Genomic DNA, 229178 nt, shown 5'->3' with positions numbered 1-229178 from the left:
CGCCCAGCCCCAGCTCTGCCCCTGGCCGACGGCGTAGACCACGGCGGTCAGACCGCCGCCCAGCACCAGGCCGCCGAGCCAGTCGAAGCCCGCCGCGGAGGCGTACCGCGGTGTCCGCGGCACCAGCAGCGCGACCAGCAGGAAGGCGACGGCGGTGGCGACGGCGAGGAACCAGAGGGCGCCCCGGTAACCCCAGTTGTCGACGAGCCGACCCGCCAGGAACGGTGTGCCGACGGCCACCAGGCCGACGCTGCTGCCCATGATGCCGCTGGCCGGCTTGACCAGCCGGGGCGGGAAGATGTCCCGGACCGCGGCGAAGGAGAGGGCGCCGAAGGGACCGTAGAACCCGGCGACGGCCCGGCCGACCAGCACCAGCCAGAACTCCCCGGCCAGGGCCGCCAGGGCCTCTCCGCCGGCGCCCAGCGCCATCATGACCAGCATGACGCGCTTCCTGCCGTACAGGTCGCCCAGTTTGATGGCGAACGGCGTGAGGAGGGTGGACGCCAGCGTGAGGGTCAGGCCGAACCACGCGACCTGAGTGGTGTGGAAGCTCTGGGCGACGCTCGCGGTGGCGTTGGCACCAAGGATCCCGCCCGCGGCCAGCAACTGGGTGGGCCAGGCGAGAGCGATCAGCACCGCGACCAGGCGGAGGTTCCATCGTCCACCCGGCTCGGCAGGGGGCGCGGTGTCGAGTGAGGGGCTTGGCGACGTCGATGTCATGCCAGCCCTCCTTTCACGGAGGTGCCGAAGAGGAAATGTGAGGCGCTGTGGGGGGGGGCGAAGGGACCGGCCGCCGTTCGGACGGCGTTCACGGGGGCGGTCACCAGGCGGCGATCCGTCGTCGCGTGACGTTGATGATGACCCGAACACTTAGTGCACGCTAGGTTTTGGAAGTGTGACCCACGTCACCCAGCGACGGCTGTGGACGGGCTGTCTCCGGCACCCCGCACCGCCCCCGGTACCGTTCTGCCATGGCGACACCCAGGGGGCCGCGCGGCGGCTACACGGCAGGCCGGGCCCGGCGCGTCCAGATCCTCGAGGCGGCACTGCTCCGCTTCGGACAGGACGGCTACCGGAAGACCTCCCTGGCCCGCATCGCCCGGGACGCGGAGATCACCGACGCCGGGCTGCTGCACCACTTCCGCGACAAGCAGCAGCTCCTGCTGGCCGTCGTCGAGTACTGGCACGAGCGCATGGACGTCCAGTGGCAGCGGGTCTCCGAGTCGGTGCGGGACGCCTTCCGCTGCCACCTGGAGGACACCGCCGAGACCCTCACCATGCCGGGCATGGTGGAACTCGCCGTGGTGATCGCCGCCGAGGCGACCGCCCCCGACCACCCGGCCCACGACTTCTTCGCCCGCTGGCAGGAGAAGGGCGTGAAGGAGCTCGCGGATCGGCTGCGCGCCGGCAGCCACAACGGTGAACTCGTGCCGGACCTGGATCACGACTGCATCGCCCGCGAGTGCGCGGCCCTGGACGCCGGGCTGCGCCAGCAGTGGCTCGCCGGCGGCCGGTCCTTCGACCTGGTCGCGGTGATGCGGGCCCACCTCGACCGGCTCATGCGCTCCATCTCCGCCGACGGCCAGGGGCTGTAGCGACAGCCGCCGGCCAGCAGGGCGCAAGCGTGCCCCCTTGACGTTGTCATGCGCACGTCCATAAGGGCCGCACCTCGACCGGGAAATCGCCACATCCCGCCGACAGCACACATCCTGTGGCTCACATCACACACGTAAAGACCTAGCGTTCACTAGGTTTTGGCGCGCATGATCGAGCCTGCTCATCTCCGTCCCACGGAGCCGCCCACCTGACACCGGCGCCCACGCGCTGAGGACCCGACATGCCGCATCCCTGGACCGCCCGCGTCATCACCCCTCACCGACAGCCGGAGCCGCCCGCCACGGCCGCCCGGCCGGCTGCTCTGCTGCGCACCGAGTTCACCGCGCGGAGCGCGGTCGCGGCCGCCCGCCTCCACGTCACCGCGCTGGGCGTGTACGAGCTGGAACTCAACGGCACCGTGGTCGGCGACCACGTGCTCGCCCCCGGCTGGACCAGTTACCGCCACCGCCACCGCTACCAGGTCTTCGACGTGACCGACCTGGTCCACGAGGGCCGCAACGGCTGGGGCGCCCACCTGGCGGACGGCTGGTACCGGGGCCTGCTCGGCTTCAACGGCGGCACCCGGGACATCTACGGCACGGACACGGGCCTGCTCGCCGAGTTGCGCGTCGACTACACCGACGGCACCGCCGAGACCGTCACGACCGGCGAACACTGGCGCTGCGGGCCCTCCCCCGTCGTCGCCGCCGGCCTGTACGAGGGCGAGGAGTACGACGCCCGCCGCGAGCAGGCCGGCTTCAGCGAAGCGGGCTTCGACGACTCGGCCTGGGAGCCGGTGCGCGTCCTGGAGTTCGACACGGCCGTGCTCTTCCCCGCCGACAGCCCGCCGGTGCGGCGGATCGAGTCCGTCGCCCCCGTCGCCGTCACCACCTCGCCGGCCGGCCGTACCGTCGTCGACTTCGGGCAGAACCTCGTCGGCCGGCTGCGCATCCGGGTCCGCGGCGAGGCCGGCCGCACCGTCACGCTGCGCCACGCCGAGGTCCTGGAGGACGGCGAACTGTGCACGCGCCCGCTGCGGCACGCCACCGCCACCGACCGCTACACCCTGCGCGGCGCCCCGGAGGGCGAGGAGTGGGAACCCCGCTTCACCTTCCACGGCTTCCGCTACGCCGAGATCGACGGCTGGCCGGGCCCGCTCGACCCGGCCGACGTCACCGCCGTGGTGCTCCACAGCGATCTGCGCCGCACGGGCTGGTTCTCCTGCTCCGACGCCTCCTTGACCCGGCTGCACGAGAACGTGGTGTGGGGAATGCGCGGCAACTTCGTCGACGTGCCCACCGACTGCCCGCAGCGCGACGAGCGGCTCGGCTGGACCGGCGACGTCCAGGTCTTCGCCCCCACCGCGGCCTTCCTCTACGACGTGCGCGACCTGCTGCGGTCCTGGCTGCGCGACCTGGCCGCCGACCAGGGCGACGACCCGCGGGGGGTGCCGCCGGTGTTCAGCCCCGACATCCCGGTGATCACTCCCGTGCCGCTGCCGCCCGGGAACCCCCCGATGACCGGCTGGTGCGACGCCGCCGTCATCGTGCCCTGGGTCCTGTACGAGCGCTACGGGGACACCGAGGTGCTGCGCGCCCAGTACCCCTCGATGCGCGCCTGGATCGACGCGGTCGACCGGCTGGCCGGCCCCGGCCGGATCTGGGGCGAGGGCTTCCAGTTCGGTGACTGGCTGGACCCCACCGCCCCGGCGGACGATCCCGGGCGGGCGATGACCCCCTCCGCCCTTGTCGCCACGGCCTACTTCGCGCACTCCTGCCGGCTGCTGGCGCGCACCGCGCACCTGCTGGCGAAGACGGACGACGCCGAGCACTACCACGCTCTGGCCGACTCCGTCCGCGACGCCTTCCGCGGCCGCTTCCACGCCGGCGGCGGACGGCTGACGGAGGAGACCCAGACCGCCTACGCCCTCGCCCTGTGCTTCCGGCTGCTGGAGGACGACGCCGAACGCGCCGAGGCCGGACGCAGGCTGGCCGGCCTGGTGGCCGAGGGAGACCACCGCATCGGCACCGGGTTCCTCGGCACCCCGCTGGTGTGCGAGGCGCTCACCGACACCGGACACGTGGAGACCGCCTACCGGCTGCTGACCCAGCGGGCCTGCCCGTCCTGGCTGTACCAGGTCGACATGGGCGCCACCACCGTCTGGGAACGCTGGGACAGCATGCTCCCCGACGGCAGCGTCAACCCCGGTGAGATGACCTCCTTCAACCACTACGCGTTCGGCGCCGTCGCCGACTGGATCCACCGCACCGTCGCCGGCCTGGCACCCGCCGCACCGGGCTACCGCCGGCTCCTGGTCCGGCCCCGTCCCGGCGCCGGCCTCACCTGGGCGCGGGCCGCGCACGAGACGCCGTACGGCCGGGCCGAGACCGGCTGGCGGCTCGACGCCGGGACGCTGCGGGTCGACCTCCTCGTGCCGCCGGGGGTCAGCGCGCGGGTCGAACTCCCGGGCGCGGAGCCCGTGGAGGTGGGCCACGGCCGGCACGCCTTCGACACCCCGTTCCCGCCGGACCCACGGTGACGCCCGCCGGCCCGGCTGCCTGTCCCGATCCGCCCACCGCACCAGTACGAGGAATCTCAATGACCGTGTCAACCCGTCTGCGCGACCGGCGGGGCGGAGGTGAAGAGCCTCTTGTCGCGCAGCATCGCCCACAGCACGTCGACCCGGCGACGGGCCAGCGCCAGCAGAGCCTGGGTGTGCAGCAGCCCCTCTCCGCGCTTCTTCAGGTAGTAGTCCCGGGACGGACCGGGCCGCATCATCGAGGTCTGCGCGGCCAGGTAGAAGATGTGCCGCAGGCGCCGGTTGTACCGCTTGGGCCGGTGGTAGTTGCCGGTGCGGCGCCCGGAGTCCCGGGCGACCGGGGCCAGGCCGGCGTGGGAGGCCAGGCGGCCTGCGTCCAGATAGCCGGACAGGTCACCGACGATGGCGACGAACTCGGCACTCAGGATGGGGCCCATGCCCGGCATGGACTCGATGATCTCGGCGCGCCCGTCGGCGCGGAAGGTCTCGCGGATCTCACGGTCGTTGCCCTTGATCCGCTCGTCCAGGGCCAGCAGCTGGTGGGCAAGGTCGCAGACCAGCTTCGCGGCCCGCTGCTCGCCGGGCAGTTCGGCCGTCTGCGACTGGGCGGCCTCCACTGCCTTCGAGGCAACGGCACCAGCTCCGCGGACCTTGCGGCGTTCCAGCCAGGCAGTGAGCCGTTTGACACCGATCCGCCGCAGGGCGGCCGGGGTCTGGTACTCGGTCAGCATGACGACCGGGCCCTTGGCCGCGGAGTAGTCGAAGGCGCGCTCCAGGGCCGGGCAGATACCGACCAGCAGGTCCCGCAGCCGGTTGATCAACCGGACCCGGTCGGCGATCAGGTCGGCCCGGTAGTTGGTGAGCACCCGGAGCGTGGTGACCAGTTCGGGAGGCGTGTCCAGCCGGGCGAAGCCCTTCGGACGCATGCGTACCTGATCGGCGATGACACGCGCGTCCTTGGCATCGGTCCTGCCTTCGCCCTGGTAGGCGCCGGACATGCGGTTGACGGTGCGGCCGGGCACGTAGACAACGTGCTGGCCGTGGGTGATCAGCAGGGCCAGCAGCAGCGTCGAGGCACGTCCGGAGATGTCCACCGCCCACCGGATCTCGCCGGCCCTCTCCCGGGCGGTCTCGATGAGGGCGAGGATCTGCGACTCGTCGTTGATCACCTTCGTCGAGAACACCGTCTCGCCGTCGGCGTCGACCGCCACCGCCCAGTGATGCCCCTTGCCGGCGTCGATGCCGACCCGTATCCGCTCGTGAGACGCGCTCAAGCCCGTCGCTCCGTTCCACCGTGACCAGCATCTTCGTGGCCCGAAGAACACTCCGCCGACAGGTCCCTAACCAGCGATGACCGCAGTTCTCAATCAGTGGCCGGAGCGTCCCGAAGGACCGGGCGGCCATTCCTCGCGAGCCACAAGCGGCAAACACCCATCAGCCACACCCGGTCCTCCCGGACCGCCAACCATTCTTAGGGAACACCTATGGAACACATCAGCCTGCCCGACGGCTTCCTGTGGGGCGTCGCCACCGCGGGGCACCAGAACGAGGGCGACAACCTCGCCGCCGACACCTGGTTCCTGGAGCACACGACTCCCTCGCTGTTCCGCGAACCCAGCGGACCGGCGTGCCGGGGCTACGAGCAGTGGGAGACGGACCTCGACCTGGTCGCGGGACTGGGACTCAACGCCTTCCGCTTCTCCGTCGAATGGGCCCGGATCGAGCCCGAGCGCGGCGTCGTGCGGACCGAGGCCCTCGACCACTACGAGCGGATGGTCGACGGCTGCCTCGCCCGGGGCCTCGCGCCCCTCGTGACGTTCTGCCACTTCACCGCGCCGCACTGGTTCGCGGCGGCCGGTTCCTGGACCGCCGTCGACGCCGCCGACCGGTTCGCCGAACAGTGCGACCGCGTCATGGCCCGCTTCGGCGACCGGATCGCGTACGGCGTCACCCTCAACGAGCCCAACCTGGAACAGCTGCTGCAGGCGGGCGCCAAACTGCCGGCCGAGGCGGAGGCGCTCAAGACGCGGATGCTCGCCGCCGCGGCGCGGGCCGCCGGGAGCGACACCTACGCCAGCGCGAACGTCATCCCCGCCGACCGGCAGGAGGAGTTCCAGGAGGCCTTCACCCGCGCCCACCGCGCCGCCCGGGAGGCCATCAAGGCACGCCGCGGCGACCTTCCGGTCGGTGTCTCCATCGCCGTCGCCGACGAGGTGGCCCTGCCCGGCGGCGAGGAACGCCGGGACGCCAAGCGGGCCGCCGTGTACGACCACTGGCTGCGCGAGGCGCGCGACGACGACTTCATCGGCGTACAGAACTACGAGCGCATCCTGCACGGCCCCGACGGCGAGGTGACGCCCGAGGGGGAACGCAACGGCATGGGCACGGTCATCGCGCCCGAGTCCCTCGCCGGTGCGGTCCGGTACGCCCACGAGGTGTCGGGGGTGCCGGTCCTCGTCACCGAGCACGGCATCCAGACCCCGGACGACAGGCAGCGCGCCGCGTTCGTCCCGGCCGCGGTCCACGGGCTCGCCGCCGAGGCCGCCGCGGGCACCCCCGTGCTGGGCTACTGCCACTGGACGCTCATGGACAACTTCGAGTGGATCTTCGGGTACGGCGCTCAGCTCGGGCTGCACGAGGTCGACCGCGTCACCTTCCAGCGCCGGCCGAAGCCCAGCGCCACCGCCTACGCCGAGGTGGTGCGCGGCTACCGGGGCGTGCTCACAGCCGGCCGCGACTGAGCGTCTCCCCGCCTGCCCGTCAGGGGTACCGACACAGACCGCCGTGTGCGCCTCCCGGGCGGGACGGCGCACACGGCGGTCGTGTCGGCACCGGGCCGGCGCGGGATCAGTTCCCGCTCGGGACCGTCATCTCCCCGAGCTCGGACCAGTCGTCCTGCGGGAGGGTCGTGTTGACGATCCGCGGGGTCTCCACCAGGTGCGGGGGCAGGGTCTCGCGGGCCTGGGCGAAGTGGTCGGAGCCGACGTGCGCCGCGCCGGCCTCGTCGTCGCGGAAGGCCTCGACCAGCACGTACTCGGTGGGGTCGTCGACACTGCGGGACCAGTCGAACCACAGGCAGCCCGGCTCGCCACGGGTCGCCTCGGTGAACTCACGCGTGATCTCGGGCCAGGCGTCGGCGTACTCGGGCCGGACGCGGAACTTGGCGGTGATGAAGATCATGAATGGGTCCTTTCTGTCGTTCAGGGAACGAGGATCGCACGTCAGCGGACGCGCCCGGCGTCCAGGTCGCCCGCATCGCCGCAGGGAGCCAAGGGGCCGAGGGGCTGCCGCGGGCCGGTTCCCGGAGGGCTCGCCATCGGTCAGTTTTCGAGAAGCAGCCGTGCCGCCGCCGGGCCTAGCGTGAACGCATGACTTCTCTCGCCTCCGTCACCCTCGAGGTGGCCGACCCCGCGGCCGCCGAACGCTTCAGCACCGCCGCCTTCGGGCTGGGACCGCGGGTTCTCTTCCGGCTCTCCCAGGCACCGGCGACCGGCTTCCGCGGATTCTCGCTGTCGATCACCGTGGCCCAGCCCGCCGACGTCGACGGCTTCGTCCGCTCCGCCCTCGACGCCGGTGCCGCGCCGCTCCAGCCCGCCGAGAAGTCCCTGTGGGGCTACGGCGCCGTCGTACAGGCCCCGGACGGGACGATCTGGAAGATCGCGACCTCGTCGAAGAAGAACACCGGGCCCGCCTCCCGGGAGATCGGCGCGCTCGTCCTCCTGCTGGGCGTCGAGGACGTCAAGGCGAGCAAGCGGTTCTACGTCGAGCGGGGCCTGACCGTGGCGAAGAGCTTCGGCGGGAAGTACGTCGAGTTCGCCGCCGGTGAGTCGAGCCCCGTCCAGCTGGCTCTCTACAAGCGCCGGGGCCTCGCCAAGATCCTCGGTGTGCCGGAGGACGGCACCGGGTCGCACCGGATCGTGCTCGGCGGCACCGGCGAGCCCTTCACCGACCCGGACGGGTTCGTCTGGGAGGCGGCGCCGGTGACGTCCGGCGTGTCCTAGCGCGGCGGTCAGGCCGGTGCGGAAGGGGAGAGCCGGGCGCGCACCCACTCGGGGTCGGGGTTGGTGTGGGGCCGGCCCGCGACGACGACCGTCGGCACGGTCTCGTTGCCGTCGTTGGCCGCGCGGACCGCTGCCGCCGCCTCCGGGTCGCGCCAGATGTCGACCCAGTGCAGCCGGCGGGCGTCACGGCCCAGCCTGAGGCGCAGCCGCAGACAGTACGCGCAGCCCGGCCGCCAGTAGACGACCGGCCGGCCGTCGGCCTCGCTGCGGCGCCGCGCCTCCAGCGCGCCGACCGGCCTCGGGAAGACCAGCGGCGAGTGGACGCCCGCGAGCAGGAGGAAGAACAGGAGGAGTACGGCGGCCTCACCGGCGTCGCCGTCCAGGACCAGCCCCGTCGCGACGACCGAGCCGCACAGCACCAGCAGCGACGGCAGAACCCAGGTACGCGTCATGAGGACGCAGATTAGCGTGCGCCGGCCGACGACTTTGCATGTTCATACGTTGCCCTGCATAATCAATACATGTCCAAGGTCCTCACTTCCCTCCCGGCCGGCGAGCGCGTCGGCATCGCCTTCTCCGGCGGTCTCGACACCTCGGTCGCGGTCGCGTGGATGCGCGACAAGGGTGCCGTCCCCTGCACCTACACCGCCGACATCGGCCAGTACGACGAGCCCGACATCGCCTCGGTGCCGGGCCGCGCCAAGACCTACGGCGCCGAGGTCGCGCGTCTGGTCGACTGCCGCGCCGCGCTCGTCGAGGAGGGCCTGGCCGCGCTCGCGTGCGGGGCGTTCCACATCCGCTCGGGCGGGCGGGCGTACTTCAACACCACGCCGCTCGGCCGTGCCGTCACGGGCACCCTGCTGGTCCGGGCGATGCTCGAGGACGACGTGCAGATCTGGGGCGACGGCTCGACGTTCAAGGGCAACGACATCGAGCGGTTCTACCGGTACGGCCTGCTGGCCAACCCGAACCTGCGGATCTACAAGCCGTGGCTGGACGCGGACTTCGTGACCGAGCTGGGCGGTCGCAAGGAGATGTCGGAGTGGCTGGTCGCCCACGACCTGCCCTACCGCGACAGCACGGAGAAGGCGTACTCCACCGACGCCAACATCTGGGGCGCCACCCACGAGGCCAAGACGCTGGAGCACCTGGACACCGGCGTGGAGACCGTCGAGCCGATCATGGGGGTGCGGTTCTGGGACCCGTCGGTCGAGATCGCCGCCGAGGACGTGACGATCGGCTTCGAGCAGGGCCGCCCGGTGACGATCAACGGCAAGGAGTTCGCCTCCGCCGTCGACCTGGTGATGGAGGCCAACGCCATCGGCGGCCGGCACGGCCTGGGCATGTCGGACCAGATCGAGAACCGGATCATCGAGGCCAAGAGCCGCGGCATCTACGAGGCCCCCGGCATGGCGTTGCTGCACGCGGCGTACGAGCGGCTGGTCAACGCCATCCACAACGAGGACACCCTCGCCCACTACCACAACGAGGGCCGGCGTCTCGGCCGGCTGATGTACGAGGGCCGCTGGCTGGACCCGCAGGCGCTGATGGTGCGCGAGTCGCTGCAGCGCTGGGTCGGCGCGGCCGTCACCGGCGAGGTCACCCTGCGGCTGCGGCGCGGTGAGGACTACTCGATCCTCGACACCACGGGCCCGGCGTTCAGCTACCACCCCGACAAGCTGTCCATGGAGCGCACCGAGGACTCGGCGTTCGGGCCGGTGGACCGGATCGGCCAGCTCACCATGCGCAACCTCGACATCGCCGACTCCCGGTCCAAGCTGGAGCAGTACGCGGGCATCGGCCTGATCGGCACCGGCGGTCCCGCCATCGGCGCGGCGCAGGCGGCCGCGACCGGTCTGATCGGCACCATGCCGGAGGGCGGCGCCGAGGCGATCGCCTCCCGCGGCCAGGTCTCCGGGGAGGACGAGCTGCTGGACCGCGCGGCGATGGAGTCCGGCACCGACTGACCGGTTGCCGCAGGGGGCCTGCCCGACGGTGTCGGGCAGGCCCCCTGCGTCGTTTTCGTCAGTCGACGGAGTCCATGAAGTCCAGCATCCGGCGGTTGACCGCGTCCGCGTGGTCGATCTGCGGGCCGTGGCCGGTGCCGGCGACGATCTCGGCACGGGCGCCCGGCACCAGCCTGGGCACCCGCTCCGCCTGCCGCCGCGGATGCACGAGCAGGCTGCGCTCGCCGAGCACCAGGTAGAGCGGGACGCGGATGCCGGCCAGCTCGTCCTCGGCCAGGGGCGCGGGGGACGGACGGCGGATGCGGTAGGCGCGGGTGGCCGTTCTGATCATCGTGCGCAGTTCCGGCACGGCGAGGACCGGCTGGTCCAGCCAGACCGCGAGCCGTGGCCGCAGCGCCCGGGGCGCGAAGGTCGCGAAGAGGCTCACGAAGATCCAGAAGAAGAAACGCAGTCCCACCTTCTCCAGGCCGCCGGGGTCCAGGAGCGTGACCGACGCGAGGCGGCCGGGGGCGCGGTGCGCCTGGTTGAGGACGAGCCAGCCGCCGTACGAACTGCCGACGAGGTGGACCCGGTCGAGCCCCAGCCCCGCGAGGGTCTCCTCCAGCCACCGCGCGGCGTCCTCGGGCCGGTGGATGGGCTCGCGCTGCACGCTGCGTCCGGGATCGCCCGGGGTGTCCATGGCGTAGACGGGGCGTTCGGCGCTGAGCGCGGGGGTGTTGGGGTACCACATGGCGGAGCAGGAGCCCGCCCCGTGCACCAGGACGACGGGGGTGCGGGAGCGGGCCGCGGGGTCGTCGGGACCGTACCGGTAGACGTGCGTGGCGCCGGCGAAGGTCTCCACCGTCTGCTCGCCCCGCGCGGGCGCGCCCAGGGCGTAGACCGCGTCGCAGGCCGCGAAGTAGCGCTCACGCCAGGCATCGTCCGTATAGCGGCCGACGGTCGCCTGCGGACGGGAAGCGGTCTGTGACACGGGCACCTCCAGGTTCGTGTGCGTTGTGATACGACCGTACCATCATCGTGGTACGGCTGTATCATCACCGGGCCGGGACCGACACGGCGGCGCGGAAGACGAGCGGGAGAGACGGCCGATGCCCAAGCAGGTGGATCACGCGGAGCGGCGTGCCCAGATCGCCCGGGCCCTCGTGCGGGTCGCCGGGCGGCAGGGGCTGCACGCGGTGGGGATGCGCGACGTGGCGGCGGAGGCGGGGGTGTCGCTGCGGCTGGTGCAGTACTACTTCGAGACCAAGGAGAAGCTGCTGCTGTTCGGCCTGGAGCAGCTGACGGAGCGGTTCCGGGAGCGGGTGGCCGCCCGGTTCGCGGCCGCCGGGGAGAACGCCGGGCCGCGCGCCGCCGTCGAGGCGCTGCTGATGGCGGCCCTGCCCACGGACGAGGAGAGCCGTACGTTCCACTTCGTCTACACCTCGTACGCCGTGCTGGCCGTGAAGGACCGGGCCCTCGCCGCCCAGCCCTTCATCAAGGACCCCGACGCGGCGGAGGAGGCGCTCGCCGGGCTGCTCCGGCGGGCGCGGGAGGACGGCCTGCTCCGGCCGGACGTGGACCCGGGGATGGAGGCGGCCGGCCTGCTCGCCCTGTCCGCGGGGCTCGGCACCGGTGTCCTGGTCGGCCAGCGCGGCCCGGAGTCGGCCGCCGCCGTCCTGCGCCACCACCTGGACCGGGTGTTCCTGGTGCCCTGACGCTCCGGGCGGTGTGGTCGCCGGGTCCGAGGGGCCCCGGCGACGCGTCGGGCGGCGCTGCCCGGTGCCGGATGCGGCGGCTGCTCGTTGTTGTCGGCGAACGCCGTGTGCCGTGCCCGACGGCCCCGGCCCGGCCCGCGACCGACTCGGAGTCCGATGATCGCCGACATGCCCCGTGGTGGCCCTGACGCGGCACGCTGGGACCGCAGGTTCGAAACGAGCCGTGCGGAGTACATCGACCGGCCCGACACCCCGGAGAAGGGGCGGCAGGTGCTGCGCGCGCTGGACCGCTTCCAGCGGCTGACGGGCGGCTACCGGACCTTCTGCCGCCTGACCCTCGCGCAGGCGCGCGGCGTCCCCGACCCGCGCCTGCTCGAACTCGGGGCGGGACTGGGCCGGCTCGCCCGGTACCTCACGGACCGGCATCCCACGGCCCGGGTGACCGTGAGCGACGTCGACCCCGACGTGGTCGAGCGGATCCGGCGCAGCCCGGTGGGCGCGCACCCCCGGGTGACGCCCGCCGTGCTGGACGCCACGCGGATCGACGCCCCCGACGGCGCCTTCGACGTGGCGGTGCTGACCATGACGCTGCACCATCTGCCGGCGCCGGGCGTCGTGGCCCTGCTGGAGGAGGGCACCCGCGTCGCGCGGCGGCTGCTGATCATCGACGGCTGGCGCCACCCCGCCGGTCTCGCCGTCGCGCCGCTGCTCTGGCTGACCGGTGGCCTGCCGCATCTCCACGACGGTCTGATCAGTCTGCGCAGGCTCTACGGCGCGCAGGCGCTGCACGCCCTGGCCGGCGCGTGCACGCCGGCCGTCGGGGTGCGCACCCGCTTCGTCCCGCCGGGGTACCTGGTGGCCGTGGCCACCCGGGACCGCCAGGACCGGTGGGCGGCCCGGGGAGCGCCCGCGGGGCGGACCGGCACACGGGAAGGGGGACTTCTCCCATGACCTTCGCGGCCGCCCCGGCCAAGGCGCTCTTCGCGCTCTCGCGCGGCACCCAGGCCTCCCTGAGTGTCGCCCAGCCGCTGATCGCGGCTCTCCTCGCCGACGACCGCCCCTCACCGCCGCGTCTCGCGGCGGCCACCCTCGCCGCGTTCGCCGCGTTCTTCGCCGTCTTCGCCGCCAACGACGTACTCGACATCGAGGTGGACCGGCGGCGCTTCGCCCATGTGCGGCCCTACGAGGGAGCCGACCTGGACGGTGTCGGCGGACGGCATCCGCTGGCCCGGGGCCGGCTGTCCCGCCGGGCGGCGTTCATCTGGATCGGCGGGCTGGGCCTGTTCGCCGTCGTCGTCGCCGCGCTGCTCAGCCGGGTGTGCCTGGCGCTGTTCGCCGTGGCCGCCCTCCTTCAGGTCCTGTACTGCCGGCTGGCCACCGTGACGCCGCTCAAGTTCCTGGTCAGCGGGGTGATGGTCGCGGTCGGTGCCGCGGCCGGCTGGTTCGCGGTGTCCGCCTCCGTCGACCCGCTGCGGCTGGGCCTGTTCCTGGTGTGGATGGCGGCGTGGGAGATCGGCGGCCGCAACATCCCCAACGATCTCGCCGACATCGACGAGGACCGCCACCTCGGTGTCCGCACCCTGCCCGTGGTCTCCGGCCCGCGGACCGGTGCGGCGGTCGCCTTCGGCTTCCTTCTCGTGGCCGGCGCGGCGAGCTGCCTTTTGGCCTGTGCGGCGCTGCGCTCCTTCGGACCGCCGGGTCTGGTCGGCACGGTGCTGGTCACGGCCGTCACCGTGGTCCGTCCGGGCCTCGTCCTGCTGCGCCGCGCGGAGCCACCGGTCGCCCTGGCGGTGTTCAACCAGGCGTCGTTCCAGCCCGTGGGCGTCCTGGCCGTGTTCGTCGTCGGCCTCGCCACCGCCGGGCTGTGGCACTGACGGACCGCCACTGCCCGTCCACCGCCCGCCGTGCCGGGAAACGGGGCACCTGGCGGGCGCCCCCGGGCCGGTCCCGAGCCGGGTGCGGTGAGCACCCGGTGAGGGCGGCGGGGCACCGGCGTTAAGGTCGTCCCCATGCGCCTCGCCCTCTTCGACCTGGACGGCACCCTGGTCGACCGCGGTGCCGCCTTCGCGGACGCCGTCACCGACCTCGTCCACGATCACGCCTACGGCCCGGAGATCGAGCGGTGGCTGCGGACCGAACTCGCCGACACGGCCGGCCGCGAGGACTTCGTCCGTCTCCGCGACGTCTTCGGGCTCGACGAGGACCCCGGCCATCTGTGGCGCGTCTACGTCGGCCGGATGGCGTCCGCCGTCACCTGCCGTCCCGCCGTCCTGGACAGCCTGGCCAGGCTCAAGGAGGCGGGCTGGAGCATCGGCGTCGCCACCAACGGGGCCAGTGACCTCCAGCGCGCCAAGGTCCGCGCCACCGGACTCGCCGGGCTGATCGACGGCATCGCCGCCTCCGGCGACATAGACGTCCGCAAGCCCGACCCGCGGCTGTTCGAACTGGCCGCGGCCCGCTGCGGTACCCAGCTGACCGCGGATGACTGGATGACCGGGGACAACCCGGAGACCGACATCGCCGGCGGCACGGCGGCCGGTCTGCGTGCCATCTGGGTACGCGGCCGGCCCTGGCCGGAGGGCCTGACCGCGCGTCACCATGCCGTCGACGACGTCACCGAGGCCGTCGACCACCTGCTGGGGAGCTTCTGATGGATCTCCGTGGCAGCAGGAGCGCCGGGCGCCGCGGCGCCGCGGACCTCCGTCAGAAGCCCTCTGGCCCACTCCCTGGAGCAGCACCGTGTCCCAGCAGCCCGTCGTAGGCATCCTCCACCCCGGCAGCATGGGCGCCGCCGTCGCCGCCTGCGCGGCGGCCAACGCGGCCGCCGTCCTGTGGTGCGCGGACGGACGGAGTCCGGCCAGCGCGCGCCGCGCCGAACGGTTCGGTCTCGAACCCGTGCCCGCGCTGCGGGAGCTGACCGACCGGGCCGACATCGTGATCAGCCTGTGTCCGCCGGCCGCGGCCGAGGAACTGGCCCGCGAGGTCGCCGGGCACGGCTTCACCGGCGTGTACGTGGAGGCGAACGCCGTCAACCCCGAGCGCACCGCACGGATCGCCGCGCTGTTCGCGCCGCCGACCACCGTCGTGGACGGCGGTGTCATCGGCGCTCCGCCCGTCGACGGCAGCAACCCGGCGCTGTACTTGTCGGGACCCGGAGCGCAGACCGCTGCCGTGGCCCGGCTGTTCGACGGCACCGCCGTACGCGCCGAGGTCCTGGGCCCCCGTATCGGACAGGCGTCGGCGCTGAAGCTCGCCTACGCCGGTTTCCAGAAGGTCAGCCGGGTCCTGGTCGGCCTGTCCTACGCGCTGGCCCACGAGCACGGCGTCGAGGGGGAACTGCGCGAGGTCGCCCGGCGCCGCTCGGACACGTACCTGGCCGAGCCGGAGTACGTGGCCTCGGCCGCGGTGCGGGCCTGGCGGTGGGGGCCGGAGATGGACGAGATCGCCGACACGCTCGAAACGGCGGGGCTCCCGCCCGAGTTGCTGCGGGCGGCGGCGACCACGCTGGGGCGGTGGCACGACAGCAAGGACGACGCCGACCTCACCCTGGCGGAGGCGCTGGGCCGGCTCGCCTCGCCCGACCGGCCGCGGGACGCCCCGCCCGGACGGGCGTAGCGCTGCCCTGCGGGGGGGGACGCGCCGTCGCGGCCACAGGTGATTTCACCGATGGCGGCGGCACCTCACGCCACGACGCTGGGGCGGGTCAGGCACCCGCTTCCCGCATCCTCGCTGGAGGGTCCATGCGTCGTCGTTCCCCACGTCGGCTCCTCGGCGTGCTCGTGGCCGCCACCGCCGCGCTCACCCTGTTCTCCCCGGCCTCGACGGCCGGTGCGGCCGACACCGCGACCGCCCCCGCCGCCACCGCGCGGTCCGCCGGGACCGCCGCCCAGCCGCTGTCGACCAGCACTCCGGTCGTCTTCGTGCACGGCTACACCGGCAACGCCTCCAACTGGGTCACCGCCATGAGCGTCTTCCGGCTCAACGGCTGGTCCAGCTCCGACCTGTTCGCCTACGAGTACGACTCCTACGGCAACAACGTCACCAACGCCCAAGGGCTCGCGTCCTACGTCAACACCGTGAAGGCCCGTACCGGCGCGAGCAAGGTCGCGATCGTCAACCACTCGATGGGCGGCCTGGTCAGCCAGTACTACCTGAAGGTGCTGGGCGGCCACAGCAATGTCAGCCACCTCGCCTCGATCGCCGGCGCGAACCACGGCACCACGTACGCCGGCGCCTGTCTGATCTACACGACCTGCCAGCAGATGTATCCGGGGTCCTCGTTCATCTCCCAGATCACCTCGGGCGACGAGACACCGGGCGCCACCCAGTACGCGACCTGGTACTCGGCGTGCGACGGGATCATCCTGCCGTACACGAGCACCCGGCTGAGCGGCGCGACCAACAACAACGTGCTGTGCCAGACCCACATCGGCTACCTGGCCGACACGGTCGTCCTGGGCCAGATCGCCCGCTTCGTCGCCTCCTGACCCACCGGAAGGCAGTCCTGTCCCCGGCACCGCGCGTGCCGGGGACAGGCGCGTGTCCGGAGGGCCGCTGTGACGGAACGCAATAGTCCACACGGGGCACGTCATAGTCCACAGCGGTCTCCCTACGCTCACAGTGTGCCTCGGCAAGAGCCGGCCTCGAGGCCCTGGTGGTGCACCCCACAGCACATCCGCACAGCACGTCCCCACAGCACATCCGCACAGCACATCCCCACAGCACATCCGCACAGCACGTCCGCACAGCACGTCCCCTCAGTACTCCTCCTCAGTACTCCTCTCCCCGAATCCCCCCCACGGACGGAGATCCACATGCGCAGGACGAGCGCACGGTTCACCCTGGCCGGAGCCACGGCGATCGCGGTTGTCATGGCCGTGACAGGAGTAGGTGCGGCGAGCGGATCCGCCCCGGCCGAGCCGCTGGCCGCAGCCGCCACCACCCCCGTCGGTTTCGGCGCCGCCACCACCGGTGGCGCCGGCGGCGGCACGGTCACCGTCTCCACGGCCTCCGCCTTCATCAGCGCCGTACAGAGCAGCAGCGCCCAGACCGTACGGGTCAACGGCACGATCGCCCTGTCGTCGATGACGAAGGTCGCCTCGAACAAGACCATCGTCGGCGTCGGCACCTCAGGCAAGATCACCGGAAGCGGCCTGAACGTCTCCGAGGTGAACAACGTCATCATCCAGAACCTGACGTTCTCGGGGTCCAACGACGACGCGATCAACGTCCAGTACTCCACCAACGTCTGGATCGACCACAACGACATCTCCGACGCCAGCGACGGCGCGGTGGACATCAAGCGGGCCTCGACCAACATCACCGTGTCCTGGAACCGCACCCACGACCAGGACAAGAACATGCTGCTGGGCCACTCCGACAGCAACTCCTCGGAGGACACCGGCAAGCTGAAGGTGACCTACGTCAACAACTGGTTCGACGGCACCAACCAGCGCAACCCGCGGGTCCGCTTCGGCAACCCGGTGCACGTGCTGAACAACTACTTCAGCGACATCGGCTCCTACGGCGTCGCGTCCACCGAGAACGCGGGCGTCCTGGTGGAGGCCAACTACTTCGAGAACACCGAGGACCCGTACCACCTCGGTGAGGGCGACTCCGACGAGGGCTCGCTGGTGGCGAAGAACAACTACTTCGTCAACTCCGGCTCCGGGCAGACCGGCGGCAGCGTGGCCTCGATCCCGTACAGCTACACCGCGCAGTCGGCGTCCTCCGTGAAGGCGACGGTGACCGCCGGGGCGGGCGTCGGCAAGATCTGACCCGCCCCCACCTACCGCACACCGCGCACAGGCAGGACCGGTGGCCCCCCACGCCACCGGTCCTGCTCGGTTGCCCGCAGGCCCCGCGGGCCCGTTCCGTCACGGCTCTTGCCGGGTGCGACCGCCTCGTCTAGGTTCTCCCCTCCCCGGAGATGCCGGCCGGGGCCGACCGAGGGAGCGCCGATGGCCGCGGACCCGCACGTCAGGGCGGACGGCGGCCCGCGCCGGCCGCTCACCATCGGGCTGCTCACCGCCAACATCCACCTCGGCGTCGGTGCCACCCTGTGGTCCGGTGTCCGCGCCGCCGCCGAGCGCGACGACGTCGGCCTGGTCTGCTTCCCCGGCGGTGACCTGCGCGGCGGCGACGCGCCCCGCAGCGCCCTGTACGAACTCGTGGGCCCCGCCCGGCTGGACGGCGTCGTCTGCTGGAGTTCGACCATCGGCCTGCCCTCCCCGGGGGACCGGGCCCGGCGGCTGCTGCGGCGGCTGGCGCACCTGCCGGTGATCAGTCTCAACCAGCCGCTGGGCGACCAGGCGGACGTCCTGTCCGTGGACAGCCACGCGGGCATGCGCAAACTGGTCGGGCATCTCGTCGCCCGGCACGGCTGCCGGCGGCCGGTGTGCATCCGCGGCCCGGTCGCCAACCCGGTCTCCGAGGACCGCTACCGCGCCTGCGTCGACGCCCTGCGCCACCACGGCGTCGGGCTGGAGTCCACCCATGTGTGCGCGGCGGTGGACTTCGACGCGGCGGGCGGCGCATCGGCGATGCGGGTGCTGCTCGACGCGCGGGGGCTGCGGCCGGGGGTGGACTTCGACGCGGTGCTGGCGTGCAGCGACGTGCTGGCCGCGGACGCGCTGCGGCTGCTGACCGGGCGGGGCGTGCGGGTGCCGGAGGACGTGGCCGTCGTCGGGTTCAACGACTCGCCGGAGGCGCGGCTGGGCGATCCTCCGCTGACCTCGGTGGCCCTGCCCTTCGCGGAACTCGGCGCGCTGGCCGTGGACACGCTGGTGGCCAGGCTGCGGGGCAGCAGACCGCCGGACCGTACGACCATCCCGGCCACCCTCGTCGTGCGCCGGTCCTGCGGATGCCCCTACCCGACGGCGCGGTACGCCGTACGGCCGCGGGCGGTGCCCGGGGCCGCCGAGGAGCCCCGGGGGTGGGCCGCGCTCGACGCGGTGGCGCCGTCCGCCGGCACCCGGCTCGCGGAGGCGTTCCACGCCGACCTCGTGCCCGGCGCCGCGCAGCCCGCGGCGGCGGACTCCGGGGACGACGGCGCGGGCGGCTTCCTGCCGCTGGTGGAGCGGCTGCTGCGCGGCCGGGCCCGCACCCAGGCCGAGGCCGAACGCTGGCACCAGGCGCTGGAGCGGGCCCGCCTCGGTGTCGTCGACCCGCTGCCGGCCGAGTCGCGCGGGCCGGCGGAGGCGCTGTTCGGACGGGCCCGGCTGATCGTCGCGGAGCGGTCGCGCGCGCTGCTGGAGTACGGGCGCTGGACCCAGGCCGTCCGGGCCCGGCGGCTGCGGGAGTTCGGCACCGCGCTGACCACGGTGGTCGACCTCGACGGGCTCTGCGACGTCCTGGAGCGCCACCTCGCCCAGCCCGGCGTGCCGGCCTGCCGGATCGTGCTGTACGAGCAGGCCGCGCCCGGGGCGGCGGCACCGGTGCGCGGTATCGCCCGGCCGCTGCTCACCCGGGCGGAGGCGCGGCGGCTCGGGCACGCGGGGGTGCTGGACAGCCCGCCCTTCTCGGCCGCGCTGCTGCTCCCCGACAGTCTGATGCCCGGCGCCGGACGGCGTTCCCGGCTGGTCCTGGAGCCCCTGCACATCGGTGAACAGCAGCTGGGGCTGGCCGTGTTCGACGCCACCGCCGGGGAGACGGCGGCCGACCAGGACGGGGCGCTCTACCGGGAGCTGGGCGACCAGATCAGCGCGGCGCTGAAGGGCATCGGTCTGTTCGACGAGGTGCGCAGGGCGCGGGACGCGGCCGAGCAGGCCAACCGGTTCCAGACCCGGCTGCTCACCCATGTCGTCGCCGAACTGCGGGAGCCGCTGGAGGCCATGCTCGCGCGGGGCGGCGACGACCCTCAGGCGGTGCTGACGGAGGTGCACCGGGACGCCGCCCGGCTGCTGCACCTCAGCGCCAACCTGCTCGACCTCGCCCACTCGGAGGCCGGCGACCTCGTACTGACCCGCCGGCTGGTCGATCCGCTGCCGTTGCTGCGGCGGGCCTGTGCCGAGGCGGCCGCGGGGCGCCGGCTGCCGGCCCGTACGCGCTGGTCGGTCGGTCTGCCCGGCCGGCTGCCGTCGGTCCCGGCCGACGCCGCCCGGCTGCGGCAGGTCCTCGGCAACGTCCTGACCGCCGCCGCGGACCTGGCCCGGGGCGGCACGGTGGAGGTGTCGGCCGGCTGGTCGCCCGCCGGGGTGCGGGTCGTCGTCGCCGTGCCCTCGCCGCCGGCCCCGGCCGGCGAGGCGCACCGGTTCGACGTGGCGCTGACCACGGCCCGCCGGCTGGCCATGATGCACGGCGGCTCGCTGCGGCCCACCGGGGAGCCGGGCCGCGCCGAGTACGTCCTGGAACTTCCCCTCCCGTCCCCCGACGGGCACGCGCACCGGCCCCCGGCCGGCACCGGGCCGCTGCTCGTCGTCACGCCCGGGGAGGTGGCCGAGGACGTACGGCACGCGGCCGAGCGGCACGGGGTGCGGGTCCATCGCGCCGACGGTGGCCAGGACATGGTGCCGTTCCCGGCGGACCGCGGGCCCGGGGCGGTGGTGTGGGAGGCGCTGCCCGACCGGCCGCAGGAGTGGCGCGTGGTGCAGCGGCTGCACGACCATCCCGCCCTGCGGCACACGCCGTTCGTGCTCTTCGGCGCCCGCGGCACCGATCTCGGGGACGCCCTGCGGGCGCTGCGGCCGAGCGGCCTGGCCGAACCGGTCGTGGTGGCGGGCCGCTCGCAGGAGTCACGCGAGGAGCTGCGGCGGATCGCGGAGGCCGCGCTGCCCGACCACCCGACCCGGGTGGTGGCCGACGCGGCGACCGTACTGGCGCTGATCGCGGAGGAGACGCCCCGGCTCCTCGTCCTGGAGTCCTCCCTCGCCGACCTGCACGGCCTGGACGTCGTGGAACGGCTGCACGACGGGAGCGGACGGGCGCTGTGCCCCGCGGTCGTCGCCGGCCACGAGGGGATCACGGCGGCCGACGCCCGGCGGGCCCGTCCGCATCCGGCGCTGCTCCTGCTGGACCTGGACGTGTTCGCGCCGCACGAGGCGGCGGCACTGGTACGGGAGCTGACGGGCCGCGACGGCCGGCTGCCGCCGCGGGTGCGGGCCGTCCTGGACGAGGCCCTGGTCTACCTCTACGAGCACTACCGGCGGCCTGTCTCGCGCTGGCAGCTCGCGCAGGCCGCCGGGGTCAGCGAGGACCACCTCGGCAAACTCTTCCACCGGCGCTACGGGCTGACGATGTGGGAGTACCTCACCCGGCTGCGGGTGCGCAGGGCGGCCGAACGGCTGCGGACGAGCGAGGACAGCGTCCAGAGCGTGGCCCGCGCGGTGGGGTTCCGTGACCGTTCCCACTTCAGCCGGGCCTTCCGCAGGGTGACGGGAGTGGCTCCGCGCGCCTACCGCGAGGAGGGTCTGGCCGGCCTGAGGGCCGACCCGGGTGTCTCCCGGCGGGTTCCGTGACCGCCGTCGACGGTCCGAGGCGGGCCGCCGGGCGCCGGGGCGGCTGTCCCCGCCGGTGACCGGATCGCCCACGACCCGGACCCGGATGCCCTGGGGGAGCCGGCTGGCCCCGGCGCGGAGCGGGCCGAGTCCAGAGACGCCGACGCGTCCGCGCGCGGGGTCGCCCGCCCCTGACGGACGTCCGGGGCGGGCGGGTGTCAGCCGGTCAGTCCGACGGTCGCCGAGCCGGAGCGGCCGCCGGCGGTGGCCGTCAGGGTGACCCGCCCCGGGCGGAGCGCCGTGAGGGTGTGCGTGGTCAGGTCGAGGACGGCCAGGGTCCGGCGATGCGCCGTGGCCTTCTTCGCGTCGGCGGTGGAGGCGGCGACGGCCAGCCCCGGGGAGCCGGACCAGACGACGCTGGCGGGGTGGCGCAGCGGGAAGCGGAGACCGTACTCGCTGGTGACGCCGGTGGCCGAGACGGCGGCCGAGGCGCCGGCGGCCAGTTCGGCGGGGGCCGACAGTTCGACGGCGTCGATCAGCGGGCGGCTCTCGGCCCGGAGCCAGCCGCGGGTGCCCGGGCTGGGCAGGCCGGGCCGGATGCGGGCCGGGCGCGGGTCGACGGCGACGTGCATCCAGCCGAAGAACCCGCCCTGGTCGGGAGAGCTGTACGGCGTCTTGCCGACGGCCGGGGTGGTCACCTCCAGGACGCCGTCGGCACGGGTGACGGACGCGGTGTGGGCGTGGCCGGTGAACAGGGCGACGGGTTTGCCGGAGGTCTCCCGGAAGCCGGCCAGCCAGCGCTGGAGGAGGGCGGCGGAGAGCCGGTCGGAGAGCTGGGAGGAACCGGCGCCGGAGGGGTCGGTCAGAGGGTGGTGGAAGGCGACGACGACACCGGTGACCCGGGTGTCCTCGGCGGCCCTGTCCAGTTCGTCCCGCAGCGCCGGGACCTGGTCCCAGTCGGAGGTCCGGATGTCGCCGGTGTGCGAGTCCAGCAGCACGAACCGGGTGCCCTTGTGGTCGAAGACCTGCCGGCTGGGGCGTCCGGTGGCGGCCTTGAAGGCGTCCAGGCCGCCGGTGGCCGACAGGCCGGCCTCGTGGTTGCCGGGGGTCCAGTACACGGGCAGTGCGGCCGGTACGTGGGCGCGCAGCAGGCTGTCGGCGAGGGCGAAGTCGGCCGGGCCGTTGTCGTCGACGAAGTCCCCGTTGACCAGGATGAAGTCGGGGTCCGCGGCGACCGCCTGGGCCAGGGCGGTGGCCGCCTGCCGTCCGGCGAAGGAGTCGGGCCCGGCCGCCGCGCTGATGTGCAGGTCGGACAGGACGGCGAAGGTCCACCGGCCGCGCGGCAGCCCGGACTGTCCGACCACGTAAGGGTCGGGCGGCGGCGCCTCGGCGGTCTCCGGCCGCTGTCCGACCTGTGCGGTGAGGGCGTCGAACTCCAGCGCGCCGGCGTTCTTGTTGGTCTGGGAGGTCTCCGCGATGTAGAGGCGCAGCAGGGTGATCGGCGCGGAGAAGCCGTCGGGCAGATCCCCGACGACCTGGCGCCAGCCCGTCCAGTCGACCGTGGTGGTGAAGGTGAAGGGCACGTTGGTGGTGGACTGGGAGCGGAGCATGGCGCGCAGCCAGTGGCCGCGTCCGTCGCCCTTGACCCACAGCGCGAGCCGTCTGGTGCCGGCGGGCAGGGTGACCGGGGCGCTCGCCACCGCGTAGGCCGCGGAGGTACTGGGCTGTCCGGTGAAGTCGTAGGCCAGGCGCAGGGCGTGGTTGCCGGCGTCGGCGCCGGGGCGGTCGGGGGCGGCCACGGCCTGGGCGGACGCGGTGCCGCGGGCTGCCGCGGCCGTCCACGTCTCGTCCGGCTCGAACTCCGCGAGGGGTACGTCGGCCAGACCGACCGTCACCGTGAGCCGGGCCGTGACCCCGTCCACGGTCGCGGTGAGGACGGTCGCCTTGCCGTCGGCGGCCGTGGCGCCGGTGACGGTGAGGCGGCCGTCGGCCTGCGCGGTCACGGCGATGACGGCCTCGTCGTGGTCGAGGGTGACGTCGCGGGCGGCCACCGGGGCGTCGAAGCCGTCGGCGTCGTAGCCGGTCAGGCCGGTCCGGGCGGTGGCGCCGGGTTCGATGGTGAGGGCCCGGTCGGTGAAGGCGAGCCGGTGCAGCGGGCCGACGACCCGCACCGGGTGCTCGCCGCGGGCGGCGCCGGCGCGGGCGGTGAGTGTGCCGGCGCCGGGCCGGCCGGCGCGGAAGACGCCGTCGTGCGCCCGGCCGAGGGAGCCGGGCCGGGCGGTCCAGCCGATCCGGTGGGCGTCGACGGCGGCCGGGGACCAGGTCTCGTCGTAGCCGGCGGCGGTGACGTTCATGGTGAGGCCGGGGACCACGCGGTCGGCCGCGGCGCGGACGTCGAGACCCCGCAGCTTTCCCGAGCCCTTGGTGCCGAACAGGCCGACCCCGTTGGGTACGGGCCGTTCGGCGCCGTCGGAGGGTGTGTTGACCACGCTGACCTCGGTGTCGCCGGGACGGCGGGCGACCATGCCGGTGGAGCCGCCGCCGTCCAGCATGAACGCCTCGTGCGCGCCGAGGCGGACCAGCAGTTCGGCGGTGGCGTCGTAGGTGAGGCCGGCCGAGAAGCCGGCCGAGCCGTCGACGGCGACCAGCAGCAGGCGGTGTCCGCCGGCCGGCCAGCCGATGACCGTGCGCGGCTTGTCCGCGTCGTTGCCCTCACCGGGCGGGAAGTCGACGGCCTTGCCGCCGCGGACCAGGACGGCGTTGCTGCCCAGCGCCATGTGCGGCGCGGCGGGTGGATCGGAGCGCGGCGCGAAGGTGACGGTGACGGGGTCGCCCGGGCGGGCGGCGGCGAGCCGGGCGGCGGCCGTGCCCCGGCCGACGACGATCAGCCCGCCGTCCGGCACGGCGGTGTCGGTGAGTTCGCCGTCGACCTGGGTGACCCTGCCGTCGGTGACGACGAGTTCGGTGTACGGGCCGGTGCCGCCGATGGCGGTGCGCGGGCCCGGGCCCCACAGCGGGGTGTAGGCGGTGAGCCCATCCAGCGGCGGGGAGGGCGAGTTGAGCGCGGCCAGCGGGCGCGCGGTGCCGGCCACCGTGACCGTTCCCTCGATCATCAGGTCGGCCAGCCGCGCGACCCGGTCCGCGCCCACCGTCGCCACGGTGGTGGCCATGGCGCTGCCCTTGCGCAGCCGGCCGCCCTGTATCTCGGGGCCGATGGCGGCGTCGGTCTCCGTGATGTCGAAGAAGTCGCCGTTGACGGCGGCGACCGCGCCCCGCTCCCCGGCCAGCGCCGACGGCGTGCGCTTCTCGCTCACCTTCCCGGCGACCAGGTCGGCGGTCGCCTGGCGCAGATCGGCGTTGAGGACGTGGACCCGGGTCCAGCCGGTGCGGCCGTAGGTGTCGAAGCGGGTGAGGACGATGCCGGGGGCCACGGGGCGGTCCACCCGGTCCACCTCGACCGACTCGCCGGGAACCGTCGTGCGGTAGTCGGGGACCGGCGGGCGCGGGGCGCCGCCGTCGGCGCCGTGGCGCGTACCGGTGCCGGTCGCCGGGTAGCCGGCGGGCCGGGCGGGGGCGGCGTCGGCGGCACCTGCGGCCGTGGTCGCGGTGAGGGCCGCCGCCACCGCGCCGGCGAGCAGGCCGCGCCGGCTCAGGGCCAGGGAGCTCTCGGGGAGTTCATTCATGGACATGACGCTAGGGAGCCACAGCGGCGGACGTGTGAACGGCGCGTCGAGAGAACGACGGTGACGACAAGTCGCGTCACGCCTGTTGACTCCCCGTCTCACAGGCCGCACATTACTTATCAGTGTTACTTGCAGGTAACGCGCGGTCCGGCGCCGCCGCGACCATCCGCCCGCACTCCCGTACCCCCGCACACCCGCACACCCGCACACCCGTACGCCCGAGAAGAGGGACAACCCATGCCGAAGCGCATCTTCAGACGCCCCGTGCGACGTGTCATGGCCGCGACAATCGCTACGGCGGGTGCTCTCGCCCTGAGTGTCACGGGTGCCACCGCGCACGCCACCAAGCCCCTGGACTACGTAGCCCTCGGCGACAGCTACAGCGCCGGCTCCGGCGTCCTGCCCGTGGACGTCACCAACCTGCTGTGCCTGCGCTCCACCGCCAACTACCCGCGGGTCATCGCCTCCACCACGGGCGCCCGGCTCACCGACGTGACCTGCGGCGCCGCCCGGACCAGCCACTTCACCCAGTCCCAGTACCCGGGTGTCCCCCCGCAGCTGAACGCCCTGGACACCGGCACCGACCTCGTGACGCTGACGATCGGCGGCAACGACAACAACACGTTCATCAACGCGGTGACCTCCTGCGGCACCGCCGGGGTGCTCAGCGGCGGCAAGGGCAGTCCCTGCAAGGACCGGTACGGCACCTCCTTCGTGGACCAGATCGAGACCACCACCTATCCCGCGCTGAAGGCGGCGCTGAACGGCGTCCGCGCCAAGGCGCCCGGCGCGCGCGTGGCGGCGCTGGGCTACCCCTGGATCGTGCCCGCCTCCGCCGACCCGTCCTGTTTCGCCAAGCTGCCCATCGCCGAGGGCGACGTGCCGTACCTGCGCGGCATCCAGGCGCGGCTCAACGCGGCCGTCCAGCGCGCCGCGGCGGAGACCGGCGCCGTCTTCGTGGACTTCGCGCGGGTCTCCGAGGGACACGACGCCTGCGCGGCCCCCGGCACCCGGTGGATCGAACCGCTGCTCTTCTCCACGAACCTCGTTCCCGTCCACCCCAACGCGCTCGGGGAGCGGCGGATGGCCGAGCACGCCATGAGCGTCCTCGGTCTCGGCTGATCCCCGGTCCCGGACGGCCTCGTACGGGGCATGTTCCTCAGCCGTCCGGCGCCGTCAGGTGGGCCGTGTCGCCCCAGAGGACGGACCGCAGGCGACGGCCGTCGCCGCGCCAGTAGGAGACGGAGGCGTTCGGAACGGGCGGGACCGGGTCGGGCGCCTCGGCACCGATCCCGGCCAGTACGTGGCGCAGGGCGACGACCACGGCATCGTGCGCCACCAGGAGCACCCTGCGGCCGGGGGCGGCCGCGCTCAGGTCGGTGACGAACTGCCGCACCCGCAGGGCGACATCGGTCAGGGCCTCACCGCCGGGCGGCCGGTACCACCACTCCCCCGCCGTCGCGCGGCGCTCGGCCTCCCGCGGGGCCCGCGCTCGCAGCACCGCCGGGGGCCAGAGTTCGTGGACGCCCGTCTCCCTGTCCCGCAGCCGTTCGTCGGCCACCACCGGCAGTGCCGCGCCGTACGTCCCCGCGGCCTCCTCGGCCATCCGTTCCCAGGTCTGCCGCGCACGGGCGTACGGCGAGCACACCACCATGTCCGGTCCGGTGTCCGGCTCCTGGCCGGCCAGCCAGCGGCCCAGCGCCCCGGCCTGGACCGCACCCGTGTCCGACAGCGGGACGTCACGGTCACGGCCCGGTACCGGGCGGGCGTCGCGGTCCGCCCGCTCGGCCGCGGCGAAGGCCACGTTCGCGGTGCTCTCCCCGTGGCGCACCGCCCAGAGCGCGCCCAGAGCGCACGGGGGTGCGAGCACGGGGCCGGGCGGATCGGGGTGTCGCTGGACCATACGGCCTCCTGTTCCCGTCGGTTGCGCAGGCGCGTCCCCGCGGCTCGCCCGCCCGGCAGGGCGAAGGCCGCGGCCGGGCGGCAGGGTACCGGCGACCGCGGCGCGGCGCACGGGTGCGGCGCCGTCGGCGGCGGCGCCGCGGTGGCCGGCACCCTGCGGGTTGCGGGACGGCGACGCTCTCGCCGACCCGCGCGAGCCGGGACACCGAGGGCCCGGCCCGGCCCGGCAGCGGCCGGTCGTCTCGTCGTACGTCGGGAAGCGCCGCGCGATGAGGGCGGTGAGCAGCCGCTGGGCGGCGAGAACCCAAGCCATGGTGCCGGTCATCTTGCCGATGGCGGGCCCGGCCGCGCGGCCCAGGCTGCGGGGCATGGTCTTCCACAGCGTGGCGGGCGCGAAGCCCCGCCTCTCCATACTCAGGTCGGTGACCGTCCTGGTGGCGTTCACGGCGCTGCTGGCCGCGATGGTCTTGACCGCCGGTCCGGCGCGGGCGCAGACCGGCTTCCACGAGGTCCAGGGTTTCGGCAGCAACCCGGGCAATCTGCGGATGTTCGCCTACGTCCCGGAACAGGCACAGTCCGGGGCCCCGGTCGTGGTCCTCTTCCACGGATGCGGCGGCTCCGCGCAGGATCTGGACGTGAACACCGGCTGGCGCAAGTACGCCGACGCCTACGGGTTCACCCTGGTCCTGCCGGAGCAGAAGGAGGAGAACGTCGGCTCCGGCGGTCTGGTGCCGCACAAGTGCTTCAGCGCGTGGAACCCCGTCGACCGCACCCACGACGGTCAGGGCGAGGCGCGTTCCGTGGTCCAGATGGTGGACCACATGAAGGACCGGTACGCCGCCGACGCCGGCCGGGTCTACGCCTCCGGGTACTCCGGCGGCGGCGCCGCGACCAATGTGATGCTCGCGGCCTACCCGGACGTCTTCAAGGCGGGCGCGGTGTTCTTCGGGATGGCGTACGGCTGCGCCGACACCGAGGACGACTACTTCGACACGGGCCTGTTCGCCCCGTGCCCGGGCCGCTTCAACACCCTCACGCCCCGGCAGTGGGGCGACCGGATTCGCGGCGCCTACCCCGGGTACGACGGCGTACGGCCGCGGGTGCAGATCTGGCACGGCGGCTCCGACCCGCTGATCAACCGGAACTCGCTGGAGAAGCAGCGTGACGGCTGGACCGATGTGCTCGGTCTCTCACAGACCCCGTCGTCCACGTCGGTCCCGGCGCTCGGTGTCACCAAGCAGGTGTACGGGAGCGGGCAGGTCGAGACGTACCTCGTCAGCTCGATGGGCCATGAGGTGCCCGTCGATCCGGGCATCGGCATGGACAAGTGCGGCACCGTGGGCCAGGGGCACGATTCCCTGTGCGGGGCGTACTACGCGGCCGCGTTCTTCGGCCTGGACGGCTGAGTCCGCTCTCCGGCCGGGAAGGAGGACGGCCCGCCGCGACGGGGGATGCGCGGCGGGCCTCCGATCAGTGTGACACGAACGGGGGTGGGAGTGGTCCGTTCCCCTCGCCGTGGCCGGAAAGCTCCGCCCGGCCCGTCATCCGTTCCCCGCGGGCGCGGGGACGCCGACCGGGCCGCGGGGGTCGGGGGCGCGGCCCGAACCGGCGTACCAGTGGGCGAACTCCGCCCCCTGGGGACCCGGCCTGCCGAGGTGGCGCATCCGCTCCCGTCGCAGCCGGAGCAGGAACCGCGGATCGGATCCGGCCCCCTCGGGCAGGTGGAGCAGGGTGAGCAGCCGGTCGGCGAACTCCTGCACCTGCCAGGCCTCGGTGGCCCGCCGCCGCGCGTAACCCGCCAGGTCGGCGCCGGTGCCGTCGCGGAACCAGGAGATCAGGCCGCGGGCGGCGTCGGCCGCGTCGGCGACGGCCAGGTTCAGCCCCTTGGCCCCGCTGGGGGTCAGCACGTGGGCGGCGTCGCCGGCGAGGAGGACCCGGCCCAGCCGCGCCCGGTCGCGGACCATCCCGCGCATCCGGAGCATGCCGACGTCCAGGATCTCCCCCACGGCCGGGAGGCCGTCGGCCGCGGCGCCCGCCCGGGCCCGGAACGCCGCCCGGATGCCGTCCGGCGTCCAGCGTTCCGCCCGGTCCTCGCACGGCACCTGGAGGTAGAGGCGGGCGCGGTGACCGGTGCGCGGCATCAGCCCGGCGAACCCGTCCGCGTGGACGGCGTACGTCACGCCCTCGACGGGCCGGTCGACGGCCACCAGGGCGGTGAGCCAGTCGTAGGGGTAGCGGAAGGCCCGTGCCGTACCGGGTGACAGGCTGTCGGCGAGGCTGTGCGGGCCGTCGCAGCACAGGACGTAGTCGCAGACGACCTCCAGGCCGTCGCCGAGCAGCCGCGGACGGTCGTCGACGTCCGTGACCGCGCGCACCCTGCGGCCGAACCGGGGCGGGCAGCCCGCGGCAGCCGCCCGTGCGACGAGGTCGCGCACCAGCGACTGCTGGGGGTAGACCCAGTGGGCGGCGCCGCCGGACAGCGCGCCGTAGTCGATCCGCAGCCGGTGGCCCTCGCAGACCATGTCGCACCAGGCGTGCCGCACGCCGTCCGCCAGCATGCCGTCGGCCAGCCCCCGGCCCTCCAGGTACTCGGCGACGCGGTGCTCGATCAGGCCGGCCCTGGCCCGCTCCTCGACGTCCCGCCGGGAGTCCTTCTCCAGCAGGCAGACATCGACTCCCGCCGCGCCGAGCACACAGGCGGCCACCAGTCCCGCCGGGCCCGCGCCCACGACGCCGACCTGCGCCGACAGCCGGAGGGTCACCGTCCGCGCTCCGACAGCAGGCGGGGGTCGACCAGCGCGGGATTGAAGATCTCCCGTACCACGCCCAGGGGTTCGGCCCCGTGCCGCAGCAGACAGATCCGGTAGGCCGCGGGCGCGGTGCCCCGCACGAGCGGCCACGGCATCCGGCCGATGTCGAGCAGCGAGCGGTGCCCGCTCACGCCCGCCCGGTGCAGCTCGGGCCCCAGCGGGCCGGCGCCCTGCAGACACGCGGTGGTGCGCGCGTCCACGTCCAGCCGTCCGACGACCACGTTGGCCGACCACACCGTCCCGGCCGGGTCCACCAGCGTGCTGCTGCGGACCACCACGCGGTCCGGTCCGCCGAGTACGGCCGGCGCCATGGCGATGGGCGTGTCCCGGTCGCCGCGCACCTGCCACTCCAGCGTTCCCACGGTCAGCGGGGCCCGCGCCCAGGCTTGCAGGGAGGTGGTGGTGAGGCCGTCGCCGGCGAGCAGCAGGCGCGTGGCCGGGGAGGCGAACCGGGCGATCGCGTCCGTGCGCTCCCGGCTCGCGAAGTCGGCCGTCCGCTCTGTCGTGGTCACTGTCACCCGTACCGTTCCGTCCGCCGCAGAGACTGCGGAGCTTCGTTGCGACCGTCGTCACTCGTGCGTGGCGCGCACTTCACTCAACCGGACGAGTCGTGTCACCGGGCGGGCATGGACGGGCTGTTCACCCCATCGGGCGATTGCGCGGGGAAAGCGGGGACATCGGCGGGCGGACTCCGAGACGGTGGACGGCGGTCTCCGCTCAGCCGGCGGCGCGGGTCCAGGGGGCGGGTCCGGTCCCGTCGCTCCAGGCGTCCAGTTCCTCGCCGTTCACGCAGACTATGCCGCACTGCTGCGCGTAGGAGAGGGCGGGAGCGGTGAAGTCGCTGGTCGTGACGAGTACCGCGACCTCGGCCTCGTGGACGGTGAAGCACGTGCCGCCGAAGCGCTGCATGTCCTGCGAGCCGACCTTGTGGCCGTCGCCGTACCGCTTGCACTGGACGACCATCCGCCGTCCGTCGGGGGTGCGTGCCAGGACGTCGGCGCCCAGGTCCTGGGGGCCGCCGACCACTTCCGTCTCGGGGCAGCCGTCCCGGGCGCAGAGAGCGGCCACGGCGTGCTCGAAACCGTCGGGTTCCAGTTCGACGTACTCGGTTCCCGGAGCCGCGACCTCCGGTACGGGCGCGGACGCCACCTGCTCGGCCGCCTCCTCCAGGGCCAGTGTGGCGCGCCGGGCGTACCTCGCGGCCGACCGGCGGCGCCGCCCGGAGCGGCACAGCCACGCCCCCGCGACGCCCGTCAGGACGAGGGCGACGGCCCACGCGGGACGTTGCCCGGCCGTCCGGGCCGCGGTGCGGACCACGAAGCCCGCGACGCAGAGGAGGATCGCGAGGAGGAGGAAGAACAGTGCGGTGGCGCGCAGGTCGAAGCGCCGCTCGCGGTCCGCGCGGCGAACGGGGCGGGTGGGTACGGTCATTGCGCTCCCTCCACAGGGCCTGGACAAAGATCACGACGAAGATCGCTTCACTCCGCCTGCCCAAGATCGACGGCCTTAAGATGACGCGCGGTCCGGCGGCATCCGAGACCGGAGACCCCACCCGCTCACCGAAGGGACGCCCGATGATCGAGACCGGAGGGGACGGCCGCAGCTGGCTGCTGTCCGGCCCGACGAGTTCCTACGCCCTGCGCCTGGACGACGAGGACCACCTGCTGCACCTGCACTGGGGGCCGCGGATCGGTCTCGCGGACGTCGCCGCGCTCGCCGGACCGCCTTTGCCGCAGTGGTCGTTCGAGTCGCCGCTCGACGGCCATGAGGAGTATCCCGTCGAGGGCGGCCGGCGGTTCGCCGAACCGGCCCTGATCGTGCGGTCCCCGGGCGCCCGCGGCACCGCGTGGACCTTCGTCCTGGCGGAGACGGCGGGGGACGAACTGCGCCTCGCCTTCCGCGATCCCGTGACCTCCCTGTCCCTCACCCTCCACTACCGCCTCCGGGACGGACACGACGTCGTCGAACGCTGGGTCACCGTCGCCAACACCTCGGCGGACACACCCCTGGAGGTGCCGCGGGCCGACTCGGCGACCTGGACGCTGCCCGTGCGCGCCGCCTGGCGGCTGTCCCATCTGCACGGCCGCTGGGGCGCGGAGAGCCGGCTGGTGCGCGTCCCGGTCGGCCACGGCGCCCACACGATCGGCAGCCGGCGCGGACACACCGGGCACCAGCACCTGCCCTGGGTGGCGCTGGACGCCGACGGCACCGCCACCGAGGAGCACGGCGAGGTCTACAGCTGTGCCCTCGCCTGGTCGGGCAGCTGGCGGCTGGCCACCCGCCGGCTGCCCGACGGCACCGTGCAGGTGACCGGCGGCTGGGGGCACGACGACGCGGGGCTGCTGGTCCTGGCGCCCGGTGAGTCGCGCAGTACGCCCGTGCTGGCCGGCCTGCGGTCCGCGGAGGGCTTCGGCGGGGCCAGTGCCGCCTGGCACGCCTGGCAGCTGGCGCACGTGATCCCGTCGGCCGCGGAGGACCGGCCGGTGCTCTACAACTCGTGGGAGGCGACCTGGTTCGAGGTGTCCGAGGAGCAGCAGCTGGCGCTGGCCCGCCGGGCCGCCGCCATCGGTACGGAGCTGTTCGTCGTCGACGACGGCTGGTTCGGGCGGCGGACCAGTGACCGGGCCGGGCTCGGCGACTGGACTCCCAACCCGGACCGGTTCCCGCGCGGGCTCGCCCCGCTCGCCGGGGAAGTGCGCGCCCTGGGCATGCGGTTCGGCATCTGGGTGGAGCCGGAGATGGTCAACCCCGACAGCGACCTGTACCGGGCGCACCCCGAGTGGACCCAGCACGTCCCCGGCCGCGCGCCCACCGAGTTCCGCAACCAGCTCGTCCTCAACCTCGCCCGTCCCGACGTGGCCGCCTTCGTCGAGGAGCGGATACACCACTTGCTGGAGTCGGCGCCGATCGACTACGTCAAGTGGGACTTCAACCGCTCCTTCACCGACCCCGGCTGGCCCGGCGAGGCGTTCCCGGAACGGCTGTGGACCGAGCACGTGGAGGCGCTGTACGGCATCCTGGACCGGCTGCGGGCCGCCCACCCGGGCGTCGCCTTCGAGTCCTGCTCGGGCGGCGGCGGCCGGATCGACCTGGGCATCCTCTCCCGTACCGACCAGGTGTGGACGTCGGACAACACCGACCCGGCGGACCGGCTGGCCATCCAGCACGGCTTCGGGCAGGTGCACCCGGCGCGGGTGATGGCGGCCTGGGTGACGGACAGCCCCAACGAGCAGATGAACGGGCGGGTCAGTTCCCTGCGGTTCCGGTTCGTCAGCGCGATGGCCGGGGTGCTCGGCGTCGGCGGCGACCTCACCCGCTGGAGCGAGGCCGAACTCGACGAGGCGAGCCAGTGGATCGGGCTCTACAAGGAGATCCGGCCGGTGGTCCAGCGCGGGCGCCTGCACCGGCTGCTGCCGCCGGACGGTGACGGCCTGAGCGCCGTCCAGTACAGCCTGGGCGACGAGGTCGTGGTCCTCGCCTGGCTGCGGGCCCAGTCCTTCGGCCAGGAACCGGCGCCGGTACGGCTGCGCGGCCTGGACCCGGGCGCCGTGTACGTCTGCCAGGACACCGGCCGTCCCCACCGCGCCGCGGTCCTGCTCCACCACGGCCTGCGCACGGGACTGCGCGGCGATCTCGACGCCGCGGTGTTCCGCTTCCGGCGCGAGAGCTGAGCCCGGCTGTTCCTCCGGCGCGAGAGTCGCCCCTGACTGTTCCTCCGGCGCGAGCGCTGCCCCCTGCCCGGCTGCTCCCGGCTGTTTTCGGCCACCCGCCGGCCTTCGGCCGGGCGCGTCCGCACGGCGCGACCGGCTGCCGGCCGGGGTGCGGCGCGGACCGGGGCGCGGAATACGGACAGGAGTTCCCTGCCCCTCCCTCCCCCGGCGGGTAAGCGCTAGCTTGATCTTGCCGATCGAATTCCCGTTCGGCCACCGGGTCGCGTGAGCGGAACTCCCGTGTCACGCGCGGGTGTTGACGGGCCAGACGGGGGGCGAGAGGAGCCGGACGGTGACACAGGGGCGGGTACGGCCACGGGATCCCTGGCGGCTGCTGCTGGTCGAGGACGACCGGGAACTGGTGGGCATGCTCTCCGGGGTACTGCGCGACGACGGCTACGAGGTCGACTCCGCGACCGACGGGCAGCGGGGCCTGCACCTGGGCCTGACCCGGCAGTACGACGTACTGGTCGTCGACCGGCGGCTGCCGGTGCTGGACGGCGTCGACCTGCTGGGCCGGCTGCGCTCGCGCGCGGTGCGCACCCCGGTGCTCATGCTGACCGCGATGGGCACCGTGCACGACCGGGTCGACGGGCTGGACGCCGGCGCCGACGACTACCTGGTCAAACCGTTCGACCTGGACGAACTCGGCGCCCGGCTCAGAGCCCTGTGCAGACGGGCGCTCGACGTCACCGACACCCTGCGGATCGGCGCCGGCCGGCTGCACGTCGGCCCGCGCGAGGTCGAACTGCCCGACGGGCGGCGGATCGCCCTGGCGGCCCGGGAGTTCGCGCTGCTGTGGGCGCTCGCCTCCCGCCCCGACGCCGTGTACTCGCGGGCCGATCTGCGCCGGATGGTGTTCCAGGAGGCGCCCGCGTCGTCCATCGTCGACACCTACGTCTACTACCTGCGCCGCAAACTCGGCCGGCAGGCCGTGCGCACGGTCCGCGGCCTCGGCTACCGGCTGGGGGCGCTGTGAGGTCCTCACAGGTCGCGGAGCGCACGGAGGTGCGCCTGGCCCGGCTGCGGATCGCCGTGATCACCGCGGCGATCATCACGCTGCTCATGGTGGTGGTCGGCCTCGTCGCGGACGCGGTGATGACCCGGGCGCAGAACGACCAGGTGCGGCGGGAGCTGCGCTACGGCGCCGCGCGCGGCGACCTGTCGAGCCCGCCGGTGTGCACCTGGCTGTACGCGGCCGGCGCCACCCCGCTCGCCAACGCGCCGGACGGGTTCCCGGTCCGGGCCGATCTGGACCGGGTGCGCCGGACCGACGAGGCGGTGGAGCGGGTGGTGCACCGCAACGGCACGGTCTATCTGGCGCGCACCGAGGCGCGGGCGGACGGGAACGTGGTGCAGGCGGTGTTCGACCTGCGGTTCCAGCTCGCCGACCGCCGGCACCTCTGGTACGCGCTGGGCGTCGCGGAGCTGGTCGGGCTGGTCGCGGCGGCCGTCACGGGCGCGGTCCTCGGCCGGCTGTCCGTGGCGCCGCTGGCCGAGGCGCTGGCCCGGCAGCGCCGGTTCGTCACGGACGCCAGTCACGAGCTGCGCACCCCCGTCACCCAGGTGTACACCCGGGCCCAGGTGCTGTCCCGGCAGGCGCGGGCCGCGCGGCTGCCGGCCGAGCACCGCGACGGCCTGGCCCGGCTGGTCGGTTCGGTGGGCCGGCTCGGCGCGGTCCTGGACGATCTGCTGCTCTCCGCGAGCCTCGCGGCGGACCCGGCGCGGCCCGCCGAGCGGGTGCCGGTCGATCTGACGGCGCTGGCCCGGTCGGTGGTCGCCGAGGAGGCGGAGCGGATCCGGGACGGCGGGCTCACCGTGACCGTGGGCGGTGCGCGCCGGTCCCTGTTCGTCGGCGGGGTCGAGTCGGCGCTGCGCCGGGCCGTCGGGGAGCTGCTGTCCAACGCGATCAGCCACACCCCGGCGGGCGGACGGGTCGAGGTGACGCTCACCGGCTCGGGCTCGGCCGTGGAGCTGACGGTCTCGGACACCGGGCCTGGTTTCGACCCGGCCGAGGCGGAGCGGCTGTTCGAGCGGTTCCACCGGGCCGGTGACGGCGGGCGGTACGGTCTGGGGCTGGCACTGCTGCGGGAGGTGGTCACGGGACACGGCGGTACGGTGACCGCGGCGGGCCGGCCCGGGCGGGGCGCCCGGTTCACGATCCGGCTGCCGGAGTGCGCCGCCCCGCCCGAGCGGATCCCGGCGGCCCCGGTCACGGCAGGTCACGTGTGAGCAGCAGCCGGGCCGCGGCGCGCACGTCGGCGTCCAGCGGGCGGTCCGGTTCGACCGGCGGGACGGTCTCGGCGAGGGCGTCCAGGAGTTGGGCGCACCGGGGCGCGGTGGGCCGGCGGGCGCCGACGTGGACGGCCTGGCGCAGGCCGACCGCGAGCGACCCGCACAGCAGGCCCAGCAGCCCGGCCATGTCGTAGGAGCGCAGGGCGGCCTGGGTGCCGAACGGGACGACGTCCTGGTTGTGCAGGTTGGTCGGCAGGCTCTGCATGGCGGCCGGGGCGGCGGCTCGCCGGATCTCGGCCACGAACGCGGTGGTGGCCAGCTGCACGCCCTGCAGGCCGTGCTGGACGCCGGGTGCGGTGGCGAGCATCGGCGGCAGGCCCCCGTTGCGCGCCGGGTCGACCAGCAGGTCGAGTTGGCGCTCGGCGAGGTTGCCGAGCTGGGCGGTGACGGAGGCGAGCAGGTCGGCGGCGAACGCGGCGGGCTGCCCGAAGAAGTTCCCGCCGTGCACGACCCGGCCCTCGCCCCCGCCGTCACTGTCGCCGTCGGCGAAGAACAGCGGGTTGTCGCTGACCCCGGCGAGGTCGGCGGCGACCACGCCGTCGACGTAGCCGAGGGCGTCCTCGGCCGCGCCGAGCAGCTGCGGGGCGCAGCGGATGCTGTACGGCTCCTGGAGCGGCCGGGTTCCGGAGGGGCTGGTGCCGGCCAGGGTGTGCCGCATGCGGGTGCCGACGACGGCCGCGCCGGGGTGGCCGTAGGCGCGCAGCAGGGCGGCGTCGAGGAAGCCGGGATCGCAGCCGAGGAGGTCGGTGAGCAGGCAGCTGAGGTCGGTGAGCGCGCGGTGCGCGGCGCGGACGGTGTCGCGGGCCAGGGCGAGCGCGGCGGTGGTGACGGAGGTGCCGTTGACCAGGGCGAGGGCGTCGCGGCCGTCGAGGGCGAGCGGGGTCAGCCCGGCGGCGGTGAGTGCGTCGGCGGCGGGCAGGCGGCGGCCGTCCAGGTAGGCGTGGCCCCGGCCGCGCAGGGCCTGGGTGGCGTAGGCGAGCGGGATGAGGTCCCCGCTGGCGCCGACGGAGCCGTAGCGGGGGACGGCGGGCGAGAAGGTGGTGGCGAACATCGCGGCGAGCCGGTCGACGGTCTCGGCGGACACCCCGGAGTGTCCCTGCGCCAGCGACCAGGTGCGCAGCAGCAGGGCGGCGCGGGTGACGTCGTGCGGCAGGTCCGGGCCCTGCCCCGCGCCGAGGTGGGCCAGGGTGTTGTCGCACTGGTCGGCCTCGTCGGCGCGGCCCGCGTAGCCGACGAGGGCGCCGAAGCCGGTGGTGGCGCCGTAGACCGGGCCGTCCTGCCGCAGCGCGCGGTAGAGCCGCCGGCCGCGCTCGAGGCGGGCGCGGGCCGCGTCGTCCACGGTGACGGTGAGCGGCGTCGCCGCGCGGCGCAGGGCGGTGGCGTCCAGGGGGCCGGTGAGCGTGACGGAGTCCGTGGTGGTGAGCACAGGCCAGAACCTAGGCGGGGAATCTCAGAGCCCTCTGAAATCCGGTGGATAGCTTCCGGGCCATGGCGCACGACTACCTGATCATCGGAGCGGGGCCCGCGGGACTGCAACTCGCCGCCTCCCTGGAACGTGACGGTGCGGACTACGTGGTCCTGGAGCGCGGCAGCGTTCCCGGCGCGTTCTTCGAGCGGTTTCCCCGGCACCGCACCCTCATCTCGACCAACAAGGTGCACACCGGATACGACGATCCCGAGCTGCGGCTGCGGATGGACTGGAACTCGCTGCTGAGCGACGATCCGGAGCTGCTGTTCACCCGGTACAGCCGGCGCTACTTCCCGCCGGCCGACGACCTCCTCCGCTATCTGTCGGACTTCGCCGCCCGCACCAGGGTGCGCGTGCGGTACGGCACCGAGGTGGCGCGGATCTCCCGCGACGCCGACGGCTTCACCGTCACCGACCAGGGCGGACAGACCTGGCGGGCGCGGCGGGTGGTGGTCGCCACCGGGGTGTCGCTGCCGAACGTGCCGGACATCCCCGGCATCGAACTGGCCGAGCGGTACGACTCGTTCGACCCCGACCCGGAGACCTTCACCGACCAGCGGGTGCTGATCATCGGGCGGGGCAACTCCGCCTTCGAGACGGCCGACAGCCTGATGGAGAACGCGGCGGTCATCCACGTCGTCGGCTCGGGTTCGCTGCCGCTGGCGTGGCGGACGCACTACGTCGGGCATCTGCGGGCGGTCAACAACAACTTCCTCGACAGCTACCAGCTGAAGTCGCAGAACGCGCTCCTGGACGGCCGGGTGCTCTCGATCCGGCGGGCGGCGGACGGCTTCCACGTGCCGGTCGCGTTCGAGCGGGCCGACGACGTGGTCAAGGAGATCCGCTATGACCGGGTGATCGTCGCCACCGGTTTCCGGCTCGACACCTCGATCTTCGACGAGTCCTGCGTCCCGGACCTGACCGTGAACGACCGGTTCCCGGACCTGACGGCGGTGGGCGAATCGGTCAACGTGCCGGACCTGTACTTCGCCGGGACGCTGATGCAGGGCCGGGACTTCAAGAAGGCCACCACCGGCTTCATCCACGGCTTCCGCTACACGGTCCGCGCCCTGCACCGGGCGCTGCGGCAGCGGTACGAGGGGGAGCCCTGGCCGGTGACCGAGCTGGGCGCGGACACCGAACGGGCCGTCGAGGAGGTCGTCACCCGCGTCAACCGGTCCTCCGCGCTGTGGCAGCAGTTCGGCGTCCTCGGCGACCTCCTGCTGCTCGCCCCGGACGGCACGCTGCGCTACGCCGAGGAGGTCCCGGTCGGCCAGGTGCCGGACGCCGTGCGCGCGGGCGACTTCGGGGAGGTGGCCGCGCACGCGGTGATCACCCTGGAGTACGGGGAGGACCACGACCGGGTCGACCCCTTCGACGTCACGGCGGGCCGCAAGTCCCAGCAGGACGTGGCGGGTCTGGACGGCCGCTATCTCCATCCCGTCGTCCGCTGGTACCGGGGCGGTGAGTTCGTCGACGCGTACCACCTCGCGGAGAACCTGGAGAACGAGTGGGACAGCGAGAAGTTCCACCGCGCCCCGCTGCGCGCGTTCCTGGAGGCCCGGCGCGGCCCGGCCGCCCCGGTGGCACCGTGATCCTCCGCGACCTGCACGACAAGGCGCGGCAGTCCCTGGACCCCGTCCGCTACGACTACGTGGCGGGCGGGGCGGGCGAGGAACGGGTCCTCGCCGACAACGAGCGGGCCTTCGACCGGTACGCGCTGCTGCCCCGGGTGCTGTCGGGCCGCGAGACGCGCGACACCACCGTCGATCTGCCGGGCGCCCCGCGGACGGCACCGGTGGTCGTGGCGCCGACCGCGTTCCACCGGCTGGCGCATCCCGACGGCGAGCGGGCCACGGCGCGGGCCGCCGCGGCCGAGGGCGCCGTCCTGGTGACCGGGACCGCCTCGACCACCGCGGTCGCCGACGTGACCGGGGCGGCCGGGGACGCGCCCGTGTGGTTCCAGCTGTATCCGCATCCCCGGCGCGAGGTCACCGAGGCGCTCGTGCGGCGGGCCGAGGAGGCGGGCTGCACGGCGCTGGTGGTGACCGTCGACTCCCCGGTGTTCGGCCGGCACACCCGGGACCTGCGCAACGGCTTCACCGATCTGCCGCCCGGCTACGCGGCGGAGAACATGCGTGGTCTGCCCGGCGCCCCGCCCGGCGCGCTCACCGACATCCCGATGTCCCCCGCGGTGTCCTGGCGGGACATCGACGGCATCGTCGGGCTGACCTCACTGCCCGTGCTGCTCAAGGGAGTCCTGCACCCGGCGGACGCCCGGCTGGCCGTGGAGCACGGCGCGGCCGGGGTGGTGGTCTCCAACCACGGGGGCCGCCAGTCGGACGCCGTACCGGCGGCGGTGGACTGTCTGCCGGCGGTCGTGGCGGCCGTGGCGGGCCGGGTGCCGGTCCTGCTGGACGGCGGGATCCGCCGGGGCAGCGACATCGCCGTGGCGCTGGCGCTCGGGGCGACCGCCGTCGGCGTGGGACGCCCGGTGGTGTGGGGCCTGGCCGCCGAGGGCGAGGCCGGGGTGCGGCGGGTCCTGGCGGCGCTGCGCGACGAGTACGACCACACCCTCGCGCTGTGCGGGGGGCGCCGGAACACCGATCTGACGAAGGACATGGTCGTCCGGAAGGGCGGGACGTGGTGAACAGCGGGCCGAAGCGGGCCCCCGCGACGACGTGGTGGCTGCCGCGGGGCGTGGTGGCGCTGCGGGTACGGATCTTCGAGAAGGTCAACGGCGACCGCGCGGTGACCCTGCCCGACGGCACGCACGGACCGGAGGTGTTCGAGCGGGTCTACGCCCATCCCGCGGCGAACGGACGCAGCGCCGGGGCGGGGCTGTCCGACCTGTTCTGGTACTGGCTGGCGCCGGGCCCGGAGGTGCACCAGGAGCACCTGGAGCCCGGCGAGCGCTACGAGGAGGTGGCCGCGACGACGCGGCGCATCCTGGCCGGCGGCTCGGAGGAACTCGCGGCCGCGGCCGGCCGGGCCGTCGCCGGCGTACTGGACTGTCTGCCGGACGACCGGATCAGCCTGGTGCGGCTGCGGGACCTGGTGATGCCCGCGTGGGCCGAGTTCTGCTACGGACTGGTCTTCCAGGAGCCGTGTCCGCCGCGTGCCCGGGAGCTGATCACCGCGCACGCCGACGATGTGATCAGCGCCCTGAAGTGCACCGGGCTGCGTCATCCGCGGCGCCGGGCGCGGCTGACGGCGTATCTGCGCGAACGGATCGCGGCCGGTGACGTGCCGCACCGGCTGCCGGCCTCGCTGTCGCTGCCGGAGCAGGCGCACTACCTCCAGGGGACGTTCTTCAACACGGCCGTGGTGCAGCTCTCCGAGGCGACCGCGCACGTGCTGCTGGCCCTGGCCCGGCATCCGGAGGTGCAGCACCGCCTGTGGGCGGAGCCCGGCGACGACCGGTACCTCACCCGCGTACTCGACGAGACGATGCGGCTGTACCCGCTGTTCGGCATCGCGCACCGGATCACCACCGGGGAGATCCCGCTCGACGAGGAGACGGTGCTGCCGGCCGGCTCGGTGGTGTGCTTCAGCTATCCCGACTACCACGCCACGGGCTACGACCGTCCCGGGGAGTTCGACCCGGACCGCTGGGAGTCCCTGTCCGCCAGGGACGCCCACCACATCCCGTTCGGAGTGGCGGCGAACCGGCCCTGTCCGGCGTGGCGGCTGTCGCCGCTGGTGCTGCGCGCCGCGGTCCGGGAGGTGCTGCGCCGCTACCGGCTGGACTCGACGGCCTCGCACACCCGGTCCAACCCGCACCGCGCGCCCTGTCTGCTGATCCCGCGCGGCCTGTCCCCCGGGCCCCGCCTCGCGGTGCTGCGGAGGTTCGTGCGGGCGCGGGACGGCGTGGAGGACGTCACCCGGGCCGTGCGGCAGCTCGTGCTGGGCACGGTCATGGTGCTGCACGCCCGCAGGCTGCGGCTGGCCAGCCGCTATTTCGAGGAGCATCCGGCCGGGCGCTGCCCGGTCGCCCACCCGGAAGGAAACAGCAGATGAGCGCCACGGACCTCGCACCCGCGTTCTTCCTCGCCGTCGTGGTCATCCTGGTCGTCTGCCGGGTCGTGAGCCGGCTGCTGCAACTGGTCGGCCAGCCCCCGGTCGTCGGCGAGATGCTGGCGGGGGTGGTGCTGGGCCCCTCGGTGCTCGGCGCCCTGCTGCCCGGCGTGGAGTCGGGTCTCTTCCCGCAGGAACTGCGCCCGGTCCTCTACGTGGTGGGGCAGATCGGCCTCGTCGCGTTCATGTTCCACGTCGGCTGGGACTTCCGGGTGGACCGGCTGCGGGGCGTGGCCCGGCCCGCCGGTCTGGTCTCGGCGGCCGGGGTGGTGGTGCCGGTGCTGCTCGGTGTGCTGCTGATCGTCGTCGCCGGTGAGCGGACCGGCGCCATGGCCCCGGACGTGTCGCTGACGGTGTCGGCCCTGTTCGTCGGGGTCGCGCTGGCCGTGACGGCCTTCCCGATGCTGGCCCGGATCATCGCCGAGCAGAGGCTGGCGGGCACCCGGCACGGATCGCTCTCGCTGGGCGCGGGCGCGGTCGACGACGCGGTGGCCTGGATCCTGCTGGCGGGGGTCTTCAGCATCGCCGGCGGCAGCGCCGGGCTGGTGTCGCTGGCCGTCGCCGGCGGGTTCGGTCTCATGGTGGTCCTGGCGGTGGTGGTACGGCTGCGGGGACGCACCGTGCTGCTCGCCGAGCGGGCGGCGCCGGAGAACCTGCTCCTCGTCCTGGTCGGCGTGCTGTTCCTGGTCGCGTGGTACGCGGACGAGATCGGCCTGTACGCGGTGTTCGGGGCGTTCAGCCTCGGGCTGGTCTTCCCGCGCTCGCCGCAGCTGGACCGCTCGGTGGAGACCATCGAACCGGTGGGCCGGGTGTTCCTGCCGCTGTTCTTCACCTACTCGGGGCTGAACACGGACTTCACCCTGCTGGGCTCCGGGCCGGTGCTGCTGTTCACCGCGGGGTGCGTGCTGGTCGCGGTCGTGGGGAAGTTCGGTGCCTGCTGGCTCGCCGCCCGCCTCTCCGGGGAGCCGAACCGGGTGGCGCTGCGGGTCGGGGCGCTGATGAACGCGCGGGGCCTGATGCAGCTGATCGCGCTCAACCTGGGGCTGGCGGCGGGCATCGTGACGCAGGCGATGTTCAGCGCGCTGGTGGTGGTCGCCATCGTCACCACCGTGATGGCGACGCCGCTGCTGGCGCTGATCGACCGGCGGGAGCGGATCCGGGACGGGCGGGACGAGGGGCACGGACGGGACGAGCGGCCGCGGCCGGCGGTCGTGGCCGAGAGCCACTGAGCACAGGAAAGGGCCCGGCCCCGACGGGCCGGGCCCTTTTCTGTGCCGGGCGGCTAACTTCCGCTCGCCAGCCGCCGTTTGTCGGGCTTGCCGGCGGGCGTGAGCGGCACCTCCTCGATGAGGGTGAGCCGGGTCGGCGCGCACGCCTCGCCCAGCCGCGCGGCCACCAGGTCCCGCAGTTCACCGAGGCCGGGGACGCGTCCCTCGGCGGGTACGACGAAGGCGTGCACGGCCTCCCCGGTGCTGTCGTCGGGGACGGCGGTGACGTACGCCTCGGCCACCGCCGGGTGGGTGGCCAGCAGACGTTCCACGGGACCGGCGTAGTACACGTTGGCGTTGACGATGATCACGTCGCGGGCCCGTCCGGTGAGCCACAGCCGGCCCCGACCGTCGAGCCGGCCGAGGTCACGGGTGCGGACCCAGCCGTCCGGGGTGAACACCTCGGCGGTCAGCGCGGGTTCGTGCCAGTAGCCGCGGGCCTGCGACGGGGTGCGGACGAACAGTTCGCCGTCGGTGCCGGGCGGGACCGGGCGGCCGTCGGTGTCCCGGACCTCCAGGTCGACGGGCGGGACGCCCAGTGAACCGGGTTCGTCGTCGGGGGTGGCCATGGAGATCATGCCGGTCTCGGTCTGGCCGTAGCCGTGGAAGACGACCGGCCCGAGCACCTCGGCGGCCTCCCGCAGCCGCCCCGGTGACAGCGGGGACCCGGACACCATCAGCGCGCGCAGCGAGCCGAGGTCCACGGGTGAGGCCCGCTGGCTCGCGACGAGCTTGGTCAGCCGGGCCACGGTGATGACGCTCGCGGTGGCCCGGTGGCGTACGAAGGCGTCGGGGAAGGCGGGCGGATCGGCGGTGACGAGGGTGCCGCCGGCGGCGAGGGTGAGCAGGCCGTACTCCAGCATCACCTGGCTCGCCAGGGTGCCGAAGACCAGGAACCGGTCGAGGCGGGCGGCGAGTTCGCGGACGGCGGGCGGCCAGGCGTCCGGCCGCAGCGCCCAGGCCGCGGTCATCGCCCCGTAGGTCTGGGCGCAGGCCTTGGGAAGGCCGGTGCTGCCGCTGGTGTGGATGAGCCGGGCGACGTCCCCCGGCCGGGCCGTGACCCGCGGCCGCAGGCCGTCGTCCGGCGCCGACAGCAGGTCGTCGAGGGCGAGGACGGCACCGGACGGCATCGTGTCCGGGTCGTCGGAGACCCGGTACGCGACGTCTGTGAGGAGGTGCTCGCGCTGGCGGTCGGTCAGTCCCGGCCGTACGCCGACGACGCGGGCGCCGACGGCATGGGCGGCGACGACCGCGGCGAGCGCCTCGGGGCTGACGCCCAGCAGCAGCGCGACGCCGTCACCGGGGCCGACACCGTGCTCGCGCAGGCCGTTGGTCACGCACCGTACGTCCGCGAGGAGTTCGGCTCCGGTGACGGCCCGGTCCAGGTGCTCGAAGACCACGCGGTCGCCCGCCGCGTCCAGGAGGTCGAGCACGCCACCGGGGAACTGCTCAGTCAAGGCAGGCCTTCACGAACGCGACGAGCGGCTGCTGGTGGACGGCCGGGATGTCCCAGTCGTTCTCCAGGTTCTCCGCGAGGTGGTGGGTGCCGGCCAGGACGCCGTCGCGGTAGTGGCGGACGACGGGATGCAGGTAGACGGAGTCCGCGGCGTGCTCGACGTCGTTCTCGACGACGCGCGGGACGCTGATGTCGAACGGGTCGACGCCGTCGTGTCCGGACCCGTACTCCAGGTCGACGACGAACCGGTGCGCGGCGGCGCCGAGACCGCCGTCGGTGACGAGGTCGAGCGGCACCTCCTCCTGGTAGCGGGCCCGGTCCCCGTCGACGGTGACCACGTCGCCGAGGAACCCGAACTGCTGCCAGAGCCCGGAGGAGCGGTTGACGCGGGCGATGAGGGCGTCGGCGATCGCCTCCGGGGTCGCGGGCAGTCCGGCGGCGGGCCAGGGGGTGTCGTGGTAGCGGGCGTCGAGGATGCGGCCCAGGGCCCGGACGCCGTAGCGGAAGCCGTGGATGAAGCCGTTGGTGAACTTCTTGAAGTCCCGCTGCTGGGTGAGGGTGCCGGCGAAGTAGAGGTCCGGTACGTTCACCGACTCGTAGGCGGAGGTCTGTTCGGGGAACCGGTCGTCGATGACGAGGGCGGGGCGGCAGGTCTCGTCGAAGACGCTGGCGTCGAAGCGGAAGCCGGCGGCCACGATGATCCGGTCGTAGCGCAGTTCGCGCAGCCGTTCCGTGGTGCGGGCGTAGCGGAACACCACCCGGAACCCGTCCCCGCCCTCGGGGCTCTTCTCGATGCTCTCCACGGTGCCGTCCAGGACGGCGTTCTGCGACTTGAGCTGGTAGCTGTCCAGGAAGTTGTTGTTCACCGCGCGCAGATGGCCGACGAAGTGGGTCTGCCAGGCCATCTTCAGCGAGTGCGGGCCCGCCACGTGGATGACGGCCGCCTTCGCCATCAGGGACTCGGCGGTCTCGAACGCCGAGTTGCCCTTGCCGACGACCAGCACCCGCTGGTTGGTGAAGGTGGCCGGGTCGGTGTCGAAGTCGTCGTAGCGTTCGGCGAGTTCGATGCCGGGGATGGGCGGTACGTTGAGGCGGGAGACGCCGGTCGCCACGACGATCCGGCGGGCCCGCCAGGTCCGTCCGGCGCCGTCGAGGACGGTGAAGACGCCGTCGGCGCGGGAGACGCGGACGACTTCGGTGCCGTACTCGACGCGGACGCCGGTCTTCTCGGCGTAGTCGGCGAGATAGCGCACGAAGTCGTCGGCGCGGGGGAAGTAGTCGTCGCTGTACCGGGTGAACAGCAGCCGCGGGTCGTCGCTGAGCAGCGAGTTCCAGTCCATGCGGAGGCTGAGCTCCGGGTCGCTGTATCCGGTGTTGACCTTGTTGATGGATATCAACTGCCGATGCCGGGGGAAGCGGGTGAAGAACGTTCCCGGGCCGCTTCCCCGCTCCAGGACGACGTAGTCGCGTCCGTCGCGTTCCAGGGAAGCGGCGAGCTGAAGTCCGGCCGGTCCGGCCCCGATGATCAGGTAATCGCGCACCATGGACGGGACGCTAGCGGCGGGAAATCAGAACGTTCTGAGATTGCCGGCCGGGGCGGGCACGGGTGGCGGGCCGGGGCTCGCCGGCCGGCTCCGGGTGGCCGGCGGGGGTGCGCTCCGGACGGGCGTCCGTGTCCTCCAGGCGGAGCACGGCTTCTTCGTCGGGGGTGCCGGGCGCCGCCTGGTAGACCACCATGCGCTGGCCGCCGGTCCGGGCCAGGCTCATGATCTCGTAGGTCAGGGTCATCGTTCCGGCCTTCGGGTGCCGGAAGGTCTTCTGTCCGCCGCCGCGTTCACACACGTCGTAGCGTTCCCAGAGCCGGGCGAACTCCGGTGATTTCACGGCCAGTTCGCCGACGAGGGCGGTCAGCTCCGCGGAGTCCGGGTCGGCGCCGGCGACCGCGCGCAGGTGCGCCACGGAGGAGGCGACGGTCGCCCCCCACGGGTCGTAGAGGGTCCGGCCGACCGGGTGGAGGAAGAGGTAGCGGGTCAGGTTGCGCCGCTCCTCGGGCCAGTCCCACAGGCCGGGCATCAGCCGTCGGCCGGGCGGGTTGGCGGCGAGGACGCGGTTGAAGCGGTCGACCACGTAGGCGGGCATCGGACGGACCGACTCCAGCATCCGCAGGACCGAGTCGCGGACGGTGTGGTCGGAGCAGGCGGGCAGGTCGGAGATGCGTCCGGAGGCCAGTTCCGCGAGTTCGTGGAGGCGTTCGTAGGCGTCGCCGCGCAGCCGCAGGGCGCGGCCGAGGGCGTCCACGACCGCGGGGGACGGGTTGGTCTCCCGGCCGCGCTCCAGGCGGATGTAGTAGTCGACGCTCACCCCGGCCAGCGCGGCCAGTTCCTCCCGGCGCAGGCCGGGGGTGCGGCGCAGGCCCGCGCCGGCCGGCAGGCCGACGTCCTGCGGGCGTACCTGGGCCCTGCGGGCCTTGAGGTAGCGGCCGAGTTCGGTGCCCCGTGCGTCCCCTGCTGTCGCCATCCGCCCATTGTGGCAGCCGGTCGGCGAGCGTGAGGGGCCGTGACACTGCCTGGCACGCGGCACCCCGGTACGGCGCGGTCTGCCGGGCGGCGTCCGGAAGGCGGATGGTGGTGGGGAGCGGGCGGCCCGGCCGCCGGGGCCCAGGGGGTGCGTGGCACCGGACCGCGGCCCGGTGGCCGGGGCCGTCCGCCGCCGGTCCGTGTCCCTCGTCCACCCGGGAGCCCTGCCGTGCCCGCCCTTCCTCCCTCGTCCCCGTTCTCGTCCCCGGGCCCGTCCTCGTCCCCGGGCCCGTCCTCGCACCCGGTCCCGGCCTCGCACCCGGTCTCGTCATCGTCCCGGGCCTCATCTCCGGTCCCTCCCACGTCGCGGGTCCCGGTCGGCGGGGGTGGCCCCGGGCCGTCGTCGCAGTCCGACGGGCGGGACGGTCCGCCGGGGCCGGGGCGGCCCGCGCCGGGCGGCGGGCTCGCCCTGGTCGCCGCGCTGCTCGGTTTCAGCGTCATCACCATCGACGTCTCCGCCGTGAACATCGCGCTGCCCGCCGTCCAGGACTCCCTGAGCGGCGGAATGGCGGGACTGCAGTGGGTGGTCGACGCGTACACCCTAACCTTCGCCGCCCTGATGCTGTCCGCCGGCGCCCTGGCCGACCGCGTCGGTGCCCGCCGCGCCTACGTCTGGGGCGTGGCCCTGTTCACCGTCGCCTCCCTGGCCTGCGCGCTCGCTCCGGACATCGCCGTACTGATCGGGGCGCGCGTGGCGCAGGGCGGCGCGGCGGCGATCGTGATGCCGGCCTCGCTGGCGCTGATCCGGCACGCCTACGACGACGCGCGGTCCCGGGCCCGCGCCATCGCCCTGTGGGCGGTCGGCGGTTCGGTGGCGATGGCCGCGGGTCCGGTGCTGGGCGGGCTGCTCACCGACTCGGCCGGCTGGCGGGCGGTGTTCCTGCTGAACCTGCCGGTCGGCGCGGTGATCCTGGGCCTGCTGGTGCGGGTGCCGGTCTCCCCGCGCCGGCCCGCCGCGCTCGACGGGGCCGGGCAGCTGACGGCCGTACTGGCCCTGGCGGGGCTGGCGTTCGCGGTGATCGAGGGCGGGCACCGAGGGTGGACCAGCGGTCCGGTACTGGCGTCCGCCGCGCTCGCCGTCGTCTCCGGGTACGTGTTCTGCGTGGTGGAGCGCCGGCAGCGGCGGCCCATGGTGCCGCTGGACATGCTGACCGACCGCCGGGTCGCCGTGCCGCTGGCGGTCGGCTTCTCCCTCAACGCCGCCTTCTACGGCGGGATATTCCTCCTCGGGCTGTACTACCAGCAGGTGCGCGGCATGTCGGGGACCGTGGCCGGGCTGATGTTCGTCCCGATGTCGGTGCTGGTGACGGCGGTCAACCTGGTCTCGCCGCGGCTGGCGGAGCGGATCGGGCGGCGGCCGGTGATCGTGGGCGGGCAACTGGTGTTCGTCGGCGCGATGCCGGCGCTCATGCCGCTGGCGGCGCACACGCCGGTGTGGCTGGTGCTGGTGCTGCTGGTGCCGCTGAGCGTCGGAGGGGCGGTGGTGGTGCCCGCGCTGACGGCGCTGCTGATCGACGCCGTGCCGGGGGAACGCGCGGGAACGGCGTCGGGGCTGCTCAACTCCCTGCGGCAGACCGGCGGCGCGCTCGCCGTCGCCCTGTTCGGCAGCCTGCTCGCCGCCCCGGACGGCGGCTTCTCCCTGCCGGGGATGCGCGTGGGCCTGCTCGTCGTCGCCGCCCTCCTGCTGGCCACCGCCGTGCTGTCCCGGCTGGCGCTGCCCCGGGAGTGACCCGGCCCGCTCAGGAATCCGCGGTCCGGTCGGCGGCCTGCCGGGCCCGGGTCCCGTCCGTTCCGATGTCCTGGACGCCGATCACGGAGAGCAGCTCCAGCTGTCCCGCGCCCTCGCTGCCGGGCGGCGCGGTGAACCACAGCAGGCGCTGGCAGCCGTCCTCGCTGAACAGGCTGTGGCAGTCGAGTTCGATGACGCCCAGGGCGGGGTGGACGATGCGTTTGTGATCGGTCCGCCGCAGGGCGACGTCGTGGGTGTCCCAGAGGGCGGCGAACTCCGGGCTGCGCCGCCGCAGTCCGGTCACCATCCGCCGGACCGTGGGGTCGTCGCCGCGCCGGGCGGCGACCGCCTGGAGGTCGGCGACGAAGACCCGGGAGTGGTGGGGGTGGTCCGCCACGGGGTAGAGGGCGCGGGCGTCCGGGTCGGTGAACCAGCGGTGGACGAAGCTCGCCTCGGGGCCGCGCACCGCCGGGGGCGGGCCGACGAGCGCGACGGCCAGCGGGTTCTGGACCAGGGTCTCGTGCAGGTCGGTGATGATCTGGGCGGGCGTCCCGGCCAGCCGGTCCAGCAGAGCGAGCATGGCCGGCTGGACGTGCGCGTCCGGTCCGTGGGCCGTCGGCGGCACCGGCCGGTCGGCGAGGTGGAAGAGGTGGTCGCGCGCGTCGCCGTCCAGCCGCAGGGCCCGGGCCAGAGCGGCCAGTACCTGGGCCGAGGGCTGGGCGCCGCGTCCGCGTTCCAGCTCGGTGTAGTAGTCGGCCGACAGGCCGGCCAGCTGGGCGACCTCCTCGCGCCGCAGTCCCGGCACCCGGCGCCGGGGCCCGGCGGTCAGGCCGACGTCGCGGGGGCGGACGCGGCCGCGGCGGGACTTCAGGAAGGCGCCCAGTTCCGAGTGGTTCATGCCGCCCATCGTCGCGTGGACCGGGCTGTCCCAGCCAGGGGACGGTGACCCCAGGGTGGGGAGGGCCCTGGCCCGCCCGGGCGCCGGGGCTCAGGCTGGGGCCCGTATCAACCGCTCGCGCCCTCACAAGGAGTGCCACCGCCATGCCGTTCGCGAACTTCAAGGTCCCCGCCGGTTCCCTCGACGAGAAGGAGAAGAAGGAGATCGTCATCCGCGCCACCCAACTGTTCGTCGACATCTACGGGGAGCGGGCCCGCGCCACCACCCTGGTCCTGGTCGAGGAGGTCACCGACGGAGGCTGGGGCATCGGCGGTGACGTCCTGACCCTCGCCGTGCTCCAGGGGTCGACCGGGGACTGACCTCCCCGTTACGGTCCTCGGGAGCCGAGCCGATGGCGGAAGGGACGACATGCGCTTCACCGACGGACCCCGTACGCACGGTGACGTCCTGGTGCGCGCCGGGGCGGAACGGGTCTGGGAGCTGGTCACCGACATCCGGCTGCCGGCCCGGCTCAGCCCGGAACTGCGGCGCGTGGCCTGGCTCGACGGCGCGGACCGGCCCGCGGTCGGGGCGCGCTTCGAGGGCCACAACCGGCACCGTCTGCTCGGCGAGTGGCGCACGGTCTCCCAGGTGACCGAGCTGGTGCCGCGGCAGACCTTCACCTGGGCGGTCATGGACGCGGACGGCCGCTACGGGCCGCCCGCCCTGGACCCGGCCCGGCCGATGGCCGTCTGGAGCTACACGCTGCGGACCGAGGCCGGCGGCGTCCGGCTGCGCCAGTCGGTCCGCGTGGGGCCGGGTCCGAGCGGCGTCACGCGGGCGATCGGGCAACGGCCCGACCGCGAGCCGGACATCATCGCCTTCCGGCTGGCGGAACTGCGCGAGGGCATACGGGAGACCCTCGCCGGCGTCAAGGCACTCGCCGAGGCGGAGACCGGCCGGGACGGACAGGCCGGACCGTGGGGCTCGGACAGTTCCGGCGAACAGGACGCCGGGCGCCGGTGACCCGGCGAGCACGCGGCGCACGGCGCGTGGCGTGCGGGGGCACGCACCCCCGCTCGTGGCGTGCGGGGGCACGTGCTCCGGGGGGCGGTGCTTCCGTACGCCGTCGGGGCCGGGCGTGCGGGTCACGGGCGGTGGCAAGACCCATGGCAGCGGCGCGACGCGTGCGCCCGCTGTCCCGCCCGCGCAGGAGGTCGCCTTCCGTGTCGATCACGCCCCGAGCGGTGTACGAGCGCCGACTGGCCGGCCACGAGGCGATGTTCGTCGAGTCGGGCACGCCCATGGTCCTGTGCCATTCCCTGGGCGGCCCCGTGGACCGGGAGGTGCTCGACGAGTCCCTCCGTGTCCTGGCCGGTGTCCATCCCGTCCTCACCGCCCGGTGCCGCCCCGGGCCGGACGGTCCCCTCCTGCGCTGCCACCCCGCCGCGCCGCCGCGGCTGCGTACCGGCACCGACTTCGCCGCTGCCACCGCCCCCTTCGCTCCCGGGGCGCCGATGGTGCGCGCGACCCTGCTGGACCAGCCCGGCGGGGACCGGCTGTTCGTCCTGTGCGTCCACCACGCCATCGCCGACGGCGTCAGCGCCCTGAGCGCGCTGGCGCAGCTGTGGGAGATCTGCACCGCCCGGATCACCGGCCGCACTCCCCGGCTGCCGCCCGCCACGGACGGGCTGCCGCACCCCGTGGAGCCGTACTTCCGCCGCAAGGTCACCCGCCGGGACCTCGACGGGTTCCTGGCCCGCCGGGCCGCCCGTGCCCGGGCCCTCTCCCCCCTGTGCCTGCCGGCCGAGGCGGCCGGCACCGGCACCGGCACCGGCACCGACGGCCCGGCGCGCGGAGTGCACGTACGACGGGTCGCCCTGGACCGCGAGCAGACCGCCCGCCTGGTCCGGACCGCCCGGGACAGCGGCATCAGCACGCACAGCCTCGCCTGCGGCCTGGTCCTGACCGCGGTGCGCGACGTCGCCGGCGACGCACCCGGCGTACAGACGCTGACCTGCACCTCCGCGCTCGACGTACGGCGCCGTCTGGTGCCGCCGCTGCCCGCGCACCGCGTCGTGATGGCGGCGGCGGCCCTGGAGACGCACGTCCCGGTCGCCTCGGCGGACGACCCGGTGCGCGTCGGGCGGCTGGTCCGGGAGCGGATGCGCGCCGCGGTCCGCAGCGGCGAACTGGACCTGTCCGTCGCCGCCCTGCCGCACCTGGCCGCCCAGGCCCTGAGCCGCGGCCCGGCGCTGCCCATGAGCGTGGCGGTCACCGACCTCACCGCCCACACCCCCGCGCTCCCCATGCCGCCGGAGCTGTCCGCCTCCGTGCCCTGGGGGTACGTCGAGGTGCACGGGCCGGTCCCGGTGGTAGCCCTGACGGGGGATCACTCCAGCGGTCTGGGCCTCACCCTCGCGCTGCCGCGCGCCTTCTTCACCGCCGGGCAGGCCCAGCGGCTCGCCGGCGCCCTGCACCGCACCACCCGGCGTGCGCTGGGCGCTCCCTGACCACGGTCGCGTCGTGACCGGCCGGCCCGCGGTCTCGTTGCGGTGGCGTGTACTCCATCAGTGCGACCGACCGCACCTTCCTCGCGATGCGGCGGCCACCCGTCGCCGGATTCTTCCTGGACTTCGACGGCCGGGCGCCGTCCGTGGCCGAGTTGGCGCGGCGCGTCGCGGCCCGGTCCGGCTCGCTGCCCGCGCTGACCCGTCTCCTGCCCGCGGGCCGGGCCCGGTGCTGGTCGCCGCACGCCGCCGCCGTCGATCCGGACGCGCACGTCCGCCACTGGCACGTGCCGGACGGGGAACGGGCCCTCCACGACGCCTGCGAGGCCCTGCTGACGCGGGAGCTGCCCGGCGGGGCGCATCCGTCGTGGGACTGCCGGCTGCTCACCCAGTCCTCCGTCACCGGACGGTTCCGGGTCTGCTTCCGTGTGCACCACGCCCTGAGCGACGGGGTCGGAGCCGCCCACAGCGCCCTCGCCCTCCTCGCGGACGCCCCGGTGCCCGGGCCGTGGCTGTATCCCGACGCCGGCGGCGGCATCCGCGCGGGCCTGTGCGCCGTACGGGAGACGGCCGCGCCCGCGCTCCGCCCCGGGGCGCCCTGGCACGCGCTGCGCCGCGTCACCGGGCCGGGCGGTGGAGCGCGGTGGGCGTACGGCGAAGTGCCGCTGGCCCGGCTGCGCGCCCTGGCGGACACCCACCGGACCAGTGTGAACGACGTCGCGCTGGCCGCGCTGGCCCTCGCCCTGCGGTCGTGGAGCACGGAACTGGCGCTGCCCGACCCGCCGTCGCCCGCCCGGACGCTGGTGGCGATGTCCACCCGCACCCCGCGGCAACGGCTCGCGCCGGGCAACCACATCGCCTTCCACCGGCTGCACCTCCCCGTCGCCGCCGCCACGCTGCGGGCCTCGGCGGCCGAGGTGCGCCGGCAGACGGACGCCGTGCGGCGCTCACGCCGCCGCGACGCCCTGCGCGCGCTGCTGGACCTGCCCTGCCCGCCGGCCTTGGGGAGCCGCGCGCTGCGCGCCGTGGTCAGCGCCCGTCTCTATCCCTTCGCCGTGAGCAGCGTGTCCTTCCCGCAGAGCTTCACCTGCTTCGGCGCACGGCTGAGCGCGGCGTCGCTGTTCCTGCACATCGGGGACGACGAGCAGCGGCCCGTGTACCTGTCGTTCACCCGCACTCCGGACACCGTGCGGTGCGCCGTGGTCACCGACGTCCCCCGGGCGCACGCCACCGCGCTCCCCCGCCACTGGGTCCGGGCCCTGGGCTGACGGCGTCCGCCGGTGTCCGGGCGGCGGAGGCGAGCAGGGCCAGCTTGTCGGCGCTGTCGGTGCCGGGGTCCGGGTGGAGCACGACCAGCATCTGGCCCGCCGTACCGCCGATATCCAGTTTCTCCCGGTTCAGGCGGAGGTCTCCGGTCCGGGGGTGGGTGAGACGCGTCGGGGCGCCCTCGCACACCTTGATGTCGTGGCGGGCCCAGAGCCGGCTGAAGCGGGGGCTGGCCAGGGAGAGTCCGCCGACCAGCTCGACGAAGCGGGGGTCGTCGGTGTCGGTGCCGACCGACTCGCGGAAGACGGCGACCGCGCCCTCGGTGGTCTCCTCCCAGTCCGGGTGGAGGGCCTGTTCGGCGGGGTCGAGGAACAGGTCCCACAGGCGGTTGGCCCCCACCGCCAGCCGCGGCGACAGGGCCGTCGCCAGGGGGTTGGCGGCGAGGATGTCGAAGTAGCGGTCCTCGACCACCGCGGGCAGCGGGAGGGTGGCGACGAGCTGGGCGATGCCCGCGGGGACGGTTTCCTCACGGGGGCGGCGGGGCCGCCGGCGCGGCCGGGCGGCGGCGAGGCGCAGCAGGTAGGCCGTCGCGTCGTCGTCGAGCCGCAGCACACGGGCGAGCGACTCCAGGACCTGCACGGACGGGTTGCGGTCCCGGCCCTGCTCCAGGCGCAGGTAGTAGTCGGCGCTGATACCGGCGAGCATGGCGACCTCTTCCCGGCGCAGTCCCGGCACGCGGCGTGTCCCCACCGCGGGGACACCGGCCTGTTCGGGGGTGACGAGCCGGCGGCGAGCGCGCAGGTAGTCACCCAGCGGGTTCGGTCCCTCGGTCATCCGCCCACTGTAGTGCGGGTGCCGGGGCCGTCCCTGGTCCTGTCACCCCCAGGATCGCGGGGGCTCTGGCCCGGCCGGGAACCGGACCCCATCGTGGTCGGTGGCTTCCACGCCGCACCTGCGCACCGACACACCAGCACACCAAGGAGCACCCCCATGTCGACGTATCTGCTCGTACACGGCGCCTGGCACAGCGGCCGGGTCTGGGACCGGGTGGTCCCGCTGCTGGCCTCGGCCGGTCACCGGGCGCTCGCCCCGTCCCTGACCGGGTACGGCGACAAGGCGCACCTGCTCGGCCCCGGGGTGGGACTCGACACCCATGTCGACGACGTCGTCGGGCTGCTCGTCGAGGAGGACCTCACCGACGTGGTGCTCGTGGGGCACAGCTACGCCGGGCTGGTCGTCTCGGCGGTCGCCCACCGGGTCCCGGAGCGGGTGGCGCACCTGGTGTACCTCGACGCGATGGTCCCGCTGGACGGCGAGAGCGCGGCCGATGTCATGCCCGTGACCCGGCACCTGATCGACCGGGCGCTGGAGTCCGAGAGCGGCTGGCGGGTTCCGCCGCTGCCCGAACTGCCGCCTCCGGCTGGCTTGTTCGGGGTCACCGACCCGGCGGACATCGCCTGGCTGCGCACGATGGTGTCGGACCATCCGGTGCGCTGCCTCCAGCAGCGGGTCCGGCTGGACAACCCGGCCGCGGACGCGATCCCGCGGACCCACATCCACTGCGTCGCCGGGGTGCCGGAGGGTTTCGCCCGGCGGCCCGTCCCCCCGGTGCAGCCCAACGGCGAGCCCGCGCGGGTGTGGGAGCTGCCGACCGGCCACGACTGCATGGTGACCATGCCGGGCGAGCTGACCGAACTGCTGCTGTGGCCGGCACGGGTGGGAGCGGCGTAGCCGCCGCTTCCTTCCTCAGGACCCGCTCGGCGCGTTGCTGAGGTCCACGACGCAGAAGATGTTGCCGTCGGGGTCGGCGAGGACGACGAAGTCGGGCTCGGGCGGGTACAGGTCCCAGTCGACGGCCCGGGCACCGAGCCCGATCAGCCGCTGGACCTCCGCCCGCTGCTCCTCGGCGCTGTCCGTGAAGAGGTCGAGGTGCAGCCGGGGGCGCGGTTCGGCCGGTGACGCGCTGAGCAGCAGGCCGAGCGCCCGGCCGGATCCGTCGGCGTGGTGCAGGGTGCGCCAGGTCTCGCTGCTCCACTCGTCGGCGGGGACCAGGTCCAGCGCCCGCGTCCAGAAGGCCACCGCGCGGGGCAGGTCCGTGACACCGATGACGGGTATACCGAGTCGCAGCATGGGACAAGGTTAGCGAGGACCGTGCCCGGCCTCCGGGCGGCGCGGGCCGGTGCCCTCATGGGGGTGTACGGCGGTCAGTCGTCCGGGGTCCACCCCGGGCGGCCCCGCGGCGGGCCGGCCAGGACGAGGTGTTCGACGGCCGCGTACCGCTCGCGTTCGCGCCGTGCGCCGCGGCGTCCGCCGCACAGGGTCCCCAGCCAGCCGAACACGAAGCCCGCCGGCACCGACACCAGGGCGGTCGTCGAGAACGGGAACCAGTTGAAGTCGGCCTCGGGGAAGGCGGCGGCCGGGGACCCGGAGACCAGCCGGGTGCCGGACATCAGGACCAGGGTGACGGCCGAGCCGCCGATCAGGGTGCACAGCAGGCCGGTGCGGCTGAAACGGCGCCAGAACAGGGTGAAGACGAGGGCGGGGGCGATGGCCGAGGCGCCCAGGCAGAAGGAGAGCGTCGCCAGCGGCTGCAGTCCGCGGTGCTGGGCCAGGGCGGCCAGTACCACCACCGGCACTCCGACGACCAGCGCGCTGACCCGGGCCAGGGTGGTCTCCCGCACCGGCCCGAGGCCCTCGCGGCGGGAGGCGGCGACGTCGTGCGCCAGTGAGTTGGCGCAGGCGAGCGTCATTCCGGCGACGGAGGCGAGCAGGGTGAGGAAGACCGCCGTGGTGACCGTGCTGAACAGCAGGCTCTCGGCGCGGGACACCTCGGGGCCGAACGCGGCGCGCGCGCCCAGCAGGTAGGCCGTGCTTCCGCGCGGGTCCGCCGCGGTGATCCCCGCGCGGCCGACGAGCGCCGTGGCGCCGATGCCGATGACGGTGATCACCAGCATGAACAGGGCCACCGACGACACCGCCCAGGACATGGTGCGCCGCACCTGCGGGGCGCTGCCGGCGGTGTACATGCGCATGGTGACGTGCGGCAGACAGGCGCCGCCCAGCACGATGGCGACCTGTGTGCTGATCATGTCCGCACCGGGGTGGGGCCCGTCCGCGAACTGCAGTCCGTACCGCAGGAACGCGTCACCGGCCCCGCTGCGCCGCGCGGCCGTGTCGACCATGGTCCCCGGGTGCCAGTCGAACGTGTACAGGATGAGGGCGGCGACGACCAGTCCGGAGCCCAGCAGGATGACCGTCTTGAGGATCTGGATCAGCGCGGTGCCCTTCATCCCGCCCAGCGCCGCGTAGCTGATCATCAGCAGTCCCGCGCCGACGACGCACCCGGTCTTCATGGTGCTGTCGGAGAAGCCCAGGATGAACGCCAGCAGCTGCCCCACGCCCGCCAGTTGCACGATCATCATCGGCACCAGCGACAGCAGCGTCACCGCGCACGCCGCGATGCGCACGGACCGCCCCGGCATACGGCGGCCCAGCACGTCGCCCATGGTGAACCGGCCCGTGTTGTGCAGGGGTTCGGCGAGCAGCACCATCAGCAGCAACAGGGACAGCAGTGTGCTCAGGGCCAGGACGACACCGTCGTAGCCGCACAGCGCGATGACCCCGCCGATGGTGAGGACGGTGGCGGCGGAGATGTAGTCGCCGGCCACGGCCAGGCCGTTGCGCAGCGGCGACAGCGAGCGGTAGCCGGTGTAGAACTCCTCCAGGTCGTCGCGGTCGGGGCCGGTCAGCACGCACAGCAGCAGCGTGACGGTGACGACGCTGCAGAACGCGACGAGGGACCAGGACTGGGCGGCGCCACCGAGTTCCGTCATCGCGGCGGCGTCCCGTCACCGCCGGCCGGACGCCCGTACCCCCTGACTCTGCGGGCCGGCGGATCGACGTACCGGCGTGCCGTGTACGCGAAGAGGACGACGGCGAGCCAGGTGACCGGCACCTGCACCAGGGCCAGCAGCAGTCCCGTGGGGAGTCCGCCGGGCGCGGGGCGGGCCATGAAGGCGGGGGCCTCGACGGTGAGCGTGAGGAAGACGGCGAAGTAGCCGAGGGCGGCGCACGTGGCCACCCGCCGCTGCCGGCGGCAGGCGCGCCGCAGGACCCGCAGTGCCCGGTGGTGACCGGACCACGAGGCCGGGCCTGCCCCGTCCCGCTGTCGGACCGGATACGACTCCGAGTTGTCGTAGGACATCTCAAGTCTCCTAGCGCGGCAGGGGGTCCGGCACGCATCGCACGCTATGCGGGTGCCACGGGACGCGAAGGGTTTTCCGTTGAACTGTCCGACGGGGTTCCGCCCGTGACCGGACTCGTCCGTGGCCCGTGGTGCCGCTGGGCCGGGAGGAGACCCGAGTGGCATCCTCCGTCTCGTCGCGCGTGACTCCTCTCCCCCATCGGCCGTAGCCGTCCGTACGTCCCGTACCGCAGTGCCGGGGCGTCCATCGGTGCGGCCGGGACCGCTCCCGTGGAGCGGGGCCGCTCAGGCCGGCCCGGCCGCCGGCGGCAGCGGCGCGTGGTCCGGGGATGCCCGGAACGCCTGGATCACCAAGGCGGCGAAGCGGCGGGAGGCGGCGGCCCTGGCGGCCGTCGACGGGGCCTGGATGCCCCGGTTGGCCATGAGGACGAGGATCAGGTCGTCCAGCGCGAAGTCGGGCCGCAGCCCGCCGGCCTCCTTGGCGCGCCGGGCCAGTGCGGCGACCGCCCGCAGGGTCCGTTCCCGGCCGGCGGCGAAGTCCATGGCGTCGGGGTAGGCCGACATGAACGCCTCGGTGAAGCCCCGGTCGTGGGCGTGCAGCGCGCAGATCCTCTCGATCACGCGACGGAAGCCGTGCCACGGGTCCGGGTCGGCGAGACCGTTCTCGGCGATGTCCTGGCAGGCGCGCATCTGGTCCGCGAAGGCCTCGGTGGCCAGGTCCCGCTTGGTCGGGAAGTGCCGGTACAGGGTCGCGGGTCCGACCCCGGCGTGCCGGGCCACCTCCCGCATCGGTACGTCGAGCCCCCGGGTGGCGAACAGCGCGCGGGCCGCGTCGAGGATGCGGTCACGGTTGTCGCGGGCGTCGGCGCGCAGGGGGTGAGGCAAACGGTCGGTCACCGCTCTCACTTCAGTCAAACGGACGGGGGCGTCCGTTAGCGTCCGACGGCGGGGAAACACCACGTCCGGAGCAGTGAGGAGACGGCGTTGAAGGCAGTGTCGATCGAGGCGTTCGGGGGTCCGGAGGGGCTGGCGGTGGTCGATCTGCCGGTCCCGGTCCCCGCCGCCGGACAGGTACTGATCACCACCGAGGCGATCGGTGTCGGTGGCGTCGACGCCGTGATCCGCAGCGGTGCGCTCGCCGCGTACGGGTTCCGGGAAGGGCATGTCCCCGGCGGCGAGGTGGCGGGCACGGTGACCGCCGTCGGCGACGGGGTGGACCCGGCGTGGACCGGCCGGCGGGTCTGGGCGTCCACCGGTACGGGGGGGGCTACGCCGAGCAGGTGACCGCACCGGTGGCGGAGGCCCTTCCCCTTCCCGCGGGCCTGTCCGCCGTGGCGGCGGTGACGCTCGGCGGTTCGTCGGTGGTGGCGCACTTCGGGCTCGCGCACGCCCGGTTCGCCGCCGGCGAGTCGATGCTGGTGCGGGGGGCGGCGGGCAGCCTCGGGATCGCGACGGTCCAGCTCGTCGCCCGGGGCGGGGCCGGCGCGGTGGCGGTCACGACGTCGTCCGCCGAGCGCGGCGCGCGGCTGCGTGCGCTGGGCGCGACCCATGTGCTGGACCGCTCGGGCGAGGGAGGCGAGGGAGGCGGGGACGCTCCCGCCGGATACGACGTCGTCATCGACGTGGTGGCCGGTGCGGACATGCCGTCCTTCTTCGACAGGCTCGTTCCGAACGGCCGGCTGGTCGTCGTCGGCGCGGTCGGCGGGCAGCCGCCGGCGGACTTCGGCACGACGATGATGGCGGCGTTCCAGAGATCGCTGTCGTTCGCGACGTTCAGCGCCGCGACGGTGCCCGTGGCGGACCGGCAGGCCGTGCGGAGCGAGCACTTCGCCGCCGCGGCGCGTGGCGGACTGCGCACGGTGGTGCACGAGGTGCTGCCGCTGGAGCAGGCGGTGCGGGCGCACCGGAAGATGGACGCCGGTGAGGTGTTCGGCAGGATCGTGCTGACGCCGTAGGAGGATCGCGGCGGACGGTCGTGCGCCGGCCTCGTCCCTGCCATGGTGGTTCCCTGAAGACGACACCGGACGGCCGGCCCGTCCCGCCGATGTACGCGGACGAGCGTCCCGTACTGGAGGCCTGAGTGGACTTCCACCGTGCGTCCCTCGCCCTCACGGATGCGGGGCTGCGGGGCTGCGGGACGACCAGGTACGGCCGGCCGCGGTGGCACCGTCGTCGCTGACGCCGCTGTGGCGGGCGGAGGCCGCCCGGGGCCGGGAACTCGTCGCGGGCGCGTCGCCGGACGACCGTGGCCGGCGGTCCGCGCGGGACGCCGGCCACGTCGGTGGTGACGGGGTCTCGTTTGCGCTGGATCCTGGTGCGTCTGATCGAGGAGTACGCCCGTCACAACGGTCACGCCGACCTCGTCAGGGAGCGCGTCGACGGCGTCACCGGGGCGTGAGAGGTACTCCCGTCCAGCGGGCGAGGGCGGACACCGCCGCGGCGCGGTCGGCGGCGGAGAGGCGCGCGATGGCGACGTGATGGTCGCCGCCGGGCACCCACAGGGTGCGGGAGTCCCGCCCGCCGGGACGGAAGTGCTCGGCGACGGCCGGGTCCCGCTCGCCGTTGACGAACAGCATCCGGTGCCCGTGCCGGCGCACCCAGCGGTCGATGTCGGGCATGGCGTCCGGATCGAAGCGCATCGGTATGTCACGCGGCACGAAGGAGCGCGGCGCGAGCGCGTCCGGATGGCGCAGCAGGTCCGCCAGGTGCGCGACGGGCACGTCCAAGTACCCGAGCTGGGTGCCGAGTTGGTAGAAGTACGGGACGTACTCCCGGACCGTGGCGTCGGCGTAGACGGGGAGGGCGGCGGTGGACCACAGCCATGTGTACAGCTCGTCGGTGGTGGCGTCGGGGCCGGGGATCGCGGGGCCGCTGTTCTGCCAGAACATGAAGGACGCGCGCAGCACCGCGGTCTCGAAGGCCTGGTCGGCGCTGCCGATGATGCTGAAGCCGGTGCCCGCGGAGGCGGCCCAGGCCGTGTAGCGGGCGACCAGGTCGGCGCGGCGCAGGAGGCATCGGCGTTGCGCCGCCTTGAGGGCGTCGCGTTCGGCGGCGGTGCCCACGGTCTCCAGGAAGCGGTGGTAGGCGCTGTCGTCCTGGTCGTCCACGTTGTCCGGCGCGGAGTAGGCCACGGTGCCGTCCACGTCGTGCGGGTGGAACCTGCGGTGGTAGACGCTCGCCATGCCGCCCTTGCTGCCGCCGACGGAGATCCACGCGCCGGGGAGCAGGCGACGGAGGGTCCTGATCACGCGGTGGTGGTCGTCGGCGGCCTGTCTGATCGTCAGGTGGCGCCAGTCGGGTGTGCCGGGGGCCGAGGTGCCGAAGAAGCGGTGCTCCACCTCGACCTGGTTGCCGCCCAGCAGCTCGGTCGGTTCGGTCCGCTCGGGAGTCAGCCCGGCCGCGTACCCGCTGGTGTACACGACGGTGGGCCGGCCGGCGGAGGTGTGCAGGAGCGCCAGCCGCTGTTCGAAGGTGCCGGCGGCCGGGTCGGTGTGGTCGACCGGCTGGCGCAGCCCGAGGACGAAGAACCGGTAGCCGGGGTGACCGGCCGGCCGTTCCGCCACGATCCTGAGCCCCGGCAGGGCCGTCAGCCGTTCCACCAGGCCGTCAGGTCCCTCGCCGTGCGCGGGTGCCGTCCCCGCTGCGGCGAGACCGGTGGCGGAGGCCGCCGTGAGCAGCAGGCGTCGTCTGGTCCAGTCGCGCATCGCGGCCCTTCCGTTCCGTTTCGTTCCGTTTCGTTCCGTGGGAGGTGACGGCGTCTTCAGCCGGCCGCCCTCAGTACAGCGGTCCGGCGCGGCGGGGAGATCCCGCCCGTGGGGGACGGGCCTCCCCCGGACGGGGGAGAGACGGCCGGGCAAACGCGGGCACGGGACAGGGACGACGGGGCGAAGACGGGCCGCCCAGTGCCCGGACTACCATCGTCCCGTGTCCCCCCGTCCCCGTCCGCAGGCGGCCCGCCGCACGCTGCTCGCCCTGGCCGCCGCGGTGGCCGCGTCGAGTCCCGCGACGGTCCCCGGCCGGGCCCGGGTGCGGTCGCTGGTGCTGGCGACCGGGCTGTCGGGTGCGCCGTACGGCACCTTCGGCAGCCGGCTGGCCCGGGAGATCGACCGGCGGGTGGGCTCCCTGCGCGTCGACGTGGTCAACACCTCGGCGAGCATCCGCAACCTCCGGCTGCTGGGTTCCGGCGACGCCGACCTCGGTCTGGTGCTGGGGGACAGTGCCGCGGACGCCTTCGAGGGCACCGGGGGGTTCTCCCGGCCGCTGCCGGTGTCGGCGCTGGCCCGTATCTACCTCAACTACACCCACCTGGTGGCGCGGCCCACGGCCGGCGTGGCCACCGTGTCGGACCTGGCGTCGCTGCGGGTCTCCCTCGGTGCCGAAGGGTCGGGGACCGTCGTCGTCGCCCGGCGGATCCTGGCCGCCGCCGGTCTCGGCGGGCGGGTGCGCCGCTGTCACCTGGGGCTCGACGACTCGGTGCGGGCGCTGCGGCGCGGTGAGATCGACGCGTTCTTCGCGTCCAGCGGGGTGCCGGCGAGCGCGGTCACGGAGCTGTCCGCCGCCCGGCCCGTCACGCTGGTCCCGCTGGACGGGCTGGCCCGGGTGCTGCGGGCGGAGCACGGACCGGCGTATGTCGATGTGTCGATACCGGCGGGGACGTACGGGCAGGAGTCGGAGGTGCCGACGGTGGGTGTGCCGACGTATCTGATGGCCCGCTCGGCGGTCTCGGCCCGGGATGCCTTCGAGGTGACGCGGGCGATGTTCGCGGCGCGGCAGACCCTGCCGGGTCCGGAGGTGCCCGGTGCCTACCTGGACGAGCGGTACGCGATCGGCACCGATCCGGTGCCGTTGCACCCGGGGGCCGTGCGGTACTACCGGAGTGTCTACGGCTGAGCACGCCGTACGTGGTCACCGGCGGCCGGGGCCGAGCAGGCGGAACTCGACCACCAGGCCGTGCGGCCGGGCCGCCCGCAGGCCGAGGCTGCCGCCCGCCGCGCGGGCCAGTTCGTCGGCGATGGCCAGGCCCAGTCCGCTGCCGTCGACGCCGCTGTGCCGCGGAGAGCGCCAGAAGCGGTCGCGGGCGGCGGCGAGTTCCCCGTCGTCGAGTCCCGGGCCGTCGTCCTCGATCCGCAGCAGTACGTCACCGGCGTCCGGGGCCCCGGCGCCGGCCGTGTCCGTGACGGTGACGGTGACGGTGCTGCCGCGCGGGACGAACTTGACGGCGTTGTCGACCGCGATGTCCGTGATCCGGCCGAGCGTGTCGGGCGGGCACCGCACCACCAGGGCGGCGGGCAGGACGGTACGCAGCCGCACTCCCGCGGCCTCGGCGACCTCCGCCCAGACGCGCAGCCGGGGGGCGAGTTCGGCGGAGACGTCGACGGGCTCGGCACGGGCGGCGCCCCTGGCCTCGATGCGGCCGAGGGTCAGCAGGTCCTCCAGGAGGGTGCCGATGCGGTCGAGTTCCTCCATGGCGCTGTGGTAGCGGCCGGCGCCGGACTCCTTCAGGTGCGGGCGCAGGTTCTCCAGGCGGAGGCTGAGCACGGCGAGCGGGGTGCGCAGTTCGTGGGAGGCGTCGGAGACGAACGCGCGCTGCTTGTCCAGTGCCGCGGCGACGGCGTCGGCCATGGCGTTGAACCGCGACTCCAGCCGCCGCAGCTCGGACGGTCCGCCGCCGGTGTCGGGGACACGGGCCGTCATCCGGCCCTGGGCGATCGCCTCGGTGACCGCGTCCAGTTCGTCGACCGGCCGCAGGGCCCAGCGGGCGAGGCGCCGCGCGGCCTCCACCGCGAGGGCGAAGGCGACCGCCGCTCCCCCGGCCAGGGTGAGCCACACCAGCAGGACGTCGTCCCGGGCCTCGCGGGTGGGCGCGGCGAGCAGCACCACGCCGGTCACCTGGGCGTCGCTGCCCACGGGTTCGGCGATCACCACCCGGTCCGGTCCGAAGACGGTGACCAGCGGGAGGTGCGAGGTGGTGCGGCCGGCCAGGGCCCGGCGCAGCGGTCCTGCGCTGTGCGGTACGCCGCCGCCCGCGTCGGCCAGGACGGAGCCGGTGTCGCGGCGTACCTCCACCGAGGCGCCGTACAGCCAGGCGTACCGGTCGGCCTCGGCGCGCAGCACGCTCGGGTCGCTGTCCTGGATCGCCCCTTCGGCCAGCTCCGCCAGCCGGGTGGCGTCCGCGCGCCGGGCGAGCAGGAGTTCGGCGGTCCGTTCCTGGGTGTAGGCCAGGCCCAGGGGGACGGACAGGGCGAGCAGGACGCCGCCGATCAGCGTGAGGTAGGTGGCCAGCAGCCGGCGGCGCATCAGCCGCCCAGCCGGTAGCCGACCCCGCGCAGGGTACGGATCAGGTCGGGCCGGCCGGTCTTGGTGCGGATGCCCCAGACGTGCACGTCGAGCGAGCGGGAGACGGCGAGGAAGGCGTCTCCCCAGACCGCGTCCATGATCTCCTGCCGGCTGCGGACGACCCCGGGCGTCCGGGCGAGCAGGGCGAGGACGTCGAACTCGCGTGCTGTCAGGGCGACCTCGCTCCCGGCGACGGTCACCGTGCGGGACGCCAGGTCGATGTGGACGTCGCCGGCGTCCACTTCCTGGGGCCGGGGCGGGGGCTGGGGCTCCCGGCCGGGCGGCCGGGTCTGTCCGGCGCGACGGCGTACGGCGTCCATCCGGGCCAGCAGTTCCTTGATGCGGAACGGTTTGGTGAGGTAGTCGTCGGCGCCCTGGCTCAGGCCCTGGAGGACGGTGCGTTCGTCGCCGCGGGCGGTGAGCACGATCACCGGGACGGCGGAGACCCGCCGCAGTCGCCGGAGCATCTCCAGGCCGTCCATGTCCGGCAGTCCGAGGTCGAGGAGGACGAAGTCGGCGCGGTCCTTGCGGCGCAGGCCCTCGTCGGCGCGGCTCACCCGCTCCACCGGGTGGCCGCGCTCGACGAGGGCCGTGGTGAGGGCGTCGGCGAGCCGCTCGTCGTCCTCGATCAGCAGCACACGCATGGCGTCAGGCTAGGCCGTGACCTCGGCGGCGCGGTGCGGAGCCCGGTCGCCCCGGGTGAAGGACACGTCCTTCGTCTCGCGCATGGTGAGGTACACCACCAGGGAGACCGCGGCGCAGGCCGTGACGTACCAGTAGAAACCCGACTCCATGCCCGCGTCCTTGAACCACAGCGCCACGTACTCGGCGGTGCCGCCGAACAGGGCGTTGGCGAGCGCGTACGGCAGGGCGACGCCCAGCGCGCGGACCCGGGCGGGGAACAGTTCCGCCTTCACCAGGGCGCTCATCGAGGTGTACCCGGTGATGGTCAGCAGCCCGGCGATCATCAGCAGCAGCGCGCTGCCGAAGGTGGAGACATGGCCGAGGGCGGTCATCAGCGGGACGGTGAAGATCATCGCGCCGAGGCCGAAGCCGATCAGCAGCGGCTTGCGGCCGATGCGGTCCGACAGCCCGCCGGCCAGGGGCTGCAGACAGATGAAGACCAGGATGGCGACGAAGCTGACCAGGGAGGCGTCGGTGGTGCTCAGACCGGCGGTGTTGTGCAGGTACTTGGTCATGTACGTCGAGTACGTGTAGTCGCACAGGGTGCCGCCCATGCTGAAGCCGACGACGAGGGCGACGGTGCGCCGGTACTCCCACAGCCCGCGCAGGGTGCCGCGCTCCTTGTCCGGCCGGGTGGTGCCGGCCGCTTCCTGGGCCGCCTCTTCGAAGGCGTCGGTCTCGACCAGGTTGCGGCGCAGCCAGAACACGACGGCGGAGCCCAGCGCGCCGACGACGAAGGGGATGCGCCAGCCCCAGGAGGTCAGGGTCTGCTCCGACATGTTCTGCTGGAGCAGGATCTGCAGGCTCAGCCCGATGAGCTGGCCGATCTTCATCGACACCATCTGGAAGCTGGCGAAGAAGCCGCGCCGGCCCGCGGGCGCCGCCTCGGCGAGGTAGGTGGCGCTGGCCGCGTACTCCCCGCCCACCGACAGTCCCTGGAGCAGCCGGGCGAGCAGCAGCACGACCGCGCCCCAGTAGCCGACCTGGGAGTGGGTGGGGGCGACGGCGATGAGGAGGGCGCTGAGCGACATCATGAGCACGGTCACGGTCAGCGCGGCCTTGCGGCCCTTGCGGTCGCCGAGCCGGCCGAGGAGCCAGCCGCCCACGGGCCGCATGAAGAAACCGACCGCGAAGATGCCGGCGGTGTGCAGGAGTTGGGAGGTGGCGTCGCCCTCGGGGAAGAAGGCGGACGCGAAGTACACGGAGAAGGTGGAGTAGACGAACCAGTCGTACCACTCGATCATGTTGCCGATCGAGCCACCGATGATCGCCTTCCAAGGGCTCGGCGCGGCGGCCCGCGCGCCCGTCGTGGACACAACTGTCTCCAGCCTGTGAGGAAATGGTCTGCTGCGGCGAACCCGCATCACCGCAGGTCGCAGCAGCTTGACCGATGACCGCAGCGGCAGCCAGAGCCCCCGGGCGAGATCTAACCGGCGCTTAAGACTTCGCCGCCGGCCGCGCCGGCATGGTCACGCGGAGGGTCCCGGTGCGGACGCCCGCCGTGCGGTGCTGCGCCGGGCGACGGCCTCGGCCACCTCGTCGATGGCGGTGCGCAGCAGCTCGCCGTAGGGGCCCTCCGGGAGGTCGGGGACGTGTTCCCGTGCCGCGGCGATGTGTGCGGCGGCGGCGTCGAACGAACCGAGGCGGCGGTAGTCGTCGGCGAGGTTGAGGTGGAGGGACGGGTAGAAGCCCCGGAGGCGCAGGCCGGCGTGGTGCTCCTGGAGGCGCTGCTCGGTCACCGCGTCGGCGGCGTCCAGGGCCCGGATGTCCCAGGCCAGGGCCTGGGCGGGGTCGGTGTGCAGGTCGGCCAGGTGGTGCGCGAGGGTGCAGCGGTGCAGCGGGTCGCCGCCGGCGCCGGTCCGGGTCCAGAGGCCGAGGAGGGCGCGGCGGGCGGAGTCGGTGTCTCCGCGGTGTCCTTCGGCGAGGGCCCGGCCGATGGCGTCCATGACGGGGGCGGGGGCGGTGGTCTCGGGGTTCACGGTGCGGGGCTCCGGTCGGGGCCGACGGGCATGGCCCAGGTGGTGAGGTCGCCGCGGTCGGCGGAGCGGACGGTGACGGGCTGGTCGGGTCCGCGCAGGTCGAGCATCACCTCGGGGCCGAGAGCGGTGCTGACGGCGGGATACAGCGTGGTCAGCGCGAACCGGACCCGCACCGCCTGCCCCGTGACCACGGCGGACAGACGCGTCCCGGCACCCGCGTCGCCCGTCTCCACGCCGCCGTCGGTCACCCGCAGGGTGATCCGCTCGCCGGGATGTTCCTCGAGGGCCCGCAGGAGCCGTTCCTTGGACAGGGTGACGCGGGTGGTGACCTCTGTGAGGGAGGCGAGCATCAGCCGGTGGTCGGGGTACTCCCCCGGCAGCAGCCGGCAGTGCCTCTCGTCCCGGTCCGCCAGGCGGAACCGCACCGCGTACGGCGTCGCCTCCAGGCGCACCCATGGGGCGCGGCGTATCCCGGCGGTCGCGGACCGCAGTTCGTCGCCGTCGACCGTGCCGGTCCACGCCGTCACCGGGGCCTCGGCCGGTGCCAGGGTCCGGGTGGCGAGCCGGTAGCGGTCGGTCGCGGTCAGGGTGACCGTCCCGGGGGCCGCCTCGACCCGTACGCCGGACAGGACCGGCGTGTCCGGCTCGTGGGCGGTCGCGGTCAGGACCTGCTCGACGGCGTCCGCCAGCACCGGACCCTTGAGCGCCGTGACGGGCACACCGGGCAGGTCGGTGAAGGAGGCGGAGGAGAGGGAGAAGTCGGTGAAGGAGACGGAGGAGAGGGAGAAAGAGGCGTCGAAGGAGGCCTTGAGGACGGCGGCCGTCCGCCGCACCGCCGCCGCGTCGGCAGTGACCTTCGCGACCTGCTCGTCGACCAGCCGGACCGCGTCCTCGGGGCCGGCGTCGAGGACCTGCGCGACGGTGCCGAGCGGCATGTCGATCTCGCGGAGCCGGCGCAGCGCGGTCGCCCGCGCCACCTGTTCCTCCCGGTAGTAGCGGTAGCCCGTGACCGGGTCGGTCTCGGCGGGGCGCAGCAGCCCGGCGTCGTCGTAGAACCGCAGCGCGCTGGGGGTCAGACCGCTGCGCCGGGCGAAGACGCCGATCGGCATCGATTCGGAAGGGGGCACGCCGTCATCATGGAGTCTCGACCGGCTCGAAGGTCAACGGCGTTTCGCCGGGTGAACCACGCGGTCCGGGAGGCCGGAGGTCCGGGGCCGCCGCGGTCCGGGGGGAGGCCGGAGGTCCGGGGGCCGCCGCGGTCCGGGGGTGCGGAGCGCGGCGGCCGGGTGGAGCGGCGGGGTGTCAGCCGGACTTGCGGCGGAAGTTGCGGCTCTGGCCCTTGGGCCCGTTCAGGCCCTTGATCTTCTGGCGTCCGTCCTGGTGGGCCTGCTGGGACCTGCTGGCGCGGGCCTTGCGTTGCAGGGCCTCCTGGAACTTGCGCTTGGCCTCGGCCTCCGGGGTCCGTTCCGTTTCCTCTGCCTGCTCCGTCTCCTGGGTCTTCGCGGTTGTCTCCTCGGGCTTCTCGGGCTTCTCGGTCTTCTTCTGCGGGCCTGCGGTCATGTGGGTCTCCTTCGTTCGGTGGTCGGACGGTGGCTCGGTGGGGGCCTCAGGCGGGCGGAGCGGGGCTCGGGTGCCGGGCCGGGAGGGTGAGGTGGCCGCCCCGCCAGCGCTCGCGCAGTCGGCGGTCGTGGGAGACGAGGACGAGGGTGCCGGGGTAGGTGTACAGGGCCTCTTCGAGTTCCTCGGCGAGGGCCGGCGAGAGGTGGTTGGTGGGCTCGTCGAGGAGCAGGATGTCGCAGGGGCGGCTGAGCAGGCGGGCGAGGGCGAGCCGCTGACGCTGGCCGGTGGAGAGGTCGGTGACGCGGGCGGTGAGCCGGTCGGGGCTGAACAGGCCGAGGGCGAGGAGCCGTTCGGTGTGTTCCTCGGGCGTGCCGGGCAGACCGCGGGCGTAGGTCTCCAGCAGGGTCGTGCCGGGGCGGCCGGAGACGGGCTCCTGGGGCAGGTGGCCGGCGCGGCCGCGGCGGTTCAGCCGCCCGGCGTCGGGGGTGAGGCGGCCGGCCAGCAGGCGCAGCAGGGTGCTCTTGCCGGTGCCGTTGTCCCCGGTGATCAGCAGCCGTCCGCCGGCCTCGACGGTGAGGTCGACGGGGGCCAGCCGGCCGTGCACGGTGAGGCCGGTGGCGGTGAGGGCCGTGCCGGTCAGCGGGCTGGGCCGGAACGCGGGGGCGAAGCGGAGCGGCTCCGGGGGTGCCGGAACGGGGTCGGCGAGCAGGCGGCTCAGGCGTTGCCCGGCGCTGCGCACGCGCCCGGCGAGGGCCTGCTGGACGCGGCCGGCGGCCATGCCGTAGGCCATCTTGTTCTTGTCCGTGATGCCCCGGCCGGGGGACGCCCGGCGGGCGGTGGTGGCGGCGCTCTCGCGCAGGGCGTCGACCTCGGCCCGCCAGCGGGCGTGCTCCTCGGCCCGGCGGGCGCGGGCGGCGGCCTTCTCGGCGAGGTACCCGGCGTAGCCGTTGCCGTAGCGGGTGACGGTGCGGCGGTCGGCGTCGACCTCCAGGAGGGTGGTGGCGACGCGTTCGAGGAAGGCGCGGTCGTGGGAGACCACCACGGTGGTGCCGCGGCGGCCGCGCAGGTGGTCCTCCAGCCAGGTCAGGGCGGCCGTGTCGAGGTGGTTGGTGGGCTCGTCGAGGAGGAGCGCCTCGGGGGCCGACGCGAGGACGGCGGCCAGGCGCAGCCGGACCTGTTCGCCGCCGGAGAGGGCACCGACGGGCCGGTCACGGGGCAGCCCGGCCAGACCGAGTCCGTGCAGGGCGCGCTCGACGCGGGCGTCCGCCTCGTAGCCGCCGCGCAGTTCGAAGGCGGTCATCAGTTCGCCGTACTCGGTGAGCGCGGCGCGGTCCCCCGCCGTCATGGCGGTCTCCAGCGCGCGCATCCGGCTCTCGATGGCGCGCAGGTCGCTCAGGGCCTGGTCGACGGCCTGCTGGACGGTGTGGTGGGGCGGGAGCTGTCCGTCCTGCGGGAGGTGGCCGAGGCCGCCGTCGGCCCGGACCACGATGTCACCGCTGTCGGGCCGCTCGGCACCGGCGAGCAGGCGCAGCAGGGTGCTCTTCCCCGAGCCGTTCTCCCCCACCACGCCGGTGCGTTCACCGGCGCCCAGGGTGCAGGTGACGGAGTCAAGGACGAGTCGGCCGTGGTACGACTTCGTGACGGCGCGGGCGCTGAGCTGCGTGGGCATGCGAGTACTCCGGAACGTTCGCGAGCGAGGCGGCCCGGGTGGGCCGCGGGGTCGGGAGAACGTTCTGGATGAGCATGTCCGCTCCGTTGCCTCGACGACAGTGCACCCACACGCTGGCACGCATCCGGCGGCGGGGCAACCGGGTTTTCCCGGACGACCGGGCCGGCCGGTCAGTCGTCCGTGCGCGCGCCGGAACGTTCGACGCGCAGGACCTCCTGGTGGTGCGCGATCCGGTAGGTGCCGTCCTCGGTCCGGAAGTGCCGCTGCACGTACTCCTCCACCGCCTCGCGCGTGGGCGGGGTACTGCCGGGGAAACTGAGGAGGAACCCGGCGACGGTGACCGTCTCCGCCAGGTCGTCGCTGCGGTAGTGGGCGGGGACGGACTCCAGCCGGAGGTCACCGGTCGGGCCGTCCGGTGCCGCGGCGAGTTCGCCAGCGAGCTCCCGCAGGCCGAAGCCGACTCCCGTGAAGTGGCGCACCATCCGCATGCACGCGTTGTCCGGGTCCTGCTGGATCACGAGCAGGGTGCCGCCCGGCTCGACCCACCCCAGGACGCGCCGGAGCGTCGCCGCCCACTCCTGGCGGGGGATGTAGTAGAGCACGTGGGAGAGGAGCGCCAGGTCGACGCCGACGCCGGGATCGGCGCGGTGCACCGGTTCGGCCAGGACCACGGCGTCGGGACAGGTGCGGGCGAGGGCCCGGCGCATGGGTTCGCTGGGTTCGACGCACACGGTGCGGTCGAAGGACCGGCCCACGTGGCGGGTGGTCGCGCCGTCTGCGGGGCCGATGTCGAGGAACACGCGCCGGGCCGGGAGCCGGCGCACCACCTCGTCGAGGTAGGCGTGGGTGGTGACCTTCTCGTCGCTGTTGGCCAGGAACCGGGTGAACGCGTCGTAGTAGGCGTCCTCGTCGGTCCGCAGGCCGCCGGCCGTCACGGTCTTCGGCGGCTCCATACCTGTGTCCCTTCTCGCGGGCGGCGGGGCGGACCGCGCCGTCCATGGATTCCGACGACTGGGACACTGGCACCGCGGGCCGCCCGGCCGCCGCGTGACGCGCCGTGGACGCCGCCCGGACGGAGCGCGCGGAAGCACGGGCCGGCGCGTTCGCTCCCCCGCGACCACCACGTCGTACGGGGCTGCTCCGCCCGCCCCCCGTTCGGGCGACCGACGCGCCGTTGCCACACCTGTCCGGCGATCCCGCCGGGCACGCTCGACGACGTGACCGCCGGAACCGAACGCACGACGCGGGACCGCGCGCGGTGACCGGCCGGCGTCTCACATACGGCGGAGCGCCCGCGCCGCTCGCGGCGGCCCCTGCCCCCCCCCCCCCCCAGGCCCGGTTGTCCGCCCGTACGCGCCGCACTACCGTGCCGCCGTGGACCTCTTCTCGCGCTCCTGGGCGGCGTTGCGCGCGGCGGTCGCCGGGCTGGCGGACGACGACTTCGCCCGGCCGTCCGGCTGTACGGGCTGGCTGGTCCGGGACCTCGTGTGTCATCTGGTCATCGACGCCCAGGACGTCCTGATCACCCTCGCGACCCCGGTCGCCGCCGCGCCCACCCGTGACGCGGTGACGTACTGGGAGGTCACCGGGACACCTCCGTCCGGTGACGACCCTCTCGACGCGCTGACCGTCCGGCTGGCCGCCGCGTACCAGGACCCCGGGCTCCTCACGTTCCACCTGGACGACGTGGGTTGTGCCGCCGGCCGCGCCGCGGAGCTGGCCGATCCGGGGCTGACGGTCGGCACCCGCGGCCAGGTCCTCACCGCGGGCGACTACCTCCTCGCGTACGTACTGGAGTGGACGCTGCACCACCTCGACCTCGTCGCCCGCCTTCCCGGCGCCCCGGGGCCGCCCGCGGAGGGACTCGCGCGGTCCCGGGAACTGCTGGAGCTGATCGCCGGTACGGCGTTCCCCGCCTCGTTCTCCGACACGGACGCCCTGCTGCTCGGCACCGGGCGGCGGCTGCCGGCCGACGCGGAACGGGCCCGGCTCGGCCCGCTGGCCGCGCGGCTCCCGTTCGTCATCGGATGACGCGTCAGTCGCCGAGGGCCTCCCGCACGGTGGGGTAGCAGCGGAGGAGCCCGTCGATGCCGAGGATGTCGAACACCCGCAGGATCATCGGCGAGCACGCCGCCAGCCGTATCCAGCCGTCGCGGGAGCACGCGGCATGGTGGGCCTGGATCAGCGCGTTGACGCCCGCCGAGTCCATGAAGGACACCGAGGCCAGGTCGACGACCGTGAAGGGGGCCGGGACACCGGACGGCAGCAGCGCCTGGCGCACCTCGGCACCGACGTCCTGGTCGATGTCACCGCGCAGCGTCACCACGGTGACACCGCCGGGGGTGAGGGTGCGCACCGCGGAGAACGGTTGCGGGGTCATGGCACACGTCGTCCTTTCCAGCGCTGTGTCTCGGACCAGGATCGGCCCCGACGACGTCACCTGTCAACAAATACCTGAAAGGGAGTTCCTATTTACTGATGCATGAAACACACGTCATACTCAGGGATCATGGGTGGAGTACCTGAACCACACACCGGCTGGACGTTCCTGACCAATCACGCCCGTGTCCTGGCGGTGATCGCCGACGATCCGAGCGCGCGCGTGCGGGACATCGCCGCGCACTGCCGGCTCACCGAGCGCGCGGTGCACAAGATCATTTCCGACTTGGAGGAGGACGGCTACCTCTCCCACACCCGCCAGGGGAGGTCGAACGTCTACCGGATCGAAGCGGGCGTCCCCCTGCGGCATCCCGCCGAGGCGGAGGCCGGTCTGACGGTGGCCGCCGTCCTGTCCGTCCTGGCCCGCCACGACGCGCAGCGCGATCCCCGGACCTGAGCGCGGGCCTCAGGACCTGCCGTCCGTCGCGTCCCGCCGCAGCGCGAGGAGCGCGACGTCGTCGGTGCGCCGGCCGGAGGGGCCGGCCTTCTCCAGCAGGTCGTCGATCAGCGGGCCGAGGTCCCGGTCGCCGGCCTGGGCGAAGTGCCGCGCGAGGTGGGAGATGGCGTCGTCGAGGTCGACCCCCGGCGTCTCGACGAGACCGTCGGTGTAGAAGAGCAGCGTCAGCCCCGGCACGAGCGGGAGGTCGCTGTGCGGGTACACGGCGTCGGGGTCGATGCCCAGCAGCGGACCGGGCGGCACGTCGACCGGCCGCGTGGCGCCGCCGGGCAGCCGGACCAGGGGCGGCGGGTGACCGGCGCTGGCCAGGGTGGCCCGGCCGCGGGCCAGGTCCAGGTGCGCGTAGAGGCAGCTGGTGAACAGGTCGGGGGCGAGGTCGGTCAGGAGCCGGTTGGTACTGGAGAGGATCTGCCCCGGCGGCGTGCCGCGGGCCGCGTTGGCGTGGACGGCGGTCCGGACCTGCCCCATGAGCGCCGCGGCCGCCGCGTTGTGCCCCTGGACGTCGCCGATGACGGCCGCGGCGGCGCCGTCACCGAGTCCGATCAGGTCGTAGAAGTCCCCGCCGATGTCCATGCCCCGGGTGGCCGGCAGATAGCGGGCGGCCACCCGCAGACCCGCGACGGCCGGCAGGGTCCGCGGGAGCAGGGCCTGCTGGAGGCTGTGGGCGAGGTCGAGCTTGGTGTCGTAGAGGCGGGCCCGGTCGAGGGCCTGGGCGATGAGGCCCGCAAGGGCGGTCAGGACGGCGCGTTCCTCGGCCGGGAAGCGGTGCCTGTGCTCGTAGGACAGGATGCAGCAGCCGACCGGACGGCCCGAGACGACCAGGGGCAGGAAGGCCCAGGCCTGTTTGCCGCTGACCACCGGGGCGTCGGGGTAGCCGCGCCGCAGTTCCTCGGGGGCGGAGAAGAACAGGGGGACGCCGGTGCCGAGGGTGCGTCCGGCGGGCGTCAGGTCGCTGTCCTCGGACATGCCGTCCAGGCGCTCGACGACGTCGGGGGCGTATCCGCGGGACCCGGTGATGGTGAGCCGGCCCGCGTCGGCGGCGGCCAGGATCAGGCCCTGGGCGCCGAACGCGGGCAGGACCTGGTCGGCGACCAGGTCCATGACGTCCTGTACGCCGACGGCCTCGGCCAGCGCGGCGGCCAGATGGGTGAGCTGGTGGAGGCGGCCGGCCCGGGCCGGTGCGGCGAGGCGCGCGGCCCGGCGGGGCGCCTCGGCCGGAGCCGGCTCGGCGCCGCTGGGCACGATGCGGACGCTGATGCCGCTGGCGTCCGGGTAGAGGTGGAAGTCCAGCCACCGGTCCGGCGGGCGGCACACGGTGAAGGCGACCGGCCGCCGGCTGAGGACGGCCGCGCGGTAGCGGTCCTCGTAGACGGGGTCGTCGAGCCAGCGCAGGGACTGCCACGGCAGGGTGCCCAGCAGCCGGCCGGCGTCCCGGCCCAGCAGCTCGCAGGCTCCTGAGCTGAGGTAGGTGAAACGTCCCGCCAGGTCCACGGCGCAGCTGCCGCCGGGCAGGCGCTCGGCGAAGTCGGCGGCGGCCAGGTCAGGGCTCGCGCCCGGGTGGGCCCGCCCGGCCGGCACGACCCGGGGCGGGGCGTCGCGGTCCGGCGGGACACCGTGTCCGGCGGCCTCCTCGATCAGCCGGGCCAGGCGGCGGCAACTGGCGGTGATGTGCCCGTGTTCCCGTCCGGACATGTGCGGCGGGCGCGGGGCCGGCCACATCAGCAGCAGCGCGCCCCAGGGCCGGACGCCGGTGACGGGCGCGGCGGCCAGCGCCACCGGACAGGGCAGGGCCACCGCGGTACGGGGGTAGGACCTGGCCAGCTGTTCGTGGCCGCCGGCCCACACCAGCCGGTTCTCGCGGACCGCGTCGGCCACCGGGGCGGGAGCGGCCAGCGGGACCCTGGTCCAGGGCTGGGCGAACTCGGCGGGCGCGCCGTACAGCACGTCCAGCCGCAGCAGCGGCTCGCGCGGCGCCAGCAGATACAGCGCGCCCAGGGACGCGCCGATCCCGCGCACGGTCTCCGTGAAGGCGGCGTCCAGCGCGTCGAGGCCGACGGCCGGTCCACGTGTGCTGGTCACCGAGCACCTCCAGCGGCACCGGGGACGATCGATCCGCACCGGAACGGCCTTCGTCCGTCCCGCTCCCGCCGGGCCGCACCACGGGCCCGGCACCCGGTACGGCTCCCACTCAGCGACGCTACCCGCGCGCGGGCCGGTCGGCATGTGGCGGGCCGGGGCGCGCCCGGCCGGCGTCCCACGGTCATGGAACCTTCACCTCCCGCACCCCTTCCCGGGGCGGACCGCGGGCACCCGGTTCGGTGTGCCGGTGCGAAGGGGGCCCGTGGTGATCGTCGTCGCCGTTCTGCTGCTGCCCGTCCTGGGCCTTGTGCTCTACGGGATGGACCGGCTGGAGGACCGGCTGTTCGGCCCGCCCGAACGGCTGCCGGCGGCGCGGCACGGGCGGCACCGGCAGCACGGGCATCTGCGGCTGATCGCCGGCGCGGCGGCGGAACACCGGCGTCGCCGCGCCGACGGCCGGGCCCGGCACTCGGACGCGGCCTGAACGACGGCCGTCTGGTGGCCGCCGTCGGGGGTACTCGCGCGCTTCAGGGACGCCGGGGACCGCGGCGCGGACCCCGGCAAGCGGCGAACGGAACGGAGATGATCACCGTGGCGACCACGAGCACACGGCCGCACTCCGCCGGTGCGGACGGGCACGGACCGGGGCACGGACCGGAACACCGGCCGGGGCAGGAGCCGGTGAGCGAGCTGGTGCAGCGGGCCTCGCAGCAGCTGACCGAGCTGGTGCGCGGCGAACTGAAGCTGGCGCAGGCGGAGATGAAGGAGAAGGGTAAGCGGTACGGCAAGGGCGGGGGCATGTTCGGAGGCGCCGGCCTGGTGGGGTTCCTGATGCTCCAGGCCCTGGTGGCCACCGCGATCGCCGCGCTGGCGGTCCCCCTGCCCGTGTGGGCCGCGGCGCTGATCGTGACCGCGGTGCTCGGCGTGATCGCCGCGGTACTGGCCCTGACCGGCAAGAAGCAGGTCGGCCGGGCGGCGCCGCCCACGCCGCAGCGGACCATCGAGAACATCAAGGCCGATGTGGCCGAGATCAAGGGGAGCGCACACCGATGACCCAGCCGCCGCACGACGGACCGGCCGCGCAGAGCCCCGAGGAACTGCGGCAGCAGGTCGAACGTACCCGCCGGGAACTGGGCGAGACGGTGGAAGCCCTGGCGGCCAGGACGGACGTCAAGGCCCGCGCCCAGGAGAAGGCGAGCCAGGCCAGGACCCAGGCCGCTGCGGTGGCCGGGCAGGCCAGGGAACAGGCGGCCTCGGTCGCCGGGCAGGCACGGACACAGGCGGCCTCGGTCGCCGGGCAGGCGAAGGACAAGGCCGGTGCGGTGGCGCACCGGGTGCGGGACAGGGTGCCCGAGCCGGTCCGGGACAAGGCCGCCCGGGCCACCGGGCAGGCCCGTGCCGCCGCGTCCCGAGCCGGCCGGACGTGGCACGAGAAGGCGCCGGAGCCGGTACGGGAGACGGCCGCCCGGTCGGCCCGGGTGACGCGGGACAACCGCACCCTGCTGCTGGCCGGTACGGGAGCGGTCCTGGTGCTCTGGCTGGCGCTGCGCCGCCGGGGGGACTGACCCCCGCCACGGACCGGCCCGCACCACCGCCCCGCCCGCCCGTCCCGCGCGTCACGGGGGCACCCCGCAGGCGGGGCGGGCCCCGGCCGGCGAAGCACCCGCCGCGGGGAACCGCCCTGTCGGCGCCCGCCGGACCGTACCCGACGCGTCGTGCCCCCTGCCGGGAACCCGGCACCGGTGCACCCGGCCGGCGCGCCCCGCGCACGACGGACCGACCCGCCCACCCGCACCGCGTGGACGTCCCCGGCACCCCGCACGACCTCGGTGAAGACGCCCGGCGGAAGGCCACGCCACCGTGCGGAATAATGCACGTATGCGGATCTCAGCCAGGGCGGACTACGCGGTACGAGCCGCGCTGCAACTCGTCGCGTCGGGGGACGACGGGCCGGTGAAGGCCGAGGCCATCGCCGACGCTCAGGACATCCCGCACAAGTTCCTCGAGGGCATCCTCAGCGACATGCGCCGCGGCGGGCTCGTCGTCAGCCAGCGCGGCGGCAACGGCGGTTACCGGCTGGCCAAGCCGGCCGCGTCCATCTCCATCGCCGACGTCATCCGCGTCGTGGACGGCCCCCTGGTGTCCGTCCGCGGAGTCCGCCCGCCCGAGCTGTCCTACCGGGGCCCCGCCGAGTCGCTGCTGCCGCTGTGGATCGCCCTGCGGTCCAACGTCCGCGAGATCCTCGACGGGGTGACGCTCGCCGATGTCGCCTCGGCCGAACTGCCCGCCGACGTGGCCGCGTTGACCGACACGCCGGGGGCCTGGACCAACCCCTGACCAGTCGGCCCACCCACCCCACATCTCACATCGCGAGACACGGCTGACCATAATATGAACTCCCCCTTGGGGTAGGCGTCGCCTTCTGCCACGATCCCTATCAACCCGGTGGGAAAACTAGGGATCAAGGGGTGAAGACCGTGAGGACGCTCAGCCGCGCAGGCCGATCGCTGCCCCTTCTCACCTCCCGTTTCCTCACCTCCCGTCGGCACATCGACCTCCTCCGCACGTCCAGCGCCGTCTGTCCCAGCGTCTGAGACCCACGACGAGACCGGCCCACCGAGGAACAGGACCGCGCCCGCATCGCCGTCCCGTTCCCGGACGTTCCCCGGGCACGCGCCGCCTCCGCGCGCGTGCCCCCGCAGCTCCGTGCCCACGCACCCTCCGAAAGGACACCTCCGTGTCTGCCGCCAGACCGTTCACCCCCCTGCGCACCCTCGCCGCCCTGGCGGCGCTCCCCCTCCTGCTGACGGCCTGCGGCTACGGCTCCGAATCCACCGACGACGACCAGCGCACGGGCGTCGCGGCGGACGCGGAGAAGCTCTCCGCGGACGAGGTCAGGATCGGCTACTTCCCGAACCTCACCCACGCCACCGCACTCGTCGGCGTCCAGGAGGGCCTGTTCCAGAAGGAACTGGGCGGCACCACGATCAAGGCGTCGACCTTCAACGCCGGCCCGTCCGAGATCGAAGCCCTCAACTCCGGTTCCATAGACATCGGCTGGATCGGCCCCTCCCCCGCCATCAACGGCTACACCAAGGCGGACGGCAAGAACCTGCGCATCATCGGCGGTTCGGCCTCCGGCGGGGTGAAGCTCGTCGTCAACCCGGACAAGATCAAGTCCGAGGACGACCTCAAGGGCAAGAAGATAGCCACCCCGCAGCTCGGCAACACCCAGGACGTCGCCTTCCTCAACTGGATCGCGGAACAGGGCTGGAAGGTCGACGCGCAGAGCGGCAAGGGCGACGTGTCCGTCGTCCGCTCGGACAACAAGGTGACTCCGGACGCCTACAAGTCCGGCTCCATCGACGGCGCCTGGGTACCGGAGCCGACTGCGTCCAAGCTGGTCGCCGACGGGGCGAAGGTGCTGCTGGACGAGTCCGACCTGTGGCCGGACAAGAAGTTCGTGATCACCAACATCATCGTGTCGCAGAAGTTCCTCGAGGAGCACCCGGACGTCGTCGAGGCGGTGCTGCGCGGCTCGGTCGAGACCAACAAGTGGATCAACGCCAACCCCGACGAGGCGAAGGCGTCCGCCAACAAGGCGCTGGAGAAGCTCTCCGGCAAGGCGCTGCCGACCGAGGTCATCGACCCGGCGTGGAAGTCCATCACCTTCCTGGACGACCCGCTGGCCTCGACGCTGGACACCGAGGCCGAGCACGCGGTGAAGGCCGGGCTGCTGGAGCAGCCGAACCTCAAGGGCATCTACGACCTGGCGCCGCTGAACAAGGTCCTCGAGGCCGAGGGCGAGGCCCCGGTCGACGACGCCGGTCTCGGCACCGAGTGACCCCGACCGGGCCCACCGATCCCATGAAGATCCCTGGAGGTGACGACCATGGCCACCGCGACAGCCAAGACCGCCAAGGCCGGTGAGGGCACCGGGGCCGCGGCACACGCCGCCCGTGTCGAGCACGTCTCGAAGTCCTTCCCCGCACCGGGGGCGCCCGGCGGACAGCAGCTCGTCCTGGACGACATCACGCTCGATGTCGCACCCGGTGAGTTCGTCACCCTCCTCGGGGCCTCCGGGTGCGGGAAGTCCACGCTGCTGAACCTCGTCGCGGGCCTGGACCGGCCGTCCGCGGGCTCGATCAGCACGGACGGCAGGCCCGCCCTGATGTTCCAGGAACACGCGCTGTTCCCGTGGCTGACGGCGGGCAAGAACATCGAACTGGCCCTGCGGATGCGGGGCGTGGCCAAACCAGAGCGCCGGCCGGAGGCGGAGCGGCTGCTCGAACTGGTCCGGCTGCACGGCTCGTACGGCAAGCGGGTGCACGAGCTGTCCGGCGGGATGCGGCAGCGCGTCGCGCTGGCCCGGGCCCTGGCCCAGGACAGCAGGCTGCTGCTGATGGACGAGCCGTTCGCGGCGCTCGACGCCATCACCCGGGACGTCCTGCACGACGAACTGACCCGGATCTGGCGGGAGACCGGCCTCTCCGTGCTGTTCGTCACGCACAACGTGCGCGAGGCGGTGCGGCTGGCCCAGCGGGTGGTGCTGCTGTCGTCGCGGCCGGGGCGGATCGCCCGGTCCTGGACGGTCGGCATCCCGCAGCCGCGCCGCCTGGAGGACAGCGCGGTCGCCGAGCTGTCCGCCGAGATCACCGAGGAACTACGAGGGGAGATCCGCCGCCATGGCCGGCACTGACACCGATCCGGGGCACCGGCACGACACGGCGTCGCAGGATCTGGCGGGCCTGGAGGCCGGGCTCGACGCGCTGGACACCGTACAGGTGGGCCGCCCGCCCCTGCGGGAGGTCCTGCTGCGCAAGGTCCTGCCGCCCGTCACCGCCGTCGCCCTCGTCCTGGTCGTCTGGCAGGTACTGGTGTGGGCGCGGGTCGCGCCCGCGTACAAGCTGCCCTCGCCGTCCGCGGTGTGGGGCGAGGTGTCCGAGGCCTGGCTCCAGGGCACCTTGCTGGACTACATCTGGACCTCCGTCTCCCGTGGTCTGCTGGGCTTCCTGCTGGCACTGGTCATCGGCACACCGCTCGGCCTGCTGGTCTCCCGGGTGCGGTTCGTCCGGGCCGCGATCGGGCCGATCCTGTCCGGGCTGCAGTCCCTGCCGTCCGTGGCGTGGGTGCCCCCCGCCGTGATCTGGCTGGGCCTCAACGACAGGATGATGTACGCGGTGATCCTGCTCGGTGCCGTGCCGTCGATCGCCAACGGGCTGGTGGCCGGCGTGGACCAGATCCCGCCGCTGTACCTGCGGGCCGGCCGCACGCTGGGCGCCACGGGGCTGCGCGGCGCGTGGCACATCGTGATGCCGGCCGCGCTGCCCGGCTATCTCGCGGGGCTCAAGCAGGGCTGGGCGTTCTCCTGGCGGTCGCTGATGGCGGCCGAGATCATCGCGTCGTCGCCGGATCTGGGCATCGGGCTGGGGCAGTTGCTGGAGAACGGCCGCAACAACTCCAGCATGTCGCAGGTGTTCCTCGCCATCCTGCTGATCCTGGTGGTGGGCATCGCTGTCGACCTGCTGGTCTTCAGTCCGCTGGAGCGGCGGGTACTGCGCGGCCGGGGGCTGCTGGTCACCCGCTGACCGGCACGGCACACCGGGCACCGGCTGTGCGGGGCGTCACCGCCTCCGTACGGCCGGTGCCCTCACGTGTGCCCGGCTTCGGCCGCCTCCGATCCGCGGCAGTGAACGGGGGCCGCCCCTCCCCCGCCACCGGCCGCCGCTCCGGGGCGGCCGGTGGCGTGCCGCCCGTCAGGCGGGGAGGGCGAACGGGGGGTGTGCCCCGCTGAGGAAGTAGTCCCCGACCTCGCGCAGTCCGTGGGCCACGGGGTGGTAGAGGGTGTGGGTGCGGGCGTTGCGCCAGAAGCGGTCGAAGCCGTGGCGCGAGGAGGCGGCGCCCGGGCCGATGACGTCCAGGGTGCGGGTGGTGATGTCGTGGACGGCGCGCGCGGCGGCGGCTTCGGCGGCGGCGGCCAGTACGGAGATCTCGGCGCACTCGTCGTCGGTGAGGTCCTCGCCGCGGGCCAGCCCGCCGTCGAGTGCGGCCACCGCCTGGTCGGCGAGGGCGGACGCCGCGCGCGCGTCGACGGTGAGTTCGCCGTAGGTGACCAGCACGTGCGGGTCCCGCGCCAGACCGTCCTGCCAGGACGGGAGGCCGACCCCGGGGTGGTCGCCGAGCAGGGAGCGGTCGCCGGCCCGGGTGTACTCGCGGGTCCTGGTGTACTCACGGGCCTCGGCGAGCACGCCTTCGGCGATGCCCAGGCAGAGCTGCGCGGAGACCAGGCGTCCGGTGGCGGCGGCCAGGCCGGCGAACGGCGGCAGCGCCCCCTCGTCGGCGGAGAGCGACCCCAGCACCGCGTCACCCGCGACCGGTACGGCGTCGAACTCCACGCTGCCGCCGCCCGACAGGCGCTGTCCGAACGCGTCCCCGTCGTCCCCGCTCGTCACGCCGGGATGGGCGGGGTCGACGAGGACGGCCAGCGGCTCGCCGGTGTCGGACCGGGCGGCGCGGACGGCCAGCCGGTCGGCGACGCGGGCGCCGCCGACGGTGCCCTGACGGCCGTTCAGCAGGTAGCCGTCGCGGGAGTCCGGGGTGAGTCGCAGGGGCGGCTCGTGGGCGGCGAAGCCGCCGCCCCAGCACCACTGGCCCGCCGCGGACCGGCGGGCGACCCGTTCGGCCAGGTCGGGACCGGCGAAGAAGCGGGCCGTCCAGGACAGGACGTAGTGACCGCCGAGGAGCTGGCCGATGGCTCCGTCGGCCGCGGCGACCTCCCGGACGACGGCGTGGGCCGTGCCCCAGTCCGCGCCTCCCCCGCCGTGCTCGGCGGAGATCAGCAGGGTCAGCAGTCCGGCCTCACGGAGCCGGGCGACCTCGTCGAACGGGGGCTTGCCCGCCTGGTCGCGGGTGATGGCGTCCGTGGCCAGGTCCTCGGCCACCTCGCGGGCGACGCGCAGCCAGTGGGCACGGCCCGGTGCCCCGGCCGGGGCGGGGGCCGTCGGGTCCGCGGCGGGGGCGGTCGTCGTCATGTCCGTTCCCGGTCCCTCGGCGACCGGCGGCCGGACGTCGGACCGGGCTGGGGCAGTGCCACTGCCGTTCCTCCTCGGGACGGTCCTCACGACGCGGAGCCGGAACACCGCGGCCGGGCCGGGGTGTACTTGTAGCCCACCCGCCTGACGGTGACGATCCGGTGCCGGTGGGCGCGGCCGAGCTTGGCCCGCACCCGGGCGATGTGCACGTCGACGGTGCGGCCGTCGCCGATGTGGCCGTACCCCCATACGCTGCCGATGAGCGACTCGCGGGAGAGCACCTGGTCGGGGTGGGCGACGAGGTGGGCGAGCAGTTCGAACTCCAGGTAGGTCAGGTTCAGTACGCGTCCGCCGATCCGCGCGACGCGTCGTACGGCGTCGATCCGGATGCCGTTCTCCTCCTCGGCCGTGCCGCGCTCGGCGGGGGCCGCCGGCGCGGGGGCGAGGGGGTGGATGACCGGCCGCGGCCCGTCCGGGACGAACAGCCGGGCCGGGTCGGTGCCTTCCGGGACGAACACGACGTAGCCGACGAGCGGCTCGGCGGCCCCCGCCCCCGGGTCGCCGGGCGGTTGTCCGGGCACCAGCCGCAGATGGCGGGGGCCGGGGTCGGCGGGTCCGGGTGACGGGGTGTCGGACGGCAGGGGGGTGGTCATGACGGGCTCCTTGACAGGGGCGCCGGGCGGCCGGGCAGCGGCCGGGAGGAGGCGAGTCGAGAACAGGAGGGGGGTGGAGCGGGGTGACGTGGCGCCGCGCGTCGGCGCGTCCGTGCGTCAGAGGTCGCCCTGCGGACGACGGCAGACCGCGCTGGCGACGCGACAGAAGTCGACATGCCGACGGCGAACGAGCGGCTGCTGCGTGCTGCACATGTGTTCCATCCTGCGCACCCCGACCACCCCCGGTCAACAGTTTCCTATAAATCCGGTAGGGATAATAGAGAAAAGACCGCGGCGGTGCCGTGCCGCGGGCTATTCGTCGGTCTTCGGCAGGCCGGGCGGGTTGATCTCCGACTTCTCGACGGCTTCGTCGGACAGGCCCCAGCGGGCGAGCACCTTGCCGTAGGTGCCGTTGCGGATGACCTCGTTCAGCGCGTCGGCGAGCGGTTCGACGAGCCCGCTGTCCTTCTTCGTGGTGGCCGCGATGAGGCCCTGCAGCGTGTCGCCGGCTCCGGAGTACGTGCCGACGACCTCCGTCTGCCCACTGGTGGCCGCGTGGTAGGCGGCGGTCGGGTTGGGGCCGAGGTAGAGGTCGATGCGGCCGGAGCGCAGCGCGAGGTAGGTGTCGCTGTCGTTCTGGTAGTACTTGATGTCGACCGGCTTCCGGCCGGCCTTCTCGTTCTCCTTCGACCACTCGATGAGCAGCTTCTCCTGGTTGGTGCCGCTGCTCACGGCGACCGTCAGCCCGGCCACGTCCTCGGGCCCGTCGACCTCGAGGCCGCTGCCCTTCTTCGCCTCGAAGCCGAGGTTGTCCTCGCGGTAGGTGGCGAAGTCGTACTTCTCCTTGCGTTCCTCGGTGACGGTGATGTTGCTGAAGCCCACGTCGTACTTGCCGCTGTCGAGGCCGACGAAGATGTTCTCCCAGGAGACCGGGGTGATGCGGACCTTCAGGCCGAGGACGTCGGCGACCAGGTGGACGAGGTCGGTCTCGACGCCGATGACGGTCTTGTTGTCGGTGGCGTAGAAGTTCAGCGGGGCGGCGGAGGTGGAGGAGGCGACGGTCTCCAGGGTGCCTCTCTCGCGCACCTCGGCGGGGAGCCGGGCGGCTATGGAGTCGACCTTCGCCGTGGTGACGCGTCGCTGATCGGCACTCAGGTTGATCTTCGTCTTGGCGCCCGAGGCACCGGCGACCTCGGCGGTGGAGCCGTCGGAGGGGTCGGAGCAGCCGGTGAGGACCAGGGCCGAGGCGAGTGTGACCGTGAGGGCGGCGGTGGTGGTGCGGGCGAGGACGGGCACGGCGGGTCTCCTGAAGGGGGAAGAGGAAGGCGGTCAGAGGACTTTGGCGAGGAAGGCGCGGGTGCGTTCGTGGCGCGGGTCGTCCAGGACGGCCGCGGGCGGGCCCTGTTCCACGACCACGCCGCCGTCCATGAACACCACGGTGTCGGCGACCTCGCGGGCGAAGCCGATCTCATGGGTGACGACGATCATGGTGGTGCCGGTGCCCGCCAGGTCCTTGATGACGTCGAGGACCTCACCGACCAGTTCGGGGTCGAGCGCGGAGGTGGGTTCGTCGAAGAGCAGCACCTTCGGTTCCAGGGCGAGCGCGCGGGCGATGGCGACGCGCTGCTGCTGGCCGCCGGAGAGCTGGCGCGGGTAAACACCGGCCTTGTCGGCGAGTCCTACGCGGTCCAGCAGCCGGTGTGCCGTCTCCTCCGCCTCCGCGCGCGGGCGGCGCAGCGCGGAGACGGGGGCCTCGACCAGGTTCTCCAGGACGGTCAGGTGCGGGAAGAGGTTGAAGTCCTGGAAGACGAACCCGATGTGGGTGCGCTGCTTGAGGACGTCCTTCTCCTTCAGCTCGTGCAGCGTGTCACCGGAGCGGCGGTAGCCGATGAGTTCGCCGTCGATGCCGATCCAGCCCCGGTCGACCTTCTCCAGGTGGTTGATGGTCCGCAGCAGCGTGGACTTGCCGGAGCCGGAGGGCCCGAGGATCACGGTGACCTGCCCGGCACGCACCTGGAGGTCGACGCCGCGCAGCACGTGCAGGGGCCCGAAACTCTTGTGGACGCCGCGGACGTCCACCATGAAGTCGCTCATCGGTTCCCTCCCGGGATCTTCAGCGGTACGACGGGCAGTTCGCGCCGGGCGGCCGCCGCGCGCAGGGAGCGGGCGGTGTGCCGGAGGCGCTGGAGCGGTGTGGGGGGCGGGGTGCGGTCGGCGCCGCGGGCGAAGCGGCGTTCGACGTAGTACTGGAGGACCGACAGCAGGGAGGTCAGCACCACGTACCAGGCGGTGGCCACGAGCAGCAGTGGGATCACCCGGCCGTTGCGGCCGTAGACGACCTGGACCTGGTAGAACAGCTCGCCGATGGCCATCACGTAGACCACCGAGGTGCCCTTGAGCAGGCCGATGATCTCGTTGCCGGCCGTGGGCAGGATGGCGCGCATGGCCTGGGGCAGCACGATCCGGCGGATCTGCCGCAGCCGCGGGATGCCCAGGGCCGCGGCGGCCTCCGACTGGCCCGGGTCGACCGAGATGACGCCGCCGCGGACGATCTCGGCGGCGTAGGCGGCCTGGTGCAGGGACAGTCCGATGACCGCGGCGCCGATCGTGCCGATGAGGCTGTCGCTGTCGACCGACCAGAACACCGGTCCGAAGGGGATGCCGACGCCCAGGCTCTCGTACAGGGCGCTCAGGTTGAACCAGAACACGAGCTGGACGATCATCGGGATGGACCGGAAGATCCAGATGTAGGTCCAGGCCACGGTCTGGAGCAGCGGGCTGCGCGACAGCCGCATGAACGCCAGGACGGTGCCCAGGAGGAAGCCGAGCACGGTGGCGTACGCGGTGAGCTGGAGGGTGACCCACACCGCCTGGACGATGGTCTCGGACAGCACGTAGTCGCCGAAGACCTGCCATTCCCATACGGGATTGGTGGCCAGGCCGTGCCCGAACTGGGCCACCAGCACGGCCACGACGGCGGCAGCCGCCCACCGGGCGTAGTGGCGGGCGGGGACGACCTTGAGGGACGCCGGGTCGCCGGGGGCCGGCGGTGCCTCGGGGCCGGCGCCGGGTACGGCCGCGCCGGGCGGTGCGGCGGTGGGGTCGCCGGCGGAGTCGGTGGTGAGTCGCATGGCGGGGTTCCTGCTCGGTTCAGGTGTGCTCGGGCGGGTTGATCCGCGACACGTCGATCGCGGAGGCGGAGGTGCCCCACTTCTCGAGGATGCGGGCGTACGTGCCGTCGTCGATCAGTTCGTTGACGGCGGCCTGGAACGCCTTGGTGAGCGGGGAGCCCTTCTTGAAGGCGAAGCCGACGTCGAGGCGGTGGTACTCCCCGATGAAGGCGGTCTGCGCGGCGGGCTGCGCGGCCTGGTGGCGCAGTCCGTTGATGGTCGACATGATCACGTCGATCCGGCCCTGCTGGAGCGCGGTGAGGGTGGCACCGTTCTCCGAGTACACCTTGACGTCGTAGGGCTCCTTCCCGGCCGCGGCGCACACGCCCTTGCGCGCGGTGAGGGTGGACTCGAACGTGGTGCCGGCGTTGGTGCCGATGGTCAGGCCGCACAGCTGGGTGAGGTCGGTGACCTTCTTCTTCAGGGCGGTGCTGCCCTTCTTCACGGCGAAGCCCTGGCCGTCGTCGATGTACGTGACGAAGTCGATGGTCTTCAGGCGCTCGCCGGTGACGCCGAAGTTGCCGGTGCCCACGTCGTACTTGCCGCTTTCGAGGGCGGGCAGGATCGTCTCGAACGAGGCGTCCTGGCGCCGTATCTCGATGCCGAGGACCTTGGCGACGGCGTCGGTGAGGTCGATGTCCTGGCCCTCGGGTGCCTGGTCGGAACCGTTCGGGTAGTAGGCGGAGGGCGGCGCTCCGACCGAACTGCCCACCCGTAGCGTGCCCGCCTCGCGGACCTCGGCGGGCAGCAGGGCGGCGGCCGACTCCACCTTGCGGACTGCGGCGACCGGGTCGTCGGTCGGCGCGGGGGACTGGGCGCCCGCCGGAGCGGTGGCGCCGGTGCCGCCGGAGCCGCAGGCGGTCAGCGCCAGCAGGGGCAGCAGGGCGACGGCGACGAGGTGGCGCGGGCGGGCCCTGGCCGCGGTGGGGTTCACTGGTCGGTCTCCTTCGGGTGGTTCTCGGGCTGCGCGGGGCGCGTCCGTGCCGTGCTCGGGCGGTTGTCGGGCCGTATGCCGCTCAGGTGGTTGTCCGGCCGTCCGCCGCTCAGGTGCTTCTCGAACGGCAGCGGCCCGATGGTCTCCGGGTCGGCCGCGGTGTCGAACAGCGGTGTGTAGCCGGTGGCCAGGTACAGGCCGCGGGCCTCGGGCTGGCGCGGACCGGTGGTCAGGTAGATCCGCCGGTAACCGCGGGCGCGCGCCTCGCGTTCCAGTTCGGCGACGACCCGGCGGGCCAGCCCGCGCCGGCGGTGCGCGGAGTGGGTCCAGATGCGTTTCAGTTCGGCGGTGTCGTCGTCGTACCGGCGGAAGGCACCGCCCGCCACGGACGTCCCGTCCTCCAGCAGGAGCAGCAGGATGCCTCCGTGCGCCGCGGTGAACTCCTCGTCGGGGTAGCGGGCCAGCTCGGCGTGCGCGTCCTTCCCGTAGCGTGCGGAGTACTCGTCGCCGAGTTCGCGCAGCAGGGGGCGGACCCTGGGGTCGGACACCGCCGCCTGGGTCACCGTCAGTCCGGTGACGGGCCGGGCGACGGACGTCATCCGCGCACCGCCGACAGGGTCTGGGGGGTGCGGCCGGTCCGCTCGTCACGCTGGGCGTGGCGCTCGGCGTCGCGCTTGGCGACCTCCTCGCGGACGATCGGGATCACGTACCGGCCGAAGTCGATCGCGTCGTCGAGCAGGTCGTAGCCGCGGGCGGAGAGGATGTCCACGCCGAGGTCGTAGTAGTCGAGGAGTGCCTGGGCGACCGTCTCCGGGGTGCCGACCAGTGCGTTGGAGTTGCCCGCGCCACCGGTGGCGGCGGCGGTCGGGGTCCACAGGGCGCGGTCGTAGCGCTCCCCCGCCTCGGCGATGGCGATCAGCCGCTGGGAGCCGGTGTTCTGAGGTTCCGCCGCCCGCGCGGCGTCGCGGTGGTGGCGTACCACGCCCGACCCGCGCCGCCGGCGGATGGCGCCGACCGTGCGGTGCGCCTTCTCCCAGGCCAGCTCCTCCGTCGGGGCGATGATCGGGCGGAAGGCGACCTGGATGCGCGGGACGTCCGTGCGGCCGGCGGCCCGCGCGGCGGCCTTGACGTTCTCGATCTGCTCGGCGGTCCGTGCCAGCGGCTCGCCCCACAGGCAGTAGATGTCGGCCTCGGCGCCGCCCGCGGCGTACGCGGCGGGTGACGAACCGCCGAACGAGACGTTCGGCCGGGGCTGTTGCACCGGGAAGACGTCGCTGACGAAGTCGTGGAAGCGGTAGTGCTCGCCCTCGTGGTCGAAGGGCTCGTGCGTCGTCCAGATCTTCTTGACGATCCGGATGTACTCCCGGGTGCGGGCGTAGCGCTCGTCCTTGGTGAGGGTGTCGCCTTCGCGGCCCTGCTCGCGGTCGTTGCCGCCGGTGATGAAGTGGACGGTCAGCCGTCCCTCGCTGATCCGGTCGAGGGTGGCGAAGGTCTTCGCGGCGAAGGTGGGGTAGGAGACGTTGGGCCGGTGGGCCAGCAGGAGCTGGAGGCGGTCCAGGCGGCCGGCGACGTAGGCGGCGGCCGGGGCGGGGTCCGGTGATCCGGAGCCGTAGGCGAACAGCACCCGGTCCCAGCCGTGGTCCTCGTGGGCCCGGGCGAGCCGGAGCGTGTACTCCTTGTCGAAGGCGGCGCCGGAGCGAGGAGTGGTCTCCGAGCCGTCGTTGGTGGCGGCTATGCCGAGAAATTCCACGGGCATGGCAAGGGCCTTTCGGGCAGGGCGGCAGGGGTCGCCGGCCGCACGCGTACGGGCTCGGCGACCGCCGGCGGCCGCAGAACATGAGGGTGTGTCAGGACCGCGCCGCGGTGTCCGGTGCGGTCCTGGAAGACGTGATGACGCCGAGTGGCGGGAAGGAACGGGAGGCGGCGGCGCGGACGAGCGCGAAGGAGGACTCGGCCCGCAACGGGATCAGGGGATCACCGGATCAAGAGATCACGGAATCAGGAGATCGCGGGATCGAAGGATCACGGGATCGAGGGATCGCCGAGGGAGGGAAGGGCCGGCCGGGCGGTCCGCCGCGGAGTCAGCCGCGACACGCTGCGGACCACACCCGACCGAAGTCGATGTGGTCACGCGAGACCAAGCGCTGCTGGGCGTCCATGCGACTAATTGAGCAGGACATCACGCGGCTCGTCAAGCGGCGACCGCATACCGGTACCGCCCTCCCGGCGCGCGGCACCGCCCCGCCGAGGCCCTGTTGACACGGCGAGGCCATGGGCACATACGATCGACACGGATCGGCTCCGCCCCGTGCGGTGCCCTCCGGCCGCGTTGAGGGACGCGGCAAGTGTGATGACGCCGGCCTCCCGGCCGCACCGTGCCCCGCCGCCGGTGCCGCCGGGTGGTCACCGACGCTTGCGCATCCCTCCCCCGGAGAGCCCCGATGGCCACACGTTCCGACGTCACCACTCCCTCCACCGTCACCGCCGGCCCTGTCGGCACACCCGACGCGTCCGACTCGTCCGGCGCACCCGGCGCACCCGGCGCACCCGGTGCGGACCTGCCCCGTATCGTGCCGCGCCGCCACACCGGCCGCTGGCTGGCCGCGGCCGGCGCGCTGCTGGTCTTCGCGATGGTCCTCGACTCGGTCGTCCGCAACGACGCGTTCCAGTGGGATGTCGTCGGCCGGTACTTCACCACCGGCGCGGTCCTCGACGGACTGCTGCTCACCCTCTGGCTGACCGCCGCGGTGATGGTGCTCGGCTTCCTGCTGGGTACGCCGCTGGCCGTGATGCGGCTCTCGGTCAACCCGGTGCTGCGGACCCTGAGCTGGGGCTTCGTGTGGATCTTCCGGTCCACGCCGCTGCTGGTGCAGCTGCTGTTCTGGTTCAACATCGGCGCCCTGTATCCGACCCTCGGGCTCGGCATCCCCTTCGGTCCGGAGTTCGTCACCGTCAAGACGGTCGACCTGTTCGGGCCCACCCTCACCGCGGTGGTCGGCCTCACCCTGCACGAGGCCGCGTACGCCGCCGAGGTGGTGCGCGGCGGCATCCTGTCGGTGGACGCCGGACAGACCGAGGCCGCCCAGGCGCTCGGGCTGAGCAAGCGCCGTACGCTGCGCCGGATCGTGATCCCGCAGGCGATGCGCTCCATCGTGCCGACCGCCGGCAACATGCTGATCGGCACGCTGAAGGGCACCAGCATCGTCAGTGTGCTGGCCGTGCACGACCTGCTGTACTCGGTGCAGCTGGTCTACAACCAGACCTACCAGGTGATCCCGCTGCTGCTGGTGGCCACCCTGTGGTACATCGCGGTCACCACGGTGCTCGGCGTCGGCCAGTTCTATGTGGAACGGCACTACGCGCGCGGCACCTCCCGCGCCCTGCCGCCCACCCCGGTGCGGCGGCTGCGGGAGTGGCTGGGCGCCGTCCGCCTCCGGCTGAGTGCCGCGACGGCCGCCGACGTCCGGCCCGTGACCGGCGGTGACCAGTGAGCGCCACCGCCTCCGCCGCCGTACTGGCCGTCGTCGGTGCCGGGCCGCGGGCCACCGGTCTGCTGGAGCGCCTGGCCGCCAACTCCGGTGAACTCTGGTCCGGTGAGAGGGAGTTGCGCATCCATCTGATCGATCCGCACCCGCCGGGTCCGGGCCGGGTCTGGCGGCACGAGCAGTCGCCGCTGCTGCGGATGAACTCCATGGCCGAGGACGTGACCATGTTCACCGACGAGTCCTCCGTCATCGACGGACCGGTGCGGCCCGGGCCCTCGCTCGCCGAGTGGGCCGCCCAGTTCTCCGGCGACGGCCCCCGGTACGCGCCCTACGCCGAACCCGCCGACCCGGAGGTGCTCGGCGAACTCCGCGCGCTCGCGCCCACCGACTTCCCCACCCGGCGTGCCCAGAGCGCCTATCTGGACTGGGTGTTCCGCGCGGCGCTGGCCGCGCTGCCGCCGTCCGTCACCGTCACCTGGCACCGTGCCACCGCGACCGCTGTCTCCGGTCCCCCGGACGGTCCGCAGCGGGTGCACCTCGCCGGGAGCGACACACCGCTCACGGCCGACCTGGTGGTGCTCGCCCAGGGCCACCTGGACGCCGCGCCCACCGCCGAGCACCGTGCCCTGGCCGCCTTCGCCCGCCGCCACGGCCGCTTCCACCTGCCGCCCGCCTTCTCCGCCGACGCCGACCTCTCGGCGCTGCGACCCGGTGAACACGTCGTGCTGCGCGGCTTCGGACTGGCCTTCGTCGACCTGGCCGTGCTGCTCACCGAGGGCCGCGGCGGCAGGTACCGCACCGAGCCGGACGGGACGCTCACCTATCTGCCGTCCGGCCGTGAGCCGGTCCTGCACGTGGGGTCGCGGCGCGGTGTGCCGTACCACTCCAAGACCGGCTACCGGCTCCGGGGTCCCCGCCCGCCGCTGCCGCGCCACTTCGGGCCGGAGGCGGTCGACGCGCTGCTCGCCGGGGGACGGCCGCTGGACCTGCGGCGCGACGTGTGGCCCCTGATGGCCAAGGAGATCGGGTTCGGCCACTACCACGAGCTGTTCCACGCCCATCCCGGGCGCACCACCGGGACCTGGTCCGCGTTCTCCGCCGCCTACGACCGTCTCGACTGGTACTCCGGTGACATGGCCGCCCTCGTCGCCGCGTCGGTTCCCGATCCGGCGGACCGGCTCGACTTCGAGGCCCTGGACCGGCCGTTGACCGGCGTCACCTTCGCCACCCCGGAGGCCTTCCAGGAACACCTGCGCGATTACATCGTCCGGGACGTCGCCCGCCGCGAGGACCCGGAGCACAGCGCGGACCTGGGCGCGTTCCTCGCCCTGCTCTCCGTCTACGGCCACCTGCCCCGGCTGGTGTCGTCGGGACGCCTGACAGCCCGCTCCGTGGCGGACGGGGTGGACGGCTGGTGGCACGGCTTCTTCAGCTTCCTCGCCTCCGGCCCGCCCGGGTTCCGGCTGCGCCAGCTGCACGCCCTGTCCCGGACCGGGATCGTCCGTTTCACCGGCGCGGACCTCGCGATCGGCACGGACGAGGCCACCGGCACCTTCACCGCCACCAGCCCCACGGTGCCCGGACACACCGTGCACGCGACCGCCCTGATCGAGGCGTATCTGCCCCGTCACGCACTCGACCGCACCGAGGACCCGCTGCTGCGGCGCCTGTACCGGGCCGGGGAGATAGCCGAGGAGGTCGTCACCGACCCCTCGCACACCCACCGCTCCGGACTGCTCACCGTCTCCCCCGCCGACGCCCATGTACTCGACCCGCTCCTCGGCGGCCCTCACCCGCGCCGGATCGCCCTCGGTGCTCCCACCGACAGCCGCGCCGTCGCCGCCTTCGCCCGGCCCCGCACCGACGCCCCGGCCTTCCGCCAGAACGACGCCGTGGCCCGCGCCGTGCTGCGTGCCCTGAGCACACGGAACGGCTCCCTGCCCACGGCCGGCTCTCCCGCTCCCGTCCGGGGCGCGTCCGAACCCTCCCTGGTCTCCGACGTCCGCGCACCCCGGGAGAAGACACCCCGCGCACACTCCTGAGGCACCTCCTTCGCGGACACCGGCCGCCACACCCAGAGGTACCTGTCCGACCCGGTCGTACGGCATCCCGCACTCATCGTCTGATGGTGTGTCAGACACTCTCGTCCGAGCGGAAATCGACCCGAGAGGAACAAGTGGCACTAGTTGTACGTAGTATCTCCACCTCAGGGCATACGCAGCAGTCGAGGCCCGCGCGGGTGTCACGCGTGGCCGTGAGGGCGGCCCTCCGTCCGTCGGCACCCGGCTGCTGCCCGCCGGCAGCAACGACCGTCAGCATCAAGGAGAGTGACCGACCATGTCGGAGACAGCGTCCACCGCCACCGAACTCGCCTCGCAGTACGCCGCGCAGGTGACCGGCGATCTCGAGCGCAACGCCAAGGAGCAGGAGCGGCTCAGCTCGGAGATCACCACCTTGCAGGAGCAACTCGCCGCGTTGCAGCGTGACCACAGTGTGCTGGTCAACATCCAGCAGGCACTGGGCTCGACGCGGGCCCCGGTCGGGGAGGCGGTCGCGTCCGACACCGCGGCCGTGCCGTCGCCGCGCAAGAAGTCGGCGCCCGCCGAGGGCGCCGGCGGCAAGCGGAGTCGGGCGAAGAAGGCCGCTCCGCAGCAGCGCAAGGCGGAGAAGAAGGCCCCGTCGGCCGGTGCCGGCAAGTCCGCGGCCGAGCCGGCTGCCAAGACCGCCGCCAAGACGGCCGCCAGGACCGGTGCCAGGGCCTCGGCGAAGACCGCGGTGAAGAAGCCGGCCGCACCGACGCTGGGCGAGCTGATCCTCGGCGTGCTGGCCGAGCAGGCGGAGCCGCGTTCCGCCGCGGAGGTGGCCACCGCGCTGGGTGAGGCCCACACCGACCGGACGGTCAAGACCACGGTCGTGCGCAACACCCTGGAGAACCTGGTGGCCAGGAACCAGGTGCAGCGCACCAAGCAGGGCTCCTCCGTCTTCTACACCGTGTCCGAGACCACTCCGGTCGCGGCGCCGGCGGAGGAGGCGCCGTCCGAGAAGGCCGAGTAGCGGTTGCCGCGGGCCGACCGGTGACTCCCGGAGGCCGGGCAGTGGTCCACGCGTCAGCACCGGTGACACGGACCGCCGTTGTGCGGTGGTCGTGGCGACGCACCGGCGGCGGGATCAGCGCGGCCGGTCCCGTGTGGCCGGACGGGCTCACCCGGGTCCCCGGCGGGACGAGACGGCAGTGGCGCCGGCCGCCCGTGGGAGGTCGGCCTGCCGCTCCACCGGCCGGGCGCGGGCGGTGTCGCCGACCCGCTCCGCTCCCGTCGGCACAGTCACACGCAGGCACGGTGGTGATGTCCCCGGAGAAGCCCCGTCGCACGACGAGGCCGGCGGCGGCACGTCACCGCTCATAGCCGCAGCGCACCCCCGTACCGTCCCGTCGGGGCTCTCGCCGGCGTCCGGCTCGCGGGTTCAGCGCGGACAGGGCCGCGTGCGCCGCGGAGGTGACGCCGCTGACGGCTCGCCACACCACGGGGACAGGCCGGTCACCGTCGCTCCGGGCCCGTCCGGCGTCGTCGGCCGGCGGGGTCTCCAGCATGCGTAAGCAGTCCGGGCAGGGAGCCAGGTCGTCGTCCAGCCAGTAGGCGCCGTTCAGTGCCGCGTAGGGGGTCTCCATACCTGGAGAACGCGCGGCGCCCGGGCGGGCAACCCACCGCCGCCGGCTCGAAACCGGACCGCAACAACGGATATCCACCGGGCACGTGCGGTTCTGGTCCGCCGGTACGCCGCCGGCCGGTCCCCGGGCCCCGTCACACCCCGGTCCCCGGGCCCCGTCACACCCCGGTCCCCGCCGTCTGCGTCCCGTCGTCGTCGGGCACCCAGCGCAGCACGTCGCCGGGCTGGCAGCCGAGGGTGCGGCAGATGGCGTCGAGCGTCGTGAACCGCACCGCCTTGGCCCGTCCGTTCTTCAGTACGGCGACGTTGGCGGGGGTGATGCCGACGGCGTCGGCGAACGCACCGACCGACATCCCCCGCCGCGCGAGCAGGACGTCGAGGTCGACGACGATCGCCATCAGACGACCTCGGCCATTTCGGCCCGCAGCACCGTCGCCTTGCGCAGCAGACCCCGCATGATCACCATGAGCATCGCGAACGCCGCGCCCCCGGCCACGCAGACGGTCGCGGCGGCGAGCACGCTCTCGATCTCCATGCCGTCGTCGGGCGAGGGAATGTCGGCCAGGAGCAGGTGGCCGGTGATTCCGAGCGCCAGCAGGGTCGCCACGACCGCGGTGCCGATGATGATGTCGACCCAGCGGAAGGCCCGCTCGGTGAAGATCACATCGCGTTCGACCATGTCGAGCAGCATCCACATGGCGGCGAGGACGACCTGGACGCAGGCGACACCGGCGATCGCGACGGCGGCGTAGGGCGCGGCGAACGGGGCGTAGGCCGGGAACCGGTCGACCTCGTCGGCCGCCGTGGTGGGGATGACCACGATCTGTCCGAAGAGACCGAGCATGATCGACGCTGCGATGCCGACACGCAGAACGGTGATGAGGAAGCGAGACATGTATCGATTTTCGATGGGTATCGATCGAAAGTCAATCGGTTGCGACGGTCAGTTCAGGGTGCGGACGTACACGTCGCCGCCCTGACCGGCCCTGCCCGGTGCCAGGGCTCCGTCCTCCGAGGTGAAGGCGACGGTGCGGCCCCGGGCGTCCACCGGGCGGCTGCTGGTCGTGGCGGCGGCCGGCGTGCCGTCCGGGGCCCGGCTGACGAGCGCGGTGCGCCCGGTGCGCAGGTCGGTCCGGTAGAGGTGGGTGACACCGTGGACGGAGCCGCGTGGCGTGAAGCCGAACACCACGTACCGTCCGTCGCCGCTCAGCGACGGGTCGGTGGCGAAGCCCGGCGGGGCCGGCGTGTCCAGGCGCCGGATCTTCCCGGTGCGCAGGCCGGTGACGAAGACGTCGTCGCCTTCGCCGTTGGGGTCCTCGCCGGGCACCAGGTCGGTCGCCCACGAGGCGAAGGCGGCGGTCCGGCCGTCGCCGCTGATCGCCGGGTGTCCGGAGCGCGCGGTGGTGGTCGAACCGTCCACCGCCACGTCCAGCCGCCGCTCCGCGCCGCTGCGCAGATCCCGCAGGAAGACCCGGTCCGGCGGGTACTTGACGGGCGCGGGGACGCTCTCCCAGTAGACGAGCCGGCGGCCGTCGTCGCTGAGGTGGGCCTCGCCGGCCCAGGCGGACTCCAGGACCGTGAGGCCGCCGTCGGCGAGGTCGCGTACGGCGGTGCGGTGGCCGGGGCGGCCGGTTCCGGTCTGCCGCGCGGTGAAGGAGACGTACCGCCCGTTCGCGCTGACGGAGGCCCCCGTCAGGACGCCACCGGCCGGGTACAGGTCCTCGTCGCCGCCGACCCGGTCGGTCCGTCCGGTCCTCAGGTCGCGGCGGACGTACCCGGTGCGTTCCTCGCCCGCGACGGCACCCCGGGAGACGAAGACGACGTACCGGCCGGTGGCGCTGATCACCGGGGTGTGACCGCCGTACGGTATCTGCGCGCCGTCCGCGGTGAGGCTGACCCGGGTGGTGCGTCCGGTCCGCAGGTCGTGGCGGAAGACGTCCGCCGACGCGTTGGTGTCGTCGGGCACGAGGTTGTCGGCGGACGACTGGAAGACGACATAGCGGCCGTCCGCGCTGACCGACGCCTGCCCGGAGGGGCCGTCGGCGCCCTCCGTGACGCGCCGCAGGGACGGGGCGCCGGGGCCCTGCTGCCGGTCCGGCGCCGCCAGGGCGCTCGCGGGCGCCAGGAGCGTCGCGGCGCACGCCGACGCGACGGCCGCGGAGAGCACGAGTCTGACCGTGTCACGCATGAGTTCCCCCTGATCGGTCCGTGCCCGGCCCCCACCGGACACCCGCCCGATCCAAACCCACCCTCCGCCGCCTGACAATCCGTTCTTCTTCGTACAACCGGGCGGCGAGATCAGCGGTCCGTGCGCGCGCCGGCCGCCCTTCGCGGTACGGGGACCGCGCGAGGGGGCCGGGCGGCCGACGTCAGCGGACGGGCGGGCCGTGGCGTTTGTGACGCGGCGCGCGCCGGTCGGTGTTCTGATGGACCAGGAGAAGGGCGAGCAGCAGCGGCCCCGCGGTGCACAGCGTGAAGAGCATGAGTCACCTCTCGCTCGGCTGACCTGACTGAGGAGTACCCGCGTTCCCCGTACACCAATGGTGTGAACCCGGCTGTCACTCTCCCGTGTCCCCTTCACCGCACACCCGCACGACGGTGTTCGACGCGAGATCTTCCGGGCATGTGCGGGCCGTGACCGGGCAGATGAACCATCCGCGACGGCAGGGCACCACGACCGCGGAGGGAGCGGACCATGGACGGCAACACTTTGGAGTTGGGAGACCTGCTCGCCGACGCCGAGGAGGCCTCGCCGGTGGAATCGGTCGACGTCGTCGCGCGCAACCTCCAGAAGCGGTTCGCGGCGGCCAGCGTCTCCTTCCTCTTCCTGGATCTGATCGAGGAGGAGCTGGTACGGCTCACCACCGCCGACGGCGTACGGGACGGGCACGAGGCGACCCGCATCGCGCTGCGCGACAGCGTCTACGAGAAGGTGCTGCGGTCGCAGCGCCGGCGCGTCGAACCGGACGGTGACGGAACCCACCGGGTGATCTCACCGGTCACCAACCGCGGGGACTGCGTGGGTGTCCTGGAGGTGACCCTTCCGCACGACGACCCGTCGGTCCTGCGCAAGGTCGACCAGGCGGCCCACGCCCTGGCCTACATCATCGTCACCGACCGGCGCTTCACCGACCTCTACCACTGGGGCCGGCGCACCACACCGACCAGTCTGGCCGCCGAGATCCAGCACCAGTTGCTGCCGTCCGCCTCGGCCTGCGAGGCCGCGCAGTTCTCCATCGCGGGCGGTCTGGTGCCGGCCGACAACATCGGGGGCGACACCTACGACTTCGCGTTGGACCGGGACGTGCTGCATCTGTCCATCACCGACGCGATGGGCCACGACACCGACTCGGCGCTGCTGGCCACCCTGCTTCTCGGGGCGCTGCGCGGCGCCCGCCGCACCGGATGCGGCATCGCGGAGCAGGCCAGACGCGCACACCACGCCCTGCTCCACCACAACCGGGGCCTGGCCACCGGTCAGTTGCTGTGCGTCCAGCTCAGCACCGGCGCCGTCCAGCTGATCAACGCCGGCCATCCGCGTCCCCTGCTGCTGCGCGACGGCAGCGTACGGGAGCTCATGCTCACCGCGAACCTGCCCTTCGGTGTCGCCTCCCCCGTGCCCCACCAGGTCCAGTACCTGGAGCTGCGCCCCGGTGACCGGCTGGTGCTGCTCACCGACGGCATGCAGGAGCGCGGCGCGTCCGGGGTCGATCTGCCCGCCCTGCTCCGCGACTCCCGTGCCCTCCACCCCAGGGAGGTGGTCCGCATCCTGGTCAACGCCGTCCAGGACGCCTGCCGGGGCCGGCTGCGGGACGACGCCACCGTCCTGTGCCTGGACTGGTACGGCGACCGGAGCCCGCGGCTCCCGTAGGACGCCGGCGCGGTGAGCGCGTTCAGCGCAGCGCGATGCGGGCGGTGACCCGCTTGCCGGTCGGCTCGCGCCGGACGTCGAGGTGCTGGCTCAGCGCCGCGACGATCTCCAGGCCGTGCTGCCCCACCCGGCCGGGGTCGGCCGGCCGCGGTACCGGCAGGGCCGTCTCGCCGTCCCGCACGGTCACCGACATCATGCCGTCGGCGACGGACAGGGACAGCCGCACCGGGCCCGATCCGTACTTGACCGCGTTGGTGACCAGTTCGCTGACCACCAGCTGCGCCGCCTCCACGACCCGCTCCGGCCACGGCTCGGCCCGTTCGTCCCGTGACGCGGCCAGATAGCGGACCGCGACACGGCGCGCGTCCGCGACGCGGAACGTGCCGGGCTCGAACGTCACCGAAAGCCCGCGCGCACCGCCCCCGGACGGCGTCCCCGCGCCGGCCACGCCGTCCGTTCCGACCTCACCCATGCCGCCACCGCCGTCCGACTCCCCCGTGGAACGCGGGACGCCGCCGTCGTCCCGCGCGACCAGAACACTTGTCGCCCCTACGATAGTTCCCGCCGGGTCCCGGCACGCTCCGCGAACCCCTCCGTACGGCAACGGGCGACCGGTCCCGTACGCCGGTCGCCGCGTCGCCCGCCGAGGTCAGGAACTGGTCAGGAGGACGAGCTGCCGGGTCGCGCGGGTCATCGCGACGTAACGGTCGACGGCTCCTTCGACGCCGTCGCCGAACCGGTCCGGGTCGACGAGGACGACCAGGTCGAATTCGAGTCCCTTCGCCAGTTCCGGGGTGAGCGAGCGGACACGGGGCGTCTCCCGGAACGCGGGGTCGCCGATGACGCAGGCGGTTCCCTCGTCGTGTGCGGCGAGCCAGGTGCCGAGGACCGTCTCCAGGTCCGCGGTGGAGCCGTGGACGACGGGGACGCCGCCGCTGCGGACGGAGGTGGGAACGTTGGCGTCCGGGAGGGCGGCCCGGATGACCGGCTCGGCCTCCGCCATGATCTCCTCCGGCGTCCGGTAGTTGATGTTCAGGGAGGCCAGTTCGATCCGGTCGAGGCCGACCCGTTCGAGCCGTTCCCGCCATGACTCGGTGAACCCGTGCCGGGCCTGGGCGCGGTCCCCGACGACGGTGAAGCTGCGCGAGGGGCAGCGGACCAGCAGCATCTGCCACTCCGCGTCGGTCAGCTCCTGGGCCTCGTCGACGACGACGTGGGCGAACGGACCGGCCAGGAGGTCCGGTTCGGCGGTGGCCAGTTCGCTCTCGTCGACCAGGCTGACCTGGGCGTCCTGGCCGCGCAGCATCCGTACCAGGCCCTCGCCGTCGTCACCGTCGGCGCCGGAGTCCGCCACTGCCGCGATCAGGTTGTCGACGACCCGGTCCATGCGGTCGCGCTGGGCGGCCAGGGCGGCCTGGTCCCGGCGCCTGCGCCGGGCCGCCTCCGGGTCGCCGAGCCGTTGCCGCGCCGCGTCCAGCAGCGGCAGATCGGACACGGTCCAGGCGGCCGGGTCCGCGCGTTGGAGCCTGCGTACGTCGTCCCGGTCGAGCCAGGGGGCGCACAGCCGCAGGTAGGCGGGGACCGACCACAGGTCGCCGACCAGGTCGGCCGCTTCGAGCAGCGGCCAGGCGCGGTCGAAGGCGGTACGCAGTTCCCGGTTCCGGTCGAGCGACCTGCGGAGCAGTTCCTCCGGGGCGTCGCCGTCGTGCTTGTCGGTCAGGATGGTGAGCAGTTCCTCCCAGACCTGGTCGCGGGCCTCGTTGTGCGGGGTGCCGGGGGCCGCCGCCTCGAAGGCCGCGGCCCATTCGCCGGCGCTCAGCCGGATGTCGGACCAGGGGGTGGTGACCGTCATACCCTCGGCGGGCGGTTCCTCGTAGAACCGGACGGCCTTCTCGATCGCCTTCACCAGGTCGGCGGACGACTTGAGCCGGGCCACCTCCGGATCGGCCTCCACGCCCGCTCCGGCTCCCTCGGCGACGAGGTCGCGCAGGAGGCAGGTCTGCACGCCCTCCTCCCCGAGGCTGGGCAGGACGTCGGAGACGTAGGCGAGGTAGGGCCGGTGCGGGCCGACGAACAGGACGCCGCCCCTGCGGTGGCCCAGGCGCGGGTCGGAGTGGACGAGGTAGGCGGCACGGTGCAGCGCGACGACGGTCTTGCCGGTGCCCGGACCGCCGTCCACGACGAGGGTGCCGCGGGAGCCCGCGCGGATGACGGCGTCCTGGTCGGCCTGGATGGTGCCGAGGACGTCCCGCATCCGTGCCGTCCGCGTGGAGCCGAGGCTGGCGATGAAGGCGGACTGGTCGTCGAGCGCGGCGTGGCCGGCCAGCCCGTCCGGGGTGAACACCTCGTCCCAGTAGTCGCTGATCCGGCCGTCGGTCCAGCGGTACCGGCGGCGGCTGGCCAGCCCCATCGGACGGGCGTGGGTGGCTCCGAAGAACGGCTCGGCGGCGGGGGTACGCCAGTCGACCAGCAGCCGGCGCCCCGTGCTGTCGGTGAGGCCGAGCCGTCCGACGTACACCGGCTCGGGGCTGTCCGTGCCGACCATGCGTCCGAGGCACAGGTCGAGGCCGAAGCGGCGCAGGGCGCGCAGCCGGGAGGTCAGCCGGTGGATCTCCGTGTCCCGGTCCATGGCCTGCCGGCCCAGGCCGCCGGGGGCCCTGCGGGTGGCGGCGAGACGGTCGGACAGCTCGGCGATCGACTGCTCCAGGCAGGCCGCCAGGGCCGCGAAGTGCCGCTCGTCCTCGGCGATCAGTGCCGGGTCGGCCTTGGCCGAGAGCCGGTCGGGGAGGTCGAACGCGCTGGTGGTCAGGGGTTTCACGGTTGTCTCAGCTCCGATGTGTGGGTCACGCTCGCGACCAAGGCGCGTTGCGGGGGCCGGGGACGGGTGTCCCGCGGGCCGTCGTGGGGTTCACGTTCGCGCTGATCCGCGCGGCTTCGCCGGGTCGGCCAGGTCGAGCAGCAGCTGCGCGGCCACCGTCGCTCCGTCGGTGCGCACCGTGGCGGCCACAGTACGTGCCCGTGCCGCGGTCCCGGGCGCCAGGGCCGTCCCGAGGGCGGCGGTCAGGGAGGCGACGGTGGGGGCCGGGCCGTCGTGTGCGGCGCCGATGCCGAGGCCGGCGACCCGGTCCGCCCAGTACGGCTGGTCCGCGGCCTGCGCCACCACCACCTGGGGCGTGCCGGCCCGGGCCGCGGTGGTCGTGGTGCCGGCGCCGCCGTGGTGCACGACGGCCGCCACCCGGCCGAAGAGCGCCCGGTGGTCGGCCTCGCCGACGAGGAAGCAGTCGTCCCCGTCGTCGGGCCGGGTCAGGCCGGCCCAGCCGCCGCCCAGCACCACCCGGCGTCCGTGGGCGCGGGCCGCCTCGACCGCCACCCGGGCGGCGTCCGGCGCCGTGTGCAGGGGCATGCTGCCGAAGCCGACGTACACCGGTGGCGCGCCGGCCTCCAGGAACGCCGTCAGCGCGGCCGGGAGCGGGCGGACGTCGGGGGCGATCCAGGCCCCGGTCTGTACGACGCCGAGGTCCTCGCTCCCCTGCCACGGGTCCAGCACCGGGTCGGTCGCCAGCCACGGCCGGTCGCCGATGACGTAGTCACGTACGCCCCGCACCGGGGGCAGTCCGTGGGAGACCCGGCTCGTGTCGAGCGCCTCCCCGAACAGTACGTCGATGCTCTCGGCGTCGAGGTCCCACAGCACCCGGTGGTCGGTCACCTCCGGCGGGAGGGGCCGGCCCGGGTACTCCAGCGGCCGGCGCAGCGGGGACGGCAGGGTCAGTTGCTGGAAGGTCACGGACACGGAGCGGATGCCGAGTTTCTCGGCCACCGACAGCGCACCGGCCGCGGCCGGCACCATGCCGGTGGCCACCAGTACGTCGCAGCCCTCGGCGGCCGCGGTGACCACCTCGAACTGGGCGGCGATCAACGCCGCCGCGCGCTCGGGCAGGGACGACGGCGCCGGCGCCGCCTTCGTCAGCGCGCGCGCCGACGGGCCGACCGGTACCAGCGGCACACCGGCCCCGGCCAGCCGCCGCGCGAAATCCTCGTCCGGCGGCGCGCACACCAGCGCCTCGGCGCCGAGGTCCCGCAACGCCATGGCCAGCCCCACCAAGGGTTCGACGTCCCCCCGCGACCCGTACGTCGACAACAACACACGCACTCGGCGACTCCCGTTTTCGCTGGTCCTGGGCTCAGGCCGGTCATTCTGCGGCACGACGGGGGCCTTGCCGCAAGGCCCCCCGTGCGCTATACGTTGAGAGTGGCGGGAAGTGGGTTTCTCCCCCCGCCGTTCCCCCGAGCAGTCGAGCCGGGCCGCGTCGTGCGCGTACGGCACCGGCGGCCGGGCCGGTGCCGTACGGCGGCGTTCGTTCAGTCCCGCTCCGGGCCCCGTACGCGGTCGGACAGTCCGGCGGCGTCGCGGACCAGGTCCAGCGGGCCGCTCCAGTCGAAGGCGTGGTAGACGGCGGCCAGTTGGGCGAAGGGCGGGCCCTGCGCGAAGAGCTGGAAGGTGAGGCGGTGCCCGGCGTAGTCGGAGTTGAGCAGGTCGCGGGCGAAGGCGAGGAGCTTGCGCCGGTCGTCGGCCACCCAGTCCTCGCCGACCGTGTAGAACTTCTCCAGCCAGCGGCCGGCCTCGGGGTCGGCGAAGCTCGCCGAGTCCGGGGTGACGCAGATCTGGCCGCCGCACAGCTCACGGGCGAGGTGGGTCATCTGCGGCAGTTGGGAGCAGGCCAGGACCCGGCCGGTGTGCAGCAGGGACTGGTCCGGCATGAACAGTCCGCCGGGTGACGTCGTGCCCATCGCGATCGCCGCGGTGAGGTGGGCGTTGACGCTCTCGCGGTAGCAGGCCAGCTGGGCCAGCTTCTCCCGCACCGCCGGCCGGCGTTCCAGCCCGGTCTGCCGTACGTTCCACAGCGCGGCGCCGATCATGAGGTCGGCCAGGCGCAGGGTGCGGTGGGTGAAGGGCAGCGCCGAGTAGCGGTGCAGGGTGGTGCGGAGCAGGGCGGCGGCCTTGGTGTGCCGGTGGAACAGCACGTCCTCCCAGGGGATTTCGACGTCGTCGAAGACCACCAGGGTGTCGATCTCGTCGACGCGGTGGGACAGGGGGTAGTCCTCGGCCCTGCCGCGGCCGGCGAACCCGGTGCGGCAGAGGAATTTCAGGCCCTTGGTGTTCATGTCGACGATGAACCCGACGGCGTACTCCGAGAGTTCGGCGCCGCCCCAGTCGGCGACGGCCGGTTTGACGAACGCCTGGTTCGCGTAGGCCGCGGCGGTCTCGTACTTGGCGCCGCGCACGACGATGCCGCTGTCGGTCTCGCGGACCACGCGCAGCAGCAGGTCGGGGTCCTGGTCCTGGGGGCGTTTGGACCGGTCGCCTTTGGGGTCGGTGTCGGCCGAGACGTGGAAGAGGTCCTCGGACACCGAACGGGCGACGTGGCGCCGGATGTTCGCGGAGAACCGCGGGTCCAGTTCGTCGAGGACCCGCTGTCCGTCCAGGAGCGACCACATCTCGCCGACCGTCTCGTCGCCGACCCGGGTGACGACGCCGCGCGCCTCGTCCAGCACGGTGTCGACGGCGGCGCGCTTGTCGTGCCAGTCCCGCTGGGTGAGCGGCGGCTTGCAGGCGATGCTGTGGCGCTCGCCGGTCTCCGGATCGGCGTAGGACATGACGTCCTGGGTGGCGGCCTCGTGGGCGAGGTCGTGGATACGGGCGCGGATGCCGACGATCGGGGCGAAGTGGGGGTGTGCGGTGACGTCCTTGACGCGTTCGCCGTCGATCCAGATCTGCCGGTCGGGAGAGAGGGATTGCTTGTACTGCTGGCCGGTACGGATCATGCGGGGCCTCCTCGGTCGCGGGGCCGGGGGCCGGGAACCGGCGGTCGGGTTCCCGCGCTCCGGCTGCGGCGGACTCGCGGAGGGGATGCCCGGTCCGGCCGGGCCGTGAACGGGGCGGGGCCGGGGGCGCGGGGCCGGGGCGGCCGGGCGGGGCGGATGGGGCGCGGTGTGCCCAGGCGTGAGCGGGTCGGCCGGCTCACGCCTCCGGCGGGGCTCTGTTCCCGCTGCCGGGCCCGGCGGGCGCCCGGTGCGTACCGGGCGCCCGTCTCGGTTCAGGCGCGGGTCGGCGCCTTCTCGGCCGGGACCTCATCGCCCGCCGCCGCACCGCTGTCCGTGCGCAGGGCGGGGATCAGACAGGCCACGGCGGCCGACACCAGGGCGACACCGCAGCCGATCAGCAGCCCCGTACGGAAACCGTCCTCGGAGGCGAGCGAGTAGCCGCCCAGGGTGACGGTCATCTGCGCCAGGACGACACCGATCACCGCCGAGCCGATGGTCGTGCCGAGCGAGCGCATCAGGGCGTTGAAGCCGTTGGCCGCCGCCGTCTCGGAGAGCGGGACCGCGCTCATGATCAGCGCGGGCATGGCACCGTAGGCCAGGGCGACACCGCTGTTGATCACGATACCGGCGACCATCAGACCCCAGGCGGTCCCCATCAGCGGGAGGGCGAGGCCGTACCCGACGGCTATCACCAGCGCGCCGAGGACGAGGGCGGGCTTGGGACCGCGGGCGTTGATGAGCTTGCCGCCCAGCGGAGAGATGATCATCATCATCACGCCGCCGGGAGCGAGGTACAGGCCCGCCGCCAGCATCGACTGGCCCAGGCCGTAGCCCGTGGCCTCGGGGAACTGGAGCAGTTGCGGCGCGATCAGCATGAAGGCGTACATGCCGACGCCGATGAGGATCGAGGACGCGTTGGTGAGCAGCACGCGGGGGCGGGCCGTGGTGCGCAGGTCGATCAGCGGGTCCCGGGTGCGCAGCTCGTAGAAGCCCCAGGTGACGAGCGCGACGACGGCGAGGGCGAACAGGCCCAGTGTGGTGCCCGAACCCCAGCCCCAGTCGGCGCCCTTGGAGATCGCCAGGAGCAGGGAGACCAGGCCGATGGCGAGCCCGACCGCGCCCGGGGCGTCGAACCGCTGTCCCTTGGCGCCGGCCGGGACGTCCGGGACCACGAAGAAGATCAGGACGCCGATCAGCAGGGCGAGGCCGGCCGAACCCCAGAACAGCGTCCGCCAGTTCGCGTACTGGGCCACGGCGGCGGCCAGCGGCAGGCCGATGGCGCCGCCGATGCCCATGGACGCGCTGACCAGGGCGATGGAGCCGCTCAGCTTCTCCGCCGGGACGACGTCGCGCAGCAGCGCGATGCCCAGCGGCACCATGCCCATGCCCATCCCCTGCAGTCCGCGGCCGACGATCATCGGCACGACGGAGGAGGAGAGGGCGCACACCACCGACCCGACGACCAGTGGCACCGCGCAGACCAGCAGCATCCGCCGCTTGCCGACCAGGTCACCGAGCCGGCCCGAGACGGGCACGCACACCCCCGCGACGAGGAGGGTGACGGTGACCACCCAGGCCGCGTTCGAGGAGCTGGTGTGCAGGATCTGCGGCATCTCCGCGATCAGGGGGGTCACCAGCGTCTGCATGACCGCGGCGACGGTGCCTGCCAGGGCGAGTGTGGCGACGACGCCGCCCGGGCGGGCGGTGGTCGGCTGGGGGCCGTCCATGGGAGCTCCTCTGCGAAACCTGGATGAGTGACGGCGTCTCCACCGAGACGCGATGTGCATCATACATAGCTTGTGTATCTACCACATGATGTGTCGAGTGCATATGATGGAGCCGACTGGGTCCGAGGGTGCGCACGGCGACGCAGAGGGCGGAGAAGAGGGCTTGTGAACAGGGCGGACAGGGCTACGGAGCGAGTGGAGTTCGAGCAGATGCTGCTGAGCCGTTATATGCATCTGCACAAGAGCAAAGGCCGACGCACCGGCAGTGTCCTGGACCGCAGCGCCTACATCCTGCTCAGCCGTATCCGGGTGCAGGGCCCGATGTCGATCGGGCAGCTGGGCGACGCGTTCGGGCTCGACGTCTCCACGCTCAACCGGCAGACGGCGGCCGCCATGCGGGCCGGTCTGGTCGAGCGCATCCCCGACCCCGACGGCGGCCTGGCCCGCAAGTTCCGCATCACCGAGGAGGGCGAGCGGCGTCTGGACGAGGAGCGCACCGGCTTGGTGGCCAGTCTGGACCGGATCATGACCGACTGGCCGGAGGAGGACATCGCCGCCTTCGCCGACCTGCTCCAGCGCTTCAACTCGGACATCGAGCGACTGCACGGGATGCCGTGGCCGCGCCCCGACCCGGCGGAACGTCCCGCCTGACGCCGGCGGAGGACGGACGGCGGACCAGGTGACGCGAAGGGGCGGACGTACCGGGGGGCCGTACGTCCGCCCCTTCGCGTCAGCGGTGATGGAACGCCAGCAGGTCCGCGTCGATGCGCCGCGGGCCGCGCGGCAGCCAGGACGCCGCCACCCGGGCCACCGTCGCCCGGGGCAGCGGGGGGTTGACGGTCCGGGTGTCCGGCTTCGCCACCAGTTGCAGCGCCCACGCGAACCCGTTGACGGGGATCATCGCGGTCCAGAACGGTCGGTCGACGTCCAGCAGGACGCTCGCGTACTGGTAGGCGTGCCAGGTGTGGTAGGCGAGCGGCGGGTCCCCGTTCATGGTGTGCACTTCCGACTCCTGCGGCGCCCTGCGCGGATCGAACAGCACCCCCTGGGCGAAGTACGACATCGCGTCGAGAATGCCGTCGGGACGCCGGCCGTAATACCGGTCGAAGACCTCGGCCTGAGCGCGGGAAATCACCCGGAGCGGTTCGCGCACCGGTTCGAGAAAGGCGGCGTACGTCTCCGGATAACCGGGTTCTGCCCCGGTTCTCACCCACGCGTCGCGGACCCCGGTCAACGCGTTCCCGCCGAGGTACCGGGCCATTTCCGCATAGGCTTCCCGCAGTCGCGGTGACTGCCGGAAATAGGTCGCCTCGTCGAACTGGTACCAGAATTCGTTCGCCAGCCGGTCGCCGAGCATGCCCGGCACCTCGGGGAGGGCGGGGCCGGCCCGGCGTCCGGCGGCCGCCCGCGCCGGTGAGCGGGAAGCCGCCGTTCCCAGCGCCAGGGCGCCGGCCACTCCCAGGGCGCCGCGCAGCGCTCGTCTTCTGCCGTACCGGGTCCCCCGAACGGAATGCATCCGGATCCGTCCCTCCCGCCGTCCTCGGTGAGCCGGCCCCCGCGAGCCGTCCGGCCAGTTTTCAGGCTCGCTCGTCGCGCTGTCCATGTACCAGGACAGAAAGGGGACTTCACCGGGACGTTCCGCTCGGGCGCCCGGGACCGGCGCGTCCCTACATTGGCACCCACCTGCCCAGCATGAAGTGCGAACGGGGGCAGCACTGCGGCATTCCGCCGGCAGTGAGCGCGAATGCGAGGGGAGGTGAACGACATGAGCGAGAACACCGTGTACGAGCCGCCCGCCCTGGTCGAGGTCGGAGGCTTCAGGGAACTCACCCTGGACACGGGCGTCTGGGGCTGGGACGCCTACGACCTGTGCTGGTGGCTGGGCTGCTGAGCCCACCGGGCCGGCTCCCCCGCGTCGCCCGCGGTGACCACGTGGGAGGGGGAGCCGGCACGTACGCCCGTCGACGTCGGACCGGCTCGCTCCGGTGGACCAGTGGAGGACTCATGCGGTTTCTCGTTCTGCCCGACCACCGGCTGGGCGCGGTCGCCGCCGGTGTGCCGTCGCGCCACCGGGAGCCGGACGGAATGCTCGCCCACGCGTCCGGGCGTCCCTGGGTCGTCGGTTCCTGGGCGGACGACGAGATCCTGACCGCCTCCGTCGGTCCCCGCCGCGTCGCCCTCCTCGGCTGCTTCGCGGCGACCTCCGAGGACCTCGCGCGCGTGGTCGGACGCTGTGCGACCCTCGACCGGCTCGGCGACGCCCTGCGGACGGTCCCGGGCAGCTACCACACGCTGGCCTCCTTCGACGGTGAGACGCGCGCCCAGGGCTCCCTCTCGGGTGTCCGCGAGATCTTCCACACCACCGTCGACGGCCTCACCCTGGCGGCCGACCGGCCGGACACCCTGGCGGCCCTGTCGGGCGGCGAGGTCGACGAGACCACGGTGGTCTGCCATCTCCTGGCACAGCCGCCCTGGCCGCTGACCGGCCGCACGGCCTGGCGCTCGGTGTCCTGTCTGCCGCCCGGCCACTGGCTCCGGGTGCGTCGCGACGGCAGCCACCACACGGTCCGCTGGTGGTCCCCTCCCCCGGCCGACCAGCCGATCGGGCGCAGCGCCCGGCAGGTGCTCACCGCGCTGCGGGGCGCGGTCGCCGCGCGGACGCGGTCCGGCGTCGTCGGCTGCGACCTGTCCGGCGGGCTGGACTCCACGAGCCTGGCCCTGCTCACCGCGGCGGACGAGCGCTGCCGGCGGCTGGTGACCGTGCGCAAGGACGCCGTGGACCCCGCCAACGACGACGCCTGGTGGGCTCGGCAGGCGGCCGGATACCTGCCGGACGCCGAATCCCTCGTGCTGCCCTGGTCCCAGGTACCGCACTCGTTCGCCTGCCGCCCCGTCCCCGAGGACGACCTGGAGGCGCCGTACGCCTGGTGGCGGACGACCGCGGCGATGACCTACGTGGCCGAACGGCTGGCCGCCCGTGAGGTGTCCGTCCACCTGACGGGCCACGGCGGCGACGAACTCTTCCACCCGGCGCCCTCCTTCTTCCACGTCCTGGCCCGCCGTGCGCCGCTGCGGTCCCTCACGGAGCTGCGGGTGGCCCGCAGCATGTACCGCTGGCCGCTCGGCGCGCTGGCGCGCAACCTGCTGCGCGACCCGTCGTACGGCCAGTGGCTGCACGCGGCGTCACGCTCCCTCACCACGCCCATCCGGGGTCCCCGTGAACCGCTGACCGGCTGGGGCCATCACCCGCGGCTGCCGTTCTGGGTGACCGCCCCGGCGGCCGACGTCTGCCGCCGGCTGCTCCGGGAGGCGGCGGAGCGGGGGGCCGAACCCCACTCCCCCGACCCCGCGCAGCACGAGGTCGTCCAGGCCGTGCGCCGCTGCGGGACGACCGTCCGTCTGACCGACCGTCTCACCTCGCGGTCCGGCGTCTCGTACCACGCCCCGTACCTCGACGACCAGGTACTGGAGGCGGCGCTCACCCTGCGGCTCACCGACCGCACCCGCCCGGGGCTGACCAAGCCGCTGCTGACGGCCGCGCTGCGCGGCACCGTCCCCGATCCGGTCCTGGAACGCACCACGAAGGGCGAGTTCAGCGCCGACGTGTACGCCGGTGTGCGGCGCCACCGGAGGGAACTGCTGGAGCTCGGCGAGGACATGCGGCTGGCCCGGCTGGGCCTGGTGGACCCGGTCGCGGTCCGCTCCGTGCTCCTCGCCCCGCACCCCACCCCCCGGAGTTTCATCCCGATGGTCTCCACGCTGGCCTGTGAGTCGTGGCTGCGCTCGGTCGAGGCGGCACGGGAGCGGGCCGGTGCCGCGAAGGGAATCCGATGAGCTATTCACTCGCCCCCGACGTGACCACGGCCGAGACCGACGACGGCATGGTGCTGTTGCACGAGTCCACGGGCCGCTACTGGATGCTCAACCGCACCGGCGCCACCGTCGTCCGGCTGCTGCGGGACGGCCTCGGCGTACCGGAGATCGTCGAGGAACTCGCCGCGTCCTTCCCCGGGCAGCGGGAGCGGATGGCGGCGGACGTCGACGCGCTGGTGGCGCGCCTGGTCGGGGCCCGGCTGGTGACGGCATGACCTTCCCCGTCGTACCCGAGGCACGGGCCCCGCTCTCCCGGGGTGACGCGCTGCTCGCCCGGCTCGCCGTGACGGCGGCCTGGCTGCTGATCCGGCTGTCTCCCGGCCGGCTGCGCCGGGTGCTGCGCGCCGTCGCCCGCGGCGCCCGTCCCTGCGCCGAGGCACAGGCCCTGCGCAGCCGCCGGGCGGTGGTGTCCGTCAGCCGCACCTGCGCCGGGCAGGGATGTCTGCAGCGTTCGGTGGCCACCGTGCTGCTGTGCCGGGTGCGCGGACAGTGGCCGGACTGGTGCACCGGCGTGCGCACCGAGCCGTTCCGCGCGCACGCCTGGGTGGAGGTGGAGGGCCGTCCCGTCGGCGAGGGCGGGGGCGTCGAACTGTTCCGGCCCTTGCAGCGCGTGTCCGTGGCCGCGGCGGACCGGGCGGGGCGATGACGGCGGGCGACGGCGTCAGGTTCGGCGTCCTGCTGACCACCGACCGGTACCCGGGCCAGACGGACTCCGAGGTGCTCGCCCGTACGGTGGCGTTGGCCAGGGCGGCCGAGGCGCTCGGGCTGGACGACGTGTGGCTGACCGAGCACCACTTCCTCGACTCCGCCGTCAACCCCTCGGCACTGGCCCTCGCGGCATACCTGCTGGGCCGGACGGAGCGCGTCCGCGTCGGCACGGCGGTGACCGTCCTGCCGCTGCACTCCCCCGTGCACACGGCCGAGCAGGCGGCGCTGCTCGACCAGGTCTCGGGCGGCCGGTTCGTCCTCGGGGTGGGGCGCGGCGTCCCGGGTGTCGAGTACGAGGTGCTGGGCGGCGGGATCGGCGACTGGCGGACCGGGCTGGGCCCGCCGCTGGACCGCCTGCTCGACGCGCTGCGCGGCGAGGTGCCCACGGGTCTCGCGGCGCCCGCCCCGCCGTGGGTGCGGCCGCTGCCCGCGGCGCGCACCTCGCCGTACCCCCCGGTGTACGTGGCGGCCGGCTCCCCCGCCTCGATCGAACTGGCCGCCGACCGGGGGCTGCCGCTGATGCTGTTCTTCGACAAGAGCGCCGAGGCGAAGGCGGAGATGGTGGCCCTGCACGCCCGGCGGGCCCGCGCCACCGGTGCGGGCGAGCCCGTGGGCGGGCACGCGTTCGCCGTGTTCACCCGGGTGACCGGCTCCGCGCGGGAGGCCGAGCGGCTGATGCGGGACCGGGCCCGGTTCGTCCTCGCGCTCAACCAGCACCGCGGTCTGCCGCCCGACCCGTCACTGCCGGCCGCGCCGCCGGTGACCGAGGAGCACGTCGCGACGCTGGCGGGCCGGATCCTGGCCCATCACCCGGTCGGGCCGCTGGAGACCTGCGTGGAGCGGCTGGCGCACCACATCGGCGTCTCCGGCTGCACCCGCGTCATGTGCCAGGTGGAGGGGACGGAGGGGACGGAGGAGACGCTGGCCCAGCTGGAGCGGCTCGCGACGCGGGTCTTCCCGGCGGTACGGCGCCGCGTCGGCCGCCGCCCGGCCCCGGCCGCCCGCTGAGGGCCCGCCATGCGCACCCGGCCGCCCGCCGCCCCGCCGCTCCCCGCCGCCTCCCTGACCCTGCGTACGACCGGCCGCGTCCTGCTGCGGTACGCCCGCGGCCAGTTGCCGCGGATCGTCTGCGGCGGGCTGCTGGGGCTCGCCGGTACGGCGGCCATGCTGGGCCAGCCGCTCGCGGCCAGGGAACTGATCGACGACTTCGGCGACCGGCGGCCCGTCACCGGCGCCCTGGCGGCCCTGTCGGTGCTCGTGGTGCTCGGCGCCGTGCTGCGGGCGCTCGGCCAGTACGTCCTGGCGCGCGCCGCCGAGTCGGTGGTGCGCGGCGCCCGGCGCGGGATCACGGGCAGGCTGCTGCGTCTGAGGATCGCCGAACTCGACCGGCTGGAACCCGGTGACCTCCTGTCGCGGGTCTCCTCGGACACGACGCTGCTCCGGCAGGTCACCACCCAGTCACTGGTCTCGGCCGTCACCAGCGCGCTGGCCCTGACGGGGGTCACCGTGACGATGGGACTGCTCGACCCGGTACTGCTCGGCGTGACCGCCGGTGTCATCGCGCTCACCTGCGCGGTGCTGGCCGTCACCATGCCCCGTATCGCGCGGGCCACCGCGCGGGCCCAGGCCGCGGTGGGTGAGATGGGCGCCGTACTGGAACGGGCCCTGGGCGCCCTGCGGACGGTGAAGGCGTCCGGGGCCGAGGACCGGGAGACGGCAGCGGTGCACCGGAGTGCCGACGAGGCCTGGCGCAGCGGTGTCCGGGCGGCCGGCTGGCAGGCGCTGATGGGCACCGCGGCCGGCCTGTCCGTGCAGGTGTCGTTCCTGTGCGTCCTGGGTGTGGGCGGCGCCCGGGTGGCGTCGGGGACCGTCGAGGTCTCGGTGCTGGTGGCCTTCCTGATGCTGCTCTTCTACCTGACGCAGCCGGTCTCCGAGCTGATCCAGGCGACCACCCAGTTCCACGTCGGGGCGGCCGCCGTGGCCCGGCTGCGGGAGATCGACCTCCTGGAGACCGACACCGCCCCGGACGCCCCGCCGGAGAGCCGCGCCGTGAGCACGGGCGGGCGGGCCGGTCCCCCGGCCACCGTCACCTTCGAGAAGGTCTCCTTCCGCTACCGGCCCGACCTGCCCGAGGTGCACCGGGCGGTGGACTTCACCGCGCCCGGCGGCCGGATGACCGCCCTGGTCGGCCCTTCCGGGGCGGGCAAGTCCACCGTGTTCGCCCTGTTGGAACGGTTCTACGAGCCGGCCTCCGGCCGGGTCCTCATCGACGGCCGGGACGTACGCGACATCCCCCTGGCCGACCTGCGGGCCGGCATCGGCTACATCGAGCAGGACGCGCCCGTGCTCTCCGGCACGCTGCGGGAGAACCTGCTGTTCGCCGCACCGGACGCCACCGAGGACGAGATCGGCGAGGTACTCGTCCGCACCCGTCTCGACGCGTTCGCGCGCGCCCTGCCCCAGGGGCTCGACACACCGGTCGGCCACCGGGGCACGCGGCTGTCCGGCGGCGAACGCCAGCGGGTGGCCATCGCCCGGGCGCTGCTGCGCCGGCCCCGGCTGCTGCTCCTGGACGAGGCCACGTCCCAGCTCGACGCCGCCAACGAACGCGCCCTGCGCGACGTGGTCGTGGACGTGGCGCGCGAGACGACGGTCGTGGTCATCGCGCACCGGCTGTCCACCGTGACCATGGCCGACCGCATCGTCGTGATGGAGTCCGGCCGGGTACGGGCCACGGGCACCCATGAGGAACTGCTGGCCGGGGACTCCCTGTACCGTGCCCTGGCGGCCGGACAACTGCTGGTTCCCTGAGGCGCGGAGACGCGGAGGGGCGGCTGCGGTTTCGGGGCCCGGTGCCGGGAGGGGGCTGCGGTCACGGGGCCCAGCACCCGAGGAGCCCGCGGTCACGGGGCCCAGCGCCCGGGAGCCCGCGGAGGTCCCGCACGTACGCGGGACGGTCTCTGCGCGGCCGCCTGCCGCCGGGGCACCGGCCGGCGGCGGCTGACGCCCCGTCCGCGCTCACCCCTCGAACGGCCGCACCGGCCCCACCTCGACGCCGAGCAGCCGCCAGGCCGCCAGTACCCGGGCGGTGCGCTCCTCGTGGGTCGGGCCGATGACGGCACCGGAGACCATGGCGACCGCGAGCGTCAGATCGTCGGCCGCGGCCAGCCGGTGCCCCGGCGGCAGGCGGTCGCGCAGCGCGCGCTCGACCCGTTCGGAGAGGGCGCGGGCGTACGCGTGGGTCGCGGAGGTGCCGGAGCGCCGGTCCGCCTCGTCGGCGTGCAGCAGGCTGATGAAGGCCGACGACTCCGTCAGGTGCCAGGACAGGACGCCGAGGGCGTCCTCGAAGGTGGCGCCCTCGGCCGCGGCGGCCTCCTCGACCTGCCGCACGTTCTCCTCCAGCACGGCGGCCGCGACGGCGGCCCGGTCGGGGAAGTGCCGGTAGAGAACGCCCTGTCCGACGCCGGCCCGGCGTGCGATCGCGGACAGCGCGGCGTTGAGGCCGGCCTCCGCGTAGATCTCCCGGGCGGCGGCGATCAGGGCCGCCCGGTTGCGGGCGGCGGCTTTCGGACCGGGGTTCGAGGACCGCCGTTCGTCCGGCCTGGGGTGTTGCGTCACCCCCGAAGAGTACCGGCCGCGGCAGGCCCCGCCGGGTCCGGTCCCGGCGTGGGGCACCGCCGCGCCGGGACCGGTGATTCACGTGGTTCCCGCGCCGCGGCTCCGCGCTTGAATCGGCTCGTTCCGGTGCCGAGGCGCCGTCCTTCGGCGACCGCGACAGGCAGGAACGTCCCCGCAACCGACGACACGACCCCGCGCCGTCAGCGCAGACGGCCGGCGCGGCCAGAAGGGATTCCCTACATGTCTCGTTCCAGTTGGCGCTCACGCGTGTGCGGCGCCGTGGCCCTCACCGCCCTGTCCGTGGGAGCCGCCGGCGCGCTCACGCCTCCCGCTGCCGCCGCCGGCGCGGTCTACGGCGAGGACTTCTCCGACGGGCTCGGCACCTTCACCGCCGACGGCTCCGTCACCACCGGCACGTACGGCGCCCGGTTGAGCGGTTCGCTGCTCTCCGACCCGTCGCTGACGTCCGCGCCCATCGATCTGACCGGGCACAGCGAGGTGACGGTGTCGTACACCCGGGCGGCGTCCGGGCTGGACCTCGGGGAGACGTTCACCGCCGCCTACTCGGTCGACGGCGGGTCGTTCACCTCGTTGGAGTCGGCGCGCACCGCCACCGGCGCGGCGTCGTTCCGCCTGCCCGCCTCGGTCGACGGGCACGAACTGCGGCTGCGGTTCTCGCTGGACGCCAACAGCGTCCTGGAGTCGCTGACGGTCGACGACGTGCTGGTCGAGGCGGCGGGCGACGGCGGGCCGGGCGATCCCCCGCCCGGGTCCCTGCCTCCGGTGTCCGACGTGACCGCGCCGGGGCCGTACGCGGTGACCGTCGACGAGTCGGCCGGCCCCGGCGGCGACGGATGGCTGGTGTACCCGGCCGCCGCCGGCCGGGACGGCGTGGACCACCCGGTCCTCGTCTGGGGCCCGGGCGCGGGCTCCGACCCGGCGGCCTACGAGGACATGCTGCGCCAGTGGGCGTCGCACGGGTTCGTGGTCTACAGCGAGGTCTCGTCCAGCAGCGGCGCCTACATGGTCGACGCCCTCGACTGGCTGGAGGACGTCAACGCCGACGCCGGCGATCCGCTGTACCAGGACCTCGACCTCACCGAGGTGGCCTTCGGCGGCCATTCCCGCGGATCGATCGGGACCTTCGACGTCGCCGACGACCCGCGGCTGGAGACCACCGTCCACGTGGCGGGCGGCTCCTTCGACGGCAACGGCCCGGACAGTCTGCGCAATCCGGCCCTCTACATCGGCGGCGACGACGACTTCGCCACCTCGAACGTGGAGCGCGACTACACCAACACCGATGTCCCGGTGTGGTTCAGCATCCTCGACGGCACCGATCACATCGCCGCCACGCGCAACGGACAGCACATCATCACCGCGTGGCTGCGGTGGCACCTGGCCGACGAGGAGTTCCGCCGCACAGAGGACTTCCTGAGCGCCGGCTGCACGTTCTGCGGCCTGGGCGAGGTGCGGTACAAGAACTGGTGACGTCCCGCCCGCCGGCCCGCGGCCGCGTGATTCAGGCCGGGACGCCGATGCCGCCGCCGACGACGAGGTTCTGCCCGGTGACGTAGGCGGCGGCGTCGGAGGTGAGGAAGGCGACGGCCTCGGCGACCTCGCGGGCGGTGCCGAACCTCCCGAACGGGATGCGGGCGGTGGTGCGGAGCGGTTCTCGAAGACGGTCTCCGTCAGCCGGGACTCCACCACCCCGTCGCCGCCCCGGAGCTTCCTCAGCAGCGCGTCGGGGTCGGTGGGCAGCGCTTCGACCTGACGGAAGGCCAGGTACGACGTGCCCGCCATCGTCACGTCCTCGGTCCGGGACTCGTCGTATTCGCCCTCCGAGGTGAGCGCGGCGAGGCGCCGGAGGCCGTCGCGGCTGCCGTCCACGGGCGCCCACTCTCCGCTGCGGACCTCCCCCTCGTAGGTCTTCAGGCCCGTGATCTCCCCCTCGGCGTTCCGTACGGCCTCCGAGGGGCCGTCCCGGATGTCGGACGAGCCCTGGGACCTGGTGCAGACGTACTGGTCGTCCCGCACGGTCACCGCGGGGCGGCCGGGTGACACCGTCATGGCCGGGCGGCGATCTGGCGCAGCAGGTCCATCACCGCTCGGGCGCGGGCGGTCTGGGTCATGCCGTCCACGGAGGCGATCTTGACTTCGAGCGGGGGTCCGCCGTCCCGGAGCCGGAGTGCGGCGACCTCGCCGCCGCCGTAGGTCTGGCTGGTCGCGGGCCGCTGGTTGAGTACGGAGTAGCCGAGTCCGCGGGCGACCAGGGAGCGTACGGTCTCGTAGCTGCGGGTGCGGTAGCGGACGTCGGGGGCGGTGCCGGTGGCGGCCACCAGGGAGTGGAAGTAGTCGCGGCTGTGCGGGAGGTCCAGCAGGACGAGCGGTTCCGCGGACAGTTCGTTCAGTTCCACGCTGTCCCGGCCGGCCAGGGGGTGGCCGGCCGGGACGAGGACGTAGGCGGGGGCGAGGGCGATCGTCTCGCCGCGCAGTTCCGGGGCGGCGGACAGTCCGAGGCCGTAGGTGAGGGCGAAGTCGATGCGTCCGGCCGTCAGGGCCTGGACGAGCTGGTCCGTCTCGGCCTCGACCACGTCGATCTCGATGCCCGGATGGCGTTCGGTGCACTCGCTGAACAGGGGTGGCAGGTAGTACGGGGCGAGGGTCACGAAACAGCCGACGGTGACCGGTCCGGCGAGTTCCTCGCCCTCTCCCCTGGCCTCCCGTTCGACCTCGCGGGCGCGGGCCAGCAGGTCCCGGGCCTGCTGCTGGAGCCGCTCCCCGGCGGGGGTCAGGGTCAGTCCCCGGCCCCGGCGCCGGATGAACAGCTGGACCCGCAGGTCCCGTTCCAGGTTGTAGACGGCAGCGGACACGGCGGACTGCGCGATGTGCAGTTCCTGCGACGCCTCCGTCATCGACCCGCGCTCGGCGGCGACCAGGAAGTATCGGAGCTGTACGAGGGTGAAACCCAGCGGTGACGTCATGCGAGGCCCTTGTGCGCGGTGAACCGTGTCCGCGCCGACTGTATCGGCGCCTAGACCCGCTCGGACGGCACGTCCTCGGGCCGCAGCAGCGCGCGGCCGGCGGTCTCCTTCAGGGAGAGGGCGGCGACCAGGCCGCCCGCGGCGAACACCATCAGGTACGGGCCGGGCACCAGGGTGGAGCCGGTCGCCGAGATGAGCACGGTCATCAGATAGGGCACGGTGCCCGCGAACAGCGCCGCGGTGATGTTGTAGGCGACGGACAGTCCGCTCTGCCGGGTGCGGGTGGGGAAGATCTCCGCCGACCACACCGCGTAGGTGCCGAGGATGGCCGCCAGGATCGCGCCGAGGAGCAGTCCGGCGATCCAGGTGCCGGTGAGTCCGGTCCGCATCAGCAGGAAGGCGGGGGTGGCCAGGACCAGCAGCGCCGCCGTCGCCCCGACGAACACCGGCTTGCGGCCCACCCGGTCGGACAGCCTGCCGAACAGCGGCACCAGCACCAGGCCCAGCAGGGAGATCACGGTGGACAGCAGGGCGGCGCTGTCGGCGGAGTGGCCGAGGTGGTCGGTCTCGTAGGTGACGAGGTAGGTCAGTACGGCGTAGAAGGGGACGTGCATGGCGGCCATCAGGCCGGCCGCCTGGAGCAGTTCCCGCTTGTGGGAGCGGAGCAGTTCGCGGGCGGGGCTGCTGGGCACGGTGCCGTGCGCTTCGAGCGCCCGGTACTCGGGGGTGTCCTCGATCTTGTTGCGGATGACGTAGCCGATGACACCGAGCGGCGCGGCGACCAGGAAGGGCACGCGCCAGCCCCAGGCGGTGAGCTGGTTCTCGTCGAGCCCCGCGGACAGCAGCAGGAAGACGAACGAACCGGCGAGGAAGCCGAGCAGGGAGCCGACCTCCAGCCAGCTCACGCCGAATCCACGGCGGCGGCGCGGCGCGCTCTCGGCGAGGAAGCTGGCCGCGCTGCCGAACTCGCCGCCCGCCGCGAAGCCCTGGACCAGCCGCAGCACCACCAGGAGTATCGGGGCGGCGATGCCTATCGCGTCGTAGCCGGGGAGCAGTCCGATGGTCAGGGTCGCGCCGGACATCATGAAGATGACCAGGGACAGGGTGCGCTTGCGGCCGATCCGGTCGCCGAGCGGTCCGAGGACCAGGGCACCGACGGGCCGGATGCCGAACGAGACGGCGAAGACGCCGAACACGGCGAGCAGTCCGGTCGTACCGTCCTCGGCCGGGAAGAAGACGGTCGCGACGGTACCGGCGAGATAGGCGTAGGCGGCCCAGTCGAACCAGTGCACGAACACGCCGACGGCTCCCGCGGCGACACTCCTGCGCAGCGCTGCGACGTCGGTGGCCGGCTCGGCCTCGGTCGTCATCGTGGCACTGCTGTCACGCGTGGGCATACGCGCCTCCTTGGGGAAACGGGGTGGAGAAGCCGGAGCAGTGCGGGTGCCGCCGGCGCCGTGCTCTCAGGGCGAGGGCAGGCCGGTCAGGGGGTGGGGCGGGTCAGCTCGCGCAGTTCCGCCCCGGTCAGCGGCGCGGGCTCCCGGATCGTCGGGGCGGGGCCGGGCCGGCCGGCGCGGCGCGGCGGGGAGCCGGCCGGCGCCCGGACGGTGCGGGCCCCGTGGCGGGCGTCCGCCGCGGCGTCGGCGCGGCCTGGTGTGTCGTGCCCGGTCCGATGCCGGCCGCGGTCGTGCGTGGGTCGGCCGCGGGCGTGCGCCGGCCGGTCGCGGGCGTGCGCCGCTGTCGCCGTCGTCATGCCGTGGCCTTCCCGGCCCGCGTGGCGCGGTCCACGCCGGTCCAGGCCAGCGCGAGGGCCGCGTCGAGCAGGGCCCGTTCGGCCGTGCCGCCCACGCAGTGCGCGGCGAACTCGCGCTGGTGGTTGGTGGCGGGCAGGGAGCCGATGCCGATGTAGGGGTGGATGGCCGGCACCACTTGCGAGACGTTGCCCATGTCGGTGGAGGCGCGGTTCATCCGGGCGGCCTGGCCGGGCGGCGCGAACTCCCGCCCCAGGGCGAGGGCGTTGGCCCGGTAGTGCCCGAGGGCCCGCTCGTCCGTGCGGAACTCCGCGTACGGCTTGCTCTCCGGCTCGATCTCCAGCTCGCAGCCGGTCGCGAGGGCCCCCGCCTCGAAGGCCCGCAGGACCCGGGGCTCCAGCTCGGCCAGTTCGGCCAGTGACTCGGCCCGTACGTACCAGCGTCCGGTCGCCCGCTCCGGGATGGCGTTCGGGGCGTCACCGGCGTGCGTCACCACACCGTGCACCCGCGCCGAGGCCGGCAACTGCTGGCGCAGCAGCCCGATGGCGACCTGGGCGACCGTGAAGGCGTCGGCCGCGTTGATCCCGGCCTCCGGATAGGCGGCGGCGTGCGCGGACTTCCCGGTGTAGGAGACCTTGGAGTGGCTGACCGCGAAGGGGCGGGCCTCGGCGACGTCGACCGGCGCCGGGTGCGCCATCATCGCGAGGTCGACACCGGTGAAGGCGCCCCGGTCCAGCATCTCGATCTTGCCGCCGCCGCCCTCCTCGGCCGGGGTGCCGTAGACCTCGACGGTGAGGCCCGCGTCGTCGGCGACGGCGGCGAGGCCGAGCGCGGCGCCGACCGAGCCGGCCGCGATGAGGTTGTGTCCGCAGGCGTGACCGAGGCCGGGCAGCGCGTCGTACTCGGCGCACAGCGCGATCCGCACCGGCCCGCTGCCGAACCGGGCGTGGAAGGCGGTGTCCAGGCCCAGGTAGGAGGCGGTGACGTCGAATCCGGCGCGGTCCAGCGGCTCGGGCACGCGGGCGGCGGCCCGGTGTTCCTCCCACGCGGTCTCCGGATCGGCGTGCAGCCGCTCGGACAGGCCGGTCAGCTCCTCGGCGTGCCGGGCGACCGCCCGCCGGACCGTCTCCTTCAGCGCGCCGCCCATCACAGGTCCCCGGGGACGCCGTACGAGGGCGAGGCCGCGGGGTCGAGTCCGCGCCGCACGTAGTCGTCCCGCTGCGGCAGCCATACGTCGAGGAGGTCACCGAGCCGGTCCACGGGGTCCTCGGCCCAGTCCACCCGCAGGTCGGTGACCCGCCAGCCGACGTCCGCGACGACCGCCAGGCCCGCGGAGTGCACCGGCCCCTCCTCGCCGCCGGCGGCGACGGCCGCCCGCATGGCGGTGAGCAGCCGCTCCTCCAGCTCCCCCGTGGCGGTGGCGTACGCGTCGAGGAGTACGCCGGGCAGGTGCTCGCCGCAGAGCATGTTGCCGGCGGCGACCGCGCCGTCGGCGGTGGCGGAGGCGTGCGTGCCGAGGGTGTGCGAGCCGCTGTAGGCGTACCCCGGGCCGGTGCGGCCCAGCACGGTCAGCTGCCGGTAGGCGATGTCGGCGCTCGCCCCGGTGACCTCCCGCAGCGCCCGCTCCGCGTCGCCGTGTGCGGCGAGCCGCTCCAGCAGGGCGGTGCCGAGCCTGGGGTCGGTGATGTTCTGCGAGGTCGCCGCGCCGGCGCCGGGCCGCAGGTGGACGACCCGGGCGGCGACCGCCGGGCTGGACGAGGCGGCCGCGACGCCGAACCGCTCGCCGTCCCGGACCACCAGGGAGAACGTCATGCTCCTGCCTCCTCGGACGGTTCGGGGATCACGGCGATCGCGTCGATCTCGCACAGCCACTCCGGGCGGGCCAGGGCGGAGACCACCAGGCCGGTGGAGATGGGGTGGACGCCCCGAGTCCAGCGGCCCACGGTGCGGTAGACGGGCTCGCGGTAGCGCGGGTCGACGAGGTAGACGGTCAGTTTGACCAGGTGCTCCATCCGGCTGCCCGCCTCTTCGAGCAGCGTCTTGATGTTGGCCATGGCTCGCTCGGCCTGGGCCTCGGCGTCACCGATGCCCACGGACTCGCTGGTGTCGAGGTCCTGGCCGATCTGGCCCCGGACGTAGACGGTGCGGCCGGCGACGACGGCCTGGCAGAGGTCGTTGTCGAGGTTCTGCTCGGGGTAGGTGTCGCGGGTGTTGAACGGGCGGACGCGGGTGTGTCCGCCGACGGTGATCGGGGCCTTGGCCGGACGGCCCTCGCTGGTGGGGGTCATGGGGGTGCTCCTCAGTTCTGCGGGGTCGCGGGTGCGGTGCCGTACGCGAGGTAGGCGCGCCGGGTCGCGATGTGGTCGGCGACGTACCGGGCGTCGTGCCAGACACCCCAGATGAAGCTGGACCCGCGGCGGGACAGCCAGGGCAGGCCCAGGAAGTAGACGCCGGGCTCGCGGGAGACTCCGCGCCGCTGGTCCGGCCGGCCCCGCTCGTCGAACGCGTCGACCTGGAGCCAGCCGTAGTCGGTGGCGAAGCCGGTGGCCCAGACGATCGAGGTGACGCCGGCCGCGGCCAGGTCGAGTTCCAGGCGGGGGTCGGTCACGCACTCCGGGTCGGGCCCGAGGACGTGGGCGTCCGGCTCCTCGGGCAGGTCGAGGCCGTTGCGTTCCACGTACGCGTCGGCCGCCTTCAGGAGCGCGAGGTACTTGGTGTCGCCGAGCGCGATGTTGTCGGCGAGGTCGGGCGCGAAGCGCAGGACGCCGTCGGCGCAGGACGCGGTCATGCCGACGAGTTCGACGCCGGCGGCGGCCAGGGCCCGGAAGTCCACGGTGTGGCCGCCGCGGGCGCCGCTGACCGCGATGGTGACGTGGGCGGCGCCCTCGGGCGGCGTCTGAGCGTCCCAGAGTCCGAGCACACCGAGCCACCAGCAGAAGTCACGTCCGCGGTACCGGCGGGGCGGACGGTCGTGCGGGCCGACGGAGAGGAGGACCCGGCGGCCGGAGCGGCGCAGCTCGTCGGCGATCTGGACGCCCGAGGAACCGGCTCCGACGACCAGGACCGCGCCCTCGGGCAGCTGCTCCGGGTTGCGGTACCCGCTGGAGTGGAGCTGTACCGGAACGGTGCCGTCCGGGACGAGGGGCGGGATCACGGGCCGCTGGAACGGCCCCGTCGCGGCCACGACGAAGCGGGCGTCGATGGATCCCCGTGACGTCTCGACCCGGAAGCCGGGCCGGCCGGCGTGCTTGCGCACCGAGGTCACCTCGACACCGCACCGGACGGGGGCGCCGATCTTCTCGGCGTACGCGGCGAAGTAGTCGGCGACCTGCTCCTTCGAGGCGAAGCCGTCGGGGTCGACGTCGGGGAACTCCATGCCCGGGAAACGGTCGTGCCAGGCGGGCCCGTTCGCGACCAGGGAGTCCCACCGCTCGGAGCGCCATCGCTCGGCCACCCGGTCCCGCTCCAGGACGAGGTGCGGGATGCCGTGGGCCCCCAGGTGCTCGCTCACCGCCACGCCGGCCTGGCCCGCCCCGACGACGACCACTTCAGTCTGTTCACTCGGCATTTCGCCTCCGCTCGTGCGGCAGTCCATCCGGTGTCGCGTTGACTGTGCTACCGCACGGAACATCCTCAGCGGCCCTCGTAAACCCTGTCCAACAGATGTTTCCGTTGTAGGCAATCGGTTTTACAGATGTGAATCGGGGCGCGGGACGGGAACTTCCGGCCGGCCTCGCGCGTTGCGGAGAGCGACTTGATCGTTTTGATGTGAGACACGGCGGTGGCGCCGTCGTCGGGGGAAGTGAGCAACCCATGGCCATGGTGGGCCTGTTCTGGATCGCCGAGGGCGATGTGTACGTGGGCGCGAAGCCGTCCGGTCTGGCTCCCGGGGTACGCCTGTCCCCCGAGGGCGTCGTGGCCCTCGGGGACGGACAGTCCGGCCTCCACCTGTGGGAGGACGTGCGGAGCCTGACGGTGACGGACGTACCCGTGAAGACCGTGATGCGGCGGGTCGGCGCGGTCACGGGCATGGCGTGGACCACGGTGCTGAACCTCGTGGACCCCGGCTCGGGCGGGGCGGACGACGCCCCGGGGCTGATGACGCTGCGCGTCGGCACAGCCGACGGCGACCATGAGCTGGCGGCCTACGTGGCCGCGGCCGTCGGCTACTCCCAGGCCGAGACCGACCTCTCCCGCACCCTCCTGACCCGCCTCGCGGAGGGCGCCGCGACGATGACCACGACCCTGGCGGCCATGTCGGAGTGGGGCCGCACATGGGAAGGGGGCTCGCCCCGGGAGACGGAGCGGGAGGCGCTCTTGCGGGAGTGGATCGGCTAGGGGCCCGCCCTGCCCCGAGAGCCTCGCCGTCACCCTGCCGATACCTCGTGGAACCACGAGGACACCGGCGCGGTCTGAGAGAAGTAGTGGCAGTGGCTCCGTGGACCCCGGCACACACGCGTCCGGCGGCCGGGCGGGGCCGCACGATGTACGGGGGTCGTGGTGAACCAGGTGCTCTATGGCGAACGGTCACGCAATCCGCTGTCCCGGACCGTGGAACTGACCGGGGACCGGTTGCGGGTGGGCCCGAGGACCACTCCCCTGGACGAGCTGAACCTCGGCGCCATGGCCGAGGCGTACCAGCGGGGCCGCTGGCTCGGCGGGGGCGGCACGGAGCGCCCGCTGCACGCCTTGGCGGACGGGGCCGGCATCGTCCCGGTCACCCGCGTCACCGGTTCCTGCATCCCGGTGAGGGCTCGCCATGCCGCCCGGTTCGCCCACCAGTTGGGGAACCTCGCGGTCCTGCGGTGCGGCGGGCCCGGGCAGGTGGCCGCCCTGTCCGCCCGGGGCCGGGCCGAAGGGGTGCCCCTGTGGATCGCGCGGCGGTTCGCGCCGGGACCCGCCGGGCAGATCGCCGTCGCGGTGGAACGGCGCCTGGTGCGCGTGGACGTATGGGGACCCCACGCTCCCGTCCTGCGGCTGCGGGCACCGTACGGCTTCCGTCCGGACGCCCCGGAGCCGTCGAAGGGCCTTCGACTGACCGTCGCCGACACGGCAGCCGGCCTCGCTCTGGAGAAGAACTGGCGCAAGTCCAGGAGTCTCGTGGAGGTACGGATCCCGGGGCGGCACTGGGTCCTGCGGCGGGAGAACGCGACGAGTTCGCGGCTGCTGTGCAATGACCGGCCCGTCGCCCTGCTGACCCGTCTGCCGCGCCGGCTCACGCCCGAACCGGGCACGGTGCTGCTGCCGTTGGCTCCCGTGCACTACGCGAGCGGTGACCCGCTGGACGCCGTCATGGCCCAGCTCTGCGCCGCCGCCTTCGGGCTCGGGGACACGACGGGCTCGGCACGGTTCCGAGCGGAGCGGGGACGCCCGGTGTACCGGGGCGAGCCCGCCGCCGACGACGACGCGTGGGGCCGCCCGTGGTACAGCAACCTCGGCAGGGGACGCCAGGACAACGAGCCCGGCGGGGGTGACGGCTGGGGCGCGGACGGAGGAGACGGCGGCGGGGGCGACGGCGGAGGCGGTGATGGCGGAGGCGGAGGCGGAGGCGAGTGACGCGGCGCCCGGCCACGCGATCGACGAGGCAGAGATGAAGAAAATCAATTTCTGAGCGTTGACGACTTAAAAATCTCAAGATACAAATGAACCATGGGCGCGTCGCCGAGAGCAGGGAGCCGAAGGTGGACTGGCAGGAGCTGACGGACCTGACGCGCGGACAGCCGTTCGTGGTCGAGCGGGTCCGCCTCGCACGCGGCGGCGTCGCGATCGAGGGCGAGTTCGAACCCCCGCAGCTGGCCCAGCTCAGCATCGACGACCAGGTGTTCGTCGCCGCGTTCGTACGGTCGCACGGTTCCATCAAGGAGATGGAGCGGATCTTCGGGGTGAGCTACCCGACGGTCAAGTCCCGGCTGAAGCGGATCGCCGAACAGCTCGACTTCGTCGACACCGACCCCGCGCCCGTCGACGCCGCCGACGTCGTCGGCCGACTGCGGCGGGGCGAGATCAGTGCCCAGGAGGCACTGGCCGAGCTGGAGGGCTCCCGGTGATCCCCTGCCTCGTGACCGTGGGTCTCCGGCGTCCGGACGGCCGCCGGAGGCGGCTGTACATCCCGGTCCCGCTGGTCCTGCCGGTGCTGTCCCCGCTGATCCTGCTCGCCGTGCTGGGCGCCGTCGTCGCCTGCCTGGTCACCGGGGTGCGCCCCTTGGGCGCGCTGCGCGGTGCCGGGCGGGTGCTGTGGGCGCTGCCCGGCACGCGGTTCGAGCTGGAGTACCACCGCACGGCCGTACTGGTAAGCGTCAGATGAGCAGGAGGAGAGACAGTGGCGATGAACGAACAACGCCGTCAGGTCCTGGACTTGCTGGCCGAGGGCAAGATCACCGCGGATGAGGCCGAGCGACTGCTCGCCGCCCTGGAACAGGACCGGCCCGCGTCACCGCCGGGCGCCTCCGGCACCAAGTCCCGCCCCACGTACCTGCGCGTGCTGGTGGACGCGGCGGACGACTCCGGCGACGGGGCGAGCCGGGTCAACATCCGGGTGCCGCTGCAACTGCTGCGCGCCGGGGTCCGGCTCACGAGCCTCCTCCCTCCCCAGGCGATCACCAAGGTCAACGCGGAGCTGAGCAAGGCGGGGGTGCCGATCGACCTCGGCGAGCTCAAGCAGCAGCACCTCGACGACCTCGTCGAGCATCTCGACGAGGTCTCCGTCGACGTCGACGACCCCGATGCCAAGGTGCGGGTGTTCTGCGAGTGACGGCGGCGCCGGGCGGCGGCAGCAGCGCCGGCGGAGCGGCCTCCGGCGTCACACCCGTCCCGGCGTCACACCCGTCCCGGGATCACCTCACGCCCGGATGGCGGAGATGTCGAACTGCAGCCGGATCTTCTCGCTGACCATCGCCCCGCCCGCTTCGAGGCGCTGGTTGTAGACCAGGCCCCACTCGGTGCGGTCGATCGTGGTGGTGCCGTCGAAACCGGCGCGCTCGTAGCCGAAGGGGTCCATGACCGAGCCGAGGTAGTCGAGCTGGAGGTCGACGGGCCGGGTGATGCCGCGGATGGTCAGGTCGCCCGTCATGCGGAAGTTCTCCCCGCCCTCGTGGACGGTGGACGTGCTGCGGAACACCATCTCCGGGTAGCGGCTCGCGTCGAAGAAGTCGGCGCCGACGAGGTGGGCGTCGCGCTGCTCCACTCCCGTGTCGACGCTGGCCACCTTGATCACGAGGTGCGCCCGCGACTCGGAGGGCCGGGCCCCGTCGAAGTACAGCTTGCTGTCGTAGTCGGCGAAGGAGCCCCGTACCGTCGTCACCATCGCGTGCCGCACGGAGAACCCGATGCGGCTGTGCGGACGGTCGATGGTCCACTCGCCGGTCAGCGCGCGCAGCCTGGGGTCGAGCGCGACACCGGCGGGCGTGACCTCCTCCACCGGCGCACGGAAGTCGACAGGTGACGCCTGCTCGGCGGTCGCGCTCTGGCGACGGCTGAAGATACCCATGAGGTCGTAAGCCCTTTCGACTCGGTCGCTCCGTGCTATCACGGAGTCGGCGGCGGAGGGACGGCGAAATAGGCGGCCTCGTCCGGGTTCCATGCCGCCGACCGCAAAGCTGCACAAGTTCCCCGTGTCTGTGACCCCGTTTCGGCGTCCGGCCCTCCGGTCGAAGGTGTGTGCGGAATCCCTCCGTCGACCGGTCCGGCATGAGTAGGGTGCTCCGCATGAGGGCACTTGTGCTGTCCGGTGGCTCCGGCACTCGTCTGCGTCCCATCACCCACACGTCCGCCAAGCAGTTGGTTCCCGTCGCGAACAAACCGGTGCTCTTCTACGGCCTGGAGGCGATCGCGGACGCGGGGATCACCGAGGTGGGGATCGTCGTCGGGGACACCGCGGAAGAGATCCGGGAGGCGGTCGGTGACGGTTCGCGGTTCGGTCTCCATGTCACCTACATCCCGCAGGAGGAACCACTGGGTCTGGCCCACGCCGTGCTGATCGCCCGCGCGTTCCTCGGCGAGGACGACTTCGTCATGTACCTCGGTGACAACTTCGTCGTGGGCGGGATCACGCCGCTGGTGGACAGCTTCCGCGCGGAACGGCCGGACGCTCAGGTGCTGTTGACGAAGGTTCCCGATCCCCGACAGTTCGGCGTGGCCGAACTCGACGCCGAGGGGCGGCTGGCCGGCCTGGAGGAGAAGCCGAGGACGCCCAGGAGCGACCTCGCGCTCGTCGGTGTCTACCTCTTCACTCCGGCCGTGCACCAGGCCGTCCGCGCCGTCCGGCCGTCCTGGCGCGGGGAGTTGGAGATCACGCACGCCCTCCAGTGGCTGATCGACGAAGGGCGCGACGTCCGCGCCACGACCATCTCCGGTTACTGGAAGGACACCGGCAACGTCACCGACATGCTGGAGGTCAACCGGTCGGTGCTGGAGACCGTGGAATCGCTCAGGGCGGGCACGGTCGACGCGGACAGCGAGATCATCGGCCGGGTGCGCATCGAACAGGGCGCCCGGGTCGTGCGCAGCCGGATCGTCGGCCCCGTGGTCATCGGCGCCGGCGTCGTCGTCGAGAACGCCTACGTCGGCCCGTTCACCTCGCTCTCCGAGGGCTGCCGGATCGTGGACAGCGAGATCGAGTACTCCATCGTGCTGCGCGGCTCGTCGGTGACGGGCGTACGACGGGTGGAGGCCTCGCTCATCGGGCGCGACGTCGAGGTCACGCCCGCCCCGCGCAACCCGTCGGCGCACCGGTTCGTGCTCGGCGACCACAGCAAGGTGCAGATCTCCCCATAGCGTCTCCTCACACCGTCTCCTCATGGCACTCCACCCCGGCCCCCACCTCGGCAGAAAGGTTCCACCACATGAGCTTCAGGGTTCAGCCGACCGCCCAGGTCGACGATTCCGCCACGGTCGGCGACGGGTCGGCGGTCTGGGACCTGGCCCAGATCCGGGAGGACGCGCGGCTCGGCAGCGGCTGCGTGGTGGGCCGGGGGGCTTATGTCGGCCCCGGGGTGCGGATCGGCGACAACGTGAAGCTCCAGAACTACGCGCTGGTCTACGAGCCCGCGGTGCTCGCCGACGGCGTCTTCGTCGGCCCGGCGGCGGTGCTCACCAACGACCACTTCCCCCGGTCGGTGGACGTCACGGGCCGGCTGAAGCGGGGCGGCGACTGGGAGGCCGTGGCGGTCGTGGTGGAGGAGGGCGCCTCGCTCGGGGCCCGCTCGGTCTGCGTGGCCCCGGTGCGCGTCGGCCGCTGGGCGCTGGTCGCGGCGGGTGCCGTGGTGACCCGGGACGTACCCGACTTCGCACTGGTGGCGGGCGTCCCGGCCCGCCGGATCGGCTGGGTCGGCCGGGCCGGCGTCCGGCTGGCGGAGAGCGAGGGCACGCCGGGCGTCTGAGAGTGCCCGCAGACAGGGGCGCTGTACGACGAGAAGGACGGGGAACTGGTGGAGCGCGCCTGACGCCGGCCCCGCGTCCCCAGTTGTTTTCAGCTGTTTCTCGCAAAGCCCGATGCCTCGAACACTTACCGGCATAACATGTGTACGAAGTGTGCAGACCGAGCACAATGAGCACACGAACCAGTCGTGCCCAGGGGGGGTTACGGGGTGATGGGGACACCTGTGTCCAAAGCCGGGAGCACGTGCCGATCCGGCGTCTGACGTCTGCCTTTCCACCGTCCGGCCGGTCGCGGCCCGACGGACACAGTCTGTTGAACACAGGACCCACAGGGGGGTTGGTGTGTCCGAAAGATGACCACTTCACGTCTGGCGGCGCTCGGTCGTGACGAACCGTCGCTGCTGCCGCTCGCGCAACGGCTGCTGTCCTTGGCCGAGTCGGGCCTGCCCTCGATGCTGCTGCCGGGCAAGGAGGCCTTCGCGTTCACCCTGGCCGGGGCGCGGGCACCCGACGGTTCCTGGCGCGTGGAGCAGCGCGGGACCAGCAGGCGGTACGCGGCCATCACCGCGCTCGGCGTCCACCACCTGCCCGAGGACCGCCAGCGGACCGTCCTCGCGGGCCGTACCGCCCAGGAGTTCACCGGCCTGCTGGTGGAGTCGCTGCCGTCGGTGACCAACCTCGGCGACGCGGCGCTCATCGCCTGGGCCGCCGCCGAGACCGGGCACCCCAAGCTGTCCGACGCCCTGGCCCGGGTCACGGCGCTGGACGACCACCGCCGGCCGCAGTACACCGTCGAGGCGGCATGGGTGCTGTCCGCGCTGGCGGCGGCCCGCGACACGGCCGATGTGGAGGAGCACCTCACCGCGGCCCGGGACCGTCTGCTGCGCTCCCGGACCGGTGCCGGCCCGCTGTTCCCGCACGCCACCGGCCCCGGGCTGCTCCCCTGGTACCGGGCGCACGTGAGCTGCTTCGCCGACCAGACGTACCCGCTCCAGGCGCTGGCCCGCGCCCACGTCAGCGGCCCCGGCGACCCCGAGGCACTGGCCGCGGCCGAGGCGTGCGCGGCCCGTATCTGCGAGCTGCAGGGCGAGGGCGGCCAGTGGTGGTGGCACTACGACGCGCGTACCGGCGGTGTCGTGGAGGGCTATCCGGTCTACAGCGTCCACCAGCACGCGATGGCGCCGACCGCCCTGTTCGACCTGGCCGAGGCGGGGGGCGGCGACTTCGGCGCGGCGGTCCGCAAGGGCCTGCGCTGGATGACGGACGTACCGGAACTGGCCGGACACCCCTCCGCCCAGGAGCCGTTGATCCTCGACGAGCTGGGCGTGACCTGGCGCAAGGTCTACCGGGGTGACCCGAAGAAGGCCGTACGGGCGGTGCGCGGACTGTCCACGCGGGCCGCCGCGGGGCTGCGGCTGAGGGCTCTGGACCGGGTGTACCGCCCGCTGTCCGTGGACCGCGAATGCCGGCCGTACGAGTTCGGCTGGCTGCTCCACGCCTGGCAGGGGGGCCGGATATGAGCGGGCGGAGGTCGTTGTTCGGGATCGAGCTGGACCCGCTGACGATGGACCAGACCGTCGAGCGCTGCCTCGCCGCGGTGCGCGAGGGCCGGCAGCTGGAGATCGGCGTGGTCAACGCGGCGAAGCTGGTCAACATGCGGCGCGACCCGCGGCTCGCGCAGGCGGTGACCGGCTGCGACCTGGTCCTCGCCGACGGACAGGCCGTGGTCTGGGCCGCGCGGGTGCTGCGCGCCCCGCTGCCGGAGCGGGTGGCCGGGATCGACCTGTTCCTGAGGCTGCTGGCGGAGGCGGAGAAGGCCGGCATCCCGGTGTACTTCCTCGGCGCCCGGCAGGAGGTGCTCCAGGAGATGCTGCGCAGGGTCGCCGTCCGGTTCCCCGGACTGAAGGTGGCGGGCCACCGGAACGGCTACTTCGACGACTCCGAGCAGGAGACGATCGCGCAATCCATCGCCGAGAGCGGCGCCCACATGCTTTTCCTTGGCATGACCTCACCAAAGAAGGAGATCTTCACCGCCGCCCACGGCGCACGCACCGGCGCCCGGGTCGTGCACGGGGTCGGCGGCTCCTTCGACATCCTGGCCGGGGTCACCCGGCGGGCCCCCGAGTCCTGGCAGCGCCGGGGGCTGGAGTGGCTCTACCGGGCCCTGCAGGAACCGCGCCGCCTGGGCCGGCGCTACCTCACCACCAATGCCGCCTTCGTCCTCATGACGGTCCGCGAGCGCATCCGGCTCACCCCGTCGACCGCTCCCGCGAACAGGAGTCACTGATGCGTGTCGTCGTGGTCGGACAGGGATACGTCGGCCTGCCGCTGGCCGTCCGGGCCGCCGAGGTCGGACACGAGGTGATCGGCTACGACGTCGACACCCGGCGGATCAAGAGCCTCGCGGCCGGCGAGTCCTTCGTGGAGGACGTCTCCTCCGAGCGGGTCCGCGCGGCCCTGGAAAACGGCACCTACCGACCGAGCGAGTCGGCGCGGGACTGCGGCGGTTTCGACGTCGCCGTCGTGACCGTGCCGACCCCGCTCCACGAGGGCACCCCCGACCTGCGGTACATCAAGGAGTCGGCGGTCACCCTCGCCCGCTATCTGCGCCCCGGGGCCACCGTCGTCCTGGAGTCGACCACCTATCCCGGCACCACCCAGGAGCTGTTCGGGCCGCTGCTGGAGGAGGGGTCGGGTCTCACCGCGGGCAGCGACTTCCGGCTCGGCTACAGCCCGGAGCGGATCGACCCCGGCAACGCGGTGTGGGGCTTCAAGGAGACCCCGAAGGTCGTCTCCGGCGTCGACGAGGCCTCGCTGAAGGCGGTCCAGGACTTCTACGGCCGACTCGTCGACACCACCGTGCCGGTGGGGTCGCCCAAGGAAGCGGAACTGGCCAAGCTCCTCGAGAACACCTTCCGGCACGTGAACATCGCGCTGGTCAACGAGGTCGCGATGTTCGCCCACCACCTGGACATCGACGTCTGGCAGGCCATCGACGCCGCCTCCAGCAAGCCCTTCGGGTTCATGAAGTTCACGCCCGGGCCGGGCGTCGGCGGACACTGCCTGCCGATCGACCCGTCCTACCTGTCCTGGCGGGTCCAGCGCGAACTCGGCCAGAGCTTCCGCTTCGTGGAGCTGGCCAACGACGTCAACAACCACATGCCCGAGTACGTGACACGGCGGATCACCGACCTGTTCAACACCAGACGCCGGTCCGTCAACGGTTCCCGCGTCCTGCTGCTCGGGCTCGCCTACAAGAAGAACACCGGCGACGCCCGCGAGTCGCCCGCGCTGCGCATCTCCCAACTCCTCCTCGACATGGGGGCGCAGGTCAGGGCGGCGGACCCACATGTCGTGGAGAGCCTGCCGGTGGACTCCCGGCTGGTGCGGGTCGACCTCGAACCGGAGGAGCTGAAGGCCGCCGACGTGGTGGTCCTGCTCACCGACCACGACTCCTTCGACTACGAACTCATCGCCGAACACGCCCCCTTCGTCCTCGACTGCCGCCGACGGCTGCCGTCCGGACCCACGATCGAGGTGCTCTGAAGCAATGCCGCGCATCATCTGTGTCGCCGGGGCACGCCCCAACTACATGAAGATCAAACCGGTGATGGACGCGCTGGAGCGCCGGGGCGCCGAGGTGCTCCTCGTCCACACCGGCCAGCACTACGACCCGGCCATGAACGACGTGTTCTTCACCGACCTCGGCATCCGCCCGCCGGACCGCTTCCTGGGCGTCGGCTCCGGCAGCCACGCCGAGCAGACCGGCCGGGTGATGACCGCGTTCGAGCCGCTGCTCGACGAGGTGGCCCCGGACCTCGTCGTCGTGGTCGGCGACATCAACTCCACGCTGGCCTGCGCCCTGGTCACCGCGAAGGCCGGCCCGTTGCTGGCGCACGTCGAGGCCGGACTGCGCAGCCGTGACTGGAGCATGCCGGAGGAGGTCAACCGGGTCGCCACCGACCGGGTCAGCGACTATCTGCTGGCCCCCTCCCCCGACGCGGCCGACAACCTGCGCGCCGAGGGCTACCGGGAGGACCAGATCCACCTGGTCGGCAACGTCATGATCGACACGCTGCTGGCCAACCTGGAGCGGGCCAGGACCTCGGACGTCCTCGACCGGTTCGGGCTGACCAGGGGCGGGTACGGCCTGGTCACGCTGCACCGGCCCGCCAACGTGGACGACCCGGAGGTGCTCGCCGGGCTGCTGAAGGCCCTGGGCGAGATCGCCGGCCACTGCCCGCTGGTGCTGCCGGCCCACCCGCGCGCGGCCGGCCGGCTGGCCGAGCTGGGGGTCCCGGTGGGCGTCCGGCTCGTGCCGCCCGCCGGTTACCTGGACTTCATCGCGCTCCAGGACGCGGCGCGGGTCGTGCTGACCGACTCGGGCGGGGTGCAGGAGGAGACCACCGCCCTGGGTGTGCCGTGCGTGACGCTGCGGGACAACACCGAGCGGCCCGTCACCGTCGCGGAGGGCACCAATGTGCTCGCCGGGCGGGACCCGGCGCGCGTCGTGAGCACCGTGCACGGGGTGCTGGACGCCCCTCCCGCGCCGCGCCGGCCCGCGCTGTGGGACGGCCGGGCGAGCGACCGTATCGCCGAGGTGCTGCTGAGCGGCGGCACCGCGCGCACCCGGCCACGGCCCACCGACCGGCCGGGGTCCATCGACCAGCCCGGGTCCACCGGCCGGCCGGGGTCCACCGACCAGCCAAGGCCCACCGACCAGCCAAGGCCCACGAGACCGACGTTCCCCATATGATCCGCTTGCCGCATATGCTCGTCGAACGCCGGGTCGCCAGGGGGTACCACCATGGATCTCGCGGAGATCTTCCGGGTCATGCGCAGGCGCTGGTACGTCCTGCTGCCCGGGCTGTTCCTGACCGCCGTACTGCTGGCCGCCGTGGCCCTGCTGGTCCCGGTGACGTACCAGTCGCAGAGCACGGTGGTGCTCCTCAACTCCCAGAAGGCCACGGTCGCTTACGACGGCAACCCGTTCCTGAGCACACAGACCTCGCTCACCGGTATGGCCGACGGCCTGGCCCGCAACCTCAACTCCGACAGCTCCGTGCGGGAGCTGAAGTCCCGCGGTGCCACAGGCACGTTCGAGGCCAAGCTGGCCGACAACGCCCAGGGGCCGCTGATGTGGCTGACCGTCACGGGTACGGACGAGAAGGCCGTACTCGCCTCCGACAAGCTGTTGACGGCGTACGCCGCGGAGCGGCTGAAGGAGTTCCAGCGGCAGCAGTCGGTCGACCCGAAGGCCATGATCCGGATGACCACGGTCGTGGCCCCGCAGCAGCCGGTGGCGCAGACCAAGACGCGGCTCCAGTACCTGGTGATGGCCGGAGGGCTGGGCCTGGTGCTGAGCCTGGTCGCCGTGTTCTGGGTCGAAGCACGCCGCCGGCCGCACGCGCCACAGCGACCGGACCGCGCTCCTGAGCCGGACCACACCGCGCGACCGGACCGGGACACGCCGGAGCGGGACAGCGCTCCGGAACCGGGCGGCACCCACGGGCCCGGTGAGCCGGTCGCGGACCGGACCATCGCCCTGCGGCGTCCGCCCGCCTGGTCCCGGGCCACCGGCCGCCGGACACCGGCGGAGCCGAAGGCGGGACGCCCGGCCGTGACGCCCGCCGCCGAGCCGCTCGACGAGGAGCCGACCCATGGACAGCGTTCGCCCACCGGACAGCGCGACCGCCGCTGACCCGAGCGGCACCCCCGCCGTGCACACGGCCGGCCCGCACACCCCCGCCACGGACACCCCCGCCGCAGCCGCTGCCGCCGGGCACTCCCCCGGCGCGGACGCTCCCGGCACCGGCTCCCTCGGCCGGAAGGTGCGTTCCGCTGCGGGCTGGAGCCTGGCCAACACGATGGTCATGCGCCTGGGCAACTTCGCCACCGGCATCGTCCTGGCGCGCTTCGCGCTCGGCCCGGCCGAGTGGGGCGTCTACGGCATCGCCCAGACCGTCCTGCTGGTCCTGCTCTCCGCGAACGAACTCGGCGTCAGCCTGGCCGTCGTCCGCTGGGAGGGCGATCCGCGCCGCTTCGCGCCGACCGTGCTCACCCTGGCCACCGCCTCCAGCGTGCTGCTCTACGCTGGCCTGTTCGTCACGGCGCCGACGGTGGCCGGACTGCTGGACTCGCCGGACGCCACCGGCGTGCTGCGGGTGATGTGCCTGTGCCTGGTGATCGACGGAGTGGCGCAGGTGCCGGCCAACTTCCTGACGCGGGAGTTCGCCCAGGGCAAGCGCATGGTCATCGACGCGCTGAACTTCGTCCTGAGCACCGCGGTGACCCTGCTGCTGGCCTTCGCGGGCTGGGGGGCGATGAGTTTCGCGTGGGGCGCGGTGGCGGGCAACGTCGCCGCTCTCGTCGGCTGCGCCGTGGCCGCGCCCGGCACGCTGCGGTTCGGCTGGAACCCCGAACAGGCGCGCGCGCTCCTGCGGTTCGGGCTGCCGCTGGCCGGTGCGAGCCTGCTCGCCCTGGCCGTCGTCAACGTGGACACCCTGGTCGTCGGCTCCGCGCTCGGCGGGGTCTCGCTCGGTTTCTACGTCCTGGCGTTCAACATGTCCGGGTGGCCGGTCCGGGTCATCTCCGAGGCGGCCCGGCGGGTCTCCTTCGCGGGGTTCTCCCGGCTCGCCGGCTCCCCGGGGGCCCTCGCCGACGGCTTCAGCCGGGCGCTGGGTGTCCTGGTGGCCGGCACCGTGCCGCTGTGTGTACTGCTCGGCGGCCTCGCCGCGCCCGTCGTCGAGCTGGTCTACGGCAGCACCTGGGTGCCGGCCGCAGCCGCGCTGCCGTGGCTGATGGCCCTGGGCCTGATCCGCATCGGCTGCGAACTCGCCTACGACTGTCTGGTCGCCGCCGGACAGCGCCGTTCCCTCATCCTCGTACAGGGCCTGTGGGTGGCCGCGCTCGTCCCCGTCCTCATCGCGGGTGCGCGGCTCGACGGCATCGTCGGTGTCGCGCAGGGGCACGTCCTGGTCGCCGCCGGGCTGATCGTCCCCGTGTTCCTGTACGCCCTCGGCCGTGCCGGGGTCGGGCTCGGCGCCGTCGGCCGGGCCTGTGCCTGGCCGTTCCTCGCGGGGGCGGTGATGACCCTGGTGGTCCTCGCCGAGCGGCGGCTGCTCGGCGACGGCACCCTCGCCCTGTTCGTCATCGGCACGAGCGCACTGGCCTGCTACGTGGTGTGCGTGCTGCCCGGCCGACGCTTCCTGCTCGGCTCCAAGACTCCGGAGACCGTATGACGAGGCGCCGCCGTCCGATGGCCTGCCTGGCTCTGCTGCTGCTCGCCGCCTGCTCTGCGGGCCCCGAGCGGACGGACGGCCCCGCGGCGAGCGGACCGGCCAGAACCGGTTCCCCGCCCCCCGCCCGCACCCCTTCCGCCACCGCGCCGCCCGCCACCTCCGCGGCCCCCTCGGCGACCGGCTCCCCGTCGGCGGCCACGCGCAGCCCCTCGTCACCGGTCCGCCCGCCCGCCACCTCGGCGGCACCCGTGGAGGCCGCGTTCCCCGACGCGCGCAGCACCGGGCCCCGGGTCCGGCTCACGCCGAAGTCCACGGGCGACCTGAGCGTGCGGACCGACGGGGCGGTCATCAGGGCGCAGGACATCACCGGTTCGCTCGACATCTACGCGGACGACGTCACCGTCGTCGACTCCCGGATCACCTCCACCAACTGGTGGGGCGTCAACCTGCGCCCCGGCCACCACGGGCTGCGGATCCTGCACAGCACCATCACCGCGGTCCCCGGCGAGGGCCCCGACAACGGCGGGGTGAACTACGCCGTGTCCAACATGGGCACCAGCTCCGTCGAGGTCGGCTGGTGCGACATCTCGGTGTTCGGCAACGCCCTCTCCATGGGTCAAGGGCACATCCACGACAACTACGTCCACGATCTCGTCGCCTTCCGCAACAACGGCGGCGAGTGGCAGCACCTCGACGCGGTCATCAGCGGCGGCGGCAACGACGGCGAGCTGGTGATCCGGCACAACACCCTGCTCAACCCCGCACCCGTGGACCGCGGGGCGTCGGCCGCCGTGGGCCTGTTCGCCGACACCGGCCGGGTCTCCGACACGGTGATCGACGGCAACCTCCTGGCGGGCGGGGCGTACGCCCTGTACGGGGGCGGCGAGGGTGCCACCGGCATCACGGTCACCGACAACGTCTTCTCGACCCGCTATCACCCGAACAGCGGCTTCTACGGACCGGTCACCGCCTGGAACGCGGGCGGCGCGGGCAACGTCTGGCGCGGGAACCGGTTCTCCGACGGCACCCCGGTCGTCCCCGAGCCGGCCGGCTGAGGAAGAGGATCATGCGACGTATCGTCCGCCTCCCCTGGGAGCTGCTCAAGCACGCCTTCGGCTGGATCGTCCTGTTCGAGCTGCGCAACAAGGTCCTGCTGCTGCCCTCCGCGCTGCGCCTGCGCCGCCTGGAGAACGCCGAGACCCGCCGGCTGGCGGCGGCCCACGCTCCCCCGCCGGCCGCCCTGGTGGCGACCGTCATCGCCACCCACCGGCGGCCCGAGCAGCTGCGGGCGGCGGTCCGTTCGGCGCTGGCGCAGACCGTGCGGGACCAGGTCGTCGTCGTGGTCGACGACGGTGCCGGGCTCCCGGACCTGCCCGGCGACCCCCGGCTGTTCGCCGTGTCGCTGTCCCGCAACACCGGGGTGGCCGGGGTGGTGCGCAACGTGGGCATCCGGCTGACGCGGTCGCGGTACGTGGCGTTCCTGGACGACGACAACCTGTGGGAGCCCGACCACCTGGAGCGGGCGCTGGCCGTGCTGGAGGCGCCCGGCGGGCCCGACGGCGTGTACACGGCGCTGCGCCGGGTCCTGCCGGACGGCACCGAACGGGACGTCCTGTCCGTGCCGTTCGACCGGCGCCGGGCCGCCCGGGAGTCCTTCCTCGACACCAACGCGTTCGTCGCCCGGCGCGACGGCTCCCTGCACTTCAGCCGGCTGCGCCGGACCCCGCGGGTGCTGCCGCGGGAGGACTGGGAGCTGATCCGCCGGTACGGCCGGGGGCACCGGGTGCGCCACGTGCCGCACCCCACCGTGCGGTACCTGGTGAACCCGGGCAGCTTCTACACGACGTGGTCCGGGTGAGCGTCACGGTCCGGGCGTGGCCTTCAGCGCGCCCGGCCGCAGCAGGGCCGCGGCGGCGGCGCGGCTGGCCTCGCGGCCGAGGGCGGCCCGGGACACCTCGCGCAGGAACACGGCGGCCCGGAAGCAGGCCGTGGCCAGGGGCCCGTTGCGCCGCCCGTACAGCCGTACCCGGTTGAGGGTGAGCAGGGTCCACAGCCGGGGCGACACCCGGGAGTCGCCGCCCAGGTGCACCGCCTCGGCGGTCGGCTCCAGCCGCGTGGCGTGTCCCAGGTCCCGGGCGCGCAGACAGTACTCGGTCTCCTCCGAGTAGAGGAAGAACGACTCGTCCCACGCGCCGCAGGCGGCCCGGCACTCCGCCGATACGGCCATCAGCGCGCCGGTGGCCCAGTCGGCGCGGGTGGGCCGGCGGTAGGCGGCCGGGTCGGTGACGATCTCGCTCAGCCTTGGGAACCGCCCGGCCCTGCGGTTGCCGATGAGGGCCTCGCCGAGGGCCCGGGTCACGCTGGACTCGCGGCGCAGCGAGTGGTGGGGCGTGTCCCGGCCCTCCTCGTACAGCAGGGGGACGGCGATCCCGGTGCCGTCCCCGAGGCGGTCCACGAGCCGTTTCCCGCAGCCCTGCCGCATGCGGACGTCCGGGTTGCAGACGAGGGCGGCGCCGAAGTCACCGGCGGCGGCGATGGCCGCGTTGATGCCGGCGGCGTACCCGGCGTTGCGGCCGGTCCGCACGACGGTGGCGGCGGGGGCCAGCGTCCGCAGGACCTCGACGGTGTCGTCGGCGGAGTCGTTGTCGGCGACGACCAGCCGCCAGTCGAGTCCGGCCATGCCGTCCTCCAGCGCGGCGAGGAACCCGGGGAGCACCGGGGCGCTGTTCCAGGTGACGACGATGACGGCGACGGTGCTCATCGGGACTCCGCGGGTCGGGGAAGCTCGGTCTTGGCGGTCTCGCGGGGCGTGCGGGCGGCCTCGCGCCGGACGAACCCCAGGTAGCTGCTTCCCGCGCCCAGGGTCAGGAAGAAGATGCCAGCGAACATCGGGAAGCTGAGCGAGTCGAAGGTGGCGCTGATGACGAGGGCGACCAGCGCCGAGGCGAAGAACGCCTGCCCCAGTTCACGGTCGCTGTCGGTGCGGGCCAGCCGCCGCACGGCGCCTCCGTGGTGGATGCCGGCGAGGAACAGCGCGAACAGGGCGACGACCCCGAGCAGTCCCGTCTCCGCGGCGGTCAGCATGTACTGGTTGTCGGTGAAGAAGTACAGGTCCGGGGTGAAGGTGCCGAACCCCCGGCCGAACAGCGGATGTTCCTTCAGATACGGCACGATCGCGCTGTACTTGACGGTCCGGGCCTGGGTGCTGCTGTCGGAGTTGGACAGGAAGGAGGCGAACAGCTCCGTGATGGTGCCGATCAGTCCGGGCACGAGCACCTTGAAGACGGCGACGGAGGCCGCCATGATCCCGATGGCGGCCCAGCGGCGGGCCGGCTTCCAGCGGGGCACCATCACGAGGGCGACCAGCAGCAGGCCGAGGACGGAGGTCCGCGACACCGTCAGGGGCAGCGCGCCGCCGATGAGCAGCACCGGCCCCCAGCGGCGCAGGGCGGGCAGGTGGCGGCGGACCGGGTCGAAGGCCTGCTGGATCGCGAAGGGCAGGAGGATCGCCAGCATGCCGCCGAACTCCAGCGGCTGGGCGGTGGTGGACCGGGGCCGGGTGAAGGAGCCGCGGTCCATGACGGAGACCTGGGCGACGCTGGTCCGCAGGCCGGGGATGTGGATGGAGTCGGCGATGTTGGTGGCGGCGAAGAAGTCGTAGAAACCGATCGCGGCGACCACGGACCCCATGACGACCATGCGGCGCATCAGTACGTCGAGCCGGCCGCGTTCGCGCACTCCCGCGGAGACCAGGACGACCAGGGAGACCCACACCAGGAAGCCGATGAGGCCGCGGTCGGCTCCCAGGACCTCCTGGTGGGAGCTGCCGCGCAGACTGTTGGCGAGGTAGGCGGCGAGGACGGCCAGGCCCAGCAGGCACATCACGATCCGTACGGGCCGGGTGCCCGGCGCGGGCAGGATCCGGCCGCCCAGCCAGGTCGCGAGGTACCACAACAGGCCGAGCAGGGCGAAGACGTTGGCGGGGGTGCCGACGCCGCCGAGGGCGGGCAGCGCCAGGTTGGACGGGACGAAGAAGGCCAGCACCAGGTAGACGGTGAGGATCGCGGTGGCGTCGAACCGGCGGCCCAGCGGCCCGGCCCCGGCCCGCTTCGGGGCGCGCGGCCGGTGCGGTCGCGGGGCGGCCGGCGGGCGGCGGCGCACCACCGCGACGCCTTCCATCAGGATCGACAGCAGGAACGCGCTGACGACCCCGAGGATGACCACGGCCGCGACGCCCTGGTAGCGGCTCTTCGACTGCGCCACCGGGGTCTGCGGGAGGACGACGGGCGCGGTCTCCACCAGGTAGGCGGGCGGGACCTCGGCGGCCTCCTGGAGGGCGGTGAGCTGCTCACCGGCGAAGGCGGTCAGGGTGTCGGTCTCCTCCAGCACCTTCTCGCGGTCGGTTCCGGTGACGCTGAGCTGGAGCAGCGGGCTCTCGCTGCCCGGGGCGAACCCGGCCGTGTAGGGATCGGTGACGCCCCGGCTGTACAACTCCTTCGCGGCGTCGCCGGATTCGAGGGTCCTGATCAGGACGTCGGCCGTGACGATCAGCGAACCGCCCGCGTTCGAGATGGGGTTGCCGAAGGTGGGGGCCAGCCGGGCCACGGCCGAGGAGTCGAGGAGCGCGACCGAACTCTGCGACTGGTAGGAGACGGGGACGGTCGCGTACAGGTAGGCGCCGCCGAGCAGACTGAGCAGGGTGAGCGGCACCATGAAGTACCACCGCCTGCGCAGAATGGCCCATATCTCACCAAGGCTCACGTACCGTCCCCCTCGATCCGGTGGCGTCGCCCGGCGCGCCCTGCCAGTATCGGGAGGGACGGAAGGAACGCGTGATGTCGCCTGGGAACGTCGCCGACGCGCTGCTGCGCCGCTGGTACGTCGTGGTGGTGGCGCTGCTGCTGACGGCCGCCGGGGCCTACCAGGTGGTCCGCCCCGAGCCCCGGTACACGGGGTCCGCGGTGGTCGTGCTCAAGCCGCCGGTGACCCGGAACCAGCCCAACCAGCTCACCAATCTCCAGCCGCCGCTCGCCGCGGTCTCCTACGCGGTCGTCCGGCAGCTGCGCTCCCCGTCCGGGCAGGACGAGTTGCGGGCGGCGGGCGTCCGGGGGGACTACCAGCTGGTGCCGCGCAACAGCGGCACCAGCGCGATGCCCCAGTATCTGATCCCGTCCCTGCAGGTGCAGTCGCAGGCGTCGGACCGGGACACCGCGGTGGCGACGGTGCGGCGCGTCATCGACGTGTACGCCGCCCATGTCGAACGGCTCCAGACCGCGCAGGGCGTTCCGGCCGGGGCGCGGATCACCCCGTCCGTGCTGACGTCCCCGAGCGCCGCCCCGGTCCAGGGTGACAGGGTCCGCGGCCTGGCGGGCACGGTCCTGCTCGGTACGGCCGGCGGGGTGCTCGGCGCGCTGTGGCTGGACCGCCTGCCGGCGGGCCGCCGGCCGGCCGCCGCGCACGGCCGCCGCCCGCACGCCGCTCCGGTGGCCACGGCCCCCTGAGACGCGTACCGGATGGGTCTGCCGCTTCATCAGATGCCGCGCCGCTTCCACGACTCCCACCACAGCCGCTCCCGGCCGCGTTCGGCCACGGCCGACCACACCAGCGGCTGGAGGTACGGCATCACCGCCGGGCCGATCCGCCGGCGCAGCCGCAGCGCGCGGTACTCGGGCAGCGCCCGGTAGCCCGGCAGGCACTGCTCGGCGAAGGCCACGCACTCGTCGACCGGTACGACGCCGGTGCGTCCCCGGTCGTAGGCCCGGTAGGCGCGGCGCAGGGCGAAGCGGGCGAGGCGGGTGTGCACCTGGTCGGCGAGGCGGTCGGCGTGCGGCAGCCGGTCTCCGCACTTGGCGAGCACCGAGTCGAAGGCGACCAGCCGCTGACGCAGGTCGTCGAGCTGGCCGCCGAAGTCGGTGGTGGACATGTTGTCGCCGTGGACCCGGTAGAAGGCCTGGTCGGCGCCGCGTACGTAGCCGACATCGGCGTGGGCGGCGAGCCGCATCCACATCTCGATGTCGCCGGCGTGCGGCAGCGCCGGGTCGTAGCCGCCGACCGTCCGCTGGAGGCTGGTGCGGACGACGACCTCGGGCGAGGTGATGCAGCCGGTGCCCTCGCGGAACCGGCGCTCCAGCCACCACCGCCCGGGGTAGACGACCGAACCGGTGCTGTGGGTGCGGGCCTTCGGCAGCGGCCCGCCGTGCCGGAAGCGCAGGGGCCGCCCGTAGGCGAACCCGGCCTCCGGGTGGGCGTCGAGCAGGGCCGCGGCGCGGACCAGGGCGCCCGGCACCAGCCGGTCGTCGGCGGACAGCAGGGCCACGTAGTCGCCGTCGGCCCACTCCAGGAGGCCCTCGTTGTAGGTGGCGATGTGGCCCTTGTTGGTCTCGTGGACCCGGACCTCGATCCGCGGGTCGGCGGCGGCCAGCTTCCGCGCCGTCTCCGCCGAGTCGTCGGGCGAGGCGTCGTCGATGATGAGCACCCGGACGTCGACGCCGTCCTGCTCGTCGAGGACGCTGCTCACGCAGTCGGCGAGGAAGTGGCCGTACTTGTAGCAGGGAATGACAACACTGACGCTGCTCATCGTGGGGAAGCCAATCAGTTCTTCGGGCGGCGGACGGAGTCGGCGGTCAGGGTCCAGCTCCGGGAGCCGACCGTCCGACGGTCGTCGTCCACGGCCGTGAGCGTGATCCGGAACCGGGTGCCGTCCGGCAGGGGCGCGGTCAGGTGGACGGACGCCTTGCCGGTGGCCCGGTCGTAGTGGGTGACGGGCCGGACGCCGAGCTGCTCGGCGGCGGCCTCGTCGTCGGCGCCGGACAGGACGTCCAGGGTGGCCCGGACGGACGACGGTCGCGCGTCGTCCGGCACGGTCACCGTGAGCGGGTCCACCGCGTCGGCGGTGTACGTCACCGTGGACGCGGTCGGCTCCGCGGAGCCCTCCGCCGCGATCGAGGCGCTCGGGTCGTCGGCGGTGAAGACGGGGCCCACCCAGTAGGTGGCGGAGCCGTGGGAGGCGGTGGGGAAGGCCGGGTCGGAGCCGTACTTGTAGAGCCCGTTGGGGTGGGCCGCGGTGTCGGCGGTGGCGGTCAGCGGATAGGACTGGTGGGCGGAGGCGAAGTAGCCGCCGTCCACCGCGTACCGGCCGTTCGGCGCATGGTACGAGGCGACGTACGCGGTGCCGGCGGTGACCTTGACGGGGGTGGCGAAGACCAGTGTCTGCCAGCCGGAGACCGTCTCGCCCGTGAAGGTGCCGGCGGCGAGCAGCGTGCCGTCGTCGGACCAGAGGCTGCCGGTGTGGGTGCCCGTGTTGCCGGCGCCCTTGTAGAAGGTGACGCCGGTGATCCAGCCGTCGGCCGACGAGGTGAACCGGGTGCCCAGCTCGACGGAGTTGGTGTCGGAGGTCATGTCGGTGATGGCCGGCGTCGCGGAGGGGCCCCACAGGGTGCAGGGGCAGGTGACCGGGGGCGGGGTGGAGCTGGTGGTGAACGACCAGGTCACCGGCTCCGTCATGGAGTTGCCCCAGACGTCGGAGGCCCGTACGGAGGCGGTGTAGGTGGTGTGCAGGGAGAGCTGGCTCGACGGGGTGAAGGTCACCTTGTCCGCGGCGGGCACGGTCACCGTCCCCGGGACCGCGGCGCCGCTCGGGTCCCGCACGGTGAACGTCAGGTCGTCGGGGTCGACGGACGCGCTGAGCACGGCCGACACCGAGGCGGTGATCGAGGTGTCGGTCGCCCCGGAGGTCGGGGAGGTGGAGGCGACGGTGGGCGGGACGGTGGTGGCCGTCGAGGTGTCCAGCACCACGTCGACCCAGTAGTTGCTGCCGTCGGACTGGGTGGACGGGAAGGCGCTGGCGGAGGTGTACCGGTAGACGCCGTTGCCGCCGTAGGTGCCCGATTTCGGGGCGGTCAGCGGCGCCAGGCCGGCGTCCTGGCCGGTGAAGTAGCCGGCGTCGTAGGAGTATCCGCCGTCGGGTGCGAAGTAGGAGGCGACATACGTGGTGTCGGCCTTGACGGTGACCGGGGTGGCGAAGTTGAGCTGCTGCCAGCCGGAGGCCGTCTCGCCCGTGAAGGTGCCGGTGGCCAGGCGGGTGCCGGAGGCGGTCCACAGGCTGCCGGTGTGGGTGCCGGTGTTGGCGGGCGACTTGTAGAAGCGGACGGCGGTGACCGAGCCGGCGGTGGTGGTGCGGAACTTCACGCCCAGCTCGACCGCGCTGCCGTCGCCCGCGTTGACGGTGCCGGGTACGGCCGAGGCCGGCCAGACGGTGCAGGGGCAGGTCTGGGGGCCGACGGTCACCGGGATGGTGGTGACGGTGCCGATGTTGACGCTGTCGTCGACGGCGCGGACCTTGAGGGTCGCGGGCCCCGGCGTGGTCGGGGTCCAGCTGTAGGTCCAGGACGTCAGTCCGGTGGCGGCCTGCCAGGTCTCCCCGTCGTCGGTGGAGACCTCCACGCGGGCCACCACACCGCCGCCGGAGTCGGTGGCGGTGCCCTTGACGGTGACCGGCTTCAGCGCCGGGACGGTGGCCCCGGCGACGGGGGCGGCCACGGTGACGGCCGGGCCGGTGGTGTCGGTGGAGGCCGTGGCGGTGACCAGGTCGCTCTGGAGGGTCAGCGGCTGGACGCCCATGTCGGCGAGGACGTTCACGGTCGCCTGCTGCATCCGGGCGTCCTCGGTCACCACCGTGTCCTCGGGGTGGTACGTGGGTACGTCGGTCAGCCCCCACGACCACTGCACGGTCCCGGCGCCGAACACCAGGGCCCCGGAGTCCTGGTCGCGGAACGCGACGAGGCTGTGGGTGGCCGTGCCGTTGCCGTACGTGTTGCCCCAGTCCAGACGGAGTTTGCCGTCGTCGATGTCCACGGTCGTCGACGACAGGTTGATCGCGCCGGCGGGGCGGGTGCTGTTGTCGATGTCGCTGTCCCACTCGTAGCCGAGGGTGCCGGTGGGGAAGGTGGCGGTCTGGCCGGCGGCGAGGTCCGCGACCGAGGTGCCGCGCCAGATGCGGTTCTTGCCGTACGAGCCGGGGACGGTGATGGCGTCGGCCCGGTAGCCGTTCACCGTGAACATGGAGCCGGTGAGGATGTTCGGCGGCTGGTACTCCTGGCCGTAGCGGGTGCTGGCCGGGTCCATCCAGGTGCCGGTCCAGGTGCCGCTGGGGTCGGCGATGCCGTTGTTCTGGGCCATCTTGGTCATCTTGTAGCAGACCAGGGTGCGGTTGTCGGTGCCGGTGCCGTCGATGCTCGGGGTGAGCCGGGTCTGCCAGAACACCTCGTTGCCGCTGAAGAAGCCCTGCTGGACACCGGCCTTGCGGGCGTCCAGGACGTTGGTGTACTGGCTCTGCGTCCAGTACTCGTCGTGGCCGGAGGACAGGTACACCCGGTGCTTCTTGAGCAGGGTGTCGCCGTTGACGGACACGTCCACGCCGGACAGGTAACTGACGTCGTAGCCGTTGCGTTCCAGCCACGCCAGCATCATGAACTCGGAGCCGTAGATGCCGTTGTCGCCGCCGATGTCCAGCGGCCGGTTGTAGCTGACCTCGTAGGCCCGCCCGTCGGGCGCGGGTCCGGCGCCGCCGTAGAGGTCCTGGCCGCCGTAGTCGTTGTACGCCTGCCAGGTCTGGTCGCTGGTCTGCACGACGATGTCGGAGGTGGAGCCGTCGTCGCGGACGACGAACGGGTACGGCATCAGGCCGTCGCCGTCGGTCTGCGCGAGGTTGGCGATGTACAGGCCGGAGACGGCGTCGTCGGGCACGGTCCAGGTCACGTTCACCGGCCAGTTGCCGCAGTCGACCAGGCCGGTGGCGCTCTTGGTGGTGCAGTCGGCGGGCTCGGTGGTGTAGTTGGCCGGGTGGACGGCCGACGCCTCGGCCTCGGTCGAGATCAGCCGGGCGCCGTCGCCGCCGTACCAGCCCAGGCGGTAGATCTGCACCTGGTACGGGACCGGCGACTGGATCTTGAACTGGACGGTGTCACCGGCCCGCACGCTCTCCTTGGTGGAGAAGCCCTTGATGTCGCCGTAGGCGTTGGGCGCGAACCACTCGGACTTCGGGGTGCCCGCCTTGGAGTTCTCGCACACGACCGGGTTCGAGTCCGTGCCGCACGGGTCGTCGGCCGCCTGCGCGGCCCCGGCCTGCGGGAGCACCGCCCAGATCAGTGCCGCCACGACGGCGAGGCGGACGCCCCGGACCCGTCTGCTCCATCTGTTCATGTGCACCTCTCAGCCGTGCCGCGTCAGCCGTCGAGCGCGTGGGCGAGCGCGTCCACGACACGTTGCTGCTGGTCGGGGGTGATCTGCGGGTAGAGCGGCAGGGACAGGATCCGGTCCGCCGCCCGCTCGGCGTTCGGGAAGTCGCCGCGGGCGTGGCCGAGGTGGCGGTAGGCCGGGGTGAGGTGGACCGGGGTGGGATAGTGCACCCCGGCGCCGATGCCCTCGGCGTTCAGCTTGCCGACGACGTCGTCGCGGTCGGCGCCGGTGATCTGCACGACGTAGAGGTGCCATACGTGGGTGTTGCCGGGTTCCGTCACGGGGAGGACGACCCGGCCGGCCGCCGCGAGGCCGGCGAGGAGGGTGCCGTAGCGGGCGGCGGCGGTGCGGCGGGCCGTGTTGCCGTCGGCGAGGCGGGCCAGTTTGGCGCGCAGGACGACGGCCTGGAGACCGTCGAGGCGGCTGTTGAAGCCGGGGACGTCGTGGCGGTACTTGGCGACGCCGCCGTGGTTGGCGAGGGCGCGCACCAGGCCGGCGGTCTCCGCGTCGTCGGTGAGGACGGCGCCCGCGTCGCCGTAGGCGCCCAGGTTCTTGCCCGGGTAGAAGCTGGTGGCGGCGATGTGGCCGCTGCCCGGGGTGCGGCCGTCGCGGGCCGCGCCCTGGCACTGCGCGGCGTCCTCGACGATCCGGACGTGCGCGGGCAGCCGGTCCGCCAGCGCGGTGACGTCGGCCAGCTGCCCGTACAGGTGGACGGGGACGACCGCGCGGGTGGCCGGGCCGACCGCCGCGAGCGCCGCCTCGGGGTCGAGGAGGTGACTGTCGGGCAGGCAGTCCGCGAGGACCGGGCGGGCTCCGGCGCGGGCCACCGCGCCGGCCGTGGCGATGAAGGTGTTGGCGGGCACCACGACCTCGTCGCCCGGGCCCACGCCGACGGCGCGCAGGGCCAGTTCGAGGGCGTCGGTGCCGTTGGCGACGCCCACGCAGTGCGCGACGCCGCCGAAGCCGGCGTACTCGCGCTCGAAGAGGCGGACCTCCTCGCCGCCGACGAACGCGGTGTGCGCGAGGACGCGGTCGAATCCGGCCCGTACCTCGTCGGCGACCTCCTCGTGGGCCGCCTTGAGGTCCACCAGCGGTATCCGGTTCATCTGACAGGTCCCCCCTGTGCGTGCTCGGTCGGTGTGTCGAGTGCGGCTTCGGCGAGCGCGGGCGCCGGCGCGGCGCGCAGCCGCCGGGCCGGGCTCCCCACCCAGACCTCGCCCGGCGGCACGTCACCGAGCACGCTGCTCCCCATGCCGATCAGCGACCAGGCGCCGACCGTCGTGCCTTCCCTGACCAGGGCGCCGGATCCCGCGTAGGCGCCCCTCGCCAGGCGTGCGCCGCCGCCGAGCCGCACGCCGGAGGCGAGCGTGGCGAAGTCCTCGACCACGTCGTCGTGGGTGAGGACCACCTGCGGCATCACCGCGACGTGCGCGCCCACCCGTACCGCGGCGGTCAGCGCGCAGTGCGCGAGCAGGACCGAGCCCGGCCCGACCGTCGACGTGGCGGAGACCGCCGCCGTCGGATGGACGACGGTGGCGTAGCGCTCCTCGGGCAGGCCGAGACGGCGGACCAGGCGGGCGCGGGCCGCGTAGTCGCGGGGGTTGCCCACGCAGATCACCACCCGGGCCTCGGGCAGGCCGTGGACGAGGTCGCAGCCGCCGAGGACGGGCACGCCGTCCGTCTCGGTGCCGTGCAGGGCCGGGTCGTCGTCGAGGTGTCCGAGCAGTTCGAACGCGCCCGCGGCCAGCACCGCCTGGGCGGTCTCCCGGGCGAATCCCCCGGCGCCGACGATCACCAGTGGGGTGGTCATGCCGGCGCCCGTTCGCGCAGTACCGCCACGACCCGGTCCTGCTGGGCCTGGGTCATGGTGTGGAACAGCGGCAGGATCAGCGAGTCGCGGCTGATCCGTTCGGTGACCGGCAGGGGGGCGGCCGGGTGGCCGGCGTAGGCGGGTTCGAGGTGGGCGGCCATGATGCCGCGCCGGGCGGAGACGCCGGCGTCGGCGAGCGCGCCGAGCAGGCCGTCCCGGCCGCCGGGGAAGTCCTCGTCGAGGAGCACCCAGTAGGACTGGAAGTTGCCCTGTCCGTGCCCGGGGTCGCGTACGGGGGTCAGGCCGGGGACGTCGCGCAGCAACTGGTCGTAGCGGGCGGCCAGTTCGCGGCGGCGGGCGATCATGGTGTCGAGCCGGCCGAGCTGGACGAGGCCGACCGCGGCCTGGATGTCGGTCATCCGGTAGTTGAAGCCGACCTCCAGGTAGCTCTCCAGTACGGGCCGGCCGCTCGCGTGGCGTTCGGCCGCCGAGGCGTTCATGCCGTGCTCGCGCAGCCGGCGCAGCCGGGCCGCCCACTCGGCGTCGTCGGTGGTGACCATGCCGCCCTCGCCGGTGGTGACCAGCTTGCGGGGGTGGAAGGACCAGGCGGCGAGCAGCGCGCCGTGGCCGACGGGTTTGCCGCCGACGGTGGAGCCGATGGCGCAGGCCGCGTCCTCCACCAGGGGCAGGTCCCAGTCGGCGCAGGCGGCGCGCAGGGCGGGTACGTCGGCCGGTACGCCGCCCTGGTGGACCGCGAGGACCGCCTTCGTACGGGGGGTGCGGACCGCGTCCACGGTGGCCGGGGTGAGGTTGCCGGTGGTGAGGTCGACGTCGGCGAACACGGGCTGAGCGCCTGTGTACCGCACGGCGTTGGCGGTGGCGATGAAGGACAGCGAGGGCACCACCACCTCGTCGCCCGGTCCGATGCCGAGGACGACGAGGGACAGGTGCAGGGCGGTGGTGCAGGAGCTGACCGCGACGGCGTGCTCGGCGCCCACCCGCTCGGCGAAGGCCCGCTCGAAGGCCGCGACCCTGGGTCCCTGGGCGACCCACCCGGACAGGACGGCCTCGGAGGCGGCCCGGGCCTCCTCCTCGCCGAGCCAGGGGATCATCACCGGGATGCGGTCGGTGCCGCTCACTGGGCCGCCTCCCGCTCGGCGCGCCACCACTGGACCAGGTCCTTCAGGCCGGTGCGGAGGTCGATCCCGGCGGTGAACCCGAGCCGTTCGGCGGCCCGCGAGGTGTCCGCGAGGCGCCGCTCCACGCCGTTCACCGAGCGGGCGGGCCCGTGCACCGGAACGAGGCCCTGGGCGCCCATCGCCTCCAGCAGGCCCTCGGCCAGCGCCTTGAGGGAGGTCTCGGTGCCGCTGGCGATGTTGAACACCTCGTCGGTGACGTCCGACTCGGCGGCCAGCACGTTGGCCCTGGCGATGTCGCGGACGTCGACGAAGTCCATGGTCTGGGTGCCGTCGCCGAGGATCAGCGGCGGCTCGCCCGCCGCGATCCGTTCCATCCAGCGGATGAGGACCTCGGTGTAGAGGCCGTGGATGTCCATCCGGGGGCCGTAGACGTTGAAGTAGCGCAGCGCGACGTAGTCCAGGCCGTACATGGCGTGGAAGCTGCGCAGCATGCCCTCGTTGAAGGCCTTGGCGGCGCCGTAGAAGGTGTCGTTGTTGTAGGGGTGGTGGCGTTCGGTGGTGGGGAAGGTCTCGGCCATACCGTAGACGGAGGCCGAGGAAGAGGCGACGACCTTGGAGACGCCGGCCTCGGCCGCCGCCTCCAGGACGTTGAAGGTGCCGTCGACCAGGACCTCGTTGGCCAGCCGGGGTTCTTCCGCGCACTGGGTGATGCGGATGGCGGCGAGGTGGAACACCAGGTCGGCGCCCTCGGTGGCCTTGCGTACGGTGGTGGCGTCCCGGACGTCGCCCTCGACGATCTCCACGGCGCCGCTGGTCAGGGCCGTGGCGAGATTGGCCCGCCGGCCCCGGACGAAGTTGTCCAGGACCACGATCTCGCGGGCGCCGCCCTCCGCCAGGAGGTCGACGAGGTGCGAGCCGATGGTGCCCGCTCCCCCGGTGACCAGGATCTTCTTGCCGCGTACGGTGCTCAACTGCGGTGCCCTCTCAGTGTGGTGGAACGGCCGGTCAGCGTCCGGCGCGCAGGCCGACGACGGCGCCCTTGAACTCCAGGCTCCGGGACGCCGCCTCCAGGATGTCCAGTACCCGCAGGCCCGCCCGGCCGTCGGTCAGCGGCGCCCGGCGGTCGCGGATCGCGTCGGCGAACTCGTCGACCATGGAGCGCAGCGCCTCCTTCTCGGTGAGGGCGGGCGCGATCATGTCCCCGGAGCGGTAGGAGACGAGCATGTCGCGCCGCTCGTCCGCGCCGATCTCCTGGGGCGAGGCGAGGTCGACGCCCCGGTCGTAGATGGCCACCCGCTGGAGGGGGTTGAGGTCGTCCCACAGGAGGGTGCGTTTGGCGCCGCCCACCATGGTGGTGCGGACCTTGGTGGGCGAGAGCCAGTTGACGTGCACGTGGGCGATGGCCCCGGTGTTGAGCTGGAGCGTCAGGTAGGCGACGCAGGCCTGTCCGGCACCGATCGGGTCGGCGCCGTGGGCGGCGACGGCGACCGGCTCGACGTTGTCGGGCAGGATGAAGTCGAGGATCGACAGGTCGTGCGGGGCGAGGTCCCACAGGACGTCGATGTCCTTCTGGACGAGGCCGAGGTTGATGCGGACCGAGTCGACGAAGTGGATCTCGCCGAGTTCGCCGGATTGGACCGCCTCCCGGATGCGGCCCACGGCGGGCGTGTAGCAGTAGGTGTGGTCGCACATCAGGGCCAGGCCGCGTTCCTCGGCCTCGGCCACCAGGCGCGTCCCGTCGGCGTAGGTCGCGGCGAGGGGCTTCTCCACGAGGACGTGCTTGCCGGCGCGCAGGGCGGCCAGGGCGATGTCGAGGTGGGTGCCGGCGGGCGTGGCGACGGCCACGGCGGCCACCTCGGGGTCGGCGAGGACGGCCGCGTAGTCCGCGGTGGCCTCGACGGTCGAGTAGCCGCCGAGGACGCGCCGGGCGCGCTCCACGTCGAGGTCGCACAGCCAGCGCAGCCGGAAGCGGTCGCTGGCCTGGAAGTTGCGTACGAGGTTGGGTCCCCAGTAGCCGGCGCCGACGACGGCGACCCCCAGCGGCTGCCGTGGCACGGCTGTCTTCTTTCCTCGGTCCATCAGCAGACCCCCCGGTCCGTCGGTAGTGCCCGGTCCATCCGTGGTTCCCGGTCCGTCCGCGGACGCGGGCCGGTCCACGGGCTCTGTTCCGTCCTTCCGTCCGCGGGCATCGATCCGTCCGCGGGCCCCCGTTCATCAGCAGGCCCTCGTCCTCTCCCGGGCCCCTCGTCCATCAGTAGGCCCCCGTCCCCCGCACCACCGCGGACCCGGTCCGCAGCAGGATCGACAGGTCGAGGCTCATCGACCAGTTGTCCACGTAGCCGAGGTCGAGCCGGACGGCCTCCTCCCAGGGCAGGTCGGAACGGCCGCTGACCTGCCACAGTCCGGTGAGGCCCGGTTTGACGAGCAGCCTGCGTTTGATGTCCGGCGAGTACTCCTCGACCTCTTCCGGCAGCGAGGGCCGGGGGCCGACCAGCGACATGTGACCCCGTACGACGTTGAGCAGTTGCGGGAGTTCGTCGAGGGAGCTGCGGCGCAGGAACGAGCCGACGCGGGTGACGCGCGGGTCCCGCTTCACCTTGAACAGCAGCCCGTCGCTGTTCTGGTTGAGATGGCGCAGCTCCGCCCGCAGGGCCTCCGAATCCGGCCGCATGGTGCGGAACTTGAGCATCGTGAAGTGGTCGCCGTAGCGGCCCACGCGCTGCTGGCGGAAGAACGCCGGCCCGGGACTGTCCAGACGGACCACGAGGGCGACGGCCAGCATGGGCAGCGCCAGCAGCAGCAGGAGCACGGCGGCGAGGGAACGGTCCAGCAGTTCCTTGGGCAGCCGGGCGGCCCGCGAGAGGTTGGGCGCCTGGATCCGCACCAGCGGTACTCCGCCCATGGGACGGACCGCCAGCCGTGCCGCCGAGATGTCGGAGATCATGGGGGCCAGCAGGAAGTCGACACCCCGCGCGGCCGCCGTCCAGGACATCCGGCGCAGTACGGAGGCGTGCAGACCGGGCGTGGGGAGCACCACCACGGTGCCGATGCCCAGGGCGCCGACCGCGTCGTTCATGTCGTCGACACCGCCGAGCACGGGCAGTCCCGTTCTGCGGATCTCCGTGGCGTTCTCCGGGTCGCTCAGGCAGACCCCGGCGACCCGCAGCTCCTGGACGCCCCCGCGCCGCAGCACGGTGACCAGCTCCAGGATGTCGCGCGCCGGCCCGACCAGCAGGGCCTGGCGGCGGCCCCGGTCCCGTGCCCAGCGCCGGTGCAGCCGGCGGCGCAGCGCGTACCGGGCGGCCGTTCCGAGCACGGCGACCGGCACGGCGGACATGATCATGTCATGAAGAAGGTCCGCATCGCGGGTGAACAGCCAGTAGACGGCCGCGGACAGGGCCGGGAGCGCCACGGCGCCGCGCAACACCCGCCGGTACTCCTCGGTACCCAGCCCCAGGGCACTGCGGTCGTAGGAACGGTGAGCGAGCATGATCGCGATCCAGGCCGGCGGCAGCACCAGGGCCACCGCCCACCGGCCGTACGCTCCGTGGACCGACAACGCCGCGACGACGGCCGCCAGCGCGTCCGCGATCAGCAGGACCGTCCGGTACTTCCGGTCCCAGGGTCTTCGGCGAGCCCGCGGACGCCCACGTTCCACATCCACCGGCTCGTGCGTGACCTCAATGGTCATGGCCCCCCACCACCACACGCGCAACTGTCCCCGACCGCGCACACACGGGTTGTACGGTCACTGGTCCGCAGCCAGGGCTGAATCGGCGCCGACGTGTCTCCTCACACGGCGGCACCGGACGTTCGAAAAGCCGTCAGCGGTTCCCCAACCGCTTCATAGCGCCTGCTCGTTGGTCACTGCTCTGCCACCGGACCGGAGTTCATGGTCGTGCCCGCCATGCCCTCAGCGACACGTTCCCCTCCCTCATCACCGACCCGGCGGACGTCAATCTAGACCATGGAACACAGCCACGGGAACAGTTGGACGAAACATGCCTCACAAGGGTGACACCGACGGCATACTGCCCAGGTGACGAGCATCGTGATCCCGGCACACAACGAGGCGCGTGTGATCGGCCGGCTCCTCGATTCACTGCTGGCCGACTCTGCCCGGAGCGCCGCCGACAACTCCGCCGACAACTCCACCGAGGACTCCGCCGAGGGCTTCACCGACGACGAGACCGACATCGTGGTGGTGTGCAACGGCTGCACCGACGACACCGCGCGGATCGCCGCCCGACGCGGCCCCCGCGTCCGGGTCGTGGAGATCCCCGTCCCCTCCAAACACGCCGCCCTGCGTGCCGGCGACGACCACGCCCTCGGCTTCCCCCGGGTCTACGTGGACGCCGACGTCGTGATCACGCGCGCCGGGGTGCGGGCCCTGACCGAGCCCCTGGCCGACGACGGGTCCGGCGTCCTGGCCACCGCTCCCGAGCGGCGGATCCCGCTGGCCTCCTGCGCCTGGCCGGTACGGGCCTACTACCGGGTGTGGCAACGTCTGCCGGCCGTGCGCGAGGGGCTGTTCGGCCGGGGTGTCATCGCGGTCTCCGAGGCCGGGCACGCCCGCGTCGCCGCACTGCCCCCGCTGATGGCGGACGACCTGGCGGCGTCCCTGGCGTTCACTCCCCGCGAGCGGCTGGTGGTCGACGCGGCCGAGGTGGTGGTCCAACCGCCGCGCACCTGGGCGGACTTGATGAAACGGCGGGTGCGGGCGGCGGTGTCCACCGCCCAGGTCGAGCAGGGGCGGGGGCCGCGGGACGCCTCGGCGCGCACCGGTGTCTCCGATCTGCGGGCCCTCGTCCGGGCGGAGCCGAAGCTCCTCGTGAACGTCGCCGTCTTCGTCGCGGCGGCCGTCGTCGCCCGCCGCAGGGCCCGGAAGGCCATCCGGGCCCAGGACTTCGGCACCTGGCTGCGGGACGACAGCAGCCGGCAGGACTGAGCCCACCGCACCGGGAGTCACGCACATGTACCTCACCGACCGTTCCGCCCCGCCGGCGGACACCGGGCCGGGCCGAAGACGCGGCCCCCGGCCCCGGGTCGCGCCGGTCGTCCTCGTCCTCGGCACGGTCAGCCTGATCACCGACGTCTCCTCGGAGATGGTCACCGCCGTCCTCCCGCTCTACCTGGTCACCACGCTCGGCTTCAGCCCCCTGGCGTTCGGCACCCTCGACGGCGTCTACAACGGCGTCAGCGCGCTGGTCCAGCTCACCGGCGGCCACCTCGCCGACCGCATACGGAACCACAAACTCCTCGCGGGCCTCGGATACGGGCTGTCCGCGCTGTGCAAGCCGCTGCTCCTGCTCGCCGGCAGCATCGGCACGCTCGGCACGGTGCTGGCGCTGGAGCGCACCGGCAAGGGCCTGCGCACCGCGCCGCGCGACGCGATGATCTCCCTGTCCACGCCGGTCGCGCACCAGGGCCGGGCGTTCGGTGTGCACCGGGCGATGGACACCACCGGCGCGATGCTCGGCCCGCTGGCCGCGTTCCTCATCCTGAGCGCGGCGGCCGACGGCTACGACGCCGTGTTCGGGGTGAGCGCGTGCGTGGCCGTGCTCGGGGTGCTCGTACTGGTGCTGTTCGTGCCCGGGCGAGGTGCGGGTACGGGGGCCGGTGCTGAGGGGGCGACACGGGGGACCAGCGGGGCCGGTGAGGCGTCCGGGACCAGCGCTCCCGAGGGGGCAGGCGCGGCCGCAGGCCCGAACGCGCCGGCCGTCGGCGCCACCCGGCCCCCCGTCCGGGTCCGCGAGGCACTGGCGCTGCTGCGCCTGCCGCGCCTCCGGGCCCTCGCCGGCTGTGCCGCGCTGCTCGGCCTGACCACCGTCAGCGACGCGTTCGTCTACCTCCTCCTGCAACGGCGCGCGGGCGTCGGCGAGGAGTGGTTCACCCTGCTGCCGCTGGGCACCGCCGTGGTGTTCCTGCTGCTCGCCGTGCCCATGGGCGCGCTGGCCGACCGGATCGGCCGCCACCGCGTGTTCCTCGCCGGGCACCTGGGCCTGCTCACCGCCTACGCCCTGCTGCTGTGGGCCCCGGACACCGGGCTGCTCGTCCCGCTCGTCCTCTCCCTGCACGGCGCGTTCTACGCGGCCACCGACGGGGTGCTTCCGGCCGCGCTGGCCGGGATCGTGCCCGAGCGCCTGCGCGCCAGCGGCCTCGCCATCGTCGGCACCAGCCAGGCCCTGGCCCGGTTCTGCTGCTCGCTCGGCTTCGGCGCCGCCTGGACGGCGTGGGGCGACGGTCCGGCGCTGGCCGGCTCGGCGGCAGGCCTGCTGTGCTGCGCGGCCGTCACCGGCCTGGTACTGCGGCCCGCCCGCCGGCTCCGATGACCACCACCGCGACACCCGAGACGCGAGAAGGACACCGACACCGATGACATCCCTGCGCCGCCGCCTGTTCGTACTCGTCGCGGCGGTCCTGGTGCTCGCGGGCACGGCGACCGGCATGGTGCTGCGCGCCGCCGACCGCGCGGACCGCGCGGGCCAGCCGCGGTCGGGCGACCCCGCCGTGCGCGCCGGCACGGTGACCCTCGGGCAGAAGGACCGGCTGGCGTTCGTCAACCAGACCGCCGGCCCGCACCGCGCGGCGGTCGCCTCGGTGCCGTCCGCGGCCCCCGGGGGCGAGCGGACCGCCTCGGACCTGGAGTGCGTGCGCTTCTACGCGGCGGCCGGCACCGGCGTCTGCCTCCAGTCGGATCCCGGTGTGCTCAAGCAGAGCAACCGCGCCCTGCTGCTCGACTCGCGGCTGCGCACCCAGCGGACGTTCGCGCTGGCGGGCACGCCCAGCCGGGCCCGGGTGTCGCCCAGCGGCCGCTTCGCCGCCTGGACCGTCTTCGTCTCCGGCGAGTCCTACGCGTCCACGTTCTTCTCCACCCGGACCTCGGTCCTGGACACCCGTACCGGGCGGCTGATCCCGAGCCTGGAGACGTTCGCCATCACGCTGGACGGCAAGGCGTACCGCGCCGCGGACGTCAACTTCTGGGGCGTCACCTTCGCGGCCGACGACGACACCTTCTACGCCACCCTCAACACCGCCGGCAAGACGTACCTCGTGCGCGGTTCGATCTCCGGACAGTCGGTCACCACCCTGACCGAGAACGTGGAGTGCCCCTCCCTCTCCCCCGACGGGACCCGGGTCGCCTTCAAGAAGCGGGTGCTGTCCCGTACCGACCTGTGGCGCGAGTACGTCCTCGATCTGCGCACCCTGCGCGAGACACCGCTCGCCGAACGCCACAGCGTCGACGACCAGGCCACCTGGCTGGACGACGAGACCCTCGCCTATGCCCTGCCCGCCGACGGCGAGGTCGGCGGCAGCGACCTGTGGAGCGTGCCGGCGGACGGTACGGGCAGCCCCCGGCGGCTGATCACCGGGGCCTCGTCCCCCGCCCCGCTGTAGACACCCGCCCAAGGGCCGTCAACCGCCCGCCCTGCGGCCGAGCAGCCACAGCAGGTACGGTCCGCCGACCAGTGCGGTCAGCGCGCCGACCGGGATCTCCAGGGGCGGCACCAGCATCCGGGCGGCCAGGTCGGCGACGACCAGGACGACCGCTCCGGACAGCGCGCTCGTGAGCAGCGGGAGGTACGGGAGGTACGGGGTGCGCACGAGCCGGCGGGCGAGCTGGGGGGGGCGGTGAGGACCACGAAGGCGATCGGGCCCGCCGCACCGGTCGCCGTGGCCGCGAGGGCGGCCCCGAGCACCGTCAGGCCGAGCCGTACGCTCCACCCGTACGCCGAGCGCGGCGGCGCTGTCCTGGCGCAGGCCCATCGGGCGGACAGGGGCAGCAGCGCACGGTGCGGGGCGTTGCGGGTGAGGCGTCGGACGAGGTGGGGAACGGCCAGGCCCACGAAGGCGACCGGGCCCGCCGCGGCCACCGCGGCGGCGGTCAGCAGGGCCGCCCCGAGTGCGGCGGTCCCCCGTACCAGACGCACCCGGTGCCCCAGGGCCCGCGCGGTCTCGTCGCCCAGGGCCAGCGCGTCCAGCCCCCGCGCACAGCAGCACCCGTACCAGTCCCGCCGCCAGGAACGGCAGCATCCGTACGACGCTGTCGGCGTCGCGCCCGCTGAGGGCGCCCACCTGGCCAGTTTCACCGGCGACGCCCGGCCCCGGCCGCGCGCCGCGATGGCGTACACCAGGCACGCGGGGGCGACCGCACCGGCGAAGGCGTACCAGACGTAGCCGGCGAAGCCGTGTGCGAGACCGAGGGAGACGGCGATGACGACACCGGCCGCACCGGCCGTCAGTCCCGCTTCGGTGCGGGGCAGCCGCAGTGACCGTACGCCGAGGGCGTCGGGTGACGTCGTGTCGCGCAGCAGGGCGTCGAGCACCGCGGCCGGCGGCACGGCGCGGGTGCCGACGGCGAGGCTGAGGACGGCCGCGGCGGCCGGTCCGGCGTTGAGGTACCAGGGGTCGCCGTCCACCTTGACGGTGCGTCCGGACCGGACCCGGCCAGGACCGTGGCGGCGTCCGTCTCACCTTATGCGTGTCAGGTCGGGCGACGGCACCGCGGTGGGGTGCTCCCGGGTGAGCCGCCCGCCCTCCACGTCGAGGTCGGGCAGGAGCCGCTCCAGCCGGCGCGGCAGCCGCCACGCCCGGTCGCCCAGCAGGGCGAGCACCGCGGGCACGACGGCCATGCGGACGACGAAGGCGTCGAAGAGGATCGCGACGGCGAGGCCGAAGCCGATCACCTTGATCATGGACTCGGCCGAGCCGATGAAGCCCGAGAACACCGCGGTCATGATCAGCGCGGCGGCGACGACCACCCGGGAGCTGGAGCGGAAGCCGGACACGACGGCCTGGCCGGGCCGCTCCCCGTGGACGTACGCCTCGCGGATCCGGGAGACCAGGAACACCTCGTAGTCCATGGCCAGTCCGAAGACGATGCCCACCAGGAAGATCGGCATCATGCTCATGATGGGACCGGTCTGTTCCAGGCCGATCAGTTCGGCGCCGTACCCGTGCTGGAAGACCATGACCACGGCGCCCAGCGCGGCCAGGACGGAGAGCAGATAGCCCAGTGCCGCCTTGAGCGGGACGAGGAGGGACCGGAAGACCAGCAGCAGGAGCACGACGGCCAGGCCCACCACGACGGTCAGGTAAGGCACCAGCGCCGACCGGCACTTCTCCGCGAAGTCGATGTTCACCGCGGTGCTGCCGGTGATCCGGTACGTGGCGCCCGCCCGCTCCGCCACGGCCGGGCGGTCGTCGCGGAGGGTCTTCACCAGGTCGATCGTGGCCGTGTCGGTGGGAGCGGTGGACGGGACGGCGGTGACGACGGCCGCGTCGCGGGCCTCGTTGAACCGGGCCGGGGAGACGGACACGATCCCGTCGGTGGCGGCGATCCTCCGGGAGATCGTCCGCACGGCGGCTTCGGGGTCGTCGGTGCCCTTGGTGTCCACCACGACGGAGAGCGGGCCGTTGAAGCCGGGGCCGAAGCCCTCGGCCAGGGCGTCGTAGGCGCGGCGTTCGGTGGTGGACGTGGGCTTGGCCTCGGCCCCGGGCATGCCCAGCCGCAGGCCGGCCGCCGGGACGGCCAGCGCGCCCAGGCCGACCACGCCCAGCAGCAGCACGGGAAGGGGGCGGCGCACCACGAGGCGGGCCCAGCGGCTGCCGCGGTCGTCCCCCGTGCCGCCGTGGTCGCGTTCGGTGCCCTTCGCTCCCTTCGCCTTCCTCCGTGTCCGGCGGGCGAGGACCGCGTCGGGCCAGAAGCCCAGCAGGGCCGGCACCAGGGTGAGGCAGATCAGGACGGCGACGACGACCGCCCCCGCGGCGGTGAGGCCCATCTTGGTGAGCATCGGGATGCCCGCCACGGTCAGCCCGGCGAGGGCGATGACCACGGTCAGACCGGCGAAGAGCACGGCCGATCCGGCGGTGCCGGTGGCGAGTGCGGCGGCCTCCCGCGGGGTGTGTCCCCTGCCGCGCTCCTCGCGGTAGCGGGAGACGACGAACAGCGCGTAGTCGATGCCGCAGGCCAGTCCGAGCATGGACGCGAGCGTGCCGGTGGTCGGCGAGAGGCCGAAGGTGGTGCCGAGGGCGGTGACGCCGGTCATGCCGATGCCGACACCGACGACCGCGGTGAGCAGCGGCAGTCCCGCCGCGGCCATGGAACCGAAGGTGACCAGCAGGACCACCGAGGCCACCAGGAGCCCGGCCGCCTCGGCCGACCGGCCCTCCGCGGGCCGGGTGGCCAGGGCGTCACCGCCGGTCTCGACGGTCAGGCCGGTGTCCTGGGCCCGGGCGACGGCCCGCTCCAGGTGTTCCCTGCTCGCCTCGGTCAGGTCCGCGGCCTCCGCCTCGAAGGTCACGGTGGAGTACGCGGTGGAGCCGTCCGCGCTGACGGCCCGGGCCCGGAACGGGTCGACGGCTCGGACCACTTGCGAGCCGTCGCCGGCTGCGTCGACCAGCTTCTCGATGGCCGCCTTGTGCCGCGCGGCGGTGACCTTCTCCCCGCCGGGTGCGACGAAGACGAGCCGGGCGCTCGCGCCGTGGGCGCCCGAGTCCGGGAAGCGCTCGTCCATCAGGTCGTACGCCCGCTGCGACTCCAGGCCCGGCAGGGCGAAACCGTCGTCGGGAGGGGCCGGTGCCTGGGCGGCGGCGAATCCGGTGCCGGCCAGGACGGCCAGCCACAGGAACGTGACGAGCCGGCGCCACCGGAAGGCCCAACGGCCGGTGCGGTACAGGAGAGTTGCCATGGCGGAAGGACACCTCCACATCAGCGGAACGGAGCACGGGACAGGACAGGGCAGGGCCCGGCGTCCGTCGTGGCGGACGCCGGGGCGGCGTGTCCTGGTGTGCTCTCCACGATCCCGTCCGGCGAGCGCCGCGACGAGGGAGCGCTCTCCCGGACCGGTGGTGCAGCGGCCTACACCACCGGGCAGGTCACCCGGCCGAGCGCGGGTCCTTCAGATACGTCAGGACCGCGAGCACCCTGCGGTGCCCGCCGTCGCTGGGCGGCAGGCCGAGCTTGAGGAAGACGTTGCCGATGTGCTTGCTCACCGAACGTTCCGTCACCACCAGGGTCTTGGCGATGGTGCCGTTGTCGTGTCCCTCCGCCATCAGCTCCAGCACCTCGCGTTCGCGCGGTGTCAGCGAGTCCAGCGGCGAGTCACGGCGGCGGGTCAGCAGCTCGGTGACGACCTCGGGGTCCAGGGCCGTGCCGCCGGCGGCGACCCGCTCCAGCGCGTCGAGGAACTCGTCGACGCGTGCGACGCGGTCCTTGAGCAGGTAGCCGACACCGCTGCCGCCGCCGCTCAGCAACTCGGCGGCGTAGGACTCCTCGACGTACTGGGAGAGCACCAGTACGGGCAGGTCCGGGAGGTGTTCGCGGGCGGCGAGTGCCGCGCGCAGTCCCTCGTCGCGGAAGGCGGGCGGCATGCGTACGTCGAGCACGGCGGCGTCCGGCCGGTGTTCCAGCAGGGCGGGCAGGATCTCCGGGCCGGTGGCGGCGACGGCGGCGACCTCGTGTCCGCAGGACGTGAGCAGGAGGACGAGCCCTTCGCGCAGCAGTGCGTTGTCTTCGGCGATCACCACACGCACGGCAGCTCCACGGCAACGACGGTCGGTCCTCCGGAAGGACTGCTCACCGTCACCGTACCGTCCAGCGCGGCCACCCGGCGGCGAATGCCGAGCAGTCCGGTGCCGCTGGTCTCGTCCGCGCCGCCCGCGCCTTCGTCCCGTACGGTCAGCCGCAGGCCGGTGCGCACGCGCGCCAGGCGGACGCGGGCGCGGGACGCGCCGCTGTGCCTGGCGGCGTTGGTCAGGGCCTCGGCCACGGCGAAGTACGCGGCCGCCTCCACCGCGGCGGGTGCGCGGGGGCCGTCGTCGGCCAGGCCCTCGATGTCGACGGACACGTCGAGTCCGCTGCCGGCCGCCAGGGCCCGGACCGCCCCGGCCAGGCCCCGGTCCGACAGGATCGGAGGGTGGATGGTGCGTACCACGTGGCGCAGTTCGGTCAAGGTCCGCTCTGCCTGGTCCCGCGCCTCGACGAGGAGTTCACGTGCCGTCACGGGGGCGCTGTCGTAGGCGCGCAGGGCGAGTCCCAGCCGCATGGACAGGGACACCAGGTGCGCCTGTGTGCCGTCGTGCAGATCGCGTTCGATGCGGCGCAGTTCCGCCGCGTGCGCGGCGACGGCACCCGCTCGGGTGTGGGTGAGTTCGTCGACCCGGGCCGCCAGTCGTGTCTGCGGGGAGGGCTTGAGCAGGGCCGTCGACCAGGCGGACTCCAGGTCCGCGAGCCGGCTGATCAGCGGCAGGACGACCGGGTGCCGTCGCAGCAGGCCGCACCAGACTCCGTCGACGACCAGGCCGAGCGGCCACAGCGGGAGGGCCAGCAGGCCCGTCCAGCCGTAGACGTAGAAGGCCGCCGCCCAGATCAGGTCGGAGCGGGTGCCGGGGTCGCGCAGCGCGGCGCGCAGGCGCTGCCGGAGCGGGCCGGTGATCGGCTGGTAGGCCTGGGCGACCTCGTCGCCCGTCCACAGGCCGGTCAGATACCGTTTCGCGCCGGCGAGACGGCGGATCAGGAGCACCGTCTCGGGGATCAGCCAGACGCCCGCGCCGATCAGCGTCCCGGCCACGGCGACGCAGAACACGCCGGTGAACAGGCACATGGTGAAGACCAGCGCCATCGACCTGCACAGGTGGACGGTGGCTCGCGCGGCCCGCACGATCGCTTTCCCCATGCCGCTCACCTTAGGCGGACGGGGCACATCGGGCGGGAGAGTCCGCTCCCCCGTGCGGGGTGCGGCCGGCTACACCTTCCGGTCGTCCCGCGTGGCGGTTCTGGCGCGGAGCGCCTCGTCCACGGACTCGTCCCGCCAGCGCCTGAGCAGGTCGTGGAAGGCGGCCGCGCCGTGCGGGTAGGCGGTCGGGCCGTTCGGCCGGCCGCGCCCCTCGGCGTTGTAGTAGCCGGGGGTGCACTCGGCGTGGAACCACGAGTGGTCGGGGGCGTCCTGGGCGCACACGGCGAGCCAGGCATCCTCGGCCTCACGGGACGGTTCGACGACGGCGCCCCTGGCCTCGGCCGCGGAGATCAACGCGGCGGCGTGGACGGCGTGTTCGTCCAGGACGTGGGTGTAGTTGACGCTGCTGGCGCTCTGCGTGCCGCCGAGCTGGATCAGGTTGGGGAACCCGTTGCTGGTGAAGCCGTGCAGGGTACGCGGGCCGTGGGCGCGCCAGGCGTCCTGGAGCCGGACGCCGCCGCGGCCGGTGACGGGCAGCCGGCCCGAGTGGACGCCGGAGACGCCGACGGAGAATCCGGTGGCGAAGATCAGGCAGTCCAGCTCGTACTCGGTGTCGCCGACGACCACACCGCGCTCGGTCATCCGCTCGATGCCGTGGGTGTCGGCGGTGTCGACGAGGGTGACGTTGTCCCGGTTGAACGCCTGGAGGTACAGGTCGGAGAAGGTCGGGCGCTTGCACGCGTACCGGTACCAGGGCTTGAGCTTCTCCGCCGTCTCCGGGTCGGTGACCGTCTCGTCGACCCGGGCGCGGATCTCGTTCATCTTGGCGGCGTCCACGGCCTCGTAGGCCGCTTCGAACACCTCCCGGTCGCCCTGGCGGCGGAAGCTCGGCACGAGCTTCTCCAGCAGGCCGGCCGACGACGTCCAGCGGTCCGCCACCAGGTCCCGGTCGGCCTGTTCGCCGGAGACGATCCTGAGGAAGTTGTCCCGGCGCTCGGTCGCCCAGCCCGGGCGGTCGGCGCCGACGTCCCGGGCGGTGGTGCGGCGGTTGGCGCGCACGTCCACGGTGGAGGGGGTGCGCTGGAAGACGTAGAGGTGTCCGGCGTCCTCGGCGAGCTTCGGGACGACCTGGACACCGGTGGCGCCGGTGCCGACCACGCCCACGCGCTTGTCCGCGAGGCCGGTGAGTCCGCCGTCCGGGGTGCCGCCGGTGTAGCCGTAGTCCCAGCGCGACGTGTGGAAGGTGTGGCCCCGGTACGTCTCGATGCCGGGGATGCCGGGCAGCTTCAGCTCGGAGAGGGTGCCGGTGGCCGTGACGACGTACGTGGCCCGGAACTCGTCGCCCCGGTCGGTGGTGACGACCCATGTCTCGGAGGTGTCGTCCCAGGTCAGTGAGGTGACGGCGGTGGAGAACAGCGCGTCGGCGTAGAGGTCGGACTTCTCGGCGATCCGCACCGCGTGCCGGCGGATCTCCTCACCGGGCGCGTACTTCCACTCGGGTACGTAGCCGGTCTCGTCGAGCATCGGCAGGTACACGTGCGCCTCGATGTCGCAGTGGATGCCGGGGTACCGGTTCCAGTACCAGGTCCCGCCGAAGTCACCGCCCTTCTCGATGACACGGACCCGTCGCACGCCCTTCTGGCGCAGTCGCGCACCGGCGAGGATGCCGCCGAAGCCGCCGCCGACGACCGCGACGTCCACCCGGTCCCGCACCGGCTCGCGCTCGGCGGGCTCCCCCGCGTACGGGTCGGCGGCGTAGTAACCGAACTCCGCGTCGGCGCCGAGGTACTGGCGTACGCCGTCGGGGCGCACACGCCGCTCCCGTTCGAGCCGGTACCGCTCCCGCAGTGCGGCGAGTGCCTCGCCGGAGAGGGCGGGTGACTGTTCCATGTGGGGGCCTCATTCCTTCCGGTTCGCTGCCGAAGAGTCGACCCACCCATGAACTGGGCACGGCGTCGCATGACTTGAGCAGCCATGCACTACCGTAACAACAACCGGACAGTGTTGTCCGGTGGGCTTGTGGCTGCTTCCGCATACTTTCGGACAGGAAGAGTGATTCGCATGCGACGGTTTCCGATCCGGTCTCTCGCCGGTCTCACCGCGGCCGGTGTACTGACCCTCACGGGCTGCGGTACGCAGACGAGCGGGGCCGCGGCGGACCCGGGCGGCGCCGGGACGGACCGCACCCTCCGCGCGCAGCAGGTCATGCGGCTGACGCAGACGCACCAGCAGACCGGGATGACCTTGCTGGAGGGCCCGGTCTTCGACGAGGACGGGAAGCTGCTCGTCGTCGACGTCACCGCGCCGGCCGGCGAGCCGAAGGTGCTGCGCGTCGACGTCCGGAAAAAGACCTCGGAGCCGGTGTACACCGACGACCACGGCGCCTACACCTCGGCCCAGTTCAGCCCGTACGACGGCCGGATCTACCTCACCGACTTCGCGCACGGCGACATCGTGAGCCTGGCGCCGGACGGCGGTGATCCGCGGACGTTCTTCTCCGGCGAGGTCGACGGCGCGCGGATGAACCCCGACGACCTCGCCTTCGACCAGGAGGGCAACCTGTACGTCAGCGACTCACGCGGCATGTCCGAGGGGGAGGCGAAGGGCCGCGTGGTGCGGATCGACCGCGCGGGGAAGGACGCCACCGTCCTCGCCGACGGCCTGGCCGCCCCGAACGGCATCTCCTTCGACGCGGACCACCGCGGGCTGTGGTTCAGCGAACTGACCCAGAACCGCATCTCGTACCTGCTCCTCGACGGCGAGGGCGCGGTGGCGTCGCGTCACACCGCCGTCCGGGTCGACGGCGGGGTCGCCCAGACCGACTCGATCGCGGTGGACGCGGACGGCAACCTCTACCAGGGGCTGCACGGCCGGCCGGCGATGGCGGTCTACAGCGAGAACGGCGACCGCCTGGCGACCGTGGAGGTGCCGGCCCGCGCCGCCGAAGGCCTGGAGTCGGCGACCAACGTCGCCATCGTCCCCGGCGGACGGAAGGCGTACATGACCGTCAGCGGGCCGGACGGCGGTTACCTGTACACCTTCGACGCGCTCGCGGAAGGCGTCCGGCAGTCCAACGGCGGCTGATGCCACCGCCCGCTCCCCGGCCGATCGCCCCGCCGCGCCGGGCCGTTGTCCGCCGTGCCGCGACGCTGTACGGCGTCGCGGCACCGGTCCCCGGCGGTCGCACCCCGCACCCGGACCGTCAGCGGTGGCTGGAGGACAGCGGGTCACCGGCCGCACGGACGACGCCGGCGATCCAGGCCATGGCCTCGGGCACGTCGTAGTTGCCCGCGTGCGGCTGGTTCCAGGCGAGCAGGTAGTCCAGGTTCTCGACCTGCCGGTCGGAGGCGAGCGCGCGGTCGAGGTTGACCGAGACGGTGAACGCGGTGTCCCGGTCCCGGGTGCCGTGACGCACGTACCAGTTCGGCGCGGTGTCGGCGCTGGTACCGACGAAGTCCATCGGGTTCAGGAGGTGGACCTGGTCGTCGACGGCGGTGCTCTTCCCGGCGGTGTACTGGTCCCAGGTGAGGCCGGTGTCGTCGAGGCCGCTGCCGTCGCCGGCGACGTCGTTGTGGTTCCAGCTGTACTCGGTGTAGTTCATGTACTTCCGCGTCGGCGGGCCGAAGAGGTCGGTCTCGGTGCCGCTGGTGGTGTTCCCGTCGACGCCGACGGCGTCGAAGGCGGGGGTCGTCTTGAGCGTGGCCTGGGTGGCGACGAAGGAGAGGTACTTCTCCATGTCGACGGAGCGCACCGTGCCGGTGGTGTCGTCGACGTCGATCCAGTCGTTGACGTACGACTTCGTGGTGGGTGAGCCGCCGGGGGCGCCGGACGTGATCTCGAAGGTGCCGCCCAGCGGCGGGATGGTGTGGGCGGGGTCAGCCTTCAGGTAGGTCTCGGCGGAGCGGACGACCTCCTTCTCGATGGTGTCGAGCATGGTCGCGGCGGTGAGCCGGGAGCCGTCCGGGTTGCGCAGCCCGAGGCTCTTCTCGTACGCCGCGAACCGGGCCGCCAGCTCCGTGGCCGCCTCGGGCGAGGCGTTGGAGCCGGTGGCGTCGCGGGTACCGAGGGCGTTGTACAGCCACTCGTAGGCGATGTCGGCGTTGCCGAGGTCCGTGATCGGGCAGTACGCGTTGACGGCGAACACGTCGTCGCGCAGGGTGCTGCGGCCCTTGGCGTCGATACCGGCGGCGCCGATCGCGGCGAGGTAGGGGGCGTACTCGGCACTGTTGCCGGAGGCGCCCAGGATCGACACCAGCGCCCCACCGCCGCTGGTGCCGTTGATGACGATCCGCTCCGCGCTGCCGGGCATCGCGGCGTCGTTGAGGCGCAGGTAGCGCACGGCGGCTTTGGCGTCGACCACCGCCGCGGGGGCCTTGCCGGGGGCCGAGCCGTCGGCCCCGACCAGTCCGCGGCTGCGGTTGGCGACGTCGACGAAGACGTAACCGGCCTTCAGGGCGGCGCCGACGTTGCTGGTCGAGCTGTTGTACGAGGTGCCGGCGGTGACGCTGGCGCGGACGTAACTCGCCTTCCAGCCACTGTTGTTGACGGCGAAGTAGACCGGGGCCCGCTGGTCCTCGAAGGCGCTCTCGGGGACGAAGACGTTCATGCTCTGGTAGCCGCAGCCGGTGTTGGGGATCGTGGTGCCGCCGCCACCGGGACCGCCGGGCTGCTGGGCCGCCGCCGCGACCGGGTCGGCGACGTAACAGATCTCCTTGTACCAGCGCACGTTCATCGGCCGGCCGTCGACCGTGACGGTGATCGTGGTGTAGGCGGCGGAGTCGAAGTCCAGCGCGGCGTCCTGGGGGTCAGCGGCGTGGCCGTGGTGCCGCGCGGCGGACGCGCCGGTGGCGGCCGCCGCGACGGAGGCCGGCGCCACGGCGGCCGTGAGCGCGAACGCGCCCGCGAGCGCCACGCCTCTCAGGAGACGGGTGCGGGCCACCGGGCGTCCTTGCCGCGGCCCTCTCGGGTGGGTGAGTGCCTCGCGTCCGGTGGACACGGAGTGCGGCTGCATGGAGTCTCCCCTCATCGAGCACCGAGTGCCTCGCCGATACCTCGGGGCCGAGGCGAGACGCACGCTACAAGATTGTTAACAATATGCACAGCAATCTCACGGACTTTTTCTGGCGGTCGACGGCGACGGCGGGCCGGGGCCGTGCGCCGGTCGTCCGGGGTGTCGCGCCGGGTGGTCACGCTCCGGCTTCACACCTCGCGGGGCGACCGCGCGCCCCGTTACCCGGCACGGCGGGGGTCGTTGCCCAGGCAAAAGGCGCGTGAGCAGGGGGAACGCGTGAGCCGCGCATGCCGCGCGTGCATCCCGATCCGCGCCGCTCCCCTGACACCGCGGGGTGAGTTCTCCCTCCCCGTCCAGAGCACCAAGGCGGTCCCATGACGACGAGCAGCACCGACAACAGCTCCGCGACGCCCCCCGAGCCGGCCACGCGGCCGTCCGACCGCCGGCCCGAGGGCGGGCGCAGGTGGAACAGCGCGACCACCGTGGCCTACGCCGTGGCGATCGTCAGCGCCGTGGCGGCTGCCGTCCTGTCCCCGCTGGGGGAGCACGTCATCAACACGTTCCTGGAAGAACCGACCTGCCCGGGTGAGGCATGCGAGGGGAAGAACCCCGGCAAGCAGGGCTGCGACGGCGACGCGCGCACGTTCAAGCCGGCCGCCGGGAACCCCGCCGAACTCCAGCTCCGCTACAGCGAGGAGTGCCAGGCGGTGTGGGCGAAGATCGAGCGCGGCAGCAAGGGGGACCTGGTCACGGTCGAGGCGACCGGGGGCGCCAAGCGCACCGCCGAGATCGACTACGGCGACGACCAGTACACCCACATGGTGCGGGTGGGCGACGGCGAGTTCGAGGTCACCGCCTGCGCGGTCCCCAAGCCCGGCGGCAAGAGCACGTACGACTACTACTGCGTCCACGGGACCGAGGCGACCGCGTGGCAGTGACCGCACGCCGAGGACGACCAGCGGGCCCCTGACGCCTCGGGAGCCGCGCCCCGGCGCGGCTCCCGAGGCGTCAGCTCGTGACGAGCGTCGTCGTCACCACCACCGTCGTCACCACCACCGTCGTCACCACCACCGTGGTGATCGCCGTCAGCGCCCGTGCGACGCCTGCGAGAGCGCGTCGACGGTCACGTCGACGATGGCCAGGAGCTGTGCCGGACTCGCCCCGGCTCTGCTCATGACAGCGAGGGACTGGTTCACGGCCGCCACGTGCACAGCGAACGCCTCGGCGTCCTGGCCGGTCATCCGGCCCGCCTCCAACGCGGCGCGCAGACGCAGGCGCTGGAGGCCGAGCGCCTGCCTGGCGTGCGCCGCGACGGCCGGGCTCAGCACGGGAATCGCCATGGCCGACTGGGCAATCAGGCAGCCGTCGGGCAGTTCGGGATCGGCGATGCGCTCAAGGGTGACGTCGAAGAACGCGCGGACCGCCGCAACGGGCTCGGAGACCGCACTCGCCAGGGCGGCGGCGTACTTTTCGCCGTAGCGCGTGGCGTAACGATCCAGGCAGCGCAGGAACAGCGTGTCCTTGTCGCCGAGCGAGGAGTAGATCGAGCTGCGGTTCAGGCCGGTGGCCCGGGACAGGTCGTCGACCGAGGTGTCGGCGTAGCCGGCGCGCCAGAACTGGATCATCGCAGCGTCGAGCACCGTGTCCATGTCGAACTGCTTCTTGCCTGCCACGTGGCACTTCCCTGCTGGTGTGTCGGTGTTCCCGTCGCTGCCCGCCATCCTATCTTGAACTGACCGTTTCAAGACGTGTTAGCCTCCCAGGCATGATCGTGACCGGGCGTCCCCCGCAGACCGGGACGGCGCGCGGCAGGCGCCCCACCCCCACCGCCGAGCACCGCACTGGCCGCCCTCGTCAGCCGCATCGCCCTCACGGGCCCGGCCCTCGGCCGGACCGCCGGACCGCCGGACCGCCGGACCAGCACACCCCGACACCGTTGGAGGACCCCATGACCGTCTCCGCAGGCAATCCCGTCCCTGACCTGCCCCTGCACGACCTGGCCGGTTTCATCCACCGCTGGGTCGACGCGGACGGCATCCGCCTCCATGCCGTCGAAGGCGGCCGACCGGACGGTCCGGCTGTCGTCCTGCTCGCCGGGTTCCCGCAGACCTGGCGGGCCTGGCGCAAGGTCATGCCCGGCCTCGCCGGCCGGTTCCGCGTCATCGCGGTCGACCTGCCGGGCCAGGGGCACTCCGAGCGCCCGGAGCGCGGCTACGACACCCACACGGTCGCCGCCCACGTCCACGCCGCCGTCAAGGCACTCGGAGTGCCGGCCTACTGGCTGGCCGCCCACGACATCGGCGCCTGGGTCGCCTTCTCCCTCGCCCTCGACTACGAGAGTCACCTGCGCGGGGTCGCCCTGCTCGACGCCGGAATCCCCGGCATCACCCTTCCGGAGGCGATTCCCACCGACCCCGCCCAGGCGTGGAAGACCTGGCATTTCGCGTTCCACCTCGTGCCCGACCTGCCCGAGACGCTGCTCACCGGCCGCGAACGGGAGTACGTCGACTGGTTCCTGAAGGCGAAGGCCCTCGATCCCGGCACGTTCGACGACGCCGACCTCGACCACTACGCGGCGGCCCTCGCCGCCGACGGCGGCCTCCGCGCCTCCCTCGCCTACTACCGGGACGCCGCCGAGTCGGCGCGCAGGAACCACCAGGCGCTCGACCGGCGGCACCTGACCCTGCCCGTCCTCGGGATGTCCAGCAGCCACGGCTCCATCCCGGACATGGCGGCCTCCATCAGCCCATGGGCCGACGCCACCACCGGAGTCATCGTGCCCGGCGCCGGGCACTTCATCCCCGACGAGCAGCCCGAAGCCGTCGCTGCCGCGATAGCCGACTTCATCGCCGACGGCGACCGACACCGCTCAGGTGCGAGCGGTCCGCCCCGCATCGTCGGCGTCCCGGCCGCCGGCGTCCACGACAGCGAAGGGCTGAAGCAGCCGATGCCGAACGCTCGGGCCGACGCAGATCGACGCGCTCTGCGACACTCCCTGCCCGAGTTCGGTAAGGAAAACGACAAGCAGCGCATCGAACCCATCCTGGACCCCTACGCCGAGGACGCCATCCGGGGAGGTGCCGGAGAGCACGACGACAACCAGTGATGCCGCGGTGCGCTCGCGGCCCGCGAGGCGTTCGACGCGTCCGAATCGGCTGCTCCCGCGGAAGTGACGGGCGGATCGCTGTTCAACCAGTTCTCCGGCCACGGGACATGGCGGGACTCCTTGGAAGGCGGTGGTGTCAGGCGGCCCGGGAGCGCGGGGCGAGGTGGTGCGGGAAGCGGAGACAGCACAGGGCCGCGGCGCAAGCGGCGGCGACCACCAGGCCCGCGCCGAGCAGGAGGGCCTGCCGGCAGGCGGAGGACCCCATCAGGACGGGTCCCCGGCCTCGTACACGTCGGCCATGCGCCTGCCGACCCGGGCGGCCGTCTCCCGCAGCCAGATGTGGGCGGCGTCGTGGGTGTGCACCGGATGCCACCACAGCGCCTCGCGCAGCGGGACCGCCTCGTACGGCGGCTCCACCACGCGCACGGCGGCGAGCGGTGCGAGGAGGCGGGCGAGGCGGGCCTGGACGAGGGCGATGCGCCGGGTACCGGCGATGAGCAGGGGCAGCAGCTGGAAGCTGTCGACGGAGACCTCGACGCGCGGTTCGACGCCCAGCATGCCCAGTTGGCGTACCGCCGGGGCGTCGTAGGTGCGCTGGTAGGTGACCCACGGCAGGCGGGCGAGGTCGTGCCGGGTGAGCCGGTCGTCGACGCTGGGGTGATCGTCGGCGACGAGAAAGACCCAGCGGTCCCGGTAGAGGTCGGCGGCGGGGAAGCCGCTGATGACGCCGTGCGGCATGAGCAGCCCGTCGGTGGTGCTGAGCAGGGTGGCGGTGTCGTCGACCACGCTGGTCGGAGTCTGGCTGAAGCGCAGCCGGATCCCGGGCGCCTCCTCGTGCACGACGCGGGCGAGTTCGGTACCGAAGACGGCCACGGCGTAGTCGGAGGCGACGAGCTTGAACTCACGGCTCTCCGCTGCCGGGTCGAACGTGGCCTGGCTGGCGAAGAGACGTTCGAGCAGGTCATAGGCGGTGGAAGTGCGGTCCAGGAGGACCTGGCCGAGGGCGGTCAGCTCGTAGTGGCCGCCGACACGGGCGAGCAGCTCGTCGTCGAAGTGGCGGCGCAGCCTGGCCAGGGCGGCACTCATGGCGGGCTGGCTGAGACCGATGCGCTGCCCGGCACGGGTGACGTTGCGCTCCTCCAGCAGCGCACGCAGGGCGACGACGAGGTTGAGGTCGAGGCGGGCCAGATTCACGGGGCTTCCCTTTGCGGTGCGGCGCTGACCAGGAGTAATTCACGTCATGGATGCTCGTCATCCATGGAAGCAATTTCCCTGATCGTGGGTGGCGGGTCCAGATTAGTCCCACCGCAATCAGGAGGACATGTCCGTGAAACCCGAACCCGCGTCCACGCTCTTCGCAGGACCGTTCGCCCTCGCCACGCTCTCGGCCCCGGACGGGCCCACGTTCCCTGCCCTGGTCACCCCCGACGCCCGGGTACTCGACCTGCGGGCCGCTCTCGACGATGACCGACTGACCGTCCGGAGTCTTCTGGAGAGCTGGACGGCGGCCCTCCCCCGGCTGCGGACGCTGGCCGAGGACGGCGGGCCGGAGCGGAAGCCGCTGGCGGACTTCCGGGTGCACGCTCCCGTGGAGCCGCGCCAGGTGTTCCAGTCGGGGGCGAACTACCGGCAGCACGTGATCGACCTGCACGTCGCGCACCGCGCCCCGGGCGACGACCGGCCCGAGGAGGAGCGGCGGGCGGAGGCGGCGGAGATCATGGACCGGCGGGCGGCCGAGGACCTGCCGTACGTGTTCATCGGTCTGCCGAGCGCGATCACCGGGCCGTACGACGACGTCGTGCTGCCCGCGTGGGCCGAGAAGCCCGACTGGGAACTGGAGTTGGCGGCGGTCATCGGCCGGCCGGCCCACCGGGTCTCCGTAGAGGAGGCACTGGACCACGTCGCCGGGTACACGATCGCCAACGACCTGACCGACCGCGCCACCGTCTTCCGCCGGGACATGCCGCAGATCGGCACCGACTGGCTGCGCAGCAAGAACGCCCCCGGGTTCACCCCGCTCGGCCCCTGGATCGTGCCCACCGCGTCGATCGCGGACCCGGGCGACCTGCGCCTCACGCTGAAGCTCAACGGCGAGAACATGCAGGACGAGTCCACCAAGGACATGATCTTCGACGTCGCCCGGATGGTCTCCTACGCCTCGCAGACCGCCCATCTGCTCCCCGGCGACCTGGTGCTCACCGGCTCCCCCGCCGGCAACGGCATGCACTGGGGCCGGCTGCTGCGCGACGGCGACGTGATGGACGCCTCCATCACCGGACTCGGCGCCCAGCGCACCCGTTGCGTGGCGGAGGCGGCCCGGTGACCCTGGACCGCACGGACCCCGAGGGCTCGATCGCCCGGGCCGCCAAGGCGTACTCCAACTGGGGCCGCTTCGGCGAGGACGACGTGCTCGGCACGCTCAACTTCCTCGACGAGGCCAAGCGCCGTGAAGGTGCTGCGCTGATCCGGCGGGGCGTCAGCTTCTCCCTGTCGCAGCGGTTCGACATGGACGGCCCGCAGAAGGGCTGGCGGCGCCGGACCAACCCGGTGCACACCATGCTGGACACCGGCACCGACGCCGCCGCCGGCAACCAGGGGTTCCCGCACGGCCTGGGCGGCGCCGACGACGTGATCGCGATGCCGTTGCAGTGCTCCACGCAGTGGGACGGGCTCGGGCACATCTTCGACCACGGCAAGGCGTGGAACGGGCGGGACGCGGCGCGCACGGTCACCTCGGACGGCGACCTCGTCACCGGCATCGAGCACATGGCCCCGCACGTCGCCGGGCGCGGCGTGCTGCTGGACGTCGGCCGGGTGATCGGCACCGACGGGGAACTGCCCGACGGGTTCGCGATCACCGAGGAGCACCTGACGGCGACCGCCGAGGCGCACGGGGTGACGGTGGGCCGCGGTGACATCGTGGTCGTACGGACCGGGCAGCTGTCCCGGGTGCGGCGCGAGGGCTGGGGCGAGTACGCCGGCGGGCCGGCGCCCGGCTTGTCGTTCACCTCGGCCGGCTGGCTGCACCGTACCGAGATCGCCGCGATCGCCACCGACACCTGGGGCTTCGAGGTCCGGCCCAACGAGTTCGAGCACGCCTTCCAGCCGCTGCACCAGATCGCCATCCCCAACATGGGTCTGCTGATCGGCGAGATGTGGGACCCGGACGCGCTCGCCGAGGACTGCGCGGCCGACGGCGAGTACGCCTTCTGGCTCACCGCCGCTCCGCTGCCCATCACCGGCGCGGTCGGCTCCCCCGTCAACCCGATCGCCGTCAAGTAGCCATAGGAACAAGGGAGTTCCCCATGAGCAAAACCCGTACGGTCCTGGTGATCGGCGGAGGTGCGGCCGGCAACGCCGTCACGGTCCTGCTGCGCCGCGCCGGCTACTCGGTGGACCTCGTCGAGGCCAAGGACGACTGGAACGCCACCGCCGGCTCCGGCATCACCCTTCAGGGCAACGCCCTGCGCGTCCTGCGCGAACTCGGTGTCTGGGAGCAGGTGAAGGAGTCCGGCTTCGGCTTCGGCTCCATCGGTATCACCGCCCCCGACGGCACCGTCCTGCACGCGCAGGACGACCTGCGCACCGGTGGCGACGGCCTGCCCGCCACCGTCGGCATGCAGCGCCCGCAGCTCCAGCAGATCCTCATCGAGGCGGTGCGGGCCAGTGGCGCGTCGGTCCGCCTGGGCACCACCGCCGAGATCCTCGACCAGGACCCCGACGGTGTCCACGTCCGGCTCTCCGACGGCTCCGAGCACCGGTACGACCTGGTGATCGCCGCCGACGGCCTCAGCTCCACCACCCGCGCCGCGATCGGAATCACCGACAAGCCCGAGCCCACCGGCATGGCCATCTGGCGCATCGCCGCCCCGCGTCCGGCCGGGGTGGAGCGGACCGACCTCGCCTACGGCGGCCCCGCCTACATCGCCGGGTACTGCCCCACCAGCGAGACCACCCTCTACGCCTACGTCGTCGAGGCCAACCGCGACCGCGCCTCCATACCTCCCGAGTCGTACGCCGAGGAGATGCGACGCCTCGCCTCCGCCTACGGCGGCTTCTGGCCGGAGATCACCGAGCACATCACCGACCCGGCGAAGGTCAACTACACCTGGTTCGACCGGATGCTGGTCGAGGGTTCCTGGCACCGCGGCCGGGTCGTGCTGATCGGCGACGCCGCCCACTGCTGCCCGCCCACCCTGGCCCAGGGCGCAGCCCTGTCCCTGGAGGACGCCTGGGTGCTCGCGCAACTGCTGACCGCCTCCGAGAGCTGGGACGACGCGCTGTTCCAGGCGTACTACGAGCGGCGGATCGCCCGCGTCCGCCCGGTCGTGGAGGCGTCCGTGCAGATCGGGCAGTGGCAGCTCGACGGGGTCCGGGACGCCGACGTGCCCGGCCTGATGGCCCGCACCATGACCATGCTCAGGGAACTGCCATGAACCGGCCCACCATCGACGTGCACGCGCACCTCCTGCTGCCCGAGGTCGAATCACTCGTGGCCGGCCTGCCGGGACTGGCGGAGGCCAAGGAGCTGGACGCCCGGCGCAACGGGTCGGCGGCACTCGCGGTCAGCGGACCCATGGTCCGTGAACGCATCCCCCGGATGACCGACGTCGCCCTGCGCCTGGCCGCGATGGACGCCCAGGGCGTCGACGTGCAGCTGGTCAGCCCCTCTCCCTCGCACTACCACTACTGGGCGGACCCGGAGACGGCCGAGAAAGTGTACCGGCTGGCCAACGAGGCGACGGCCGCGCACTGCGCGAAGGCGCCCGACCGGCTGCGCGGGCTCGGCCTGGTGCCGCTCCAGCACCCGGACCACATGGTGCGCGCCCTCGAACACGCCCTCGAACAGGGGCTGGCCGGGGTGGAGGTCTCCAGCCACGCACCCGGCCGGGAGCTGTCCGACCCGGCCTACGAGCCCTTCTGGGCCCGGGCCGAGGAGACCGGCGCGATCCTCTTCCTGCACCCCTTCGGGTGCACGCTCGACGAGCGCCTGGACCAGTGGTACCTGTCCAACACCGTCGGCCAGCCGGTGGAGAACGCCGTCGCGCTCTCGCACCTCATCTTCTCCGGCGTACTCGACCGCCACCCCGGGCTGAAGCTGATCGCGGCGCACGGCGGCGGTTACCTGCCCACCCACATCGGCCGCTCCGACCACGCCTGGTCGGCCCGCTCCGACGCGGGCGCCGGCTGCGCCCACCTGCCCAGCAGCTATCTGAAGCGGCTGTACTTCGACTCCCTCGTGCACGATCCGCACGTGCTGCGGGAGCTGGTCCGCGTCGCCGGCGCCGACCGGGTGCTGCTCGGCTCCGACTTCCCCTTCGACATGGGGACCGAGGACCCGGTCGGCGCCCTGCGTGCCGCCCGCCTGTCCGAGGCCGACCTCGATGCCGTACGCGGCCGGAACGCCGCGACCCTGCTCAACCTCACCCTCGTCTGAGGAGGAACCCATGAGTGCACGTCTGCTCACCCACCTGCGGCACGTCGACCTGGCCGTGCCCGACTACGACAAGCAGCTCGACTTCTACGCCGGCGTCTGGGGCCTGACCAAGGTCGCCGAGGACTCCGGTATCTCCTTCCTGGCCGCCGAGGGCTCCCCCGAGCAGTACGTCGTGCGGCTGCGCAAGGCCGAGGAGAAGCGCCTCGACCTGGTCTCCTACGGGGCCGCCTCGGCCGCCGACGTCGACACGCTCGCCGAGCGGCTGCTGGCCGGCGGCGTGCAGCTGATCACCCGGCCCGGCACGGTAGACACCCCCGGCGGCGGCTACGGCTTCCGGTTCTTCGACGTCGACGGCCGCACCATCGAGGTCTCCGCCGACGTCGAGGTCCGGCAGCACCGCAAGATCGAGGAGAAGGAGGCCATCCCGGTCAAGCTCTCCCACGTCGTCCTCAACTCCCCCGACCTGAACCGCACCCGCGAGTGGTACGAGCGCCACCTCGGCTTCGCCCTGTCGGACACGCTGTCCTCCCCGCACATGGGCGAGGTCATGCACTTCATGCGGATCAGCAACCAGCACCACTCGATGGCCATCGCCCAGGGCCCGCACACCGCCCTGCACCACGTCTCCTTCGAGATGCGCGGCCTGGACGAGTACATGCGCGGCTCGGGACGGGTGATGCGCGCCGGCTTCCGGAAGATCTGGGGACCGGGCCGGCACATGGCCGGGGACAACACGTTCACGTACTTCCTCGACCCGCACGGCAACACCGTCGAGTACACCACCGAGCTGGAGATCCTCGACGAGGACACCTGGCACCCGCACGTGTACGACTTCTCCCAGCCCGAGGTCACCGACCAGTGGGGCACTGCCAACCCCATGAACGAACTGGTCGCCAAGGAGTCCTTCAACGACCCCGACCGCGGCGTCTTCATCGCCCCGCCGGTCTGAGCCGGCTCCCCCGTCCCGGGGACGCGACCGTGCTGTCCACGCCCTGGCGCACACCGTCGCGTCCCCGGCCCCGGCCTGCCCTCCGCACCCCCACGGCTCCCGCATCGACGACGATGGAAGGAACCGCCCCATGACCACACGCACCACCCGCCTGTCCCGTCGCGGCCTGCCGGCCGGCGGAGCCGCCGGCACCGCGCTCGCCGCCGCCCCGCAGGCCGCCGCGGCGGCAGAGGCCGGCGCGCGGCGGCCGGACATGGGCGCCGTGGTGCAGCTGCCGGGTACGGCGGGCGGCCCTCCGCCGTACGGAGACAGGGCGGGCATCGCCTCCGCCGTGACCGTCGACGGCGACACCTACCTGGTGGACTGCGGGCGGGGCGCCGTGACGCAGTACTTGCGGGCGGGACTCTCCATGCCGTCGCTCAAGGGCATCCTCCTGACTCTCCATGCTCGACGTGACCGAACTGCCCGCGCGGTGGGGGACGGTGGGGGCCGTCCTCGGCACACCCCGGCTGAAGGTCATGGCGACCAGGATCCCGCACGGCAACATGTCGCCGTCCTACGCCTACCGGTTCGACACCGGGCACGGTTCCGTCGTCTTCTCCGGCGACACCACCCGCAGCGACGAACTCGTCGCCCTGGCCCGGGGCTGCGCCCTCCTGGTCCACGAGGTGGTCGACACGTCGTGGTTCGAGAAGCAGGGCATGCCCGAGCGCCTCGTCCACCGTGGGCCACGACCTCATGCGCATCCCGCTCGGCTGACCGACCCTCCCACTGGAGTCACACCATGCGTTTCGCCGCCTACGAGCACCGCCACCGCCACCGGGTGGCCGTCGTCGAGGACGACGGCACCCTCTACCCGCTGCCGGGCGTCTCTTCTCTGTCCGCCCTGCTCACGGAGGCCGACGGCCTGCCCGCACTGCTCGCCGCCGGCCGGGAGGCACTCGACGTTCCGCCCGGTCCGCATGTCTCCGAGGTACGGCTGCTCGCGCCGCTCCGGCCCACGTCGGTACGGGACTTCGTCACCTTCGAGGAGCACGTCGAAGGTGTACGCCGGTCCGTCGACGGCGTCGCCGGGGTGCCCGAGCAGTGGTACGCGGCCCCGACCTTCTACTTCACCAACCCGCACGCGGTCTACGGCCACCGGGAGGACATTCCGATGCCGCCCGGCTCCGCCGTGCTGGACTTCGAGCTGGAGGTGGGCGCGGTGATCGGGCGAGAGGGCCGGGACCTCACCCCCGAGCGGGCCCGCGACCACATCGTCGGCTACACCGTCTTCAACGACTGGTCCGCCCGTGACCTGCAAGGCGCGGAGATGAAGGTGGGCCTGGGCCCCTGCAAGGGCAAGGACACCGCCACCACCCTCGGCCCGTACCTGGTCACCGCCGACGAGCTGGAGCCCTACCGGGACAGCGACGGCTTCCTGCGCCTGGCGCTCACCGCCGAGATCAACGGTGAGAAGGTCGGCGAGGACCTGCTGTCCAACATGAGCTGGACCTTCGAGGAGATGACCGCCTACGCCTCCCGCGGCACCCGGGTCGTCCCCGGTGACGTCCTCGGCTCGGGCACCTGCGGCAACGGCGGCTGCCTCGCCGAACTCTGGGGACGGCGAGGCGAGCAGACCCCGCCGCCGCTCAAGCCCGGCGACACCGTCACCCTCACTGTCGAGGGCATCGGCACCCTGACGAACACCGTCGTCCCCGGCCCGGAGCCCGTACCGCTCCCGACCGGCCGGCGGCGCAGCCGGGAGCGGCCGTGAGCGACCTGCGCCCCAAGAGGCTGCTCGGCAAGGTCGTCGTCGTCACGGGTGCCGCCCGCGGTCAGGGCGCCGCCGAGGCCGAGGCCCTCATCCGGGAGGGTGCCCGTGTCATCGCCACCGACGTCACCGACGCGCCCGGCTGCCGCCGGCTCGACGTCACCAGCGAGCAGGACTGGGCCGAACTCGCGGCCGAGCTGCGGGAGTCGTACGGGCAGGTGCACGGCCTGGTGAACAACGCGGGTGTCACCTGGCGCGCGCGGGTCGGTGACGTCCGGACCGAGGACATGGCGCGCGTCCACGCCGTCAACGTCACCGGCCCGTTGCTCGGCATCCAGCACTTCACGCCGCTCATGCCGGCCGGCTCCTCCATCGTCAACGTCGGCTCCTCGGCGGCCCTCACCGCCCACTACCCGGTCGCCTACACCACCAGCAAGTGGGCCCTGCGAGGACTGTCGAAGACGGCTGCTCTGGAACTGGGCCCGCGCGGCATCCGCGTCAACACCATCCACCCCGGCTACATCGAGACCGAGATGACCGCCTCCGCCGCCCCGGCGTTCCGCGAGGCCAATGTCCGCGAGACGCCGCTCGGCCGCACCGGCACCGCCGGCGAGGTGGCGCCCCTGGTCGTCTTCCTGCTGTCGGACGACGCGTCGTTCATCACCGGTGCCGAGATCCCCGTGGACGGCGGCCTGACCGCGCACGGCGGGGTCAAGTCCGTCTCCGACGCCCTGCTCGCCGCGGAGGCCGGCGGATGAAGCGGCTGGACGGCAAGGTGGCCCTGATCTCCGGCACCGCCCGCGGCCAGGGCCGGGCGGCGGCTCTGCGGTTCGCCGCAGAGGGCGCGCTGGTCGTCGGCGGCGATCTGCTCCACGAGGAGGCCATGGAGACCCAGCGGCTGGTCGCCCGCGAGGGCGGCACCATCCTCACCCCCGGCCCGCTGGACGTCACCGACGAGGCCTCCGTGCGGTCCTGGACCGAGGAGGCCGTGGACGCGTTCGGCGGCGTCGACATCGTCTACGCCAACGCCGGAGCCGTCCGCTTCGGGGCGCTCACCGACCAGTCGTACGAGGACTTCACCTTCACCCTGCGCGCCGAACTCGACTCCGTGTGGCTGACGGTCCGGGCGGCCTGGCCGCACCTGATACGCAGCCGAGGCTGCGTCCTGACCGTCGGCTCGACCGCCGGACTCACCGGCTCGCTGACCAACCCGCGCACCGCCCACTCCGCCGCCAAGGGCGCCGTGATCGCGCTCACTCGCCAGCTCGCCGCGGAGGGCGCCCCGTACGGCGTCCGCGCCAACTGCGTCAGCCCCGGCCTGATCGACACGGACGGCTCCCGCGCCAACCTGCTCGCCGACGACCACCCGATGCGCGGCACCGCCCGCCACGTCCCGCTCGGGCGGCTGGGTCTGCCCGAGGACGTCGTGAACGCGGCCGTCTTCCTGGCCTCCGACGAGGCCGCGTACATCACCGGCGTCAACCTCGTCGTCGACGGTGGGTGGTCCACCGTGCTGCCCGGCGCCATCACCTGAAAGGAATCCCGCACGTGAACAAGGTCCGCGACAGCGCCGCCGAGGCGGTCGCCGACATCCCCGACGGCGCCTCGCTCGCCGTCGGCGGCTTCGGTCTCTCCGGCGTCCCCGCCGCCCTCATCGACGCCGTGTACGTCCAGGGGACGGCCGGGCTCCAGGTCGTCTCCAACAACTGCGGCACGGACGGCCGCGGTCTCGGCGTCCTCCTCGCGGCCGGCCGGATCGCCCGCGTCACCGGCTCCTACGTGGGCGAGAACAAGGAGTTCGCCCGCCAGTACCTCAGCGGCGAACTGGAGGTGGAACTGACCCCGCAGGGCACCCTCGCCGAACGGCTGCGCGCCGGCGGCGCGGGCATCCCCGCCTTCTACACCCCGGCCGGCGTCGGCACCCAGGTCGCCCAGGGCGGCCTGCCCTGGCGGTACGCCCCCGACGGCACGGTGGCCGTCACGTCTCCGCTCAAGGAGACCCGGGAGTTCGGGGGACGCCCGTACGTCCTGGAACACGGGATCACCACCGACTTCGCCCTCGTACGGGCCTGGCGCGGCGACCGGCACGGCAACCTCTGCTTCCGCCGCGCCGCCGCCAACTTCAACCCCCTCGCCGCGATGGCCGGACGCGTCACGATCGCCGAGGTCGAGGAACTCGTCGAACCCGGCGAACTGCCCCCGGAGGACGTTCATCTGCCCGGGATCTACGTGCAGCGGGTCGTCACGCTCAGTCCCGCGCAGGCCGCCGACAAGCCCATCGAGAAGAGGACGGTACGTTCCTGATGTCCTGGACCCGCGCTCAGATGGCCGCCCGCGCCGCCGCCGAACTCACCGACGGCTCCTACGTCAACCTGGGCATCGGCCTGCCCACCCTGATCCCCGGCCACCTCCCGCCCGGGGTGCACGTCGTCCTGCACTCCGAGAACGGCATCCTCGGCACCGGCCCCTACCCGTACGAGGACGAGGTCGACCCCGACCTGATCAACGCGGGCAAGGAGACCGTCACCGTCCTGCCCGGCGCCTCCTTCTTCGACTCGGCGCTCTCCTTCGGCATGATCCGCGGCGGCCACGTCGACACCGCCGTCCTCGGCGCCATGCAGGTGTCGCAACGCGGCGACCTGGCCAACTGGATGATCCCCGGCAAGATGGTCAAGGGCATGGGCGGCGCGATGGACCTCGTGCACGGCGCCCGCCGCGTCATCGTGCTGATGGAGCACACCGCCAAGGACGGCAGCCCCAAGATCGTCCAGGAGTGCGCGCTCCCCCTCACCGGTGAAAGGTGCGTCCACCGCGTCATCACCGACCTCGGCGTCATCGACGTCACCGAGGAGGGTCTCGCCCTCGTGGAGACGGCCCCGGGCGTCACCGTCGAGGACATCACCGCGCGCACCGGCGCGCCGCTGCGTCCGGACAGCCTCACGACCGCCTGCTGAACGCGAAGCGCACCGGCTCCCCGGAGCCGGTGCGCGTGCGTGATGTGGCGGCTCCTCACCCGGCGGAGACCGTTGGCTTCGGGGGCTTCGCACGGACTCGTCGACGAGAGCCGAGGGACTTGGTCCCCTTGAGGCCGGAGCCTTCGAGCCGGAATGCGAGGACCACCCCCAGCCCGAAGACCAACCGGTCCCCACCGGTACCAGGCGGCCCGGGCCTCCGGGCCAGGCACGTTGACACCTACGTGAGCGGATCGCACGGCCACGGGCAGTCAACCCGCCGACAACGCTGCCGCCCCGCCCGGACCCGGCCTCGTCGGACCTGGTCGCCCCATGTTCGCTGCCGGGTGAACAGGGCCGCAGGGCGTGGTGATGAGGCCCAAACCGAGCATGGCGGTGAACACGAGCGCGGACGCGCCCATGATGGCCAGCGCGTTGACGGCGAACACGAGGGCGGTAACCGGCGGGGGACATGCCGTAGACACCCCGTTCCTGGTGGAGGCCACCCCGCGATCGCGATCCTGCCCACGTGATGCTCGCCCTTCAACACGGTCGAGCCTTCACCGGCACCCTCGCTCTGCTCCGATCATGGCTCTGGCGGTGAGTCACCAGGGGCGCACCCAGGCACACCGGCCCAGCAGGACCTCTACGCAGCTCATCGCCTGTTTCCGCGTGGTTTCAACGGCACGTTGGGCAGCACCGGGGCGGGCAGGGGTTCGCCGTCGTACCCCTCCACCCGACCGAATCGTCGCCCCTCCGCCCAGTCCTCACGCGCCTGTACGATCTCCTCGGCCGACCGCGCGATGAAGTTCCACCACATGATGATCTCCTCCTGGAACGGCGGCCCGCCGAGCAGGACCGTGCGGGACGGTCCGGAAGAGTCGTTGTGGAGGGTCAGGGTGTCGGTGCCGGGGGGCACGTAGCCCAGTTCGGCGGGGTGCAACGCGGTGCCGTTCAGGTGCGGTTCGCCCTGGTCGACCAGGAGGCCGTGCTCGAAGGCGGGGTCGACGGGCAGGGTGACCGTGGTGTGCGGGGCGAGGGTGACTTCGGCACCGAGGAGGGGCGTGAAGGTCCGTACCGGTGAGACGGAACCGGCCAGGGAGCCGAGGAAGACGCTGATCTCCGCTCCGTCGACGTGTACGGGTTCGGGTGCGTAGTGCTGGAAGTCCCGCTCGGTGTCGCGGTGTTCGGACGGAAGGGCCACCCAGAGCTGGACGCCGTGCAGAACGGTGGTCCGGGGGGTGGACACCTCCGAGTGGCAGATGCCGTGGCCGCCGGTCATCAGGTTGAGCTCGCCGGGGCGGACGTAGGCGTGGGTGCCGAGGCTGTCGCGGTGTTCGATCTCACCGCTGAACAGCCAGCTGACCGTCTGCAGGCCGATGTGGGGGTGGGGCGCGACGTCCATGCCGCCGGTGCGGGCCACGTCGTCGGGGCCGTAGTGGTCGGCGAAGCACCAGGCGCCGATCAGGGACCGGGCCCGCTGCGGCAGGGTGCGGCGGACCGTCATGGCCCGCGGACCGCCCAGGGGGACGTCGCGCGGGGTGAGGACGTCGACGCGGCCTTCCTCCGGCCGTTCGCCGTCGTCCTTCGCGGGTCCGCAGCGGGTCCGTGCGGGTTCCGTCTCGACGTTGCTCATCGATGACCACCTCCGCCCCTCATGCTACTTTCATCTTCAATCACTTGCCCGCTCGCCCCGGCAGCGGCGGCGCCTCCGAGGGAGTCCGAGTTGAGCAGCCGTGTCTTCATCGACAAGCAGAGCCCCGAGGCGTACCGGGCGCTGGTGCGCACGTCGGAGGCGGTCCGGGCGGTCGCCGACGAAGCGGGGCTGGACCGGACCCTGGTGGAGCTGGTCAACCTGCGGGTGTCGCAGATCAACGGCTGCGCCTTCTGTCTGCACGTGCACACCCGCGCGGCGCTGCGCGCGGGTGAGACGACGCAGCGGCTCGGTGTGCTGGCCGCCTGGCGGGAGGCCGGGCTGTTCGACGACGTGGAGCGCGCGGCGCTCGGGCTGGCGGAGGCCACCACCGCGCCGGCCGACCTCCCCGCGCAGGACGTCGCCTACGCCGCGGCCCGCGCGGTCCTCACCGACGCGCAGATATCGGCGGTGATCTGGATCGCGGTGACCATCAACGCGTTCAACCGGGTCTCCGTCATGAGCCGGCATCCGGTGCCGCCGGAGCGCTGACCGCGTCCGCCGCCGTGGTCAGTACGCCGGCCAGTTCGGCGCCCAGTTCCGGGGTGGCGGCGACGATGCCCGACCAGCGGCGGGTGAGGTCGGTGTCGAAGACCAGGGGGCGGCCCCGGGCGTCGAGGACCACTCCCCCGGCGCGCGGCACCATGACGGCCGCCGCGGCCAGGTCCACCAGCCGGTGGGTGTCGGAGCAGGCGTCGGCGAAGGCGTCGGTGGCACCCTCGGCGACCAGCGCGGCCTCCAGGCAGGTGGTGGACAGGATGCGGACCCGGGCGGCGCGGGAGGCGGCGGCCCACCAGGCGGCGGCCGGACCCGGCTCGGCCGTGTGCGGGCGGAGCAGGGACAGGGCCGCACCGGACAGTTCCCGGCGGCCGGAGGTGCGGTACGGGACCGGCTGCTCGCGGTGGGCCCACCAGGCGCGGCCGGTGTCGAGCCACACCGTGTACGCCTCGGTGAACTCGCCGTCGACCGCCACGGCGGCGGCGAACGCGGTCAGCGGGACCCCGGCGGCGCCGTTGGCGGAACCGTCGAGGGGGTCGATGACCAGGGACACGGCGCTGCCGTGGTCGAGCCATCCGCTCTCCTCGGAGAGGATGTTGACGCCGTGCGGGCGCAGCGCGTCGATCACCGCGTCCTCGACCAGGCGGTCGATGCGCATGGTGGGGGTGCCGTCGGCGCCGGTCGCCACGGACTCGGCGAGGGTGGTGCGGTCGTACGCGGCGCGGGCGGCCGTATAGGCGTCGAGGGCGGCGCGCGCGGCGGCGGTGAGGGCCGGGTGGACGGCCGGGTCGGTGGCGGCAGTGGTGGTGCGTGTCGTCACAGTGGTCACCGTCCTGGGGTGCTGGGGAGCCGGGCGACGGAGACCGGGGCGCGTCGCCGTCCCGGGACTCCGCCGCGAGCAGGGGCCTGCGTACGGTGGGCCGGCCGGCGTCGGCGGTGACGGCGACCGGGTCGGCGCGGGACCCCGGAAGGCGGGCCGCCCCGGTCGGTGAGCCCGGCGGGGCGGGCGGCGCCCGAGGTGAGCAGGGCCACGGCCGAGTGCAGTGGTATCACGCCGTGCGTGCGCCGCGAGGCCCAGGACCGCGGCAAGTGGTCGGCTCCCCTTTTTTCGCCTGCTTCGGCTTCGGCCTCCGCGCTTGAGATCACCATGACGACAGGGGCTGCCACCTGCGGATTCGGGCATGGGTGCCGTGCGTCGTCGGCACGGTGGCCGTCAGTGGGGCCGGTCGCGGCAGCCCGGGGCGGGGCCGGATGGGGTCCGGGCCGCCGGGTGGGCCGGGACATCGGTGGGCCGGCGGCGGCGTCAGTCGACCGGCCAGGTGTGCACCGGGGCGTTGAGGTGCATGTAGTCGATGTACTGCAAGGTCATCAGCCGCAGCGCCTCGTGGCGGTCGCAGTGGGCCGAGGCGCGGATGTGGTGGAACATCTCCTTCTGCCACGTCGCCCCGTTGCGGCCGGTGACACACCGCTGCTCGATGACGCCGAGCAGCGGCTCGCGCCAGGCCGCGTCCATGCCGGAGAGTCCGAGACCGTGGTGGGCCAGCGGCAGCAGCCGGCGCAGGACGAGTTCGGCGACGGGCACCTCGCCCGTTCCGGGCCAGTACAGCCGTGCCTCGATGCCGTGCCGGGCCGCGGCGTGCAGGTTCTCCTCCGCCGCCGCGAAGGACATCCGGGACCACACCGGGCGTTCCTCCTCGACCAGGGCGCGCGTGAGTCCGTAGTAGAAGGCGCCGTTGGCGAGGGTGTCGGCGACGGTGGGGCCGGCCGGCAGGACGCGGTTCTCCACGCGTACGTGCGGGCGGTCGCCGGCGACGGCGTAGACGGGGCGGTTCCAGCGGTAGATGGTGCCGTTGTGCAGGGTAAGTTCGCCGAGTTCGGGGATGTCGCCGCGGTCGAGTGTCTCGGTGGGGCTCTGTTCGTCGCACAGCGGGAGCAGGGCCGGGAAGTAGCGCAGGTTCTCCTCGAAGAGGTCGAAGACGCTGGTGATCCAGCGTTCCCCGAACCAGACCCGGGGCCGTACGCCCTGCACCTTGATCTCCTCGGGGCGGGTGTCGGTGGCCTGCTCGAAGAGGGGGATGCGGGTCTCGTGCCAGAGTTCCTTGCCGAAGAGGAAGGGCGAGTTGGCGGCCAGCGCGACCTGGACGCCGGCGATCGCCTGGGCCGCGTTCCAGTAGCCGGCGAACTCGTCAGGTGACACCTGGAGGTGGAACTGCGTGCTGGTGCAGGCCGCCTCCGGCGTGATGGTGTCCGCGTAGGTGCGCAGCCGGTCGTCCCCGTCCACCTCGATGCGCAGGTCCTCGCCGCGGGCCGCGAAGATCTGGTCGTTGAGCAGGCGGTAGCGCGGGTTCTCCGACAGGGCGGCGTCACCGGCGTCCTCCTGGCGGAGGGTGGGGAGGATGCCGGTCATGATCAGCTGGGTGCCGACCGACCTGGCGCGCTCGTCGGCGTGGTTCAGCGCGGCCCGGATCTCGGACTCCCAGGCGTCGGGACCGCCCGCCGTCAGACTGCGCGGCGGGATGTTGACCTCCAGGTTGAAGCGGCCCAGCTCGGTGTCCCAGGCCGGGTCCGCGATCGCCTCCAGCGCGTCGCTGTTGCGCATCGCGGGCTCGCCCTCCGCGTCGACCAGGTTCAGTTCGATCTCCAGGCCCACCTGGGGCCGCCCCGACTCGAACCGTGACTCGCGCAGCATCTGGGCGAACGCGTCGAGGCACTCCTGCATCTTGATGCGGTAGCGGCGGCGGTCCTCTCGGGTGAAGACCAGAGCCGGAACGTCCCGTCCCATCGGCTTCCTTCCGGGTTCTCCTCCCAGCGTCGCACCGCCGGACGACTCCCACCAGACGGGGCGGACCCGCCGGCGGGCCGTCGGCCCGGCCCGGGGCCGGTGCCGTACGCCGTCCGGGTGACCGGCGGCGCGGGGCCGCCGGCGTACGCGTCCGAGACCGCGGGGCATCGTGGGCGTTTCCCGGGGCACTCTCACTGCCGGAGACACCGGGCATGAACGGTGGGGATCGGAGGCTGCCATGCTGTCGTACCGTCTGGAGCACGAGGTGCTGGTCATCACGGTGGAGCGGGACCCCGGGATCGGCGGCCGGGCCGGCCTGGCGAGCCGGATCACGGATCTGGTCGACGCCCACCGGCCGAGCCCGGTGGTCGTCGTCATCGACGACCGGGCGGCGGGCAGCGCGGCGGTCAGTGCCGTGCTCCGGGCCCATCAGTTCTGCGCCCGGCTCGGCGTCCTCATGTCCGTGGTCACCCACAGCGCGCCGCTGCGCCGTCTGCTGGAGGCCGACGGCAGCACCCGCGGGCCGCGGCTGGTGGTGCACGCCCGCACGGACACGGCGATCGCCGGCAGCTTCGCCGCGGCGGCCTGAACCACCGGGTGCCTCCCCGTGCCGTCAGCGGCGCGCGAAGGACAGTACCGCGAGAAGCGTGGCGGGCCGGCGGGTGGAGAGGTAGAGGTAGGGCGCGGGGCGGTCCGGGTCGTCGAGTTCGATGCGCACGGCGGTCGGGACGTAGCCGCGCAGCAGCATCGCCGCGGACACGTCGGCCCGCCGGGTGCGCCACAGGAACGCCTCCTCGGCGTCCAGGATCTCCACCATGCCGAGCGAGGTCAGGGGGTAGCGCAGCCCGCCCGCCGTGAGGTGACCGCCCGTCACCACGATGGCGGCGGAGCCGTAGGCGTACAGTCCCAGGGCCGTCAGCGCGACGGTGACCGCGAGGCCGCCGAGCGCGGCGGCGGGTCCGAACGGCAGCAGGACGGCGGCGGTCATCGCTCCCGGCAGGGCGCTGAGCCAGAACCAGGTGCCGGGCACGGCGAGACGTTCTTCGTACAGACGCATACCCATTACCTTGTCAGGCCCTGACCGCGGAACGAGGTCGGGGACACCGCCGGCCGCGGTGGCTTCGGGCAGGCGGGCGGGGCGGTGGCGACGGCACCCGGCCGTGGCATCGTGGCGTTCATGACCCTCGACGTACGCCCCGCCTCGGTCTTCGAGGACATGCGGGCCCTGCTCGGCCCGAAGTCGCCGGACGCCACCGTCTGCTGGTGCCTGAGCCACCGCGTCCCCTCCAAGCTCAACAACGAGCTGCGGGGCCCGGCGCGCGGCGCGTACGCCGCCGGACTGTGCCGGGCCGATCCACCGCCCGGGGTGCTGGCGTACGACGGTGACGAGCCGGTCGGCTGGGCCGCCGTCGCCCCGCGGTCGGCCACCTCCTTCGCCCGCAGCCGCACGATCCCGCACGTCGACGACCTGCCGGTCTGGTCGCTGTGGTGCGTCCGGGTACGCCCCGGGCACCGCGGGAAGGGCGTCTCGCACGCGCTCATCGCCGGTGCCGTGGACTTCGCCCGCTCCCACGGCGCCCCGGTGATCGAGGCGTATCCCCTCGACAACGGGGACGCCAGGGTCGACATGACGATGGCGTACGCGGGGATCCGCAAGAACTTCGAACGCGCCGGGTTCACCCACGCCGCCGACACCACGTCGGTGCTGGCCGGCCATCCCCGGGTGCTGATGCGGCTCGACCTGCGGCGCTGAACGCACCGGGGCGTCCGCCGGGCCGGCCGCCGTCAGCGCACGTCCGCCCCTTCGGCCGTCGCCGTATCCGGCGTCGGGGTGGACGCGGGCGCTGCCATGCGCTCGTCGTAGCCGGTGGCGGGGTCGACGACGCGGCCCGCGGCCCACCAGTTCTCGCGCGCCGTCTCGATCACGGTCATCAGGATGTCCTCCTCGGGAACTCCGGGGCACTGTCGCAGGTTGTCGACGACGGCCGCGAAGAGCGCCGTCTTCTGCTCGGCGGGGCGGTGGTTGAAGGAGAACTGGAGGAACATGGCGCGTTCCCCGCGCGGCAGGCCGAAGGCCACCGGCTGCATGTGGAAGTTGTCGGGGCCGACTTCGTGGAAGACGTGGAACTGGTCGTCCTCGGGGATTCCCAGCACGTCGACCATGGCCCGGTGGATGCCGAGGGAGACGTCCCGCCGGTACTGGGCAGTCGTTCCCTTGCGCAGATACACGTTCGTCAGAGGCATGTCCGTCACGCTACGAGCCGCGCGGGGCATTCCGCCAACGAATGGTTCGCATGCCCCCTATGCTGTCTGCTCATGGTGATCCCATGGAGATGACACTGGTCGGGCTGCGGGTGCTGCGCGAGGTGGCGGAGCGGGGCACGTTCACGGCTGCGGCGGAGGCGCTGGGGTACACGCAGTCGGCCGTCTCCCGGCAGGTGGCGGGGCTGGAACAGGCGGCCGGCGTCCGGCTCTTCGACCGCCACCCCGGGGGTGTGCGGCTCACCGGTCCGGGGCGCGCGCTGCTGCGGCACGCCGTCGTCGCGCTGGACGCGGTGGCCGCCGCCGACGAGGAGTTGCACGGCGCGGCGACCGACGGCGGCGTCGTCCGCCTCGGTTTCTTCCCTCCCGCCGGACCGGTGGTCGTGGCCGGGGCGCTGGCCGCGCTGCGCCGGGACCACCCCCGGGTGCGGGTGACGACCCGTGAGGGCACGACCCCGTCGCTGGTGCGGGCGTTGCGCGCGGGCACCCTGGATCTCGCCGTGCTGTCCTCCCGGCCACCGCACCGCTCCCCCGACACGGAGGACCCGCCGCTGCGGGCCGAGCCGCTGCTTCGGACGCGGCTGGCCGTGGCGGTGCCGGCGGACGGCCCGCTCGGCGCACGCGGCCACGTCACCGCCGAGGAGCTCGCGCGGGAGCCGTGGATCGCCGGACCGGGCAGCGCGGACGAACCCCTGCTGGGCGTCTGGCCGGGGCTGCCCGGACGCCCGGCGGTCCGCCACACCGCCCGGGACTGGCTGACCAGGCTCCACCTCGTCGCCGCCGGGGCCGGTGTCACCACGGCGACCCCGGCGCTGCTTCCGGTCCTGCCCTCCGGGGTGCGCCTGGTGGACGTGGCGGGCGTCGCCGAAGAGGTACGCCGGGTCAGCCTGGTACGGATGCCGGGCGCCGTCGCCGCGCCGGCCCAGGCCCTGGCGGCCGCCCTGCGGCGGCAGGCCGCCGGGCTGAGCGGCTGAGCACCGCCCCCGGTCGCGTCCGGCGCGGGCCGGGTGTCCGCTGTGGGTCGGGGGTCCGGCGCGGGCCGAGCCCCCGGCGCGGGCCGAATGTCCGGGGCGGGCCGAATGTCCGGGGGCTGGGTCTCCGGTGCAGTGCAGGCCAGGTGTCCGGTGCAGGCCGGATGACCGGTGTGCACGCCGGATGACCGGTGTGCACGCCGGATGACCGGTGTGCACGCCGGATGACCGGTGTGCAGGCCGAATGACCGGTGTGCAGGCCGGATGACCGGTGCACGCCGGATGGCCGGTGCAGGCCAGGTGTCCGGTGCTAGCCGGGCGTCCGGGGCGTCGCACGGGGCGCCGGCGGGGTGGTCGTGGTCACCGGATGTCCCCCTGCCAGTCGAACCGCCGGCCGTCCGTCGGCCGGGGCGCGTACACGGCCCGTCCCCCGGGGCCGTAGCGGCCTATCTCCGTAGGCAGCGCGACGCTCTCCGGCACCCCGGTCCCGAACGTGCCGGTGACGTCCAGGAGCAGGCCGTCCAGCGGGCCGCCCACCAGTTGCGCGTACGCACGGCCGGTCCGGGGCCCGGGGTCCCCGTGCTCGGCTCCGTAGACCCGGCCGCGCATGAACTCCGCCTCATCCATGACGGTCAGCCTCGCATCCGGCACTGACATCGCCACCTGCCGCGCCCCCGGCCCCGCGCCCCTGCCCCGCGCCTTCACGCCCCCGCCACCGCGCCCGCCACCGTCCCGAAGGGCTAGCCGCACACGGCAGTTGTGGTTAGCCTTGCCTAAGTCTGTGGGTCCGGCGTCCGGGTGCTGTGACCGCCGCTCCGCGAGGACACGTGGGGGAAGCGGATCTGCCGGGACGGGCCGCACGGTCCGCCCCGCGCGAAGCCCGGCCCAGCCTCCACCACCCGCGTCACTCCGCTCCATCAGACTCCGAAGCGAAGGACCACCGATGTTCCGCTCCCGCAGAGCACCACGGCTCGCCGCCGCGCTCGCCTCCGCCCTTCTGCTCCTCACCGCCGCCACCGCCTGCGGCGGGGACGACTCGGACTCCGGCACCTCGGGTTCCGGCACCGAGGCGAGCGCCTCCGGAGGGTCCGCGTTCCCGGTCACCATCGACCACAAGTACGGTTCCACGACGATCGAGTCCGAGCCGAAGCGGATCGTCACGGTCGGCCTCACCGACCAGGACGCGGTCCTGGCGCTCGGCAAGGTGCCGGTCGGCACCACCGAGTGGCTGGGCGGCTACCCGGGGGCCATCGGCCCGTGGGCCGAGGAGAAGCTCGGCGGGGCCGAACTCCCGACCGTCCTGAAGGACACCGGCACCGGCCCCCAGGTGGAGCGGATCGCGGCGCTCAAGCCCGATCTGGTCCTGGCGGTGTACGGCGGGCTCACCAAGGAGCAGTACGAGTCGCTGTCGGCGTTCGCGCCGGTGGTCGCCCAGCCGAAGAAGTACAACGACTACGGCGTTCCCTGGCAGGAGCTGACCGAGCGGGTCGGCCGGGCGCTCGGCAAGCCGGACCAGGCCGCCGAGGTGGTCCGGAAGACCGAGGACACCATCGAGGCGGCGGCGGCCGGGCATCCCGAGTTCAAGGGCGCGACCGCGCTGATGGCCACCCCCTACGAGGGCATGTTCGTCTTCGGCACCCAGGACGCGCGCTCGCGGCTCCTCACCGACCTCGGGTTCTCGCTGCCCCGGGGGCTGGACAAGGCGATCGGTGACCGGTTCGGCGCGAACATCAGCAAGGAGCGCACCGACCTGCTCGACCAGGACGCCATCGTGTGGTTCGCCGGTGACGTCACCAAGGACGCCGCCAAGTTGCACGCGGACGCCTCGTACCAGGACCTGGGCGTGGTGAAGGAGGCCCGGGAGGTCTTCGTGGCCGAGTCGAGCGACTACGGCCACGCGACCTCGTTCGTCTCCGTGCTGAGCCTGCCGTACGTGGTGGAGCGGCTGGTTCCGCAGCTCGCGGCGGCCGTGGACGGCAAGCCGGCGACCAAGGTGGAGCAGCCCGCCGCGTGACCCTGAGCCGCGCGCCACGAGGGGGCGGGTCCCCCTCGTGGCAGGCGCGGTCAGCCGTCCATCGCCTCGGCCAGGCTGCGGGGCCGCAGGTCCGTCCAGTGGGTCTCGACGTACTCCAGGCAGGACTGCCGGGAGGCGGGGCCGTGGACGGCGCGCCAGCCGGCGGGGACGTCGGCGAAGTCGGGCCACAGGCTGTGCTGGTTCTCGTCGTTGACGAGCACCAGGTAGACGCCGTCGGGGTCCTCGAACGGGTTGGTCATCGGGTTCCGCCTCCTCGCTCGGTCATCGGGTTTTGCCTCCTCGGTCCTCGGGTGTGCGCGGGTGGTCGTCCGCCCACGCGAGCAGGCCGTCCAGGGCCCGGAACCAGGTCCGGGCCAGGTCCTGGACCGCCTCGCGCGGCAGCAGCCCTTCCAGGTACGCCCAGTGGGCGGAGAGCACGGGGCCGTCCGGGCGGTCCTCGGTCACCACGTTGATCTCCAGTGCGTGGCCCTGCCGCATCGCGGGCTCGGGGCCGATGTCGGCCGCGTCCTCCTCGGGCGCGTACGACCAGTCGGTGTCCTCCGGCAGGCCGAACCGGCCGAGGTAGTTGAACTCGACGCGGGCCGGTTCGCGGACCGCGAGGATCTCGCGTGCGCGCGGGTCCAGGTGGCGCAGGAGGCCGTAGCCGACGCCGTTCGCGGGCAGCGACGCGAGGTGCGCGCGGATCCGCCGTACGGTGTCGGCCGCGGCGGGGCCGCCCGTGAAGGCGTCGGCGAGGTCGCCCGGCCCGGCGTCCAGGCGGACCGGGAAGACGCTGGTGAACCAGCCCACGGTCCGGGAGAGGTCGACGCCGTCCCCGGCGAGTTCCGCCTCCCGGCCGTGGCCTTCCAGGTCGACCAGGACGGTCCGGTCGTGGCCGCCGCGCCGGTGGCGCCAGTCGGCGAAGGCGAGGGCGAGGGCGGCCAGCAGTACGTCGTTGACACCGGCGCCGAAGGCCGCGGGGACGGTGGACAGCAGGGGGCCGGTGCGCTCGGCGGGCAGCCGCAGGACGACCTCGCGGCGGGTGGCGGTGGTGTCGCGGCCGGGATCGGGTTCCCGGGTGAGCGGGAAGGGTTCCGTGCCGCCGTCCAGGACGGAGGTCCACACCGGCAGTTCCGTCTCGCGGGCGGGGTCGCGGGCCAGGTCGGTGAGGAGCCGGGACCAGCGGGCGAAGGACGTCTCCACGGGGTCGAGGCGGGCGGGGCGCCCCGCGCGGACGTCCTGCCAGGCCGCCGCCAGGTCCGGCAGCAGCACCCGCCAGGACACGCCGTCCACCACCAGGTGATGGGCCGCCAGCAGCAGCCGTCCCGGTGCGTCACCGCCCGCGTCGAACCACACGGCCCGCACCATGTCCCCCGCGTCCGGGTCCAGCCCGGCCCGGGCGGCAAGCGCGTGCTCCCGTACGGCACCGGCCAGCGCGGTGGCGTCGAGGCCGCGGACGTCGACCCGTTCGACCCACCGGGCCGCGTCGACGGAGCCCGCGGGCGGGACGTGCAGCGACCAGTCGTCGCGGGGATGGGGCCGCACCAGTGTGGCGCGCAGCATGTCGTGCCGGTCGGCGAGCGCCTGGAGGACGGCGGTCAGGCCGGGCAGGTCCAGGCCGGCGGGGGTGCGGACCAGCGCCGACTGGTGGTACGTGGCGAACGGGCCGCCCAGTTCGCGCAGCCAGTGCATCACCGGGGTGAGCGGCACGGTGCCGGTGCCGTCGTCCTCGGGGCGGGAGGCTGCCGGGGCGGTCTGCTGGGCGACGGCGGCCAGCGCGGCCGGGGTGCGGTGCCGGAAGACGAGGCGCGGGGTGATCCGTACGCCCGCGGACCGGGCCAGGCCGACCAGGCGCATGGCGACGATGCTGTCGCCGCCGAGGGCGAAGAAGTCGTCGTCCGCGCCGACCCGTTCGAGCCCCAGGACATCGGCGTAGACCGCGCACAGGGCCTCCTCCCGGGGAGTACGGGGGTCCCGTCCGCCGGAGAGGGCGGTGAAGTCGGGGGCGGGCAGCGCGGCGCGGTCCAGCTTGCCGTTGGCCAGGCGCGGGAAGCGCTCCAGCGGCACGACGGCGGCCGGCACCATGTGGTCGGGCAGCCGGGCCGCGACATGGGCGCGCAGTTCCGCCGGGGCGGCCGTGGACACCACGTGGGCGACCAGCAGGGTGCGCGGGCCGTCCTGGCGTGCGGTGACCAGCGCTTCCGTGACGGCCGGGTGGTCGGTGAGGGCGGACTCGATCTCGGCGGGCTCGATGCGGAAGCCGCGGATCTTGAGCTGGTCGTCGGCCCGGCCGAGGAAGTCGAGCCGTCCGTCGGCCGTCCAGCGGGCCAGGTCGCCGGTGCGGTACATGCGGGTGCCCGGGGTGCCGAACGGGTCGGCGACGAACCGCTCGGCGGTCAGCGCGGGGGCGTTCAGGTAGCCGCGGGCGAGGCCGCCGCCGGACAGGTACAGCTCGCCGGTCACGCCCGGCGGCACCGGTCGCAGCCGCTCGTCCAGGACATGGGCGCGGGTGCCGGCCACCGGGCGTCCCACCAGCGGGCGTTCGCTGTCCCGCACCCGGGCCACCAGGGCGTCGACGGTGGACTCGGTGGGCCCGTACAGGTTGTACGCCTCGGGGCCGCGCGGGCCGGCCAGGCGCCGCCAGAGGGCGAGCGGTACGGCCTCGCCGCCCACGCCGACCGCCGCGAGCGGACCGTCGGCGTCCAGCGGCAGGCCGCTGTCGGCCATCTGGGCCAGCAGGGACGGGGTGACCTCCAGGAAGTCGAAGCGGTGGCGTACGACGGCGGCGGCGAGGAGTTCGGGATCGCGCCGCACCTCGTCGGAGACGATGTGCACGCAGTGCCCGTCCAGCAGCCAGAGCTGGGGCTGCCAGGACGCGTCGAAGGAGAACGACCAGGCGTGCCCCGCCCGCAGATGGCGCCGCCCGGCGGCCTCGACGGCCGGGGCGTGGAGGGTCTCGCGGTGGCTGTGGAAGAGGTGGCCGAGGGACGCGTGGGTGACGACGACGCCCTTGGGACGGCCGGTGGAGCCGGAGGTGTGGATGACGTACGCCGGGTGGCGGGGCGTCAGCGGGGCGGTGCGGTCGGCGTCCGTGAGGTCGGCCGGGTCGTGGGCGGCGATCCGGGCGGCCGTCGCCGGGTCGTCCAGCAGCAGGGCGCCGGGGAGTTCACCGGGCGCGGCGGCGGTGGTCGTCGTCAGGGTCAGTACCGGGCGGGCGTCGGCGAGGATGCCGGCGGTGCGGTCGGCCGGGGCGTCCGGGTCCAGCGGCAGACAGGCGGCGCCGGCCTTGTGCACGGCGAGGAGGGCGGCCAGGTAGCGGGCGGTGCGCGGCAGGGCGAGGGCGACCAGGCGCTCGGGGCCCGCGCCCTGGGCCACCAGGAACCGCGCCAGGCGATTGGCCTCCGCGTTGAGTTCCGCGAAGGTCAGCTCGATGCCGTCGGAGGCCGCGGCGGGCCGGTCGGGGCAGGCGCGTACCCGTTCCTCGAAGAGCGCGGGCACGGTGGTGGGGGCGGCGAGGAGCGGCCTGGCGTGCCAGCCGGCGGTGAGGCGGCGGCGTTCGTCCGGGGCGAGGATGTCGATCGCGCCGAGCCGCAGGCCCGGGTCGTCGGCGACGGCCCGCAGGACGCGCCGCAGACGCGCCGCGAAGGACTCGGCGGTCGTCCGGTCGAACAGGTCGGCGCTGTACTCCAGCACCCCGTCCACGCCGGTGCCGTCGGCGCGTTCCACGAAGTCGAAGGAGAGGTCGAACTTGGCGGTCGGGGTCGCCACGTCGTACCGGGCCGCCCGCAGTCCGGGCAGACCCGGGGTGTCGTCCCCGGCGGGCAGGTAGACCACCATCACCTGGAACAGGGGGTGCCGGGCGAGGGACCGGGCCGGGTTGACCGCCTCCACGATCCGTTCGAACGGCACGTCCTGGTGGTCGAAGGCGGCCAGGTCGGTCTCCCGCACCCGGGCGAGCAGGTCGCGGAAGGCGGGGTCGCCGGAGGTGTCGGTGCGCAGGACCAGCGTGTTGAGGAAGAACCCGACGAGGTCGTCCAGGGCCGCGTCGGTGCGGCCGGAGACGGGGCTGCCGATCGGGATGTCGTGGCCGGCGCCGAGCCGGGTGAGCAGGGTGGCGACGGCGGCTTGGAGCACCATGAACACGGTGACGCCGTGGTCGCGGGCCAGCCGGCGCAGGCCGGCGGCCGTACCGGCGTCGAGGGAGAGGTCGGCCGAGCCGCCCCGGTAGGTCGCCTCCAGCGGGCGCGGCCGGTCGACGGGGAGCGGCAGTTCCTCGGGGAGGCCGCTCAGCGCCTGCTTCCAGTAGGCGAGTTGTGCGTCGCCGACCTGGTCGAGCAGGGTGTTCTGCCAGAGGGTGTAGTCGGCGTACTGGACCGGCAGCGGGGTCCACTCGGGGGGCCGTCCGGCGGCGCGGGCGGCGTAGGCGAGGGCCAGGTCGCGGCTGAGCGGCGCCTGCGACCACTCGTCGCCGGCGATGTGGTGCAGCACGTGCAGCAGGGTCCACTCGCGCTCGCCGGTGCGGAACAGGTGGACGCGCAGGGGCGGTTCGCGGTCGAGGGCGAAGCCGTACGCCCCGGCCGCGGCGAGCCGCCCGGGCAGCAGCTCGGCCCTGATCTCCTCGGTTTCGAACGGGACGTGCGCCGCGTCCGGTTTCAGGACCCGCTGGTGCGGGTGGCCCTCCTCGTCGGGGAAGACCGTGCGCAGCGTCTCGTGGCGCGCGACGAGGTCCCGTACCGCGGCCCTCAGCGCGTCGACGTCCAGGGTGCCGGTGAGTCGCCAGGCGGTGGGGATGTTGTACGTGGGGCTGGGGCCCTCGACCTGGTGGAGGACCCACAGGCGGCGCTGTGCGGACGACAGCGGCAGCCGCGCCGGGCGCGGAACCGCCGTCAGGGCGGGCCGGGTGGCGGCGCGGGCCGCGTCCAGCCGGGCGGCCAGCCGGGACGGTGTCGGCGCGTCGAACACCGTGCGCGGTGCCACCTCGGTGCCGAACGCCTTCCGGACGGCGGCGGCCAGCCGCATCGCCAGGAGGGAGTGGCCGCCGAGGGCGAAGAAGTCGTCGTCCACGCCGGCCTCCGGGACGCCGAGCACCTCCGCGAACAGGGCGCGCAGGATCTCCTCGCGGGGATCGCGGCCCCGGCCGCCGGCGCCGGCGCCGGCCGCGAGGTCGACGGCGGGCAGGGCGCGCCGGTCGAGCTTGCCGTTCGCGGTGAGCGGCAGCGCGTCCAGGGGCACGAAGGCCGCGGGAACCATCGGCGCGGGCAGTACGGCGGCGGTGTGGCGGTGCAGTTCCGCCGGGTCGACGGTGTGTCCGGCGGCGCGAACGACGTAGGCCACCAGCCGCTGGTCGTGCGGGACGACCACGGCGCGGCCGACGGTGGCGTGCCGGGCGAGGACGGCCTCGGTCTCGCCGGGTTCGACGCGCACGCCCCGGATCTTGACCTGGTGGTCGGTGCGGCCGAGGAAGTCGAGGCGTCCGTCGGCCGTCCAGCGGGCCAGGTCGCCGGTGCGGTACATGCGGGTGCCGGGGGCGCCGTACGGGTCGGCGACGAAGCGTTCGGCGGTGAGGGCGGGGCGGTCGAGGTAGCCGCGGGCCAGTTGGACTCCGGACAGGTACAGCTCGCCCGGGACACCCGGGGGGACGGGGCGCAGCGCGGCGTCCAGGACGTGGGTCCGGGTGTTCCACACCGGGCGTCCGATGGTCACGTGCGCGGTGCCCGGCGGTACTTCGGTGGCGGTGACGTCGACGGACGCCTCGGTGGGGCCGTACAGGTTGTGCAGCGCGGCGGGCAGCAGCCGGTGGAAGCGGTCGGCCACCGCGGCCGGGAGGGCCTCGCCGCTGCACAGCACCCGGCGCAGGCCGGTGCAGCGGGCGGCGGCGGGCTCGGCCAGGAACACCTGGAGCATGGACGGCACGAAGTGCGCGGTGGTGACGCCCTGTTCGCGGATCAGCCCGGCGAGGTAGGCGGGGTCCCGGTGGCCGCCGGGTTCGGCGAGCACCAGGGCGGCCCCGGTGATCAGCGGCCAGAAGAACTCCCACACCGACACGTCGAACCCGGCGGGGGTCTTCTGGAGCACCCGGTCCTCGCCGGTCAGGCGGTAGGCGTCCTGCATCCACAGCAGCCGGTTGGCGATGCCGCGGTGCGGGACGACCACGCCCTTGGGGCGGCCGGTGGAGCCGGAGGTGTAGATCACGTACGCGGGGGTGGCGGGGTCGTAGGCGGTGGGCAGGTCACCGGCCGGGCCGCCGTCGGGCAGCGCGGCGTCCACGACGCACACCGGCCGGGCCTCCGCCAGGACGAGCGCGGTCCGCCCGGCCGGCTGGTCGGGGTCCAGCGGCAGGTAGGCGCCGCCCGCGCGGTGCACGGCCAGCAGAGTGACGACCAGGTCCACGGAGCGCGGCAGGGCCACCGCCACCGTGCGCTCGGGTCCCACGCCCCGGCCGGCGAGCACCCGGGCCGCCCGCTCGACGCGGGCGTCCAGTTCGGCGTACGTCAGGTGCTCGGTGCCCGAGACCAGGGCCGTGGCGTCGGGGGTGCGGGCCGCTTGGGCGCGGAAGAGTTCCGGCAGGGTCGTGGGCGGGGTGGCGTGCGCGGTGGCGTTCCAGCGGGTGAGGACGAGGTCCCGCTCGTCGTCGGTGAGCGGGTCCAGGTCGCGTACGGCGGTGTCCGGTCCGGCCGCGATCTGCTCCAGGAGGCGGACCAGGCGCCCGGCCAGGCGCTCGGCCGTCGTCTCGTCGCAGCGGTCGAGGGCGTACTCCAGGAGCAGGGCCACGCGGTCGTGGCCCGTCTCGTCCACGGAGTGGTCCACGAAAGTGAAGTGGAGGTCGAACTTGGCCGCGCCGGTGTCCATGTCGTACCACTCGGTCGGCAGGCCCAGGACGTCCGGGTCGCCGTCGGGCCGGTGGTGGTAGCCGAGCATGACCTGGAAGAGCGGGTTGCGGCCCGCCGCGCGGGGCGGGTTGACGGCCTCGACGACGTGGTCGAAGGGGAGGTCCTGGTGCTCGAACGCGGCCAGGGACGACTCCCGCACCCGGCCGAGGAGTTGACGGAACGTCAGGTGCGGTCCGGTGAGGTCCGTGCGCAGGACGAGGGTGTTGACGAAGAACCCGACGAGGTCGTTCAGGGCGTCGTCGGTGCGGCCCGCGATGGGCGCGCCGAGGGGGATGTCGTCTCCGGCGCCGTGCCGGTGCAGGAACGCGGCGGTGGCGGCCTGGAAGAGCATGAACATGCTGGTGCCGGTGGCGGCGGACAGGTCGCGCAGGGCGCGGGCGGTGGCGGGGGGCAGGTCCAGGCGGACCTTGCCGCCGCGTCCGGTCGGTGCGTCGGGGCGGGGGCGGTCGAGCGGGAGGGCGAGTTCCTCGGGCAGGTCGCGCAGGGCCTCGGTCCAGTGGGCGAGCTGTCCGGGCCCGATCCGGTCGAGGAGGGCGTCCTGCCAGAGGGTGTAGTCGGCGTACTGGACCGGCAGCGGCGTCCACGCGGGCGCCCGGCCCTCGCGGCGGGCGGCGTAGGCGGTGGTGAGGTCGGTGAGGAAGGGCCGGTCGGACCACTCGTCGGTGGTGATGTGGTGCAGCACCAGCGCCACCACGTGGTCGTCGGCGGCCAGCCGCAGCACCTCGGCCCGCACCGGCAGTCCGGCGGACAGGTCGAAGGGGCGGCGCTGGGCCGCCGTGATCCGCGCGGCCGTCTCCTCCTCGTCCACGTCGGTGACGAGGAACTCCGGTTCGGCCTCCGCCGCCGGGACGACGTACTGGTAGGGCTCGCCGTCCTCCTCGGCGAAGCGGGTGCGCAGGGCCTCGTGCCGGGCTGTCACGTCGCGCAGCGCGGCGCGCAGCGCGTCCACGTCCAGGGCGCCGCGCAGCCGGAACACCAGCGGGAAGTGGTAGGCGGCGCCGGTGCCGGTGCCGGTGAGCCGTTCCACCAGCCACAGCCGCCGCTGGGCCGCCGACAGCGGGACGCGTGCGGGGCGTGGAGTCACGGGCCGCAGCGGGGGGCGGGTGGAGCGCGGTCCGGTGTCCGCGCGCCGGGCCAGCGCCTCGGGGGTCGGTGCCTCGAAGAGGTCCCGGATCGCCAGTTCCGCGCCCAGTTCGGTGCGGGCGCGGCTGATCAGCCGGGTGGCGAGCAGGGAGTGGCCGCCCAGGTCGAAGAAGTTGTCCTCGGCGCCGGTCCGGGGCAGCGCGAGCACCTCGGCGAACAAGCGGCAGAGCACTTCCTCGGCGGGGGTGCGCGGGCCGCGTCCCTCCGTCAGGGCGACGGCGGGCTCCGGGTCGGGCAGGGCGCGGGCGTCGAGCTTGCCGTTGGCGTTCATCGGCAGCCGGGGCAGGACGACGAAGGCGGCCGGGACCATGTGGGCGGGCAGCCGCCGCCCGAGGTCGTCGCGGAGCCGCCGGACGAGGGCGCCGTGACCCCGGGTGGCGGTGGGGGTGTTGGCGTACGGGGCGGAGCCTCGGTCGGGGCGGGGGCGGTGGAGGCCGGTCGTGCGGCGGGGGCGTGCACCGGGGACGAAGACCGCGTCGAGCAGGCCGGGGCGGTCCGACCAGGTGGTCAGGACGTGGTGACCGTGCCGCTCGCCCAGGGCGCGCAGGTCCTCCGGGTCCACGGTCGCGGCGGGCACCGGTGTCACGTCACCGTCCATGGCCCGCTGGGCGGCGAGGTCGCCGGCGGTGCGGGCGTCCGGGACGCGGCGCACGCGCAGCGGCCCGGTGCCGTCGAGGCGGGCGGCGAGGTCGTCGGGGCCGGCCCAGTCGACGGCGGGGACGGTGTCCAGCCGGGTCGTCTCGGCGGTGCCCTCGTGGAGGACGACGTCGTAGCGGTAGCGGGTCAGCTCGTTGTGGTGGCGGCCGGCCTTGACGCGCAGTTCGACGCCGGTGCCGAGGGTGCTGAACCAGTCCGGGTCGACGAGGAGTTCCTTCTCCAGGGCGAGGCCGCGCTCCACGGCCCGGCGCAGCGTGCCGGGGTCGGCGCCGGCCTCGGCGCGGGCGCGCTGGATGCCGGTCTGGAAGACGCGGGCCTGGCGCAGGTCGCGTACGTCGCCGAGGAAGAGGGCGCCGCCGGGGGCGAGCAGGTCCAGCGCGCCGCGCAGGACGCGGTGCAGGTGGTCCAGGCTCGGGAAGTACTGGACGACGGAGTTGATGACGACCGTGTCGAAGAAGCCGGCCGGGAGGCCGTCGGTGACGTCGGCGGCCTGGCAGCGCAGGGTGACCTTGCGGGCCAGTTCCGGGTCGGCGGCGAGGTCGGCGCCGAGTTTGCCGATGACGGGGGCGGCGAAGTCCGTCGCCCAGTACGCCTCGGTGTGCGGGGCGAGCCGGGCCAGCAGCAGCCCGGAGCCGACGCCGATCTCCAGGACGCGGCGCGGGCGCAGGGCGCGGATGCGGCGGACCGTCTCCTCGCGCCACTCGCGCATGTGGTCCGCCGGGATGGGGGTGCCGTCGTAGGAGCTGTCCCAGCCGGCGAAGTCCTCGGTGTGCACGGCCGTGCCGATCTCGGTGTACTCCGCGCTGTAGATGTCCCGCCACTCGCCGATCTGCTCCCGCTCGGCCGACTCCCGCGCCTCGGCGTCCGGTTCGGCGGGGACGACGTAGCCGACCAGGCGGCGGGTGCCGGGGGCGGTGGTGTCGTCGCGGGCGAGGACGGCGGCCTGGGAGACCTCGGGGTGCTGGGTGAGGGCGGTCTCGATCTCGCCGGGTTCGACGCGGTGGCCGCGGATCTTGACCTGGTCGTCGGTGCGGCCGAGGAAGTCCAGGTTGCCGTCGGGGCGGCGGCGGACCAGGTCGCCGGTGCGGTACATGCGCTCGCCGGGGCCGCCGTGCGGGTCGGCGACGAACCGTGCGGAGGTCAGGCCGGGCCGGTCGAGGTAGCCGCGGGCCAGGCCGGCGCCGGCGATGTACAGCTCGCCCGGCACGCCGTCGGGGACGGGGCGCAGCCAGGTGTCCAGGACGTGGGCGCGGGTGGCGCGGATCGGGCGGCCGACGGTCGGGGTGGCGCTGTCGCGGGTGCCGCCGCCGAGGGTGTTGATGGTGTACTCGGTGGGCCCGTACAGGTTGTAGCCGTAGGTGCCGTCGGTGTCCCGCAGGGTGTTCCACACCGTCTCGGTGACCGCCTCGCCGCCGAGCAGCACCAGCGGCGGACGGTGGCCCTCCAGCAGGCCCTCCTCGATGAGGAGGTGGGCGTAGGTGGGGGTCACGTTGACGACGTCGACGCGGTGTTCCTCGCAGTAGGCGACCAGGGCGGTGGCGTCGCGGCGGAGTTCCTCGTCGCAGATGTGCACCTCGTGGCCCTCGACGAGCCACAGGAGTTCCTCCCAGGACATGTCGAACGCGAAGGACACGGTGTGCGCGATGCGCAGCCGTCGTCCGCCGGCGGCGGCGATCGTGGGGGCGAAGATCTCCTTCTGGTGGTTGAGCAGCATGTTGGTGAGGCCCGCGTACGGGGTGACCACGCCCTTGGGGCGGCCGGTGGAGCCGGAGGTGTAGATGACGTACGCGGGGTGGTCCAGGCGGAAGGTGACGTCCGGCGGGCCGTCGGGCAGGGCCGCGAGGGCGGCCGTCGTGCCGGGGTCGTCCAGGAGCAGGCGCGGGGTGCCGGTGGTGAGGCGGCGGGAGACGGCCCGGGTGGTCAGCAGGAGCAGCGGGCGGGCGTCGGCGAGCATCAGGGAGAGCCGCTCGGCGGGGTGGTCGAGTTCCAGCGGGAGGTAGGCGGCGCCGGTGCGCAGGACGGCGAACAGCGCCACCACCGTGTCGACCGAGCGGGGCAGGCCCAGCGCGACGACCCGTTCCGGGCCCGCCCCGTGGGCGATCAGCAGGCGGGCGAGGCGGTCGCAGCGGGCGTCGAGTTCGGCGTACGTGACGGTACGGGTGCCGCAGACCAGGGCGGTGGCGTCCGGGGTGCGGGCCGCCTGGGCGGCGAGCAGGTCGGCCACGGTCTCGTGCGGTACGGGCGGGCGGCTTCCGGCGTCCGCGCGGGCGACGGCGGCGCGCTCGGCGGGCAGGACGGTGTCCAGCGCGCCGACGGGCACCGCCGGGTCGGTGACCAGGCGGTCCACCGCCAGCACGAACCGGTCCAGCAGGGACCGGGCATCGGTGTCGTCCAGGACGTCGGGGCGGTGGGCGAGGGTGACGCGGACCTGGTCGCCGGGGGTGACGACGAGGTTGGCCGGGTAGTGGGTGGCGTCCACGTTGGCGACGGCGGTGGCGCCGTAGCGGGCCCGCAGTTCCGCCAGCCGGTCGTCGGTGTCGGCGTTGCGCAGCACGAACAGCGTGTCGAACAGCCGCCGGTGCCCGGTCTCGGCCTGGAGGACGCCGAGGCCGAGGTACTCGTACGGCATCAGCGCCAGCCGTTCGCCCTGGACGCGGCGCAGCAGGGCGAGGACGGGTTCGCGCGGGTCGAGGGCGATGCGGGCGGGGACGGTGTTGAGGAACATGCCGACGACGTTCTCGACGTCGGGGACCTCGCTGGGGCGTCCGGCGACGGTGGTGCCGAAGGCGATGTCGGTGCGGCCGGTGGCGCGCGCCAGGACCAGCGCCCAGGCGGCGTTGAGGACCGTGTTGACGGTCAGGCCGTGGCGGCGGGCGAAGCCGCGCAGCCGCTCCGCGGAGGCCGGGGCGAGGGTGGTGTCGAGGTGGCGCGGGACGACCGGTGCCAGGCCGCGGTCGGTGACGTCGGGCGCCAGCAGCGTGGGCTCGTCGAAACCGTCGAGGGCGGCCCGCCAGGCGCGGGTGGCGTCGGTGTCGTCCTGCCGTTCCAGCCAGGTCAGGTAGTCGCGGTAGGAGCCGGGGCGGGCGAGTCCCGCCGGGTCGCCGCCGCTTTCGTACAGGGCGAAGAGCTGGTCCAGGAAGAGCCAGGCGGACCAGCCGTCCCAGAGGATGAGGTGGCGTCCGACGACGAGCCGGTCGCCGCGCTCCGCACCGAGCCGGATCAGCAGCATCCGGAAGAGGAGGGGGCTGCCGAGGTCGAAGCGGCGGGCCCGGGACTCCTCCAGCAGGTCCTCCATCCGCCGGTCCTGCGCGTCGCGCGGCAGCCCGGAGAGGTCGACCTCGGTCAGCGGTACGGGGGCGTCCCGGACGATGAACTGCACCGGCCGGCGCAGCCCGTCGCTGGTGAACCCGGCGCGCAGGCCGGCGTTGCGGGCCAGCAGCGCGCGGACCGCGGCACGCAGCCGGGCGGTGTTCACGCGCTCGGCGAGATCGAAGGACTCGTGGACGGTGTAGACGTCCAGGGCGCTGTCGTCGTACGTGGAGTGGAAGAACAGCCCCTCCTGGAGCGGGGCGAGCGGCCACACGTCCTCGACGCGGCCGGGGGCGATCCGCTCGACACGGGCGCGTTCCTCGTCGGTCAGCTCGAAGGCGGGGGCGGTCGGCCGGGCGCCGGTGTCCTGGACGTCTGCCGCGGCCTCGGCGAGGGCGGCCGGGGTGCGGTGCGTGAAGACGTCGCCGGGGCCGAGGGCGAGGCCCGCGCGGTGGGCGCGGCCGGCGACGGCGATGGAGCTGATGCTGTCGCCGCCCAGCAGGAAGAAGTCGTCGTCGGGCCCGGCGTCGGGCAGTTTCAGGACGGCGGCGAAGATCTCCGTGAGCAGCCGTTCGCGGGGGGTGCGCGGGGCACGGGGCGCCGTCCGTACCGCCTGCGGGGCGGGCAGGGCGGCCCGGTCGAGCTTGCCGCTGGGGGTGAGGGGCAGGGCGTCGAGGACCACCCAGGCGCCGGGGACCATGGCGGCGGGCAGGGAGCCGGCGAGGGCGGCGCGCAGGGCGCCGGGGTCGAGCGTGTCACGCGGGGCGGACGGGCCGGAGGCGGGCGCGGTGTCGGACGGATCGGGGACGTCCGGGGCGCCGGACGGTACGACGTAGGCGACGAGGGCCCCGTCCCGTACCGTCACGGCGGCCCGGGCGACCGGGGGCAGGGCGGTGAGCGCGGCCTCGATCTCGCCGGGTTCGACGCGGTTGCCGCGCAGTTTGACCTGGCGGTCGGTGCGGCCCAGGTACTCGATCACCCCGTCGGCGCGGCGGCGCACCAGGTCGCCGGTGCGGTACATGCGGCTGCCGGGCGGACCGTACGGGTCGGCGGTGAACCGTTCGGCGGTCAGCGCCGGGCGCCGGTGGTAGCCCCTGGCCAGCTGCACTCCGGTCAGGTACAGCTCGCCGGGCACGTCGTCGGGGACCGGGCGCAGGCAGGGGTCGAGGACGCGCAGGCCGGTGTTCCAGACCGGGCGGCCGAGGGGTACGGAGGCCACCCGGTCGTCGGCGGGGCCGTAGGGGTGGTGGGTGACGTCGACGGCGGCCTCGGTCGGGCCGTAGAGGTTGTGCGGCACGACGCCGGTCAGGGCGAGCCAGCGGCGGGCGGCGGCGGGCGGCAGGGCCTCGCCGCTGCTGAGGACGTGCCGCAGGGACGCCGACCAGGCGGGGTCGCCGGTGACCGCGTCGTGCTGGAGGAACGCCTCCAGCATGGACGGCACGAAGTGCATCGTGGTGACCCGGTGTTCCCGGACGAGGGCCGCCAGGTACGCCGGGTCGCGGTGGCCGTCCGGCCGGGCGAGGACGACCGCGGCGCCTTCGAGCAGCGGCCAGAAGAACTCCCACACGGAGACGTCGAAACTGGACGGCGTCTTCTGCAGGACCCGGTCGTCGGCGGTGAGCCGGTAGGTGTCCTGCATCCAGGCGAGACGGTTGACGATGGCGCGGTGGGTGACGACGACACCCTTGGGCAGGCCGGTGGAACCGGAGGTGTAGATGAGGTAGGCGGGGTCGTCGGGGCGGGCGGATGCCGGGGCGGATGCGGGCCCGGGCCGGGGGCTCGGTTCCTCGGCGTCGAGCAGGAGCGCCGAGGACGGCGCCGGCAGCCGGCCGGCCTGCGAGGTGAGCGTGACCACGGTCGCGGCGCCGGAGTCCCGGAGCATGTGGGCGACCCGGTCGGGCGGATAGTCCAGGTCGACGGGCAGATAGGCGGCGCCCGACTTCAGCACGCCGAGCAGCGCGACCACCAGCTCCGCCGACCGGGGCACCGCCACCGCGACGAACTCCCCCGGCCGCGCGCCCAGCCGGGCGGCGAGCGCCTCGGCGCGGGCGTCGAGTTCCGCGTACGTGAGCCGGGTGTCCTCGAAGACGACCGCCGTCGCCTCCGGGGTACGGGCGACCTGCGCGGCGAACGCCGCCGCGAGGGTGGTCTGCGCGACGGGCCGGTCCGGGCCGGCCGGGTGGGCGCGCAGGGCCTCGTCGGGCGAGAGGAGTTCGACGGATGCGGCGGTCCGGCCGGGGTCGTCGGCGATGGCCTCCAGCACGCGGACCAGGCGGTCGCCGAGGGCACGTACGGTGCCGGTGCCGATCCGGTCGGCGTGGTGCTTGAGCCGGAGGTCGAGCCGGGGGCCCGGCTTGACGACGAGGGCGAGCGGGTAGTGCACGGTGTCGTGGAAGGCGTCGCCGGTGATCCGTATCCGGCCGGAGGCGTCGCGGAGGCCGGTCGCGGCGGGGTAGTTCTCGAACACGACGAGGGTGTCGAAGAGTTCCCCCTCCCCCGCGTGCCCCGCCAGGCGCTGGATCTCCGCGAGCCCCAGGTGCTGGTGGCCGAGGAGGCGGGCCTGTTCGTCCTGGAGGCGGGTGAGCAGACCGGCGAGGGCGGCACCGGGTGTCCAGCGGAAGCGGGTCGGCACGGTGTTGATGAACAGGCCGACCATGGACGCGATGCCGTCGACCTCGCTGTCCCGGCCGGAGACCGTGGTACCGAAGACGACGTCGTCGCGGCCGGTCAGCCGGCCCAGGAGCAGTCCCCAGGCCGCCTGGACCACCGTACCGAGGGTGACGCCGTGTTCCCGCGCGCGGTCGGTGAGGCGCTCGGTGGTCTCCTCGGGGAGTTCCACCCGGACGTGCGCGGGGCGTACGGGGGCGGCGGAGGCCGGGGCGGTCACCAGGCGGGTGGGCTCGTCCAGGCCGGCGAGGGCGGTGCGCCAGGCGGCGCGGGCGGCCTCGTGGTCCTGGGCGGCCAGGCGGCGCAGGAAGGCACGGTAGGGGGTGACGTCGGGGAGCGGCGGGGCGTCGGTGCCGTAGTACGCCATCAGTTCGCGGTGCAGGACGGGCAGCGACCAGCCGTCGGCGACGATGTGGTGGAACGTCAGGATCAGGTGGGCGCGGTGGTCGTCGAGGCGGACGAAGGCGCAGCGCAGCAGCGGCGGCGTGGCGAGGTCGAAGCCGGCGGCGCGTTCCTCGGCGGCCGTCCGCTCGACCGGTGCGGGGTCGCCGTGGGGCGCGGGGCCGGTCTCCCGCCAGGGCAGTACGGCCCGTTCGGTGATGATCTGTACGGGGGTGCCGTCCGGGCGGCTGCGGAAGGCGGCGCGCAGGGGGGCGTGGCGGTCCAGCAGACGCTGGGCGGCGCGGCGCAGGGCGGCGGTGTCGACCGGGCCGGCCAGGTCGAGGACCTGCTGCACGACGTAGGTGTCCCGGCCCGCCCCGCCGGTCAGGGCGTGGAAGAAGAAGCCCTGCTGGAGCGGTGTGAGGGGGAGCAGTTCCGCGACGGGCAGCGGGTGCGTGCCCTGGACGGCGGCGAGTTCGGCGGCGTCTAGGCTGAGGAGCGGGGTGCCGGCGTCGTCCGTGTCCTCGGTGCGGGCGGCGGCGGCGCGGGCGAGGGCCTCGGCCGTGCGGTGCCGGAACACGTCGCGGGTGGTCAGCGTCAGCCCGGCTTCGCGGGCGGCGACGAGGAGTTGGATGGCGCTGATGCTGTCGCCGCCGACGGCGAGGAAGTCGTCCTCGGCGGTCACCGAGTCCAGGCCGAGCACTTCGGCGAAGAGCCGGCACAGCAGCCGTTCGCGCGGGGTCTCGGGCGGGCGGCCGGAACTCGTCGCCGCGTGGTCCGGGGCGGGCAGCGCCCGGACGTCGAGCTTGCCGCTGGGGGTGACCGGCAGGGCGTGCAGGGGCACGAACGCCGACGGGACCATGTAGTCGGGCAGCCACTGGGCGGCGTACCCGCGCAGGGCGCGCATCAGTGCCGTCACGTCCCGGAAGGGGGCGGGACGGTTGGCGTGCGGGCGGGTGCCCGAGGGGCGGTAGCGGCCGGTGACCGGGCCGTCGAGGGCGAGGACGGCGTCGAAGGCGCCGTCGTCGGCGGTGGCGTTCCAGGTGAGGGCGGCCCGGTAGCCGTGCGCGGCGGCGAGGGCGTGCAGGTCCTCGGGGTCGGCTCCGGCGCCGGCCGTGCCGCTGCTGTCGTCGAGCCGGCGCAGGTCGGCCAGGTCGTCGGCGAGCCGGGTGTTGGGGATGCCGGTGACCCGCAGCCGGGGCGGGCGCTCGGCCAGCAGCGCCCGCAGCGGGCCGGCCCCGGTCCAGGGCACCTCGTGCTCGTCGGGTCCGGTGGGCGGCGTGGCCGCCGGTCCGGGGCGCAGGACGACGTCGTACCGGTACCGGCTCAGCTCGTCGTGGTGGGCGCCGCGCTTGAGGCGGATGTCGGCGTCGAAGCCGTCGAGGGCGGCGAAGTAGTCGGGGTCCAGGAGGAGTTCGCCCTCCCAGCGCACCGACCGCTCGACGGCCTCGCGCAGCGCGTCCTTGTCCGCCTCCTGGCCGGGGCCGGCCCGGCGGGTCTCCACGGCGGCGCGCAGGGTGCGCAGCAGCCGCAGGTTGCGGACGTCGCCGACGAAGATCCGGCCGCCGGGGGCGAGCAGCGCGGCGGCCCGGCGCAGGACGTCGGTGAGGTGGCCGGCTCCGGGGAAGTACTGGACGACGGAGTTGAGGATGATCGTGTCGAAGTGGGCGGCGGGCAGGCCGTCGGTGTCGTGGGCGGGCCGCGCGGACAGCCGGACCCGGCCGGCCAGGCGCGGGTCGGCGGCGACCTGGCCGCGCAGCGCCTCGACCGCCCGCTCCGAGAGGTCGGTGCCCCAGTAGGTCGCGCAGTCGGGGGCGATCCGGGACAGGATCAGGCCGGAGCCGACGCCGATCTCCAGGACGCGGCGCGGCCCGAGTTCGCGGATGCGGTCGACGGTCGCGTCCCGCCAGGCGCGCAGCTGCTCGACGGGGATCGGGCGGCCGTCGTACATGCTGTTCCAGCCCGCGAAGTTCTCCCGGACCCCGGCGGTACGCGCTCCCTCCGCACCGGCCGCTCCGTACAGGAGGTCGTGCAGCTCCCGCCACTCCTCGACCCGGGCGTCGTCGTCGGACGGCGCGTCCAGGGCGGGTACGACGTAGGCGGCGAGCCGCCGGTCGCCGGGGCGGTCCTCGCGGGCGACCACCGTGACCTGGTCGACGGCCGGGTGGCCGCGCAGTACGGACTCGATCTCGCCGGGCTCGATCCGGAACCCGCGGATCTTGATCTGGGTGTCGGCGCGGCCGAGGAACTCCAGCCGGCCGTCGCCGCGCAGCCTGACCAGGTCGCCGGTGCGGTAGAGCCGTTCGCCGGGGGCGCCGAACGGGTCGGCGACGAACCGTTCGGCGGTGAGGCCGGGCCGGTCCAGGTAGCCGCGGGCCAGGCCCTCCCCGCCCAGGTACAGCTCCCCGGTGACGCCGGCCGGCACGGGGCTCAGGTACGCGTCGAGGACGTAGGCCCGGGTGCCCGGGTCGGGGACGCCGATGGGGACGAGGGAGCCGGGCGCGATGTCCGGGTCGCACCGGCCGAGCGTGGAGTTGGTGGTGGCCTCGGTCGGGCCGTAGGCGTTGAACATCATCCGGCCGCGGGCGTAGCGGGCGACCAGCTCCGGGGAGACCCGCTCGGTGCCCGCCAGCAGGGTGGCCGTCGGCGGGAGGGTCACGTCGGCGGGGAGGGCGGCGAGCAGCGCGGGCGGCAGGATCATGAAGGTGACGCCGTGGGCGTGGGCGTAGTCGGCGAGCGGCGCCCCGGGCACGCGGCGTTCGGCGGGCACGACGACCAGGCGGCCGCCGGAGAGCAGGCCGAGGCACAGGTCCCAGAAGGCGACGTCGAAGCTGGGCGAGGCGAACTGGAGCACCCGGCTGTGCGGGCCGACGCCGAACCGCTCGCTCTGGGTCGCCACCAGCTTGGCCACGCCGCTGTGTGCGAGGACGACGCCCTTGGGGCGGCCGGTGGAGCCGGAGGTGTAGATGACGCAGGCGGCGTTGCGGACGGTGAGCGGGGCGCCCCGGTCGGCGTCGGTGGGGTCGTGGGCCGGGCGGGCGGCCAGTTCCGCCGCCGTGGCGGGGGCGTCGAGGACCAGCGGTGCCGTGCCGTCCCGGGCGGGCAGGTCGCGGGCGCCGTCCTCGGTGGTGACCAGGCAGACGGGGGCCGCGTCGCCGAGCATGTAGGCGATCCGGTCGGCGGGGTAGTCGGGGTCGACCGGGAGGTAGGCGGCGCCGGACTTCAGGACGGCGACCTCGGCCACGATCAGGTCGGCGGAGCGGGGCAGGGCGATGGCGACGACGCGTTCGGGGCCGGCGCCGCGGGCGATCAGGGCGTGCGCCAGCCGGTTGGCGCGGGCGTCGAGTCCGGCGTACGTGAGCCGTTCGTCCTCGAAGACCAGGGCGACGGAGCCGGGGCGGCGCCGGACCTGCTCGGCGAACATCGCGGGCCAGGTGTCCGGGGGCACGCCGTGTCCGGTGGCGTTCGCGTCGACGACGATCCGGCGGTACTCGTCGGCGTCCAGCAGCGCGAGCCGGGCGACGGGCGTGTCGGGGCGGGCGAGGGCGTCGGTGAGCAGGGTGCGGTAGTGGCGGAGGACGCGGTCGGCGGTGGCCGCGTCGAACAGGCCGGGGTGGTAGGTGGCGCGGGCCTCGCCGTCGCGCACGTCCAGGAGCAGGTCGAGGGGGGCGGGCAGGCCGGTGGCGGGCCGGCCGGCGGTGGCGAGGGCCGTGTTGAAGAACAGGCCGCCGCCGCGCGTCGGCCGGGGACGTACTTCGTCCACCAGCATCTCCAGCGGCAGCCGCTGACTCTCGGCCTCCTGCCAGGCATGGGTAACCCGCCGCACCAACTCCCGGAATCCGGGCCCGTGTTGCAGACTGACCCGGATGGGCAGTCCGTCGTGGCCGACGGTCAGGTCGGTCGCGCCGCTGTAGCGGTGCAGCAGGGCGAAGAAGGCGGCCAGGAGGACGAGGTCCGGGGCGTCCGGCACCTCGGCGAGGGTGCGGGCGGACCGGACCGGGTACGGCTCCGGAGGGTGTGGCCGGTCGGTGGGCAGGGCAGTCTCGGGAGGCGGTGGGGTGAGCAACGTCCGCCAGTGGAGCAGGGATTCGTCGGAACCGCACACGACAGCGCGCCTCCCGGCAGGTCGGTCCCGGCCCTGGGCCGGGGATCGGCGCCATAGTAAGGTAAGGGTTACCTAAATCACAGGGTGCGCACAGCTTCCAGGCCATTCCAGGCAGACCTGACCGAAGGAAAACGGACGTGGGGACCTTGGCGGTCCGGGTGGCGAAAGGCCCCCGCGCGGCACTTCTGCTCATCCTCTCCGGCGCGGCACTGCTCGCCCTGTGCGGGATGTCGATGGCGTTCGGGGCGCTGAGCGTGCCCCCCGGCCAGGTCTGGGACACGCTGCTCGGCCACCCGCCCGGCTCCCGCATCGACAACGTCATCTGGTCGGTACGGCTCCCCCGCACCGCGCTCGGCCTCGCCACCGGCGCCGCGCTCGGCCTGTCCGGCGCGCTGATGCAGGCGCTGACCCGCAACCCGCTGGCCGACCCCGGCATCCTGGGGGTGAGCGCGGGCGCCGCCTTCGCCGTCGTCCTCGCCGTGGGGGTGCTCGACATCGGCTCGGTCCACGGCTACATCTGGTTCGCCTTCGCGGGGGCGGCGGTGGCCAGTGCGCTGGTCTACGGGCTCGGCGGACTCGGCCGCTCCGGCAGCACCCCGGTGAAGCTGGCCCTGGCCGGCGTCGCCGTGACCTCGCTGCTGTTCTCGCTGACCAGCGCGGTCGCCCTCACCGACCCGGACGCCCTGAACCGGTACCGCTTCTGGTCCGCGGGCTCGCTGGCCAACCAGGACCAGGGGGTGCTGCTGCGGGTGCTGCCCTTCCTCGCCGTCGGCGCGGTGCTGGCCCTGGCCTGCGCGCCCGCGCTGAACAGCCTCGCGCTCGGCGACGACGTGGCCAAGTCCCTCGGACTCAGGCTCGGCGTGGTGCGCGTCCAGGGCGTGGTGGCGGTGACCCTGCTCACCGGCGGCGCGGTCGCCGTCATCGGCCCCGTCGTCTTCGTCGGGCTGGTGGTGCCGCACCTCGTCCGCGTCCTGACCCAGGCGGCCGGCATCGGCCCGGACCACCGCTGGCTGCTCCCGCTGTCGGCGGTGCTCGCTCCCTGTCTGCTGCTCGCCGCCGACATCGCCGGACGGCTGATCGCCCGGCCGGCCGAGGTGCAGGCCGGCATCCTGGTCGCCTTCGTCGGCGGCCCGTTCTTCATCGCGCTGGTCCGCCGTCGACGCCTCGCGGAGCTGTGACCCATGACGACCGAACTCGCCCCCGTCCCCGAGCGCCGGGACGCCACGCCCCGCCGCACGGCCGGCCGCGTCCCCTTCCGGTTCGCGCTGCCGCCCGTCTCCGGAGTGCTGCGGCCCCGGCTGCTGGGTGTCTGCCTGGTCCTCGCGGCCGTCGCGTTCCTGGCGTTCAGCGTGGAGACGGCGACCGGGGACATCTCGCTGCCGCTGGCCGACGTGGTGCGCGCCCTGGTGGGCGGGGGCGACCCCGGCACCCGGCTCATCGTCCACGAACTGCGGCTGCCGCGCTCCCTGGCCGGGCTGCTGGTCGGCATCGCGTTCGGGGTCTCGGGCGCCCTGCTCCAGACGATGACGCACAACCCCCTGGCCAGTCCCGACATGATGGGCATCACCCAGGGCGCCGGGACCGCGGTGGTGGCCGGCATCGTGCTGGGCTGGGACGCGGGGGTCGGCACGCAGACGCTGGGGCTGCTCGGCGCGCTCGCCGCCGCGCTGCTCGTGTACGTCCTGGCGTGGCAGCGGGGCACCACCGGGTACCGCATCGTCCTGGTCGGCGTGGGCGTGGCCTGGCTGTGCACCAGCGCCACCGACTACCTGATGGCCCGCGGACAGCGCTTCCAGGCCCAGGCGTCCCTGGGCTGGCTGGTCGGCAACCTCAACGGCCGCACCTGGGACCAGATCCGCCCGCTCGCCGTGACGATGGCCGTCCTGGTGCCGGTGGCGCTGCTGCTCGGGCGGCAGCTGCGCACCCTGGAACTGGGCGACGACGTCGCCCGGGGCCTGGGCACCCGGGTGCAGACCGTGCGGGTCGCGGTGCTGCTGGCCTGCGTGGGCCTGGTGGCGTTCGGGACGGCGACCGCCGGGCCGGTGGCGTTCGTGGCGCTCGCGGCGCCCCAGATCGCCCAGCGGCTGGCCGGCACCGCCCACCCGCCGCCGGTGGCCGCGGGGCTGACCGGCGCCGTCATGGTGCTCGTCTCCGACCTGGCGGCGCGGAGGCTCGTTCCGGGCACCGAGCTTCCGGTCGGCATCGTCACGGGCGTGCTCGGCGCCCCCGTCCTGCTGTGGCTGCTGGTCCGTGCCAACCGCGCCGGTTCTGGAGGGTGAGGAAGTGTCTGCGAAGTCTTCTGGATCCGAGGCGGTACGACAGACGCCGCACGAGCCGGCCCACGGCGCTCCCGGCGCCGGCCCGGACCTGCGGGCCGAGGGGCTGCGGCTGGCGTACGGCGACCGGGTCGTCGTCGACGGGCTCGACCTGGCCGTGCCCGCCGGCCGGATCACGGTGATCGTCGGGGCGAACGCGTGCGGCAAGTCCACCCTGCTGCGCGCCCTGGCGCGGCTGCTGAACCCGGGCGCGGGCACCGTCCAGCTGGACGGGCGCTCGGTCCACTCGATACCGACCCGGACGCTGGCCCAGCGGCTCGGCATCCTTCCGCAGGCGCCGGTCGCGCCGGAGGGGCTGACCGTCATCGACCTGGTGGGGCGCGGGCGTTCACCGCACCAGACGTGGTGGCGGCAGTGGTCGGCCGCCGACGAACAGGCGGTGCACGACGCGCTGCGGGCCACCGCGATGACCGAGCTGGCCCAGCGCGCCGTCGACGAACTCTCCGGCGGCCAGCGGCAGCGCGCCTGGATCGCCATGGCGGTCGCGCAGGGCACCCCGGTGCTGCTGCTGGACGAGCCGACGACGTACCTCGACCTCGCCCACCAGATCGACGTCCTGGACCTGATCACCGACCTGAACCGGCATCAGGGCCGCACGGTCGTGATGGTCCTGCACGACCTCAACCAGGCATGCCGCTACGCCGATCACATCGTCGCCATGAAGGCGGGCCGGATCGTCGCCGAGGGGGCACCGTCCGAGGTGATCACGGCGCGGACCGTGGAGGAGGTCTTCGGCCTGCGCTGCGTGGTCGGCCGCGACCCGGTCAGCGGTACGCCGATGGTGGTGCCGATGGGCCGTCACCACGAACCGGCCGACAGCGACGCCCCATTGTCAGGTAAGGCTAACCTTATCTAGCATGTGCCTGCTGGAAGCGGCCCGCAACGGGAGGCGATGAAGCGGTGACGACACTGCACAGTGGGCCGGATTCCGTCTACGACGTGCTGGGCGTCGGATTCGGCCCGGCCAACCTGGCCCTGGCGATCGCCCTCCACGAACACGGCGTCACCGCGGGCCCCGAGGCCCCGTTCCGCGCCGGATTCCTGGAACGCCAGCCGCGGTTCGGCTGGCACCGGGGCATGCTGATCGACGACGCCACCATGCAGGTGTCCTTCCTCAAGGACCTGGTGACGATGCGCGACCCCACGAGCGACTTCAGCTTCCTGTGCTACCTGCGCGAACGCGGCCGGCTGGTCGACTTCCTGAACCAGAAGACGCTGTTCCCGCTGCGGGTGGAGTTCCACGACTACTTCGAGTGGGCCGCCGCCCGCCTCGGCCATCTCGTCGCGTACGGCGCCGAGGTCGTCGCGGTCCGGCCGGTCACCGAGGACGGCGAGGTCCGCTGGTTCGACGTGGTCAGCCGGGACCCGGCCGCGCCCGCCCGGCACACCGTCCGCCGCGCCCGCGCCCTGTGCGTGGCCACCGGCCTGGAGCCCCGGCTGCCGCCCGGCGCCGTCCTGTCCGACCTGGTCTGGCACAACAGCGAACTGCTGCCGCGGGTCGACGAGCTGGTCCGCTCCGGCCGGCCGGTGCGCCGCGCGGTGGTGCTCGGCGCCGGGCAGAGCGCCGCCGAGGCCGTCGACTACCTCCACCGCAGGCTGCCGGAGGCGGAGATCTGCTCGGTGTTCGCCAAGTACGGGTACACGCCCGCCGACGACAGCCCGTTCGCCAACCGCATCTTCGACCCCGAGGCCGTGGACGTCTTCTACGGCGCCCCCGCCGAGGTCAAGCAGTCCCTGTTCGACTACCACCGCTCCACCAACTACTCGGTGGTCGACACCGAGCTGATCGAGTCGTTGTCCCGGACCATGTACCAGGAGCGGGTGCAGGGCAGGCAGCGGCTGCGGATGCTCAACGTCTCCCGCATCCGCGAGGTCGAGACCCGCGACCGGGACGTCCGGGTCACCGTCGAGTACCTGCCGACCGGCGAGCGCGAACTCCTCGCCTCCGACGTCCTCGTCTACGCCACCGGCTACCGTCCGCAGAGCATCGGGGACAGCCTCGGCGAGATCGCCAAGCTCTGTCTGCGCGACGACGAGGACGCCCTGCGCGTCGGCCGCGACCACCGGGTGGAGACCGCGCCCAACGTCACCGCCGACGTCTATCTCCAGGGCGGCACCGAACACACCCACGGCCTCACCTCGACCCTGCTGTCCACCACCGCCGTACGCGCCGGGGAGATCTGCTCGGCCCTGCTCGCGCGCCGCCGTGCCGATGTGCCGCGCGGGTGACCCGGACCGGCCGCGCCCGAGCCGGTACGGCAGGATGGGGCCATGAGCGTAGTCAAGATCAACGTACTGACGGTCCCCGCCGAGCAGCGCGAGACGCTGGAGAAGCGCTTCGCCTCCCGCGCGCACGCCGTGGAGAACTCCGACGGCTTCGAGTGGTTCGAACTCCTGCGCCCGGTCGAGGGCACCGACACCTACCTGGTCTACACCCGGTGGCGGGACGAGGAGTCCTTCCAGGCGTGGATGGAGGGCCCGATGAAGTCGGCCCACCAGGGCGGCGGCGCCCCCGAGGGCGAGCGCCCGAAGCCGGCGGCGAGCGGCTCCACGCTGTGGTCCTTCGAGGTCGTGCAGCAGGCGGGCCCGGCCGCCGGCGCGTAGTCGCTCGCCCGACCGGGTCGGCCACGGCCGGCCACCGGCCGGGACAGCCGCTCGCCGACGGTGGCCGACCGGCCGGAGGGGGCGGCTCCCGGCGGGGTGCCGGGTTCGTACACGGAACCCGGCACCACCGAACGCCCTTACGGGAACGGGGTCACCCGGCCGCCGTGGCACCGGCGGTGACCGCCCGGGACGTGGCGGTGCGGCGCGCCGGACCCGGCCGGAGGGTCTCCAGGGCGGCGCGGCAGGCATCAACGATGCGGGCGTTCTCCGCGGTGCCCCGGACCGCGCGGCCCTCGTAGCGCGGGGACAGCGGGGACAGGTCGCGCAGGTACCCACCCTGGCGACGGCACTCGGCCACCAGACGGGCGGCGCCCGGGCCGTCGGGCGGCAGGGTGAGGGTGAGGAAGTTCGCCACCGACTCCTCGATCTCCACCGTTCCGTCCAGCGCCGCCAGGTCTGCGGCGAGGGTCCGGTGCAGGGCGTGGGTGCGCAGCCAGCGGCCGGAGTAGTACGCCGGGTCGCGCAGCGCCGCCACCGCGGCCAGCTGCGCCGGGAGCCCGACCTGCCAGGGCGGCGTCCAGTCGCGCAGCCGTGCCGCGGTGGCGGGTTCGGCCACCAGGAAGGCGGCCCGCACGCCGGACAGCGCGTACATCTTCGACAGCGAGGTGCAGACCACCACCCGCGGGTCCGTCGCGGCGAGCGGGGCGAGCGACTCGGTGAGGCCGGCGTAGCCGAGGTACGCCTCGTCGATCCACCAGCGGGTCCGGGGCGGCGCGGCGGCGAGCAGGGGCCGCAGTTCGGCGGCGGGGGCGTGGCGCCCGGTCGGGTTGTTCGGGTTGACCAGGACCACGAGGTCGTAGCCGCCGGAGGCGACGGCGGACGCCGGCCGGTCCGGGTCGATCCGCCAGCCGTCCGCGCGGCGCAGCGGGAACCGGTCGACGCGGCAGCCGATCACCCGCTCCGTGACATGGGCGTACTCGCCGTAGCAGGGGTCCGTCAGCAGGACCCGGCTGGCGGGGGTCAGCCACCGGCCGAACGCCCGGAAGATCAGGTCGGACGAACCGGCACCGACCGCGAGCGTGTCCACCGGCAGCGCGCGGGCCGCGGAGACCGCCGCGAGCAGGCCCCCTCGGCACCGGCGGGCGGTGAGGTCCGGGCGGCCCAGGCCGGGTCCGCGGCGAGCGCCGCCCGGACACCGGGAGCCGGCGCGAACCAGGCGTCCAGGACGTCGGCGGCGACGATCCGGTGCCGCCGGTCCAGAGCGGCGAAGTCCGTGCCGATCGCCGTGAAGGAGGCACCGCCGTGTGCGCAGCCGTCCGGCGTGGAGGCGAAGGGCGTGTCCAGCCGCCAGTCCGTCCGGTCCCGCAGCCGGGCGACCGCGGCGCGGTAGCGGCCGGTCGCCGCCCGGGCCAGACCGCTCACGTTCCCGGTCAGCACCTCGAAGGACGGGGCGCCGCTGCGCACGGTACGGCCGACGGGGCGCAGCCCGGTGGCCAGGTACATGGTGAGCAGCTCGGTGCGGCCCATCGCCACCACCCGGCGGCCGCCCCGGGCCGCGATCCAGCGCAGCGCCGCGTACATCAGCAGCACCGCCGCGCCGGCTCCACGGTGAGCAGGCGCACCTCGAACACGCCGTCCTCGGACAGCACCGGCAGTTCCTCGCGCGTGAGGTACTTGTCCAGCGCGTACCGGCCCGCCCAGGGCGGCGTCACGCTGACGAAGCCGGTGCGGGCCGGGCCGTGTGCCACGACCAGGTGGACGTTGTCGCCGTCGAGTCCGTCGGACAGCCGTCCGGACGGGTCCGGCGGGTGCTGGACCAGTTCCTGTGCGTACACCCGGTGGCGCAGCTCCTGGATCCACGGGAGATCCTCGGTGGTCGCCACGCGCACTTGCAGGTCACGGCCCATGCGTGCCTCTTCCGCCACGGGATGGGCCCCCATCGTGCGAGGCGGGCACGGGCCGGGCTCAGAGTCCGGGGACGCAGACGGGCTGAGTACGGGTACTCAGGCACGGTCGCCCTCCGTGTGCCGTCAGCGGGCGGCGCCGTGCCGGGCCAGGAACGCGTGGGTGCGCTCGGGCGTGGCGACGACGCGCCACTGCCGGTCGGGGTGGCCGAAGTTGTCGGTGAACTCGTCGGCCGCGCCGCGCAGTTCGCTCATCGCGCCGAGCAACTCCCGTACGTGCCCGGGTGGCTGGAGCATCAGCTCGGACCAGCGGGCCGCTCCCATGACGACCTCGCCGCGGCGCCGCGCCACCCGGCGGCAGAACAGCTCGTCGAGGACGGGGTCCTCCAGGACGGCCTCGGCGACGACCTCGGCACCGTACGAGGCGACGTTGGCGCCCTGCCCGACGATGGGGTCGACGACGGTGTGGGCGTCGCCGAGGGAGAGCGCGTACCGCCCGCCGGGCAGTTCCGCCCAGTCCGCCCGCACGGTCGGCACGATCGCCGTCCGTACGAGGTCGAGCGGGCCCGTGAGCCCGAACTCGCCCGGCGCGATCCGTGCGGAGACAGTGGGGTGGTGGGCAGCGAGTTCGTCGAGCACCGCGCGGCGGAACGCGGCCGGGTCGGCCCGGTGGTCGATGTCGCACAGCGCGTCCGCGCCGCCGCCGGGGACGCACTCGAACAGCAGGGCGGTGACGTGACCGTCGCGCGAGTACAGCGGGATCTCGATCAGTACGCCGCGGCCGGGGGCGAGGGACAGGGTCACGCCCTTGGGTTCGGCGGGCGCGACGCCGTGGTAGAGGCCGGCGCAGAGCCGGCGGCGGGGCGCGGTGGCCGAGCCGGGGCCGTCCAGCCGGGGGAAGAGCGCGGCGAGCGGGCCGCGTCCGGCGGCGACGACGAGGAGGTCGTGCCGGGCGGCGAGCTTCTCCACGTTGTCGGCGCCGACCTGGCCCACCCGGAGTTCGCCGCCGCGTTCCTGGAACACCTCGGTCAGCGCGGGCAGGACCAGGCGGTGGTCGACAGCGCGGGAGGGGCTGGTGAAGTCGCCGCGGAACGACAGCGGCCGGGGGCCGCCGACGTAGTGGTGGTGACAGGTGTAGCCGTATTCCCCGACGGGCCAGAACCCGACACCGAGCGCCTCCTCCCGGCGCAGGGTGGGGGCGTGGTGCGCGACGGTGGCCGGCAGGCGTCCGGTGGCCACCTGGGCCGGTGTCCGGTCGCTGTAGACCGTGACGGGCAGGCCCTGCCGGCGCAGCAGCAGGCCCAGGTGGAGGCCGGCGACCCCCGCTCCGATGATTCCGATGTCCGGCATGGCAAGGCTCCCGGGAGGCGACCGTCGCGGCCCGTCCGCGCGGGGCCACGACTCGGTGGCTGGCTGGTCCATGGGGTGGCGCGGGGAAAGCCCTACCCTCCCGCCCGGCCGGTATGCCCGACGCCGCCGCCGTACGGGCCTTGTTGCCGCCGTGCCGGCGCAGGGTGTCCAGGAGGGTGGCGCGTTCGGCCTGTTCCATGGGGCAGCGGGCGGGCGGCGGGTCCCCGGCGCACCGGGTCGGGGAGTTCGCAGCGCCGGACGGGACCCGTCGTGCGGCGCTGGAGCGCCAGCGCCCGTACGACGTGGGTGAGTTCGGTGACGTTGCCGTGCCACGGGTACCGTTCCAGGGCGCGCGGCGCGGCCAGGGTCCAGTGGGCGGCGGGTGTCCGGCGGCGGGGCTCGGGGTGACGGCGCGGAGGAGGTCCTCGATGTCCTCGGGGCGTTCCCGCAGCGCCGGGAGGGCTGGATGACCGAGCGGGGGACAAGGCGTCCAGGAGCCGTTGCAGGCAGGGGCCCCGGGGTGTGCCGGGGGTGTGGGTGAACAGGAACGGCGCGTCGGGGCGGTCGTCGAGCAGGCGGTTGAGGACGGCGGCGTCCGGCTGCGTCAGACGCTCGGCGTGCCGCAGGAGGACCGTGCGGCCCCCGGGCGGCAGGACGCCCTCGCCCGGGGGGCTTCGGCGGCGACCCAGGACCGGCGGGTGCAGGCGAGTTCGCGGGCCAGGGTGGTCTTCCCGGTGCCGCGTTCGCCGGTCAGCAGCAACGGGGCACGAACCATGGCGAGTTCGGCGGCCCGTTCGACGGCCCGCCGCCAGGGCACCGACCGGCCGGCGCGACGGTGGCCCGGCCGGCGCTCCGCACGGACCCGCCGGGTCCCGGCTCCAGCTCGGCCACGGCCCCGACGACCGCCCCTGCTGCCGCACGGAGACGACCCGCGCGGCGGCCACCTCCCCGGAGGGCAGCCGGATCTCGTACGTGAGGTCCACGCCCGGCGGTTCCTCGGCGCCGTCCGGGGGTGGCGGGGGGCACAGGCCCCGGCCCCGGGCCGGCCCCGGCAGCCGGGTCCAACGACTCCGGCACGCCGTCCACGCAGCCCGGCCGCGGCACCGATGATGACCGGGCCCCGGACTCCGCGTTCGTACGCGTACTCATGTCCGCGCCCGCACCCGGCACTTCCCGCGAGACGGGACCGTACGCCAGGTCCCGGCCCCACGGCGCGTTCCGCTCCGTGTGTTCCAGGTCCGCCGGGGCGAGCAGCCGGGCCGCGGCCCTGCTCAGCAGCCGGCTGTGGCCGCCGGGCGCGACCGCGCCGCCAGTTCCGTCTCCACCAGCGCGGCCACCGCCTCGGCCAGCGCCGCCTCGGGAGGCGTACGGCCGTCCGTCCACAGCGGTGACGCCACGGTCACCGTCCCCCGCACGTGCCCGGCCGGGTCCGGGACCGGCACGCTGACCGCGGACACGTCCTGCCACGCGCCCAGGACGTGCTCGGGGCCGTGCACCGCTCAGGAGCGGCCGGTGCCCAGCACGAGGGCCGCGCTGTTGTGCCCGACCCGCTGCTCGGACAGGTCCGCGCCGCCGGCTCCGTGGGACGGCCACAGGATCAGCGCGCGCTCATCGGTGAGGACGAGTACCGCCCGGCCGCCGCCGAGGCTCGGCGCCAGCCGCTCCAGCACCGGCCGGGCCGCCGCCGGCAGGGCCGGCTCGGGCGGACGGCCGGCCCCGTTCCCGGCGTCCGTGCCGGGCCGGGCCCCGGTCCGCTTCCCCGGTGCCCTGCGCGGGCGGGCCGTGTCAAGGCCGTACCCCGAAGAACCGGGCGCGCCGCCACGCGGCGGCCACCTCCTCCGGCACGCCGCCGGAAAGCAGACGCCCCGCCAGGAACCGTTGCCGGGCCCGCCGCAGCTGTGCGAGCGAACGAGAAGTGAAGGAATGGTGTGCGACTGGGAAGAAGCGATCTGCCGTGGCCATGACGTCCCACACCGTACCGGGCCCGGCCCCGGCGGCGACAGCCGCTACGCCTGGGCGCCGCGCCACATGCGCACTGTCCCGTATCGAGACACTCACAGACCCCCCGCCCACTTCGTGATCATGAGCGGTCTACCCTGTCCCCGTGCCCTGAGCGTTGCCTGTGCACACTCTCGGTCCCTGATCCGCACCACCCCGACCCCCCAGCTCCCCCTTCTCCGCCCTCAACTCCCCACTCCCCCACGAAAGGTGAACACCATGGCCCTCGGGCTGCTCCGACGCCGGTGGAACAGGAACGCCACGGCCAGTCCGAGTCTCACCCTGCCGCTGCCGGCCGGCGCGGGCGGCGTCAGCCGTACCGTTCTGGACCCGGTCGACCAGCCGCTGGCCGGCGCCGACGTCACGGTCACCGCGCTCGACACCCACCGGCTCCTCGCCCGCGGCACCACCGACCCCTACGGCTTCTTCGTGGCCGCGCTGCCCGCCGGCCGCTACAGCATGCTGATCGTCGCCGAGGGCCTGGAGCCGCACCGCGAGACCATCGAGATCACCGGCGACTCCCACCCGGACACGGGGCTGGTACGGCTCCACTCCGCCCAGCAGCTCGCCCTGCCGCCGGCGGGCAGCTGGGTCTTCGACCCACCCCACACCGCGATCCGGTTCATCGCCAAGCACGTCGGCATGGCCCATGTGCACGGCCGTTTCGAACGCTTCGACGGCGTCCTCCACATGGCACCGGACATGTCCGACTCCCGGGTCCAGGTCCGCATCGACGCCGCCAGCATCACCACGGGCAACACCACCCGGGACAACCACCTCCGGTCGGCCGACTTCCTCGATGTGGAGAACTACCCGCACATCGACTTCGTCAGCACGCGCTTCGCCTACCGCGGCGGCAGCAAGTGGGTCCTCAACGGCACCCTCAGCATGCACGGGGTGAGCCGCTCGGTCGGGCTGGAGACCACCTACCTGGGCACGGTCAACGGCGGCTACGGCGAGGAGTTGCGCTGCGCGGCGCTGGCCAGGGCGGAACTGCACCGTGAGGACTACACCCTCAACTGGCGGTCCATGCTGGCGCGCGGCATCGCGGTGGTGGGTCCGACCGTGCAGCTGGAACTGGACGTCCAGGCGATGTACCGCACGCACGACACCCCCATGCCTCCCGAGTAGTCCGCGCGGTGTGCCATTGACAGCGGTGAAGCGGGGATCACACAATCACTCCATGCTCATTTACTGGTTCGAGTCAGCTGCGGGGCCTCTGCGCGTCCCGGAGCGAACCGGGTGTGAGCGCTCCGGCCGCTAGCCGGAGACCTCCCGCGCGCGAGCCGGCAGGCTCACCGCGCCTCCCCGCATTCATCGGCGTCCCGTCGTACCGGACGCCCATCCGCCGTTGCCAGGGCCGGCCGTGACGGCGGTGCGCCGCGGACGGCCCTTTCCCGCGTTCCCCGCGTTCCGGGTCTTCCGTCCGCTCCGCTCCGCGTGTCCGCCGTCCCGGCCGGGCCCGGCCCGAAGGAGAGGACCCCCCATGACCACCACGGCCGCCGCGCCGTCCGTCACGCTCCGCACCGCGCACATCCCCGGAGACGGGCTCTACGAGGGGCCGCGCGTCCTGCGCCGGCTCCCCGACGGATGGGAGGAGCGCCCGTACGAACTCTTCGACGTCGTCCCGCAGGCCCGCACGATCGGTGCCGAGATCCGCGGTGTGGACCTGTCGCGTCCGCTGACGCCCGCCCTGCACGAGGAGTTGGACCGCGCCCTGGCGGAGTGGAAGGTCCTCTTCTTCCGCTCCCAGCACCTCACCTCCGACCAGCAGCGCGCGTTCGCCCGCAACTGGGGCGACCTGGAGACCAACCCGCTGCTGGCCACGGGCGCCGGCGAGGACGTCGTCCGCTTCGACAAGAGCCGCGGCGCCGTCCCCACGTTCGAGAACGTCTGGCACACCGACGTCACCTTCCGCGAACGGCCCGCGCTGGGCGCCGTGCTGCAACTGCGCGAGGTGCCGCCGTTCGGCGGTGACACCATGTGGGCGGACATGGCCGCCGCCTACGACAACCTGCCGCAGGAGGTGAAGGACCGCGTCGACGGCGCCCGTGCCGTGCACGACTTCATCCCCGGCTTCGCCCGCTTCTACGGCCCCGAGCGGCTCGCCCCGTTCCAGGACCTCTTCCCGCCCGTCGAGCATCCCGTCGTGCGCACCCATCCCGTGACCGGGCGGCGCATGCTGTTCGTCAACACCTCCTTCACCACCCACATCACCGGCATGGACCGCGACGAGAGCGACCGGCTGCTGCGGTTCCTGTTCCAGCAGGCGCACGTACCGGAGTACCAGGTGCGGTTCCGCTGGCAGCCGGGCGACATCGCGTTCTGGGACAACCGCGCCACCCAGCACTACGCCGTCTACGACTACGGCTGTGACCGACGCGTCGCGGAGCGCGTCGCCATCACCGGCGACCGCCCGTACTGACCCGCCTAGCACCGGCCCGGCCCGGGACGGCGGTACCGTCCCGGGCCGGGTTCCGGGGTCAGGAGGCGGGCTGGTTCCACAGGTCGCACTTGTGCCGTTCGGGGAACGTGGTCTGCGCGGTGATCGCCTCGGGGTCGAGGATCTGGACCTTCGGGAAAAGCGGCCAGTGCGGGGCACCGGCGGCGTACGGGACGCCGGTCTTCGCGAAGTTGGTCCAGTAGCCGAGCATCGCGTCGGCCAGGGTGTTCTGGGCGGGGGTGCCGGTGACGCCGCCGAAGACGTACCGGATCTCGGAGCCGTGCGGGGCGCCGATCGGGAAGCTGACCGGCAGGCCGAGGTGGTCCATGGCGTGCCGGTCGGCGAACTCGTACTGGTAGGAGCGTACGTAACGGGCCATCAGCCCCGCCGTCCGGGACTGCGGGCAGGCGAACGGGGAGTCGGTGAGGATCGCGCCGAGCGCCTCGGCCGGGGTGCCGTAGTCCGGCAGCGGGTAGCGGGCCAGGATCGCGTCGGCCCGGTCGCCGTAGAGGGCGCGGACCGCGGGCGGGTATCCGGCGGCGGTGAGCTGCCGGCCGGCCAGGTCGTAGGTGCTCGCCACGGTGAGGCGGCCCTCGTCGGCGGTGGTGCCCTGGAGGACGGGCACCCGGTGGAACCGTCCGCTCTCCAGCGCGTCCGTCACCTGCCGGGGCAGCACGGCACCGTCGACGTTGGGCGTCCAGCGGGCGGTGGGGCTCTGCGCGGCCGTGAGCACCCGGTCGGCGGGCAGCGCGCGCAGGCACGCGGCGTCCGCGCAGCCCAGCGAGTCGGCCCAGGCGGTGCCGCGGCTCTGCTGCGACTCCTGGGTGGGCAGGGTGAACCCGCAGCCCGACTGGGCGATGGCCCGGTCGAACAGGCCGGCGGTGCGCGGCGAGACCAGCTGGTGGCAGACGCTGCCGCCGCCCGCCGACTCCCCGAAGACCGTGACATTGCCGGGGTCGCCGCCGAAGGCCGCCACGTTGTCGCGCACCCAGCGCAGCGCGGCCTGCTGGTCGAGCACCCCGTAGTTCCCGGAGCTGCCCTCCGCGGACTCGCCGGCCAGGTCCGGGTGGGCGAGGTAACCAAAGGCGCCGAGGCGGTAGTTGAGGGTGACGACCACCACGTCGCCGTCGGCCGCGAGGGTGCCGCCGTCGTAGAAGGCCCCGGAGCCGACGGTGAAGCCGCCGCCGTGGATCCACACCATCACCGGACGCTTGAGCGGTGACGGCCGGGCCGGGGTGTGGACGTTGAGGTAGAGGCAGTCCTCGCTGGGGGTGCCGGGTCCGGCCAGGTCGCCCCAGGGGCTGCCCGAGGCGGTCTGCATGCAGGGGTCGCCCGGGGCGGTGGCGTCCCGGACGCCGGTCCAGCCCGCGGGCGCGGCCGGCGGACGCCACCGGAGCGCGCCGACCGGCGGTGCGGCGTAGGGGATGCCGAGGTAGGAGTGCGCTCTCTCGCCCGCCTCGCCCCGTACCTGGCCGTACCGGGTGGTGACGGTGGGTCCGTCGTCGGCGGCGACGGCGGGGGCGGGGGCGTACCACAGGCCGGTGGCCAGCAGCAGGAGCGCGCCCACCCGTACTCCGATATGTCGTGCCCATGACATCATGGATGCCTCCACAAGGAGAGGGTTCCGGACGACTCCGGAGTCTCGCCGCACCGGCGGGCGGCCGGCATCGCGTGAATCACCGGTCCCGTCCGCCCGCGCCCGCCGGGCCGGCCGCCGGGTCAGCCGCCGGGTCAGCCGCCGGGTCAGCCGCCGGGTCAGCCGCCGGGTCAGCCGCCGAGGAGCGTGCCGAACCGCGCGGCGTCGACGTTGCCGCCGGAGGCGATGACGCCGATCCGCCGCGGCGGGTTCTCGACGCGTCCGGCCAGCAGGGCGGCCAGGGCGGTGGCGCCGCTGGGTTCGAGGACGATCTTCAGGCGTTCGAAGGCGAAGCGCATGGCGCGGACGATCTCGTCGTCGGTGACGAGCGCGACCGCGTCCACCAGGCGCCGGTTGACGGCGAAGGTGATCTCGCCGGGGGTGGACAGGGCCTGGCCGTCGGCGATGGTGCGCGGGACGGTGACGGTGACGCGTGCTCCGGCGGCCAGCGAGCGCTTGGTGTCGTCGCCCGCCTCGGGTTCCACCCCGATGACCCGGACCGCCGGGTGCAGGGCCGTGGCGGTGACGGCGCTGCCGGCGATGAGCCCGCCGCCGCCGACCGGCACCACGAGGGCGTCCAGCGGGCCGGTGTCCTCCAGCAGTTCGAGGGCGGCGGTGCCCTGGCCCGCGATGACGTGCGGATGGTCGTAGGGCGGGACGAGGGCCAGGCCGCGGTCGTGGGCGAGGGCCGCGCCGAGCGCGGCGCGGTCCTCGGTGTAGCGGTCGTAGGTGACGATCTCCGCGCCGTATCCGGCGGTGGCCTCCCGCTTGGCGCGCGGGGCGTCCTCGGGCATGAGGATCACGGCGGTGGTGCCCAGTTCGCGGGCGGCCAGGGCGACGGCCTGGGCGTGGTTGCCGGAGGAGTAGGCGGCGATGCCCTTGGCCCGCTGCTCGGGGGAGAGCCGGGAGGCGGCGTTGTAGGCGCCGCGGAACTTGAAGGCGCCGACCCGCTGGAAGTTCTCGCACTTGACGAACACCTCGGCGCCGACCAGTGCGTCGAGGGTACGGGAGGTCAGTACCGGGGTGCGGTGGGCGACGCCCGCGAGGCGCGCGGCGGCGTCCCGGACGTCGTCGAAGGTGACGGGCTCAGCGGCGGCCATGATGCGTCCTTCGGGTCGGGAGACGGCCGGGCCGTACCGGACCGTACACGGCAGGGCGGGGGACGGTGGTGCCGAGGGGTCAGCCCGTGGCGTCCAGCTGCCAGCACGGCGGGCCGCCCGCCAGGCGGCAGGTGAGAACGTAGAGGGGGATCGGCGGGGTGTACGGGGAGCCGGTGCGGGGCGCGTGGATGAGTCCGGGCCGGTCGGCGCCCGGTTTCGGCCGGTGGGTGGAGGTCCAGGAGGGGTCGGCCACCCGGGCGCCGACGGCGTACGTGGTGCCGGGCGGCCAGACCACGCCGATCTGCGAGCCGGAGGGGACGATCCACCACCAGCGCCGGTCGTCCCCGAAGACACAGCCCACGCGGGGCAGCCGGTCCATGATGTGCTCGCCGTGTTCCCGGGGCAGTCCCACGGCGTCGTAACCCAGGTCCGCGGAGAGCCGCGCCGGTATGCGCAGGCGCTCGGTGTGCTCGGGCGGGCACTGCCGCGGGCGGGACGATGAGAGGTCGGGGCGGGACGGTCGGTCCATGAGGCAGGGGTCCTTCGGCCGAGTGGGGGGTGGGCCGGGCAGGGCGGGCGGCACGGGACCGCCGGTGGTGCGGCGGCCTCCGTTGTCAGGCGGGTGCCGCCGCGCCGTGTCGGGCGGGTGCCGCCGTGCCATGTCGGGCGGGTGCCGCCGCGCTGGTGTCCGGTGTCGGGCGGAGGCCGCCGTGCTCGTGTCTGTTCTCAGCGGGTGCCATCGTGATCAGGTCGGTCCTCGGGCGGGCGCCACCGTGCTCGTGTCTGTTCTCAGCGAGTGCCATCGTGATCAGGTCGGTCCTCGAGCGGGCGCCACCGTGCTCGCGCCCTGTTCTCAGGCGGGAACCGCCCATGCTCGTGTCCGGTCCCAAGCGGGCGCCACCCGTGCTCGTGTCCGGTCTCGGGCGGACGCCGCCGTGCCCGTGTCTGTTTTCCGCGAGGTCGGTGAGGGTGCCGTGCCCGCGCCGTACGTCGGCCCCGCGCGCCGTACGGTGGGACGGGATCAGGGAGTTCCCGGAGGCGGGCCGGTCGGGGCCGTCGGCCCGGGGAGTCGACCGGTGTGCCCGCCTCCGGGTGTGCGCGGGGACAGGGTGCGCTCCGGTGGTCGACCGGACGCCCGGTCCCGCGCTGCCGCCCCGCGGCTCCGGTTCGGGCGGGCCGGCCGCGGGTGGCACGGCTGGGGTGGCGTTCCGGCCCGGTCGTGTCCGGGCGGTCCGCCCGGCGTCCGAGAGGAAAGGGCCACACATCGCCATCGCCTTCCGTCCGCCTTCGCACCGGCCATACCCGGACCGCCGGCAGCCGGTGCGGCATCACCGGTGTACGTGACAACCGGAACGGTGACTCCACTGTGGCACCTTCCGACCACGCCTCGCAACCGGCAAGTTGAAAATTGCAAGTGACCACGTGCATGCTGCTCCTGGCGGCGACGTGGCCGCGAGGACCCGTGTCACCTGTGCACATGAGACGGTGGCCCGGGACTTTCCGAGCGAGTGAGGGAGCGGGCGTGCGGGCGGAGACCGACTGGGGCGGCGCTCCCTCCGTCCTTCGCATGATCCTCGGCAAGCAACTGGAGGAACTGCGCTCCCGGGCGGGCCTGACGTACGAGGAGGCGGGGGACGCCATCGGGGTCAGCCACTCCACGATCCGCCGGATGGAGGCCGCCAAGGTGGCCCGGCTGCGGCTGACCGACGCCGAGAAGCTCCTCCAGGTCTACGGGGTGACCGACCAGCAGGAGATCGACACGTTCCTGAAGTCGGTCCGCGAGGCCAACAAGCGAGGCTGGTGGCACACCTACCGCGATGTCATGCCCGACTGGTACGCCGCCTATCTGAGCCTGGAACAGGCGGCGTTGCAGATCCGGGCCTACGAGAGCGCGTTCGTCCACGGGCTGCTGCAGACCGAGGCGTACGCACGCGCCCTGCTGGGCGCCGGCAATCCGCACGCCCCGGCCGGGGCCACCGAGCGCCGGGTGGCGCTGCGCATGCGCCGCCAGGATCTGCTCACCCGTCAGACGCCGCCCAGGGTCTGGGTGGTGATGGACGAGACGGTACTGCGCTGGCCGGTCGGCGGGACGGAGGTGATGCGCGCGCAGATCGGGCACCTCATCGAGGTCAACCGGCTGCCGCACGTGACGGTGCAGATCATGCCGTTCGCCGGCGGGCCGCATCCCGCCATGCGGGCGGGCGCCTTCCAGCTCTTCCGGTTCCGGGCCCGGGAACTCCCGGACGTCGTCTACCTCGACGGACTGGTCGGTGCCGTCTACCTCGACAAGGGCGACGACGTCGTGGTGTACCGGGAGGCCCTGGACCGGCTGGGCGCCCAGGCGACGCCCGCCGCCCGGACCGAAGCCGTGCTCGACGCGCTGCGCAAGGAACTGTGACGGCACACCCTCCGACGCGCGAGGGCGAGACGGTGCCGTCGATGCCGGGTGTGAAAGCCGATGTCGCCGACGTTCTGCCGTGAAGTGTGCTTTCTTTGTTGAGCGTTGGCCCGAACATCACGACCTGTATGGGAGACATGACGGTGCCCGACAACGGATGGCCCGCTGACCGCATCGACACCGAGCACGCGCACTCCGCGCGGATCTACGACTACATCCTGGGCGGCAAGGACTACTATCCGGCGGACCAGGAGGCGGGCGACGCCATGTCCCGGGAGTGGCCCGCCCTGCCGGTCCACATGCGCGCCAACCGGGACTGGATGAACCGCGCGGTGCGCTGGCTCGCCGAGACGGCGGGGATGCGCCAGTTCCTGGACGTCGGCACCGGCATCCCCACCTCTCCCAACCTCCACGAGATCGCGCAGGCGGTGGCCCCCGACGCGCGGGTGGTGTACGTCGACAACGATCCCATCGTGCTCACCCTCTCCCAGGGGCTGCTGGCCAGCACGCCGGAGGGCAGGACGTCGTACCTGGAGGCCGACTTCCGTGACCCGGCCGCCATCCTCGACGCGCCGGAACTGCGCGAGACCCTCGACCTGACACGGCCGGTGGCGCTGACCGTCATCGCCATCGTGCACTTCATGCTGGACGAGGACGACGCGGTGGGCGTGGTGCGCCGGCTCCTCGAACCGCTGCCGTCGGGCAGCTACTTGGCGATGTCGATCGGCACCGCGGAGTTCGCCCCCGAGGAGGTGGCGCGGGTCGCCCGTGAGTACGCGGCCCGGGACATGCCGATGCGGCTGCGCACCCTGGACGAGGCCCATGAGTTCTTCGAGGGCCTGGAGCTGGTCGAGCCGGGCATCGTGCAGGTGCACAAGTGGCACCCGGACGGCACCGGCGAACAGGGCATCCGCGACGAGGACATCGCCATGTACGGGGCGGTCGCCCGCAAGCCGTGACGCCCTTCGCGGGGGTGCGCGCACCGGTGGCCCGTGCGGCCACGGGACCGCGCCCCCGCCACGGCGGGACACACCCGTCTCTGGCAAGCTGGCGGGTGTGACAGCACCCGAGACAGTGCACGCCCCCGCGTTCGGTCAGATAACCCGGCCCGAGGACCTGCCGCCGGACCTGCGCCGGGAACTGCTCGCCTGCTGGGCGGCGGTGGCCAACGCCGGCGGGGCGGTGATCCCGGCGGACTGCCCCATGCCGCCGCTGTCCCCGTCACACCTCGCGCCGGCCCTGGACCGGCTCGTGGAGCAACTCGCTCCCCGGCGGAGCCGGCTGATCGTGGCCACCGTGGACGGCGCCCTCGCGGGCTGGCTGCTCGTCCGCCGCGAGTCGCACCCGCTGGAGACGCACTGCGGTGTCGTCAACCACGTCCAGACCCAGGTGCCGTTGCGCGGCCTCGGTATCGGGGTGGCGCTGATGCGCCATGTGCGGGACGTGGCCCGCGACGAGATGGGCCTGGAGCGGCTGAAGCTGACCGCGCGGGCCGGCCTGGGGCTCGAGGTCTTCTACCGCAAGGCCGGCTGGACGGAGGTCGGCCGGTGGCCGGGGGCCCTGCGGGTGGCGCCGGGCGACGACCGCGACGAGATACTGATGTCCCTGGCCCTCCGGAACGAGCCTGCCACGGAGAACTGAGGGCCGGCCTCCCCCGCCCCCGCCCCTCACTCCTTGACGGCCACCAGCACACAGCTGTCCCCGAACTGCCAGACCGGCGTGACGTGCCGGAAGCCCGACCGGCGCAGCAGCTCGGTGTGCCGCTCCAGGGAGAGGTCCCCCGCACCGCCGCTCCCGCCACCTGCCGGCCGGCGCCGCTCGCGCTCCGTGAACAGGTCGGCCAGTTCGGGGTCCCGGGCCACCTCGGACCACCAGGACCGCCAGTCCTCATGGGTGTCGGAACCCGTCCGTTCGGCACGGCGGCGCCCCACGAGCGCGGTCAGGTCGGAGCAGGGCGTCGCCGCCGGCCGGAAGTGGTCGCCGTTGACCAGGACACCGCCGGGCCGCAGCAGGGCCGCGACGGCCCGGTAGGTCTTCAGGAGCGTGGGCTCGTCGAGATAGTGCAGGGCGGTGGTCGAGACGGCGGCGTCCAGGCTGCGGCACAGCTCCAGGGCGTCGGTCCAGCCGTCCTCGCCGATCACGGTGTCGACGTACCGGGCGGCGTCGGAGTGGTGGGTGCGCCCCAGCTCCAGCAGCAGCGGGTCCATGTCCACGGCGACGATCTCCGCGTCCGGCATCCGGTGGGCGAGCCGGGCGGACAGGGAGCCGGGGCCGCAGCCCAGGTCGAGCAGGAGCGGCCGGGGACCGGCCGTCATCGTGACGTGTTCGACGACATCCGCGATCACCGTGAACCGCTCCTCGCGGTCCACCGCGTAGCGCCGCTGCTGCCGCTCCCAGCGCTCGACCCACATCGCGGCCGTTCCCATGCTCACGCCCATCTGGTCGCGCCACCTCTTCCGTCTCTCACCTGTTCACTGCCCGGGACAGAAATCTACAGGTGGAAACGGTTATCACTTACCACCGGAGGCGGCAGCGGACGCCCGGGCCGTTCATTCCCGTACCAGTGGGGCGCCCGCGTCCCGCCAGGCGACGATCCCGCCCGCCAGGCTCCGCACGTCCGGATGCCCCATCCGGGCCAGCGCCGCCGCGTACCGCAGCGACTTCTCACCGACCGGACAGGCCAGCAGCACCGGGGTGCTCTTGCTGAACGGCAGCCCGCCCCGCAGGAGTTCCTCGAACACCTCGTCCACGATGTTCAGCGACCCCTCGATGTGCAGCGCCGCGTAGGCGTGC

At 73.7% G+C, this 229178-nt stretch carries 191 protein-coding genes and 6 pseudogenes (1 of these 197 running past the window's edge); 100 read left to right on the top strand and 97 right to left on the bottom strand.

What is annotated here, in order from left to right; translation table 11 throughout:
- Nucleotides 1-720 carry the beginning of an MFS transporter gene (locus ACIQR3_RS19745; protein WP_403540466.1) on the bottom strand. The gene continues 750 nt to the left of window position 1, outside the view, so the window shows 720 of its 1470 coding nt (coding positions 1-720); its start codon is at nt 718-720; its stop codon lies beyond the left edge, outside the window.
- A gap of 251 nt (nt 721-971) precedes the next feature.
- Here ACIQR3_RS19745 and ACIQR3_RS19740 point away from each other — a divergent pair, with 251 nt between their 5' ends.
- Nucleotides 972-1595 (top strand): TetR/AcrR family transcriptional regulator, encoded by a 624-nt coding sequence (locus tag ACIQR3_RS19740; RefSeq protein WP_403540464.1) that lies wholly within the window; start codon nt 972-974, stop codon nt 1593-1595.
- 242 nt (nt 1596-1837) lie between these two features.
- The gene (locus ACIQR3_RS19735; protein WP_403540462.1) at nt 1838-4135 is read left to right on the top strand and encodes a family 78 glycoside hydrolase catalytic domain; all 2298 of its coding nucleotides are present in this window, start codon (nt 1838-1840) and stop codon (nt 4133-4135) included.
- A 68-nt stretch (nt 4136-4203) separates the two neighbouring features.
- Here ACIQR3_RS19735 and ACIQR3_RS19730 read toward each other — a convergent pair whose 3' ends face one another.
- Nucleotides 4204-5409: an IS110 family transposase gene (locus ACIQR3_RS19730; protein ID WP_403540460.1), complete on the bottom strand. Its 1206-nt coding sequence runs from the start codon at nt 5407-5409 to the stop codon at nt 4204-4206.
- 210 nt (nt 5410-5619) lie between these two features.
- On the opposite strand from ACIQR3_RS19730, the gene ACIQR3_RS19725 reads away from it, so the two are divergent.
- Nucleotides 5620-6876 carry a family 1 glycosylhydrolase gene (locus ACIQR3_RS19725; RefSeq protein ID WP_403540457.1) on the top strand — a complete coding sequence of 419 codons (1257 nt, stop codon included), beginning with the start codon at nt 5620-5622 and terminating at the stop codon, nt 6874-6876.
- A 106-nt stretch (nt 6877-6982) separates the two neighbouring features.
- On the opposite strand, the gene ACIQR3_RS19720 is transcribed toward ACIQR3_RS19725, so the two are convergent.
- The gene (locus ACIQR3_RS19720) at nt 6983-7315 is read right to left on the bottom strand and encodes a putative quinol monooxygenase (RefSeq protein WP_403540454.1); all 333 of its coding nucleotides are present in this window, start codon (nt 7313-7315) and stop codon (nt 6983-6985) included.
- 188 nt (nt 7316-7503) lie between these two features.
- On the opposite strand from ACIQR3_RS19720, the gene ACIQR3_RS19715 reads away from it, so the two are divergent.
- Complete coding sequence (locus ACIQR3_RS19715) at nt 7504-8136, top strand: glyoxalase (RefSeq protein WP_403540451.1); 633 nt, start codon at nt 7504-7506, stop codon at nt 8134-8136.
- Between the two features lie 8 nt (nt 8137-8144).
- Here the strand turns inward: ACIQR3_RS19715 and ACIQR3_RS19710 are convergent, their stop codons facing one another.
- The gene (locus ACIQR3_RS19710) at nt 8145-8588 is read right to left on the bottom strand and encodes a glutaredoxin domain-containing protein (protein ID WP_403540449.1); all 444 of its coding nucleotides are present in this window, start codon (nt 8586-8588) and stop codon (nt 8145-8147) included.
- 69 nt (nt 8589-8657) lie between these two features.
- Between ACIQR3_RS19710 and argG the strand changes: the two genes are divergently transcribed.
- Nucleotides 8658-10103, top strand: a complete 1446-nt coding sequence (gene argG / locus ACIQR3_RS19705) for an argininosuccinate synthase (protein ID WP_215171023.1) — start codon at nt 8658-8660, stop codon at nt 10101-10103.
- Between the two features lie 58 nt (nt 10104-10161).
- Here the strand turns inward: argG and ACIQR3_RS19700 are convergent, their stop codons facing one another.
- Nucleotides 10162-11073, bottom strand: coding sequence for an alpha/beta fold hydrolase (locus ACIQR3_RS19700; RefSeq protein WP_403540446.1), 912 nt, complete (start codon nt 11071-11073; stop codon nt 10162-10164).
- 118 nt (nt 11074-11191) lie between these two features.
- Here ACIQR3_RS19700 and ACIQR3_RS19695 point away from each other — a divergent pair, with 118 nt between their 5' ends.
- From ACIQR3_RS19695 to ACIQR3_RS19660, 8 genes are all read left to right on the top strand, one after another.
- Complete coding sequence (locus ACIQR3_RS19695) at nt 11192-11797, top strand: TetR/AcrR family transcriptional regulator (RefSeq protein WP_403540443.1); 606 nt, start codon at nt 11192-11194, stop codon at nt 11795-11797.
- A 168-nt stretch (nt 11798-11965) separates the two neighbouring features.
- A complete protein-coding gene (locus ACIQR3_RS19690; protein ID WP_403540441.1) occupies nt 11966-12748 on the top strand; it encodes a class I SAM-dependent methyltransferase in 783 nt (260 codons plus the stop codon).
- Entirely contained in the window at nt 12745-13671 is a 927-nt protein-coding gene (locus ACIQR3_RS19685) for a UbiA prenyltransferase family protein (RefSeq protein ID WP_403540438.1), read from the top strand. Before ACIQR3_RS19690 ends, ACIQR3_RS19685 begins: the two co-directional genes overlap by 4 nt.
- A gap of 135 nt (nt 13672-13806) precedes the next feature.
- On the top strand, nt 13807-14448 hold the full coding sequence (locus ACIQR3_RS19680; protein ID WP_403540436.1) for an HAD family hydrolase: 642 nt from the start codon (nt 13807-13809) through the stop codon (nt 14446-14448).
- A gap of 130 nt (nt 14449-14578) precedes the next feature.
- Nucleotides 14579-15412 carry a DUF1932 domain-containing protein gene (locus ACIQR3_RS19675; protein WP_403540566.1) on the top strand — a complete coding sequence of 278 codons (834 nt, stop codon included), beginning with the start codon at nt 14579-14581 and terminating at the stop codon, nt 15410-15412.
- 125 nt (nt 15413-15537) lie between these two features.
- A complete protein-coding gene (locus ACIQR3_RS19670) occupies nt 15538-16284 on the top strand; it encodes an esterase/lipase family protein (protein ID WP_403540434.1) in 747 nt (248 codons plus the stop codon).
- A gap of 327 nt (nt 16285-16611) precedes the next feature.
- Nucleotides 16612-17574 (top strand): polysaccharide lyase family 1 protein, encoded by a 963-nt coding sequence (locus ACIQR3_RS19665; protein ID WP_403540431.1) that lies wholly within the window; start codon nt 16612-16614, stop codon nt 17572-17574.
- 183 nt (nt 17575-17757) lie between these two features.
- Nucleotides 17758-21252 carry a substrate-binding domain-containing protein gene (locus ACIQR3_RS19660; RefSeq protein WP_403540429.1) on the top strand — a complete coding sequence of 1165 codons (3495 nt, stop codon included), beginning with the start codon at nt 17758-17760 and terminating at the stop codon, nt 21250-21252.
- A gap of 197 nt (nt 21253-21449) precedes the next feature.
- Here ACIQR3_RS19660 and ACIQR3_RS19655 read toward each other — a convergent pair whose 3' ends face one another.
- On the bottom strand, nt 21450-24914 hold the full coding sequence (locus ACIQR3_RS19655) for a phosphodiester glycosidase family protein (protein WP_403540427.1): 3465 nt from the start codon (nt 24912-24914) through the stop codon (nt 21450-21452).
- A gap of 276 nt (nt 24915-25190) precedes the next feature.
- Between ACIQR3_RS19655 and ACIQR3_RS19650 the strand changes: the two genes are divergently transcribed.
- On the top strand, nt 25191-26036 hold the full coding sequence (locus ACIQR3_RS19650) for an SGNH/GDSL hydrolase family protein (RefSeq protein ID WP_403540424.1): 846 nt from the start codon (nt 25191-25193) through the stop codon (nt 26034-26036).
- Between the two features lie 37 nt (nt 26037-26073).
- On the opposite strand, the gene ACIQR3_RS19645 is transcribed toward ACIQR3_RS19650, so the two are convergent.
- Nucleotides 26074-26817, bottom strand: a complete 744-nt coding sequence (locus ACIQR3_RS19645; protein ID WP_403540422.1) for a histidine phosphatase family protein — start codon at nt 26815-26817, stop codon at nt 26074-26076.
- A 367-nt stretch (nt 26818-27184) separates the two neighbouring features.
- Between ACIQR3_RS19645 and ACIQR3_RS19640 the strand changes: the two genes are divergently transcribed.
- A complete protein-coding gene (locus tag ACIQR3_RS19640) occupies nt 27185-28222 on the top strand; it encodes an alpha/beta hydrolase family esterase (protein WP_403540420.1) in 1038 nt (345 codons plus the stop codon).
- Nucleotides 28223-28357: 135 nt separating this feature from the next.
- On the opposite strand, the gene ACIQR3_RS19635 is transcribed toward ACIQR3_RS19640, so the two are convergent.
- From ACIQR3_RS19635 to ACIQR3_RS19625, 3 genes are all read right to left on the bottom strand, one after another.
- Nucleotides 28358-29578 (bottom strand): FAD-dependent monooxygenase, encoded by a 1221-nt coding sequence (locus ACIQR3_RS19635; protein ID WP_403540418.1) that lies wholly within the window; start codon nt 29576-29578, stop codon nt 28358-28360.
- Entirely contained in the window at nt 29575-30138 is a 564-nt protein-coding gene (locus ACIQR3_RS19630) for a hypothetical protein (protein WP_215170979.1), read from the bottom strand. Before ACIQR3_RS19630 ends, ACIQR3_RS19635 begins: the two co-directional genes overlap by 4 nt.
- Nucleotides 30139-30343: 205 nt before the next feature.
- Nucleotides 30344-31057, bottom strand: a complete 714-nt coding sequence (locus ACIQR3_RS19625) for a restriction endonuclease (protein WP_403540416.1) — start codon at nt 31055-31057, stop codon at nt 30344-30346.
- A gap of 143 nt (nt 31058-31200) precedes the next feature.
- On the opposite strand from ACIQR3_RS19625, the gene ACIQR3_RS19620 reads away from it, so the two are divergent.
- From ACIQR3_RS19620 to ACIQR3_RS19610, 3 genes are all read left to right on the top strand, one after another.
- Nucleotides 31201-33297 carry an alpha-galactosidase gene (locus tag ACIQR3_RS19620; RefSeq protein WP_403540414.1) on the top strand — a complete coding sequence of 699 codons (2097 nt, stop codon included), beginning with the start codon at nt 31201-31203 and terminating at the stop codon, nt 33295-33297.
- Between the two features lie 331 nt (nt 33298-33628).
- The gene (locus ACIQR3_RS19615; protein ID WP_403540411.1) at nt 33629-34315 is read left to right on the top strand and encodes a response regulator transcription factor; all 687 of its coding nucleotides are present in this window, start codon (nt 33629-33631) and stop codon (nt 34313-34315) included.
- The gene (locus ACIQR3_RS19610) at nt 34312-35568 is read left to right on the top strand and encodes a sensor histidine kinase (protein ID WP_403540408.1); all 1257 of its coding nucleotides are present in this window, start codon (nt 34312-34314) and stop codon (nt 35566-35568) included. Before ACIQR3_RS19615 ends, ACIQR3_RS19610 begins: the two co-directional genes overlap by 4 nt.
- Here ACIQR3_RS19610 and hutH read toward each other — a convergent pair.
- Nucleotides 35549-37057: a histidine ammonia-lyase gene (gene hutH / locus ACIQR3_RS19605; protein ID WP_403540405.1), complete on the bottom strand. Its 1509-nt coding sequence runs from the start codon at nt 37055-37057 to the stop codon at nt 35549-35551. The two genes, ACIQR3_RS19610 and hutH, sit on opposite strands and share 20 nt — an antisense overlap.
- Before the next feature lie 62 nt (nt 37058-37119).
- On the opposite strand from hutH, the gene ACIQR3_RS19600 reads away from it, so the two are divergent.
- The 4 genes from ACIQR3_RS19600 to ACIQR3_RS19585 are packed head-to-tail and all read left to right on the top strand — an operon-like array spanning nt 37120 to nt 42405.
- Nucleotides 37120-38694 (top strand): NAD(P)-binding domain-containing protein, encoded by a 1575-nt coding sequence (locus ACIQR3_RS19600; protein ID WP_403540403.1) that lies wholly within the window; start codon nt 37120-37122, stop codon nt 38692-38694.
- Nucleotides 38691-39749: an alpha-hydroxy acid oxidase gene (locus tag ACIQR3_RS19595; protein WP_403540401.1), complete on the top strand. Its 1059-nt coding sequence runs from the start codon at nt 38691-38693 to the stop codon at nt 39747-39749. The genes ACIQR3_RS19600 and ACIQR3_RS19595 overlap by 4 nt, the downstream gene beginning before the upstream one ends.
- Nucleotides 39743-41119 (top strand): cytochrome P450, encoded by a 1377-nt coding sequence (locus ACIQR3_RS19590; protein WP_403540399.1) that lies wholly within the window; start codon nt 39743-39745, stop codon nt 41117-41119. The genes ACIQR3_RS19595 and ACIQR3_RS19590 overlap by 7 nt, the downstream gene beginning before the upstream one ends.
- Complete coding sequence (locus tag ACIQR3_RS19585; protein ID WP_403540396.1) at nt 41116-42405, top strand: cation:proton antiporter; 1290 nt, start codon at nt 41116-41118, stop codon at nt 42403-42405. Before ACIQR3_RS19590 ends, ACIQR3_RS19585 begins: the two co-directional genes overlap by 4 nt.
- A gap of 53 nt (nt 42406-42458) precedes the next feature.
- Here ACIQR3_RS19585 and ACIQR3_RS19580 read toward each other — a convergent pair whose 3' ends face one another.
- Genes ACIQR3_RS19580 through ACIQR3_RS19570 form a run of 3 tightly spaced genes read right to left on the bottom strand, consistent with a single transcriptional unit; the run spans nt 42459 to nt 46417 of the window.
- Nucleotides 42459-43901, bottom strand: coding sequence for a class I adenylate-forming enzyme family protein (locus tag ACIQR3_RS19580; protein ID WP_403540393.1), 1443 nt, complete (start codon nt 43899-43901; stop codon nt 42459-42461).
- Nucleotides 43894-45444 carry an FAD-dependent oxidoreductase gene (locus ACIQR3_RS19575; protein ID WP_403540390.1) on the bottom strand — a complete coding sequence of 517 codons (1551 nt, stop codon included), beginning with the start codon at nt 45442-45444 and terminating at the stop codon, nt 43894-43896. The genes ACIQR3_RS19580 and ACIQR3_RS19575 overlap by 8 nt, the downstream gene beginning before the upstream one ends.
- A 10-nt stretch (nt 45445-45454) precedes the next feature.
- Nucleotides 45455-46417: a helix-turn-helix domain-containing protein gene (locus tag ACIQR3_RS19570; RefSeq protein WP_403540387.1), complete on the bottom strand. Its 963-nt coding sequence runs from the start codon at nt 46415-46417 to the stop codon at nt 45455-45457.
- Nucleotides 46418-46645: 228 nt separating this feature from the next.
- Between ACIQR3_RS19570 and ACIQR3_RS19565 the strand changes: the two genes are divergently transcribed.
- Nucleotides 46646-48205, top strand: a complete 1560-nt coding sequence (locus tag ACIQR3_RS19565) for an MFS transporter (RefSeq protein ID WP_403540386.1) — start codon at nt 46646-46648, stop codon at nt 48203-48205.
- Nucleotides 48206-48215: 10 nt separating this feature from the next.
- On the opposite strand, the gene ACIQR3_RS19560 is transcribed toward ACIQR3_RS19565, so the two are convergent.
- Entirely contained in the window at nt 48216-49103 is an 888-nt protein-coding gene (locus ACIQR3_RS19560) for a helix-turn-helix transcriptional regulator (RefSeq protein ID WP_403540384.1), read from the bottom strand.
- Nucleotides 49104-49246: 143 nt separating this feature from the next.
- Here ACIQR3_RS19560 and ACIQR3_RS19555 point away from each other — a divergent pair, with 143 nt between their 5' ends.
- The 4 genes from ACIQR3_RS19555 (at nt 49247) to ACIQR3_RS19540 (ending at nt 52860) form a co-directional block, all read left to right on the top strand.
- Nucleotides 49247-49462: a tautomerase family protein gene (locus tag ACIQR3_RS19555; protein WP_403540383.1), complete on the top strand. Its 216-nt coding sequence runs from the start codon at nt 49247-49249 to the stop codon at nt 49460-49462.
- 49 nt (nt 49463-49511) lie between these two features.
- Nucleotides 49512-50108, top strand: coding sequence for an SRPBCC family protein (locus ACIQR3_RS19550; protein WP_403540380.1), 597 nt, complete (start codon nt 49512-49514; stop codon nt 50106-50108).
- 200 nt (nt 50109-50308) lie between these two features.
- Entirely contained in the window at nt 50309-51595 is a 1287-nt protein-coding gene (locus ACIQR3_RS19545) for a hypothetical protein (RefSeq protein ID WP_403540379.1), read from the top strand.
- A gap of 47 nt (nt 51596-51642) precedes the next feature.
- Complete coding sequence (locus tag ACIQR3_RS19540; protein WP_403540376.1) at nt 51643-52860, top strand: wax ester/triacylglycerol synthase domain-containing protein; 1218 nt, start codon at nt 51643-51645, stop codon at nt 52858-52860.
- Here ACIQR3_RS19540 and ACIQR3_RS19535 read toward each other — a convergent pair.
- Nucleotides 52796-53692, bottom strand: coding sequence for a helix-turn-helix domain-containing protein (locus tag ACIQR3_RS19535; RefSeq protein WP_403540374.1), 897 nt, complete (start codon nt 53690-53692; stop codon nt 52796-52798). The genes ACIQR3_RS19540 and ACIQR3_RS19535 overlap by 65 nt on opposite strands.
- A 156-nt stretch (nt 53693-53848) precedes the next feature.
- On the opposite strand from ACIQR3_RS19535, the gene ACIQR3_RS19530 reads away from it, so the two are divergent.
- The gene (locus ACIQR3_RS19530) at nt 53849-54589 is read left to right on the top strand and encodes an alpha/beta fold hydrolase (protein ID WP_403540372.1); all 741 of its coding nucleotides are present in this window, start codon (nt 53849-53851) and stop codon (nt 54587-54589) included.
- Nucleotides 54590-54604: 15 nt separating this feature from the next.
- On the opposite strand, the gene ACIQR3_RS19525 is transcribed toward ACIQR3_RS19530, so the two are convergent.
- The 4 genes from ACIQR3_RS19525 to ACIQR3_RS19510 form a co-directional block, all read right to left on the bottom strand.
- Nucleotides 54605-54988, bottom strand: a complete 384-nt coding sequence (locus tag ACIQR3_RS19525; protein WP_403540371.1) for a VOC family protein — start codon at nt 54986-54988, stop codon at nt 54605-54607.
- A gap of 74 nt (nt 54989-55062) precedes the next feature.
- Nucleotides 55063-56691 (bottom strand): cation acetate symporter, encoded by a 1629-nt coding sequence (locus ACIQR3_RS19520; protein WP_403540368.1) that lies wholly within the window; start codon nt 56689-56691, stop codon nt 55063-55065.
- A complete protein-coding gene (locus tag ACIQR3_RS19515) occupies nt 56688-57062 on the bottom strand; it encodes a DUF485 domain-containing protein (RefSeq protein ID WP_403540365.1) in 375 nt (124 codons plus the stop codon). Before ACIQR3_RS19515 ends, ACIQR3_RS19520 begins: the two co-directional genes overlap by 4 nt.
- A gap of 285 nt (nt 57063-57347) precedes the next feature.
- Nucleotides 57348-57959, bottom strand: a complete 612-nt coding sequence (locus ACIQR3_RS19510) for a TetR/AcrR family transcriptional regulator (protein ID WP_403540363.1) — start codon at nt 57957-57959, stop codon at nt 57348-57350.
- A gap of 87 nt (nt 57960-58046) precedes the next feature.
- Here ACIQR3_RS19510 and ACIQR3_RS19505 point away from each other — a divergent pair.
- Nucleotides 58047-59017: pseudogene (locus tag ACIQR3_RS19505) on the top strand (zinc-dependent alcohol dehydrogenase family protein).
- Between the two features lie 125 nt (nt 59018-59142).
- A pseudogene (locus ACIQR3_RS19500) lies at nt 59143-59460 on the top strand (DUF664 domain-containing protein).
- Here the strand turns inward: ACIQR3_RS19500 and ACIQR3_RS19495 are convergent.
- Nucleotides 59447-60766: a S28 family serine protease gene (locus tag ACIQR3_RS19495; protein WP_403540362.1), complete on the bottom strand. Its 1320-nt coding sequence runs from the start codon at nt 60764-60766 to the stop codon at nt 59447-59449. The pseudogene ACIQR3_RS19500 and the gene ACIQR3_RS19495 overlap by 14 nt on opposite strands.
- 220 nt (nt 60767-60986) lie before the next feature.
- Between ACIQR3_RS19495 and ACIQR3_RS19490 the strand changes: the two genes are divergently transcribed.
- Nucleotides 60987-61952 (top strand): TAXI family TRAP transporter solute-binding subunit, encoded by a 966-nt coding sequence (locus tag ACIQR3_RS19490; RefSeq protein ID WP_403540360.1) that lies wholly within the window; start codon nt 60987-60989, stop codon nt 61950-61952.
- Nucleotides 61953-61967: 15 nt separating this feature from the next.
- On the opposite strand, the gene ACIQR3_RS19485 is transcribed toward ACIQR3_RS19490, so the two are convergent.
- The 8 genes from ACIQR3_RS19485 to ACIQR3_RS19450 all read right to left on the bottom strand — a co-directional run bounded on the left by ACIQR3_RS19485 (nt 61968) and on the right by ACIQR3_RS19450 (nt 70243).
- Nucleotides 61968-63359: an ATP-binding protein gene (locus ACIQR3_RS19485; protein ID WP_403540359.1), complete on the bottom strand. Its 1392-nt coding sequence runs from the start codon at nt 63357-63359 to the stop codon at nt 61968-61970.
- The gene (locus ACIQR3_RS19480) at nt 63359-64042 is read right to left on the bottom strand and encodes a response regulator transcription factor (protein ID WP_403540357.1); all 684 of its coding nucleotides are present in this window, start codon (nt 64040-64042) and stop codon (nt 63359-63361) included. The genes ACIQR3_RS19485 and ACIQR3_RS19480 overlap by 1 nt, the downstream gene beginning before the upstream one ends.
- A 9-nt stretch (nt 64043-64051) precedes the next feature.
- The gene (locus ACIQR3_RS19475; RefSeq protein WP_403540564.1) at nt 64052-65326 is read right to left on the bottom strand and encodes an MFS transporter; all 1275 of its coding nucleotides are present in this window, start codon (nt 65324-65326) and stop codon (nt 64052-64054) included.
- A gap of 225 nt (nt 65327-65551) precedes the next feature.
- Nucleotides 65552-66028 carry a hypothetical protein gene (locus ACIQR3_RS19470; RefSeq protein WP_403540563.1) on the bottom strand — a complete coding sequence of 159 codons (477 nt, stop codon included), beginning with the start codon at nt 66026-66028 and terminating at the stop codon, nt 65552-65554.
- A 29-nt stretch (nt 66029-66057) separates the two neighbouring features.
- Nucleotides 66058-67170 (bottom strand): MerR family transcriptional regulator, encoded by a 1113-nt coding sequence (locus ACIQR3_RS19465; RefSeq protein WP_403540561.1) that lies wholly within the window; start codon nt 67168-67170, stop codon nt 66058-66060.
- A gap of 193 nt (nt 67171-67363) precedes the next feature.
- On the bottom strand, nt 67364-67621 hold the full coding sequence (locus ACIQR3_RS19460; RefSeq protein WP_403540356.1) for a DUF5302 domain-containing protein: 258 nt from the start codon (nt 67619-67621) through the stop codon (nt 67364-67366).
- Between the two features lie 46 nt (nt 67622-67667).
- Nucleotides 67668-69290, bottom strand: a complete 1623-nt coding sequence (abc-f, locus tag ACIQR3_RS19455) for a ribosomal protection-like ABC-F family protein (protein WP_403540355.1) — start codon at nt 69288-69290, stop codon at nt 67668-67670.
- 170 nt (nt 69291-69460) lie between these two features.
- Nucleotides 69461-70243 carry a class I SAM-dependent methyltransferase gene (locus ACIQR3_RS19450; RefSeq protein ID WP_403540352.1) on the bottom strand — a complete coding sequence of 261 codons (783 nt, stop codon included), beginning with the start codon at nt 70241-70243 and terminating at the stop codon, nt 69461-69463.
- A gap of 421 nt (nt 70244-70664) precedes the next feature.
- Between ACIQR3_RS19450 and ACIQR3_RS19445 the strand changes: the two genes are divergently transcribed.
- Nucleotides 70665-71321 carry a maleylpyruvate isomerase N-terminal domain-containing protein gene (locus tag ACIQR3_RS19445; protein WP_403540350.1) on the top strand — a complete coding sequence of 219 codons (657 nt, stop codon included), beginning with the start codon at nt 70665-70667 and terminating at the stop codon, nt 71319-71321.
- 4 nt (nt 71322-71325) lie between these two features.
- Here ACIQR3_RS19445 and ACIQR3_RS19440 read toward each other — a convergent pair whose 3' ends face one another.
- A complete protein-coding gene (locus ACIQR3_RS19440; RefSeq protein ID WP_403540347.1) occupies nt 71326-71670 on the bottom strand; it encodes an STAS domain-containing protein in 345 nt (114 codons plus the stop codon).
- 129 nt (nt 71671-71799) lie between these two features.
- Here ACIQR3_RS19440 and ACIQR3_RS19435 point away from each other — a divergent pair, with 129 nt between their 5' ends.
- Nucleotides 71800-72126, top strand: a complete 327-nt coding sequence (locus ACIQR3_RS19435) for a helix-turn-helix transcriptional regulator (protein ID WP_403540346.1) — start codon at nt 71800-71802, stop codon at nt 72124-72126.
- Nucleotides 72127-72135: 9 nt separating this feature from the next.
- Here the strand turns inward: ACIQR3_RS19435 and ACIQR3_RS19430 are convergent, their stop codons facing one another.
- Entirely contained in the window at nt 72136-74265 is a 2130-nt protein-coding gene (locus ACIQR3_RS19430) for a SpoIIE family protein phosphatase (protein ID WP_403540345.1), read from the bottom strand.
- A gap of 262 nt (nt 74266-74527) precedes the next feature.
- Here ACIQR3_RS19430 and ACIQR3_RS19425 point away from each other — a divergent pair, with 262 nt between their 5' ends.
- The 8 genes from ACIQR3_RS19425 to ACIQR3_RS19390 all read left to right on the top strand — a co-directional run bounded on the left by ACIQR3_RS19425 (nt 74528) and on the right by ACIQR3_RS19390 (nt 79853).
- Nucleotides 74528-74749: a hypothetical protein gene (locus ACIQR3_RS19425; RefSeq protein ID WP_403540343.1), complete on the top strand. Its 222-nt coding sequence runs from the start codon at nt 74528-74530 to the stop codon at nt 74747-74749.
- 197 nt (nt 74750-74946) lie between these two features.
- Nucleotides 74947-75318 (top strand): phage holin family protein, encoded by a 372-nt coding sequence (locus tag ACIQR3_RS19420; protein ID WP_308114501.1) that lies wholly within the window; start codon nt 74947-74949, stop codon nt 75316-75318.
- Entirely contained in the window at nt 75315-75830 is a 516-nt protein-coding gene (locus ACIQR3_RS19415) for a DUF3618 domain-containing protein (RefSeq protein WP_403540340.1), read from the top strand. The genes ACIQR3_RS19420 and ACIQR3_RS19415 overlap by 4 nt, the downstream gene beginning before the upstream one ends.
- Before the next feature lie 313 nt (nt 75831-76143).
- On the top strand, nt 76144-76602 hold the full coding sequence (locus tag ACIQR3_RS19410; protein ID WP_215165448.1) for an Rrf2 family transcriptional regulator: 459 nt from the start codon (nt 76144-76146) through the stop codon (nt 76600-76602).
- Nucleotides 76603-76733: 131 nt separating this feature from the next.
- Nucleotides 76734-76859: a putative leader peptide gene (locus tag ACIQR3_RS19405; RefSeq protein ID WP_403540338.1), complete on the top strand. Its 126-nt coding sequence runs from the start codon at nt 76734-76736 to the stop codon at nt 76857-76859.
- A 143-nt stretch (nt 76860-77002) separates the two neighbouring features.
- Nucleotides 77003-78109 carry an ABC transporter substrate-binding protein gene (locus tag ACIQR3_RS19400; protein ID WP_403540336.1) on the top strand — a complete coding sequence of 369 codons (1107 nt, stop codon included), beginning with the start codon at nt 77003-77005 and terminating at the stop codon, nt 78107-78109.
- Nucleotides 78110-78157: 48 nt separating this feature from the next.
- The gene (locus ACIQR3_RS19395) at nt 78158-78964 is read left to right on the top strand and encodes an ABC transporter ATP-binding protein (protein ID WP_403540334.1); all 807 of its coding nucleotides are present in this window, start codon (nt 78158-78160) and stop codon (nt 78962-78964) included.
- A complete protein-coding gene (locus ACIQR3_RS19390) occupies nt 78951-79853 on the top strand; it encodes an ABC transporter permease (protein WP_403540333.1) in 903 nt (300 codons plus the stop codon). The genes ACIQR3_RS19395 and ACIQR3_RS19390 overlap by 14 nt, the downstream gene beginning before the upstream one ends.
- A gap of 168 nt (nt 79854-80021) precedes the next feature.
- On the opposite strand, the gene ACIQR3_RS19385 is transcribed toward ACIQR3_RS19390, so the two are convergent.
- From ACIQR3_RS19385 to ACIQR3_RS19345, 9 genes are all read right to left on the bottom strand, one after another.
- Entirely contained in the window at nt 80022-81296 is a 1275-nt protein-coding gene (locus tag ACIQR3_RS19385; protein ID WP_403540330.1) for an acyl-CoA dehydrogenase family protein, read from the bottom strand.
- Nucleotides 81297-81382: 86 nt separating this feature from the next.
- A complete protein-coding gene (locus tag ACIQR3_RS19380) occupies nt 81383-81949 on the bottom strand; it encodes a winged helix-turn-helix domain-containing protein (protein ID WP_403540328.1) in 567 nt (188 codons plus the stop codon).
- Between the two features lie 117 nt (nt 81950-82066).
- Nucleotides 82067-82162, bottom strand: coding sequence for a putative leader peptide (locus ACIQR3_RS19375; protein WP_403540327.1), 96 nt, complete (start codon nt 82160-82162; stop codon nt 82067-82069).
- Between the two features lie 99 nt (nt 82163-82261).
- The gene (locus ACIQR3_RS19370; protein ID WP_403540324.1) at nt 82262-83245 is read right to left on the bottom strand and encodes an ABC transporter substrate-binding protein; all 984 of its coding nucleotides are present in this window, start codon (nt 83243-83245) and stop codon (nt 82262-82264) included.
- 33 nt (nt 83246-83278) lie between these two features.
- Nucleotides 83279-84043: an amino acid ABC transporter ATP-binding protein gene (locus ACIQR3_RS19365; protein ID WP_403540323.1), complete on the bottom strand. Its 765-nt coding sequence runs from the start codon at nt 84041-84043 to the stop codon at nt 83279-83281.
- Entirely contained in the window at nt 84040-85080 is a 1041-nt protein-coding gene (locus ACIQR3_RS19360; protein ID WP_403540320.1) for an amino acid ABC transporter permease, read from the bottom strand. The genes ACIQR3_RS19365 and ACIQR3_RS19360 overlap by 4 nt, the downstream gene beginning before the upstream one ends.
- A gap of 19 nt (nt 85081-85099) precedes the next feature.
- Complete coding sequence (locus ACIQR3_RS19355) at nt 85100-86053, bottom strand: ABC transporter substrate-binding protein (protein WP_403540318.1); 954 nt, start codon at nt 86051-86053, stop codon at nt 85100-85102.
- Nucleotides 86050-86652 carry a GNAT family N-acetyltransferase gene (locus ACIQR3_RS19350; protein WP_403540316.1) on the bottom strand — a complete coding sequence of 201 codons (603 nt, stop codon included), beginning with the start codon at nt 86650-86652 and terminating at the stop codon, nt 86050-86052. The genes ACIQR3_RS19355 and ACIQR3_RS19350 overlap by 4 nt, the downstream gene beginning before the upstream one ends.
- Nucleotides 86649-87809 (bottom strand): LLM class flavin-dependent oxidoreductase, encoded by a 1161-nt coding sequence (locus ACIQR3_RS19345; RefSeq protein ID WP_403540313.1) that lies wholly within the window; start codon nt 87807-87809, stop codon nt 86649-86651. Before ACIQR3_RS19345 ends, ACIQR3_RS19350 begins: the two co-directional genes overlap by 4 nt.
- 685 nt (nt 87810-88494) lie before the next feature.
- On the opposite strand from ACIQR3_RS19345, the gene ACIQR3_RS19340 reads away from it, so the two are divergent.
- The 3 genes from ACIQR3_RS19340 (at nt 88495) to ACIQR3_RS19330 (ending at nt 92592) form a co-directional block, all read left to right on the top strand.
- Nucleotides 88495-89544 carry an amino acid ABC transporter permease gene (locus ACIQR3_RS19340; RefSeq protein WP_403540310.1) on the top strand — a complete coding sequence of 350 codons (1050 nt, stop codon included), beginning with the start codon at nt 88495-88497 and terminating at the stop codon, nt 89542-89544.
- Complete coding sequence (locus ACIQR3_RS19335) at nt 89541-91580, top strand: FAD/NAD(P)-binding protein (protein ID WP_403540307.1); 2040 nt, start codon at nt 89541-89543, stop codon at nt 91578-91580. The genes ACIQR3_RS19340 and ACIQR3_RS19335 overlap by 4 nt, the downstream gene beginning before the upstream one ends.
- Before the next feature lie 295 nt (nt 91581-91875).
- Nucleotides 91876-92592: a hypothetical protein gene (locus ACIQR3_RS19330; RefSeq protein ID WP_403540305.1), complete on the top strand. Its 717-nt coding sequence runs from the start codon at nt 91876-91878 to the stop codon at nt 92590-92592.
- Nucleotides 92593-93362: 770 nt separating this feature from the next.
- Here the strand turns inward: ACIQR3_RS19330 and ACIQR3_RS19325 are convergent.
- From ACIQR3_RS19325 to ACIQR3_RS19315, 3 genes are read right to left on the bottom strand one after another with little or no spacing between them, the layout of a single operon-like run.
- On the bottom strand, nt 93363-93602 hold the full coding sequence (locus ACIQR3_RS19325) for a helix-turn-helix domain-containing protein (protein ID WP_403540302.1): 240 nt from the start codon (nt 93600-93602) through the stop codon (nt 93363-93365).
- The gene (locus tag ACIQR3_RS19320; RefSeq protein WP_403540299.1) at nt 93602-94099 is read right to left on the bottom strand and encodes a DUF2975 domain-containing protein; all 498 of its coding nucleotides are present in this window, start codon (nt 94097-94099) and stop codon (nt 93602-93604) included. Before ACIQR3_RS19320 ends, ACIQR3_RS19325 begins: the two co-directional genes overlap by 1 nt.
- 48 nt (nt 94100-94147) lie before the next feature.
- Complete coding sequence (locus ACIQR3_RS19315; RefSeq protein ID WP_403540297.1) at nt 94148-95392, bottom strand: TolB family protein; 1245 nt, start codon at nt 95390-95392, stop codon at nt 94148-94150.
- 507 nt (nt 95393-95899) lie between these two features.
- Between ACIQR3_RS19315 and ACIQR3_RS19310 the strand changes: the two genes are divergently transcribed.
- A complete protein-coding gene (locus tag ACIQR3_RS19310; protein ID WP_403540295.1) occupies nt 95900-97075 on the top strand; it encodes a PP2C family protein-serine/threonine phosphatase in 1176 nt (391 codons plus the stop codon).
- Between the two features lie 22 nt (nt 97076-97097).
- Here ACIQR3_RS19310 and ACIQR3_RS19305 read toward each other — a convergent pair whose 3' ends face one another.
- From ACIQR3_RS19305 to ACIQR3_RS19285, 5 genes are all read right to left on the bottom strand, one after another.
- The gene (locus ACIQR3_RS19305; protein WP_403540294.1) at nt 97098-97547 is read right to left on the bottom strand and encodes an ATP-binding protein; all 450 of its coding nucleotides are present in this window, start codon (nt 97545-97547) and stop codon (nt 97098-97100) included.
- A 177-nt stretch (nt 97548-97724) separates the two neighbouring features.
- Nucleotides 97725-99893, bottom strand: a complete 2169-nt coding sequence (gene helR, locus ACIQR3_RS19300) for an RNA polymerase recycling motor ATPase HelR (RefSeq protein WP_403540292.1) — start codon at nt 99891-99893, stop codon at nt 97725-97727.
- 90 nt (nt 99894-99983) lie between these two features.
- Nucleotides 99984-101219 carry a glycosyltransferase gene (locus ACIQR3_RS19295; protein WP_403540558.1) on the bottom strand — a complete coding sequence of 412 codons (1236 nt, stop codon included), beginning with the start codon at nt 101217-101219 and terminating at the stop codon, nt 99984-99986.
- 215 nt (nt 101220-101434) lie between these two features.
- Complete coding sequence (locus tag ACIQR3_RS19290) at nt 101435-102898, bottom strand: 4-hydroxyphenylacetate 3-hydroxylase family protein (protein ID WP_403540289.1); 1464 nt, start codon at nt 102896-102898, stop codon at nt 101435-101437.
- Between the two features lie 272 nt (nt 102899-103170).
- Complete coding sequence (locus ACIQR3_RS19285) at nt 103171-104625, bottom strand: MFS transporter (protein WP_403540288.1); 1455 nt, start codon at nt 104623-104625, stop codon at nt 103171-103173.
- Between the two features lie 210 nt (nt 104626-104835).
- Between ACIQR3_RS19285 and ACIQR3_RS19280 the strand changes: the two genes are divergently transcribed.
- Complete coding sequence (locus tag ACIQR3_RS19280; protein ID WP_215165480.1) at nt 104836-105276, top strand: MarR family winged helix-turn-helix transcriptional regulator; 441 nt, start codon at nt 104836-104838, stop codon at nt 105274-105276.
- A gap of 79 nt (nt 105277-105355) precedes the next feature.
- Here ACIQR3_RS19280 and ACIQR3_RS19275 read toward each other — a convergent pair whose 3' ends face one another.
- Nucleotides 105356-105982: a hypothetical protein gene (locus ACIQR3_RS19275; protein ID WP_403540286.1), complete on the bottom strand. Its 627-nt coding sequence runs from the start codon at nt 105980-105982 to the stop codon at nt 105356-105358.
- Nucleotides 105983-106390: 408 nt separating this feature from the next.
- Between ACIQR3_RS19275 and ACIQR3_RS19270 the strand changes: the two genes are divergently transcribed.
- The 6 genes from ACIQR3_RS19270 to ACIQR3_RS19245 all read left to right on the top strand — a co-directional run bounded on the left by ACIQR3_RS19270 (nt 106391) and on the right by ACIQR3_RS19245 (nt 112017).
- Complete coding sequence (locus tag ACIQR3_RS19270) at nt 106391-106516, top strand: lasso RiPP family leader peptide-containing protein (RefSeq protein ID WP_215165408.1); 126 nt, start codon at nt 106391-106393, stop codon at nt 106514-106516.
- Between the two features lie 113 nt (nt 106517-106629).
- Nucleotides 106630-108459 (top strand): asparagine synthase-related protein, encoded by a 1830-nt coding sequence (locus ACIQR3_RS19265; RefSeq protein ID WP_403540283.1) that lies wholly within the window; start codon nt 106630-106632, stop codon nt 108457-108459.
- Nucleotides 108456-108713 (top strand): lasso peptide biosynthesis PqqD family chaperone, encoded by a 258-nt coding sequence (locus ACIQR3_RS19260; RefSeq protein ID WP_403540281.1) that lies wholly within the window; start codon nt 108456-108458, stop codon nt 108711-108713. Before ACIQR3_RS19265 ends, ACIQR3_RS19260 begins: the two co-directional genes overlap by 4 nt.
- On the top strand, nt 108710-109144 hold the full coding sequence (locus ACIQR3_RS19255; protein ID WP_403540279.1) for a lasso peptide biosynthesis B2 protein: 435 nt from the start codon (nt 108710-108712) through the stop codon (nt 109142-109144). The genes ACIQR3_RS19260 and ACIQR3_RS19255 overlap by 4 nt, the downstream gene beginning before the upstream one ends.
- Nucleotides 109141-110214 carry an LLM class flavin-dependent oxidoreductase gene (locus ACIQR3_RS19250; RefSeq protein WP_403540278.1) on the top strand — a complete coding sequence of 358 codons (1074 nt, stop codon included), beginning with the start codon at nt 109141-109143 and terminating at the stop codon, nt 110212-110214. Before ACIQR3_RS19255 ends, ACIQR3_RS19250 begins: the two co-directional genes overlap by 4 nt.
- A gap of 9 nt (nt 110215-110223) precedes the next feature.
- The gene (locus ACIQR3_RS19245) at nt 110224-112017 is read left to right on the top strand and encodes an ABC transporter ATP-binding protein (protein WP_403540275.1); all 1794 of its coding nucleotides are present in this window, start codon (nt 110224-110226) and stop codon (nt 112015-112017) included.
- A 207-nt stretch (nt 112018-112224) separates the two neighbouring features.
- Here ACIQR3_RS19245 and ACIQR3_RS19240 read toward each other — a convergent pair whose 3' ends face one another.
- Nucleotides 112225-112824, bottom strand: coding sequence for a TetR/AcrR family transcriptional regulator (locus tag ACIQR3_RS19240; protein ID WP_403540273.1), 600 nt, complete (start codon nt 112822-112824; stop codon nt 112225-112227).
- A gap of 240 nt (nt 112825-113064) precedes the next feature.
- On the opposite strand from ACIQR3_RS19240, the gene ACIQR3_RS19235 reads away from it, so the two are divergent.
- Nucleotides 113065-114315 carry a hypothetical protein gene (locus tag ACIQR3_RS19235; RefSeq protein WP_403540270.1) on the top strand — a complete coding sequence of 417 codons (1251 nt, stop codon included), beginning with the start codon at nt 113065-113067 and terminating at the stop codon, nt 114313-114315.
- A gap of 31 nt (nt 114316-114346) precedes the next feature.
- Here ACIQR3_RS19235 and ACIQR3_RS19230 read toward each other — a convergent pair whose 3' ends face one another.
- The 8 genes from ACIQR3_RS19230 to ACIQR3_RS19195 form a co-directional block, all read right to left on the bottom strand.
- Nucleotides 114347-114724, bottom strand: a complete 378-nt coding sequence (locus tag ACIQR3_RS19230) for an SDR family oxidoreductase (protein WP_403540267.1) — start codon at nt 114722-114724, stop codon at nt 114347-114349.
- 166 nt (nt 114725-114890) lie between these two features.
- Entirely contained in the window at nt 114891-115808 is a 918-nt protein-coding gene (locus ACIQR3_RS19225) for a LysR family transcriptional regulator (protein WP_215165383.1), read from the bottom strand.
- Between the two features lie 50 nt (nt 115809-115858).
- Nucleotides 115859-117205 carry an MFS transporter gene (locus ACIQR3_RS19220; RefSeq protein WP_403540264.1) on the bottom strand — a complete coding sequence of 449 codons (1347 nt, stop codon included), beginning with the start codon at nt 117203-117205 and terminating at the stop codon, nt 115859-115861.
- Nucleotides 117206-117291: 86 nt separating this feature from the next.
- Nucleotides 117292-117561 carry a hypothetical protein gene (locus tag ACIQR3_RS19215; protein WP_403540262.1) on the bottom strand — a complete coding sequence of 90 codons (270 nt, stop codon included), beginning with the start codon at nt 117559-117561 and terminating at the stop codon, nt 117292-117294.
- Nucleotides 117558-118706 (bottom strand): M20 family metallopeptidase, encoded by a 1149-nt coding sequence (locus tag ACIQR3_RS19210; protein WP_403540260.1) that lies wholly within the window; start codon nt 118704-118706, stop codon nt 117558-117560. The genes ACIQR3_RS19215 and ACIQR3_RS19210 overlap by 4 nt, the downstream gene beginning before the upstream one ends.
- Nucleotides 118706-119371 carry a DUF1028 domain-containing protein gene (locus ACIQR3_RS19205; RefSeq protein ID WP_403540258.1) on the bottom strand — a complete coding sequence of 222 codons (666 nt, stop codon included), beginning with the start codon at nt 119369-119371 and terminating at the stop codon, nt 118706-118708. The genes ACIQR3_RS19210 and ACIQR3_RS19205 overlap by 1 nt, the downstream gene beginning before the upstream one ends.
- The gene (locus tag ACIQR3_RS19200) at nt 119368-119847 is read right to left on the bottom strand and encodes a RidA family protein (RefSeq protein WP_403540255.1); all 480 of its coding nucleotides are present in this window, start codon (nt 119845-119847) and stop codon (nt 119368-119370) included. The genes ACIQR3_RS19205 and ACIQR3_RS19200 overlap by 4 nt, the downstream gene beginning before the upstream one ends.
- A gap of 11 nt (nt 119848-119858) precedes the next feature.
- Nucleotides 119859-121127 carry a flavin-containing monooxygenase gene (locus ACIQR3_RS19195; RefSeq protein WP_403540252.1) on the bottom strand — a complete coding sequence of 423 codons (1269 nt, stop codon included), beginning with the start codon at nt 121125-121127 and terminating at the stop codon, nt 119859-119861.
- Between the two features lie 245 nt (nt 121128-121372).
- Between ACIQR3_RS19195 and ACIQR3_RS19190 the strand changes: the two genes are divergently transcribed.
- The 5 genes from ACIQR3_RS19190 to ACIQR3_RS19170 all read left to right on the top strand — a co-directional run bounded on the left by ACIQR3_RS19190 (nt 121373) and on the right by ACIQR3_RS19170 (nt 124310).
- Nucleotides 121373-121897, top strand: a complete 525-nt coding sequence (locus tag ACIQR3_RS19190) for a hypothetical protein (RefSeq protein ID WP_403540250.1) — start codon at nt 121373-121375, stop codon at nt 121895-121897.
- A 171-nt stretch (nt 121898-122068) separates the two neighbouring features.
- Nucleotides 122069-123115: a hypothetical protein gene (locus tag ACIQR3_RS19185; protein WP_403540248.1), complete on the top strand. Its 1047-nt coding sequence runs from the start codon at nt 122069-122071 to the stop codon at nt 123113-123115.
- 86 nt (nt 123116-123201) lie between these two features.
- The gene (locus ACIQR3_RS19180; RefSeq protein ID WP_403540245.1) at nt 123202-123606 is read left to right on the top strand and encodes a DUF2089 domain-containing protein; all 405 of its coding nucleotides are present in this window, start codon (nt 123202-123204) and stop codon (nt 123604-123606) included.
- A gap of 11 nt (nt 123607-123617) precedes the next feature.
- Entirely contained in the window at nt 123618-123863 is a 246-nt protein-coding gene (locus tag ACIQR3_RS19175; protein ID WP_403540242.1) for a hypothetical protein, read from the top strand.
- A 21-nt stretch (nt 123864-123884) separates the two neighbouring features.
- Nucleotides 123885-124310 carry an SHOCT-like domain-containing protein gene (locus ACIQR3_RS19170; RefSeq protein WP_403540240.1) on the top strand — a complete coding sequence of 142 codons (426 nt, stop codon included), beginning with the start codon at nt 123885-123887 and terminating at the stop codon, nt 124308-124310.
- 87 nt (nt 124311-124397) lie between these two features.
- On the opposite strand, the gene ACIQR3_RS19165 is transcribed toward ACIQR3_RS19170, so the two are convergent.
- The gene (locus ACIQR3_RS19165; RefSeq protein WP_215165370.1) at nt 124398-125045 is read right to left on the bottom strand and encodes a YceI family protein; all 648 of its coding nucleotides are present in this window, start codon (nt 125043-125045) and stop codon (nt 124398-124400) included.
- A gap of 218 nt (nt 125046-125263) precedes the next feature.
- Between ACIQR3_RS19165 and ACIQR3_RS19160 the strand changes: the two genes are divergently transcribed.
- The 10 genes and pseudogenes from ACIQR3_RS19160 (at nt 125264) to ACIQR3_RS19115 (ending at nt 136033) form a co-directional block, all read left to right on the top strand.
- On the top strand, nt 125264-126331 hold the full coding sequence (locus ACIQR3_RS19160; protein WP_403540238.1) for a glucose-1-phosphate thymidylyltransferase: 1068 nt from the start codon (nt 125264-125266) through the stop codon (nt 126329-126331).
- Between the two features lie 68 nt (nt 126332-126399).
- Nucleotides 126400-126933: pseudogene (locus tag ACIQR3_RS19155) on the top strand (acyltransferase); the annotation flags it as partial.
- A 354-nt stretch (nt 126934-127287) separates the two neighbouring features.
- Nucleotides 127288-128454 carry a hypothetical protein gene (locus tag ACIQR3_RS19150; RefSeq protein WP_403540236.1) on the top strand — a complete coding sequence of 389 codons (1167 nt, stop codon included), beginning with the start codon at nt 127288-127290 and terminating at the stop codon, nt 128452-128454.
- Nucleotides 128451-129221 (top strand): WecB/TagA/CpsF family glycosyltransferase, encoded by a 771-nt coding sequence (locus ACIQR3_RS19145; RefSeq protein ID WP_403540233.1) that lies wholly within the window; start codon nt 128451-128453, stop codon nt 129219-129221. Before ACIQR3_RS19150 ends, ACIQR3_RS19145 begins: the two co-directional genes overlap by 4 nt.
- Nucleotides 129221-130480, top strand: coding sequence for a nucleotide sugar dehydrogenase (locus tag ACIQR3_RS19140; protein WP_403540231.1), 1260 nt, complete (start codon nt 129221-129223; stop codon nt 130478-130480). The genes ACIQR3_RS19145 and ACIQR3_RS19140 overlap by 1 nt, the downstream gene beginning before the upstream one ends.
- A gap of 4 nt (nt 130481-130484) precedes the next feature.
- Nucleotides 130485-131690, top strand: coding sequence for a non-hydrolyzing UDP-N-acetylglucosamine 2-epimerase (gene wecB / locus ACIQR3_RS19135; protein WP_403540228.1), 1206 nt, complete (start codon nt 130485-130487; stop codon nt 131688-131690).
- A gap of 51 nt (nt 131691-131741) precedes the next feature.
- Nucleotides 131742-132635, top strand: a complete 894-nt coding sequence (locus ACIQR3_RS19130; RefSeq protein WP_403540227.1) for a chain length determinant protein — start codon at nt 131742-131744, stop codon at nt 132633-132635.
- The gene (locus ACIQR3_RS19125) at nt 132595-134175 is read left to right on the top strand and encodes an oligosaccharide flippase family protein (RefSeq protein ID WP_403540225.1); all 1581 of its coding nucleotides are present in this window, start codon (nt 132595-132597) and stop codon (nt 134173-134175) included. The genes ACIQR3_RS19130 and ACIQR3_RS19125 overlap by 41 nt, the downstream gene beginning before the upstream one ends.
- The gene (locus ACIQR3_RS19120) at nt 134172-135230 is read left to right on the top strand and encodes a hypothetical protein (protein ID WP_403540222.1); all 1059 of its coding nucleotides are present in this window, start codon (nt 134172-134174) and stop codon (nt 135228-135230) included. The genes ACIQR3_RS19125 and ACIQR3_RS19120 overlap by 4 nt, the downstream gene beginning before the upstream one ends.
- An 11-nt stretch (nt 135231-135241) precedes the next feature.
- Nucleotides 135242-136033 carry a glycosyltransferase family 2 protein gene (locus ACIQR3_RS19115; RefSeq protein WP_403540220.1) on the top strand — a complete coding sequence of 264 codons (792 nt, stop codon included), beginning with the start codon at nt 135242-135244 and terminating at the stop codon, nt 136031-136033.
- A 3-nt stretch (nt 136034-136036) separates the two neighbouring features.
- Here the strand turns inward: ACIQR3_RS19115 and ACIQR3_RS19110 are convergent, their stop codons facing one another.
- Together ACIQR3_RS19110 and ACIQR3_RS19105 are read right to left on the bottom strand one after the other, a co-directional pair.
- Nucleotides 136037-136936 (bottom strand): glycosyltransferase family 2 protein, encoded by a 900-nt coding sequence (locus tag ACIQR3_RS19110; protein WP_403540218.1) that lies wholly within the window; start codon nt 136934-136936, stop codon nt 136037-136039.
- The gene (locus tag ACIQR3_RS19105; RefSeq protein ID WP_403540215.1) at nt 136933-138936 is read right to left on the bottom strand and encodes an O-antigen ligase family protein; all 2004 of its coding nucleotides are present in this window, start codon (nt 138934-138936) and stop codon (nt 136933-136935) included. The genes ACIQR3_RS19110 and ACIQR3_RS19105 overlap by 4 nt, the downstream gene beginning before the upstream one ends.
- A gap of 74 nt (nt 138937-139010) precedes the next feature.
- Between ACIQR3_RS19105 and ACIQR3_RS19100 the strand changes: the two genes are divergently transcribed.
- Nucleotides 139011-139676, top strand: a complete 666-nt coding sequence (locus ACIQR3_RS19100) for a hypothetical protein (protein ID WP_403540213.1) — start codon at nt 139011-139013, stop codon at nt 139674-139676.
- Between the two features lie 29 nt (nt 139677-139705).
- Here the strand turns inward: ACIQR3_RS19100 and ACIQR3_RS19095 are convergent, their stop codons facing one another.
- The 8 genes from ACIQR3_RS19095 to ACIQR3_RS19060 form a co-directional block, all read right to left on the bottom strand.
- A complete protein-coding gene (locus tag ACIQR3_RS19095; protein WP_403540210.1) occupies nt 139706-140752 on the bottom strand; it encodes a glycosyltransferase family 2 protein in 1047 nt (348 codons plus the stop codon).
- 14 nt (nt 140753-140766) lie between these two features.
- On the bottom strand, nt 140767-144375 hold the full coding sequence (locus tag ACIQR3_RS19090) for a DUF4082 domain-containing protein (protein ID WP_403540208.1): 3609 nt from the start codon (nt 144373-144375) through the stop codon (nt 140767-140769).
- A 23-nt stretch (nt 144376-144398) separates the two neighbouring features.
- A complete protein-coding gene (locus tag ACIQR3_RS19085) occupies nt 144399-145517 on the bottom strand; it encodes a DegT/DnrJ/EryC1/StrS family aminotransferase (protein ID WP_403540205.1) in 1119 nt (372 codons plus the stop codon).
- The gene (locus tag ACIQR3_RS19080) at nt 145514-146221 is read right to left on the bottom strand and encodes an acetyltransferase (RefSeq protein ID WP_403540203.1); all 708 of its coding nucleotides are present in this window, start codon (nt 146219-146221) and stop codon (nt 145514-145516) included. Before ACIQR3_RS19080 ends, ACIQR3_RS19085 begins: the two co-directional genes overlap by 4 nt.
- A complete protein-coding gene (locus ACIQR3_RS19075; protein WP_403540202.1) occupies nt 146218-147360 on the bottom strand; it encodes a DegT/DnrJ/EryC1/StrS family aminotransferase in 1143 nt (380 codons plus the stop codon). The genes ACIQR3_RS19080 and ACIQR3_RS19075 overlap by 4 nt, the downstream gene beginning before the upstream one ends.
- Nucleotides 147357-148331, bottom strand: coding sequence for an SDR family NAD(P)-dependent oxidoreductase (locus ACIQR3_RS19070; RefSeq protein WP_403540199.1), 975 nt, complete (start codon nt 148329-148331; stop codon nt 147357-147359). Before ACIQR3_RS19070 ends, ACIQR3_RS19075 begins: the two co-directional genes overlap by 4 nt.
- A 34-nt stretch (nt 148332-148365) precedes the next feature.
- Nucleotides 148366-149415 (bottom strand): Gfo/Idh/MocA family protein, encoded by a 1050-nt coding sequence (locus ACIQR3_RS19065; RefSeq protein WP_403540196.1) that lies wholly within the window; start codon nt 149413-149415, stop codon nt 148366-148368.
- Nucleotides 149416-149611: 196 nt separating this feature from the next.
- On the bottom strand, nt 149612-151051 hold the full coding sequence (locus ACIQR3_RS19060; protein WP_403540193.1) for a sugar transferase: 1440 nt from the start codon (nt 151049-151051) through the stop codon (nt 149612-149614).
- A gap of 348 nt (nt 151052-151399) precedes the next feature.
- On the opposite strand from ACIQR3_RS19060, the gene ACIQR3_RS19055 reads away from it, so the two are divergent.
- Genes ACIQR3_RS19055 through ACIQR3_RS19045 form a run of 3 tightly spaced genes read left to right on the top strand, consistent with a single transcriptional unit; the run spans nt 151400 to nt 154758 of the window.
- Nucleotides 151400-152308, top strand: coding sequence for a glycosyltransferase (locus tag ACIQR3_RS19055; protein ID WP_403540191.1), 909 nt, complete (start codon nt 151400-151402; stop codon nt 152306-152308).
- Between the two features lie 25 nt (nt 152309-152333).
- Nucleotides 152334-153692 carry an MFS transporter gene (locus ACIQR3_RS19050; protein ID WP_403540189.1) on the top strand — a complete coding sequence of 453 codons (1359 nt, stop codon included), beginning with the start codon at nt 152334-152336 and terminating at the stop codon, nt 153690-153692.
- A gap of 43 nt (nt 153693-153735) precedes the next feature.
- Nucleotides 153736-154758: a TolB family protein gene (locus ACIQR3_RS19045; RefSeq protein WP_403540186.1), complete on the top strand. Its 1023-nt coding sequence runs from the start codon at nt 153736-153738 to the stop codon at nt 154756-154758.
- An 18-nt stretch (nt 154759-154776) separates the two neighbouring features.
- Here the strand turns inward: ACIQR3_RS19045 and ACIQR3_RS19040 are convergent, their stop codons facing one another.
- From ACIQR3_RS19040 to ACIQR3_RS19015, 6 genes and pseudogenes are all read right to left on the bottom strand, one after another.
- Nucleotides 154777-155127, bottom strand: coding sequence for an iron chelate uptake ABC transporter family permease subunit (locus tag ACIQR3_RS19040; RefSeq protein WP_403540556.1), 351 nt, complete (start codon nt 155125-155127; stop codon nt 154777-154779).
- A gap of 122 nt (nt 155128-155249) precedes the next feature.
- Nucleotides 155250-155450 (bottom strand): annotated as a pseudogene (locus ACIQR3_RS19035) (hypothetical protein); the annotation flags it as partial.
- A 381-nt stretch (nt 155451-155831) separates the two neighbouring features.
- A complete protein-coding gene (locus ACIQR3_RS19030; RefSeq protein WP_403540183.1) occupies nt 155832-158051 on the bottom strand; it encodes an MMPL family transporter in 2220 nt (739 codons plus the stop codon).
- A 187-nt stretch (nt 158052-158238) separates the two neighbouring features.
- Entirely contained in the window at nt 158239-158895 is a 657-nt protein-coding gene (locus ACIQR3_RS19025) for a LuxR C-terminal-related transcriptional regulator (protein WP_403540181.1), read from the bottom strand.
- The gene (locus tag ACIQR3_RS19020) at nt 158883-160037 is read right to left on the bottom strand and encodes a histidine kinase (RefSeq protein ID WP_403540178.1); all 1155 of its coding nucleotides are present in this window, start codon (nt 160035-160037) and stop codon (nt 158883-158885) included. Before ACIQR3_RS19020 ends, ACIQR3_RS19025 begins: the two co-directional genes overlap by 13 nt.
- Nucleotides 160038-160106: 69 nt before the next feature.
- The gene (locus tag ACIQR3_RS19015) at nt 160107-161927 is read right to left on the bottom strand and encodes a flavin-containing monooxygenase (RefSeq protein ID WP_403540176.1); all 1821 of its coding nucleotides are present in this window, start codon (nt 161925-161927) and stop codon (nt 160107-160109) included.
- Nucleotides 161928-162098: 171 nt separating this feature from the next.
- Between ACIQR3_RS19015 and ACIQR3_RS19010 the strand changes: the two genes are divergently transcribed.
- On the top strand, nt 162099-163121 hold the full coding sequence (locus ACIQR3_RS19010; protein WP_403540173.1) for an SMP-30/gluconolactonase/LRE family protein: 1023 nt from the start codon (nt 162099-162101) through the stop codon (nt 163119-163121).
- Between the two features lie 118 nt (nt 163122-163239).
- Here the strand turns inward: ACIQR3_RS19010 and ACIQR3_RS19005 are convergent, their stop codons facing one another.
- The gene (locus tag ACIQR3_RS19005) at nt 163240-164976 is read right to left on the bottom strand and encodes a subtype B tannase (protein ID WP_403540171.1); all 1737 of its coding nucleotides are present in this window, start codon (nt 164974-164976) and stop codon (nt 163240-163242) included.
- A 446-nt stretch (nt 164977-165422) separates the two neighbouring features.
- On the opposite strand from ACIQR3_RS19005, the gene ACIQR3_RS19000 reads away from it, so the two are divergent.
- Nucleotides 165423-165986, top strand: coding sequence for a DUF2690 domain-containing protein (locus tag ACIQR3_RS19000; RefSeq protein WP_403540169.1), 564 nt, complete (start codon nt 165423-165425; stop codon nt 165984-165986).
- A gap of 147 nt (nt 165987-166133) precedes the next feature.
- Here ACIQR3_RS19000 and ACIQR3_RS18995 read toward each other — a convergent pair whose 3' ends face one another.
- Nucleotides 166134-166721 (bottom strand): TetR/AcrR family transcriptional regulator, encoded by a 588-nt coding sequence (locus ACIQR3_RS18995; protein WP_403540168.1) that lies wholly within the window; start codon nt 166719-166721, stop codon nt 166134-166136.
- Between the two features lie 275 nt (nt 166722-166996).
- Between ACIQR3_RS18995 and ACIQR3_RS18990 the strand changes: the two are divergent.
- Nucleotides 166997-167908: pseudogene (locus tag ACIQR3_RS18990) on the top strand (alpha/beta fold hydrolase); the annotation flags it as partial.
- Between the two features lie 382 nt (nt 167909-168290).
- Here the strand turns inward: ACIQR3_RS18990 and ACIQR3_RS18985 are convergent.
- On the bottom strand, nt 168291-168419 hold the full coding sequence (locus ACIQR3_RS18985; RefSeq protein WP_403540166.1) for a hypothetical protein: 129 nt from the start codon (nt 168417-168419) through the stop codon (nt 168291-168293).
- Nucleotides 168419-169348, bottom strand: a complete 930-nt coding sequence (locus ACIQR3_RS18980; protein ID WP_403540163.1) for a LysR family transcriptional regulator — start codon at nt 169346-169348, stop codon at nt 168419-168421. Before ACIQR3_RS18980 ends, ACIQR3_RS18985 begins: the two co-directional genes overlap by 1 nt.
- 127 nt (nt 169349-169475) lie before the next feature.
- Here ACIQR3_RS18980 and ACIQR3_RS18975 point away from each other — a divergent pair, with 127 nt between their 5' ends.
- The 10 genes from ACIQR3_RS18975 (at nt 169476) to ACIQR3_RS18930 (ending at nt 179247) form a co-directional block, all read left to right on the top strand.
- Complete coding sequence (locus ACIQR3_RS18975; protein WP_403540162.1) at nt 169476-170477, top strand: fumarylacetoacetate hydrolase family protein; 1002 nt, start codon at nt 169476-169478, stop codon at nt 170475-170477.
- The gene (locus tag ACIQR3_RS18970; RefSeq protein WP_403540160.1) at nt 170474-171436 is read left to right on the top strand and encodes a cyclase family protein; all 963 of its coding nucleotides are present in this window, start codon (nt 170474-170476) and stop codon (nt 171434-171436) included. Before ACIQR3_RS18975 ends, ACIQR3_RS18970 begins: the two co-directional genes overlap by 4 nt.
- A 23-nt stretch (nt 171437-171459) precedes the next feature.
- Nucleotides 171460-172590 carry an FAD-dependent oxidoreductase gene (locus ACIQR3_RS18965; protein ID WP_403540159.1) on the top strand — a complete coding sequence of 377 codons (1131 nt, stop codon included), beginning with the start codon at nt 171460-171462 and terminating at the stop codon, nt 172588-172590.
- On the top strand, nt 172587-173591 hold the full coding sequence (locus ACIQR3_RS18960) for an amidohydrolase family protein (protein ID WP_403540157.1): 1005 nt from the start codon (nt 172587-172589) through the stop codon (nt 173589-173591). The genes ACIQR3_RS18965 and ACIQR3_RS18960 overlap by 4 nt, the downstream gene beginning before the upstream one ends.
- A 10-nt stretch (nt 173592-173601) precedes the next feature.
- On the top strand, nt 173602-174540 hold the full coding sequence (locus ACIQR3_RS18955; protein WP_403540154.1) for a VOC family protein: 939 nt from the start codon (nt 173602-173604) through the stop codon (nt 174538-174540).
- Between the two features lie 784 nt (nt 174541-175324).
- Nucleotides 175325-176296 (top strand): fumarylacetoacetate hydrolase family protein, encoded by a 972-nt coding sequence (locus ACIQR3_RS18950; protein WP_403540152.1) that lies wholly within the window; start codon nt 175325-175327, stop codon nt 176294-176296.
- Nucleotides 176293-177051 carry an SDR family NAD(P)-dependent oxidoreductase gene (locus ACIQR3_RS18945; RefSeq protein ID WP_403540149.1) on the top strand — a complete coding sequence of 253 codons (759 nt, stop codon included), beginning with the start codon at nt 176293-176295 and terminating at the stop codon, nt 177049-177051. The genes ACIQR3_RS18950 and ACIQR3_RS18945 overlap by 4 nt, the downstream gene beginning before the upstream one ends.
- Nucleotides 177048-177827 (top strand): SDR family NAD(P)-dependent oxidoreductase, encoded by a 780-nt coding sequence (locus ACIQR3_RS18940; RefSeq protein ID WP_403540147.1) that lies wholly within the window; start codon nt 177048-177050, stop codon nt 177825-177827. The genes ACIQR3_RS18945 and ACIQR3_RS18940 overlap by 4 nt, the downstream gene beginning before the upstream one ends.
- A gap of 14 nt (nt 177828-177841) precedes the next feature.
- Nucleotides 177842-178597, top strand: a complete 756-nt coding sequence (locus tag ACIQR3_RS18935) for a CoA transferase subunit A (RefSeq protein WP_403540144.1) — start codon at nt 177842-177844, stop codon at nt 178595-178597.
- Complete coding sequence (locus tag ACIQR3_RS18930; protein ID WP_403540142.1) at nt 178597-179247, top strand: CoA transferase subunit B; 651 nt, start codon at nt 178597-178599, stop codon at nt 179245-179247. The genes ACIQR3_RS18935 and ACIQR3_RS18930 overlap by 1 nt, the downstream gene beginning before the upstream one ends.
- Nucleotides 179248-179899: 652 nt before the next feature.
- Here the strand turns inward: ACIQR3_RS18930 and ACIQR3_RS18925 are convergent.
- Nucleotides 179900-180880, bottom strand: a complete 981-nt coding sequence (locus ACIQR3_RS18925) for a pirin family protein (protein WP_403540139.1) — start codon at nt 180878-180880, stop codon at nt 179900-179902.
- Nucleotides 180881-180970: 90 nt separating this feature from the next.
- Here ACIQR3_RS18925 and ACIQR3_RS18920 point away from each other — a divergent pair, with 90 nt between their 5' ends.
- On the top strand, nt 180971-181429 hold the full coding sequence (locus tag ACIQR3_RS18920) for a carboxymuconolactone decarboxylase family protein (protein ID WP_403540136.1): 459 nt from the start codon (nt 180971-180973) through the stop codon (nt 181427-181429).
- On the opposite strand, the gene ACIQR3_RS18915 is transcribed toward ACIQR3_RS18920, so the two are convergent.
- A complete protein-coding gene (locus ACIQR3_RS18915; RefSeq protein WP_403540134.1) occupies nt 181395-182255 on the bottom strand; it encodes an inositol monophosphatase family protein in 861 nt (286 codons plus the stop codon). The genes ACIQR3_RS18920 and ACIQR3_RS18915 overlap by 35 nt on opposite strands.
- Nucleotides 182256-182738: 483 nt before the next feature.
- Nucleotides 182739-184217 carry a glutamate-cysteine ligase family protein gene (locus ACIQR3_RS18910; protein WP_215165310.1) on the bottom strand — a complete coding sequence of 493 codons (1479 nt, stop codon included), beginning with the start codon at nt 184215-184217 and terminating at the stop codon, nt 182739-182741.
- 238 nt (nt 184218-184455) lie between these two features.
- Between ACIQR3_RS18910 and ACIQR3_RS18905 the strand changes: the two genes are divergently transcribed.
- Nucleotides 184456-184806: a hypothetical protein gene (locus tag ACIQR3_RS18905; RefSeq protein WP_403540131.1), complete on the top strand. Its 351-nt coding sequence runs from the start codon at nt 184456-184458 to the stop codon at nt 184804-184806.
- Nucleotides 184807-184830: 24 nt separating this feature from the next.
- Here the strand turns inward: ACIQR3_RS18905 and ACIQR3_RS18900 are convergent, their stop codons facing one another.
- Nucleotides 184831-185274, bottom strand: coding sequence for a DUF3093 domain-containing protein (locus ACIQR3_RS18900; protein WP_403540128.1), 444 nt, complete (start codon nt 185272-185274; stop codon nt 184831-184833).
- Between the two features lie 120 nt (nt 185275-185394).
- On the opposite strand from ACIQR3_RS18900, the gene ACIQR3_RS18895 reads away from it, so the two are divergent.
- Nucleotides 185395-185970 carry a GNAT family N-acetyltransferase gene (locus tag ACIQR3_RS18895; RefSeq protein WP_403540126.1) on the top strand — a complete coding sequence of 192 codons (576 nt, stop codon included), beginning with the start codon at nt 185395-185397 and terminating at the stop codon, nt 185968-185970.
- 32 nt (nt 185971-186002) lie between these two features.
- Here ACIQR3_RS18895 and ACIQR3_RS18890 read toward each other — a convergent pair whose 3' ends face one another.
- Nucleotides 186003-186461 carry a tautomerase family protein gene (locus tag ACIQR3_RS18890; protein WP_403540123.1) on the bottom strand — a complete coding sequence of 153 codons (459 nt, stop codon included), beginning with the start codon at nt 186459-186461 and terminating at the stop codon, nt 186003-186005.
- An 83-nt stretch (nt 186462-186544) separates the two neighbouring features.
- Here ACIQR3_RS18890 and ACIQR3_RS18885 point away from each other — a divergent pair, with 83 nt between their 5' ends.
- Entirely contained in the window at nt 186545-187453 is a 909-nt protein-coding gene (locus ACIQR3_RS18885; RefSeq protein ID WP_403540122.1) for a LysR family transcriptional regulator, read from the top strand.
- A 357-nt stretch (nt 187454-187810) separates the two neighbouring features.
- Here the strand turns inward: ACIQR3_RS18885 and ACIQR3_RS18880 are convergent, their stop codons facing one another.
- Nucleotides 187811-188077, bottom strand: a complete 267-nt coding sequence (locus tag ACIQR3_RS18880) for a hypothetical protein (RefSeq protein WP_403540120.1) — start codon at nt 188075-188077, stop codon at nt 187811-187813.
- A 316-nt stretch (nt 188078-188393) separates the two neighbouring features.
- Here ACIQR3_RS18880 and ACIQR3_RS18875 point away from each other — a divergent pair, with 316 nt between their 5' ends.
- A complete protein-coding gene (locus ACIQR3_RS18875) occupies nt 188394-189464 on the top strand; it encodes an iron-siderophore ABC transporter substrate-binding protein (RefSeq protein ID WP_403540118.1) in 1071 nt (356 codons plus the stop codon).
- A gap of 50 nt (nt 189465-189514) precedes the next feature.
- On the opposite strand, the gene ACIQR3_RS18870 is transcribed toward ACIQR3_RS18875, so the two are convergent.
- A complete protein-coding gene (locus ACIQR3_RS18870) occupies nt 189515-189724 on the bottom strand; it encodes an MbtH family protein (RefSeq protein WP_215165300.1) in 210 nt (69 codons plus the stop codon).
- A gap of 22 nt (nt 189725-189746) precedes the next feature.
- Nucleotides 189747-208616: an amino acid adenylation domain-containing protein gene (locus ACIQR3_RS18865; protein ID WP_403540115.1), complete on the bottom strand. Its 18870-nt coding sequence runs from the start codon at nt 208614-208616 to the stop codon at nt 189747-189749.
- A gap of 137 nt (nt 208617-208753) precedes the next feature.
- On the opposite strand from ACIQR3_RS18865, the gene ACIQR3_RS18860 reads away from it, so the two are divergent.
- From ACIQR3_RS18860 to ACIQR3_RS18840, 5 genes are all read left to right on the top strand, one after another.
- Nucleotides 208754-209794: a FecCD family ABC transporter permease gene (locus ACIQR3_RS18860; protein WP_403540112.1), complete on the top strand. Its 1041-nt coding sequence runs from the start codon at nt 208754-208756 to the stop codon at nt 209792-209794.
- A gap of 3 nt (nt 209795-209797) precedes the next feature.
- Nucleotides 209798-210895 (top strand): FecCD family ABC transporter permease, encoded by a 1098-nt coding sequence (locus ACIQR3_RS18855; RefSeq protein WP_403540110.1) that lies wholly within the window; start codon nt 209798-209800, stop codon nt 210893-210895.
- A gap of 88 nt (nt 210896-210983) precedes the next feature.
- Nucleotides 210984-211808 carry an ABC transporter ATP-binding protein gene (locus ACIQR3_RS18850; RefSeq protein WP_403540553.1) on the top strand — a complete coding sequence of 275 codons (825 nt, stop codon included), beginning with the start codon at nt 210984-210986 and terminating at the stop codon, nt 211806-211808.
- Nucleotides 211809-211852: 44 nt separating this feature from the next.
- Nucleotides 211853-213181, top strand: coding sequence for a lysine N(6)-hydroxylase/L-ornithine N(5)-oxygenase family protein (locus ACIQR3_RS18845; protein WP_403540108.1), 1329 nt, complete (start codon nt 211853-211855; stop codon nt 213179-213181).
- Nucleotides 213182-213223: 42 nt separating this feature from the next.
- A complete protein-coding gene (locus tag ACIQR3_RS18840) occupies nt 213224-213556 on the top strand; it encodes an antibiotic biosynthesis monooxygenase (protein WP_215173024.1) in 333 nt (110 codons plus the stop codon).
- A gap of 151 nt (nt 213557-213707) precedes the next feature.
- Here the strand turns inward: ACIQR3_RS18840 and ACIQR3_RS18835 are convergent.
- The 5 genes and pseudogenes from ACIQR3_RS18835 to ACIQR3_RS18815 form a co-directional block, all read right to left on the bottom strand.
- A pseudogene (locus ACIQR3_RS18835) lies at nt 213708-215463 on the bottom strand (aminotransferase class I/II-fold pyridoxal phosphate-dependent enzyme).
- Between the two features lie 123 nt (nt 215464-215586).
- On the bottom strand, nt 215587-216810 hold the full coding sequence (locus ACIQR3_RS18830) for a styrene monooxygenase/indole monooxygenase family protein (RefSeq protein ID WP_403540105.1): 1224 nt from the start codon (nt 216808-216810) through the stop codon (nt 215587-215589).
- A 604-nt stretch (nt 216811-217414) separates the two neighbouring features.
- Nucleotides 217415-217627: a sigma 54-interacting transcriptional regulator gene (locus ACIQR3_RS18825; RefSeq protein ID WP_403540102.1), complete on the bottom strand. Its 213-nt coding sequence runs from the start codon at nt 217625-217627 to the stop codon at nt 217415-217417.
- 454 nt (nt 217628-218081) lie between these two features.
- Entirely contained in the window at nt 218082-218306 is a 225-nt protein-coding gene (locus tag ACIQR3_RS18820; protein WP_403540100.1) for a hypothetical protein, read from the bottom strand.
- 3 nt (nt 218307-218309) lie between these two features.
- Entirely contained in the window at nt 218310-218480 is a 171-nt protein-coding gene (locus tag ACIQR3_RS18815; RefSeq protein ID WP_403540098.1) for a hypothetical protein, read from the bottom strand.
- A 547-nt stretch (nt 218481-219027) separates the two neighbouring features.
- On the opposite strand from ACIQR3_RS18815, the gene ACIQR3_RS18810 reads away from it, so the two are divergent.
- Entirely contained in the window at nt 219028-219939 is a 912-nt protein-coding gene (locus ACIQR3_RS18810; protein ID WP_403540095.1) for a YceI family protein, read from the top strand.
- Nucleotides 219940-220294: 355 nt separating this feature from the next.
- Nucleotides 220295-221233 carry a TauD/TfdA dioxygenase family protein gene (locus tag ACIQR3_RS18805; RefSeq protein ID WP_403540094.1) on the top strand — a complete coding sequence of 313 codons (939 nt, stop codon included), beginning with the start codon at nt 220295-220297 and terminating at the stop codon, nt 221231-221233.
- A 58-nt stretch (nt 221234-221291) separates the two neighbouring features.
- On the opposite strand, the gene ACIQR3_RS18800 is transcribed toward ACIQR3_RS18805, so the two are convergent.
- The 3 genes from ACIQR3_RS18800 to ACIQR3_RS18790 all read right to left on the bottom strand — a co-directional run bounded on the left by ACIQR3_RS18800 (nt 221292) and on the right by ACIQR3_RS18790 (nt 224516).
- On the bottom strand, nt 221292-222818 hold the full coding sequence (locus tag ACIQR3_RS18800; protein WP_403540092.1) for a carboxylesterase/lipase family protein: 1527 nt from the start codon (nt 222816-222818) through the stop codon (nt 221292-221294).
- A gap of 200 nt (nt 222819-223018) precedes the next feature.
- The gene (locus ACIQR3_RS18795; RefSeq protein ID WP_403540089.1) at nt 223019-223987 is read right to left on the bottom strand and encodes a threo-3-hydroxy-L-aspartate ammonia-lyase; all 969 of its coding nucleotides are present in this window, start codon (nt 223985-223987) and stop codon (nt 223019-223021) included.
- A gap of 79 nt (nt 223988-224066) precedes the next feature.
- Nucleotides 224067-224516, bottom strand: coding sequence for a hypothetical protein (locus ACIQR3_RS18790; RefSeq protein WP_403540087.1), 450 nt, complete (start codon nt 224514-224516; stop codon nt 224067-224069).
- A 993-nt stretch (nt 224517-225509) separates the two neighbouring features.
- Between ACIQR3_RS18790 and ACIQR3_RS18785 the strand changes: the two genes are divergently transcribed.
- The 3 genes from ACIQR3_RS18785 to ACIQR3_RS18775 all read left to right on the top strand — a co-directional run bounded on the left by ACIQR3_RS18785 (nt 225510) and on the right by ACIQR3_RS18775 (nt 228026).
- The gene (locus ACIQR3_RS18785) at nt 225510-226385 is read left to right on the top strand and encodes a helix-turn-helix domain-containing protein (protein WP_403540085.1); all 876 of its coding nucleotides are present in this window, start codon (nt 225510-225512) and stop codon (nt 226383-226385) included.
- A 143-nt stretch (nt 226386-226528) separates the two neighbouring features.
- Entirely contained in the window at nt 226529-227344 is an 816-nt protein-coding gene (locus ACIQR3_RS18780) for an SAM-dependent methyltransferase (protein ID WP_403540550.1), read from the top strand.
- Between the two features lie 97 nt (nt 227345-227441).
- Entirely contained in the window at nt 227442-228026 is a 585-nt protein-coding gene (locus tag ACIQR3_RS18775; RefSeq protein ID WP_403540083.1) for a GNAT family N-acetyltransferase, read from the top strand.
- 26 nt (nt 228027-228052) lie between these two features.
- Here the strand turns inward: ACIQR3_RS18775 and ACIQR3_RS18770 are convergent, their stop codons facing one another.
- Together ACIQR3_RS18770 and ACIQR3_RS18765 are read right to left on the bottom strand one after the other, a co-directional pair.
- Nucleotides 228053-228823 (bottom strand): class I SAM-dependent methyltransferase, encoded by a 771-nt coding sequence (locus ACIQR3_RS18770; protein WP_403540080.1) that lies wholly within the window; start codon nt 228821-228823, stop codon nt 228053-228055.
- Nucleotides 228824-228934: 111 nt separating this feature from the next.
- Nucleotides 228935-229178, bottom strand: a 244-nt coding sequence (locus ACIQR3_RS18765) for a rhodanese-like domain-containing protein (protein ID WP_403540077.1), incomplete at its 5' end; no start/stop codon positions are given.

The sequence above is a fragment of the Streptomyces sp. NPDC090994 genome, assembly GCF_044768905.1.
Classification (GTDB): domain Bacteria; phylum Actinomycetota; class Actinomycetes; order Streptomycetales; family Streptomycetaceae; genus Streptomyces.
This window is presented reverse-complemented; position numbering and strand designations above follow the sequence as displayed.

Coding starts and splice junctions, on each gene's coding strand:
- ACIQR3_RS19715 (WP_403540451.1), top strand. CDS start 7,504: ATGACTTCTCTCGCCTCCGTCACCCTCGAGGTGGCCGACCCCGCGGCC.
- ACIQR3_RS19080 (WP_403540203.1), bottom strand. CDS start 146,221: ATGACCACCCCACTGGTGATCGTCGGCGCCGGGGGATTCGCCCGGGAG.
- ACIQR3_RS18770 (WP_403540080.1), bottom strand. CDS start 228,823: ATGGGCGTGAGCATGGGAACGGCCGCGATGTGGGTCGAGCGCTGGGAG.
- ACIQR3_RS19360 (WP_403540320.1), bottom strand. CDS start 85,080: ATGCGACTCACCACCGACTCCGCCGGCGACCCCACCGCCGCACCGCCC.
- ACIQR3_RS19160 (WP_403540238.1), top strand. CDS start 125,264: ATGAGGGCACTTGTGCTGTCCGGTGGCTCCGGCACTCGTCTGCGTCCC.
- ACIQR3_RS19720 (WP_403540454.1), bottom strand. CDS start 7,315: ATGATCTTCATCACCGCCAAGTTCCGCGTCCGGCCCGAGTACGCCGAC.
- ACIQR3_RS19680 (WP_403540436.1), top strand. CDS start 13,807: ATGCGCCTCGCCCTCTTCGACCTGGACGGCACCCTGGTCGACCGCGGT.
- ACIQR3_RS19205 (WP_403540258.1), bottom strand. CDS start 119,371: ATGACGTTCTCCCTGGTGGTCCGGGACGGCGAGCGGTTCGGCGTCGCG.
- ACIQR3_RS19110 (WP_403540218.1), bottom strand. CDS start 136,936: ATGAGCACCGTCGCCGTCATCGTCGTCACCTGGAACAGCGCCCCGGTG.
- ACIQR3_RS19525 (WP_403540371.1), bottom strand. CDS start 54,988: ATGCTGCGACTCGGTATACCCGTCATCGGTGTCACGGACCTGCCCCGC.
- ACIQR3_RS19050 (WP_403540189.1), top strand. CDS start 152,334: ATGTACCTCACCGACCGTTCCGCCCCGCCGGCGGACACCGGGCCGGGC.
- ACIQR3_RS19310 (WP_403540295.1), top strand. CDS start 95,900: ATGGACGGCAACACTTTGGAGTTGGGAGACCTGCTCGCCGACGCCGAG.
- ACIQR3_RS18895 (WP_403540126.1), top strand. CDS start 185,395: ATGACCCTCGACGTACGCCCCGCCTCGGTCTTCGAGGACATGCGGGCC.
- ACIQR3_RS19535 (WP_403540374.1), bottom strand. CDS start 53,692: ATGACCGAGGGACCGAACCCGCTGGGTGACTACCTGCGCGCTCGCCGC.
- ACIQR3_RS19130 (WP_403540227.1), top strand. CDS start 131,742: ATGGATCTCGCGGAGATCTTCCGGGTCATGCGCAGGCGCTGGTACGTC.
- ACIQR3_RS19395 (WP_403540334.1), top strand. CDS start 78,158: ATGGCCACCGCGACAGCCAAGACCGCCAAGGCCGGTGAGGGCACCGGG.
- ACIQR3_RS18810 (WP_403540095.1), top strand. CDS start 219,028: ATGGCCCTCGGGCTGCTCCGACGCCGGTGGAACAGGAACGCCACGGCC.
- abc-f (WP_403540355.1), bottom strand. CDS start 69,290: ATGCCCACGCAGCTCAGCGCCCGCGCCGTCACGAAGTCGTACCACGGC.
- ACIQR3_RS19640 (WP_403540420.1), top strand. CDS start 27,185: ATGGTCTTCCACAGCGTGGCGGGCGCGAAGCCCCGCCTCTCCATACTC.
- ACIQR3_RS19320 (WP_403540299.1), bottom strand. CDS start 94,099: ATGTCTCGCTTCCTCATCACCGTTCTGCGTGTCGGCATCGCAGCGTCG.
- ACIQR3_RS19655 (WP_403540427.1), bottom strand. CDS start 24,914: ATGAATGAACTCCCCGAGAGCTCCCTGGCCCTGAGCCGGCGCGGCCTG.
- ACIQR3_RS19210 (WP_403540260.1), bottom strand. CDS start 118,706: ATGGGCGGCGCGCTGAAGGAGACGGTCCGGCGGGCGGTCGCCCGGCAC.
- ACIQR3_RS18950 (WP_403540152.1), top strand. CDS start 175,325: ATGCGTTTCGCCGCCTACGAGCACCGCCACCGCCACCGGGTGGCCGTC.
- ACIQR3_RS19245 (WP_403540275.1), top strand. CDS start 110,224: ATGCGCACCCGGCCGCCCGCCGCCCCGCCGCTCCCCGCCGCCTCCCTG.
- ACIQR3_RS19345 (WP_403540313.1), bottom strand. CDS start 87,809: ATGCCCGTGGAATTTCTCGGCATAGCCGCCACCAACGACGGCTCGGAG.
- ACIQR3_RS19120 (WP_403540222.1), top strand. CDS start 134,172: ATGACGAGGCGCCGCCGTCCGATGGCCTGCCTGGCTCTGCTGCTGCTC.
- ACIQR3_RS19570 (WP_403540387.1), bottom strand. CDS start 46,417: ATGGCGACAGCAGGGGACGCACGGGGCACCGAACTCGGCCGCTACCTC.
- ACIQR3_RS19015 (WP_403540176.1), bottom strand. CDS start 161,927: ATGGAACAGTCACCCGCCCTCTCCGGCGAGGCACTCGCCGCACTGCGG.
- ACIQR3_RS19650 (WP_403540424.1), top strand. CDS start 25,191: ATGGCCGCGACAATCGCTACGGCGGGTGCTCTCGCCCTGAGTGTCACG.
- ACIQR3_RS19200 (WP_403540255.1), bottom strand. CDS start 119,847: ATGACCCCCACCAGCGAGGGCCGTCCGGCCAAGGCCCCGATCACCGTC.
- ACIQR3_RS18940 (WP_403540147.1), top strand. CDS start 177,048: ATGAAGCGGCTGGACGGCAAGGTGGCCCTGATCTCCGGCACCGCCCGC.
- ACIQR3_RS18885 (WP_403540122.1), top strand. CDS start 186,545: ATGGAGATGACACTGGTCGGGCTGCGGGTGCTGCGCGAGGTGGCGGAG.
- ACIQR3_RS19460 (WP_403540356.1), bottom strand. CDS start 67,621: ATGACCGCAGGCCCGCAGAAGAAGACCGAGAAGCCCGAGAAGCCCGAG.
- ACIQR3_RS19695 (WP_403540443.1), top strand. CDS start 11,192: ATGCCCAAGCAGGTGGATCACGCGGAGCGGCGTGCCCAGATCGCCCGG.
- ACIQR3_RS19410 (WP_215165448.1), top strand. CDS start 76,144: ATGCGGATCTCAGCCAGGGCGGACTACGCGGTACGAGCCGCGCTGCAA.
- ACIQR3_RS19195 (WP_403540252.1), bottom strand. CDS start 121,127: ATGCCGAGTGAACAGACTGAAGTGGTCGTCGTCGGGGCGGGCCAGGCC.
- ACIQR3_RS19475 (WP_403540564.1), bottom strand. CDS start 65,326: ATGATCGAGTGGTACGACTGGTTCGTCTACTCCACCTTCTCCGTGTAC.
- ACIQR3_RS18840 (WP_215173024.1), top strand. CDS start 213,224: ATGAGCGTAGTCAAGATCAACGTACTGACGGTCCCCGCCGAGCAGCGC.
- ACIQR3_RS19725 (WP_403540457.1), top strand. CDS start 5,620: ATGGAACACATCAGCCTGCCCGACGGCTTCCTGTGGGGCGTCGCCACC.
- ACIQR3_RS18965 (WP_403540159.1), top strand. CDS start 171,460: ATGAGCAAAACCCGTACGGTCCTGGTGATCGGCGGAGGTGCGGCCGGC.
- ACIQR3_RS18925 (WP_403540139.1), bottom strand. CDS start 180,880: ATGAGCAACGTCGAGACGGAACCCGCACGGACCCGCTGCGGACCCGCG.
- ACIQR3_RS19665 (WP_403540431.1), top strand. CDS start 16,612: ATGCGCAGGACGAGCGCACGGTTCACCCTGGCCGGAGCCACGGCGATC.
- ACIQR3_RS19380 (WP_403540328.1), bottom strand. CDS start 81,949: ATGACCACCCCCCTGCCGTCCGACACCCCGTCACCCGGACCCGCCGAC.
- ACIQR3_RS19100 (WP_403540213.1), top strand. CDS start 139,011: ATGTCGCCTGGGAACGTCGCCGACGCGCTGCTGCGCCGCTGGTACGTC.
- ACIQR3_RS19145 (WP_403540233.1), top strand. CDS start 128,451: ATGAGCGGGCGGAGGTCGTTGTTCGGGATCGAGCTGGACCCGCTGACG.
- ACIQR3_RS19170 (WP_403540240.1), top strand. CDS start 123,885: ATGAACGAACAACGCCGTCAGGTCCTGGACTTGCTGGCCGAGGGCAAG.
- ACIQR3_RS19215 (WP_403540262.1), bottom strand. CDS start 117,561: ATGACGACGGCGACAGCGGCGCACGCCCGCGACCGGCCGGCGCACGCC.
- ACIQR3_RS19480 (WP_403540357.1), bottom strand. CDS start 64,042: ATGCGTGTGCTGCTGATCGAGGACGACGAGCGGCTCGCCGACGCCCTC.
- ACIQR3_RS19165 (WP_215165370.1), bottom strand. CDS start 125,045: ATGGGTATCTTCAGCCGTCGCCAGAGCGCGACCGCCGAGCAGGCGTCA.
- ACIQR3_RS19740 (WP_403540464.1), top strand. CDS start 972: ATGGCGACACCCAGGGGGCCGCGCGGCGGCTACACGGCAGGCCGGGCC.
- ACIQR3_RS19470 (WP_403540563.1), bottom strand. CDS start 66,028: ATGGACGCCATCGGCCGGGCCCTCGCCGAAGGACACCGCGGAGACACC.
- ACIQR3_RS19255 (WP_403540279.1), top strand. CDS start 108,710: ATGACCTTCCCCGTCGTACCCGAGGCACGGGCCCCGCTCTCCCGGGGT.
- ACIQR3_RS19045 (WP_403540186.1), top strand. CDS start 153,736: ATGACATCCCTGCGCCGCCGCCTGTTCGTACTCGTCGCGGCGGTCCTG.
- ACIQR3_RS19290 (WP_403540289.1), bottom strand. CDS start 102,898: ATGATCCGTACCGGCCAGCAGTACAAGCAATCCCTCTCTCCCGACCGG.
- ACIQR3_RS19495 (WP_403540362.1), bottom strand. CDS start 60,766: ATGCGCGACTGGACCAGACGACGCCTGCTGCTCACGGCGGCCTCCGCC.
- ACIQR3_RS19585 (WP_403540396.1), top strand. CDS start 41,116: ATGAGCGCCACGGACCTCGCACCCGCGTTCTTCCTCGCCGTCGTGGTC.
- ACIQR3_RS19575 (WP_403540390.1), bottom strand. CDS start 45,444: ATGGTGCGCGATTACCTGATCATCGGGGCCGGACCGGCCGGACTTCAG.
- ACIQR3_RS19390 (WP_403540333.1), top strand. CDS start 78,951: ATGGCCGGCACTGACACCGATCCGGGGCACCGGCACGACACGGCGTCG.
- ACIQR3_RS19375 (WP_403540327.1), bottom strand. CDS start 82,162: ATGTGCAGCACGCAGCAGCCGCTCGTTCGCCGTCGGCATGTCGACTTC.
- ACIQR3_RS19675 (WP_403540566.1), top strand. CDS start 14,579: ATGGGCGCCGCCGTCGCCGCCTGCGCGGCGGCCAACGCGGCCGCCGTC.
- wecB (WP_403540228.1), top strand. CDS start 130,485: ATGCCGCGCATCATCTGTGTCGCCGGGGCACGCCCCAACTACATGAAG.
- argG (WP_215171023.1), top strand. CDS start 8,658: ATGTCCAAGGTCCTCACTTCCCTCCCGGCCGGCGAGCGCGTCGGCATC.
- ACIQR3_RS19340 (WP_403540310.1), top strand. CDS start 88,495: ATGGCCACACGTTCCGACGTCACCACTCCCTCCACCGTCACCGCCGGC.
- ACIQR3_RS19225 (WP_215165383.1), bottom strand. CDS start 115,808: ATGACGTCACCGCTGGGTTTCACCCTCGTACAGCTCCGATACTTCCTG.
- ACIQR3_RS18790 (WP_403540087.1), bottom strand. CDS start 224,516: ATGGACCGACCGTCCCGCCCCGACCTCTCATCGTCCCGCCCGCGGCAG.
- ACIQR3_RS18890 (WP_403540123.1), bottom strand. CDS start 186,461: ATGCCTCTGACGAACGTGTATCTGCGCAAGGGAACGACTGCCCAGTAC.
- ACIQR3_RS18910 (WP_215165310.1), bottom strand. CDS start 184,217: ATGGGACGGGACGTTCCGGCTCTGGTCTTCACCCGAGAGGACCGCCGC.
- ACIQR3_RS19645 (WP_403540422.1), bottom strand. CDS start 26,817: ATGGTCCAGCGACACCCCGATCCGCCCGGCCCCGTGCTCGCACCCCCG.
- ACIQR3_RS18875 (WP_403540118.1), top strand. CDS start 188,394: ATGTTCCGCTCCCGCAGAGCACCACGGCTCGCCGCCGCGCTCGCCTCC.
- ACIQR3_RS19515 (WP_403540365.1), bottom strand. CDS start 57,062: ATGTCCTACGACAACTCGGAGTCGTATCCGGTCCGACAGCGGGACGGG.
- ACIQR3_RS19305 (WP_403540294.1), bottom strand. CDS start 97,547: ATGGGTGAGGTCGGAACGGACGGCGTGGCCGGCGCGGGGACGCCGTCC.
- ACIQR3_RS19265 (WP_403540283.1), top strand. CDS start 106,630: ATGCGGTTTCTCGTTCTGCCCGACCACCGGCTGGGCGCGGTCGCCGCC.
- ACIQR3_RS19260 (WP_403540281.1), top strand. CDS start 108,456: ATGAGCTATTCACTCGCCCCCGACGTGACCACGGCCGAGACCGACGAC.
- ACIQR3_RS19010 (WP_403540173.1), top strand. CDS start 162,099: ATGCGACGGTTTCCGATCCGGTCTCTCGCCGGTCTCACCGCGGCCGGT.
- ACIQR3_RS19115 (WP_403540220.1), top strand. CDS start 135,242: ATGCGACGTATCGTCCGCCTCCCCTGGGAGCTGCTCAAGCACGCCTTC.
- ACIQR3_RS19555 (WP_403540383.1), top strand. CDS start 49,247: ATGCCGTTCGCGAACTTCAAGGTCCCCGCCGGTTCCCTCGACGAGAAG.
- ACIQR3_RS19485 (WP_403540359.1), bottom strand. CDS start 63,359: ATGCGCCGCCGGCTGCTGGCCACCTACCTCACGCTGATCGGCGGCGTC.
- ACIQR3_RS18960 (WP_403540157.1), top strand. CDS start 172,587: ATGAACCGGCCCACCATCGACGTGCACGCGCACCTCCTGCTGCCCGAG.
- ACIQR3_RS18985 (WP_403540166.1), bottom strand. CDS start 168,419: ATGGGGTCCTCCGCCTGCCGGCAGGCCCTCCTGCTCGGCGCGGGCCTG.
- ACIQR3_RS19140 (WP_403540231.1), top strand. CDS start 129,221: ATGCGTGTCGTCGTGGTCGGACAGGGATACGTCGGCCTGCCGCTGGCC.
- ACIQR3_RS19625 (WP_403540416.1), bottom strand. CDS start 31,057: ATGACCGTACCCACCCGCCCCGTTCGCCGCGCGGACCGCGAGCGGCGC.
- ACIQR3_RS18900 (WP_403540128.1), bottom strand. CDS start 185,274: ATGCGTCTGTACGAAGAACGTCTCGCCGTGCCCGGCACCTGGTTCTGG.
- ACIQR3_RS18930 (WP_403540142.1), top strand. CDS start 178,597: ATGTCCTGGACCCGCGCTCAGATGGCCGCCCGCGCCGCCGCCGAACTC.
- ACIQR3_RS19435 (WP_403540346.1), top strand. CDS start 71,800: ATGGGTGGAGTACCTGAACCACACACCGGCTGGACGTTCCTGACCAAT.
- ACIQR3_RS19315 (WP_403540297.1), bottom strand. CDS start 95,392: ATGCGTGACACGGTCAGACTCGTGCTCTCCGCGGCCGTCGCGTCGGCG.
- ACIQR3_RS19560 (WP_403540384.1), bottom strand. CDS start 49,103: ATGAACCACTCGGAACTGGGCGCCTTCCTGAAGTCCCGCCGCGGCCGC.
- ACIQR3_RS18955 (WP_403540154.1), top strand. CDS start 173,602: ATGAGTGCACGTCTGCTCACCCACCTGCGGCACGTCGACCTGGCCGTG.
- ACIQR3_RS19690 (WP_403540441.1), top strand. CDS start 11,966: ATGCCCCGTGGTGGCCCTGACGCGGCACGCTGGGACCGCAGGTTCGAA.
- ACIQR3_RS19180 (WP_403540245.1), top strand. CDS start 123,202: ATGAACCATGGGCGCGTCGCCGAGAGCAGGGAGCCGAAGGTGGACTGG.
- ACIQR3_RS19095 (WP_403540210.1), bottom strand. CDS start 140,752: ATGAGCAGCGTCAGTGTTGTCATTCCCTGCTACAAGTACGGCCACTTC.
- ACIQR3_RS19190 (WP_403540250.1), top strand. CDS start 121,373: ATGGCCATGGTGGGCCTGTTCTGGATCGCCGAGGGCGATGTGTACGTG.
- ACIQR3_RS19660 (WP_403540429.1), top strand. CDS start 17,758: ATGGCCGCGGACCCGCACGTCAGGGCGGACGGCGGCCCGCGCCGGCCG.
- ACIQR3_RS19350 (WP_403540316.1), bottom strand. CDS start 86,652: ATGACGTCCGTCGCCCGGCCCGTCACCGGACTGACGGTGACCCAGGCG.
- ACIQR3_RS19325 (WP_403540302.1), bottom strand. CDS start 93,602: ATGGCGATCGTCGTCGACCTCGACGTCCTGCTCGCGCGGCGGGGGATG.
- ACIQR3_RS19365 (WP_403540323.1), bottom strand. CDS start 84,043: ATGAGCGACTTCATGGTGGACGTCCGCGGCGTCCACAAGAGTTTCGGG.
- ACIQR3_RS19530 (WP_403540372.1), top strand. CDS start 53,849: ATGTCGACGTATCTGCTCGTACACGGCGCCTGGCACAGCGGCCGGGTC.
- ACIQR3_RS18805 (WP_403540094.1), top strand. CDS start 220,295: ATGACCACCACGGCCGCCGCGCCGTCCGTCACGCTCCGCACCGCGCAC.
- ACIQR3_RS19020 (WP_403540178.1), bottom strand. CDS start 160,037: ATGGGGAAAGCGATCGTGCGGGCCGCGCGAGCCACCGTCCACCTGTGC.
- ACIQR3_RS19085 (WP_403540205.1), bottom strand. CDS start 145,517: ATGAACCGGATACCGCTGGTGGACCTCAAGGCGGCCCACGAGGAGGTC.
- ACIQR3_RS19685 (WP_403540438.1), top strand. CDS start 12,745: ATGACCTTCGCGGCCGCCCCGGCCAAGGCGCTCTTCGCGCTCTCGCGC.
- ACIQR3_RS19620 (WP_403540414.1), top strand. CDS start 31,201: ATGATCGAGACCGGAGGGGACGGCCGCAGCTGGCTGCTGTCCGGCCCG.
- ACIQR3_RS19125 (WP_403540225.1), top strand. CDS start 132,595: ATGGACAGCGTTCGCCCACCGGACAGCGCGACCGCCGCTGACCCGAGC.
- ACIQR3_RS19030 (WP_403540183.1), bottom strand. CDS start 158,051: ATGGCAACTCTCCTGTACCGCACCGGCCGTTGGGCCTTCCGGTGGCGC.
- ACIQR3_RS19735 (WP_403540462.1), top strand. CDS start 1,838: ATGCCGCATCCCTGGACCGCCCGCGTCATCACCCCTCACCGACAGCCG.
- ACIQR3_RS19000 (WP_403540169.1), top strand. CDS start 165,423: ATGACGACGAGCAGCACCGACAACAGCTCCGCGACGCCCCCCGAGCCG.
- ACIQR3_RS19465 (WP_403540561.1), bottom strand. CDS start 67,170: ATGCCGATCGGCGTCTTCGCCCGGCGCAGCGGTCTGACCCCCAGCGCG.
- ACIQR3_RS19550 (WP_403540380.1), top strand. CDS start 49,512: ATGCGCTTCACCGACGGACCCCGTACGCACGGTGACGTCCTGGTGCGC.
- ACIQR3_RS18830 (WP_403540105.1), bottom strand. CDS start 216,810: ATGCCGGACATCGGAATCATCGGAGCGGGGGTCGCCGGCCTCCACCTG.
- ACIQR3_RS18855 (WP_403540110.1), top strand. CDS start 209,798: ATGACGACCGAACTCGCCCCCGTCCCCGAGCGCCGGGACGCCACGCCC.
- ACIQR3_RS19270 (WP_215165408.1), top strand. CDS start 106,391: ATGAGCGAGAACACCGTGTACGAGCCGCCCGCCCTGGTCGAGGTCGGA.
- ACIQR3_RS19330 (WP_403540305.1), top strand. CDS start 91,876: ATGTCGGAGACAGCGTCCACCGCCACCGAACTCGCCTCGCAGTACGCC.
- ACIQR3_RS19250 (WP_403540278.1), top strand. CDS start 109,141: ATGACGGCGGGCGACGGCGTCAGGTTCGGCGTCCTGCTGACCACCGAC.
- ACIQR3_RS18795 (WP_403540089.1), bottom strand. CDS start 223,987: ATGGCCGCCGCTGAGCCCGTCACCTTCGACGACGTCCGGGACGCCGCC.
- ACIQR3_RS19415 (WP_403540340.1), top strand. CDS start 75,315: ATGACCCAGCCGCCGCACGACGGACCGGCCGCGCAGAGCCCCGAGGAA.
- ACIQR3_RS19235 (WP_403540270.1), top strand. CDS start 113,065: ATGTCTCGTTCCAGTTGGCGCTCACGCGTGTGCGGCGCCGTGGCCCTC.
- ACIQR3_RS18905 (WP_403540131.1), top strand. CDS start 184,456: ATGCTGTCGTACCGTCTGGAGCACGAGGTGCTGGTCATCACGGTGGAG.
- ACIQR3_RS19285 (WP_403540288.1), bottom strand. CDS start 104,625: ATGGACGGCCCCCAGCCGACCACCGCCCGCCCGGGCGGCGTCGTCGCC.
- ACIQR3_RS19090 (WP_403540208.1), bottom strand. CDS start 144,375: ATGAACAGATGGAGCAGACGGGTCCGGGGCGTCCGCCTCGCCGTCGTG.
- ACIQR3_RS18870 (WP_215165300.1), bottom strand. CDS start 189,724: ATGACCAACCCGTTCGAGGACCCCGACGGCGTCTACCTGGTGCTCGTC.
- ACIQR3_RS19280 (WP_215165480.1), top strand. CDS start 104,836: ATGCTGCTGAGCCGTTATATGCATCTGCACAAGAGCAAAGGCCGACGC.
- ACIQR3_RS19520 (WP_403540368.1), bottom strand. CDS start 56,691: ATGACGGAACTCGGTGGCGCCGCCCAGTCCTGGTCCCTCGTCGCGTTC.
- ACIQR3_RS18975 (WP_403540162.1), top strand. CDS start 169,476: ATGTCCGTGAAACCCGAACCCGCGTCCACGCTCTTCGCAGGACCGTTC.
- ACIQR3_RS19385 (WP_403540330.1), bottom strand. CDS start 81,296: ATGACGACGACCGCCCCCGCCGCGGACCCGACGGCCCCCGCCCCGGCC.
- ACIQR3_RS19150 (WP_403540236.1), top strand. CDS start 127,288: ATGACCACTTCACGTCTGGCGGCGCTCGGTCGTGACGAACCGTCGCTG.
- ACIQR3_RS19440 (WP_403540347.1), bottom strand. CDS start 71,670: ATGACCCCGCAACCGTTCTCCGCGGTGCGCACCCTCACCCCCGGCGGT.
- ACIQR3_RS19060 (WP_403540193.1), bottom strand. CDS start 151,051: ATGACCATTGAGGTCACGCACGAGCCGGTGGATGTGGAACGTGGGCGT.
- ACIQR3_RS19710 (WP_403540449.1), bottom strand. CDS start 8,588: ATGACGCGTACCTGGGTTCTGCCGTCGCTGCTGGTGCTGTGCGGCTCG.
- ACIQR3_RS19450 (WP_403540352.1), bottom strand. CDS start 70,243: ATGGAGCCGCCGAAGACCGTGACGGCCGGCGGCCTGCGGACCGACGAG.
- ACIQR3_RS19600 (WP_403540403.1), top strand. CDS start 37,120: ATGGCGCACGACTACCTGATCATCGGAGCGGGGCCCGCGGGACTGCAA.
- ACIQR3_RS19275 (WP_403540286.1), bottom strand. CDS start 105,982: ATGCTCGGCGACCGGCTGGCGAACGAATTCTGGTACCAGTTCGACGAG.
- ACIQR3_RS19670 (WP_403540434.1), top strand. CDS start 15,538: ATGCGTCGTCGTTCCCCACGTCGGCTCCTCGGCGTGCTCGTGGCCGCC.
- ACIQR3_RS18880 (WP_403540120.1), bottom strand. CDS start 188,077: ATGGATGAGGCGGAGTTCATGCGCGGCCGGGTCTACGGAGCCGAGCAC.
- ACIQR3_RS19220 (WP_403540264.1), bottom strand. CDS start 117,205: ATGCCCACGCGTGACAGCAGTGCCACGATGACGACCGAGGCCGAGCCG.
- ACIQR3_RS19040 (WP_403540556.1), bottom strand. CDS start 155,127: ATGGGCCTGCGCCAGGACAGCGCCGCCGCGCTCGGCGTACGGGTGGAG.